We start from the raw sequence: 226,909 nt of genomic DNA, 5'->3' as shown, positions 1-226,909 counted from the left end.
GAGTCTACCCGCCCCGCCCGGACATGGTCGAGAAGGCGATCGCACCGGATTACGCGCTTTCCAGCCACGTCGCCGCGCTGGGCCTGACCTTCTCATATGATTCAGCCATGCCCAATGAGTTCGCCAATGGCGCCTTCATCGGCGAACACGGAAGCTGGAACCGCAACTTCTTCAACGGCTACAAGGTCATCTATGTGCCGTTCGAGAATGGCGAACCGGCCGGCAAGCCGACCGACGTCGTAACCGGCTTCATTAATGGCGATCAGGCGTATGGCCGTCCGGTGGGCGTCGGAATCGACGGTACAGGCGCGCTGCTGGTTGCCGACGATGCCGGCAACACGGTCTGGCGCGTCGCGCCTTCTGACGGTTCGACGACCGACGAGCCCATCGGCACGGACCGCGTCGCCGCCTCATCGAGCACCAGAGAGACGAATGCCAGCGGAGGTGCAGAACGGTCGAGCTTGAACGAATCGATTGGTGAAGAGTCGCAAAGCGCCACCGCGCCGGGTGTGGTCACGCCAGACGCCTCAAATGGTGACAGCGCGGCGGCGGGTGAATCGTCGTCGGGCGACGACGCCGATCAGAGCGCCTCGACCGATGAGGCTTCAACCGGCGGGCAGTCGCAGGCCGCTGGTAGGGAAACCTCATCGCCCGAACCGTCACAGACGACGATCGCGCCCGGCGTTCTGCCGGAAGGAACGGTCGATCCGGGTTCGTCGGAGTCACAGCAGCAATAGGTAACTGTCGAACGAGCTTGCCGGGCGGGGAAGCCAGACAAGCGCTCTCGCACTCGGCAGTAGATCTGATGCATACGCTTGAGTATGATTGCTCGCTGGCGGCCGCCATGCCTGCAAAGTCTGAAGTCGGGCTGACGTCTACCGCCCCTTCAGCCTCAGCGCATGAAGCGCCTCGTAGTCTTCCCGGCAGGCATCGGCGACAGCCTGATGTTCAGGCGAGAGCTCCGGAACCCGCCCCGGCGGGTCGGCGAAAGTCGTCGAATCGTTGACGCGGGCGTACCAGTGCGCGCCCCAGACCCCGTCCTCCGGATGCGGCCCCTTCTTCCAAGTCAGCATCGCTTCGGTCCAGGGAATGTCGAGTGCGCCGCAGAGCGCCGACAGAATGCCGGCCGGGTCGGCCAAGACGTCGTCCGCGTCGATGACCGGCGGTGTCCGACCCGTGCGCTTGGCCTCCGCCTCGAAATAACGGCGCATCCGGGCATAGCCCAGAAGCTCCGGCCGCCGCAGTTCGTTCTTCGCCGCATAGCTTGCCACCACCCGCTCCGGCCGGCGGATCAGGAAGGCATGGCGATGCTCCGGCATGTCCTCGATCGAGACCGGGCCGATCATGTGGTGCGGCATGTGCTTCTGGTACCAGATCGGCTTGTCGCCCGGCACCGGGCCGCGCATCGTCTCCAAGACGGAGTGCCAATCGCAATCGGCTGCCGCAATCGTCTCGTCGGCCATGGGCTGACGCTCGCCGCTCTCTTTCAGAAACGCACCGAAGAACGGCTCGTCCGAGACCGCCGTATCCGGGCGGGCGCCAAAGGAGCGCATCATCGCCGTCGAGATGTTGCGCGGACCCGACCACATGGCGATCCGGATGGTCATCGGAATTCCTCCAAAGGCGCTGAGACGGGCCTCAATCCATGCGCCGGGTGTTCAGCCCGAAGCTCTGATAGCCCTTGCCGAGCTTCGGCTTCTTCGACGAGAGCACCCGCGAATTCACGCCGTTCCAGCCGATCTCGCCGGAGAGCCGGCCATATTCGATTTTCGGGCAGCGATCCATGATCACGGTCATGCCGGCCGCCTCGGCCTTCGCCGCCGCCTCGTCATGGCGCACGGTGAGTTGCATCCAGATCACCCGGGGCAGCGGATCGAGGGACAAGGCCTCCTCGACGATGCCCGGCACCGCGTCGGAGCCACGGAACACGTCGACCATGTCGATCGGCTCCGGCACGCTCTTCAGATCGGCATAGACGGTCTGGCCGAGGATTTCCTTTCCCGCCAGACCTGGATTGATCGGGATGACCCGAAACCCCTTCGCCAGCATGTATTTCAGAACGAAATAGGACGGCCGGATCTCCTTGGCGCTGGCGCCCACCATGGCGACGGTCTTCACCTCGGACAGGATCTTGCGAATCGACGCGTCGGAATAGACGAGCGGCGCCGGGCTAGCGCTCGCTTCGGTCGAAGTCTGAACACTCATTCGTGGGTCCATTCGGGCTTGCGCTTGCCGAGAAAGGCGCCGATGCCTTCTTCTGCGTCCTTGGCCAGCATGTTGTCGACCATCACCCGCGCGGCATAGTCGTAGGCATCCGAGAGCCCCATCTCCGCCTGGGCGTAGAAGGCCTCCTTGCCGGTCTTGACGGTCATCGCCGATTTCGAAGCGATGGTGGTCGCGTATTTGCCGACGACCGTGCCGAGATATTCCGGCGGCACGACGCGGTTGACGAGGCCGAATTCGCGGGCCGAACGCGCGTCGATCGTCTCGCCGGTGAGCAGCATCTCCATCGCGTGCTTGCGCGAGAGATTGCGCGACAGCGCGACCATCGGCGTCGAGCAGAACAGGCCGATATTGACGCCCGGCGTACAGAACTGCGCCTCCTCCGAGGCGATGGCAAGATCGCATGAGGCGACAAGCTGGCAGCCGGCCGCCGTCGCCAGCCCGTTCACCTCGGCGATCACCGGGCAGCGATGGCGCACGATCGCCTGCATCACAGCCGCGCATCTGGTCATCGTCGTCTCGAAGAAGGCCCTCCCCCGATCGTCGTCGCTGCGGTGCGCCGTCAGTTCCTTCAGATCATGACCCGCGGAGAACAGCTTGCCGTTCGCGGCAAGCACGATGACCCGGCAATCCTTGTCTTCCGCAGCATCGGACAGCGCCGCCATCAGCGCATCCATCATCGCCAGCGAGAGCGCATTGGCCGGGGGACTGGACAGGGCGATCCGCGTGATGCCGGGCGCCTTCTGCACTTCAATGGGGTGGGTTTCCGACTGGGTACTCAGTTCAACGATTTCGGCCATGGGTTCTCCCAGCCCTCTGAAAATTCTTGCGGAGGACCGCCCGGAGCTGAGCCGATGCCGTCCGTGTCCCCGACGTTTCAACTTTTCCAAAACATAAGGCAGGATAGAACGATCCGCTATGCCCGACACGCCGGAAGGACGAATGCGAACCCTATGCAGCCCGTGATGTCGCTTGAGGACCTGCGCTCATTTCTCACTGAGGAATTTCCCCAAGTGATGGGACCGGAAGGTGGGTTCGTCGTTTCGTCGCTGGACCCCGGCGGCGCAACGATGCAGCTCGAGGCCACCGAACGACACCTGAGACCCGGAGGCACGGTCTCCGGTCCCAGCCTCTTCGCCTTGGCGGACGTCTCCGCCTATGTAGCGATCCTCGCCCATATCGGCCCCGTGGCACTCGCCGTCACCACGAACATGTCGATCAACTTCCTGCTCAAGCCGCCGCCCGGCCCCCTCCTCGCCAGAGCGTCGATCCTCAAGCTCGGTAAGCGGCTGGCCGTGGTCGAGGTCTCGGTCGCAGGCGAGAGCGATGGCGTCACCGTCTGTCACGCGGTGGCGACCTACTCAATTCCACCACGCTGACATCACCCGGAACCGCGAGGAGAGCGAAGAACCGAGCCCGGCAGCGAGGCGCTGGTCAAGGCAGGCTGTTCGCCCATCCCTCCTCAACGGTCCCGTGCCATAGACGTTGGCGCAACCGCTGCGGCCCTCCAGCGGCCAGACCGTCGGCTGACAGCCTGGCACGCTTAGGCGGCTCGGCTTTTTGCATGAAACGCGCCCGCCCTTCCCGTCTTTGACCCTCTATCAATGACAGGAGGATTTCATGAGCATCCACGAGATGATTTCAACGCACCCGCACGTTGCCGGGCACACCAACGATCCGCTGACCAAGGCCATCGCGGCCTGCTACGAATGTGCTGAGACCTGCACCAGTTGCGCCGACGCCTGCCTCGGCGAAAAGCCCGACATGCTGCCGAACCTGACCCAGTGCATTCGTCTCAACAGCGACTGCGCCGACATCTGCAACGCCGCCGGCCGGATCGCCACGCGTCGGACCGGATCCAACGAAGCGCTGATCAAATCCGTCCTGGCAGCCTGCGCCGAGGCCGCCCAGCGCTGCGGCGACGAATGCGGCAAGCATGCCGAAATGCATGAGCACTGCCGCATCTGCGCCGAAGCCTGCCGTCGCTGCGTCGCTGCCTGCAACGAAGCGGTCGGGACAATCTCGGCGTAAACGACTGCCGCCGAAGGCGACGGATACCCGGCCCTGCCGTGCTCAGTCGCCTTCGCCCCGAACCCGAAAAACACACGGTATTATGGTACCTCTATGCCGCAATCCCCTGTGTTGCAGGGGATGAAGACGAGACGAGCGCGACGCTTTTGCGTTGACAGCCCAACCGGTTCGCCTTAAGGAACCGCCCAGAAGAGCGGCCACCCGTTTTCGTGATGGCTGCCCTTTTTGTATGGCGGCCGCGCTTGGCTTGCCTCAAGAACGAAATCAACATCCAGGGGCAACCCATGAAGACCTTCTCGCAAAAGACCGAGACGGTGGAGAAGAAGTGGATTCTGATCGACGCCGAAGGGCTCGTCGTCGGCCGCCTCGCCTCGATCGTCGCGCTGCGCCTTCGCGGCAAGCACAAGGCCACCTTCACCCCGCATGTCGATGATGGCGACAACATCATCATCATCAATGCCGACAAGGTGGCGCTGACCGGCAAGAAATACTGGAACAAGACCTATTACTGGCACACCGGCTATGCCGGCGGCATCAAGGAGCGCAAGGCGCGCGACATTCTCGAAGGCCGATTCCCGGAGCGTGTCGTTGAGAAGGCCGTCGAGCGCATGCTGCCGCGTGGTCCGCTCGGCCGTCGCCAGTTGAAGAACCTGCGCGTCTATGCCGGTTCTGAGCATCCGCACCAGGCGCAGAACCCCGAAACGCTCGATGTCCGGGCGCTGAACTCCAAGAATGCGAGGGCCGCATAATGTCCCAGCTCTCTTCCCTCGAAGAACTCGGCTCCGCGAACGTCACGCCGGCGCCGCAGCAGCCGGACGCTCCGGTCCACGTCCAGAAGCTCGACCAGTACGGCCGCGCCTATGCCACCGGCAAGCGCAAGGACGCCGTCGCCCGCGTCTGGGTGAAGCCCGGCTCCGGCAAGATCACCGTCAACGACAAGGACTTCACCGCCTATTTCGCGCGGCCGGTCCTGCAGATGGTGCTGCGTCAGCCGATCGTCGCGACCAATCGCGACGGCCAGTTCGACATCGTCGCCACCGTTGTCGGCGGGGGCCTGTCCGGCCAGGCGGGCGCGGTGCGCCACGGCATCTCCAAGGCGCTGACCTATTACGAGCCGGGCCTGCGCTCGGTCCTCAAGAAGGGCGGCTTCCTGACCCGCGACTCGCGTACCGTCGAGCGTAAGAAGTACGGCAAGGCCAAGGCCCGCCGCTCCTTCCAGTTCTCCAAGCGCTAAGCGCTCCGGCGAACTCATCCGATACGAAACGATCCGAACCGCCGGGCGCCACGCTCGGCGGTTTTTCTTTGCGCATTTGCCCGCCTCCACATCCCGAGCAACGGAACGAAGCCCCGCGATCGCGGTTTTCCTCCTGACGACATCGAAGCCGTTTCCACCCAGAACGGGTGACGAAACGCGATGATTTCAAAGGGAATCCCGTGATGAGCAACGCTCCGGACAAATTCGACAATCAGCAGAACCGCGCCGACGAGCAGGACCGTGATCAGGACATGTCCTATCGCCAGAATGCGCCGAAGGCCCGCCCGAGCAACGACAACCCCTTCGACCGCCCCGGCAGCGTCGACCCCCAGGGCGGCGAGATCGAGCGCCGGCCCGCAGAGGCGATCGAAGAGGGCGAAGAGGCTGACGATCGGTAAGGGTCCGGGGGCATCGTATGGGTCGTCAGTTTACGGCACCATCGCTTCCGCAACGCCGCTTGATGGAAGTCCTGCATGAGCCGAAGCCTGCCGCTTCCTCGGACCTTTGGGCCTAGGATGACCAGAAGTGCAGGCGATCGATGGAAGCCGCAGAGTGGGAATGCTCTGCGGCTTCACGCATTTGTGGTGTCGGCCGACGCCGGGACCATGCGTGTCGGTTTTATCAATCTCGCATGTTGGTGAATTGGCGCCTTCGCTTTCCGGCTGTACCTTGACGTATCAGAAACTATCGATGGGCGGCCCGGGCGATGGTATCGAGATTGTCTCATGCGCTTTCGCTGGCATTGTCGATGGTGCTCATCCTCCCCGTCCTTGCGGTCGCGGACCCCGTGCAAGATGCACAGGACTACGTTGTCCAGCAGACGAAGGCCAAGAACAACGTTCTGGGCAAAGGCTGCAGCAGCCTCAGCACGAAGAACGGCAAGAATGTCTGTTTCCTGACGGATTTCCCGACCGTCGCGCTCGTCGGCAATTCCAATCTGCGCAAGGCGAACGACGTGTGGGAGGAATACGATACGCTGGTTCAGCTCGCGCAGTGGAATGTTGGGGTGGCCGCCGTCGGCTCGAAATTCATCAAGCCCTTGCCGTGCAGCGCCAGGGATTCAAAGTTCTCCTGCGGGGGTTCACGGAGCAGAAGCTCACGGGTCAGGAGATCTACTGGGCAGCCTATCAGCCGGATCTCATCGACGGCAAGACGGTCCGGCAATGTAATGACGTCACCTATCGCGCCAAGGTTGAGACCGCCTATTCTCACGTGACTGTGGCGGGCCGATCCACCCTGCACAGCTTCGTCCACGGCCATGATGAAAACTGGCGCGAGGAGATGTCCGGGGATGTGACCTCGATGGGGCAAGTCTTTGCAAAGTATCAGGCTGCCGTCATCGACCTTCAGGCCTTTGTCGCCGACGATGGAAACATGAGCGTGTTCGATGCCCAGGGTCTGAGCAAGGCCCTGGACTTCTATGTCTGCTGGGCCAACGTTCTGGTCATCTTCGGCGATCTGATCGCCGATGACGAGTAGCAGCCGCCGTGGTTTGTTCTATCCGCGGCTTTGCTTGGGCGCATAAGAAAGCCCCCTCGATTGAGCGCTCTCGCGATTTCAGAGCAGTCCCCGGGGCTGCATCACCAAACAAAGTGGACCGGGATCGACGATAATACATTGCCCCGTTGACGTTCATCGCTTTTCATCTCGCGCCGACCGATACTCTGAATTGCGACGGTGTACGTCGCTTCAGTCGCATGCCTTCGCATCGATGAGTGCATTCGCTCTGGATGGGAGCTGGACAATCTTCCGGTCTTATGGATGGCTCGCGGTTCCCTGCGACCAGAACGGAAGATGCCTCCATGCCCGTCGATCCCTCCGTTTTCGCCGGCTTCGTTCTGGCCTCCCTGATCCTCGTTGCCATTCCAGGGCCGACGGTCGCCATGGTCGTCGGCCAGGCGCTATCTCATGGGAGGACCGTGGCGATGGCGAGCGTGCTGGGGGTCGGCCTCGGCGATCTGATTGCGGCATCCCTGTCGCTTGCGGGGGTTGGCGCATTGCTCGCGGCTTCCGCGACCGCCTTCGCCGTCCTCAAATGGCTCGGCGCGGCCTATCTCGTGTATCTCGGCATCAAGCTCTGGCGTTCGCCGCCCAGCCCGACGAAGGTCTCCGCGGCCAAGGCAGGTGACAGGCGCCCGGCCCACATCTTTCGGGACGCCTTCCTGGTCACCCTGTTCAACCCGAAGGGCCTGGTCTTCTTTGCAGCCTTCGTTCCGCAGTTCGTCGTCGCCGACCTGCCCTATCTGCCTCAGGCGATCGTCTACGTCCTGACTTTCGTCTTGATCGGTATCGTCAATGCCGCCTTCTACGCCCGCCTTGCCACGAGTGCGCGCGCGCTCCTGACGAGGCCGCAGGCGCTGCGGATGGTTGGGCGTGCGGGTGGCGTCTTCCTGATCGGGGCTGGAATGGCGTCAGCCCTGGCACGTCGACCCGGCTGACGCCTCAAATGCGGCCTGTATGCATAAAAATCGCGCATACTGCACTTTTCATGTGCGAAAGCTGAGCCATTCTTTTCCTCACTTCACTTGAGAAACCCCCAGATCGCCGCACCAAGGCGGTTGGCATGGTCATTGCATTTGACGCGGCAGACAGTGTCGACAGTTGAAGAGCATCCCTTGCCGAACAAAGCAGCCGATCTGGAACTCGCCGCAGTCACCAAGGCCTATGGGGAAACCGTCGCGGTCGATCGCGTGTCCCTGAAGATCCCGGCCGGCACCTATTGCTGCCTGCTCGGCCCGTCGGGCTGCGGAAAATCCTCGACGCTCAGGATGATCGCCGGCCACGAATTCATCTCGGATGGCGACGTGGTGATCGGCGAATCCGTCGTCAACGATCTGCCGCCGGCCAAGCGTGGCACGGCGATGATGTTCCAGAACTATGCGCTGTTTCCCCATCTCAGCGTCCGCGAGAACGTCGCCTTTTCCCTGAAGATGGCCGGCGTCGACAAGGCAGAACGGCTGTCGCGCGCCGACGAGATGCTCGACCTCGTCGACATGGCGAAATATGGCGACCGGCTCCCGGCCCAGCTTTCCGGCGGCCAGCAGCAGCGTGTGGCGCTCGCCCGGGCGCTTGTCACTAACCCCACCGTGCTTCTTCTCGACGAGCCGCTTTCCGCACTCGATCCTTTCCTGCGCGTGCGCATGCGCGCCGAACTGAAGCGCTATCAGCGCGAGTTCGGCATCTCCTTCATCCACGTCACCCACAGCCAGGAAGAGGCGATGGCCCTCGCCGACATGGTGGTGGTGATGAATGACGGCCGCATCGAACAGGTCGGCAGTCCGCGTGAAGTCTTCAACGAACCGCGCACCGTCTTCGTCGCCAAGTTCATGGGCGGCCACAACGTCGTGCCGGACGGCGGCAAGAGCTATGCCGTCAGGGCCGACCGAATTCGCCTCGCCCGCGAAGCCAACGAGAACGTCAAGGGCGAAACGGCAGAAGTCACCGACGTCGAGTATCAGGGCATGACGGTACATGTCGCGCTCAAGCGCGGCGACGGCACCGAGCTCCTCGCTACCCTGTCCGAAAGCGATTTCGACCGCGCACCCGTCGCGGTCGGCGACCGGGTCGTCGTCCATTGGCAGCCCACCGACCGGCACGAACTCGCCGCCTGAGACATCACGGAGCGTCCGGCCGGGCGCAGGACTGCGCCGCAGCCCCCGGCAACGCTCCCTTCAAGTTCAACCCCAGCCGAAGAAACCACGGAGGACCAACATGACAGATTCCCGCATCAAGCCGGCCGGCGTGTCGCGCCGGACGATCCTGAAGGGATCGGCAGCCCTTGCGGGCGTGGCGGCGGCCGGGAAGCTCTCGGCCTTTCCGACGCCCGCGATCGCCCAGGAGCCGGTGACGCTGCGCTACCTCTCCACCGCCGTGAACCAGTCCCCGGCCATCGCCGAAAAGGCAGGCGAGGAACTCGGCATCAACATCGAATACATCGCGGTCACGACCGACGACGTCGCCAAGCGCGTGATCACCCAGCCGAACTCCTTCGATCTGGTGGACACGGAATACTTCGCCCTGCCGAAGCTCCTGCCGTCCGGCAACATCATGGGTCTCGACGCCTCGAAGATCAAACTCTCCGACAAGATCGCGTCCGTCATCCGCAACGGCACGGTCGACGGCAAGAAGGTCGGCCTCGACGGCACCGCGCCCTCCGAGGTGCTCTATCTGCCGGCCGAGCAGGCGACGGAGTTCGCCGGCGAGGAGACCGGCTTCCTCACCCTGATCCCGACCACCTACAACGCCGACACTCTGGGCATCCGCCCGGACCTGATCGACGGCGAGGTGTCGAGCTGGGCCTCCCTCCTCGACCCGAAATTCGCCGGCAAGGCCGCGATCCTCAACATCCCGTCGATCGGCATCATGGACGCCGCCATGGCGATCGAGGCGCGCGGCGACATGACATATGGCGACAAGGGCAACATGACCCGCGAGGAGATCGACGCCACGATCGCCGCGCTGATTGAAGCCAAGAACAACGGCCAGTTCCGTGCCTTCTGGACCGACTTCAACGAGAGCGTCAATCTGATGGCCTCCGGCGAGGTCGTGATCCAGTCCATGTGGTCGCCGGCCGTCACCGCCGTGCGCACGCAGGGCATTCCCTGCAAGTACCAACCGCTGAAGGAAGGCTATCGCGCCTGGGCTTCCGGCTTCGGCCTGCCGGTGACCATCGCCGACCGAGAAAAGGACGCGGCCTACGAGTTCATCAACTGGTTCCTCTCCGGCTGGGCCGGCGCGCATCTGGCCAAGCAGGGCTACTACCCGGCCGTGCTCGAGACCACCAAGGAAGCCATGGAACCCTATGAATGGGCCTACTGGTTCGAGGGCCAGCCGGCGGAACAGGACATCCACGCGCCCGACGGCAAGCTCCTAGAAGAGGCCGGCGCCGTTCGCGATGGCGGCTCCTACGACGAGCGCATGGGCGCCGTCGCCTGCTGGAACGCCGTCATGGACGAGAACATCTACATGATCCGCAAGTGGAACGAGTTCATTGCCGCCTGAGGTCATGACCGACACGATGGACGCTCCCGCACGAACGGGGGCGTCCAACGCCGAAAAGGGTGCGTCGCGCGCGACGGACAAGCAGCGCACGAGTTGGACCGCCTGGTGGGTCGCCTATGCCCAGGCGGCGCCGATGGCGCTCGTCTTCCTCCTGTTCTTCATCCTGCCGCTGCTCGCGACCTTCGTCGTCTCGTTCTGGAACTACACCGAATATTCGATCGAGCCGGCCTTCGTCACGACGAACTACCAGGACGTCTTCTATGGCTGCGTCGCCAGGCTGCCCGGCCTCTGCACGACCTTCGCGACCTATCTCTCGACCCTGAAATTCGTGGCCATCGTCTGGGCGGCGACGCTCGCGATCGGCTTCACCATCGCCTATTTCCTGGCCTTCCATGTGCGCACCTTGCCCATGCAGATCGCGCTGTTCATGGTCTGCACGATCCCGTTCTGGACCTCGAACGTGATCCGCATGATCTCGTGGATCCCGCTTCTCGGCCGCAACGGCCTCGTCAACGAGATCCTGCTCTCCGTCGGCCTGATCTCTTCGCCCCTCGAATGGCTGCTCTATTCGGACTTCGCCGTCGCGCTCGCGCTCGTCCATCTCTACACGCTCTTCATGGTGGTCCCGATCTTCAACTCGATGATGCGCATCGACCGCTCGCTCATCGAAGCCGCCTATGATGGCGGCGCCTCGGGCTGGCAGACGCTGACCAACGTCATCATTCCGCTGGTGAAGCCCGGCATTCTCATCGGCTCGATCTTTGTCGTCACCATCGTCACCGGCGACTATCTGACCATCGGCATCATGGGCGGCCAGCAGATCGCCTCGGTCGGCAAGGTCATCCAGACCCAGATCAACTTCCTGCAGTTCCCGATCGCGGCCGCCAACGCGATCGTGCTTCTCGCCGTGGTGCTCCTCACCATCTGGGGCATGCTGCGGCTGGTCGACATCCGCAAGGAGCTTTGAGGATGGCCGCCAAGACCGTCGCCCGCGAGGAGAAACGCCCGCGCTCCTTCTATGCGCTGGCCCTCTTCTTCGCGCTCTTCGTCGTCTTTCTCTACGGACCGGTCGTCACGATCCTGACCCTGTCGTTCCAGGGCCCGTCGGGCGGGCTGACCTTCCCGATGAACGGCTTCTCCTTCTACTGGTTCGAGCGTCTCTGGGGCGGCGGCGGCACCGTCGATATCGGCACCGCCTTCCGCCGCTCCTTCGCGCTCGGACTGACGGTGATGGTGCTGACGGTCGTCATCTCGGTGTCGGCCGGGCTCGCCTTCCGCAAGAAGTTCTTCGGCTCGACTGCACTCTTCTACGTCGCCATCGCCAGCCTCATCGTGCCGTCGATCGTCGTTTCGCTCGGCATCGCCCTGGAGTTCCGCATCGTCGACGACGTCTTGCGGCCGGCGCTGGCCTCGATCGGCCTCGTCTCGCCGCGCGGCAACTCGCTCGGCCTGTTTACTTCCGGCCTCGGCGCCCATCTCTCCTGGACGCTGCCCTTCGGCCTGTTGATCATGTTCGCGGTCTTCAACCGGCTCGACAAGAGCTATGAGGAGGCCGCGCGCGACCTCGGCGCCTCCAACTGGCAGAGCTTTCGGTATGTGATCCTGCCGATGATCGCGCCGTTCCTGATCGGCATCGCGCTTTTCGGCTTCACCCTCTCCTGGGACGAGATCGCACGCTCCAGCCAGACCATGGGCTCGACCAACACCCTGCCCCTCGAACTCGCCGCGCTGACGACGACGGTGACGACCCCGGAGATCTACGCGCTCGGAACCTCCGTGACCGCGGTTTCGTTCACGGTGATCTTCGGGACGCTCGCCGCGTTTTTCCTTTTGCAGCGCCGGCGGCGCCGCCGCGCCATGACGGAGGACTGAGATCCGCTGATGCGGCTATCGATCGTCAACCCGAACTCGACCCGTTCCATGACGGACGCGATCGCGCTCGCCGCCCGTCAGGCCGCCGCGCGCGGGACGGAAATCCTCGCCTATCAGAACGATGCCGGTCCGGTCTCCATCGAAGGCCATGTGGACGGAGTGCTTGCCGTGCCGGGCCTCCTCCACGCGCTTTCGATCGCCGAGCGCGACGGCGCGGATGCACACATCATCGCCTGTTTCGACGACACGGGCCTCGAAGCCGCCCGATCGGTACTCACCGGGCCGGTCATCGGCATCGGCGAGGCCGCCGCCCGGATGGCGAGCCTCGTCGCACGGCGCTTCGGCGTGATCACGACGCTCGCTGTCTCGGTGCCGATCCTCGAAGACAATCTCGTGCGCGCCGGGCTCGCCTCCCTGTGCACCGGCGTGCGCGCCTCGGAACTTCCCGTGCTCGCGCTCGAAGACGACCCCAAGGCGGCGGACGCCAGGATTTCAGACGAGATCGCAAAGGCCATTTCCGAAGACGGAGCCGAGGCGATCGTTCTCGGCTGCGCCGGCATGGCCGCCTTCGCGGAACGCCTCTCGGAGCGGCACGGCGTCCCCGTCGTCGAGGGCGTCTCGGCCGCGGTGAAGCTCATGGAAGGCGCGGTCTCTCTGGGCCTGAAGACATCGAAGCGCGGGGGCTACGCCCGACCCCGCCCGAAGGAACGCGGCTTCGCCGAGCCCGAAAGCGCGCCGATCGCGGAAGCGGGCTCGTGACCATGGCGCCGGCTCCCGAAGGCAAGTTGGCCATCCGGCCGATGTCGCCTGAAGAGATGGAGATTGCCGTCGAATGGGCGGCGGAGGAAGGCTGGAATCCCGGGCTGGAGGACGCAAAGGCATTTCGCGCCGCCGACCCGGACGGTTTTCTGATGGCGCTTCTGGACGGTGAGCCTGCGGCCTCGATCTCGGTGGTCGCCTATGGCGAGCACCAGGGCTTTCTCGGCTTTTACATCGTGAGGCCCGGGCTGCGCGGTCGGGGGATCGGCTGGGCGCTCTGGCAGGCCGGCATCGCCCGGCTTGGCGACCGCTCCATTGGGCTCGATGGCGTCGTCGACCAGCAGGCGAACTACGCCAAATCCGGCTTCGTATTCCAGCATCGAAACATCCGCTATCAGGGCGCGCTGACGACAAAAGCCGAGCTTTCAGGGCCCGGCCGCCCGATCACGGACGACGACTTCGATGCGCTGGCACGATTCGATGCCGCGCATTTCGGGGTGGACCGCACGACCTTCCTTCGCACCTGGCTGTCCGCCGAAGGTCATGTCGCGAAGATCGTCGACGGGCCTGACGGCGCCCCGAAGGGTTACGGGGTCATCCGCCCCTGTCGCGTGGGCTTCAAGATCGGACCGCTCTTTGCCGACACCCCGGAATCGGCCGCAGACCTTTTCGCCGCGTTGATCCGCGCAGTCCCGCCGGGCGAGTCCGTCACCCTCGACGTGCCGGAGCCGAACGCTGCCGCGATCGATCTCGCCACGCGAAACGGCCTGTCGCCGGTTTTCGAAACCGCCCGCATGGTTCGCGGCACACCTCCCCATTTGCCGCTCGATCGGATATTCGGCGTGACGAGCTTCGAACTCGGCTGAACGGGCGGCTTGCGCGATGTTCGACTTCATCCTTCGCAACGCCCGGATCGACGGGCGCGACCGCCCCGTCGACATCGGCGTCAGGGAGGGATCAGTCGCCGCCATCGAAGGGGCGCTTCCCGAAGGACCCCCAGATCGTTCGGCCGAAGGCCGCTTCGTCTGCACCGGCCTTGTCGAAACTCATATCCATCTCGACAAGGCCGGCATCCTCGACCGCTGCCCGATTTGCGAAGGCACGCTGAAGGAAGCGGTGACGCTGACCGCCGCCGCCAAGGCGGATTTCGGCGAGGAGGACGTATATCGCCGCGCCGAATCCGTTCTTCGCCAGGCGATCGTCAACGGCACGATGGTCATGCGCAGCTTTGTCGAGACCGATCCCCGCGTGGACCTGCGGTCCTTCGACGCCCTCCTCCAGTTGAAGCGCGACTATGCCGCGTCGATGGACCTCGATCTCTGCGCCTTCGCCCAGGAAGGTCTGACGCAGGAGATGGCGACTTGCGATCTGCTGGTGTCGGCCCTCGAAAAGGGCGCCACCAGTGTCGGCGGCTGCCCCTACACCGATCCCGATCCGGTTCGCCACATCGCTCTCATCCTCGATCTTGCCGAACGCTTCGGCGTGCCGGCTGACTTCCATATCGACTTCGACCTCGATCCCGAAAACTCCGACCTGCCAGCCCTGATCAAGGCAGTCGAAGCGCGCGGACTGCAAGGCCGCGTCAGCGTCGGCCACGCCACCAAGCTCTCCGCCATGAGGCCGGATCGGTTCGGCGAACTCGCCGATCGCCTGGCTGCGGCCGGCATCGGCGTCGTCGTCCTGCCAGCGACCGACCTCTATCTGAACGGCCGCGACGCAGATCATCTCGTGCCGCGCGGCGTGACGCGGGCCCACTTCCTCGCGAAGAAGGGCGTACGCACGGCGCTCGCCACGAACAATGTCCTCAACCCTTTCACGCCCTATGGCGACGCTTCGCTGATCCGGATGGCCAATCTCTACGCCAATGTCGCGCAACTAGGATCGGACGCAGATCTGGAACTTGCCTTCGCAATGATCTCAGACGGCGCAGCAGCGGTTTTGGGACGAGAACGGCTGTCGGCGCCCGAGGTCGGACAGCCAGCCGATCTGCTGATCCTCGATGCCGAAAACGCAATCGACGCCGTTCGCCGCATTGCCACGCCGATCGCGGGCTACAAACGCAGCGTGCAGACCTTCGAAAGACCGCTGCCGTCCATCCTGGGCAACGTCCAGACACGTTCAGAGTAACGCCAGTCCCACCTTGCGGCGCGTTCCCTCGTGGCACATGTCATGCGACGGGCCGCGCACGCGAGAATGCCGTGCTCAGTGGGCGAACATGCTCCCCGCCAGCCGCACCAGCGAAACATCGCTGCCGCGCGGGCCAATCAGCGACACGCCATATGGCGCCCCGCCCACCTTTCCGGCCGGCATGACCAACTGCGGCAGGCCGGCAAGACCTGCGACGGAAAGCAGCTTCATCGCATCGTGCCGGAACGCCTCGAGCACGGCCGGTGGCGCATCGCGATGGAACGGCGCGTCATGGACCGGCGGCACCAGCAGCACGCCATCGGTGCCAAGGAGTGCGTTCATCGCCGCGCGAAACGGTCCGCGCACCGCGTTGCCGGCCGCCTCGTCTGCCTCTGTGAGTCTCGCGGCAAAGGCCGCCCGATCCGCGATCCCGCCGAGCAGCGGCATGCCGGAGGCCTGAATGAAGGGCACGACCGTCCGCTTCGCCTCATGGGACTGGAGGATCCGGAAGGTCTCATAGAGCCGGTCTGAACCGCCGACCGGATAGACGGTCACATCCTGCGTCTCGATCCCCTCGCAAGCCGCCTCGTAGACCGCCCGCTGCTCCGCGCCCAGCCGCGCAATCATGTCGACCGGCCGAAGGAATCGAACGGATGTCGGCAAAGGCGTCCGATCCTCCCCGACCAGCACGGAAGCGCTCTTCAGCAGCGTCTCGGGGTCGCGGGTGAGGATCCCGCAGGTGTCGAGACTCGGCGCCAGCGGCATGCAGCGTTCGAGCGACACGCGGCCATGGGTCGGCCGGATTCCCCACAGGCCGCAGAAGCTCGCCGGCGCGCGGATCGAGCCGCCGGTATCGCTGCCGATGCCGATATCGATCAGACCCGCCGCGACTGCGGCCGCCGAACCGGAGGACGAACCACCGGGAATGCGGTCCGGCGCGGCACTATTGATCGGCGTGCCGAAATGCGCGTTCAACCCATAGAGCGACCAGGCTAGCTCGTCCGTATGGGTCTTGCCGACGAAGCGGGCGCCGGCGTCGAGGAGCAGCTGAACCGCCGGTGCGGTCTCGTACGCGACCTCGCTCTGTGCCAACCAGAGCGGACAGCCGCAGCCGGTGCGGTATCCCTTGACGTCGAAGAGGTCCTTGATGCCGAGGGTCAGGCCGGCGAGCGGGCCGTCGGCCGCACTCTCCACCTCGACCGGCGGATAGGGCAGGAAGGCATTCACCGGGTCCTTCGGAAGAAGCATGGATCGGACCCTTTCAGATCACTCGGCCATCGCCGCGCCGCCGCAGCCAAACGTTTCTGCCCACCGAGCGGCGGCGAACTCAGTGGGCCGGCAGAGCGCGCTCCACCAGCCGCACCCAGTAACTCGCCCCATAAACCAGCGCTTCGTCGGAGAAGTCGTAGGTGGCAGTGTGCAGGCCGGAACTGTCACCATTGCCGACAAACACGTAGGCGCCCGGCTTCTCTTCCAGCATATAGGAGAAATCCTCGCCCGCCATCAGCGGGGGCGCGTTCGGATCGACCTTCGCAGCGCCGACGATCTCTGCCGCAACTTCGGCGCAGAAATCGCTTTCGGCCGGATCGTTGACGGTAATCGGATAGTTGCGGTCGTATTCGACCACAGCGTCGAGATCATGGACGGCGGCGATGCCGGCCGAGATCTCGCGAATGCGGCGCTCGGCGAGATCCCGCATCTCGCGATCGAGCGCCCGCACCGTGCCGGAGACTTCCGCCGTCTCCGGAATGACGTTGTGGGCATATCCGGCGTGGAACTGCGTGACGGAGACGACCAGCGACTTGAGCGGGTCGGTGTTGCGCGAAACGATCGGCTGCAGCGCCTGAACGAGGGCCGCGCCGGCAACGATGGGATCGGCCGAACGGTGCGGCAGGGCGGCATGACTGCCCCGCCCCTTGAGCTTGATGACGAACTCGTCGGTCGAGGCCATGATCGATCCGTGGCGCATCCCGAAGCAGCCGACGGGAAGTCCAGGCAGATTGTGCATGCCGTAGACCTTTGCGATCGGCAGGCGCTCGAAGAGACCGTCGTCGATCATCGCCTTGCCGCCGCCGCCGCCCTCTTCCGCCGGCTGGAAGATCAGCGCGACGGTGCCGGAAAATCCCCGGGTCTCGGCCAGGCTCCTCGCCGCGCCCAGCAGCATCGTCGTGTGCCCGTCATGGCCGCAGGCATGCATCATCCCCGAGCGCTTCGAGGCATAGGGCAGACCGGTCTCCTCCAGGATCGGCAGGGCGTCCATGTCAGCCCGGAGCCCGATCATCCGTCCGCCCGCGCCATCGCGGCCGTGGATCAGACCGACCACCCCCGTCCGTCCGAGCCCGGTGATCACCTCGTCGCAACCAAAGCTTTCGAGCCTTTCGGTAACGAAGGCCGCCGTATCCTCGCAGTCGTAGAGAAGCTCGGGTTCGGCGTGCAGCGCGTGCCGCCACGCCTCGAGTTCGGGCCGCAGTGCAGCGATCCGGTTACTGACAGGCATCCTCGTCCCCGTATAATTCTTGCCAAAACTGTTGCGCGACTTCGCAGAGATATGTTGTCCCGTCACCTTGCCCGCGCCAGGAGGAAACTGCGATCGATGCTTTCGCCCCGCTGGTCCCGCGAAGTCCGCTCGCCGAGGGGAACGTCACGATCCGTCCCGGCGTTGGCGTTGACCGCCTCGAACCTATCGCGCAAAACCGAGGCGGCATCATATGCATTTCTTCTGGCTGACAAGATGCTGCAATGCGACATGACGGCGAGTGATATGTCAACAAGCAACGCCGGAGCCATTCTGCTGCGAATTGCCATGACAGCAAATAGGAGCGAGCATAGCGTGACGAAGCCCCGATCGCGGTTCAAGACCGCCCTTGCGGCCATGCTCTTCGCCCTGGCGGCGATGTCCGGCCTTGTCGCCACACCGGCACTGGCTCAGGAGGCAGCCCAGACGGAGGAGGCGGCTCCGGCCGAGCAGGCGGACCAGATCGCAGAGCCATCCGGCACCGACGCGGAGGCTCCGGCGGAGCCAGAAACGCCGGTCGACCATCCCCTCGCGACCATCGTCGTCGACGTCGAGACCGGGAAGGTCCTTTCCCGGCAGAATGCCACCGAGCGCCGCTATCCGGCCTCCACGACCAAGCTGATGACCGCCTATCTCGCGCTGAAGGCGCTACGGGCAGAAACGGTTGCGCTCGATTCGCCGGTGATCGTGACCCGGCAGGCCGCCGACGAACCGCCGAGCAAGATGGATTACAAGCCCGGCTCCGTCATCCGCCTCGACAATGCGCTGAGGATGATGCTGGTGAAGTCCGCCAACGACGTTGCGGTTGCCATCGGGCAATCGCTCGCTGGCGGCTCGCTCGGCGATTTCGTGGACATGATGAATGCCGAGGCGAAGCGGCTCGGCATGGAAGACACGCGTTTCATCAATCCGAACGGGCTTCCCGGAGAAGGCCAGTACTCCACGGCCAAGGATCTGGCGATCCTCGGCATGACGATCCGGCGGGAATTCCCCGCCTTCAGCGAGTTCTTCGGCACGGAAGCGATTTCCAACGGCAAATCGCTCATGAAGAACGGCAACAAGCTGCTCGGCCGGTTTGACGGCGCCGATGGCATGAAGACCGGCTATATCTGCGCATCCGGCTTCAACCTCGTCTCCTCCGCCACCCGCGACGGACGAACGCTCATCGCCGTCGTTCTCGGCGCCAACGGAACGATCGAACGCGAGCGCAATTCGGCCGAAATCCTTCAGGCTGGCTTCCAGGCCGATCTCGACGAAGTTACCGAAACGGTCACCGATCTTCCCACCTCCTCCGGCGCACCGCTCGACACCTCCGACTACATCTGTTCGCAGGAGGGGCGAACCGAGCGGGCCAACGACCGGGTCGCGGAAAAGGAGCGGGAGGAGGTCTTCGGCTCCCCCTATCTCACCGAATTGAACCGGGCGCCGGTGACCGTGAATGTCGGCCTTGGTGGTGCGGCGGGCAATGACGAGGTCGCGCCGGGCGTCTCGATCATCGCCAATTACGGCATTCCGATCCCGACCCCGCGTCCGACGCCCCCGCCTGCGAACGACAATCTCGCCGCAGGTGAAGACGCAACGGACCCCGCTGCAGAGGACACGGCCGAACCGGCTGCAACTGACACCGCCCCGGCCGAACCCGCGGCTGACGGCTCGCAGCCAGCCGAGCCGGCAAACGAAGAAAGCCGTCTCGGTCCGTCAACAACCGGTCGCGGAGACGTGGCCGCAGCGGCGAACGCCTATTCCGGCGGGGATCGAGACACCGCGTTTCCGCGCGGGATCGAAAGCCCCCTTGCCCGCAAGGGGCCGCGTCTCGATATCGACTTCAAGCTGAGGACGAGCCATGCCGCGGGCGACGCGCGGCAAGGCGCAGCGAACTGAACAAGCACCCGCAAACGGGGAACCCGATGCAACGACCGCCCATCCGCCTGACCCTCCTCACGGGCTTTCTCGGCGCGGGAAAGACGACGTTGCTCAATCGTTTCCTCAAGGATCCCGCACTCAGCAACACCGCCGTCGTCGTCAATGAGTTCGGCGAGGCGGCGATCGATCCGCTGCTGATCGAGGCGGTCTCCAGCGATGGCGTCATCTCGCTGTCGGACGGGTGTCTGTGCTGCACGGTGCGCGGCGAGCTGGTGCAGACGCTCGTCGATCTCGCGGTTGCGCCACGCCCGGAGGGCGCCGGAGCGCTCGAACGCGTCGTGGTCGAGACGACGGGGCTGGCCGACCCTGGCCCGATCCTCGCCGCGATGATGTCGCACCCGGCGCTTCTCGAAGCCTATGCGCTCGACGGCGTCGTGACGGTCGTCGACGCGATGAACGGTGCTGCGACCCTGGATGCCCAGAGCGACAGCCGGCGCCAGGTGGCCGTCGCCGATCGTCTCATCGTGACGAAGAGCGACCTCGCCGACCGCGAGGCCGTCGCCACCACTCGGGCGGCGATCCGCGCGGTCAATCCGCGAGCGCCCATTCTCGACGCGATCGAGATCACCTCCGCCAAGGACGCGCTCATCGGCTGCGGCGTGTCGGACGCACTGTCCCGCACTGATGACATTGCTGCATGGCTGGGAACAGAGACAAGGCCCACAATCGAGCCGGACTCAGCCCCGGAGTCGGGCGGCGATCATGCCCACGGCCACGACCATCGCCACCATGAGCACGCCCATTCCGCGCATGGCCACCATCGGCATGACGGCATCCGGTCCTTTTCGCTGGAGACCGCGACACCAATCGCCTTCGACGCGGTCTCAGGCTTTCTCGACCTTCTCACCCAGACGGCAGGTCCCCGCATCCTGCGCATGAAAGGCGTTGTTCTGCTGCGCGAGGACCCGGCGCGGCCCCTCGTCCTGCACGGCGTCCAGGGATATCTGCATCCGCCGGCACAGCTGCCCGCCTGGCCGGGACGTTCAGAGCCCGGAACCCGCATCGTCCTCATCGGCCAGGGCCTGGACGAACGCTATGTTCGCGATCTCTTTGCGGCCTTCACGGGCGGGGCGAGGCCCGATGCGCCCGACCGCAGCGCTCTCGAAGACAATCCGCTCGCCGTTCCCGGGATGCGCTTTGGCTGACCGCGGGCGGCTTGAGCCCGTCGCGCTCCCTACAGACCATCGGCCGTTTTGACCATCACGACGAAACGTTTCGCGGTTCCCTGGGTCTCCTCGGCCTCCAGAGCATGCCCCTCTTCCCGGCAGAGATGGGGGATGTCGATCGCCGCGAGCGGATCATCGCAGAGAACCGCGACCCGCTCGCCGGCCGCAAGATCGGCGAGGCAGCGGCGGGTGCGCAGCGCCGGCAGCGGGCAGCGCAGCCCTCGAAGATCCAGTTCACGCATCAGACGTCCCATGCATTGTTCGGCGCCGTGTCATTCCTATTTCCAGTCCGCCCTCTGATCACACGTCCTGCCGGTTCGGCGCCATGGGCCGAACGGATTTCAAACGACTTTCGAAAGGCCGCGTCATGTCGTCTTACGCTCCTGATCCCCAGACGATCGTCGAATTCTGGCGCGAGGCCGGGCCGAAGCGCTGGTTCGAGAAGGACGAGGCCTTTGACGCGACGATCCGGCGGCGTTTCGGCGACATCTATGAAATGGCGGCACGCGGCGACCTGGAAGGCTGGGCGCGGGAGGCGAATGGCGCACTGGCCCTTGTCATCGTTCTGGATCAGTTTCCCCGCAACATGTTCCGCGACTCGCCTCTCGCCTTTGCGACCGACGACAAGGCGCTGGAGATAGGCAAAATGGCGCTCGCTCGCGGTGATCACGAGACCGTGGCCGAAGACGTCAACCAGTTCCTCGCCATGCCGCTCATGCATTCCGAAACGCTTGCCGACCAGGATGAGTGCGTGGAATGGATGAAGCAGATCGGCGACGCAGAAAACGTCAAATTCGCCGAGGATCATCGCGACATCATTGCCCGCTTCGGGCGGTTTCCCCACCGCAATGCCGTTCTGGGCCGCGACACCACCGCCGAGGAGCAGGCCTTTCTCGACGAAGGCGGGTTCTCGGGCTGAGCGGGTGGATCAGCCGATCCCGAGGGCCTCGACCAATTGGGCCGGTGCGATCGGCTTGATCAAGATCGTGTGAGGGTGATCGGCGTTGATCCGCCGGATCGTCTGGGGCTCGCTCGATCCGGTCACATAGACGATCTTGATGTCAGGCGTGTGCCGGTAAACGTCGGTGGCGATGTCGACCCCGTCCCGCGGGCCGCCCAGCCGAACGTCCATCAACACGAATTCCGGTCTTGTCTCCAGGATGAGATCGAGCGCGTCTTCCGCGCGATGCGCCATGCCGACGACAGTTCCATTGTGGTCTTCGCACACGTCGCAGAGATACGAGGCGATCAGGACATCGTCGTCGACGATCACGATACGTTTTCCTGCAGACATCTAGCGGGCTTCCTGCAGAAGAGATCGTGGAAAGCGAATCATGATTTTCGTCCCCCCTTTCTCCTGAATTTGTACGCTCCCTCGCAACTGCTTGACAAGGCTACTGATCAGGCGGCTACCCGTGCCACCTTGCCGCGGATCCGGTGGCCACGCCGTCCCCATGCCGATTCCGTCGTCCTCGACCACAAGATGCCGGAATTCCGGATCTTCGGCATCCTCGGTGAGTGACACCCGAATCTGTCCGGTCTCCCGCCCCTGAAAAGCATGCTTCGCCGCATTGGAGACGATCTCGTTGACGAGCAGTCCGATTGTCGTCGCCGTCGAAAGAGAGGCCTCGTCAGCGCTCGCCTCGACGGTGATCGTGACCTTTCGGCCGTCCAGGTCGCCGGCCTTCGCAATCGTCTCGACCAGGGTTTCGAGAAAGGCGGCGAGCTGGACGGTCGAGAGGTTTTCGCGCTTGAGCAGCAATTGATGCACGAGACCGATGGCGCGGACCCGGCTGCTCATGGCGTCGAAGGAATCGCGCACACTCACGTCCTTGTGTTTGCGAGCCTCGGTCCACAACAGCGCATCCATCTGCTGCAGATTGTTCTTCACGCGGTGGTAGACCTCGCGGATGAGGACGTTCTTGTCGGAATTGGCCGCCTCGAGTTCCGCGATGAACTGCTTCAGGCGAAGCTCGTTGCGGTTCTGGACCCTGGCCGTCGCCAGCAATGCCGCGAGGCCGCCAGCCATCATCATCACCGCCAGAAAGGCGACGCGAAAATCCTCGTCGAACCAGCCGGCACGCGATCCTGCCAACGCCAGAACGGCGACGCAGAGCGGCCCGAAGATCAGAATGGGAAATAGACGCCGCGCGCCCTTGCTGCCGGCCCCACTGCCGAAGAAAAGCCAGATCCATCCGCGATCCTCGGCGAGGAGCATGAGGCCGATGAAAAGCAGAACGGCGAGAACCGCCGTCTGCAGCGACATCGCGGCAAAGAAGTCAACGTCGCGGAGGGCGGTCGGCTGGACCAGATAGCTTGCCAGCGCGACGGACCCGATGGCGAGCCCTGACGTAACCAAGGGGGTAAATGCCTTTTGAAGCCGATCCGAGGATGAGCTTCGCACCCCGAGTGCTGCGATCGCGCAGAAGAAACAGGCTGCCGTCGCGGGCGAGAGATAGCCTGACGGACGCTCTCCCGTGCTGAAGGAGAGGCTCAGGAGGAGGCCATCCAACGGACTGCCGGCGCTGCCGCCGGCGAACGAAGCCAGAACCACCAGGACGACCACGCCAGAAACGATCCCGATCGCAATCGCACCCCGGCCCCTCCTCATGTCCATGCACAGCAGGTCCAGGATCGCGATGGCGGCAGAGAGGAGGAAAAACCCGATCGCCGTCGAGGGAGTCATGCGCGCGCCACCGATCGAGGCACCGGTGAGCGCATAAAAACCACCAACCCAGCCAAAGAGCAGGATCGCCAGGGCGGACGTCGCGATCGCGGTGAAAAGTGCGATGCGAACATACCGGATGTGCCGTCGAAGTCGCATCGCGCGGTAAGAATCATCCAATGAATGTGCCGACCGTGTCGAATTTGTCCGGGCGAGGCAATATCGAGCGGGAGGTTTTGAACCGGCCGTTTGCGGACATCGGATTCCCTATAGGCATCTGCGACCAAATCTTAAGACCTCGACCCCATCATGGGCGAACGGCGGGCCTCATTCGCGACTGCGCGGTCGCCATGGGCTCGGTCTCGGGCGCCGACAAGAAGACGGATTCGAGCCTCCGCTGGCCATTCGGCGGGCGCTTTCAGATTCTCGCATGATGCGTGGTAGAAATGTCGAACGCGGTCGCAGAAAAGAACGACAATCCGAGGAAGCCCCTGGTCGTCCGTGCGCCGCAGGCCGAACGACCCTACGCGGTCCAGTCTGCTCCGATGGCCGACGAGGCTTCCCGCAGCGCGACGGACGACGTTCCGGCGGAGATGGACATTGCCGTCCCGCGGAGCGGGGCGACGCGGCGTTTTTCGGTCTACCGGCCGGAAGCCGCTTTCGCCCTGATCGACGAACTCAAGCATTTGTCGCGCCGGGCCATCGAACCGAACGTGTTCTTCGATCCCCGGTTTCTGGTACCCGCCATGCCCCGCCTCGACGAACGAAGCGTGCGGCTCATGGTCGTGCGCGACGAGGGACCGTCACGCAGCCGTCTGCGCCTGTTGATGCCTTACACCACCGAGCGGACGTTTCCGTTGCGCGGCATTCCGATCATCCGTGCCTGGGCGCACCCGTTCGGACGGCTCGGCACCCTGCCGCTCGACAGCGACGATCCTCACGACACGCTCGCGAGCTTCTTCCAGATGCTGACGGCCGCCGACGTTTCGATGCCTGAAGTCCTGGTCTTGCCCGAGACGCGGACCGACGGGTCCTTCGCCGAGGTCTTGAGAAGCGTGACCGACGCCGCGAGACTACCGGTCCGGACGGTGAACGAGTTCACCCGCGCCGGGCTTTTGAAGTCCGATGACGCTGCGTCTTTCGAGCAGCCCGTGTCAGCGCGGCGGCTGCGCGAACTGCGCCGGCAGCGACGGCTTCTGAAAGCCCTCGGCCCGGTCTCCTTCCACGTCGCGCGCGAACCGGAAGAGGTGCGTCTCGCTCTGGAAGAGTTTCTCAATCTCGAAGCACGTGGATGGAAAGGCAAGGCCCGCAGCGCCATGGTGCTCGACCGCTATCGCGCCGCCTTCGCCCGCGAGGCGGTCAATGCGCTGGGGGCAGAGGGCCGCGCACGGATCTTTTCCCTTAGTGTTGGCGAGAGAACGGTGGCGAGCCTTGTCACCCTCATCGACGGCAATGAGGCTTTCGCCTGGAAAATGGCCTATGACGAGACGCTCGCAAAGGCTTCGCCGGGTCAGCAGGTGGTATGCGAGGCGACCCGCGCGATCCTGACAGATCCCGCGCTGAGCCAGGCGGATTCCTGCGCCATGCCGGATCACTTCGTAATGAACCGGTTCTGGTCCTCGCGCATTCCTGTCGCGACTTATGTCATCGGCCTCAAGCCCGGCAGCGACAGAACCGTCGAACTCGCGGCACGCGGCATCCTGCGCACCCAGCGCGCCCGCAATACCCTGCGGCTGGCCCGCCGTCGCCTGCAAAAAGCTCTCTCGCTCGACTGATTGCCCCGACATTCCCGCAAGGAGCCGACGCTTGCCTTTGCGGGTCCGGCGAGCCTAAACACGCATCATGGCGACGATCTTCTGCATCAACGGTCCGAATCTGAACCTTCTCGGCAAGCGACAGCCCGAGGTCTATGGCCACGAGACGCTGGCGGACGTCGAGGCAGCGGTGGCGGCGCTCGCCGCCGATTTCGGCCACACGGTGCGCTTCCTGCAGTCGAACCGCGAATACGAGATCATCGAGTGGATCCACGAAGCCCGCGAGGCGGCTAGGGCGATCATCATCAATCCGGGTGCCTACAGCCATACCTCGGTCGCGATCCTCGACGCGCTCAACGCCTATGACGGTCTGGTGTTCGAGGTCCATATCTCGAACATCCACAAGCGCGAGAGCTTCCGACATCATTCCTACGTCTCGCAGCGTGCGGACGGCGTTCTCGCCGGCTTCGGCACGGAGGGCTACGAACTCGCCCTGCGACGCGCCGCCACGCTGCTGAAAGGTCGATAGCCGCAGCGAACCGTCTGCCAGCGCCGGCCCGAACCCGCAGATCTCGGCGAGGCCTGACGCCCTCGCCTCAGGCTCACTCGTCGAGGCGATGCCCGAAGGTTCGGGCGAGGAAGGCTTCCAGCCAGCGCAGCACGGGCGGATCGTAGATCGCCCGACCGTGAAAGTGCTGCCGCCGCGCCTGCGCGCCGGGAAGCGTCATGCGCTCATGGCCCTTCGTCGTCCAGCGATGCATCATCGCCAGGGTCAGTTCCGCATGAAACTGGACGGCATAGGCCGCCGGTCCATACCGGAACGCTTGGTTCGGGTACCATTCGCCTTCCGCCAGCAGCTTCGCGCCATGCGGCAGGTCGAAGCCCTCGCGGTGCCACTGGTAGATCATCTCCGGCCAGTGGCGCACCACCTGACGGCCCTCGGGGGTCGAGCGCAGCGGATAGTAGCCGATTTCGGCCAGCCCCTCGTGATGGGAGGAAACGTCCGCCCCCAGATGCTTCGCCAGCATTTGCGCACCGAGGCAGATGCCGAGGAACGGCCTCTCCTCGCGAAGCGGGACGGCCATCCAGTCGAGCTCCCGGCGGATGTAGTCGTCGGTGTCGTTCGCGCTCGGCGGACCGCCGAAGACGATGGCGCCCCGATGGTCGTCCAGCGTTTCGGGCAAGCTCTCGCCCATGACCGGGCGCCGGATGTCGAGGGCAACGCCGTGACGCTCCAGGACCTGGCCGACACGCCCGGGCGTCGAGGTCTCCTGATGAAGAACGATGAGGACCGGGCGCGTGTCCCTGCCGTCCAGCACATAGCGGTGGGACAAGGCGGTTTCTGCCGCACTCCGGTCGGCGGTCTTTGCGTGGTCCTGATACGCCATTGGCCTCGGGGAATGGTGGTTTGTCGTTCACGCCAAGAAAGCGTGGCCGCCTTCGGTTCTCACATGGGGAGGCGACCAGTGTCCAGAGACGATCGCTGCGGAGACGGGCGCCAGCTGCCTCTCAATCGGCAAAGCCGCCCCGGCTCGCCGCTTCGCGCTTCATCAGCATGCGATCGCGTGTCGAGACGCCGAGTAGCTCCGAGATGCGCCAGACGAGATTGTCTTCCAGTTCGTGAACCTCGCCGTCGGCATAGGTGACTTCCCAGAGCAGTTCGACGAACCGAACCCGCTGTTCCTCGCTCAACCGGTTTTTGAGGACCGAGGTGAACTGATAGAGATCGACCGAAAGCTGATCGGCGCGCTGCCCGTCATGGGCGAGTTTCGACGCCTCCTCGGTCGACAGACCGAATTCCTCGCCCAGCACCTCGTCGAGGCGCTGACGCTCCTCTTCCGTGACCGTTCCGTCGGCGTCGATGATATGAAAGAGAAGCGCGGCGCAGGCGACCCGCAGATCGTCCGCCGGGTCCGCGGCTGGACGTTCGTCTTCGACCGCCGCGATCGACCGCATGAAATTCTTGATCGATTCGAACATGCCGCTCCATCGATGATTGGTTGCGGGTTGCGTCAAAGCCCGAGGCCGCTTCAGGTGGATGGCTCTCGCTCAGTTCGCCCACGACTGCTCTGTCTGATGCAAGGCCGCGGGACCGAAGTTCACACCCGCAAATCACGATCGGCGGTGGTGGGAGACAGAAACGAACTGTCAACTCAACCTTCCGGTCCGACCCAAAGACATGCGTCGCGGCTTGCACATTGGATGGGAACAACCGCCGGCATAGGGAAAAAGTTTCCGGCTGCGACGAAGCCTCGCGCCGACGGACCCTCGCGCCGCCGGCCCCCGGCATATCCAAGCGCCAATCCCTGCGAGCTTCCCGAAGATGCTCCAGCCGGCGGTCAGCCGAACCGGGCTTCCTTGCGTTCCTCATGGGTCGGGCCGGCGGCCGGCTTCGGTTCATGGGCGCTCGATCCCGTGGTCGCCTGCGAAGGCGTCCCACCATTGCGGGCCGGCTCCTCGCCTGCAGGCCTCGATGTGCGCTCCGGCTTGGGGTCGAACTTGCCGATGACCTTCGCTTCGCCATTGGACGAGGCGGGAGTAGCCGCAGCCGGCACGGCCGCTGTCGACGAGTTGGGCGACTCGTTGGCCGGGGTCGAGGCAGCACTGGCAGACGCCGTCTTGTCGTCCGCGGGCGTCGTGTCCGAAACCGTCTCGATCGTCTTCAATTCCTCTTCGCGGGAATTCTCCAGCACCGGAACGTCGCCTCGCGCCCGCGACATCGGTGCTTTCCACTCGAAGGCGTCGAGCCGACCGGTGACCGGAGAGACCGGCGCCCATTCGTCGGAGACGACGCCGTCCGCCACCCAGGCGGGGTCCCGCGGCGCGCGGATCGCCTTCGCCAGCCATTCGCGGACACGGCCGACTTCGCCGGTATCGGCTTCCTCGATATCGGCGAGCAGCAGATAGACGCTTTCGCGTGGTTCGATCTCGGCCGCTTCGAGAGCCGACTTTCTCGCCAGAGCGAGATCATTGGCGTCGAGCGCGGCTCGTGCCAAGCACATAGATGATTCCACGTGACCGGGCCGCAGATCGTGTAGATGGCGTGCCCGCTTCAGCCGATCATCGACCGAATCGCCGGCCCTCGCCGACACATAGGCATCGGCGATCTGGGGATGCGGACCGTAGGTCCAGCTCTTTTCGAGCACCTTCGTTGCCTTGCGCAGATCGCCAAGCCGCAGGAGCGCCTGGGACGCCACGAGCGCGGCGGGCACGAGTTCCGGCGCCAGCTGATGCGCCTCGAGTGCCGCCGAGCGAGCTGTCTTTGGATCGGCCTCGGCGGTTTCCATGGCCTTGGCCGCCAGCAGGACGGCGCGCGTGCGGCGCGATTCGTCGCGATCGATCAGACGAGTGTTCTTCTGGGCCTCCAGGATCTGCATGGCGCCATCCCAGTCGTGCGCCAGCGATTTGCTCTCCAGAACCGCACCGCCTGCCCAGGGCACATGCGGGGCGATGCGCACTGCGCGCTCGGCATAGTACCGGGCAGCCGTTTCATCGCCGACGCGCTCGGCTTCGAGATACAGGCCGCGCATGGCCAGAAGCCGCGTCTCGGGATCACGCTCCATCTCCTCGAACACCGACCGGGCCCGCGCATGATCGCCTTCGATCATTGCGGTCTGCGCATCGAGGAAGCGGATCAGCGGCTCGCGCCGGGAATCAAGAAGCTTGTCGGAGCGCTTGGTCATACGCCGCGCCAGAATGGCGTCGCCGGCCCCGGCCGCGATGATGCCGCTCGACAGCGCGTTGTAGCCCTTGTCCCGTCGGCGCCCCTCCCACCAGTTGCCGACCGAGTGCGGCGCCCGGAAGAAGGCGGCGATCAGCCAGACGACGACCAGGACACAGAATATCAGGGCGGCCAGGACGATCAGAAAGATCATCATCGTGGTCTCGACCGTCTGCCCCTGCCAGGTGAAGGAGACGGAGCCGGGATTGTCGGCCAGCCAGCCGAATCCGAGCGATGCGGCCAGGACGACGAGAAAGAAGGCGAGGATGCGAAGCATGTATCTACAATCTTCCTAAGATTAGCCCTGGTTTTCCGGCTCGGCGCTCGCCGGCGCGGCCTCCCCGGATTCTGTCGTGAGCGCACCGCTCAGCGTCTGGGAAACGATGTCCTGCGCCGTCAGACGCGCATCCACCTTGTCGGCGAACTCCTGGCTCGCCTCCTTGGCCGGCTCGGGAAGCGTTTGCCACTCGGACTGGAACGCCTCAAGGTCGCCAGAGGTGATCGCCGCGTTCAGACGAGACAGGATCGCGTCGCCGCCCTGTTCAGACTGCGGGGCCGGTCCGGCCGGCCGCACCTGCACCAGCGATCGCAGGCCTGCGAGCATCTGATCGCTCACCGGCGCCTCCGGGTCGGGCGGCGACAGCGCGGCGTTGATCCTGTCCTCGACGCTCGGCCATTCGTTGGCGAGTTGCTGCTCGGAGGGGACGCCTTCCGCCGCGAAGGTCCGCAGACTCTCGGTCGTCTCGCCCGCACCGGCCACCGTCGCATAGGTTTCGAGCTGCTGGGCGAACGGACCGCCGGAGTCGATCGCGGATTTCAGATTCGCCGCAGCCAATGCGATCTCGGCTTTCTGATTGGCCGCTTCCATCGCGGCAAGACGCTGTTCGAGATCGCTGACGGCGGAATCGATCTTGTCGCTTGCCGCAGCCGCCGCCTCGTTGGCGGCGTTGGCGGCTTCGGTCGCACCATCGGCGGTGGACTGCGCAGCCGCCGCGGCTTCCGCCGCGTTAGCGGCCGATTCCGTCGCCGCCTGAGCGGTCGACTGCGCGCTGTTTGCCGTTTCCTGGGCGTTGCCCGCGGCCTGCTGGGCATTGGTGGCGGCCTGTTGCGCGCTGCGCGCGGTCTCGACCGCCTCGCTCGCCCGCTCGACAGCATCCGCCGCCTGGGTCGAAGCCTGTTCGCTGGCCGACTGGGCGGATTCGCTCGCCGTTCGGGCGGCATCGGCAGATTGCTGTGCCGCCGAAGCGGTCTCACTTGCGGTCGTCGCCGCACTTGTCGCGCTCTCGGCAGACTCCTGAGCAGCCTGCGAGGTGCGGGCGGCATTGTCGGCGGTTTCGAGGACACCGGGGATTCCGGCCGTCGATTCTTCGAGACCAGCCAGCCGGCCTTCGATACCCGACAGGTCGACAGCGGGCGCGGCTCCGTCGCCGGAAGCGGAAGTGGCAGGAAGCGCGGCCAGCTGTTCGCGCAAGGTCGCGATCTCGCCGTTCAGTTCGTCCACCGTCTCGGCGGTGACGTAGCGCTCGGCCGTCTCGTCGGTTCCCGTGCCAAAGCCGGGAAGCCATCCATTGGCCGCCAACAGCGACGCTCCGGCAAGTGCGAGCACCGCCCCCAGCACCGCGGCGCCGATCAGCCCGCCCATGCCGACGCCGCCCCCCTTGCCCGAAGACGAGGTCGAGGTCGCTGCCGGGGACGGCGTTCCCGATGGCGTTCCTGTCGGCCTTGAAGGGGAAGAGGTTGAAGACGCGGACGGTCTTGCCGCACCGCTGGAGGAAGGTGTCGTCGAACCGGTTCCGGTGCTGCCGCTCGCGGCCGGCTTCGAACTGGCGCTCGTCGGGGCCGAACTGCTGGCCGCCGCGGCTGCCGTTGCGGATGTCGCGGCGGTCTTCTTCGCCGTATCGTCCTCCTTCTTGGCGTCCTTGGACACGTCGCCGCTCTTCCCGGCGTCACCCGCCTTCTTGGTTTCGTCGGCTTTCGTGGTGTCTTCGGCCTTCCCGGTCCCGCCCTCCGTCTTGGCGTCCTCGGCCTGCTTGCTCGCCGAAGCCGCCTCGGGAGAAGCCGCCGTCGGGACGGATGCCTTGGTGTCGCTCTTGCCGCTGGAGCTGGTGGCTTCCTTCATCGCAGCGGCCGTCTTTGCCGCCTCGCTGGAAGCGCTCTCCGAGGAGGCGGTTCCGGTGGCGCCGGACTTCGCGGGCTCGGCCGGATGGGCAGTCTTCGGCGTCTCGTCCTTCGGCGCGCCGGCATCCGTATCGGGCTTTGCGTCCGCAGCCGTGGTCTTCTTCTCGCCCTCGCTCACCGTCGTCTTCTTTTCCGCTTTGAGATCAATCGTCTGGCCGCGCGTCTTGTTCGGTCTCGACCGCCTTGGACGGTTGGTCATCGCGTCAGCTCCATGCTCACCATCAAGCCTGCGCATCGGATTTCGCCGGCTGCGCAGCTCTCCTCGTCGAACCTATTGGTCCTCCATTCGCGCCCGTGGTGCAAGCGCCGTCTTCACATTGCGCTGTTGATCTAGGCTAGGAAAGCCATTCGAAAAGCGAGGAAAGACTTGGCTTTGCAGAAATCCGTGCCGAGCGGGCGAGATCGGCCGGCAGCGCGGCGGCGATCCGCGGCGAAAGCGCGAGGATGGCAGCCTTGCATTCGCCAAGCTCGGGAAACGCCGCCAGCATCCGCTGATAACCCTCCGCCTGGCCGACCGAGAGCAGCAGGACGTGGTCGATTGGTCCGGCTTCTAGCGCCGCGCTGACAAGGGATCGCTTCGGCAGTCGTGGCCGCACCTCGTAGACCTCCCAGGTCGACCAGGAAATGCCGGCCGCATCCAGCGCCGACTCCAGCGTGCCGGTGCGCCGCCTGCCAACGGCGCAGAGCAGCCGGTCCCCGGGCCTCAGGCCCGCCGTCAGGGCGAGATGCCCCATCTCCGCGGCGTTCCCGCACGCGGTCCAGACATGAGGGAACCCGGCCTCCCGCGCCGCCGCCGCCGTGGCCTCGCCGACGGCGAGAAGCGGCCGGGCGTCGCCAAAAAGGGCGGCCGCCAGCGAGGGGATGGCCCGCGCACTGGTCGCCGCGAAACCGGCCCAGGCTTCGCCCTCGGCGATCTCTGGCGGCAACCCGTCAAGCACGACAGTCTCTTCCACAGGAAGGATGAGCGGCTCGTGCCCTCGGTCGGCCACACGCTGCGCCGTCTTGGCCGCCGCCTCGGCGTCGCGAAGAATCAGGACCCGGGCCATTGCCCAAACTGCATCGTCAAAGCGCCCGAAAACCCGCTCAAGCCGCCCAGCCTTCGAAGAAATCCGGACCTGCCGCGGCGAGGACGTCCCGGCCTGCCAGCCGGCCGATCATCTCGGCATCTTCGACGACGCCGGTGCGGTGGGTTTCGTGCATCTCGCTGCCGTCCGGCTTGAGGATGAGGCCGTGGAGCGAGACGGTCCCGTCGTCCCCCACCGTGGCGTGGGCCGCGATCGGCGTGCGGCAGGACCCATCGAGTTCGGCCAGAAAGGCCCGCTCGGCGGTCAGCGCGACCATGGTGGGTTGGTCCGAAATTGCGGCGACGAGGCCGTCGGCCCGCTCGTCGCCCAGCCGGCTTTCGATGCAGATCGCCCCCTGCCCCGGCGCTGGCGGAAACCGCTCCGGCGAAAGCACCTCCGTCGCCACATGGGCCATGTCCATGCGGTTGAGACCCGCAAGCGCGAGCAGCGTGCCGTCCGCCTGGCCCTCCTCCAGCTTGCGCAGCCGGGTCTGCACATTGCCGCGAAAGATGATGACGTTGAGGTCCGGCCGCATCCGCTTGATCATCGCCTGGCGGCGCAGCGACGCGGAGCCGACGGTCGCCCCCTCAGGCAGTGTCTCGATGGTCGGCGCCGCCTTGCCGATGAAGACGTCGCGCACATCCTCGCGCGGCAGAAAGGCCGAGATGCTGAGGCCATCGGGAAGCGCTGTTGCCATGTCCTTCGAGGAGTGCACAGCGATGTCGATCCGCTCCTCCAGAAGCGCGACTTCGATTTCCTTGGTGAACAGCCCCTTGCCGCCCACTTCCGACAGCGGCCGGTCGAGAATGCGATCGCCCGAGGTGGAAATCACCTCGATTGCGAACGCCTCCTCCGGCAAACCGTGGGCCGCCATTAGCCGTGCCCGCACTTCGCTCGCCTGCGCCAGCGCGAGCTGACTGCCGCGCGTGCCGATCCGAATCAGCTTGTCAGCCAAAATTGAACCTCTTCATTCGTGAACCGCGCTCACTCGGCGAAGCGGAATCGCGTCCACCGCCCTTCAAAACACCGCGACGCGGCCGCTTTTCCCCCTGACCGCCCGAAACAACCCTAAAAATCGAGTGCGGGGCGACCGATCTTGTGGAACATCGCGCCTCGCCGGCCAAATAGCAATTCGGACCCTGTGATGAACCATCCCTTGATCCTCGGCATCGAGACGAGCTGCGACGAAACCGCCGCGGCGGTCGTGACACGCACGGAAAATGCCGAGCCGGCCATCCTTTCCAATGTCGTCCTGTCACAGATCGAAGAACATGCGGCCTTCGGCGGGGTCGTACCGGAGATCGCCGCGCGCGCCCATGTCGAGGCGCTGGACGGCGTCGTGCGGGCGGCGCTGATTGAGGCGACGGTCACGGTCGATGCGCTCGACGCCGTGGCGGCGACGGTCGGGCCGGGCCTCGTCGGCGGTCTGATGGTCGGCGCCATGACCGGCAAGGCGATCGCTGCCGCGCGCGATCTTCCGTTCATCGGCGTGAACCACCTCGAGGGCCACGCCCTGACCCCCCGCCTCTCGCATGGCCTCGCCTATCCCTATCTCCTCCTTCTCGTCTCGGGCGGTCACAGCCAGATCCTGCTGGTGAAGGGTCTGGGCACCTATGAGCGCTGGGGCACGACCATCGACGATGCGCTGGGCGAAGCCTTCGACAAGACCGCCAAGCTCCTCGAACTGCCCCATCCCGGCGGGCCGAATGTCGAGCGCATGGCCGCCGCCGGCGATCCGAAACGCTTCTCCCTACCGCGTCCGATGAAGGGCGAAGCCCGGCTCGACTTCTCCTTCTCCGGCCTGAAAACCGCGCTGCGGCTGGCCGCCGAAGATGCGGCGCCCCTGTCCGAGCAGGACGTTTCGGATCTTTGCGCGAGTTTTCAGGCCGCGGCCGCCGAAACCGTCGCCGACCGGATCGGCCGCGCGCTCGTCCGCTTCCGCGCACTCTATCCGGATCAGGCCGAGCCGGTCCTTGGCGTCGCCGGCGGCGTCGGCGCCAACAGCCGGATCCGCGCCGCGCTCTCGGCCGAATGCGCAAAGGCCGGCGCGCGTCTCGTCGCGCCGCCGCTCGCCCTTTGCTCCGACAATGCCGCGATGATCGCCTATGCCGGGCTCGAACGCTTCGAAGCCGGCCTGACCGATCCGCTCGACACGCCGATCCGCTCGCGCTGGCCGCTCGACCGCGACGCCGCGCCGCTGGTCGGCCATGGCCGCAGAGGAGCCAAGGCATGAGCCGCTTTGCGATCGTCGGCGCCGGCGCCTGGGGCACGGCGCTCGGCGCGCTTTACGCCAGAGCCGGCCACGAGACGACGCTCCTTGCCCGCGATCCGGCGACGGCCAGGGCGATCGCTGAGGATCATCGAAACAAGCGCTATCTCCCGGAGATCGCCCTTCCCGACGGTTTGAATGCCACCACGGACCCCGCCGAGGCACTCGAAAGCGCGCAAACGGTCTTGATGGTCGTGCCGGCTCAAGGCCTCGGCGATTCCGTCGCCGCGCTTGGCGAGCATCTCGACGAAACGGTTCCGCTGGTTCTCTGCGCCAAGGGCATCGAGCGGAAGACCGGTCGCTTCATGTCGGAGTGCGTGCAGGACCTCCGCCCCCGGCAGGCGATCGGTATCCTCTCGGGTCCGAGTTTCGCCACCGACGTTGCGAGCGGCCTGCCGACAGCCGTGACGGTCGCCATGTCCGAGGAAGGCGCCGCGGACGACCTCGCCCGCCATCTCTCTACCGAAACCCTGCGCTGCTACGCGACCAGCGACATGCGCGGCGTCGAGGCCGGCGGTGCCCTGAAGAACGTGCTTGCGCTCGCCGCGGGCATCGTGGCGGGTCGCGCGCTCGGTGCGTCCGCCAAGGCGGCCATCGTGACCCGCGGCTTCGTCGAGCTGCGGCGGCTCGGCGAAGCGCTGGGCGGTCGCGGGGAGACGCTGATGGGGCTCTCCGGTCTCGGCGATCTGGTGCTCACCTGTTCGAGCCCGCAATCGCGAAACTTCGCCTATGGCATGGCGCTCGGACGCGGCGACGATCTCACCGGGCTCAAACTCGCCGAAGGCGTCTTCACCGCCGCGATCGCCGCGCGCCTCGCCCAGGACAAGGGTATCGAGGCGCCGATCGTGGATACGGTCGCGGCGGTCTTGTCCCATGAACTTTCGGTGGACGGGGCGATCCAGCGCCTTCTGGCGCGCCCCCTGAAACGCGAGGTCGGTTGAAAGCCACGCCGCCGCGCGATAGCAAGTCGCCCGACCGCTCGCGCGTCTGCCAGGACGGATCCGCCGAGCCCCAACAGAAACGGAACAGGCAACCGATGCTCTTTGCTCTTCTGTGCACCGACAAGCCCGATCACCTCTCGGTTCGCATGGAGACGCGGCCGCAGCACATCGCCTTCCTGAACGGTCTCGGCGACACGCTGAAATTCGCCGGTCCTTTTCTCGGCGACGACGAGAAGCCCTGCGGCAGTCTGGTGGTGATCGAGGCGGAGAACAAAGAGGCCGCCGAGACCATCGCCGCCGAAGATCCCTACGCCAAGGCCGGCCTCTTCGCCGATGTGACGGTCAAGCCGTGGGTCTGGTCGGTCAAGAACCCCGACGCGGCCTGAAGGAGCTGATCGCCCCCAATGCGCTACTGGCTGTTCAAGTCCGAACCGTTCAAATGGTCCTTCGACATGCAGGTCGCCGCCGGCGAAAAGGGTCAGGAATGGGACGGCGTACGCAATTATCAGGCGCGCAACTTCATGCGCGAGATGAAGATCGGCGACCGGGGCTTCTTCTATCATTCGAACGAAGGCAAGGCGGTCGTCGGCATCGTCGAGGTCATCGCCGAAGCGCATCGCGACTCCACGGCCGATAGCGACAAGTGGGAATGCGTCGACCTGAAGGCGGTGGCTCCGATGCCGGAGCCTGTGACACTCGATCAGGTAAAGGGCGAGCCACGTCTCGGCGAGATGGTGCTCGTCAACAATTCCCGACTCTCGGTGCAGCCGGTCAAGGACGACGAGTTCCGCCTGATCTGCGAAATGGGCGGCCTCGACCCGGCGAAGGTCATGGCAGACTAACAGTCTGACGCCATCGCCGGAAGGCGATGGAGCCCAGGGTCGATCGCCAGCGTTTCGACGAGCGGCGCCTCACATGCGGCACCGGCACAACTTTGACGGACACAATTGGGCGGGAAACGTTTTTCCGGTTGCAATCCGTCGGCCAAAGCTCCATTGGCGACCGAAGATCCCCTCGCCGCGACAGAGAGACGCCGCAACGGTCTCGATAACGTCGGGCCCCGAAAACATGGATCTCTCGCGACCATCGTGGGCTCGTCCAGAACAAGACCAAGAATTCCATGCGCTACCGCCCCGAGATCGACGGACTGCGTGCCATTGCCGTCCTGCCCGTGATCTTTTTCCACGCCGGGTTCAGCACGTTCGGTGGCGGCTACGTCGGCGTCGACGTGTTCTTCGTCATCAGCGGATTCCTGATCACCACGATCCTGCTGAATGACCTTGCGGCTGACCGCTTCAGCCTCGCGAGGTTCTACGAGCGCCGGGCGCGCCGCATCCTCCCTGCGCTTTTCCTGGTCACCGCCTTGAGCGCCGTGGCGGCCGCAGTCTGGATGATGCCAAGCCAGTTGGAGAGCTTCTCCAAGAGTCTCGTCGCCGTGGCCACGTTCTGGTCGAACGTCCATTTCTGGAAAGAAAGCGGTTATTTCGCCACCGCGGCGGAGTTGAAACCGCTTCTCCACACATGGAGCCTCGCGGTCGAGGAGCAGTATTACATCCTCTTCCCGGTGTTTCTCTGGATGATGTGGCGCTTTGCTCGGCGCTGGCTCTTGTCCGCCCTTGTCCTGTTGTTCGTCGCCAGCCTCGCCACCTCCGTCTGGACGACCTACGCCTACCCGTCATTCGCGTTTTTCTGGCTTCCAGCACGGTCATGGGAGCTTGGGATCGGCGTCTTTGCGGCGCTCTATCTGCAGAACCGCCCCGCGCCGGGATCCTTACCCCTCCGGCAGCTTTTAAGCCTTGCCGGACTGGGGCTCATCGCGTTTTCGATCTTCTGGTTCGATCGGGAGACGCCGTTTCCCGGCCTCAACGCGCTCGTTCCGACGGTCGGCGCGGCGCTGATCATTCTTTGCGCGACGACGGGCACCATCTGCCATCGGATTCTGGCCGCCTCGCCGCTGGTCGGAGTCGGACTCATCTCCTACAGCGCCTATCTCTGGCATCAGCCGCTGTTTGCCTTCGCGCGCCTGCGCGCTGAAACGCATCTTTCTGCCGGGATCATGGCAGGCCTCTGTGTCGCCACCATCACGCTGGCGTGGCTCAGCTGGCGCTTTGTCGAAAGGCCGTTCCGGCAAAGTGACACCATCGGACGCCGGACGATCGCGGGTCTTGCCAGCGCGGGCGCTCTGCTTCTGATCGTCGGCGGGGTGAGCGGTGACGAAACCGGCGGCTTTCGCCACGCCATCATCAACTATCGTCTCTCCGACGAGGAGCAGGAGCGCTACCGGCTGATTTCGCAAAGCACGGATGTGACGCTGGACAACCTCATGGTCGATGATGGCGCATGCCGCATATGGGTGCCATCCACGGCAGAACTCGACATGGGGCGGTTCGACCGTTGCCATGAGCGGTTTGGTCCCCCGATCGTCGTTCTGGGCGACAGCCACGCCATGAACCTCTACAACATCGTGTCGAAGACCGAAGAAGCTCCCTTCGTTCTCGGCGTGGCCCAGGGCGGGTGCCGCCCCCATACACCTCGACCGCAATGCCACTACGACGCGTTCGACGATTTCCTCCAACGACGAGCCCCGCAGCTTGGGCCGATCATCTTCCATCAATCCGGTTCTTATTTCGTCGCAGACGAAAACGGCGACGTGGACTCTCAACAGAGCTTCGACACTGGCCGATACGAGTTTCGCCCAGGCCATATCACCAGTGTGGCAGACTACCTGGCGGACATAGGCGGGGCCCATGGGATTGAGATCGTCTGGCTCGGCCCGTTCGTGGAGTACCGGCATGTCCCGTTCCAGGCCGTGTTCGACGCGCGATATCTCACGGTCAATTCGACGTCCTTCCGGATTTTCTCGAAACTCGAGCCGCTCATTCAGTCGGTCGTCGGGTCATATCGAGACGTCGAATATGTTCCGTTCAGCGAAGTGTTCGTGCTTCCCCGGGATGCGATCCGGCAGGACTGCTTTCTGTTTCACGACAAGGACCATTTCAGTGATTGCGGCGAGAGCTATCTCGCTCGTTCGCCCGGCATTCGGGGCTTCGTCGCTGATCTGGTTCACCGGGAGGTTCCAGCGAAGAATCCCGAAGCTCCGTTGTAAGCCAATGACCAGGAGCAATCGCCAACGCGCTTGTGACTGGATGCGATCGGCACGGCTCGCATGCAGGTGCGCAGCGCCGATCCTTCAATTCCGGATCGGCGAATGCTATCTAGCGGGCTGACTTGGAAACTGGGTTTGCGTCTGCCGTACCCGCGGACCGGTTTGAGAATCGCATCGCGGGGGCAGACCGAACGCTTACACAGGACGATGCAGCGGGACGCTGGGTGACTTTTCGACCAGCCCGATCGCTCGAACAATGAGGAACAGGACATCATGACCGGTATCAACGACTGGATCGACAACGAGGTGAAGACCAACGACGTGATCCTCTTCATGAAGGGCACGCCGTCCTTCCCGCAGTGCGGGTTTTCCGGCCAGGTCGTTCAGATCCTCGACTATCTCGGCGTCGACTACAAAGGCGTGAATGTCCTGACCTCGGACGAATTGCGTCAGGGCATCAAGGAATATTCCCAGTGGCCGACCATTCCCCAGCTCTACGTGAAGGGTGAGTTCGTCGGCGGCTGTGACATCATCCGCGAGATGTTCCAGGCGAGCGAGCTCAAGGGCTTCTTCGAGGAGAACGGCGTTTCCACCAATCAGGCGGCGGCCGCCAACGGCTGATCTGCCAGCCGATCACGAACCGGCAAAACGATTTCAGGGGGCGGTCTTGAACGTAGGCCGCCCCCCATTGCTCTTCTCTCAACCTTCGCCTCACCAATGTCTGGTGGGGCATTCACGGCTTCTTGAAACGCTCAGAGGCCCCGAATTCCCGCCTTCCGGATGCGGCGGGACACAGACATGCAAATCTGCGACTGGAAGAATTCAGTTCCCAGGTTAAATGGTCTGTCTGACGGACGATCTTGTCCGGTTTCGTTTTTCAATCACGAGGAACCAGCACCTCCCGGCATCGCTGCCGATGGGGGCTCTTTGGCTTTCGCCAACCAACTTGCTGGGCGCTCATCTCGAGGAAATTCATGGCACAAGCGGCACCCAAAGCCGACACGCACGGTCTTCCCTATTGGGAACTCGTGCTCATGGTGGCCTGCCTGATGGCATTGAACGCGGCGGCGATCGACATCTTCATCCCCGCCCTGCAGGACATCGGCGCCGCACTGCAGGTCGACGACGCCAATACGCGGCAATTCGTCATTTCCGCCTATCTTCTCGGCTTTGGCGGCGGACAGATCTTCTACGGCCCTCTCAGCGACCGGTTCGGCCGGCGGCCGATCCTCCTGTTCGGACTTGCCGTCTATGTTCTCGCCGCGGGAGTCGCTGCGTTCTCCGGCAGTTTCGCCATGCTCCTGACCCTGCGTGCCATCCAGGGAATAGGCGCCGCCGCGACGCGGGTCGTGGCCATCTCGGTGGTTCGCGACTGTTTCGGCGGCCGCCGCATGGCGAGCGTGATGTCGCTGGTCATGATGGTCTTCATGGCCATTCCCGTCATCGCGCCCAATATCGGCCAGGGCATCATGATGTTCGGCACCTGGCAGGAGATCTTCATCGTCGTGACCCTCTTCGGGGCGGGCGTGGCGATCTGGGCGATGCTGCGACTGCCGGAAACGCTCGCACCCGAAAACCGCCGCGAACTGACCGGAAAGCGGATCGTCGAGGCGTTCCGCATCGTCCTCACCAATCGCGTTGCCTTCGGCTACACGATCTCGACGGCCCTGATCTTCGGCGTGCTGTTCGGTTTCATCAACCAGGCCGAACAGATCTACACCGAGACCTACGGGATCGGCGCGCTGTTCACGGTGGCCTTCTCGGCGACCGCCATCTTCATGGCCGCGGCCTCGTTCCTGAATTCCCGGCTTGTCGAGACGCTCGGCATGCGCCGCCTCTCCCATGGCGCGCTACTCGGCTTCATGGGGCTGGCGGTCCTGCATCTCATCGTCGCCTATCTCTGCGGCGGTGCGGCGCCCTTCTGGTTCTTCGTGCCGGTGATGACTCTCAATTTCTGCCTGTTCGGCTTCATCGGCACCAATTTCAACGCGCTGGCCATGGACCCGCTCGGCCATGTGGCAGGAACGGCATCCTCCGTCCTCGGCTTCATGCAGACCTTCGGTGGCGGGCTCTTCGGTGCCTTCATCGGCTACACCTATGACGGCACCCTGATCCCGCTGCTCCTCGGCTTCATCGGCCTCGCCGCAGGAGCGACCTTGTGCGTCTTTCTCGCCGAAGGCCGGCTGTTCGACGCGAAATACGACGATGACGCCGCCTTTGCGGAAGCCGATGCGCCGGCCAGGCAGGGCGCGGCGGAGTAGCCGCCGGCAATCTCCGCACGTTCTCGCGTACCGTAGCCGCGACTACGCAGCGTCCGGGAACAGACCGTCCCGGCAGGCACGCCAGGCCGCTTCGTCGCAGGCCGCGATGAGCGTGCCCTTTCGGTCGCGAGACGTGTAAGGCGATCCATCGGCCTTCATGATGTGGCCGCCCGCTTCCGACACGATCAGCGTGCCCGGCAGGTGATCCCAGGGCATGAGCTTCGAATAGACCGCGAAATGCGCCCCGCCCGAGGCGACGAGCCGATATTCATGTCCGGCGCAACGGTAGTTCGCGGCAATGTTGAGCTTGTCGAGCCGCGAAAGCAGCGCCGTCTTCTCGGAGGCGGGAAAGTTGGAGTAGCTGACGCAACCCACGGCCTCCTTCAACGGCGCGGCGGAGGCGGTGCGCAGCACAGCCGCCTCGCCGTCTCCCGACCGGCGGAGCGCACCCGCCCCCTTCTCCGCCAGCATGCAGTCGTCTCCGAGCGGGTCGTAGATCAGGCCCGCAACCGTCTCGCCGCGGCTGACCACCGCCATCATCACGGCAAAGAGTGGCACACCGGCCGCGAAATTGGCCGTCCCGTCCACCGGATCGACGACCACGGCGAGATCGGCCTCGTCGAACCGGTCGAGCAGCGCCGGCTCGGCTGCGACCGATTCTTCGCCGACGAAGAGCGCATCCGGCAGGATCGACCGGCACTCGCGGGCGATGAACCGCTCGGCCGCCTCGTCGGCTTCGGTGACGAGATCGGTGGCGGACGTCTTCTCGCGGATGTCCGCATCCGACAAATTGCGGAAACGCGGCATGATCTCCGCGCGAGCCGCCTCGCGCAGGAGATCGGCAAGACGGGCGACATCGATATTGGCGGTCAAACGTCGGTTCCTTGATCGTTGAGGGAGAGGCCCGCGAAATCGAAGATCTGCGGGTCGACCAGATGGCCGGGCCGGACATTGGATAGCGCACGCATCATGACAGCCTTGCGTCCGGGATAGCGGCGCTCGATATCGTCGAGCATCTGCTTGGTGAGATTGCGCTGCAACCCGTCCTGGCTGCCGCAGAGATCGCAGGGGATGATCGGGAACCGCATGGCCTCCGAAAACCGGGCGATGTCGGTCTCCGCCGACTGAATCAGCGGACGCAGCAAGAACAGGTCGCCCTCGTCATTGACGAGCTTCGCCGGCATCGCCGAGAGCCGCCCGCCATGCAGAAGGTTCATGAAGAAGGTCTCGAGGCAATCGTCGCGGTGGTGGCCGAGGACGAGCGCCTCGCAGCCCTCCTCCCGGGCGATGCGATAGAGATGGCCGCGCCGCAATCGAGAGCACAGCGAGCAATAGGTCGCGCCTTCCGGTACCTTGTCGGTCACCACCGAATAGGTGTCGCGATATTCGATCCGATGGGCAATGCCGTGGGCGGACAGCCAGTCGGGCAGCACGTGCTGGGGAAAGTTCGGCTGGCCCTGGTCGAGATTGCAGGCGAGGAGATCGACCGGCAGAAGCCCGCGCCATTTCAGATCGTGCAGGAGAGCGAGCAGCGCATAGGAATCCTTGCCGCCCGAGATCGCGACCAGCCAGCGCGCGCCCGGTCGCACCATGGCGAAGCGCTCCATGGTCTCGCGCATCTCGCGCAACAGCCGCTTGCGCAGCTTCTTGAAACCCACCGAGGACGGCACGTCGCGAAACAGCGGATGGGCGCCCTCTCGCGCCTCGTCAACGTCCGAGACGTTATCCGCTTCCTGGCTCGGCGCATTTCCGTCGTGCACCGCGGTCAGCTCTTGTGTTTCGAGCATTCTCACCTCGCGAGATTGGCGAGGCCCGGTCTAGAGGTTTGGCGGATAAAACGGAAGCCTGCGCAGTCAGAGGCAGGTCCTCCCCCGCGGCCATTGTCCCGGTTAGCGAGGAGAACCGCTACGTGGTGCGGGCTGACGACGCGCCGGCGGATGGCGCTTGTCATCCCAATAGGCAAAAGCCAGCATTGCGAGCGCGCCTAGCGGCAGAACCGACAGAAGTATGATCTGTGCGAGATTCATCGATCCAACTCCCTCAGATTGCGCTTTGCAACGGAATGTAAGACGCCAGAGATCACAAGACAAATCACGGCGAGCGCCAGCGAAGCGAATGTCTGCTTCCAGGAAAGAACATCGTCGAAAAATGCCCGCGTCATCGGTGCCAGCGTGCCGACGGCAAAAGTCGCGATCGAGATACCGTTCAGCCAGTTGGAACGCAGCTTGATCTGTTCGCGCCCCGCTTCGCTCAAATCCGCCACAGGTGCCGACTCAGACGGCGAGGTTTCCAAAAGCCACCCCTTGTTCTCATCCGAACTCATCGAGAGATGACATTAGTTCTCGTTGCCAGCCGCTTCCAGCCTGGAGAGGCGACAAAAAAGGCCGCCCGGAGGCGGCCTTTCGTAGGTTCGATCTGATGTCCGTCGCTTAGCGCGAGTAGAACTCGACCACGAGGTTCGGTTCCATCTGCACCGGATAGGGCACATCGTGGAGGCCCGGAACCCTGTTGTAGGTCGCGACCATCTTGTGGTGATCGACGTCGATGTAGTCCGGCACGTCGCGCTCGGCGAGCTGGGTCGCCTCGATGACCGCAACGTTCTGCTTGGACTTCTCGCGCACTTCGATCACGTCGCCCGGCTTGCAGACATAGGACTGGACGTTCGTGCGGCGGCCATTGACGTTGACATGGCCGTGATTGACGAACTGACGGGCGGCAAAGATCGTCGAGACGAACTTCGCGCGATACACCACAGCGTCGAGCCGGCTTTCCAGGAGGCCGATCAGGTTCTCCGAGGTGTCACCCTTGCGACGGGCGGCCTCCTCATAGATCTTGCGGAACTGCTTCTCGCGGACTTCGCCGTAATAGCCCTTCAGCTTCTGCTTGGCGCGAAGCTGCAGGCCGAAATCGCTCATCTTGCCCTTGCGGCGCTGGCCGTGCTGGCCCGGGCCGTACTGGCGGCGATTCACCGGGGACTTCGGACGTCCCCAGATGTTTTCGCCCATACGGCGATCGATCTTGTATTTCGCTGATGCGCGCTTTGTCATCGCATTTCCCTTAAAGTCAGGAAAGCCTCACGGACCGGAGCCGCAAGGCTGTTCGAAGGAAACGCGCCCTCCTCTGCCAATTCTTCAGGCTGACAGAGCGGCGTGGGCACGAACCGACGACCGCTCACGGGACACGTTAAAAACCGGCCGGGGACGGGCCCTGGCCGGTTGAGGCGGGTGTTAGCGGCTGGCCGCTTCCATGTCAACTCGCTGACGATCGCACACGGCGCCCGCCGCGAAGATCTGACGGGAAACCTCTCCAGAGGCGCCCTCGGGGCCGCACGACCCCCGCGGCGGTCAGTACTTCGCGATCACCCAGACCGCATGGATGATGCCCGGGATGTATCCCAGAAGCGTCAGCAGGATGTTGATCCAGAAGTGCTTGCCAAGGCCAACCTGCAGGAAGACGCCGAGCGGCGGCAGCAGAATGGCGACGATGATGCGGACGATGTCCATATGCGCAATCTCCGTTGAACTGGTTTTGAGCTTAACGTGAGCCCGCATTCCCCGTTCCGGATTTGCGACATGCGAAGATGCGCGTCCGCTGCCGGTGGATCCGCAATGACGCAGGAACAATCCCCGCAGCCAACGAAAAAGGCCCGCCGGAACCTCCGGCGAGCCTCGAAGCCTTACGACGATCGGCAGGCCGCGCTTAGAGCGTGCCGTTGCGCTGCTGGATCATCATGAAGGTGTCGAAGGTGTATTCGGAAAGCTGCGCCCAGAGATAGGCATCGCGCTTGAAGGCGAGCTGGTTCTCGTAGATCTCCTTGAACTTCTCGTTCTCCGAGGAGAGCTCGGCATAGGTCTCCTTCGCCGCGTCGTAGGACGCCTGGAGGATTTCCTGGCTGAAGGAGCGCAGCTGAGCGCCGCCGTCGACGAGCCGGCGGATCGCCGCCGGGTTCTTGTGGTCGTAGGAGGCGAGCATGTCGACATTGGCTGCCTGGCAGGCCGTCTTGACCAGCGACTGGTACTTGGCCGGCAGTTCATTGAACTGATCCAGATTGATGAAGGTCGAGACCGTCGGGCCGCCTTCCCACCAGCCGGGATAGTAGTAGTAGGGTGCGACCTTCACGAAGCCGAGCTTCTCGTCGTCATACGGACCGACCCACTCCGCGCCGTCGATGACGCCCTTTTCCAGCGACGGATAGATGTCACCGCCGGCGATCTGCTGCGGCACGACGCCGAGCTTCTCGATGATCTTGCCAGCCATGCCGCCGATGCGGAACTTGAGGCCCTGAAGATCCTGGACCGTATTGATCTCCTTGCTAAACCAGCCGCCCATCTGGACGCCGGTATTGCCGCACGGAAAACCGATCAGCCCCTGCGTGGCGTAGAACTCGTTCATCATGTCGATGCCGCCGCCATAATACTGCCAGGCATTGGTCTGGCGGGCATTGAGGCCGAAGGGAATCGCGGCGCCGAGAGCGTAGGTCGGGTCCTTGCCCCAGTAGTAGTAGGGAACGGTGTGAGCCATCTCGACGGTGCCGCCGGAGACCGCGTCCGCGGCCTGAAGGCCCGGCACGATCTCGCCGGCTGCGAACACCTGAACGTTGAAATTGCCGTCGCTCGCCTCGGAGATGTATTTCGCCATCGTCTCCGCGCCGCCGTAGATCGTGTCCAGCGATTTCGGGAACGACGAGGTGCAGCGCCAATTGATCTTCGGGTTTTCCTGCGCAATCGCAGGAGCCGCAAGTGCGGTTGCGGCGGCTGCGCCCGCTCCGACGCCACCGGCCTTCTTGATGAATGAACGACGATCCAAGACTGATCCTCCCAGGTAACTCAGTTCAACCGCACCGGACGCGCATCGCTCTTTAGAGCTTCACGTCATCCGCGCGGTCACGGAATCCGTCTTAAAGGTCCGCGCCCACGAAGGAAAGGCTTCCCGAAGCCAGTCGTGGCGGGTCGAAACGGACCCGGGATACGAAGCCGAAGCCCTCCTCTCCCGTGACATTCCTTCTCCCGGTTGATGCCCGTGAGAGGGGTGATCGCCGCACCGGCCACGGGACCCGACCGATGACTGGTTTTTCCAGTTCCGTTGGGTAATCTATGGCCTGTCCATCGACCCGACGAAATCGGACAGGAGAAGACTCCCATGAGCCGGGCGCACCGTATCTCCCGTATCTTCGTAACGCTGGCTTTCTGCCTGGCCATCGCACCCGCGAGCGCGGCACCGCGCCAGTTCGGGTCCTTCGTCGTCGACAGCGATCAGCCGGATGTCATTCGCCTGCAAGGCGAGATCGGTGCGCTGGAGCGGTTCAACTTCGTCGATGCGACCGAAGCCGCGCCCGACGCGCGGACGATCCTGCTCGACAGTCCGGGCGGCAGCCTGATCATCGCCCTCGGCATCGCAGAGGATATGCGCCGGGCGGGCTTTTCGACCGTCGTTCCGGAGGATGCGCGCTGCTATTCGGCCTGCTCCTTCCTGTTCTTTGCTGGCAAGGACCGGGAGGCGCGCGGCAAGCTTGGCGTCCATCAGGTCGCCTCGACGGAATCGCGCGACTTCGGCTTCGCCCAGGCCGTCCTTTCCCGTGCGGTGCGGTTTCTGCAGAAGACGGACACCGCACCGGACGTCCTGGCCATCATGCTGGCGACGCCCAGCAACGCCATGCATGTCTTCAGCGAAGAGGAACTGGAGAGACTGGCCATCAACCGGCTCGGTCCTGGCACGGAGATCGTCCCGCCCGGGACCGTGCCACGCGTGGCGCTGGCCCGCCCGACGAATCCGGTCGTCTCTCCACCCCCGGCCCTTGCCCCCGCCTCGACCCTTGACGGGGCGAGCCTTTTGGCCGTTCGCTCCTGCGACGAACTCGCGGCCTACCCGCAGGATCCCGCCAAACCTGCCGGTATTGTCGGCGTCGCCTGGAACGATCTCGACCCCGCCCAGGCCGTCGAGGAGTGCGAGAAGGCGCTGGCCGCGAAGCCCGAGGATGCGAGGGTGCAGTTTCAGTTCGCCCGCGCGCTCGACAAGGCGAAACGCTGGGACGAAGCCTTCCAATGGTACAACAAGGCCGCCGAGCAGGATCATGCGGCCGCCTTCAACAATCTCGGCACCCTCTACCGGGACGGGGACGGCGTCGCCCAGGATTATACGAAAGCGCTGGAGGCGTTCGAGAAGGCAGCCGCCCTCGGCGACGTCAACGCCCAGAACCAGATGGGCCGGTTCTATCAGTTCGGCTGGGGCGTGGACACGAACGACAGGGAAGCCGCGAAATGGTATCTGTTTGCGGCGAAGAACGGCAATGCGACCGCGCAGTACAACGTCGCCTGGATGTATGCCAACGGCCGGGGTGTGGAACAGGACTACGAGACCGCCCTCACCTGGTATCGCAAGGCCGCCGAGCAAAACGATTCGGACGCATTGAACGAGATCGGCCGGTTCTTCGCCAATGGCTGGGGCGTGAAGAAGGATCAGAGCGAAGCGGTCCGGTGGTACCGCCTCGCCGCCGACAACGGCAGTGTCCACGCGCAGAACAATCTCGGCTGGGCCTATGCCAATGGTGAGGGCGTCAGAAAGGACCAGCGAGCCGCCTTGGACTGGTATCGCAAGGCCGCGGATCAGGGTCACGCGAACGCCCAGAACGAACTTGGCCGGCATTACCGCAATGGCTGGGGCGTGAAGGCGGACGATCGGACGGCCGCGGAATGGTATCGCAAGGCCGCGGAGAACGGTAATGTTCACGGGCAATACAATCTCGGCTGGCTGTATGCCTGCGGTTGCGGCGTGACGAAGAACATCGACGAGGCCGCGCGCTGGTACAGAAAAGCCGCCGAACAGGGCCACGAAGACGCTCGAAAGGAGCTGCGGCGGCTGGGGCGGAGCTGATCGCGTTCGCCGTTCCCGCCGGAGACGGCCGGTTGCCGGTTGTTCCAAACGTCCAACACCCTTTGACCCGATCCACAATGACGAGGAGGCCCGGCATGACCGGAGGGAGTCCCTTTTCGATGCGTGCGTCCGTCTTCTTCGCAATGCTGAGTGTCTGGCTGTGTCTCGCTACGAAGACGCAGGCCGCGCCGATGACCTTCGAATTCGTCGGCAATGGCGGCAATTGCGACCAGTGCGAATGGATCGCGGCCACGGGCGTGATCGAGCCTGATACGGCCGAAAAGTTCGCCGCGCAGTTCGGCGGCACGACGTTCGGCACGGTCGTGCTCGATTCGCCCGGCGGCAATCTCAAGGCGGCGGTCGAACTCGGGCGTCTGATCCGCAAGAGCAATCTGAAGACGGTCGTGGCGGCAAGCGAAGTACGGCCCGGCACGACGTTCTACGAGCAGAAGCCGGGCCACTGCCTGTCGGCCTGCGCCTTCACCGTTCTCGGCGGTGTCGAGCGCGATGTCTCCCCAGGCTCGAAGGTCGGCGTCCACCAGTTCTTCAATTCGGAGGGCCTCTTCGATCCGACCGAGAAGGCCTATACCCCGCTCGATTTCTCCGAGCTCCAGCGCATCAGCGCCGACATTCTGCAATATGTCGTCGACATGGGTGCGGAAGCCGGCTTCATGACGCTGGTCGGCCGCAACGCACCGAGGACCATGCATATCCTGTCGGAAGACGAACTGGTCGACCTGCGGGTGTCCTGGGACCCGAACGCCTTCACGCCCTGGACGATCGAAATGGACGGCGAGGGGCTGATCGCCGTCAGCCGCTCGCGCGACGAGACCCGGAGAGAGGTCGTCTTCTGCCTGAGGGGCAGAGGCCAGTTCATGATGACGCAATGGCCGGCCGACGAGTGGGGCTATCTCGCGACGGTCATCGAAGACCAGTCGCATCTGAAGCTTCTCGGCATGACCATCGACAGGGAGCGGGTCGTCGTGCGCACCGACGAGGACAAGCTGTCCTTCATCGCGCCCTTCGAGGGCACACCCCGGCCGGAAGAAGCGGCCTTCGGCGGGCTCTACTTCATGGAGAGCAGCCTGGAACTTGGCCGCCGCAGCTATTGGGTCGCGCCATTCAATGCCGATAATTTCGATCAGGCCTACCGTCTGGCGGTGAACGAAGCGAACTGCATCGGCTGAGCGGAAAATTTCTTCGTTCCGGCAGGCCGCGCCTTTGGCGATGACGCGGAAAGCGCCTAGATCGCGGGAAACATCATCGAAGGCCTGCCATGTCCCCTGCCCCCATCCTCGTCGCCGTGCCGGCCGACGTTCGCGACTACGAGAAATATCGCTGGCACGCCACGCCCGACACCTATCTGAAAGCGCTGGTGAGAGTGGCCGGGGCGACGCCGGTGATCGTGCCGTCCATGGCGGACGAACTCGATCTCGACGCCGTACTCGATCGCGTCGATGGAGTGCTCACCACGGGCTCGGCCTCCAACGTCCATCCCGATCGCTACGGCGTTTCCCCGAGCCCGGCCCACGAGCCCTATGACCCGGCCCGCGACAGCGCGAGCGAACAGCTGATCCGCAAGGCGATCGATCGCGGGCTGCCGCTGCTTTGTGTCTGCCGGGGCCATCAGGAACTGAACGTCGCCTTCGGCGGCACGCTTGCCACCGAGGTTCAGGACTTGCCCGGCCGCATGGATCACCGGGCGATCACTCACGAGGATCAGCGAGAGCGCTACGCCACACGCCACGACGTCGCGATCACGCCCGGCGGCCTGCTCGAAACGATCGTCGGGCCGGGGCCGATCCGGGTCAATTCGCTTCATCGGCAAGCGATCGACCGGTTGGGCGATGGGCTGCGCGTCGAGGCGATGGCGCCGGACGGGATCGTCGAGGCGGTTTCCGTCGAAGGGGCACCGGCTTTCGCGCTCGGCGTTCAGTGGCACCCGGAATATTGGGCCGAGACCGACGCTCCGTCGGCCGCGATCTTCAAGGCCTTCGGCGCAGCCTGCCGAGGCGAGGCATCAACCGAAGGCGCAAGTCGGCTCCGCGCGGGCGAAGAACTCGCCCGCGCGGAGCCCCTGCATCAGAACTCGTAGGTCAGCGCGGCTTTGAAGGTGCGCCCGGCCTCGCTGTAGAATTCCCGCTGCTGGGTGGCACTGTCGGGAATGTCGAGTGCGTCGTAATAGGTCTCGTCGAAGACATTGTAGACGCCGCCGCTCAGCTTCAGCCCTTCGATCTGGGTGGGCTTGTACCAGGCCGTCAGGTCGAGAAGCGCGTAGCTCGGCGTGCGGTTGATGTCGCTTTCGACATCGTCGCGCGCCGCCGCAAGCGTGAGATAGGCGTCCGCACCCAGCATGCCGTTATCATAGCCGAGATTGAGGATGCCCTTCATCGCCGGGATCGAGTTGAGATGCTCGTCCGTTTCGCGATCCCGGCCGACATAGGCGGCAAAGCTCGCCCCGGTATGCCATTCCGGCGTGATCTGCCAATGGGCGGATGCTTCCACGCCGTAGATCTCGACGCTGGCGCGATTGATGTACTGGGTGATACCAAAGGGATAGGCTCCGGCCGGAATGCCGACCGAGGCAGGGTCCACGGACACCTGGTCGATGAAGTTCTTGTAGCGATTGTAGAACCCGGCGACCTTTCCGCCCAGAACCGCGTCGCCCAGTTCGATGCCGGCCTCGAAGCCATTGCTGGTCTCGGGCTCCAGATCCGGATTGCCGAGGGCGAGATAGGTGCCCGGCCCGCCATAGCTGAGATAAAGCTCGGCCGCGGTCGGCGCGCGAAAACTCTGCGCCCATTGCCCATAGATCGAAACGCCGTCGAAGACGTCGTACTCGCCGCGCAGCTTCGGCGAGATCGCGCTGTCGCTCGACGCGGCGGGAAGCCCGGTCACGGTCGGATTGGCGAGATAGGCCGCCGTTTCCTGCGGGTTCTCCTCGTAATAGTCGAAGCGCACGCCGGGCGTCAGGCGGAACCGCTCGGTCAGAGCGATCTCGTCCTGGATGAACAGGCCGAGCGTCGTGCCCTCGACCTCGGGCATGTCGGCCTGATTGGTGTGCAGGAAGTTGCAGGTGTAGAAGGCGAAGGAATAGGGCGGAGGCGGACAACTGTCCTCGCCGGCCGCATATTGCTCGGTGTGGCTCTCGAAGAGTTCGCCGCCGACGCTGACACCGTGCGTCACGCCGCCGAAGTCGAAGCGCTTCAGAACGCTGCCGGCGATGCCGACATTGGTCTCCTGAATGTCGCTGAGACGGGCATAGTCGCCGGCCGGGGTCGTCAGCCGGGTGCCGTAGAAGTCGTCCGCCAGATCCTGACGCTGCCAGTAGATCACGACGTCGGCTGCGTCGAGCCAGAGGCCGGCATCGGGACCGAGTTCGTAGTTCGCCGACACCCGCTTGCGCTTTTCGACCTGGACGTTGCGGGCCGACCCCGGAGCGTAGGTCGTCGCCGAACTGGTGCGCGAGTCGATGTCGTCCTCGCGGTCGTAGATATCGACCGTGAAGCCCAGGACCTGATCGACGCCCATGTGCTGGCGCAGCTTCACGAGCAGGTTCTTCTGGTCGTAGTCCAGCGGCTCGGCGGCCGTCCGATCGGCGCCGTAGACGTCGACCGTCCCCTGGTTCTCGATCTCGTGGCCGTCCCGGTAGCCGCCCTGGATCATCATATAGGTTTCGCCGAAGCGGGCCGCGAGGGCCTGATCGACGCCCCAGCTGTCGTCCTTGCTGTCATAGCTGAGCCGCGAGAGCCCGCCGAAATTCTTGCCGTCCTTCAGAAGGTCTTCGGGATTGAGCGTGCGCAATGCGACGACACCGCCGAGTGCGCCGGCGCCGAACACGCTCGAATCCGCCCCCTTGACGATGTCGAGTCCGGACAGAGTGTCGAAGTCGAAGGAGGACGGGCCGCCCGTGACGCCCCGCGCACCATCTTCCAGCCAGGGCACGCGAATGCCGTCGATGGTCGTGAGAACGCGGCTGGAGTCGAGGCCCCGCACATTGAAGCTTCGGGTCGCCTCATTGTACGAAACGCCGGGATCGAGCCGGCTGATGTCGTCCGGATCGTCGATCTGGGCGGCGTCGAGTTCGGCGCGTGTGACGCGGGTCGTCAGGACGGTCTCGGCGCTGGTCGCCGGCGCGACCTGATCGCCTTCGCCAGCCCCGCCCTCGTCGGCCGAGCCCTCGATGACGACCGGCATGAGCTGGACGCTGCCGTCCTCGTCGATCACCTGGGCCGATCCACTCGACATCGTCATCAACATGATTGCCATGCCGGACGCAGTGCCGGCAAGGCGACGCTTGTAGCGAGCCATTTTGGGTCCCCTCGAATGTTCGTGGAATGGGACCTGGCTGGGACTGCCCGCGGCAGCCGGTCTCGCTAACGCCCCCAATCGCTGCCTAAAGCCCCCCGGCTGCAGCAGCATCGTTGACGGGTTTAGATATTCTGATAATCAGAGTCAACAATAAATGGGAGGTTTAACAGCCTGTTTTCAATGGCGTTTTTGGAAGGTCTCTAAATTGGAAGACGAGGACTTTGACCCGGCTGCAGATTTGCCCCTTGGCGAAAAAGGAAAACGCAGTCAGCCGCCATGCATCATCCCGGCTTCGGAGCTCTTCAGGAACGGCGAGGCGAAGGAAGTCGGCATCTCTCACGGCGGCAAGATCTACCGCCTGAGGATCACGAAGGCCGGAAAGCTCATTCTCACCAAGTGAGGCAGCCCCCGTCGGACCGTATCAGACGCCGTCGCCTCTTGCGATCAGAGGGCGACCAGTGCTCCACCCAGCAGACCGACACCAACGAGCGTCAGCAGCCCCGCGCCGACGAGTTCCAGCGCAATCGTCACGGCCGCAAGCTGCTTTGTCCGGCGACCCGCCGCCTCCAGCGCCCCACGGCCGAGCACCGTCAGCGAAGCGAGCGCGGACACGGTGATGGCCGTACCGAGGGCCATGGCGAACACCGACAGCACGCCACCGGCATAAAGCCCGTTCAACAGGGCAAAGGTCAGGACGACGATTGCGCCGGCGCAGGGCCGCAATCCGACCGCGAAGATCGCCGCCAGCGCGGTGCGCAGGTTCATCGGCCCGCGAAGCTGCTCGGGGCTGGCGATGTGCGTCCGCCCGCAGCGGCAGTCTTCAGCCGTCGACGCACAGACCGCTCCGGCGGGAAGCGCCTCTGCCGCGGCCATGGTCGGCCGGCCCGCCTCTCCCGGCGCGGCGAAGGCCAGTGCCCCCATGGCCCCGCCCCCGCCCTGGGAACCGTTCGAACCACGCGCTGCCAGGCTCCGCAGCCTCTCCAGCGGTCGCACCATCCGCATCAGGCGCGTCAGCGCCTTGGCCAGGAGATAGAGCCCGAAGAGGATGACGAGCGCATAGGACGCGATCTCCAGCCAGTCGGTGGCCTCGGTCATCGACACGCTCGTACCGCGCAGCACGAACCATCCCACGCCGACTGCCACAATCGCCGTCATGGCCTGAACGAGCGACGAGGCGAAGGCCAGCAATACGCCCCGCTTCAGCTCGGCGCGGCTCGCCAGCACGTAAGAGGAGATCACCGCCTTGCCGTGACCGGGCCCGGCAGCATGGAAAATCCCGTAGGCAAAGGACAGACCGACCAGGAAGACGAGCGAACCGGACCCGTCTCGTTTCAGCGCCACCAGCGCTTCACGCAGGGCGGAAAAGAACTCCCGCTGCCAGACCGCGATCTGAAGAAAGACATCGCCGAACATCCCGCCGGACGGCGCCGTCATCGTGTCGGCGCTGCCGATGCCGATCGAGGATTTCGCCAGGGCCGGCCCGGCAACCATCATCGCGATTGCGAGGAGCCCGCACGCCAACAGCGGTCGGCCACGCTCGGTCAGCTGGAGGGCGCGCATGTCACCTCCAAGCGCGTGGCGAGCACGTCGGCGAAGGCGTCGGCCTGACCTTCCGGCACGGCCTCGTCCGGGCCCAGAGCCGCGATCGAGCTCATCCATGCCTTGGCCGCCTCGTCCTCGTCGGGGGCGTTCAGCGCCTTGCGGCAACCGGCCGGCAGGTCGACGAGCTGGAAATTGTCGGCGCTCTGGAAATCGAAGGCGACGAAGAAGCTCTCGTCGAAATTCGAGACCTTCACCGGCTGATCGGTGAGGTCGATTTCCTCGGCGACGGGCATCTCGAAGAAGAAGATGAGCTGTCCGTCCTCGAACAGCGTGTGCATCTTTTCCGGCGGCGAAAGCGCGACGTCGCGGCTACCCACCTCGGCAAAGGTGTAGAAACCCCATTCGGCGATCGAGGTGCGCACCGTCTCGCCCACCGCGTCGAGTTCGTCCTCGTCCAGCACGCCATTGGCGTTCTTGTCGAAATCCACGACCACGGAAGACGAGAACAGCTCGTCCATGCGCCACACATTGCGGATCGCCGTGAAGCGTCCCTCGGACGACCCAACGATCTCGACATGCGGTTCGACGAAGACATGCGGATGCGCCAACGCTTCGGACGACACCAGCACCATGCCGGCCATCGCCAGCGATCCAGCAACGAGACGATCGATCACGGCAGTTCCCCTCTCAAGCCGATTCCTCAAACCTGAGAAGAATGGCCGAAGTTTGAAAGGAACGACGGTGGTCGTCGGTCAGCCTCGATCCTTCGCGCCGACTGCCGGGCGCCTCAGCGCTCGACGATCACCTGCGCACCGACATTCACCCGGTCGTAAAGGTCGGAGACGTCGGCGTTGCGCATCCGGAAACAGCCGGAAGACGCGGCCCGGCCGATCGAGTTCGGCGAATTGGTGCCGTGGATGCGATAGGCCGTCCAGCCGAGATTGATCGCGCGCACGCCGAGCGGATTGCGCGGTCCCGGCCCGACGGAGCGCGGAAGGCTCGGATTCTTCGCCCGCATGCTCGGCGTCGGGGTCCAGGTCGGCTTCGGCCGCTTCTTCGAAACCCAGCTTCGGCCGAACCACTGCTCGCTCGGCCGTCCGACCGCGATGTCGTAGGCAAGCGCTCTGCCTTTGCCGGTCAAGAGGTAGAGCCGGCGTTCGGACGTGCGGATGATGATCGTGCCGGGATCCGCCTCGGCGTGGAAAGACACTTCCTGCGGGCCGGAGGTTCGCGCCCCGGCGGGCGCCCCGGCGAACAGAGCGAAACACAGGGCAATAACGGCCACGGCGACGGAGGAGACGGAATGACGCATGACAACACCGATACTCGTCGGCACTGAATCTTCCCTTAAAGGGCGACCCGAGCCGGCCTGCGAACTGCCATGATTGGGCCACGATTCCCGGCGGACTTCAATCTCGCGGCCCAGCCTTCGCGCAGGTTTGACAGGGGCGTGATGCGGCTGCGCCACGCCGCCCGCGCGAAGCTCGTGATGGCGTCCCGCCTATTCGATCGACGCCATGCCGAGGGGCACGGCAAATTCCTCGCACCAGATCCAGACCTCGTTGTAGGCCGATACGTCGAGCCCGGCCGGCACGGCGTATTGCTGTGCTCCGCTGTCGCTCTTCAGCGGTCCGAGCAACGTCTCCGCGTCGTAGCCATCCTTGCCGAAGGCGATCTTCGGATCGGGCGCGCCGTCGAAGCTGAAATCCTCCGAAAACCGCAGGATCGTTTCACCGCCGTCGGTCTCGACGGTGACGAGGCCGCTGACCGAATGGCCGCTGGCGCCGGAGAAACGTCCCTCTTTCAGCGTCTCGGCCATGGCGCCCGGCGCCAGAGCGAACAGGGCTGCAGTGAGGGTGGCGGCATGAAGTCGAAGTCGCGATCCGGTCATCATCGGTCTCCTTGCGATGTCTGCCCCGAAAAGCATCTTCGCATGCCGGTCGCGTTTTGAAACACTCCAGGGCTCGCAACGCCGAAAATTCTGCCTTCCTGACCCACGCAGGGCTACGAGGTCATCCCCTCTCGGCGCGCTCCAGATCCTTCACCTGATGATCGCCGTTCTTGCGTTTACACTGTTTGAACCATTCGGCCAGGAAATCCACGAACACCCGCACCCGCGTCGGCAGATGCCGGCGATGGGGAAACACCGCGTAGATGCCGGCCTCGCTCGACATGTACTCGTCGAGCACGGTGACGAGTTGCCCACTCTTCAACTCGTCGCGCACGACGAAGGCAGGGCTGAGCGCGAATCCGAGACCGGCAAGTGCCGCTGCGCGAACGGTCACCGGACTGTTGGCACTGAACTGCCCGGAAACGGGTACCGTGATCTGCTCCTGGGTCTGCGGGTCCCTGAACACCCAGTTTGAAAACAGCCGCGAATTCGAATCGATCACGGCCGGAAAATTCCCGATCTCGCTTGGATGTTCCGGCCTGCCGACCCGGCGGATGAGATCGGGGCTGGCGGTGATGACGAAGTCGAGCGAGGCGAGACGCCGCGCGATCATCGCCGAATCGTCGAGCCGCGTCATGCGGATCGCCACGTCGAAGCCCTCCTCGACGAGATTGACGAAATTGTCGTCGAGATGGATGTCGAGGGCGATGTCGGGATAGGCCTTGGCGAAGTCGATCAGGCTGAGACCGAGTTCGGCGTCGCCGAAGGTGCGCGCGGCCGACACGCGAATGCGGCCCTTGGCCTCTCCCGTCGCTTCCCGCGCTTCCTCGTTGAGGCTCTCCAGATCGGCGAGCAGCGTCGCCGCCCGCGCGACATAGACCTCGCCGGCCGCCGTCAGCGCGATCTGGCGCGTCGTGCGATTGATGAGCAGGACGCCCAGCTCGTCCTCGAGCTCGCGCACATATTTCGACAGGAGCGCCTTGGACCGGCCGGTCTTGCGCGCGGCTGCCGAGAAGCCTTCGTTCTCCACCACGGAGAGGAAGGCCCGCATTCTGGTGAGCGTGTCCATCGGTTCCGAGCTTGCTCCAACCCTGTGATTGTTGCCGGCAATCCACGGCCGACGCCTTTCCTTCATGCGTAGGCGCCAAAAAATCAACCGCGTGCGAATTTGCCCTTGCACATGACAAAGGTTGGAATTATCTCCCGCCTCGCCCCATGTCGCACGTGCCTGTGGGCGTCCACCGGTCCTCAGATGCGAGGGTAGCCGGGCAGGTACCTGGACGTAACACACCCAGTCGGTTTCGCGAGCCGCGCGATATCCGAGGACGCCTTGAAGCAACGACGGTCCGGGCCTTTCACGGTCTCTCCCGGTCTCCAAAGCCGGGAATATCGAAGAGGCACACCTTCCTTGCCTGAAGTGCGGCGGGTTCAAGCCCTCCAATCCATGGCAGACGAACATCGGCACACTCGCGTCCATCGCGGGAGTCCGGCCACGTCGCGTCGCGTTTGACGCCTGTCCTGAACGGCTTTGCGCTTCTCGGGCTGGCTTCGCGCACGTTCCTTGTCGACCCCGATTTGGTCCCTCGGAGGCTTCCATGGTCACGCAGCGCATCATCGACTTCCTCGCTACCCGCCGTCCGGACGGCCCCTGCCTCGTCGTCGATCTCGACGTGGTGGAAGAGAACTTCCGCGCCTTCCGCCGCGCGCTCCCCGATTCCTCGATCTTCTACGCCGTGAAGGCCAATCCGGCCCCGGAGATCCTGAAGCTTCTGGCTTCGCTCGGCTCGAACTTCGACTGCGCCTCGGTCGCCGAGATCGAGATGGCGCTCGACGCCGGTGCCGATCCGTCGCGCATCTCCTACGGCAACACCATCAAGAAGGAGCGCGACGTCGCTCGCGCCCACGAGTATGGCGTGTCACTGTTCGCCGTCGATTGCATCGAAGAGGTCGAGAAGATCGCCCGCGCCGCACCCGGTGCCCGGGTGTTCTGCCGCGTCCTGACCACCGGCGAAGGCGCCGAATGGCCGCTGTCGCGCAAGTTCGGCTGCGTGCCGGCGATGGCGATCGACGTTCTGACCGAGGCCCAGAGCCTCGGCCTCAAGGCGACGGGAGTCTCCTTCCATGTCGGCTCGCAGCAGACCAACACCGAAGCCTGGGATTCGGCGATCGCCGACGCCAAGATGGTGTTCGATGCGCTGGCCGAGCGCGGCATCGTGCTGACCCTCGTCAACATGGGCGGCGGCTTCCCGACGCGCTACCTCAAGGACGTTCCGGCCGCCGCCGCCTACGGCCAGGCGATCTTCCAGAGCCTGACCCGCCACTTCGGCAACCGCCTGCCCGAGACGATCATCGAGCCCGGCCGCGGCATGGTCGGCGATGCCGGCGTCATCAAGACTGAGGTGGTCCTCGTCTCGAAGAAGTCCGCCGCCGACGAGAACCGCTGGGTCTATCTCGACATCGGCAAGTTCGGCGGTCTCGCCGAGACGATGGACGAGGCGATCCGCTACCCGATCGTCAGCCATCGCGACGGCGAGAAGACCGAGCCCTGCGTGCTCGCCGGCCCGACCTGCGATTCGGCGGACGTGCTTTACGAGAAGGCGCCCTATCCGCTGCCGATCTCGCTGACCGTGGGTGACGAGCTCCTGATCGACGGTACCGGCGCCTATACGACCACCTACGCCTCGGTGGCCTTCAACGGCTTCGAGCCGCTGAAGTCCTACGTGATCTGAAGACGCGGACCCGAGCATGATGATGAGACACGCGTTCATCCGACGACGAGAAGGGCGAAGGCCCTTCTGATCCGGCGCTCCCGCAACGCATGACGCGTTGCGGTGCGGCGCCGGGCCACCGCCCGCGCGCCGCTTCCGGCACGTGTCCTCTCAACCTCCTGCCAGCGTTTCAGGGAGGTTTTCATGACCGCTTTCGTCTCCGCCACCGCCTTCACCGAGGCCCTGCCTTTCGCCGCCATCGTCGCCGAGAGCGACGACCATGTGCCGGCGCGCGAGGCGCTGCTCGACGCCGCCATGAGCCCGGGCCGCACCCGCAAATCCTCCGAGACGATCCGGCGCGGCCGCCTGCCGGCCGAAGGTCTCGCCTTCTCCGCCACGCGGCCGGACGGCACGTTGGTCGGAACCGTCCGGCTGTGGAACGTCTCTGCGGGCACGAAAAACGGCGCCGATGTTCCGGCCCTCCTGCTCGGCCCGCTCGCCGTCGCGCCCGAGGCGCAGGGCACGGGCCTCGGCGGTCTTCTCATGCGCCACGCGATCGCCGAAGCCGCGCGTCTCGGCCACGGCGCCATCCTGCTCGTTGGCGACCCGGAATATTACGTCCGCTTCGGCTTTTCGGCGCAAAAGACCGGCTGGCTCGCCATGCCCGGCCCCTTCGAGCCGCTCCGGCTGCTCGCTCTGGAGCTTCAGGGCAGCGCACTCGACGGCGCCGAGGGGCTGATCACGCCGACGGGTCGGGTCGAGCGCGCGGCGGTCACTCTCGTCGAACTGGCGGCGTGACGGGCGCAGCAGGCCCGGCGGGCTTCGGTGATGACGAAGCCCGCCGGGCCTGACCCGAAAATGCGGGTGGCCGATTGCCGGACACAAGAATTATCCGGCGAGCCCGAAAACTCTTGCGCAAGACGCCTTGTGTTTTCCGAAGCATTCCATATATGTAAGTCATCGATGAACGGCCGGGTATTGGGCCTTGCGCTGAAGATCAGCGCCCAGTTCAAATCTCTCTTCTCAATAGTCGATCTAGAAGGGTCTGCAGCGTTTGCAGGCCAAGTGAACTTTGACTTGGAAAGGGTTTCCCATGACGACGGGAACCGTAAAGTGGTTTAATTCTCAAAAGGGCTACGGCTTCATCGCGCCCGATGATGGCGGCGCGGATGCCTTCGTCCATATCAGCGCCGTTGAGCGCGCTGGTCTGAGCGAACTCGCCGACGGACAGAAAGTGTCCTACGAGCTCGTCTCCGATCGCCGCACCGGCAAGAAGTCCGCCGACAATCTGTCGCTGGCTTCCTAAGACATTCCCTGCGACCCGCGCGGTCGCAGGTGGTGCGCATCAGGGGCGGGTCGACCACGGATGTACTGGCGGCCCCGCCCTCGATGCCGACACCGACCGTCCCGCCTTCCGACGAAGGCGGGTCGTTTTTTATGGCAGGCATAGGTGTACCGCGGCTGGCCGCGGAGCCCCGCTTTCAGCCAACATGGCCCGCGCGGAAAGCGCCAAGCGCACTCCGCCACATGGCCTCCCCTTCTGCAAGAGCCCGACCGTTTCCTATTCGCCCAGGCCACCGCGCTTTCTTTGCGCCGACCGGCCCCTATATCTGATTGGGACGGAGCGCTCCGCCGCCGAGTTTTCCACGCCTCTGCGTGATGCGATCACACCCTCGGCCGACCGAAAGTCCTCTCCATGACCGATTCCGAACGCGCCCAGAAGCGCGCCAATGCCGTGTTCGGGCAGCAGCCCGACCGCCACGAAAAAGGCTCCGCCATGGGCCTCATCCGCGCCGACGCGGCTGCTGTCCAGGAAAAGACCGCCCGCCTTCGCGCCGCGCGTCTTGCCCGCGAGGAAGCCGCCGTGGCTGAAGAGCCCGCCCCGAAGAAGACGCGGGCGCGTCGCACCAAGGTCAAGGCCACCGCGTAATTCTCATCTCCGCCAGCGATAGCACCATGCTTTGTGCGTCCTGTCGCGCGTGCGCCCGCTGACCGGCGGTCCCTGCATCTCTCGCAGCGGCAGTCGTTAGCCGGGCAGGCTCTCTCTCCCGCCCATAGTACCGTGGCGCCGAACCAAAACCGGCAGCTTGCGTTCGCCTCAGGCGTTTTCCGCCCGAAAGGAGTGGCAGGAGCCTGAGGAGTCTGAAATGAAAACCGCCGGTCTTGCGTCTCTCGTTCTGTCGGCGGTTTTTCTTGCGGCCATCAGCCTTCTGCCGCTGATCGAGACCAATATCTGGTGGATCCGATATCTGGATTTCGTCCGCCTGCAGGCTGCGATCGCACTCCTGATCATCCTGGCCGCCGCCGGCCTTCTTCAAGCCTGGCACAGCCGATGGGGCGCGTTGGCCATGGCCCTCTGTGCCATCGCACTGGGCTTTCAGCTCTACAAGCTCTACCCCTACGCGCCTGTCGTGACACCGATGGCCGTCAAGGCCGAGACATGCCCCGAAGGCCGTTCGTTCTCCGTGATGGTGTCGAATGTCCAGAAGGGCAATCGCAACTTCGAGGCTTTTGCGGATGTTGTCCGCAATGCGGACCCCGACATTCTCCTCGCTCTCGAAACCGACGAATGGTGGGACGACAAGCTCAAGGTCTTCGCCGACCGGTTTCCCGAGACGATCCAGAGCATTCCGCAGGAGGCGGAGTATTTCGGCCTGCATCTGATGTCGAAATATCCCCTTTCAGATCCGGAAATAGAATTCTTCTTTGCCGAGCGGACGCCCTCGGTCCGCGCCGAGGTTCAGCTGCCAGACGGCACCTTCACCCTGTTCGGGATTCATCCCCGTCCGCCCCTCTATTTCGACCAGCCGTCGGCCCTGCGCGACGGGACGATGGCCAAGATGGCCCTCGCCGCGGCCGAGGCGGACCGGCCGATGGTGGTCGCGGGCGACTTCAACGCCGTGTCCTGGGAACGCATCTTCCGCCGCGCCATGCGTGTCGGCGGCCTGCTCGATCCAAGGGTCGGGCGCGGCCTGTTCCCGACCTACGACGCCACCAATCCGGCCATGGCCTGGCCCCTGGATCACATCCTGTTTCAGGACGCGATCGGCCTTCAGACCTTTCGAAAACTCCCCGCCGTCGGCTCCGACCATTATCCCGTCATGGCCGAACTCTGTCTTTCGTCCGGCTTGGCAGACCGGCAACACGCCCCCTCGCCGACCCGGCACGACATCGAAGAGTTGCGACACGCGGTCGAGACGGCCGATGCGTTGACCGGCGGCGAGTTCAAGACTGAGTAAAGCGCCGCGCCCTCTAATTCACCAACCGCTGGCGGGCCTTGTTGTCGAGATAGTCGGCATAGGCCTTCTTCAGCTTGTCGGTGGCGCCGACTTCCGGGACCGCGACGTCCCACCAGTGGCCGCCACCCGCTTCGCCGGGGCCCTCTGTCGGATCGGTCTCGACCACGATCACGGACGGCATGTCGCGCTTGCGCGCCGCGACGATCTGGGCCTCCAGATCGGCGATGCTGCGCGCCTTGACCGCATGGGCCCCCATCGCGGCAGCATGGGCGACGAAGTCGATCTCCGGCTGCACCTCGACATTGCTCGATGCATAGAGATTGTTGAACTCTTCGCCCCCACAGGCCTGCTGCAGCCGGTTGATGCAGCCATAGCCACGATTGTCGGTCAGGACCACGGTAAAGGGGATGCGCCGCATCACCGCCGTCGCGAGTTCGGAGTTCGCCATCATGTAGCTGCCGTCACCGACGAAGCAGATCACCTCCTTGTCGGGGGTGGCGAGCTTGATGCCCATTGCCCCGGCGATCTCGTAGCCCATGCAGGAATAGCCATATTCCATGTGATAGCCGCCCTGTGCCGGCTGCCACAGGAGCTTCAGCGCGCCGGGCATGGTGCCGGCGGCGCACATGGCGACCGTGTTTTCGGTCGAAGCGCGCTGGACCGCGCCGATCACCTGCGCGTCGGTCGGGCGATAGTCTTCCGGCTTGTTGCCCGGATCGGCGCAATGGGCGTCGACGGCGGCGAGCCAGTCGAGCCGCGACTGCGGATCGGGTTCAGGCGCGCGATGATCGCCCAGACGGGCCGAGAGCTTTTCGAGCGCCGCCTTCGCGTCGCCGACGACCCCGAAGGCGCCATGCTTGTCGGCGTCATAGGCCTGGACGTTGATTGCGGCGAGGCGAAGCGACGGGTTCTTGAACAGCGCCCAGGAGCCGGTGGTGAAATCCTGAAACCGCGTGCCGACGCCGATCACCAGATCGGCCTTTTCCGACAGGAGATTGGCGGCCGCCGAACCGTCGACGCCCGCAGCGCCGAAATTCATCGGATGGCTCTGGGCGAGCGCCGCCTTGCCGGCCTGGGTCTCGATGACCGGGATCGAATGGCGGCTGGCGAAATCGGCCAGCGCCTCCTCGGCCTGCGAATAGATGACGCCGCCGCCACAGACGAGCACCGGATTTTTCGCCTCGCGGACCATCCCGGCGAGATCGGCGACGTCGCGCGGATCGGGCTCGGGCCGGCGGATGCGCCAGACGCGCCGCTCGAAGAACGCCGCCGGATAGTCGTAGGCTTCTGTCTGGACGTCCTGGCAGAAGGCGAGGGTCACCGGGCCGCAATTGGCCGGATCGGTCATCACGCGCAGCGCCCGCGGCAGAGCGGTGAGCAGATGTTCGGGGCGGGCGATGCGGTCGAAATAGCGGGACACCGGCCGGAAGCAGTCATTGGCCGAAACCGTGCCGTCGTCGAAATCCTCGACCTGCTGGAGCACCGGGTCGGGCTGGCGATTGGCGAAGACGTCGCCGGGAATGAGGAGCACCGGCAGGCGATTGACATGGGCGAGGCCCGCCGCCGTCACCATGTTGGTGGCGCCCGGGCCGATGGACGAGGTCACCGCCATGGCGCGGCGGCGGCGGCTCGCCTTGGCATAGGCGATCGCTGCATGGGCCATGGTCTGCTCGTTCTGGCCGCGCCAGGTCGGCAGCGCGTCGCCGGCTTCCTGCAGCGCCTGGCCGAGGCCGGCGACATTGCCGTGGCCGAAGATCGCCCAGACGCCTTCGATGAAGCGTTCGCCGTCCTCGGTCATCTGCACCGAGAGCCATTTCGCCATGGCCTGTGCGGCGGTCAGCCGGATCGTCTCGCTCATGCCGCATTCTCCTCTGCCTTGCCGCGGGCCGCATCCCAGATGGCGCAAAGCCGCGCGAAATTCGCTGCCATCGTCTCGACCGCCTCGGTATCGGAAACCTTGCCGGCCAGCCAGTCGCGCGCGGTCTGCGCGAAGATCGTGCGTCCCACGGCAAACCCCTTGACCAGGGGAAACTTCGCCGCGAGTTCGAAGGAGGCGGCCAGTTCCGCCTCCGGCGCGTCGAGGCCGAGAACGACGATGCCGCGCGTATGGGGATCGTTCCGCTCGATCGTGTCGACCGCGTTCTTCCAGGCCGCTTGCGTCGTGAAGGGTTCGAGCTTCCACCAGTCGGGATAGACATCAAGATCGTAGAAGCGCTGGATGATCCGGGCGTTGGTCATGTCATCGACCGGCCCGACCTTGGAGGGGATGATCTCCAGCAGCATTTCCAGCCCGTTGCGCCGGGCGGCAGAAAAGAGCCGCATGACCGTGGTTTCCTGATCCACCCACATCGCCGGATCGTCATCGGGGTGGCAGAAGCACAACACCTTGACCACGTGGCTTTTCGGCCATTCGGCAAGGCCGCCGAAATCGAGGCCGAGTTCCGGCTCCAATGTCAGCGGCCGCGATGTCGGCCATTCGGCCGGATGCCCGATCCATAGCCCCGTACCGGCCGCCTGCCACAGCGCCTTGCGGCCGAGGCGCGAGTCGCACAACAGGCCGTAGCCGGACCGCCCGTCCTGGACCCTCAGCGTCGCCTGGAGGCAAAGCTCCTTGAAGGCGCCGATCTTTTCGGGGCTCGCCCCTTCCATTTCCTCCAACTGGATGCGGTGGTCGAAGGCGAAGACCCGCATGGTCGAAAAATCGCCCTTGCGGTTGGTCGCCCAGTGCACCTGTTCGAGCTCACGGTCATTCCTAAGATCCTTGCGCACGATGCCGCGCTTGAAGAAGAACTGCAGTTCCTCCCAGCTCGGATAGGCCGGCGTGCAGCCATGGCGCGAGACGGCGAAGGCGCCGCAGGCATTGGCGTATTTCAGCGCCGTCGGCCAGTCCTCATCCGTGAGCCAACCCTTCAGGAGACCTGAGAAGAACCCGTCGCCGGCGCCCAGCACGTTGAAGACCTCGATCGGAAAGCCGGGTCCGGCCTCGCCGTCATCGAGGCTGTCGGGGATCGCGCCGGTGAAGGCGACCGCGCCGGCCGCGCCGCGCTTGCAGACCAGCGTCGCCTCCGAGACCTTCCGGACCGCTCTCAGCGCTTCGAGCGTGTCGGTCGAGCCGCCGGCGATGTGGAATTCCTCTTCCGTGCCGACGATCAGGTCGAAGAGGTGCAGTGTCGACTGGAGCTTTTCCGTCACCGCCCGGCTCTCGACGAAGCGGCTCTCGCCTTCGCCATGACCCGCCACGCCCCAGAGATTGGGGCGATAGTCGATGTCGAGCGCCGTCCGCGCGCCATGCTGTCGGCCGAGCGTCAGCGCCTTCTTGACGGCAGCCTCCGTGCGTTCATGGCTGAGATGCGTGCCCGTGGCGACCACGGCGCGGGCCTCGGAGATGAAGCTCTCATCGATATCGTCCTCGCACAGGCCCATATCGGCGCAGTTCTCGCGATAGAAGATCAGCGGAAACTGTTCGTCGTCGCGGATGCCGAGCAGCACCAGCGCGGTCAGGCGCTCGGGATCGGTCTTGACGCCGCGCGTATCGACCCCTTCGGCCTCGAGCTGTTCGCGAATGAAGCGGCCCATATGCTCGTCGCCGACACCGGTGATGACCGCCGACTTCATGCCGAGCCGTGCCGTGCCGCAGGCGATATTGGTCGGCGAGCCGCCGATATATTTGTTGAAGGAGCCCATCTCCTCCAGCCGGCCGCCGATCTGCGCGCCGTAGAGGTCGACCGACGAGCGGCCGATGGTGATCACGTCGAGTGTCTTTGGCATCAGACTATTCCCTCCAACGGCCGTTTGAACCGGGGCATCTTCACGACGCCACCCATTGTGTCCCACCATTCGCGCCCGTCGATATTTTGCCGGGCGTCTTTGCGCCCAGTCCGCCCCTCTGCGGCAATCCTCCGCTCTTCCGATCGCGGCCCAGGCATGCCACCCGATATGGAAGATTTATTCCATTTGGACCTTGCGACGCCGGCTTGTCAATCGCGACTCTCGCGCCTCTGCGCGACGGCGACTGCCAGCGAGGTGGCAAGCGTCAAGGCCGCCGTCGGCACCCGGAACGCGCCGACTTCCATCTCGCGCGCCACGAGCAGCGCCTCCGCGACATCTCGCAAGGGACACTCTGCCGTATCGCTGAGGGCAATCACGGGTATGCCGCGCTCGGCCGCCCGGATTGCGAGCTCCAGCGTCTCCGGGGAATAGGGAGCGAAGGTGACCGCCAAGAGGGCGTCGCCGGAGCGGATGGCGTGATCGCTTTCGATCTGGCCGAAGGTGCGATGAACCACCGCAGGGACCGTCATCTTGTCCAGGAGGTATCCCATGGAACTGACGATCGCGAAGGCGCGCCGAAGCCCGACCAGATGGATCGTTCCGGCGTCAGCAAGAATCTCCGCGGCACGGGCGAGAGCCCGATGATCCAGCGTATTCACCAAATTCACCAGCGATTTGTGCCCCGCCTCGGCAAAGCTCGCCGCCAGCGATGCCGGACTGTCATCGCCGCCCCGCCGCAACTGCGACAGCCGCTCGGAATAGTCGGGACGGAACTCGCGATACTCCGCGCGAAACAACGCCTGCATCTCGGAGAATCCCGAGAAACCGAGAGCCTGGCAAAAGCGCATGAAGGCCGATGGCTGGACGCCCGCACCCGCGGAAAGATCGGCCACCGTCGACACGGCGACGAGATGGATGTTGTGACGCAGAAAATCCGCGCACTGGCCGAGCCGCTTCGGCAGCGTGCCGGCAATCCGGTCGAGCCTTTCGAGAAGCTCCGATACGCTTTCCGGTGCCTGGATCGCCGGATCCAACGATCGCGTCATGGCCGTCTCCACCTGCCTCGCCAGACGCCGTTATAACGGGATGCGAGGTAAATGGAACGAATATTCCATATCTGGCGTGGATCGACACGCCCGTGTGGTCGGCGGGATAGCCCGCCTTGAGGGATTGACCGGCAACCGCAGCCAACTCGCAAGCAGTTACGCAACGGGCGACTTCGCCACCGCCCTATCCCGCGATGTCGATGACGCCGGCCTCACCCGTCTCAGCCCCGAAGGCCAGAAGCCGGCCGCCCTCGTCCCAGGCCATCGTCTGGACCGGGCCACCTCCACCACGGCGCAGCAGAGCTTCCTTGGAATCGAGAAATCGCACGGCGAGGATCATGCCGTCCTGATAGCCGATGGCGAGCATGTCCTCGGCCGGATGACAGGCAACGGCCGTGACCATCGTGTCGCCGCGCGTGCCAAGCTCCAGCGGCGCCTTGCCCATCGGCCCGTCCTTGCCGGAGAACGGCCAGAGGATCGCCGCGGGGGCGCCGGAAGTCGCCAGATACTTGCCCTTGGCCGACCAGGACCAGTCCTTCACCTTGGACGGATAGCCGGTCATCTTCATGTGCCGGCCATCGTCGATCCGCCAGCCATGCAGGGCGTTTTCCTGCATCGTGGTCACCAGGAAACGCCCGTCCGGCGAAAAGGCGACATCGAGATGCGCGCCCTTCCATTCGAGCGAAACGGGCTCCGCGTCCGTCGCCGGGAAATAGAGCGACGCCCCGTCATAGCGCGCGATCGCGAGACGCAGCCCCTTGGGCGCGAAGGCGAGGCCCTCGACGGTGCGCTCGTGCCTGATTTCCTTGAGCTCGCTCTTCGGCCGATGGACATAGGCGCTGCGCCCGGAGGCGAGGCCCACCGCGCCCTGCGGCCCGCCGGCAACGGCACTGACCCATTTGCGCCCGATCGACGCAACCTCCTCGAAACTCGCGTCAGCCGCGACCGAGACAACGCGCCCGTCTTCTCCTCCCGTGAGAAGGCGTTTGCCGAACGGGTCGGGTGTCGCGCAGAGAAGCCCGCCCTCGTGAAGCGCCAGGACCGTCTCGCCGCCGGCGGGCAGCCGCAGCGTCCCGTCGGCCAGCGCAAACGCCGGCTGATCCTTCAGGAAGCAGGCGGTTTCGACGAACTCGCCGAAATCATAGGCCGCAATCGACGGCATCAGGCAGGCGCCTTCGCGCGCGCCGCGCAGGCTGCAAAGCCGGCCTCCAGCGTCTCCGCGTCGAGGTCGCGGCCGATGAAGACCAGCCGGCTCACACGCGGCTCGTCCGGCTTCCAGGCCCGCTGGTGGTCGCCCTCGATGATCATGTGCACGCCCTGAACCACATAGCGGTCGGGATCGTCGGCGATCGCGATGATGCCCTTGAGCCGCAAGATGTTCGGCCCCTGCTCCTGAGTCAGCGCCTGGATCCAGGGGAAGAACTTCTTCGGATCGATCTCGCCGCCCCTCAGCGAGATGGACTTCACCGTCACGTCGTGGATCTCGGCCGGCCCATGGTCGTGGTGATGATGCTCGTGACCGTGATGGTGGTGGTGATGATCATGGTCGCAGTCCGGCCCGCAGACATGATCCTCATGGCTGTGATGCACGTCCTCCAGGAAGGCCGGATCATTGTCGAGCACACGGGTGAGGTCGAAGGCGCGCTGGCCGAGGATCTTGCCCAGATCGACGCCGGCGCGCTCGGTGCGGTGGATGACGGCGTGCGGATTGATCGTGCGCACCGTCGCTTCGACGATGGCAAGCTCCTCCGGCGTCACGAGGTCGGTCTTGTTCAGAAGCACGACGTCGGCAAAGGCGATCTGGTCCTCCGCCTCCCGGGAATCCTTCAGGCGCTGCGGCAGATGCTTGGCGTCGACCAGGGCAACCACCGCGTCGAGCGCGGTCTTGGCCCGCACATCCTCGTCCATGAAGAAGGTCTGCGCGACGGGAACCGGATCGGCGAGGCCGGTCGTCTCGACGACGATCGCGTCGAAGCGGCCGCGGCGGCGTGTCAGCCCCTGCACCACGCGAACGAGATCGCCGCGGACAGTGCAGCACACGCAGCCATTGTTCATCTCGTAGATTTCTTCGTCGGATTCGACGATCAGATCGTTGTCGATGCCGATCTCGCCGAATTCATTGACGATGACCGCATATTTGCGGCCGTGATCCTCGGAAAGGATGCGGTTCAGCAGCGTCGTCTTGCCGGAGCCGAGATAGCCGGTGAGAACGGTTACGGGGATCTGCTCGGCGGTGTTGGCGGTCTCGGACATGGCGTGCCTCTTTCTGGCTAGCGGTATCGTCTGATCGACGCCGCATATAATCCGGCCTCCGCCAGATTGCACGGGGGAGAGAATCAAGAAGAGCGGTCGTGACAATCTCTGCGCGGTCGTGCCGGCAAATGATCCAGGGGCATCGAACAGCCCTTGCAGCCGCGACCTTCGGGGCTTCCTATAGCCGCGCGGTCGCAAGGCCGAATCGTGGGATGACCGAGGAAACCAGCGATGGACGAAAGCGACGCCTTGCCGAAGGGCGAACTGACCGTGCGGATCCCGGCCATGCCGGCGGACGCCAACGCCAATGGCGACATCTTCGGCGGCTGGGTGGTCTCGCAGATGGATCTCGCCGCCGGCGTTCGCGCCGCGGAGCGGGCCCGCGGACGCGTCGCAACGGTCGCGATCAACGCGCTCGTCTTCAAGAAGCCGGTGAAGATCGGCGACACGCTCTGCGTCTACACGACGATCGAGAAGGTCGGCCGGACGTCGATCACCCTTGCGATCGAGGCGTGGGCGCGCCAGCGCACCTCGAAGGAGCGCACCAAGGTCACCGAAGGGACCTTCGTCATGGTGGCGATCGACGATGAAGGCCGCCCGGCGCCGATCCCGGCCGAGACCCTGGAATGATCCGCAGAAACAAGCCGTTTGCGCCGTGCTCGGCCTGACCGTCGCGGCTCTCGCCTTCGGCGAGACCATCGTCTGGGCAGCGTTCTACTATTCATTCCCTGCCCTGCTCCTGCGCTGGGGCGAGGTGGAGGGTTGGGGCAAGCCGTTTCTGACGGCGAGCTTTGCCGGCGCGATCATCCTCTCGGCCCTCACCGCCCCCCTGGCCGGGCGGCTCATCGACCGTGGGCGCGGGCCGCTGCTGATGACGCTCGGCGCCGCGACCGGCGCGATCCTGCTGCTCCTCCTGGCCGAGGTGGAGAGTCCATTCCACTTCGCCCTGGTCTGGCTCGGCCTCGGCGTCGTCATGGCGGGCACCCTCTATGAGCCCTGCTTCGCGCTGATGACCCGTGCGCTCGGCAAGGATGCGCGCCGCGCGATCACCCATGTCACCCTCGTTGCCGGTCTGGCGGGCACCCTCGCCTTTCCGCTGATCCATGTGGTGGCCGAGGCCGGAGACTGGCGTCTTGCCTGCCGGACCACGGCCCTCCTCGTGTTCTTCGGCGGCCTGCCGCTGCTCTGGTTCGGCAGCGTGCGGCTGGAGCGACAGGCGCGCCAGGACGCCCGGCACACGGCCGCGCCCCGACCGTCACGGGGCGCCTCGCCGCCTTCCCTGCAGGGCGTGTGGAAGCGCGAAACCTTTTGGCGCCTGACCATGGGCTTCGCGCTTCTCGGCAGCGTGCATTCGCTGATGATGAACCATCTCCTCCCGATCCTCGATGCCGCCCGGCTCAGCGAGGCGATGGCGGTGTTCGCGGCCGCCGCCGTCGGCCCGATGCAGGTGGTCGGCCGGCTCGGCATTCTCGGTGTGGAACGCCATGTGACGAGCCGCTGGATCGCCTTTTCCGCCTGTATCGCCGTCGGCCTGGCCGCGCTGTGCCTCCTCGGCACGCATTTCTGGCCGGTCCTCGTCATCCTCTTCGTCCTTCTCGAAGGCAGCGGCTACGGCACGATCAGCATCATGCGTCCGGTCATGCTCCGGGAATCGCTCGGCGATGCCAATTTCGGCGCGATCAGCGGCCGCATGGCCCGTGTCTACACGCTGGGCGTCGCGCTCGCGCCCTTCCTGGGATCGCTGATCTGGACGGTCGGCGGCTACGACCTCGTGCTGATCTTGATGACGGCGCTCGCGGGCCTCGCCCTGACGAGTTTCGCTGGGATCAGCGAGCGACCGTGGGGCCCCTCGAATGAGCCTCGCTCGCCGGGCCAGGAAGAGCACTCCAATTCGTCATGATCGAACGGTCGGGGCTCGCGACATCACCTGGCCAGAGCGAGTTCGCGCTGCCGGACCATGCGATAGATCTCCCGCGCCTCTTCCAGCATGTCCCCGTGCGCCTCCAACGCCTCGTCGACCTCTTCCTGAGGCACGAGCGCATCGCGGTTTGCGGTGACATTCTTTCGAGGGACATCTCCGGGCCCGATCCTGAGGTGGTGCCCGTGCCGCGCGAGGAATCCGTCGAGATCCTCGACCGTCCCCGCCGCGATTTGATCCAGCTTTTCTCGCATGTGCGCCTCTGGCAGAGGCCCTGCGTTGCCTCCGATGATCCAGTTCTGCATGAACACCTCCAAACGGCCGCCCCGCGTATCCAGGAACGCCTTCAGGCGTGTTTCACGCATGGCCCGCATGCCAGGGCCGAGACTCTGTTCGTCTTCGGAGGGCCGCCGTGCATGACCCGCCGCCGAGATCAGGCGATCGAGCGGATCCCGCAAGAGCGTGACATATTGTGCGTCGGGCAGAACGGCTTTCGCCGCCTCGAACGTGACGTGCCCGGAAATGAAGTCATATGCCGAAAGATGGGGAACGGCCCGGCGAAGTTCGTCGACCGATCGCAACTGCAGGCTTCGGTGAAATCGGCGCCAGGCAGCATGGGAAATCGAGGTCCCGGCCGTCTTGGGGATGTGCAGGAAAACTGTCTGCTGGCCCGAATATCGTCCATTCGAAATGTCATCCAGGTAGGCCCGCAACCGTCTGACAAACCTTCGATCAAGCAATTCCCGCGATGGGATGAGGCGACGCAGGGATGGCGGGACAAAGCCGGGATCGCGGACGAAAAGAACGAAACGCGGATTGCGGAAGACGAGGGTCCAGGAAGCGATTTCCTGCAGAACCTCGACAGGGACAATATTCAGCATGGCCCGATCGAACAGAAGAGCATCGGCCGAAGGCGAATAGTCCACCGTACCGGGGAAATCGTCTCGCAACGCCTCTGGGACGGCGATCGTCATTTCGCCGAAGCGACGATGCAACCTGTCGACCCAGGCGCGGGCGTCCATCCGAAGGGGATCAAGCATTGTTACGACAAATCCGAATGCGATTTCTTCACAGCCTGCGGGCCGCTCCGGGGTCGTCGTCATCGCGGAGCAAAGCGCTGGGCACGGACGCCTAACTTTCCGGACAGGCAAAATCAAATGTTTGGAGGAATGCGCGCGCCGACGCCGGACACCGCCGATCGGACCCGTTGACCGCGCTTTCCCCAAACCCCGACGGCAGAGTGACGAGTGGGCTCTCGCTGGACAGGAGAATGCGGGGATGGCTAGAAGCGGTTCGTGCGTCCCACCGCGCTTGAGGTGACATGATTTCGATTTCTCGCGGCCCGCTGTCCTCCCGCTTTCAGAAAGCAGTTCACGTTGCAAGGTCCAGAGCAAAAGACGAGATAAGCCTGACCTGGGCGAGCATGCCGCAAGAAGATCCCTATGTGAATTTCGGAGACGCGCTCAGCCCGATCGTCGTCAGCGCGATTTCCGGTCACCGGATTCGAAAGGTGCCTTTCGTTTCGGATGAGATCCGCCTCTCCGGAATCGGAACGATTGCCCAGAACTTCGCGGGGGGCACGGTGTATTTCTGGGGCACGGGAATCGACACCGTTCGCCACGGGCCGAATGTCGGGGAAGACGGATACCGGGTTCCGCCCGATACCCGGTTTCATCTCGCCGCCTGCCGGGGCCGCATGACACAGGCAACCCTCGCCGATCATGCCATGACCACTCAGGATGCCTTCGGTGATCCCGGTTGGTTTGCAAACCGCATCTGGCCCGAGCACGCGAACCAGGAGAAGAGTTACGACATCGGCGTCGTCCTTCATTTTACCGAGTGGACGGCAAAGCGGCCCGACGCACAGGTCAAGCCGGAACTGAAACGCTACCATCTCCCGCAATCCCTGAAGCAGCGAGTCTGCTTCATCAATCCGATTGCCCACCGCTCGGTGGAAGGCGTCGGCGAGGTGGTCCGTCAGATCGGCCGGTGTCGCACGATCCTCTCGACCTCGCTGCATGGTCTCGTCATTGCCGAAAGCCTGGGCATCCCTTCTTTCTTCTTCGGTCCCGGCTTCACGCGAGGCCCTTGCGAAATCACCATGACGGAGCCGCGCGTTCTGGACCACCGCATGCGCGATCTCTACTCGATCCTCGGTCGCGAAACCGTCCCGGCCGTCATCTGGCCGCGTCAACGCCTCATGGACTGGCAGGTGGTGTTGGACTGGTGTGAAAAGCAGCGATCCTTCTACGATTTCGACGAAAAGCCGCTTTTCGAAGCCTTCCCCTTTCACAAGGCAGTCTCGCTCTCGGATCAACGCTGGCCGCTTCGAGACGATTTTCTCGCTGACGGCAATTTTCTCTGAAGGGAATCGGGTTGTCGGGCGCGAGGCTTGGCCCGACGGGAATCTGGACCTTTGCGACAACATTTTTTATATGACGGCAACTCCTCATCGCCGTCGACGATCCAGAAGCAGGTGCCCGCATGGCCGGCCATTCACAGTTCAAGAACATCATGCATCGCAAGGGCCGGCAGGATGCCGCCCGCTCCAAGCTGTTTTCCAAGCTCGCCCGCGAGATTACCGTCGCGGCCAAGCAGGGCATGCCAGACCCGGACATGAACCCGCGCCTGCGCCTGGCGATCAACAACGCCAAGGCCCAGTCGATGCCGAAGGACAATATCGACCGTGCCATCAAGAAGGCGGCCGGCGGCGACAGCGAAAACTACGAGGAAGTCCGTTACGAGGGCTACGGCCCGGGCGGCGTCGCCGTCATCGTCGAGGCTCTCACCGACAACCGGAATCGCACGGCCTCGAACGTCCGCTCCTATTTCACCAAGTCCGGCGGGTCGCTGGGTGAGACGGGCTCGGTCTCCTTCATGTTCGACAAGGTCGGCGAGATCGTCTACCCGGCCTCGGTGGGCGATGCCGAAGCAGTCTTGGAAGCCGCAATCGAGGCCGGCGCCGAGGACGTCGTCTCCGACGAGAACGGCCACACGATTGTCACGGCGTTCGAGGACCTCAATGACGTCTCCACCGCCCTGGAATCCTCGCTCGGCGAGGCCGAGAGCGTGCGCGCCATCTGGAAGCCGCAGACCGGCACCCCGGTCGACGAGGACAAGGCCCAGAGCGTCCTCAAGCTGATCGGCAATCTCGACGACGACGACGACGTCCAGAACGTCTATGCCAATTTCGAGGTCGACGAAGAGGTGATGGCGAAGCTTTCGGCTGCCTGACAGCGGATCACCAGCGCAGACCGGCCTGATCCCCATCGGGCGGACGCATGCGAGCCCGTGGCGGTCAAATCCGAACCGCTCGAGCGACACTCCCAAGAGACCGCCTTGGGGCGAGAAAGGTTCAGCGCCACCTGCAGCGGGGCCGAAGCGCCGCAATGCTTTGGTTGCCAGTCAACAGCCGATGCGCGCGCTCAGTTCGAACGCAGGGCACCGCCGTCAGCACGCGCTCCCGACATAAAGTCAGGAAGCGGTCGCCGCTACGCCGAGGTTCGCGTCAAGCTCCGGGCGCGATCCGCAACGATGCGAGCTCGACCGACAAGTCGCGGACAGCCTTTTCGGCCTCACCCGCCAAGTCGCCCAACTCGCATCCGAAACGCACGGGCAGTGAGAGCCGCTTCTCGGGATCGTCTTCCCAGACGAGCACGACGAAGGACCGCTGCCGGTCGAGATCGTGATTCAGACCGACAATCCTGACCGCTGGGTTCTCCGAACTCATCGCACTGGACCTCGGCCTGATCGAAATCTCTTCTGATACCGTCATGCCCTGCTTGCGAGGGCCCGCGCAAGACGTATCGATCCTCGTACCTCTGCAACCCCTGCCCGCGCGGCGATACCGGCAGCTCCCCGCCTCGAGGTACAAATCAGCTTTCGAAGTCCTCTTTCGTCGCGTTGTTCAAATTTAAGATAATTTCGACAAGACTCAACTTGGAATAGCTCAATCTAGACTGCACCGATATTTTAGCCAGCTAACGGTAACGATATAAGTTCGGCATAATTTAACGTTTGAGAACAAGACTTAAGTGCATGAAAAACCATGCAGAGTGCCCCATCCGATGGAAGACGAGATCATCCCAGATCCGAGTAATCGGCGCCGCTGGCAACGACGACGCACGCGCCTGCGGCCTGTGAAACTCCTGACCATTCACGGTCAATTCATCGAAGACTGCCTGTGCGTCGACGTCTCGAGTGGCGGCATGCGGCTTAGCCGGCATTCAGACCGGCCCCTGCCCAAGAAGATCATCGTTTTCGAAGTCTCGGACAAGACGTTCCAGGTCGGGTCGCTGGCGTGGTTGTCGGGCAACCTGGCCGGTCTGCAGTTTGCCAGCCAGGCGATGAAGGCGACCCCCGCCCAATTGCAGGCCCTGGGCCAGACCCGCGGAAACGACGCCGTCTATTACCGCAAATGAGCGACGACGCGCATTCGATGCCGATCGCCAAAGACGCGACCTCACGACCTCGAGGCCGGCGGCCCCGCCATCCCTGGAATCGCATTCATCTGACCGCTTGAGGAGCGCCGGGGTAGGGGAGAACGCCCTTCGACGACGAAGTTTCCCGTTTGTTCACGTTTCGTCTATCCAATGACCGCCGATTCGGGTAGAGGAAGGATTGAATAAAATGTTAACGGAGGCTCCCATCCGCATTATCGGCATCGACCCGGGCCTTCGCCGGACCGGCTGGGGCATCGTCGAGACCCTCGGCAACTCGCTGCGCTTTGTCGCCAGCGGCACGGTCACCTCCGATGCCAAATGCGATCTGCCCTCCCGCCTCCGCCAGCTCTATGACGGCCTCTCCGAAATCATCCACCATCACCGCCCGGACGAAGCCGCCGTGGAGCAGACCTTCGTCAACAAGGACGCGGTGGCGACCTTGAAGCTCGGCCAGGCCCGCGGCATCGCCCTTCTCGTGCCGTCTCTCGCTGGCCTGCCGGTGGCGGAATATGCGCCGAATGCGGTCAAGAAGGCGGTGATCGGCGTCGGCCATGGCGACAAGAAGCAGATCCACATGATGGTGAAGGTGCTGATGCCGAAGGCGAGCTTCGACACGGACGATGCGGCGGACGCGCTGGCCATCGCCATCTGCCACAGCCATCACCGCCAGTCGGCAACCGCGCGGGCCGCCTTCGCCGGGCGATAGGCCCCCCGCCCTCCACCATGCGGCAAAATCTATCCCCCCGCGGGCTCTCTGACGCTTCCAAGACGCGTTAACTGTCTTTATATCGCGGCGCATGAGCACCATGCCCGCCGACACGCCGCTTTCGCGCATCCGCAACTTCTCGATCGTCGCCCATATCGACCACGGGAAGTCGACCCTTGCCGACCGTCTGATCCAGAACACCGGCGGGCTCGATACCCGCGAGATGAAGGATCAGGTGCTCGATTCGATGGATATCGAGCGCGAGCGCGGCATCACCATCAAGGCCCAGACCGTCCGCCTGCACTATACGGCGAAGGACGGCGAGACCTATGTCCTCAACCTCATCGACACGCCCGGCCATGTCGACTTCGCCTATGAGGTCTCGCGCTCGCTCTCGGCCTGCGAGGGCGCACTGCTCGTCGTCGACGCGGCGCAGGGCGTCGAGGCTCAGACGCTCGCCAACGTCTATCTCGCCCTCGACAACGATCTCGAGATCGTGCCGGTCCTCAACAAGATCGACCTGCCGGCGGCCGAGCCCGACCGGATCAAGGAGCAGATCGAGGAGGTCATCGGCCTCGACGCCTCCGACGCGGTGATGATCTCGGCCAAGAACAATCTTGGCATCGAGGACGTGCTCGAAGCCATCGTCCATCGCCTCCCCGCCCCCAAGGAAGGCGACCGCAAGGCGCCGCTCAAGGCGATGCTGGTCGATAGCTGGTACGACGCCTATCTCGGCGTCATCGTGCTGGTGCGCATCATCGACGGCGAATTGAAGAAGGGCCAGACCATCCGCATGATGGGCACGGACGCCCGCTATCCGGTCGACCGGGTCGGCGTCTTCACCCCGAAGATGGTGTTGGTGGATGCGCTCGGCCCCGGCGAGCTCGGCTTCATCACCGCCTCGATCAAGGAAGTCGCCGACACCCGCGTCGGCGACACGATCACCGAGGACAAGCGCCAGACCGAGACGATGCTGCCCGGCTTCAAGCCGGCCCAGCCCGTGGTCTTCTGCGGCCTCTTCCCGGTCGACGCCGCCGATTTCGACGATCTCAGAGCTGCCATGGGCAAGCTTCGCCTCAACGATGCGAGCTTTTCCTTCGAGATGGAATCCTCGGCAGCGCTCGGCTTCGGCTTCCGCTGCGGCTTCCTCGGCCTTCTGCATCTCGAAATCGTCCAGGAGCGCCTCTCCCGCGAGTTCGATCTCGACCTCATCGCGACGGCGCCGTCCGTCGTCTACGACGTCCACATGAACGACGGCTCGATGCTCCAGCTCCACAACCCGGCCGACCTGCCGGACGTGGTCCGGATCGATCATATCGAAGAGCCCTGGATCCGGGCGACGATCCTCACCCCGGACGATTATCTCGGCAATATCCTGCAGCTTTGCCAGGAGCGGCGCGGCATCCAGTCCGACCTCACCTATGTCGGCAAGCGCGCCATGCTGACCTATGAGCTCCCCCTCAACGAAGTCGTCTTCGACTTCTACGACCGGCTGAAATCGATCTCCAAGGGCTACGCCTCCTTCGACTACCAGATGATCGAATATCGCGAGGGCGACCTTGTGAAGATGTCGATCCTCGTCAATGGCGAACCGGTCGACGCCCTGTCGATGCTCGTCCACCGCACCCAGGCCGAGCGCCGCGGCCGGGCCATGTGCGAGAAGCTGAAGGAGCTGATCCCCCAGCACCTCTTCAAGATCCCGATCCAGGCGGCGATCGGCGCCAAGGTCATCGCCCGCGAGACCATCTCAGCGCTCCGCAAGGACGTCACCGCCAAATGCTACGGCGGCGACGCCACCCGCAAGCGCAAGCTCCTCGAAAAGCAGAAAGAGGGCAAGAAGCGCATGCGCCAGTTCGGCAAGGTCGAGATCCCCCAGGAGGCGTTCATTGCGGCGCTGAAGATGGATAGTTGAGGGGCCAGGCCAGGCGCCCCTCCCCCTTCGACAGGCTCAGGATAAGGGGCTACTGGGACGCAGCCGGCTGCGGCAACACCTCCTCTCACCCCTCACCACCATCCAATCCCAGATACCAAACCACCACGCCCGCGACTTGCCGCACCCCCTTTTCCCTCATCCTGAGCCTGTCGAAGGAGGAGGGAAAAGGCAACACGGCGCCAAGCGTCCCTCCCCCTTCGACAAGCTCAGGATGAGGGACTACTGCAACGCCGCTGCATGAAAGCCCTGCATCGAAAGCCACCATTCGCAAGGGGCCAGCGCCGACCCACGCACCAGAGCAGCGATCGCGACTTGCCGCATCCCGTCTCTTCCCTCATCCTGAGGCCCTGAGCTTGTCGAAGGGCGAACCACGAGGGCAATGCTTCAGTCTGCGCCAAGCGCCCCTCGTCCTTCGACAGGCTCAGGATGAGGGTCTACTGAGACGTTGTGCGAAAGCCCCAGCAGCGACAGCGCCTGTTCCCCTCCACCGCGCCCCCAAGCGCCAAACCAAAGCCCGCGACTTGCCGCAACCCCTCTTCCCTCATCCTGAGCCTGTCGAAGGACGAGGGAAGAGGCGATGCTGGAAGCTGCCGTCTAGATGCCGTGCTACGCAGACGGCTACTATACAGGACCGACGAAACAGCCGATCGAATACCGTCTATGCTAATGCAATAAGGGAATCTTCCAAGGCTACACGAAGCCTCACCGCGCTGTGGAGCCCGGGAATTTTAAGCCACCGAATGCATGACTGAGTCGAGAGGAATGCGAGTGATTTTCAGCGGAGAAGGAACTGTCATGCCGGTTTGGCAGATCCAGCGCCTTGATCCAGGCTATCTTTACCTCATTGAGGACAACGGCCGGTACAAGCTTGGCAAAACGAAAACGGAAAAGGACAGGCTGAAGGCTGCCAAGACTTGGCTCCCAGACATGAAGCTTATTGCACGCAAGCCGTTGTGGGGAATCAGTCATCATGAACGTTGCTTGCACACTGCTCTCGTCCGCCACTGGTACTCTGGCGAATGGTTCAAATTCGACGACGACAACGAAATGGAGCAGTACTTTTTAGACGGGTTTGGCGCCTTCGCCGACGATAATCCCGACCGCAATTCAGTAGATTTTATCTATTGGTATAACGAGGGCATGGTCGAATTTGTGACTGAAATGGATCGCCAGAACCTAACCCTCTCAAAGTTTAAGATGCAGGAATCGAGCGTGCAGAAGACGACTTAGCTTGGCATGGTTTCTAAACACATCGAGCCTTGCCGCCTCCGGACAAAGTATCCAGGAGGCGTGTTGGCCGATGTGCCGCTCTCCACCAAGACACACCTAAGAAACCGAAATTCCCCTTTTGACCCAATGCCGCCGCCTCACTTCCGAAAAACTTATCCCCACCCCGTCCCCCTCGCCTATCATCCCGCCACCGCCGGCCCACGGAACGGGCGCGAATGATCACCGGGATCGTTCGGGGGCCGGCGGGCGGTGTCCGGGACGCCCTGCTCTTCCGGAGGGCGGGACGGAGCGGACGGTTTCGAGGCGCCGCTGGACCCAGCTCCCTACCGGGAGATGCGCGGGAATGGGCCGCTTAACCGGGGGCACCCGGGATGCGCCAGCCGCCGTCGCGACAGCCCGCCCGGAACGTGGCAGCGTTCCGGAAGTCGCAAGACAGCGGGAAAGAGCGATCCATTCGAGACCGTAAGACGCCGCGCGGGATGCCGGAGGCGGACCGTACAAACACAAGTTCGGAGGGTCTGCCTCCGGCATCCCGCCGTCCCGCCGGACGGCGACCCCTGCTGCCTTCGGGCGGTCCCTCAAAGCCCGGCCGGGCGATCCGGCGCGGAAACGATGCGGCGCGTCCGCCGATCGGAAGGGCCTCAGCCCGTCACGAAATAATAGCCCGCCAGAAACAGCCCCACCGCGATGACGAAGATGCGCACCGCGATCTGCGCCACGCGTTTGGCGATCCACACGCCGCAATAGCCGCCGAGCGCGACGCCTGGGATCATCGCGAGCGCCCCCGCCCAGTTCACCACCCCGCCCGAGACGAAGACCACGATCGCGACGAGGGCGATGACGTTGGCCAGCACGTTCTTGATGGCGTTGAGGCGGTGATAGTCGCCGCTTTCGGTGAGGCCCAGCGTCGCCAGCATCATGATCCCCATGCCGGCGCCGAAGAAGCCGCCGTAGATCGACGTCACGAACTGGATCAGCGGTGCGGCGAGACCGCGGCGCTCGGTCCGCTCGGCCGCCTCGCGCGGCTTCGGCTTCAGCCACGGCCCGGCTGCAAAGAGACCCGTCGCGCCGAGAAGCAGCCAGGGGACGGCCGCCGAGAACTGCGCATCGTTCAGCCACAGGAGGATCAGCGCACCGAGCAGCGAGCCGAGGATCGACACCACCGCCAAGACGAGAATGCCGCGCCAGATCGTGCGGATGTCCTTTAGATAGGGCAGCGTCGAGGTGAAATAGCCGGGAAGCCCGGCGATCGACGAGGTCGCGTTGGCGGAGATCGGCGGCACCCCGATCAATGACAGGGCGCCGAAGGAGATGAAGGTGCCGCCGCCGGCCACCGCGTTGATCGCGCCCGTGGCGAAGCCGGCGAGGAAGAGGAGGAGAATGACGAGAAGGGACATGGCGGGAATCAGCGCAGAGACATTTGGCGTCTCATACGCGATCGCGGCGGCGGTTTCGCCTGCGGCGCGCGAAAATTCGTGCCCGCCCGCAGGTCATCGCGCCGGCCCCCGTGCCAATCGACACAAGAGGCCGGCGCGTCGTCTCAATACTCGACCACGCCGTCGAGAGCGTAGTGCTTAACGGTCTTGCGGTTTTCGATCAGCGTGTCGATCGTCGGCTCGCCCGTCATGGCGCGGGCGATGGCGAGCTTCGTCGCCTCGTAGTTCGTGCGGTAGAGATCGGCCCTGTCGAGATTCTCGTCCTCGGCGCAGCGCGGATCGAGCCAGATGGTGACGATCATGCAGATGTCGTCGATGAGCCCCTTCGGAATGACGCCGTCGATCACGCAATCGACGATCGCGTCGCCCGTCGCCGCCTGCACCACGCCGCCGAGCAGTTCGACATAGGCTTCCGAATGGATCGTCGCCTTGGTGGTCATCATGGTGGCCGGGCGGACCATCTGGTTGCAGTCGCGCACGACGAACATGCGGGTGTGACCGACGGTCTGGCCGAGCATGCCGGCGAAGGCATGGCCCACCGGACCGGATACGGAGCCGATGACGACTTCCGGCATGGCGTCGGTCGCCTGGCCCTCGGCCGCAAAGACCGTCGCCTCGCCGGCGCGCATGATGATTTCGGTCATGAAATGTCCTCTTCGAAGAGATCGGGGCCCGCGGCGATACGGTTCAAGGGCCCGCAAATGGGGTGCCATGCCGTCTGTAGATCAACAGCGAAGAAAACGAAGATCGATTTGCGTCATGGATTGCCGCCAATTGCGGCGCCGGCCCTAGTGGCCCCGACGCCAGAAGCAGCGGACAAACGGAGAGAGAGCGCCCTACCCGCCACTCGCGACCTGTGGCGGGCCTTTCAGCGCGTGCTCGTCGCGATAGGGGTCGGGCGTGTTCACGTCCGTTTCCTTTTCCGTCCGATACCATTGCTCGTATCGATAGAGCACCAGCTTGTCGCGCCCGAGCCCGCGCAACAGGCTGTACATCATGATGAGAAGCACGAAGGCGAAGGGGAAACCGGCGACGACGGCCGCCGCCTGCAGTGCTTGCAGACCGCCGGCGACGAGCAGCATCGCGGCGATGCAGCCTTCGGCGATCGCCCAGAACAGGCGCTGGATGCGCGGCGGGTCCGCGTGACCGCCGGCGGTGAGCATGTCGATCACGAAGCTCGCGCTGTCCGAAGAGGTCACGAACCACACGACGATCATCACGATGATGATGAGACCGATCAGCGGCGTGCCGGGGAAGAACTCGATCAGCTTGAAGATCGCGCTGCCATAGCTTTCCTTGGTGGCCTCGATCAGGCCGGGATTGCCGTCGAGTTCCATCTTCACGGCGGTCCCGCCAAAGGCGGTGAACCAGAAGAACAGGATCGTCGTGGGAATGAGGAGCACGCCCAGGAGGAACTCGCGAACCGTGCGCCCGCGCGAAATGCGCGCGATGAAGATGCCGACGAAAGGCGACCAGGAAATCCACCAAGCCCAGTAGAACAGCGTCCAGTCCACCTGCCAGTCGGTATCGGAATAGGCCTCGACCCAGAACGAGAACTGCACGAAGCCGGTGATGTAATTGCCGACATTCTCGACGAAGCTGTCGAGAATGTAGAGCGTCGGCCCGACGATCACCACGAAGGCGAGAAGCAGGAAGCTCAGATAGATGTTGAGGGTGGAGATGCGCTTGATCCCGCCGTCGAGCCCGAGCATCACCGAAATCGTCGCAAAGCCCGTGATGATGGCGATCAGGATCAACTGGACGATGACATTGTCGGGAGTGCTGAGAAAGGTCTCGAGCCCGGAACTGATCTGCATCACGCCAAGGCCGAGCGAGGTGACCACGCCGAACATCGTCCCGAAGACGGCGAGGATATCGACCGCATGCCCCCACGGGCCGTAGATGCGCTCGCCGATCAGCGGATAGAGCACCGAGCGGATCGAGAGCGGGAGGCCCTGACGATAGTGGAAATAGGCGAGCGACAGGGCGACAATGCAGTAGATGCCCCAGCCATGCAGGCCCCAGTCGAAGAAGGACAGCACCATGGCCTGCTTCGCTGCTTCGACGGATTCCGGTTCGCCGAGCGGCGGGGCGAAGAAGTGATAAAGCGGTTCGGCCACCGCCCAGTAGAGTAGCCCGATGCCGATTCCGGCGGAAAACAGCATCGCCATCCAGGACAGAAGCCCGTATTGCGGCGTCTCGGTCTGGGCGCCGAGCCGGATGTCGCCATAGCGGCTGAATGCCAGATAGACCGTCAACACGAAGGCGAGGTTCGTCACGCAGATCAGGAACCAGCCGAAATAATCAGCGATCGCCGTCTTGGCGCCCTGAAAGACCGTGTTGGCGAACTCCGGCCAAATCACGCCGAACAAGAGGAAACCGAGGATCAAACCCGCGGATGTCAGGAAAACCGGAGGACTGACACTGGGAAACGGACCCAGTCGGCCGGTTTCCACTCCGCGCGTGTAATCGTTCTCGGTTGTAGCCAAAGGAACCTCGCGAGCAGGGATGTTGCGATGATTTCCAAGCTAACTGATCCATGCGCAAATTCCGTCAAGTGACCGAACTATTCTCATTCTCGGGCCGAAACGGTCCCGCCGCCGCAACCAATCCTCTGATTCATGCATTGTCTTTTCCAAGATAGAATTGGAGGCAAACATGATCAGAAGCATTCTGAAGTCACTTTTTGTCGGTTGGGTCGCCAAGAAATTCTTGCACCGCGGACCGTCGCGGCGTCGCCGCGCGCCGTCGCACGCGCCCCGGCGCGTCTGACCTTCGACATATCAAGACAAGAGAAGGGCCGGCTCCGGAAGGTGAGCCGGCCCTTTCTCTAGAGCAATCGGGTGCGTTTTGTGGTGAGAGGACGTTGAGAGTCTGAATCAGTCGGCAGGACGCGTACCCTTCTTCGCCGTCTCTTCGACCTCGACGAGAATTTCGGCGCCGCTATTGGTGGGGTAGCTATTTGGTCCCGGTGTTTGGCCCGGTCCGCACGGCCCCGCTGGGACACTTCGTTCCAGGTCGGTCCTCGCCCGGTTACCGATTTTCCGCGTTCTCCGAGGCGGGCATGGGGCAATCATACGACACTTTCTGGGTCGTATAGGTGATCAGACCTGCTGCGCACAGCGTCCCGAGCTCGGGAAAATACATACCGTCCGGCGGAGTGCTACGCATCGCTTTGAGGACGAACCCATCATCCACCCCCATCCTCTTCACATAGGCCCCGATGATCCTGTAGGCTGGACTGTCGAGCGGGATCGCGACGCCGTTAGCCGAGATTTGGTGAAAACCGATCCGGTAGACTTGTTTCGGACTAACAAGGATGCGCGGTGGGACGCCGGCCATGAAAATCAGCGGGCAGGCGGATTCGCAATCGGCGTAGAGAGCAGTGATTAACCCTCGCTCCCGGATTAGCTCGCCCGCCTGCATCGCGTCCTTGACGCTTCCGCCGCGGCTGCCGAGGTTGATGACACGGATCTCGTGTTTCGACAGAACCGCCTCAAACTCTTTGAAGAACCCAGGCACGATATCGCCCAGCACGTATAGAATTCCGTCATCAACGCGAAAGCTCGCCGACGTATTCCAATCGGGCCCAAGCAGTCCTTCTGGAATACCGTGCTGTCCGTGGCAGGACAATTCCCAGACCTCGGCGCGCTGATCGCCGTTCATGGACCGAAACTCTTCAACCGCGATCACCCAGGTGTTGAGATTCCACGAATATCCCAGGATCTGGTTGAAGTCATAGGCGTCCGGATCGATCGAACCCGCCGGCGGACTGTGAATTTCGTCCGGCCGCGGACTGACATATCTCATATACTCTGAAATATCGCCGATCCCCATCATCTCGGCAAGGACCTGGCATCGGATGGCCGACACGTCGACGGAGCGTATCATCCGTCCAACGCTGTTGTAGTCCCACCCGTACCCTTCTGCCCACGTCTCAATCGCGCGAGCTCGTGACCGCGCGTCGGCGATCCGGTCCTCCCAGCCCTCCGCGAAGACGGTCTGGACGAGGCTGAGAAAGGCGAGCGTGTGAACGAGCAATCGAAACATGCGAGACCTCGCAGTGTTGAGACAATATCTCGTATCACCATGTGCACCGTGAATTTTCGGGTGCAGTCAGACGAATTCAAACTTGCCACTGCTGGGATAGTGACATCGTTCCTTATGCAACTCCGAGACCGCGCGGTTCGTCAAGAGGGGTGGCACGGTCGGCCAGTCGCCGCAGACTTTCTGCGTCTGGCGCCCGGCAAGGATTCGAACAATCTCAAGCGAATAACCGCCAGCTGGGACGAAACATTCCTCAAAACCGTCATATCAGCCGCGTGAACTCACCCGATTACCCTGGCCCTTTATCGTTGCTCTGGGCCGAATTCAGCGGTGTGTGAAGGATACCCCCGTCACGACAATTGTCCACTCGGTGCGGAACGCCAGATCCAGAGTATCGTCCGGACAGGTCTGCTCGCCGTCGACGGTCCACCCGCGCGCTGTCCAGTTCCGCCCGCGGCGTATGTCTTCGCCGCTTGCCATCGGCTCATGGGCAAGGCTCGCCGCATAAAAGTCGAAGCAGTTCTTGCCACGCCGGGCGACGAGAAAGCAGCCGCCGACCAGTTCGTCCGAGCGGTAGAAGGTGCACAACCGTGCGTTCCTGACGCTCCAGTCGCCCGCCCATTGCCCAGCCGCGTCGCGGTAGGTCAGGGCACCACCCGTGTCGTAGCTCTCGTGCCAGAAGCTGCCGTCACTGTAGACCCCTTGAAACCGTCGGCCGGAAAATGTCTCGACCAGCGCAGCGTCCCCCAAGACGCCGGTGATCAGTTCATTCAGACCCGGGATCTCGGCGCGGGCCGTGGAAACAACGAGAATGAGCGCCAGAATCGCGAACGTACCGCGCATGAGCCCCACCAGTTGACGCATCGTCCGCATCCTTCCCACCCGAAACATCGGTCAGGATGGGCCGATCCCGGCGTGATGCCAAGCGGGAAGTCGATCGTTCCCGCCTGCAAACGCGCATCGAGGCCGTCGCATGGTTCGGGGCCTCATCATTCCACGAAGGCGATGAACCGGCCGGCCAGGATCGCCGACACCCAGATGACGATCGAGATTGCGCCGGAGACCGCCAGTCCGGCGCTGATGCTTCCCTCGGCGCGAAGCCGTCGCCAGTCCGAACTCCGGTGGACGAAAATGGCATGCGCCGTGCCCAAACCGACGAGCAGGAGCTTGATCTGGAAAGGGCGGTTCACGGCGTAGTCCTGCGGGGAGACCGCGAACAAGAGCGCCCCGGTCACGAGAGCGAGCATCAGCCCCGTTGCCGCGATCCTCGGCACATATCGCGCCAGCGCTTCGACCGGGATGCTCCGCAACGCGCCGACCAATCGCAGATCAAGAACGAGGATCGATCCGAAGAGCGTCGCGAAGGCCAGGATATGCACCGCATTGAGGACTGGATAGGCGACGAGCGATGTCCTCAACGCCAGAGCCGGCGTGGAGCCGGCAATGGCGGCGAGGACGTCCTCCAACAACGCTCGAACACTCAGGCCTGCGGCTTCAGGCTCTTCTCCCGCCGGGGATAGACGTCATAGGTCTTGCCGTTGACGGTGATGGTCTCCGCCTTGAAACGCAATTCGCCGGGATCGCTGGAACGATGGCCGGTGAAGGACGCCGTATCGCCGACTTGAGCCACGCCTTCGACGAAGCCGGCGCGCGACGTGGCATAGGGCGGAGCCAGGTCGACTTCCCATCTCCCCTCGTCATTGACGATCTGAAGATGTGCATGGGGATTGCCGAGAGAAAGTTCCGTGATCTCGCCGGAGAGCCGGCTCTCCTCGCTTTCGGTCCAGGACCAGCCATGATGGGCGTAGGCCGTCAGCGGCACAGCCGCTGCCCCGACCAGGCTGGCAGCGATCATGGCGGCTCGAATCTCGTTGCGGCGTGTCATCATTTCTATCCTTCGCTTGGTCCGGCCCGTGGCCCAGCCGATCTCTCGCGCATCTGATTTCAGGTTTGCGAGAGAGGCTCAGCCAGTGTTCCAACTGCCCGCCCACGTAGGGTCGGCTGCCGCTCGAGGCACCAGACGCTCCGCACAACTGACCGTGAGGTATGCTTCAAGGTGGCGACGATCAGAACGCGGAACGAACGTCAGTCCTCGTCATCCTCGGCGTGCCGGGGATGTTCGGCGGAAAGGAAGTCGCCAAAGGCCGAAAGCGGCTCGACATAGCTCGCGAACACCTTGATGCAGACCATCAGCGGCACGGCGAGAAACATGCCGACGCCACCCCATATCCAGCCCCAGAAGGCCACCGACAGGAAAACCGCCGCGGCGTTCATCTCCAGGCGGCGCCCGACGATCATCGGCGTCAGGAACTGGCCCTCGATGGTCGTGCAGGCGAGATAGAGAAGCACCGGCACGGCCGCATTGCCGAGATTTCCGAACTCGGCGAGCGCGATCACCCCCACCAAGGCCATGCCTGCCAGCGAACCGAGATAGGGAATGAAATTCAGCAGCGTCGCCAGAGCCCCGAATACCGCCGGTGTCGGCATGTTGACCCACCAAAGGCAGGTGCCGACGGCGATCCCGAGGCCGATATTGATAACGGTGATCGTGAACAAATATCGCGAGAGTTCGCGTTCGATGTCGTGGGCGATGTGGAGGGCCCGCTTCTTGTCGGCGAGCGTCGGCATGGCCCGCACGAGCTTCTGATAGAAGAGGTCTCCCGAGGCGAGAAGAAAGAACAGGAAGATCAAGGCAAAGGCGATCGACGCCAGCACCTGCGGGACCACGACCGTGGCGTTGTCCAGCAGTCCGGGATTGCGCACCACGACTTCCTGCGGTTCGTCCGAGGATGGCGGTCCCGCATTGTCCTGTTCGGCCACTTGCTCGACCTGCCGCTGCGCGCTTTCCAGGCGATCGAAGCGATCGCGGATCGACCGAAGCTCGGAATCGACGGCAGCGATATAACGCGGTGAGTCATTGACGAGATTGGTGATGGGATCGCTCAGCATGTAGAAGCCGAAGACGAGGGTAGTCAGCGCTCCAAGGACCAGCCCCAGCGCGGAGATCGGCTCCCAGATCCTCAGGCGGCGTCGCAGGAAGCGGACGATCGGGCTCATGACGAGGGCAAACAGCAGGGCGAGGATCACCGGCAGGAGAAAGCTCGACGTGAGGTAAAGAGCCCCGAAGAAGAGGATGAAGAAAATGCCGATCACCGCCCAACGCGGGCCGGTGTGGAAGCTCTGGCTGTTGATCAGGCCGATCGTGGGCGAAATCGACGAGCGCTCCTGGCGTCGATGCGGGTCTTTCTCGGACGACACTCTCACCCCTTCTCAGTGTCGCCCTGTAACGAACGATTTGCCGACCAAGTTCCCGCGAGAGAAGCACACTCCCCCGGCAACGCCATTTCGTCCGCGTTAATCGCAACCGCAAGCTTGGTAACGCGGAGTCTCGGATTCGCTCCTGGCGGTGTCGCTCAGTGCAGGATCTGCGACAGGAACAGCTTGGTGCGCTCATGCTGCGGATCGGTGAAGAAGGCGTGTGGTTCGTTCTGTTCGACGATCTGACCCTGATCCATGAAGATCACGCGATTGGCGACCTGACGCGCAAAGCCCATCTCGTGGGTCACGCACAGCATGGTCATGCCCTCTTCGGCGAGCCCGACCATCACGTCGAGCACTTCCTTGATCATCTCGGGATCGAGCGCCGACGTCGGCTCGTCGAAGAGCATCACCTTGGGGTTCATGCAGAGCGAGCGGGCGATCGCCACGCGCTGCTGCTGACCGCCGGAAAGCTGGCCCGGATACTTGTGCGCCTGCTCGGGGATCTTGACCCGCGAGAGGTAGTGCATGGCAATTTCCTCGGCCTTCTTCTTCGGCATCTTGCGCACCCAGATCGGCGCGAGGGTGCAGTTTTCGAGGATCGACAGGTGCGGGAAGAGATTGAAGTGCTGGAACACCATCCCGACTTCGCGCCGCACCTCGTCGATCTTCTTCAGATCGTCGGTGAGCTCGATCCCGTCGACGATGATCTTGCCCTTCTGATGAGTCTCGAGGCGATTGATGCAGCGGATCGTGGTCGACTTGCCGGAGCCGGACGGACCGCAGATGACGATCCGCTCGCCGCGCCGGACGGTCAGATTGATGTCGCGCAGGACGTGGAATTCGCCGAACCACTTGTTCACGCCGATCATCTCGACGGCGACCTCATCGGAGATCTGCAGCTTCTTCTTCGGCGCTTCGGAAACGGCGGCTTCGGCTTGAACGCTCATGGTCGGTTCCTTTGAAATCTAGCTCTTGTGGCCGGTGTCGAGCCGTCGCTCGGTGTAGATCGAGTAGCGCGACATGCCGAAGCAGAAGACCCAATAGATGAAGGCGGCGAAGATCAGGCCCGTGGCCGGGGTCGACGGCGTGATCCAGTTGGGATCGTTGAAGCCCCGGCGCACCGTGCCCAGGAGATCGGCGAGGCCGATGATGTAGACAAGGCTCGTGTCCTTGAAGAGGCCGATGAAGGTGTTGACGATGCCCGGGATCACCAGCTTCAGCGCCTGCGGCAGGATGATCATCCGCATCTTCTGCCAATAGGTGAGCGCCATCGCGTCAGCGCCCTCGTACTGGCCCTTGGGGATCGCCTGCAGACCACCGCGGATCACTTCCGCCATGTAGGCGGCCGAGAAGAGCGCCACGCCGACAAGGGCGCGGAGAAGCTGGTTGAAGCTCACCCCTTCCGGCATGAACAGCGGCAGCATGAAGTTCGCCATGAACAGGACGGTGATCAGCGGCACGCCGCGCCAGAACTCGATGAAGATGACGCAGAGAAGCTTGACCGCCGGCATGTCGGAGCGCCGGCCGAGCGCAAGGATCACCCCCAATGGCAGCGAGGCGGCAATACCCGTCAGCGCGACCACGAGGGTCAGCATCAGGCCGCCCCAGAGATTGGTCGGCACCGGCGGCAGACCGAAATTCGTCGACATGACGAAGACGAAGAGGATCACCGCTCCGGCCGGAATGAACAGCCGCGCGAGATTGCCACCGTCCCGCCGCGCCATGAAGCCGGCATAGACGACCGCGCCGAGCGAGACCACGGCAGCCAGGAAGGAGATCAAGGACAGCGGCGAGAAGCGGAAGTCGAGGAAGACGATTGTTCCCGCCGACACGAAGTTCGAAATGAGAATCGCCACCAGTGAGAGGAGCGCCGCCCCGATCCCGATCTTCACCGCCATCGAATGGAAACCGACCTCGGGTTCGGCCGAGACGTCGCTGATCGTCACCGCAGCGGCGATCAAGAACAGAAGCGCGAGTTCACCGCCGGAGAAGGCGAAACGCCCGCCGGTGAGAAGCACCAGCGTGACGACCGGAAAGACGGCGAAGAGGAGAACCGCGTTCAAACGTTTGTAGGGCAAGGATGGGATCGCGATCCCGGCCACAAGGATGACCAGCATGATCAGGGAGAGATCGATCCGCCACCGCTCGTCCAGCGGATAGACGCCATAGACGAACTGGCCGAACTTGGCGCCGATGAAGGCCCAGCAGGCGCCGCCGTGGCCGCCGCCTTCCACGAGGCAGGCTTCACGGTCCGAGCCGGAGAAGACGGCATCGACGACGGCCCAGTTGAAGATGTTCCACACCGCCCAGACGATGAATATGCCGGCAAGGATCGACAGGACGGAATCGACCGGCGTCGAAAACAGATTGCGCTTCACCGTGCCGAAGGCGCCGGTCTCGCTGGGCGGCGGCGGCAATGCCGATTTGTGGTCTTTCGAGACGTATTGGAAAACCTGTTCTTCCATCTGTCAGGCTCTCCTCAACGCTCGACCAACGCCATCTTGGCGTTGAACCAGTTCATGAATATCGACACGGAAATGCTGATCGTCAGGTAGACCGTCATCCAGATCACCACGATCTCGATCGACTGGCCCGACTGGTTGAGGACCGTCGAACCGACCGCCACCAGTTCGGGATAGCCGATGGCCAGACCCAGAGACGAGTTCTTGGTGAGGTTCAGATACTGGCTGGTGAGCGGCGGGATGATGACGCGGAACGCCTGGGGCACGACGACGAGGCGAAGAGCGTGGCCCCGCTTCAGCCCGAGTGCCGACGCCGCCTCGTTCTGCCCCTTGGAAACCGACAGGATGCCGGCGCGCACGATCTCGGCGATGAAGGCGCCGGTGTAGATCGACAGCGCCAGCCACAGGGCGATGTATTCCGGCCGAACCTGGAAACCACCGGCGAGGTTGAAGCGGTTCGCCGTCGGATATTCCAGCGTCGCCGGAAGACCGGTGAGCAGGAAGGCGAGGATCGGGAGGCCGACGACGAGGCCGACGGTGGGCCAGAGTGTGGGCTTGCGCTCGCCCGTGGCAAGCTGGATCTTCTTGTTTCGCCGGGCGAGATAGATCGCGCCGGCGACACCGATCACGAAGGCGAAGACGGAGGCGTAGGCGAGCGCCTCGAAGATCAGGCTCGGAATCTGCAGGCCGCGATTGGTGAGGTAGACGCCGAAGACGTTTTCCTCGACCCCGCGGGGCCCGCTCAAGACCGACAACACGCCGAAATACCAGAACAGGATGACCAAGAGCGGCGGAATGTTGCGGAAGGTCTCGACATAGACGGTCGAGAGCATGCGGATCAGGAAGTTACGCGAAAGCCGGCCGATGCCGACGATGAAGCCGAGAATCGTCGCCAGAGCGATGCCGGTGCTCGCCACGATCAGCGTGTTGATGATGGCGACGATGATCGCGTGGCCGTATGTGTCGTTCGACGTGTACGGGATGGGGGTGATGGCGATGTCGAAGCCGGCGCGCGACCACAGGAAGCCGAAACCCGACGCGATATTGGCCGCGGCCAGATTGCGGGCCGTGTTGTCGATGATCCACCAGGTGAACGCCACCAGGGCGACGATGAGGGAAACCTGGATGACGATGCTGCGGACGGTGGGGTTCGTCAGCCAGGACGACCCGCTTTCGCGCGGCATCGGTTGCGTCTCGACGCTCATGACGACGGACTCCTCCGACAAACGGCTTTCATGCGGAATGGAAGTTCAGGCCGGCCCTGCCGCGCGCGACAGACAGCGCGTCCTGACAGATTGCCGAAGTCGGCGTGATCCGCGGGCGCCGGGAGGACGCCCGCGGAAAGCCTCAACCGATCTTAGCGGATCGGCATGCCGTACTGCAGGCCGCCGTCGGTCCACAGGGCGTTCTGGCCACGCTGGATCTTCAGCGGCGTGTTGACGCCGATATTGCGCTCGAAGATCTCGCCGTAATTGCCCACGGCCTTGATGACGTTCGCAGCCCAGTCCGCCGAAAGGCCGACCGCCTCACCGAAGTTCTTGTCCTGACCGAGCAGGCGACGGATTTCCGGATTCTCGGATTCCATCATCTCGTCGACATTGTCCATCGTGACACCGAGTTCCTCGGCGTCGAGCAGCGCGAAATGGGTCCACTGGACGATGTTCAGCCACTGGTCGTCGCCCTGGCGCACGGCCGGTCCGAGCGGCTCCTTGGAGATGATCTCCGGCAGGATCGTGTGGTTGTCCGGGTTGGCCATTTCGAGACGGGAAGCGGCGAGGCCCGAAGCGTCGGTCGTCAGCACGTCGCAGCGACCGGAATCATAGGCCGAGTTCACGTCGGACTGGGATTCGATGACGACCGGATTGTATTCCATGTTGTTGACGCGGAAATAGTCCGCGAGGTTCAGCTCCGTCGTGGTGCCGGACTGAACGCAGACCGTCGCGCCGGACAGTTCGAGCGCGGAGTTCACGCCGAGATCGTTCTTCACCATGAAGCCCTGGCCGTCATAGTAGTTGACGCCGGCGAAGGCGAGGCCGAGCGTCGTGTCGCGGTCCATCGTCCAGGTCGTGTTGCGGGCGAGCAGGTCGATCTCGTTGTTCTGCAGCGCCGGGAAGCGCTGGACCGCCGAGAGCGGCGAATACTGCACCTTCGAGGCATCGCCGAAGACAGCTGCCGCGACCGCCTTGCAGTAGTCGACATCGAGGCCCTGCCATTCGCCCTGATCGTTCTGAGAAGCGAAGCCCGGCAGACCGGTGTTCACGCCGCAGCGAAGCATCCCGCGGTCCTTGACGGTCTCAAGCGTCTGCGCCGATGCCGTTCCGGCGGCGAGGCCCGCAATCGATAGACCAAGTACGGCGGTCAGGAGCTTTGATTTCATCAGGAAGCCTTCCCCATCTGGGTTTTGATTGTTAGTGCGGTGGCGCGTACCCCAAGGCACGCACCGAAACGGCCCTTCGTTGCGAGTGCCGTCTTCAACCAATTCAATTCCATGACAAAATTTTATGCAGGTCAAGCAGCCACCGCGTTTTCCCGACCATTTTCGCCGCAAGAGACCGTGACTGCAGACAAAATGAGCAGAAGGCCCTTCCCTTGAACAAAGATCGCCCAAACGCGCCGCGAAACGGCGTGAACACGCGCCTTTCACACCCGCCTTACGATCCCCATTCCACCCATGGCTTCGTCAATCCGCCGGTGGTGCGCGGCTCGACGGTGCTGTTCGAGTCAACCGAGAAAATGCGTCGCCGGTCGGAGCTCCCCTTTACCTACGGATTGCGCGGAACGCCTACGACAAAGGCGCTTGAGGACGCGCTGAGCGAGTTGGAAGGCGCCGCCGATACCATTCTGGTTCCCTCGGGCCTTGCCGCGATCTCGATCCCGCTGCTCGCTTTTCTGGGCGCTGGCGACCACTGCCTCGTGGTCGATTCCGTCTATTCGCCGACGCGCACCTTCTGCAACGGCACGCTCACGCGCATGGGCGTCGAGGTCGAGTATTTCGACCCGCATATCGGCGCCGGCATCGCCGAACTGATGCGCCCTCATACCAAAGTCGTATTCCTCGAAGCGCCGGGCTCCAACACGTTCGAGATGATGGATGTGGCAGCCGTCGCCGCAGCCGCGCGCAAGGGCGGAGCAGTGACCATGCTGGACAACACCTGGGCCACCCCCCTCTTCTTCCGACCGCTCGAACATGGGGTGGATCTTTCGATCCACGCGCTGACTAAATATCCGGGCGGGCACTCGGACCTGATGATGGGCAGCGTCTCGGCCCACGAAGCCACCGCACGCGAGCTTCGCAAGACGCAGATGCAGATCGGCGTCAACGCGGCGCCGGACGACTGCTCTCTCGTCCTGCGCGGACTCAAGACCATGGGTGTCCGGCTGGAGCGTCACATGGCGTCGGCCATGGCGATCGCCGAATGGCTAGAAGGCCGCGACGACGTCTCCGCCGTGATGCACCCCGCCCTCCCTTCCTTCGCTGAGCACGAGTTGTGGAAGAAGCAGTTCTCGGGCGCCAGCGGCCTCTTCTCCTTCGTGCTGCCGGTCGGCTTCCGAGAGGCCAGTGCGTTTCTCGATGCGCTGACCCTGATCGGTCTCGGCTATTCCTGGGGCGGCCACGAGAGTCTTGCCGTCATCGTCGACCTGTCCGATCGAACGATCGCGACGGGTCCGGAAACCGGCACGCTGATCCGGCTGCAGGTAGGATTGGAGGACGTGGAAGACTTGAAGGCCGATCTGGAGCTGGGCTTTGCCGCCATGGCAGAGGCTGGCCTACCGTCGTAGATGACGCCGCTGCAGAAGAGAGAGCGGCGCTGCGGGGTCGCTTCTCTGACGAGGTAGAAATCCATCGCGGACGAGAGATCATGCAGCTTGGCGCCGCCCGGAGGACCGGCCAGCGCCAGGCGCACTTGCACTTATTTGAACAGCGGATGTCCTGCCGGCAGGAAGAGCACGTCGTAGAACAACGGCCGCCTCTGCAGGTAGTTCATGATGTTGTAGAACCAGAAGCCCTTTTCCTGCATCCGCGTAATCATCTGGGAAAAGGTATAACCACCCTCGAAACGCTCTCGGACCGAGACCTCCGCGATGATGAAGGCAACGTCCGGGAGGTGCTTGTCCAGCCCCTCGATTGCATCCATCTCGAAGCCTTCGATATCGAGTTTGATGCCGATCTTCGGCTTCGGCTTGTACTCGTCGATGACGGCATCAAGGGTCGTCACATCAACCGTATAGGTCTTAGCGTCCGCTCCACCTGTCAGGCTGGTACGCTTGAGAAGCGTCGACTTGGCGTCATCATCGCTGATTTCCATACGTCCCGGCGCGCGACCGATCGCCTTGTTGATGAACTTGTATTTTTCAGGCTTGAGACGCAGAACGTCTTCGCCACCCGCTTGCGGGTCGATCAGCAGGAAGTCGAGTTCCGGGTAAGCATGGTACAACGGCTTCGTACCCTGACGAACCCCAACATCGATGATCGAATTCGGTCCGAGTTGGAGCCCCTGAAGGTAAAAGGGGTTAAACAACTCTGCCTGTCTGGTGTAGCCGAAACGGGCGGCAAACTTGTGAAACTCGGTTTCGAATACGGACATTGATGCTTCCTGTGGGTTGCTGGGAGGAATGGGTTGCGGTGACACGGGAGCACTGAGTTGGCCTCTCCGAAGACGCCTGAAGCCGTACCGACCGACCCGTTTCAGCCCCCCTACGATGCTCTTTAAGTCGTTTCTCGACACGATTGTGTGTTCCTCGATAGGCGTCGATTGTCCCTGAACGCACCAGCCTTCTAGAGGATAAGTTGACCGACGGGAATGGGGAGCGAGCATCAATCCTCAGCCGAATGGTGCGCCGCAAAATTTCTCTTGAGGCGGGCGGGTTTTCCACGCCCGCAATGTGACCACCCCTCTCCTGCAGATTGAGGCGCCCGGCGGGCTCTGTTAGAGCGGACGACAATCGCTTCGGCTTCAATTTCCCGGAAATTCTCGATGATCCCACGCTACGCCCGCCCCGAAATGGTCTCTGTCTGGTCGCCGGAGACGAAGTTCCGTATCTGGTTCGAGATCGAGGCCCATGCCTGCGACGCGCTGGCCGAGCTTGGGGTGATCCCGAAAGAGGCCGCGAAGACGATCTGGGAAAAGGGTGGAGCGGCGACCTTCGACATCGATCGGATCGACGAGATCGAGCGCGAGACCAAGCACGACGTCATCGCCTTCCTCACCCATCTGTCGGAAATCGTCGGACCGGATGCCCGCTTCGTCCATCAGGGCATGACGTCGTCCGACGTGCTCGACACGTGTTTCAATGTCCAGCTCACCAAGGCTTCCGACATTCTGCTCGCCGATCTCGACGCTCTGCTTGCGGCGCTCGAACGGCGCGCCTTCGAGCACCGCGACACGGTCACGATCGGCCGCTCGCACGGCATCCATGCCGAGCCGACCACGTTCGGCGTGAAGCTCGCCCAAGCCTATGTCGAGTTCCAGCGTTGCCGCGAGCGCCTCGTTGCGGCCCGTGCGGAGGTGGCTACCTGCGCGATCTCCGGTGCTGTCGGATCCTTCGCCAACATTGATCCTTACGTGGAAGAGCACGTGGCAGAAGCCATGGGGCTGAAGCCCGAACCGGTCTCGGCCCAGGTCATTCCGCGCGACCGGCACGCCATGTACTTTGCGACGCTGGGCGTCATCGCCTCGTCGATCGAGCGCCTTGCGACCGAGATCCGCCATCTGCAGCGCACCGAGGTTCTGGAAGCCGAAGAGTATTTCTCGCCGGGTCAGAAGGGCTCCTCGGCGATGCCCCACAAACGCAATCCCGTGCTGACGGAAAACCTCACCGGCCTTGCGCGGATGGTTCGCTCCTACGCCCTGCCGGCGATGGAGAACGTTGCGCTCTGGCACGAGCGGGACATCTCGCACTCCTCGGTCGAGCGTTATATCGGGCCGGACGCGACGATCACGCTCGACTTCGCCCTCGCGCGCCTCACCGGCGTCGTCGACAAGTTGCTCGTCTATCCGGAGCGCATGGTCAACAACATGGACAGGCTCGGCGGCCTCGTGCACTCGCAGCGCATCCTGCTGGCGCTGACCCAGGCCGGTGTCAGCCGCGAGGACGCCTATCGCCTCGTGCAGCGCAACGCGATGAAGGTCTGGGAGAGCTATCACGTCGCCGGTTCGGCGACGGTCGATTTCCTCGAAGAGCTTCTGAAGGACGAAGAGGTCCGCAAGGCCTTGTCCGAGGAGGAAATCCGCAAGCGCTTCGATCTCGGCTATCACACGAAACAGGTCGGCACGATCTTCAAGCGGGTTTTCGGCCGCGAGAGCTGAGTCGGAACTCTCGGGCTTCCTGCTCGGTTCGTCTGACAGAGGCGGCGGCTTGGACCCCGTCCTTGTCGAACCGAACCATGGGAGGAAGAATTGGCCCCCAATCCCGGTCCCCCGTCGCGCGGACCCGAGGCGCGCAGCCGCGGACGCCACGCACTCTGGGTGACGGTCGCCGTCGTCGTTCTCGCTGCGATCGCCTATTTCATTTTCTTCACCGGAACACCGGACGAGGGCACCCGCCCCGATCCGCCTGAGCCCGCGCCTGCAGCCGAGAGCGGATAGCGCCGCCGCGTATCACCCCCGGCGCTTTGCCAGAGGAACGGTTTCGATCATCCAGACGGTCGACATGAAAAACCCCGGTGCCATTCCGCACCGGGGTTTCTTGTTGCGTGGACTTCAGGTCCGAAGGATCAGGCAGACTTCTTCTTCTGCTCGTCGTCGACTTCCTCGTAATCGGCGTCGACCACATCGTCCTTCGCCTCGCTCGAGGCCTCCTCGGACCCATCGCCCTCGGCGCCCTGCTCTGCCTGGGCCGCCTCGTACATGGCCTGACCGAGCTTCATCGAAGCCTGGGCGAGGGTCTCGCTCTTGGCCTTGATGGCATCGGCATCGGCGTCGCTCTTCTCGAGTTCAGCCTTCAGATCGTCGATCGCCGCGCGGATGGCAGTGCGGTCTTCCTCGGAGACCTTCTCGCCATAGTCGGCCAGCGACTTCTCGGCCGAGTGAACGAGGCTTTCGGCCTGGTTCTTGGCCTCGACGCCCTCGCGCCGCTTCTTGTCGGCCTCGGCGTTGGCCTCGGCGTCCTTGACCATCTGCTCGATGTCGTCGTCGGACAGACCACCGGAAGCCTGGATCGTGATCCGCTGCTCCTTGTTGGTGCCCTTGTCCTTCGCCGAGACGTTGACGATGCCGTTAGCGTCGATGTCGAAGGTAACCTCGATCTGCGGCACGCCGCGCGGTGCTGGCGGAATCCCCTCGAGGTTGAACCGGCCGAGCAGCTTGTTGTCGGCCGCCATCTCGCGCTCACCCTGGAAGACCTGGATGGTCACGGCGTTCTGGTTGTCTTCGGCCGTGGAGAAGGTCTGAGACTTCTTGGTCGGGATCGTCGTGTTGCGGTCGATCAGACGGGTGAACACGCCACCGAGCGTCTCGATGCCGAGCGACAGCGGGGTCACGTCGAGAAGCAGAACGTCCTTGACGTCGCCCTGGAGCACACCGGCCTGGATCGCAGCGCCCATGGCGACGACCTCGTCCGGATTAACGCCCTTGTGCGGCTCCTTGCCGAAGAACTTCTTCACCGTCTCCTGCACCTTCGGCATGCGCGTCATGCCGCCGACGAGCACCACTTCGTCGATCTCGTTGGCCGACATGCCGGCGTCCTTGAGGGCAGCCTGCATCGGGCCGACCGTACGCTGCACCAACTCATCGACCAGCGACTCGAACTTGGAACGCGTCAGCTTGATGTTCAGGTGCTTCGGGCCGGTCTGATCGGCGGTGATGAAGGGCAGGTTCACCTCGGTCTGCGAGGCGGAGGAAAGCTCGATCTTGGCCTTCTCGGCCGCTTCCTTGAGCCGCTGAAGGGCGAGCTTGTCGTTCTTCAGATCGATGCCCTGGTCCTTCTTGAACTCCGAGGCGAGGTAGTCGACCAGACGCATGTCGAAGTCTTCGCCGCCCAGGAAGGTGTCGCCATTCGTCGACTTCACCTCGAAGACGCCGTCGCCAATCTCGAGCACCGAGACGTCGAACGTGCCGCCGCCAAGGTCGTAGACGGCGATGGTCTTGCCGTCGGACTTGTCGAGACCGTAGGCGAGTGCCGCCGCGGTCGGCTCGTTGATGATGCGCAGAACCTCGAGGCCCGCGATCTTGCCGGCGTCCTTGGTGGCCTGACGCTGGGCGTCGTTGAAGTAGGCGGGAACGGTAATGACCGCCTTCTCGACCTTCTCGCCAAGATAGGATTCAGCGGTTTCCTTCATCTTCTGAAGGATCATCGCGGAAATCTGCGACGGAGAATACTTCTCGCCGGACGCTTCGACCCAAGCGTCGCCGTTGCCGCCTTCGACGATCTTGTAGGGAACGAGGCCCTTGTCCTTCTCCACCGTCGGATCGGAGTAGCGGCGGCCGATCAGGCGCTTCACGGCAAACAATGTGTCTTCCGGATTGGTCACGGCCTGGCGCTTGGCCGGCTGGCCGACGAGCCGCTCGTCATCATCCGTGAACGCCACCATCGAGGGCGTCGTACGCGCGCCTTCGGCGTTTTCGATGACCTTTGCGTTCTTGCCGTCCATGACGGCGACGCAGGAATTGGTCGTGCCAAGGTCGATACCGATAACCTTCGCCATATTCATACTCTCCTTTTCAAGCGAGCCGCCCGGGACCCTCGTCGAGGCGTTCCCGCTGGGCGACCCCCGCGCAGCGTCTCAAAATCTCAAAAGGCCGGTCGCGTTCAGAAAGTCGTCCGGCCGAGCGGTGATGGCGGCTATATATGAATGGCCCAGTTACGGCGCAAGGCGCCTTCTGACGCTTTCGTGAGGCGAGGTTTTCGGTTGGGCAAGGGAGCCTGCGACCGGCCGCGTCAACAGAAATTCCCTGCCCGATGGGAACCGCAAGGCCGCTCGCGCGCTAATGCTTCAAAGCAAAGGCCCGAGCAACTCACGCAGCGGGTCGAAGCATCGGGAAAGGAAAAGACGTGGCAAGAAACATCATCTATCTGATCGGACTCATCGTGGTCATCGTCATCGTGCTGTCGCTGCTCGGCGTCGTCTGATCCGACAACCCGATCGCTGAAACTCAAGGGCGCCCCGCGATTGTCGCGGAGCGCCCTTTTTGTGTGTCGATCGATCAGCGAGGCCCGGCCTATCCACCGAAGATACGCTCGAACAGGCTGCGGTCGGTTTCGCGCGGCGGCGGTACCCGGCCTTCAAGCACCGCCCCCGGTGGCGGGCGGCGGTAGATGACCCGGCCCTGCGGATTTTCCTCCCGCGCCGGGCTGTAATACTGACCGTCCTCGGTCGGCAGTTCGCTGTCGTAGTAGTACTCGCCATCGGCACCCTCGGCGACGAGCGGCGCCTCCGGATCACCGACGCGGTAATTGCCCGGCAGCGGGATGACCGGCGTGTCCTCATGCGCGGCGGCCATGAAGTCGTGCCAGGCCTCGGCGGGGAGCGAACCGCCGGTCACGCGGCGCATCTTGGCGCCATTGTCGTTGCCGAGCCAGACGCCGGCCACGAGATCGGCCGTGTAACCGACGAACCAGGCGTCCTTGAAATCCTGGGTCGTGCCGGTCTTGCCTGCGGCCTCCCAGCCATCGATCGCGGCCCGTCGCCCGGTGCCGGCGCTGACCACGCGCTTCAGCATCGCGTTCATCATGCCAACCACGTCTTCCGAGACGATCTTCGGCGGCACTTCGGCCCCGCGCTCCCAGAGCACCCGGCCGTCTTCGGTGGTGATACGGTTCACCAGATGCGGCGTCGCCCGATAGCCGCCATTGGCAAAGGGGGCGAAGGCACCGGTCAGTTCCAGAAGCGAGACCTCCGACGTGCCGAGCGCGATCGACGGGTTGTTCACGAGCTCCGATTCGATACCCATGCGATGGGCGGTCTCGATCACGGCGTCGGTGCCGACATCGTCGATCAGCCGTGCCGCCACCGTATTCAGAGACTGGCGCAGCGCATCGGCGATCATCACCGGCCCGCGATACTTGTTGTCGTAGTTCTGGGGCGTCCATTTGCCGATCCGCACCGGACCGTCTTCGATCACGCTTTCCGGCCGCCAGCCATGCTCGATGGCGGTCGCATAGACGAAGGGCTTGAAGGTCGAGCCCGGCTGCCGCTTGGCATCGACCGCGCGGTTGAACTGGCTCTGGGCGTAGTCTCGTCCACCGACGAGCGCGCGGATCGCACCGGTCCCGTCCAGCGCCACCAGAGCCCCCTGGCTGACATTCTGCTTCGCGCCGTCGACGGTCTGGCGGACCACCTTCTCTCCGAGCTTTTCCAGCGACAGGTCGATCGTGGTCTCGACGACCACGTCTTCCTTCACCTCGCCCACGAGAGACTTGATGTCGCGCATGACGAGATCGGCCGCATAGTGCTCGGCGCCGGTCCAGTAGCTCTTGGCCTTGGTCGCCTTCTGCGCAGCCGCGTCGGCATATTCCTGCGCGTCGATGAGGTTCTGGTCGTGCATGGCGGCCAGGACCACCTCGGCACGCTCCTTTGCAGCCTCCGGGTCGCGCGCCGGCGACAGGCGCGAGGGCGCCTTGAGGAGACCGGCCAGCAACGCCGCCTCGGCCAGACTCACCTCGCTCGCCGACTTGTTGAAATAGCGCCGCGCCGCTGCCTCCACGCCCGTCGCGCCGGAGCCGAAATAGACGCGGTTCAGATACATTTCGAGGATCTGGTTCTTGGTGAACTTCTGCTCGAGCCAGAGCGAAAGGATTGCTTCCTGGATCTTGCGCTGGATCGTCTGATCCGGATTGAGGAAGACGTTCTTGGCGAGCTGCTGGGTCAGGGTCGAACCACCCTGAACCGTCGCGCCCGCCTGCCAGTTCTCGATGAAGGCACGCGTGATGCCGATCGGGTCGACGCCCCAATGGTCAAAGAAGCGCCGGTCCTCGATGGCGATGACGGCCTGGGGAATATAGGGGCTCATCTCGTCGAGCGAGACTTCCTTGCCACCCGTGAGGCCGCGATTGGCCATGAGCTCGCCGCTGACCGAAACGATCTTGACGTTGGGCGGACGATCCGGGATCGCCCAGGCCTCCTGCGGCAGCTTGATCGCGAAATAGCCGATGACGGCCGCGACCGCGAGGCCGCCCCAGAGAGCACCGGCAAATCCCAGCCGGAAGATATGACCAAGGAAGCTGCGGCGCCGCCGACGGCGCCCGGAACCTCCGCCATTGCCGCCTCCCGAGGCCCCTGAGCCTCGACCGGAGCGACGGCTGGCCGAGGACTTCGACGAGGCACGGGAAGGCTTTGCGGCGGGCTTCGACTTCTTCGACTTGCGACGCGCATCGTTCGCAGCGGACGGCACCGCCCGATCATCCGGGCTGATCGAGAACTCGTCCGCCCTCACCTCTTCGGGGCGCTCGAAGCTCGGTTCGATCCGCTCTTGCCGCCGTGCCGCCATGCCAGACTTCCATCATCGCATCGGGGCGACGGGCCACAAGGCTAGCGAAGCCGCGGCCGGGTCCCCCTCGATTTTCCCCACAATGCCGGAGCCGTGACCGCAAGGCCGATCGACTCCTCCAAGCGCCTGTCCCCACAAAGACGCCGCCGGGCCGGCTCGGATCATGCCAAGCCGGCTTCGGCAGGCTGGAATGTCGAACTTAAATGCGGCGATTTAACGGGGCGTTAAGGAATGTCGGCGGGGTCGACGCCCTCGTGAACGCGCCGTTGCAAGCCTCGCCCCTGTCTCGGCGCCGATCGGTCCTTACGTCTCGTGCTCAACATCGAAACAACGAACGAGACAGGACATGCAGATCGATCTTTCCGGCAAGACCGCCATCGTCACCGGTTCGACCGCCGGCATCGGCCTTGCGGCCGCCATCGGCCTCGCACGAGCCGGCGCCCGCGTCGTCGTCAACGGCCGCGATTCCGACCGCGTGGAGACCGCCATCCGCGCCGTTCTCGACGCCGTGCCGCGCTCCGACGTTTCCGGTGTGGCGAGCGACCTCGCCACGGCCGAAGGCTGCGACAAGCTGCTCCAGGCGGTTCCCGAACCGGACATTCTCGTCAACAATGTCGGGATCTTCGGGCCAAAGCCCTTTTTCGAGGTGGACGACGAAACCTGGGAAAAGTTCTTCCAGCTCAATGTGATGTCAGGCGTGCGGCTGGCCCGCGCGACGATGAAGGGAATGATGGAGCGCGGTTTCGGACGCGTCGTGTTCCTGTCGTCGGAATCGGCGCTCAACATTCCGGCCGACATGATCCATTACGGCTTCACCAAGACCGCCGTCCTGTCGCTCTCCCGCGGCCTCGCCAAGCTGGCGGCGGGAACCGGCGTGACGGTGAATTCCGTGCTGCCCGGACCGACAATGTCGGAAGGCGTCAAGGGGATGCTGAAGGAGATGGCGGAGGAACAGGGCGTCTCGATCGAGGAGGCCGGCAAGGCCTTCGTGCAGTCCGAGCGCCCGAGCTCGATCCTGCAGCGCCCCGCGACCGTCGAGGAGGTCGCGAACATGATCGTTTATGCCTGTTCGAAGGAGGCATCCGCCACCACCGGCGGCGCGCTGCGCGTCGATGGCGGGGTGGTCGATTCGATCGTGCCGTGAGCAGAACGTCAGGGGCGGCGAAGTGGTCGCCGCCCGCGCCGACGCTGATCAGAAGAGGTCGAGCGAGAAGCGCTTCGAGATGCCGAGGCTGAAAGTGTACTGGTCGTCGTCGCCAGCCTCGACGATCGGCGAGTCGGCCGCGTCGCCCACCAGCTTGTCCCAGGATGCGTCGGCGTTGAGGAACCAGTCGGTGTAGAATTCGTAACGGGCGGATGCCGCCACGCCGACCGACTTGAAGCCGCCGCCGGCATCATAGGTGCCGAAGCGTCCGCCGCTGGCGATCGATTCCGCCGGGCTGACGGAGAAATAATCGTCCATGTAGCTTTCGGAGGCGAAGCTGACCGTCGGTCCGAGCTTGAAGGTCAGATAGTCGGTCGGCCGCGCGATCAGGTTCGCACCGGCATCGCCGACGACGCCTTCCGCACCGCCGAACGCATAACGCACGGCGCCATAGACTTCGGCATATTCCCACTCGTAGCTGACCTTGATGCCCGCCTCGTAGGTGGCATCGACGTCGTCGAGGCCGTTGAGCACCGGATAGTCGTTCGAAGTGCGCTCGCCGATATAATTGAAGGACGGGCCGATGGAGAAGCCGAGGCCGTCCGGTCCGCCGAAGGAGCCGATGCCGGGCAGGTTCAGATATTCGACGCTGAAGATCGCCGCCGGCACGATTCGGTAGTCGTCGGAACCGAGGAAGTCCGGCTCGACGAGACCCTTGATGCCGAGTTCGAAGACGAAATCATCGCCGCCATAGTCGACGGTCGCCGGCATCGGCGCCTGCGGCGCCGGGTCGTAGGGGCCGGTGACATCGGCCGCGCTCGCCAGGACGGTCGAGCCCAGGAATGCGGCGAAAACCGTCGAGGCAAAGCGCAAAGCCATGGTCTGATACTCCAGCCGTTTGCACGCCTCGTTCTGACTGTCCCGGTGCGAGACCACCTCTCGGCGCCCCGCCCCGTCGGGCATGCTAGGCCCATGTTTTGGCGCGCAAGACCTTCGAACGCAATTCACACACCCCGCGAAATCGACCGCCGGGAGCCCATTCGGATCAAAGCGTTGCAGGATGGGCACAGACGGTTGCGGGTGGAATGGGAATGGCGTTGGGGTCAACGCCCAAAACGCAGGAAGGGCGCGGCGATCCCCCGATGCCGCGCCCTTCCGCATGTCCCCCGCTCCTCTTTCGAGGTTCGGTCATCCCCTTAACCGGTATCGGCCTATCGCATGATCGTGACCAAAAATCGATCATTGGTCGCGAAAATGTTGCGGTACCGGTCCCCTATGACGTCCAAATTGAAGGCATTTTGTTAAGAAGGCGTTAACCCGCGGGATCTTTCGGCCGCCAGCCAGTCTCGAAGCGGCGCTCTGACGCGAATCGGCGTGCGTCCCACAAGCAGTTGATGCGGGTTTTCGACACGGCTTCATGCCGCTTTTCTTTCGCGCCCGCCCGTCGCGTTTTACGTCTCGCGCCGCCCTTTCCCGCTTCGTTTCCCGGCTTTGAGCCGGTGTCCATGGCTCTGCCTGCTTCTTGGTCGGCCGGGTGCCAGAGACACCACCCCGCAAACTTCCTTCGTCCCAATGGTTTGGCATGAATCCCCGCGCAAGGCCGGGATGGCGTTGGAGGTGCCGTATGCGTGTTGAAACAGCGAGTGGCACCCCGCTCATTCCGTCGGATGGACCTCGAATTCTCCGTCATAGGATTCCACCTCGCCGATCACCTCGACCTTCTGCACCAGGCCGCAGGGCGGGCCCTCGCCGGCGAGCTTCAGCATTTCGTCGACTGCGTCCTCTTCCCCGCTGAACACGGCCTCGACGGCGCCGGAGCGGCGATTACGCACCCAGCCGGACAGGTTGAGACGTTTCGCCTCACCCTCGCACCAGGCGCGGTAGCCGACGCCCTGCACCCGCCCGGAAATTTCGACATGGACGCTCTTGGTCATCTGACACTCCGTCTTCGAGAGAAAAACGCCTCCCAGCCATCAGAGTAGTGTGGCCGGCTGACGATTCGAATCCGATCCCGCGTTCTTTCGGAAAAATCGTGCGGGCAATGGGGTTTGGCCTTCCGCGCTGGCGCGGTATCGAGCGTGAAGTCGAACACGGATCGCCGCCGCGGCTTGAGGTTCCGGGCTTTGACGCGACATTGCCGAGGCCGGCCCTTGCGGGATTTCCCGCGACGGGCCTGCCGAAGGCCGCCTCCGGGCGCAACGAGAAGAGACGGGAGGAGAGGAATCATCCATGGGCATGATGCCAGGTCCGCAGGACACCGACACGCTGGGCGGGCGAATCCAGAAGACCCGGGACGCGCTCGGCCTGTCCACCGGAGCGCTGGCCCGCCGCATCGGCGTGCGGCCGGAAACCATGCGGGGCTGGGAGCGTGACCGGGCCGAGCCGAAAAGCGCGAAACTGGTCGAACTCGCGGGCGTTCTCGGCGTCAGCCCGGCCTGGCTGATGGGTGGTGTCGGCGAGACGCGGGACGCCGAACTGGTCGAACCGGCCGCCATCGAAGCGAAGATCGCCCTCCTGCGCGAACGCCGGGCGGCCATCGACGACGAGATCCAGAAACTGGAGGTGCTCAAGGCATCGAGCAGCGAATGACACGCCTCAGTTCGGCGGTGCGACGGTCGCGCGGTCCAAGCTCAGCCGGGCGCGGCGCTCGCGCAGATAGACGAATAGGCCGGAGCCGACGATGATCGCGATGCCGACGAATTTCAGCATGTCCGGCAGGTCGCCGAAGAACAGATAACCGAAACCGATCGCCGAGACGATTTCCAGATAGCCGAAGGGCGCAAGCACCGAAGCGGGCGCCAGCCGGTAGGCCATCACGAAGAACAGATGACCAAGGGTGCCGATACCGCCCGCGAGAAGGATCAGCACCCAGGTGGCGCCGCTGTCCGGCCAGGTGAAGCGCAGTTCCTCCATGCCGAGCGGATGGCCGATCGCCATCGCGATGACCAGCGCCACGGTTCCCGCCGCTCCCGCATGCACCATCATCGCCGAGGGACTCGTGCCTCGCGAGACCTTGCGGCTGAGGATGAAATAGGCCGCCACGAGGAGAGCGGTGAACAGGGGGAGCAAGGACGCCGCACCGAAAACCGCATAGCTCGGCCGGATGATGATGATGGCCCCGACAAATCCGACGCAGACCGCCGCGATCCGGCGAAAGCCGATCGTCTCCTTGAGAAACACGGCCGAAAGCACGGTGACGATCAGCGGCTCGACCATGAACACGGCGACCGCATCCGCAAGCGGCATGAACCGCAGGGCGCCGAAGAAGGCCACCGCCGCGACCGAAAGCAGGAGGCCGCGAAGCATGTTGAGACCCGGCCGGGTCGTGCGCAGCCCGACAACGCCCTCCGTCGCCAGGATGACCGGCAGGATCATCACTGTCTGGAGGAATTGCCGCGACAAGGCGACTTCACCCGGGGATATGTCGTGGTCCGTCACCAGCATCTTGCCGCAGACGTCGAGAAGCGGGATGACACCGGCCGCCAGGACCATGATCGCAATGCCACGCAGCATCTCGCTGGGGGTGTTCTCGAAACTCTCGACGATCCTGGCCATGGCGCTTCATGGCACGGATGGTGACGCTGCGCCATAAGGCAGACGAAGCAAACGATAGGCGATGCCGGAGATGTCCATGGAACGAACCGTCTATGTCGACGCCGACGCCTGCCCGGTGAAGGACGAGGCGATCGACGTCGCGACCCGGAAGGGGGCGGCCGTCGTGCTCGTCTCGAATGGCGGCATGCGCCCCTCGCGCTTTCCGGAGGCGCGGATCGTCGTCGTGCCGGATGGCCCGGACGTCGCCGACGACTGGATCGCCGATCAATGCCGCGTGGGCGATGTCGTAGTGACAGCGGACATTCCGCTTGCATCGCGGGCTTTGGAAAAGGGCGCGGCGGCGCTGGGACCGACGGGCCGGGAGTTCACCGCGGAAACCATCGGTGCGGCTCTCTCCATGCGCGCCTTCAATCAGCATCTGCGGGAGACCGGGGAATCGAAGGGCTACAATGCCGCCTTTTCCGCTGCGGACCGCTCGCGCTTTCTGCAGGCGCTCGACCGCATTCTTGCGCGCTCCGCGTGACGGGCCTCGCGGCCGTTCACGATCGGGAGAGGTGGGCGAAACTCTCCCCTGCCCTTCTACGAATGAAGTAGGAGGCGACCGAGCGCCGTGATCCGCGTCCAAGCGGGCTACAGGGACGTCATCAAGCCATCAGCGAAACGGAGAGGCCATGACGACCGAGACCGAGCACGTCGAAGCAGAGGCAGGGAGAAAGGCCGGGTCCCTGATCTACCGGCAGAAGCTCACGACCCGCCTCACCCACTGGCTCTGGGTGATCAGCCTGTTCTTCATGCTCCTGTCGGGTCTGCAGATCTTCATGGCGCGGCCGGATCTCTACATCGGCCAGCAGTCGGGTTTCGGCTTCGACAACACGGTGCTGTCCATCGGTTCGGTGCGTATCGAGGGGGAATGGCAAGGTCGCACCACGCTGTTCGGCGAGAGCTTCGACACCACCGGCTGGCTCGGACTGGTCCCGCAGGGCGACCAGATGGCGCGCAAGGCCTTTCCTGGCTGGATGACGGTTCCGGGAAACCGCGACCTCGCAACGGGTCGGGTGGTGCATTTCTTCTTCGCCTGGGTTCTCGTCGCGACGCTTCTGGTCTGGCTGGTCGCCAGTCTCGCCAACCGGCATTTGCGGGACCTGATTCCAACCTTGAGCGATCTGAAGCGGCTTCCGGGCGATGTCGCCGACCATCTGCGACTGCGCTTTCCCCATCACGGGCGATATAACGTTCTGCAGAAGCTCTCCTATGCGGGCGTTCTGTTCGTGGCCCTACCTGTCATGATCCTCACCGGCCTCACCATGTCGCCCGGTGTCGTGGCCGAGGCGCCCTTCCTTCTGGACCTGTTCGGCGGTCGCCAGACGGCGCGCACGATCCACTTCGTCGTGATGCTCGCGCTCGTTCTGTTCTTCATCGTCCATCTCGCCATGGTTCTCCTGGCCGGACCGCTGAACGAACTGCGTTCGATCATCACCGGCTGGTACCGCACCGACACGGAGTCTCGGACATGAGCCCGATCTTCCTCTCCCGCCGCCGCTTTCTCACCGGCGCGACCATCGCCTCGACGGCCCCTCTCGCAGGCTGTTTCGACTTTCTCGGCGACCGCTCTGGCGAGGTGCGCGGCGCGCTCGAAACGGCGAACTCGCTGACCTACCACGCCCAACGCCTGCTGCTCGGCAGCGACGATCTCGCACGCGAGTATTCGGAAAGCGAAATCCGCCAGCCACAACGCCCGAACGGCTCCACCAATCCTTCCGATCGCGCTTATGTGGCGCTCGCTCGCGGTGGTTTTTCGGACTACCGGTTGAAAGTGGGCGGGCTCGTGGACAAGCCCACCGAACTCTCCCTCGGCGAATTGCAGGCCATGCCGTCCCGCACGCAGATCACCCGCCACGACTGTGTGGAGGGCTGGAGCTGTATCGCCAAATGGACGGGCGTGCCGCTCTCCACCGTGCTCGATCACGTGTCGCCCAAACCGGCGGCGCGCTTCGTGGTGTTCGACTGCTTCGACACCATGCAGAGGAACGCGCTCGGCGCGATCAAATACTACGAATCGATCGACATGGCGGACGCTCGCCATCCCCAGACGATCCTGGCCTACGGCCTGAACGACCAGTCGCTTCCCATCTCGAACGGCGCGCCGTTGCGGGTGCGTGTCGAGCGTCAACTCGGCTACAAGATGGCGAAATACATCCGGGCGATCACCGTCACCGAGACTCTCGAGGGCTTCGGTCAGGGCGGTGGCGGATATTGGGAAGACCGGGGCTATGAGTGGTTTGCGGGAATCTGAGCCTCTCGCCGCAGCAATCAAACGTGCCAAGGCTATCGACAGCGCCGCCAAGAATCGGCGAATACTTAAATTTCTACTTTATTCGTGACCCAGATGAATTGCCGGCAATGCATGAGACTCCCCCATCTGAAAGCGAGAAAATCCCCACCTGAAGACGAATCAGCCAATATGCCGCCCAGTATTAATTGAATCTTATAGTCTCTCCGCTTTGCTATCGGCATGATAGGGGCCGTAGCGGACCGTGAGATGAAACTCAAAGGGCAAAATCGAGGATTTGCGGTGAGGTTGATGGAGCACCTCGTCGTTCCGACTTTCGTTCTCGACCACACCGGCAAAGTGATCATCTGGAACAAGGCCTGCGAGCGGCTGACGGGTGTGCCGGCCGATACGGTCATCGGCACAAGCCTCCACTGGATGGGGTTCTACAAGGAAGAACGCGTGTGTCTTGCGGACCTCGTATTGCACAGCGACCTCTCCAGCATCGACGAATTCTACGCCGTCAATCTCAGCACCGCTGCCAATAATGGAATCGTTTCCGCGGAGAACTGGTGCCGCTTTCCGAAGACGGACGCCGAGCGTTATCTCGCGATCGATGCCGGTCCCATATTCGACGACAACGGACAGCTCATCGCCGTGGTCGAAACCCTGCGTGATATCACCGAGCAGAAGGAAGCTCAGGAGAAGCTCGAGATCCTCGCGCGCCAGGACAGTTTGACAGGTCTGGCGAACCGCCGGCTCTTCGACGAGCATCTGGTCGCAGAATGGCAACTCGCAGCCGGCACAGAGCAAGCCCTGTCGCTACTGATGATCGATATCGACCACTTCAAGCCGTACAATGACACTCTCGGCCATCTGGCCGGCGACGTCTGCCTGAAACGGATCGCCGGCATCATTTCTGCCGAGATCCGACGCGAGGGCGACCTGTGTGCCCGCTATGGCGGCGAGGAGTTCGCCGTGATCCTGCCTCGCACCAACAGGGAAGGCGCAGTGAAGGTCTCGGAACGGATCATCGCAGCCATCCGCGCGGCCCGTATCCCCAACCCCGGCATCGGGAAAGCAGGTCGCATCACATTGAGCGTCGGCGTTGCGTCCTGGCAAGAGGATCAGGAGTCCTGCGCCGACCTTCTCGCCGATGCCGACACGGCCCTCTATGCGGCCAAACAGGCCGGCCGCTCATGCGTGCGCGCCGCGGCACCTCAGATCGCCGCCTGACGGCAGGTGATGCCGGCAGCGCGAAGGGCGCAGCGCGGCGTTCCCGCGCTTGACGGAATACTCTTCGTATTCCCCGAGAACTACGCGATCATTTGAGACGCCACCACGTGCAGGCACAGGGCAGTCCGCGCCCCGATATTGGTGGTCTTCGAGAAATTCCCCCGAACAGGTCGGATCAGGATACGGGTACGGCCCCTGTGCTCGAACCGCCGTCTGTCGTATCTCCCTGCGATCCGCGAACAAGCGTCTCCGAGGGCCGTTTCTGCTTGGCCGGCCTGGTCTTGACGGCAGGAACATGTCCCTCCGGACCGTAAATCTGCTTGCGCAATTCCTTCGCATAGGCGTCAACGAGTTGCTGGTCGACCAGTTCGCGATCCTGAAGGAGAGCGACCGCTGCCCCCAAAACACCGTTGATCGCGGCATCGCGATGGACCACGACTACCGGACGCGATTCCAAGACCTGCCCCGAGGCATCGGCAACCGTGACCTGACTCTCAATGGCGCTCCCGCTTCCGACCAAGGCTGACAACACAGCATTCTTGTAGAGTACCGCTTCAACGTCGATATGGACCGTCGACGGCGTGCCCCTCGGATCGACACCGACGACGGCGCCGGATGCGGCAGCCTGCATGGCCGGGCCGATATCTGTCACCGATCCAATATCCGGCGCGGTCGTGACCGTTACACTCGTGACATTCAACGGCCCTGTTTCGTCGACGACGGCGGGCAGGCACCCCGTCAGCCCAACAAGCCCTAGCAGAAAACAACATTGCAGGAGGAGGCGCATCTCTTTCTTTCCTTCGGTGCGACGCAGATCATCTGAGCCGGCTGGATAGACCGAGAACATTCGCAGTTGCAATTTGCCAGAATTCGAACCTCCATCAAATCAAAGACTTAATTCATCCATGTCGCACTCGGAAGATCCACTGTGGCGACCAGGCCACAACTTCTGCATACGGAACTCAGGGTCGTCGACCGAGGAGGATCGCGGCGGCGCGCATCTCCTGCCAGCGCTTTTCGCGCAACGCCATCGCCTCTTCGTCGGCGCCCCACTGTTCGATGTTCCAGTCCTCGTCGAGATGAGCCAGCGACCAGGCCTTTTCGGCCGACAGGCGTCCATCGGCGAGCGCAAGCGCAATCAACGCCGATCCGGTCAGCGTCGTCGCCTGATGCAGTGCGGCCACCTCGAATCCCGAGGAAAAACCGGCAAGATGCTGCCGCACGGCCGCGAGCGAAGCTTCCGGCTGGGCGACGTGCATCACCCCTTCAACCAGCACGAAACGGGCGGCGAGCCGGTCATGCGCCCAGTCGAGAATCGGGTCCCAGCGCTCGCGCTGGCGCGCGACGAGGCGCTCCGGGTCGCCGGCGCGATAAAACAGCATGTCGGTCTCGGCGAACCGCGCGATCTCCGCGCGCACCGGCTCCGGATCGTCGAGGACGCCGTCGATGATCGTGTTGATCAGACGGGTCATCGGCATGGTGCCCGGATCGATTCGCTCGCCCTGAGCCTCCCATTCGGCGGCGATCGCCTCGGCGACGGCACGCGAGGGGGCCCGCACGGGCTTGCGGGCGGGCGTCTTGATCGGACGGCCGTCGAGTTCGACCGTCGATCCGCCCGCGATCTCGACGATGGCCACGCTCTTGTAGAAGCGCTTCGGCAGTTCGGGCCGGGCGAAAGCCGGGTTCTGGGACATGGATCGAATCCTCTTGGCGGAACGCGGGTGAAACAGCGATTGACTCTGCTGGATCAGGCGGCGGCGAAGCGCTGCAGATGGCGGGCCAGTTCCTCGACGCTCCCGGACACGACCGCGGCGCCGGCATTGAAGAGATGCGCGCGGGAATGACTGCCCCACGCGACACCGACAGCGCCGGCCCCTGCCGAACGCGCCATTTCCATGTCGAACGTCGTGTCGCCGACGACAAGAGCCGCAGACGGTTCGAGGCCCAATTCGTCGCAGCATTCGAGCACCATGGCCGGATGTGGCTTGGAGGGACAATCGTCGGCCGTGCGCACGACATGAAAGGCCTCGGTCAGGCCGTGATGCGCCGTGAGCGCGGCGACGCCGCGACGGGACTTGCCGGTGACCATGCCGACGAAGATGTCGGGCTGCGCCGCCAGATTGCGGACCAGCTCGCCCATGCCGGCGAACAGATGCTCGGCGAAGTCCGGCCGGGCGCGCTCGGCGCGGTATTCGATCCGGTAGCCTTCCACCAGATGGGCGACCATCGCGGCGTCGAGCGACGGCCGGAGCGCGGAGATCGCCTTGTCGAGCGATAATCCGATAATGGCGCGCGTGGCTTCGGGCGGCGGCGGCTCCAGATCATGGCAGCGAAAGGTCCGCTCCATGATGGCCGAGATCAGCCCGGCGGAATCGGCGATGGTGCCGTCGCAATCGAAAAGGATTGCTTTCATGACCTGACCTCAGTCATCGAGCTCGGCCTCGTCGAAGCCGAAGAGATTGAAGGTCTGGACCATGTGTTCGGACAGCGGCGCGACCTGGTCGATGACGCCACCAGCAGGATGGGGAATGACGATCCGCCGGGCATGAAGATGCAGCCGCTTCTGGACGCCGCCGGGAAATTCCCAGTTGGTGTCGTGCTCGAAGTATTTCGGATCGCCCAGGATCGGATGGCCCAGATGGGCGGCATGGACGCGAAGCTGGTGGGTGCGCCCGGTATGGGGCTGCATCTCCAACCAGGCGAAGTTCTGGGCCACCTGATCGATGATCCGGTAGTGCGAAACCGCGTGGTCGGCACCCTCCTCGCCGTGCTTCGCGACCCGCATGCGGTCGCCGTCCGGCGTCTGCTCTTTCTTCAGATAGGTGGAGATTCGCCCTTCCCGCTTCCCCGGCACGCCCTTCACGATCGCCCAATAGTGCTTCTGGGTGTCGCGCTCGCGAAACGCCCTGGTCAGATGGGTCGCTGCGCCCCGCGTGCGGGCGACGACGAGGATGCCCGACGTGTCGCGGTCCAGCCGATGCACCAAGCGGGGTTTCTCGCCCTTCCGGTTGCGCCAGGCTTCGAGCATCTTGTCCATGTGCCGCGAGACGCCCGAGCCGCCCTGGACGGCGAGCCCGGCCGGCTTGTTGAACACGAAGACCTTGTCGTCCTCGTAGATCAGCATTTTCGCCAGAACGTCACCATCATGGCGATCGCGCATGGTGTTGGCGGTGAGAGGCCGCGCGTCACCCTTGGCGTCGGTCGCCAGCGGCGGCACGCGCACCATCTGGCCCGGCTGGATTCGGGTGTCCGACTTCGCCCGCCCGCCGTCCACGCGGATCTGGCCGGAGCGCAGAAGCTTCTGCAGCTGACCGAAGCCGAGCCCGGGATAGTGGAGCTTGAACCAGCGGTCGAGCCGCAGCCCCGCCTCGTCGTCCTCGACCCGCCTTTGTTCGACGCTCGCCATCGGCTTCGCGCTGCTCCTCGATCTCGCACCCTGTGAATTCCGGCTTTCCTACAGAAAGGAGGGCCGAGCGGCAACGAAGGAAGCAGCCCGCCTCTACCGCGCTCGCGCCAGTTCCTGCGGCGAGACATAGGCCGGGTCATGGGCGAAGGGCAGCGGATCGTCGCAACGGAGCGCATCGAGGATGCTTGCGAAATCGGTGCGGCACCGAAAGTCGAGGACGCGCCTCATGCGGGAGGCGTCATAGACCCGCCCGATCGAGCGCGGCAGCGTCCAGCCGCGCTTGGCGTAGAGTTCCGGCGCCTCGGGAAAATGCCGAGCGATGACGGATGGCGCATCCCGCTTCAGTTCCGCCACGTCCCCGCGGTCGAAAGGCGTCGGGGCCGAGACGACGAAGACGTCGAAGCCCACTTCAGGTGCCTTTTCCAGCGCCGCCACATGCGCTTCGGCCGCATCCTCGACCGTCAGACGCCGGTTCAGGAATTCGTTGGCCTTGAGATTCGGCCCGGGAAGACCGCGCAACGTGTCGTCATCCTCAGGGAAGAAGCGCGCCGTGCGCAGGACGATCGCGTTGAGGCCGTGGTCCAGGTGAAACAGCCGGCAGAGCCCTTCCGCCGCCAGCTTGGTGACGCCGTAGATGTTGCGCGGCGCCAGCGGAGCGGCGTCCTCGTCGAGCCAAATGGCCGCCTCCCCGGCCTCCACTCGAATCGCCTGGGAGATCATCAGCGAGGTGGTGGAAGTGAAGATGAAGCGGTCATGGCCGGCGGCGACGGCCGCCTCCAGGAGGTTCAGCGTGCCGGTGACGTTGACGTCGACGAAGGTCTGACGCGGATAGCGCGCGATGTCCGGCTTGTGCAGAGCGCCGGCGTGGATGACGGCCTCGATGCCGTATTCGGCGAAGACACGGTCGATCAGTTCCCGGTCGGCAACAGTGCCGAGGACCTGGGTGGCGGCACCGGGGGCGACGTCGAGGCCGACGACCTGGTGGCCAAGCCCGGAAAGCCGCGGTGCGAGAAACCGGCCGAGCCAGCCCGAGGAACCCGTCAGAAGAATACGCATGGCGAGGCGTCCGACGATCAGGAAGGGATTTGACCCTTCGGTTAGCCGATCGCCCGCACCAGGGAAAGACCGGCAAACAGGGCTGCGATCCCCAGCGCGACCGAACCGAAGACGTAGATCGCCGCCAGGGCCAGGTCGCCGCGCTCGTAGAGAACGGCAGCGTCGAGGGAAAAGGACGAGAAGGTCGTGAAGCCGCCGAGCACGCCGGTGGCAAAGAACAGCCGCAGTTCCGGCGAGGCGCCAAGGCGACGGGCGAGAAGTTCGACGAAGACCCCCATGACGAAGGAACCGACGACGTTCACGAAGGCGGTCCCGAAGGGAAACCCCGGCCCCAGCAATCGCAGCGCAAGGAGACCCGACAGGTGTCTCAACCCGGCTCCGATGCCGCCCCCCAGGGCGACCAGCAAGACTTGGTACATGGGCGCCCCAATGCCGATGCGGTGCATGTCTCAACGGAGAACCGGCCGGCACCTGGGCGCCGGCCGGTTCGAAGGTTCGTCCGATATGGCAGTTCGCGAGAGCGAAGGCGTCAGATCTTTCCCTTCGCCTTCATCTTCTGCAGGAACGGCTCCTTCCTTTCCTCGGCGAGCCCACGATAGGTCGACCAGCAGAGGAAGAGCAGCAGGATCGCGAAGGGGAAACCCGTCGTGATCGCGGCACCCTGGAGTGCGGCCAGTCCGCCGCCGAGCAGCAGGGTCAGGGCCACGAGACCCTCGAAGGTCGCCCAGAACACGCGCTGCGGAACCGGGGCGTCGATCTTCCCGCCGGCGGTGATCGTATCGATGACCAGCGAACCGGAGTCCGACGAGGTCACAAAGAACACGATCACGAGCACGATGCCGATGAAGGAGGTGATCTGCGCCAGCGGAAGCTGACCGAGCATCTCGAAGAGCTTCACCTCCAGCGCGGCGTTCACGATACCCTCGAAGCCGCCGATCGTCTCGGTCAGGGCCGTCCCACCAAAGATCGTCATCCAGATGATCGAAACGATCGTCGGAATGATCAGGACGCAGGTGATGAACTCGCGCACCGTGCGGCCACGCGAGACGCGGGCGATGAACATGCCGACGAAGGGCGACCAGCTCATCCACCAGGCCCAGTAGAAGCTGGTCCATCCCTGGCGATAGCCGTCATCCTCGCGACCAAACGGATTGGACAGCGGGATCAGTTCACGGAAATAGGCCACGGTGTTGCCGACGAAGCCCTGGATCAGATCCATCGTCGGACCGACGGCGAAGATGAACACCATGAGCAGGAACGCCAGCACCATGTTGATTTCCGACAGGCGCCGCACGCCGGCATCGAGGCCAGCCACGACGGAGACGAGCGCCGCACCGGTGATCAGGGCGATCAGCACGATGTTCGAGAACATCGTGTCGGGAACGCCGAAGAGATAGTTCAACCCACCGACGGCCTGCTCCGCGCCGTAGCCGAGCGAGGTCGCCAGACCGAAGAGCGTCGCGAAGACCGCGAGAATGTCGATGAAATGGCCGGGCCAACCCCAGGCCTTGTCGCCCAGCATCGGGTAGAACACCGAACGCATGGTGAGCGGCAGGCCCCAATTGTAGCTGAAGAAGGCCAGAGCCAGCGCCACGACGGCGTATATCGCCCAGGGATGCAGCGCCCAGTGATAGATCGTCGCGGCCATGCCCAGTCGCCGTGCTGCGTCCTCGTCGCCGGCAACGCCCATCAGCGGCGCGGAGGCGCCCCCTTCCATCGAGGTGGAGAAGTGCGTGATCGGCTCCGACACGCCGTAGAACATCAGGCCGATGCCCATGCCGGCGGCGAACAGCATGGCGAACCAGCCGAAATAACCGAATTCCGGCTTGGCATCCTGGCCACCCAGCCGGATCTTGCCGAGCGGCGAGACGACAAGGAACAGGCAGAACAGGACGAAAATGTTGCCGGCCATCAGAAACAGCCAGTCGAAGGTCGAGGTGATCGCGGGGCGCAGCCAGCCGAAGAAGCTGTCAGCGAGGCCAGGGAACAGCAGCGCGAACCCGACGAACACGATGATGATGCTTGCCGAGATCGGGAAGACCGGATTGTGGATATCGAGCCCGAACCGCTGAATGTTGTCCTGACCGACCTCGTAATTGGTCACGGAGACGTCAGGAATTTCGGTCGTCTCTGTCGCCATGGGGGCCTCGTTATTTTACAATTGTCGTTATTGGACAGTGGCTTGCACTGGAGGAATCGGGTCTCGACCAAACTGGAAGACCCCTAAACAAATCCAGATTCCCTATCAGACACCGCATTTGGAGCGCCGTATCAACCCCCGTGACCGCGCTCACGCCGCAATCTTGCCAGAAATCGCAATCGATCCCCGAGCTGTTGCTCCGCACCACGATCCGTCGGTTCATAGAATCGGGGGCGGTCCATGCCATCGGGAAAATAGTTCTGGCCCGAAAAAGCGTCCGGCATGTCGTGGTCGTATTGATAGCCCGCGCCATAGCCTTCCTCGCGCATCAGCCCGGTCGGGGCGTTGAGGATGTGCTTGGGCGGCAGCAGCGAGCCGTGCTCCCTGGCCGCGCGCATGGCGGCCTTGTAGGCGGTGTAGACAGCGTTGGATTTCGGGGCTGCGGCAAGATAAGCGGTCGCTTCGGCGAGGGCGAGTTCCCCCTCGGGCGAGCCGAGATAGTCGTAGGCATCCTTTGCCGCGAGTGCGACGGTCAGCGCATGGGGATCGGCAAGGCCGATATCCTCGCTCGCCATGCGCACGAGACGGCGTCCGAGATAGAGCGGGTTCTCCCCGGCATCGAGCATCCGGCAGAGCCAGTAGAGGGCTGCATCGACATCGGACCCGCGCACCGATTTGTGGAGCGCCGAGATCAGATTGTAGTGGCCGTCCTGCCCCTTGTCGTAGATCGCGGCGCGCCGCTGCACGACGGATAGAAGCGTCTCGGCATCAAAGACCTCTCCCTCCCCGGCTGCCCGCCAGACTTCCTCGGCGAGCGTCAGAATGGCTCGGCCGTCGCCGTCGGCCAGTTGCAGCAGAAGATCGCGCGCCGCCGCATCGACCGGCAGGTCTCGCCCCGTCTCGGCCTCCGCTCGCACCAGAAGCTTTTCCAGGCTCTCGGCACCGAGCGAGCGGAAGCTGAGGACCCGAGCCCGCGACAGGAGCGCCGCATTCAGTTCGAAGGAGGGGTTCTCCGTCGTCGCCCCCACCAGCACCACGGTGCCGTCTTCCATGACGGGCAGGAAGGAATCCTGCTGGGCGCGGTTGAAGCGATGAATCTCGTCGACAAAGAGCAGGGTGACGCCGCCATTGGTTCGTCTGAGCCGGGCCGACTCGAAGACCTTTTTCAGGTCGGCAACGCCCGAAAAGATCGCCGAAATCTGCTCGAAGGCATAGTCGACCTCGTTGGCCAACAGTCGCGCCACTGTCGTCTTGCCGGTGCCCGGCGGTCCCCAGAAGATCAGCGAGCCGAGGCTCTTTGTGGCCAGCATGCGGTGGAGTGCCCCGCCGGGCTCGGTCAGATGCTCCTGACCGACGACGTCGGCGATCCGCGTCGGACGCAACCGGTCGGCCAGCGGGCGCGGGGCCTCGGCCCGTTTCGGCTCGCCCTCTTTCCGAGCGGGCGGATCGTTGCGCGAGGAGCGGCCACGGGGCGGCTCCGGTGGCGGCTGATCGCCGAAAAGATCGGCCATGTCAGCGCACGACCTGCGTCAGGCGGCGACCATCCCGTTCGATGTCGAACTGCCAGGCGCGGAAGCGCGACTGCGCCAGCGTTTCCAGCGTCTCGGTTGAGTCAACCGCCTCGCCATTGACGTCGAGCAGGATGTCCCCGGGCCGCAAACCGAAGCGCTGGGCGATCGAGCGCGGAGCGATGGCCGCGACGACTACGCCGGTGCGATCCGCGGGCAGATCGAACTCACCGGCGATACGCGGCGAGAGATTGTAGACGGTGGCCCCGGCGAAGGGATTGCGGCCGGCGATCGTGCGCTCGTCCCGGGGCGGGACCTCTGGGGCCCTTTCGAGCGCGAGCGTCAGCTCTTCGGTGCTTTCCCCGGACAGGACGTCGAGCTTCACGCTTTCACCAATGCCGAGCGTGGCCAGGCGATAGGTCAGTGCCTCCGGATTGTCGATGCGGCGGCCATTCGCCTTCAGGATCACGTCGCCAATCTGCAAACCCGCACTGTCCGCCGGGCCTTCGTCAAAAATCGACCGCACAAGGGCGCCCGTCGGCCGCTCGAGGCCGAGCGCTTCGGCGATGTCGGGCGTGACCGTGGCAAAGTCCGCGCCGACGAAGGGACGCTCGAAGCGACCACCCTCTTTGGCCGAGCGCACAAAGGCCGCAACCATGTTGCCGGGTATCGCGAAGCCGATGCCGTTCGAGCCGCCCGATCGCGAGAAAATGGCCGTGTTGACGCCGACGAGCCGGCCCTTCATGTCGATCAGCGCGCCGCCGGAATTGCCTGGATTGATCGCCGCGTCGGTCTGGATGAAGAAGCCGAAATCATTGACGCCGATATGGTTGCGGGCGAGCGCCGAGACGATGCCGTTGGTGACCGTCTGGCCGATGCCGAACGGGTTGCCGATCGCCAGGACGAGATCGCCGATTTCGAGATCGTCGGAATTGCCGATGGCGATGGCCGGAAACGGCCCCTCCCCCTCGATCTTGAGAACCGCCAGGTCGACGGTCGCGTCCTTCGACAACACCTCGGTGGCGAATTCGCGCCCGTCCGCGAAGGCGATCTTCACCTCGTCCGCATCCTGGACGACATGATTGTTGGTGACGACGAGACCGGAGGAGTCGACGATCACGCCCGAACCGAGCGAGGATTCCATGCGCGGCGGATTGTCGAACTGCCGACCGAAGAACTGGCCGAAGAAGGGATCGTCGGCAAATGGCGAACGGCGCGCCGTGACCTGCCGGGCCGCATAGACATTGACGACCGCCGGTGCCGTCTGGCGCACCAGCGGAGCGAAGCTCAGGGAGATTTCAGCTCGGGTCGAGGGAACAGTCTTGGCATCGGATTGCCCGCTTTGCGCAAAACGCAGCGGCTCGATGCGTGCCTCCGCATCGTCCGGGGCATCCGGCTGCGGAACAGCGATACCGGGGCCGGTTTTCCCGCCCGTATCGCCTGGCGGATGATCAGTATCGAGGAACACCGTGATCAGGCGATCGAAGGCCGCGTTTCCCGACAGTGCCGCCGGAATCGCGACGACGGTGCCGAGAAGCAAGGTTGTCGCGAGAACCAGAAGTTTGAGCTTCATGTCACCCCCGCTCGAAAAACGATCGTGACGGGATAGACCAGACGATTGGCACGAAAAAGGGGCCCTTGGGCCCCTCGACAGCTTTTCCTCGTCTGCGAGCGTGTCAGTTCATCACGGCCGATGTTGCTGCAGGTGTGGTCGGAGCCGCGCCCGGCAGTTCCGCCGTCGCATAGCTTGCCGTCAACACGCCGAAAGCGGCGATGGCGCCCAAAAGGGTGAGGATGGTTCGACGCATGAGACTCCGGCCCGTGACTTCCATGGTGCTCGCATCATTCATGAGATTTGTTTCTTCCACGTAAACTCTGCCACAATCATGTGGCGTGTGCCTTAATTGCCTAGTCAAAGGCTTAACGCGGCGATTGGTTGCGTCGAATCGACCAAAAAACTCCAGCCGCCCGGCCTATGCCATGCGGTCTCTGCTCGAGCGATATCATTTTGGCCACACAGGTGAATTTCGCGACCGTATGGAATCTGCATCACACTTTACGCATGGTCATATACTGCTTCGGTGTGAAGCCGTCCATCACGTCGCGAAACCGTGATCCTTCAGGCTCACGGCCATCGCGCCAACCGCCTTTCGCGGATCGGATAGTGAAAATCCCAGAGTGTTTTGCGCGGGCGTGGTTACCAGATTCTTGCGACGACCGAGTTCCGGGACGGCCGCCCGCGCCTCTGAGGCGAAGAGCGCGGCGAAGCGCACGACGAAATCCGGCAGCGTGCGGCGGGGGACTTTCCCGCGGCATTCGGGCACGGCGGCGGCGATTGCTTCGCCCATCTCCATCATCGTCAGGGACCCGGAGGACAGGATGAAGCGATGCCCCACCGCCTCAGGTGCGCCGAGCGCGGCGACATGGGCTTTCGCCACGTCCCGCACGTCGACGATCCCGAAGGCGACGTTGGGGACAGCCGGCAGCTTGCCCCGCATCATCATGGAAACGAGCCGCGCCGACGTGCCGATATCGTCGTCGAGAATCGGCCCAACCACGAAAGCCGGATTGATGGCGACCATGTCGAGCCCCGCAGCCCTCGCCGCATCCCAGGCGGCGCGCTCGGCCTCGGTCTTCGAGACGGCGTAATCGGAAATATTCTTCGCCTCGACATTCGACCAGTCGTTCTCGTCGAAGCTGGCGCCATGCGATTTGTCGTGACCGTAATAGATCGCGACGACGGAGGACGTCATCACGAAGCGCTCGGCGCCAGCCTTCACAGCCGCATCGAGGACCCGGAGCGTCCCGCCCTTTGCGATCGGCACAAGAGCCCATTTGTCCCTGGACTGGCGGGCGGGAAAGGGCGAGGCCGTGTGCATGACGAACCGGCAGCCGGACGCAGCCTCACGCCAACCCTCGTCCTTCAGGAGATCGAGTTCGGCGAGTTCAAGCCGGTCGACATCGGCTCCAGCCTCGGAGAGCGTGCCGCGGAGCTTCTCGCCCTTGGCCGCGGAGCGAACCGTTCCGCGCACCCGATAGCCGGCGTTGAGGAGATCAAGGGCAATGCGCTTGGCGATGAAGCCGGAAGCTCCGGTCAACAGCACTCGGTCTTCGCTCATTTAAATCTCCCATTTCAGTTCTGTGGGTCAGCCCGGCTCCGAGCGACCTGGCGGCACATGCGTGCATGCGCGCAATAAAAAAGGGAGCCGAAGCTCCCTTTTCAAATCCGATGCCGTGAAAGCCTCACGCGGCTTCTTCGGTCTCTTCCGCTTCGAGACGGGCCCGATCGGCAGCGCCGCGGGCATCCGGGTCACGATCGACGAATTCGATGACCGCGAGGGGCGCATTGTCGCCGCGGCGGAAGCCGGCCTTGAGAACGCGGCAATAGCCGCCATTGCGCTCGGCATAGCGCGAAGCGAGCGTGTCGAAGAGCTTGGCGACGGCCGCATCGTCCTGCAGGCGCGAAGCGGCCAGACGGCGGGCGTGCAGATCGCCGCGCTTGCCCAGCGTGATCAGCTTTTCGACGATCGGCCGAAGATCCTTGGCCTTGGGAAGCGTGGTGACGATCTGCTCATGTTCGATCAGCGAAGCCGCCATGTTGGCGAACATCGCCTTGCGGTGGCTGGCGGTGCGGTTGAGCTTCCGTCCGCGACTGGCGTGGCGCATGGGGTGTTCCTTTGTGAAGAAGCCGGCTTTTCGCCGGGAGTCGGTATCTTTGCGTCCCTGCCGGACCAGTCGACAGGTCGCCGTGCCTTTGAATGATTTTTTGGACGTTCGATCGAACGTCAGGACCCCGGCCGCCGAGAGGAGGCCGGGGCTGATCGCTTAGTACTGGTCTTCGTAGCGCTTGGCGAGATCGTCGATGTTCTCCGGCGGCCAGGAGGGCACTTCCATACCGAGATGGAGACCCATGGAGGCCAGAACTTCCTTGATCTCGTTCAAGGACTTGCGACCGAAGTTCGGAGTGCGCAGCATCTCCGCCTCGGTCTTCTGGATGAGATCGCCGATATAGACGATGTTGTCGTTCTTCAGGCAGTTCGCCGAGCGGACCGAAAGCTCCAGCTCGTCGACCTTCTTGAGAAGCGCCGGGTTGAAGGCGAGTTCGGCGATCTGCTCGTCCGCCTGGCCCGGAGCGCCGCCAGTGCGCTGGTCGCGCTGCGGCTCCTCGAAATTGACGAAGACCGAAAGCTGGTCCTGCAGGATGCGCGCCGCATAGGCGACCGCGTCCTCGCCGGAGATCGAGCCGTCGGTCTCGATCGTCATGGTCAGCTTGTCCTTGTTCAGGTCCTGACCCTCACGGGTGTTCTCAACCTTGTAGGACACCTTCTTCACCGGCGAGAACAGCGAGTCGACCGGGATCAGCCCGATCGGCGCGTCCTCGGCGCGGTTCTGATCGGCCGGGACGTAGCCCTTGCCGGTGTTGACCGTGAACTCCATGCGGATCTCCGCGCCCTCGTCGAGGGTGCAGATCTCGTGCTCGGGGTTCAGAACCTCGATGTCGCCGACGGTCTGAATGTCGCCGGCGCGCACGACGCCCGGGCCCTGCTTGCGCACGACCATGCGCTTCGGCCCCTCGCCCTGCATCGAGATGCAGATTTCCTTCACGTTGAGGACGATGTCGGTAACATCTTCCCGAACGCCCGGAATCGAGGAGAACTCGTGCAGAACGCCGTCGATCTGAACGGCGGTGACGGACGCGCCGCGCAGCGACGACAGGAGAACCCGGCGAAGCGCGTTGCCGAGCGTCAGGCCGAAACCGCGCTCGAGCGGCTCGGCGACGAGCGTCGCGCGGTGCCGGGCACCGTCGTTCTTGAAGACAATCTGGTTCGGCTTGGTCAGCTCTTGCCAGTTGCTGGAAATCATGGGTGGATGCCTCTCAGTTTCCTCGCCACCATCCAATCGTGGCGAAAGGTCTGATGCCGACCCGGCGGTGGGTAACACCCTGTGTGCCGGCCCGGAAACTCGGACGGCGGGGCGCATCGCACCCCGCCAGATGGCGGCCTGAAAACCAGCCCGTCAGAAAGCCGTTCGGCGCGCCTTGAAAGAGGCACACCGTCGGCATCAAATCAAACGCGGCGCTTCTTGCGCGGCCGCACGCCATTGTGCGGGATCGGCGTCACGTCACGAATGGAAGTGATGGTGAAGCCCGCCGACTGCAAGGCCCTGAGCGCCGACTCACGACCGGACCCAGGCCCGCACACCTCGACCTCGAGGGTGCGCATGCCGTGTTCCTGCGCCTTCTTGGCGGCGTCTTCGGCGGCGATCTGCGCGGCGAAAGGTGTCGACTTGCGCGAGCCCTTGAAACCCTGCGCGCCGGCCGAAGACCAGGCGATCGCATTGCCCTGCGCGTCGGTGATGGTGATCAGCGTGTTGTTGAACGTCGAGTTCACATGGGCGACGCCCGACGAAATGTTCTTACGCTCGCGACGGCGAACGCGCTGTGCTTCCTTGGCCATTCACTTGTTCCTGTTCGATCTCGACACCGCCGTAATTCCGGCGGCTCCACCCGCAAGGCGATCATGCCGCCCCGCATCTCTCGACACCTGACCGTACGCAAAAGACGCAAGACGCCCGCCGATTCGCATCGGCGAGCAGGTCAACGTGCAGGCGAACGAGCGTTCTTACTTCTTCTTGCCGGCAATCGCCTTCGCCGGACCCTTGCGGGTGCGGGCGTTGGTGTGCGTGCGCTGACCGCGCACCGGCAGCGAGCGGCGATGACGCAGGCCGCGATAGCAGCCGAGGTCCATCAGACGCTTGATGTTCATCGCGGTCTCGCGGCGCAGATCGCCCTCGACCTGATAGTCGCGGTCGATGATCTCGCGGATCTGCAGGACTTCGGCGTCCGACAGATCGTTGACCCGGCGCTCTTGCGAAAGATTCGCCTTCTGCATGATCTGGCTGGCGAAGGCCGGCCCGATGCCATGAATGTACTGGAGCGCGACGACGACGCGCTTGCCGGTGGGGATGTTGACGCCAGCGATACGTGCCACGTCGCTTCTCCTACAAATTCGGTATGGACCAGCGGCCCGATGATTCCTTGCGAGGCCTTACGGCCAAAAACGGCCGACCGGTCCTCGCCCATGGAAGCCCGTCAGCCGCAACAAATCGCGAATGGTGGTGCCTATAGGCAGATCGCTGCGGCAAGTCAACCGGAGCGAAACCTTGGCGACCATCGAACTGGTGCCCCCTGCCCCTTAACGCAGAAGACCCTTCACGACGGTGGAGGCCTTGCCGAAATCCATCTGGCCCTGATAGCGCTCCTTGAGCTTGTTCATGCACCGGCCGACGTCACGCAGGCTCTTCGATTCGGTGTCTTCCACCGCCTGCCGACAGGCGCGCTCGATTTCCCCGGTGTCCAGCTGGGCCGGGAGAAACTCGCGAATGACGGCAATTTCCTCACGCTCCTGCTCGGCAAGTTCCAGCCGCCCGTTCTCCTCATAGACCCGCGCCGATTCTTCCCGCTGCTTGATCATCTTGGAGAGGATCTGTCGCACGTCCTCCTCGCACACGGGATCGCGCCCGGCGGTGCGGTTCGAGATGTCCCGATCCTTGATCGCGGCGTTGATCAGCCTGAGAGTGCTGATCCGGCTCTTGTCCTGATTCTTGACTGCAGCGTTCAGAGCGTCGGAGAGATGCTCGCGCATGATGCCTGACTTCCGGTTTCGATCGGTGGCGCATCTGTCGGGACGCGCCTGATCTCGTAATGCATACTTGTTGAGAGCCGACGTAAAGCCAAATTGCGCTGCAGGCGGCTAAATATCATGCAAAACGGGGTGCGTTGTCGCCCGTTTGCATCGGCCTCCAGCGACATGCGCCGTGGAACAAGCTCTTGCTCGTCGGTATGCCGGGGATGTAGAGACACGCTTTGAAATCCGCAAGATGTCTTGCCTGCACCTGCCACGACGCTGATATGTGGTGGGATCACAACATCGCGCGCGGCAACACGACGCCGGACATATCCACAGCCGATCGACCAGCGAAAGGAGCCACCATGGCGGGCGAAGCCTGGAGTGAACGCAAGACGACGGCGGTCCTCGTTCTGGCCGACGGCACGGTGATCGAAGGCTTCGGCCTCGGCGCCGAGGGCGCGGTCGAGGGCGAGGTCTGCTTCAACACGGCCCTGACGGGATATCAGGAGATCCTGACCGATCCGTCCTATGCCAAGCAGATCGTCACCTTCACCTTTCCCCATATCGGCAATGTCGGCGCCAATGCCGACGACCACGAAGACCTGACGCCGGCCAATTCATGCGGCGCCGTCGGCGCGATCTTTCGGGCCGACGTCACGGCGCCTTCGAATTATCGCTCGGCCGGTCATCTCGACGAATGGCTGAAAGCGCGCGGCGTCATCGCGCTGTCGGGCATCGACACGCGCGCGCTCACCGCGCTCATCCGCGAGAAGGGCATGCCGAATGCGGTGATCGCCCATGATCCGAGCGGCCAGTTCGATCTCGACGCCCTGAAAGAGCGCGCCAAGGCCTGGCCGGGCCTCATCGGGCTCGATCTCGCCAAGGATGTCGCCGTTGGCCAGACGGCCGTCTGGAAGGAAACGCCCTGGCTCTGGGACAAGGGCTATGCCGATCTCGACAAGCCGCATTACAAGATCGTCGCCGTCGACTACGGCACCAAGCGCAACATCCTGCGCCTGATGGCCGGCCTCGGCGCCGAGGTGATCGTCATGCCGCCGACGGCGAGCGCCGAGGAGATCCTCGCCCATGAGCCGGACGGCGTGTTCCTGTCGAACGGCCCGGGCGATCCCGCGGCGACGGGGGAATATGCCGTGCCGATGATCCGCAAGCTGATCGAGAAGGGCGTGCCACTCTTCGGCATCTGCCTCGGTCATCAGATGCTCGCCCTGGCGCTGGGTGGCCAGACGGCGAAGATGCATCAGGGCCATCACGGCGCAAACCACCCCGTGAAGGACTTCACCACCGGCAAGGTCGAGATCGTGTCGATGAACCACGGCTTCGCGGTCGCCGCCGACAGCCTGCCCGAGGGTGTCGAGGAGACGCACCGCTCGCTGTTCGACGGGACGAATTGCGGTCTTCGGCTCTCGGACAAGCCGGTCTTTTCGGTCCAGCACCATCCGGAGGCCTCGCCGGGCCCGCAGGACTCGCACTATCTCTTCAAGCGGTTCTTCGATCTGATTGCGGAGACGAAGGGGAACAAGGCCGCTGCCTAAGGGCGGCCACCCACATGCCGAAACAAGCATCCTGAAAAACATGACGGCGCCGCCGAAGTTGCCCTTCGGCGGCGCCGTCATGTCTTCACAACGGTTCAGGCAAGCCTGAACATTTTCAGCCACTTCTTGATCGACGCCCGAATACCGCAACTGAACGTCGCGTGACGGTGCAGATCGTCGCGGTCTTTGTCACCGCCGTAAGAAGAGCGGCCGACCAGAATATCAGCCAACATGGCAGCACACCCTTTCCGCTACAGTTTCAACAAGAATTCATCTTAAGCGGCAAAACCTGCCCGGAGATGAATTCGCGATTGCTCTACGCGAACCAAGATGTGCACATTGTGCGCTTCGGTCAACAGAAAACATGCACGATGTGCGCACGTTTTCGTGCACTCAGTGCGCTTTTCCGTTTTGCCAGCTATCTTTCTGGCCGAAAAATACTCGTTTACCGGTGGAACGCGTAGGTGGCGCGCGCCTTGATTCGATTGGCGATTTGAAGCTTGAGTCCGTGTGACTTGCGCTTGCGCATGGGAAAAGATTGGATATGAGCGTTGCGACGACCCGTCGCTCGCACGCGCATTGCTCTTCTGACAGGCGAAGATCGCCATGATGACGCTGGAAGGCCGGTGAATAGATGGATCCGCAAACCTTCAAGGATTGGCGAAAAGGCCTGGGCCTCAAACAGAAAGAGGCCGCCGAGAAGCTCGGCTTGAAGAAACGCGTGATCCAATACTACGAAAAGGGCGCGCGCGACGGGAAGAAGGTCGAGATCCCGAAGAGCATCGAACTCGCCTGTCTCGCCCTGGCGCTGGGCTATGAAAGCTATGATGGTCGAGCGATCAACGGCGCCAGTACCAAGCATGATCAGGCGGCAGATGACGAGGAAGCGCCCGCCGAGAGTGTGATTCCGTTGCAAGCCGGCAGGGCAGGCGAAAACGCCGAGGGGTGATCCGCAGTCCTGCTCGCGACCCTGTGGACCCGTACGATCGAGATGGGGAGCCAAGACCTCTCGAAAGTGGCACTGACAGCAAGTTCATCGGAGGGTCCGCAAACCTTTTCCGCGCCCCCTTTCGCCGCGCCCTCGCCTTCCCTATAAGCCGGCCTCAGCCTCATGCATGTCCGCCGATCCGGCCGCCTTCCCGCGGCGCGGTTCGTCACGCTTGGAAACTGGAAAGAGCCGACAATGCCGAAACGCGCCGATCTCAAGTCGATCCTCATCATCGGTGCGGGGCCGATCATCATCGGCCAGGCCTGCGAGTTCGACTATTCCGGCACCCAGGCCTGCAAGGCTTTGAAGGCCGAAGGCTTCCGCATCATCCTGGTCAATTCCAACCCGGCGACGATCATGACCGATCCCGATCTCGCCGACGCCACCTATATCGAGCCGATCACCCCGGAGGTGGTCGCCAAGATCATCGCCAAGGAGCGGCCGGACGCGATTCTGCCGACCATGGGCGGACAGACTGCGCTGAACACGGCGCTGTCGCTGCGCCGCATGGGGGTTCTGGAGCGCTACGGCGTCGAGATGATCGGCGCCAATGCCGACGCGATCGACAAGGCCGAGGATCGCTCGCTCTTCCGCGAGGCAATGGCGAAGATCGGGCTGGAGACCCCGCGTTCGATGCTCGCCAATGCGAGCGAGGCGAAATCCGCAGACCGCGCGGCGCACGAGGAAAAGCGCGCCAGGATCTTCCGCGACATCACCGAGGAAGATGCGCGGGACGCGGCCCTTGCGGCGCTGGAGCACGAATGGATGCTCGGCGAGCCGGAGCGCAAGCAGCGCTATATGGGCCGGGCGCTGGCAGCGGCCGCCGAAGCGCTCGAATTCATCGGCCTGCCGGCGATCATCCGCCCCTCCTTCACCCTCGGCGGCACCGGCGGCGGCATCGCCTACAACCGTTCGGAATATTTCGAGATCGTCGAGGGCGGCCTCGACGCCTCGCCGACGACCGAGGTGCTGATCGAGGAGTCGGTCCTCGGCTGGAAGGAGTACGAGATGGAGGTCGTCCGCGACAAGGCGGACAACTGCATCATCGTCTGCTCGATCGAGAACGTCGATCCGATGGGCGTCCACACCGGCGATTCGATCACTGTCGCCCCGGCGCTGACGCTGACGGACAAGGAATACCAGCTGATGCGCAACGCCTCGATCGCGGTCTTGCGCGAGATCGGGGTCGAGACCGGCGGCTCGAACGTGCAGTTCGCGGTGAACCCGGACAATGGCCGGCTGGTGGTCATCGAGATGAATCCACGCGTGTCGCGCTCCTCGGCGCTGGCCTCGAAAGCGACGGGCTTTCCGATCGCCAAGGTCGCGGCGAAGCTTGCCGTCGGCTATACGCTGGACGAACTCGAAAACGACATCACCGGCGGCGCGACGCCGGCCTCCTTCGAGCCGTCGATCGACTATGTCGTCACCAAGATCCCGCGCTTTGCCTTCGAGAAATTCCCCGGCGCCGAGCCAATCCTGACGACGGCGATGAAGTCCGTCGGCGAGGTCATGGCGATCGGCCGCACCTTCGCGGAGTCGCTTCAGAAGGCCCTGCGCGGCCTGGAGACGGGTCTCACCGGTCTCGACGAGATCGAGATCCCCGGCCTCGGCCAGGACGACGACAAGAACGCCATCCGCGCCGCGATCGGCACGCCGACGCCGGACCGGCTGCGTATGGTCGCCCAGGCACTGCGTCTCGGCATGAGTGAGCAGGACGTCCATGCCGGCTGCAAGATCGATCCGTGGTTCCTCGCGCAGATCAAGGCGATCGTCGACACGGAGAAGCGCATCCAGACCCATGGATTGCCGCAGGACGCTGACAATCTGCGTCTCCTGAAATCCATGGGCTTTTCCGACGCGCGGCTCGCCGGCCTGTCCGGCAAGCGACCGAAGGAAGTGGCGGAGCTACGTAACCGGCTCGGCGTCAAGCCGGTGTTCAAGCGCATCGACACCTGTGCCGCCGAGTTCGCCTCCCCCACCCCTTACATGTACTCGACCTATGAGCGCCCCTTCGCCGGCGCCCTGCGCTCGGAAGCGGAGGTCTCCAGCGCCAAGAAAGTCGTCATCCTCGGCGGCGGGCCGAACCGGATCGGCCAGGGCATCGAGTTCGACTATTGCTGCTGCCATGCCGCCTTCGCGCTGAAGGATGCGGGCTTCGAGGCGATCATGGTCAACTGCAATCCGGAGACCGTGTCGACCGATTACGACACCTCCGACCGGCTCTATTTCGAGCCGCTGACGGCCGAGGACGTGATCGAGATCATGAAGGCCGAGCAGGAGAGCGGAGAACTCGTCGGCGTCATCGTTCAGTATGGCGGCCAGACGCCGCTGAAGCTCGCCGAGGCGCTGGAAAAGAACGGCATCCCGATCCTCGGAACGGCGCCGGACATGATCGACCTTGCCGAGGACCGCGACCGCTTCCAGCGACTTCTGACGAAGCTCGACCTCAAGCAGCCGAACAACGGCATCGCCTTCTCGGTGGAACAGGCGCGGCTCGTCGCCGGCGAGATCGGCTTTCCGCTGGTGGTGCGTCCGTCCTATGTCCTGGGCGGCCGGGCGATGCAGATCATCCACACCGAACAGGCACTGCAATCCTATCTTCTCGACACGGTTCCCGGCCTCGTGCCGGAGGACATCAAGCAGCGCTATCCGAACGACAAGACCGGGCAGATCAACACGCTGCTCGGCAAGAACCCCCTCCTCTTCGACAGCTATCTGACCGATGCGATCGAGGTCGACGTCGATTGCCTGTCCGACGGCAAGGAAAGCTTCGTTGCGGGCATCATGGAGCATATCGAGGAAGCCGGCATCCACTCCGGCGATTCGGCCTGCTCGCTGCCGGTCCATACGCTCTCCAAGGAGATGACGGACGAACTTGCCCGGCAGGCGGAGGCTCTGGCCCGCTCGCTCAATGTCGGCGGGTTGATGAACGTCCAGTTCGCGATCAAGGACGGCGAGATCTACGTGCTGGAGGTCAATCCGCGCGCTTCGCGCACCGTGCCCTTCGTCGCCAAGACCATCGGCCGCCCGATCGCCAAGGTCGCGGCGCGGATCATGGCGGGTGAAAAGCTGGAAGACGCGTTCAACGCCTATGGCGGCAAGCCCGACACCCATAACGTCAAGCATATCGCGGTGAAGGAAGCGGTGTTTCCCTTCGCCCGCTTCCCGGGCGTCGACACGCTGCTTGGACCGGAGATGCGCTCGACCGGCGAGGTCATGGGTCTCGACACCGACTATACGGTCGCCTTCGCCAAGGCGCAGCTCGGCGCCGGCGTCGACCTGCCCCGGGAAGGTACGGTGTTCGTGTCGGTCAAGGATTCCGACAAGGAGCGCATGCTGGCTCCGGCGCGTCGCCTGTCCGAACTTGGCTTCGGCATCATGGCCACCGGCGGCACCCAGCGCTTCCTCGCCGAAAACGGCATCCCCGCCACCAAGATCAACAAGGTGCTGGAAGGCCGGCCGCATATCGAGGACGCCATCCGCAACCGCCAGGTCCAGCTCGTGCTGAACACGACGGAAGGTGCGAAGGCGCTGTCGGATTCGCGCTCGCTGCGCCGCGCCGCGCTGATCCACAAGGTGCCGTATTACACCACGCTCGCCGGCATGGTGGCGGCAGCCGACGCGATTGCCGCCCTCAAGACAGGCAATCTTGAAGTTCGACCGCTGCAGTCGTATTTTAACGCGGCCTGATTTGAAAAAGTGCCTGACGGACGGGCACGTCGGGTGATTTCTTCAAGTCCGCAAGTCGTGCTGGCTCGGAGCGGCGCCACCGCTCGGGGCCGGTTTTTGTTTATCGTTCGGCGGCTCTGACGGTCGCTGTCGCACAGAAGTTTTGACTCTCGCCATTGGCGAGGTCTGGAAAGGTGGAGGCCATGGAAAAGGTCCCGATGACGAGTCGCGGTTTCGAGGCGCTGCGCGAGGAATTGCGCCGCCGGCAGCAGGAAGAGCGCCCCCGGATCATCCAGGCGATCTCCGAGGCGCGCGCTCACGGTGACCTGTCCGAAAACGCCGAGTACCACGCCGCCAAGGAGGCCCAGAGCCTCAATGAGGGTCGCATCTCGGAACTCGAGGACCTGACGGCCCGCGCCGAGGTGATCGACGTGGCGAAGATGTCCGGCGACAAGGTCAAGTTCGGGGCGACGGTCAAGCTCGTCGACGAGGACACCGAGGAGGAACGCCGCTTCCAGATCGTCGGCGACCAGGAAGCCGACGTGAAGGAGGGCAAGATCTCGATCTCCTCCCCAATCGCCCGCGCCCTGATCGGAAAGACCGAAGGCGACACGGTCGAGGTCTCCGCGCCCGGCGGCGCCCGCTCCTATGAGATTCTCGAGGTTCTCTGGCAGTAGGGGCGGAATGCGCATGGCTCTGGCCGGGACCATGCTAGAGACCTGGCCAGGCCGATACGAAATCCGAGAAATTGCTCGTTCTTGGGCACCAAGGCGCCGGACCATCCCGCGACGATCGATGGCCGTTGATAGGGACACCGCTTGACCGATCCTCGGCAAATCCAGGTCGTCGCGCCGAACTTCAAGCGGCGTCTGTCCGGCGTCACTTCGACCATCGTGCAGCTTGTGCCGCTTCAGGCCCGGCACATTCCGATCGCGACGCTGGGGCCGGGACTGCCGGAGAGCCTGCCGCACCTGCGGTTGCGCGACCTTCCCCGGCTCTGGAAAGCCCCCGAGGGCCGTCCCTTCCGCATCTGGCACGCCCGCCGCAATGTCGAAATGCTGGCAGGCGTGATCATGCGGGAGGTGCTGCGCATGCCGCTTCGCCTCGTCTTCACGTCCGCCTCCCAGCGCAAGCATACACGCTGGACCCGCTTCCTGATCTCGCGAATGGACGCCGTCATCGCCACGAGCCGGCGCACGGCGAGATATCTCCGGGTGCCCAATCGCGTCGTCATGCACGGGATCGATCTGGAGCGGTTTCACCTGCCGGCGGACAAGGCCGAAGCGAAGCGGTCGCTCGGCCTCGACCCTGCCATGCGCACGATCGGCTGTTTCGGCCGCATCCGTCGACAGAAGGGGACGGATCTCTTCGTCGAGGCGATGATCGCCCTCCTCCCCGACCGCCCGGGCTGGAATGCCGTGATCGCCGGCAGAACCACGGCCGAACACCGGGAATTCCTGGTCGAACTCGAAGAACGGGTCGACCGCGCCGGTCTCTCCGAGCGCATCCTCTTCGTCGGCGAGCACGCTCCGATTGCGCCCTGGTATCGGGCGCTCGACCTGTTCATCGCGCCCCAGCGCTGGGAGGGCTTCGGCCTGACGCCGCTGGAAGCGATGGCGAGCGGCGTGCCGGTGGTCGCCGCCGATGTCGGCGCCTTTTCCGAACTGATTCGCGATGGCGAGACGGGGCGCGTGGTCGCGGACGGCGAAGCCTCCGCACTTGCAGCCGCCGCGTCCCCGTATCTCGACGATCCCGACCTGCTTCGGCAGAGCGGCGAAAGGGCGCTTGCCCATGTCCGGGAGCATTTCGCCCTCGAACGCGAGGCTGCGGCCCTGATCGCCGTCTATGAGGATGTCTGGGCCGGCCGGCCCGTGGCCTGAGCACGCTTCTGCGGATCTTCCCGGAACGAACTGCTCCGTCCAAACGCCCCGAGGTCAACCCGGGGTCTTCGAAACTCGACCAGGCCAAGGCCGCGAAGAATCTGGAAGCGCAACAGGTCGAGTTGCGTCGCCAACCGGCGCACCAGGAAACCCATGTTCTTGCGCGTCCAGGGCAATTTCTTTCGCGGGACATGGATTTGCGTCATCGTCGCGATGCCGGGTTCGACGCCGCATCCCGCGAGGATATGCGCCTGCATGGCCAGCGCCGGCTCGGCCTGCGCGACCGACAGCCGGCCGCTGCGATAAAGAAAGGCGTCGGCCGGTGCGGCTGCCGTCTCGGCTGCGGCAAGGAGCTTCCGAGCACCACCCGGAGAAAGATAATAGGCTGCGGCGCCGGCCTTGTCCCGGGCGATCGGCGTCACTTCGACCCCGCGATGCTGGTAGCCGCCCCGGCGCCGAAAGAATTTCCGGCGATCGAAATTCTCCAGATTGACGAGATCGAAACCCGTTGGCGCTTCGGCCAGGAAATCCGTGATTGCCGAGGAGAGCACCACGTCGTCTTCGAGGATGACGAGACCCGCCCGCGAGCGTGCCGCGCGCGCCCAAAGCGCCTTGTGCGAAAGGAACACAGCGAGTTCGACCCGCGTCAGAGGACGTTCCCACTGCCGCGACAAGAGTTCGAACGTCGAGTCGTCGACGTCTTCGGACCGCAGGGCCGCAAAGCGTTCGACCGCGAGCCCAAGCCTCTCGGCCTGCCCTTCGACGAAACGGCGGCGCTCCACGGCACGATCAAGATTGATGAACACGCAGGGGACCCGGCCACCGCCTTTGCTCGCTGCGCCCCTACCCTCGTCCAAGGCTCAGTCCACCCAGACCGAGGGGAAGAGCAGGATCAGCACGGTGACCAGTTCCAGCCGGCCGAGCAGCATCGCGCCGGACAGGAGCCAGAGCGCGGAATCCGGCAGGGTCGCGAAATTGCCCGCCGGGCCGATCACCTGACCGAAGCCGGGGCCGACATTGGCAAGCGCCGTCAGGGTTCCTGAAAACGCCGTGATCAGGTCGAGTCCGAAGATCGTCAGGAACACGGTCCCCATCAGCAGGCTGCCGAAAAAGAGAAAGAAGAAGATCGTCACCGTCTGGATGGTCTGGGCGCTGATTTCGTCATTGCCGTATTTCAGGCGGACGATCGCATGCGGCCGGATCAGGCGCCGGAAGCTCGCGCGCACGACCAGGAAGAGGATCACGAGGCGGTTGGCCTTGATGCCGCCTGCCGTCGAACCGGCGCAGCCGCCGAGGAAGGACGCCAGGAAGAAGATGCCGATCGCGGCGTTCGACCACAGCGTATAGTCCTCCGACGCATAGCCCGTCGTCGTAATGATCGAGACGAGATTGAAGGTCGAGGAGATCAGCGCCTCACCGAAGGGGGTATCGTTGATGATGCGTCGGGTCACGGCGATCGAAAAGCTCAAGACCAGACAGATCACCAGGAACACGATGATCTGCGGATCACGCCAGAGCTGGAAGCGCCGGGGAAGGAAGGCGCGAACATAGACGACGAAGGGCAAGGCGGCGAGGATCATGAACACCGTCGCCGCGAGCAGGATGCGGTTGTCGTCGAAATAGCCCATGGACGCGTCATGGGTGGAATAGCCGGCGGTCGAAAGCGTCGTCATCGCATGGTTCATCGCATCGAAGAAGGACATGCCCAGCGAGGTGTAGACGATGAAGCAGAGTAGCGTCAGCGTGACATAGGCGGCGATCAGGCCACCGGTGAGCTGGTTCACCCGCGGCAGCACCTTGTCCGACTTGTCGGAGCTTTCCATGTGGAACAGCGCCAGGCCGCCCGCGCTGAGCGAGGGCAGGATCAGGAGCACCATGCCGATGATACCGATGCCGCCGAGCCACTGCAGCAGCGAACGCCACATCAGAATGCCTCGGGGCAGCGCGTCGAGACCGGAGATAACCGTCGATCCGGTGGTCGTCAGCCCGGACATCGATTCGAAGAAGGCGCCGGCGTAGGTGACGTTCACGGACGAGAAATAGAGCGGCAGCGAGCCGATCACCGTCGCGACGATCCACACCGTCGTCACCAGGAGGAATCCAAGCTTCTGGGTAAATACCGGGCGCTCTCCGCGGGTGGCGACCGCAACCAGGGCTGCGACCATCCCGACGAGGAAACTCGAGCCGACGAAGATCCGCCAATCCTCGTTCTGGTCGGCGATATCGACGACGGCCGGTATCAGCATGGCGAACGCCAGGGCCAGCCCGAAGATCGACGTGACGTGGGCGATCGTCCTGAAAATGGCCGGCTCCGTTCCGATTCCGCGGGCTTGCCAGTGGTGCCACGCAATCTCGGCTTCTAGCCCGTTGCACGGGCAACAGCAATTCGTCCAAGCCGTCCGCCGGTCCACGGCGATTGCTTCCTTGCGCGATGTTGCAGCCCGGCACCCCCTCGTCTATTGAACGGGGCCGCTCCTGTCGCCATCTGCCATACGCCAATCGCGCGAGGCCGCCATGTCCGAACGTCACGTGAATATTCTGATCCTCGGCTCCGGCCCTGCCGGCTATACCGCTGCAATCTATGCCGCGCGCGCCATGATGAAGCCGCTGATCGTGGCCGGCCTGCAGGAAGGCGGCCAGCTGACCATCACCACCGATGTCGAGAACTATCCCGGCTATGCTGAGCCCGTTCAGGGGCCGTGGATGATGGAGCAGATGAAGGCCCAGGCCCTCAATGTCGGCGCGGAGATCGCAAACGACATCATCGTCGAGGCCGACCTGGGCCAGCGACCCTTCCGCCTGACCGGCGACTCAGGGACCGTCTATACCTGCGACGCGCTGGTCATCGCGACGGGCGCGCAGGCAAAATGGCTCGGACTGCCGAGCGAGGACAAGTTCCAGGGCTTCGGCGTCTCGGCCTGTGCCACCTGCGACGGCTTCTTCTACCGCGGCAAGGACGTGGTGGTGGTGGGCGGCGGCAACACTGCCGTCGAGGAAGCGCTCTATCTCTCGCATATCGCCAAATCCGTGACGCTGGTTCATCGGCGCGACGAATTGCGGGCCGAACGGATCCTGCAGGAGCGGCTGTTTGCCGCGGGGAATGTCGAATTTCTCTGGGACACGGCGGTCGAGGAGATCGTCGGGATCGAGAAGCCGCTGAAATCGGTCAATGGCATCCGCCTGAAGAACACCAAGACCGGAGAGATCACCGAAAAACCCGTCGATGGCGTCTTCGTCGCGATCGGTCACGCGCCGGCGGTGGAGCTCTTCGTCGGCCAGCTGAAGCAGAAGCCTTCCGGCTATCTCTGGATCGAGCCGGGCACGACACGCACCTCCGTGGACGGCGTGTTTGCGGCCGGCGACGTGGCGGATGACGTCTATCGCCAGGCGGTGACCGCTGCAGGAATGGGCTGCATGGCCGCGCTCGAAGCCGAGAAATGGCTGGCGGCCGAGGCCTTGTCCGAGACGCGCGAAGCTGCGGAATAATCCGTCCTACAGCGCGGTACTGGAACCGCGCCTCCTCGTTGGAAGGACCATAGGAAATGGCCCTTGACTGGGACAAGCTACGGATTTTTCACGCGGCGGCCGAAGCCGGGTCGTTCACCCATGCCGCCGACGCCTTGAATCTCAGCCAGTCGGCGATCAGCCGGCAGGTCGCGGCGCTCGAGAACGAGATCGGCGTCCCCCTCTTTCACCGGCACGCCCGCGGCCTCGTTCTCTCGGAACAGGGCGAGCTGTTGTTCCAGACGGCGAACGACGTTCTCAAACGTCTCGAAACGGTGCGCATGCAGCTCACCGAGACGAAGGAGAAGCCGACCGGCAAATTGCGCGTGACGACGACGGTGGGCCTCGGCTCCGGCTGGCTGACGGAGCGTGCGCGCGAGTTCCTGGAACTCTATCCCGACCTCGAACTGCAGCTGATGTTCGACAATGAGGAGATCGACCTCACCATGCGCAAGGCGGACGCCGCGATCCGTCTGCGCCAGCCGCAGCAGCCGGACCTGATCCAGCGCCGGCTGTTCACGGTGCATCTCCATGTCTACGCCTCGCCAACCTATCTTGCTCGCTTCGGCACGCCGGAGACGGTCGAGGACCTCGACCATCACCGCATCATCACCTTCGGCGAGCCGGCGCCGAACTATCTGCGCAATCTGAACACGCTGGAGACCGTCGGCCTGCCGGAGGGCAAATCCCGCAGCCCGATCCTCCAGATCAACAATCTGATGGCAATCCGCTCGGCCATCGAGAGCGGCATCGGGCTGGCCCTTCTGCCCGACTACATGGTCGACAAGCGGGCCAAGCTCGTTCAGGTGCTGCCTGAGATGGAGCTGCCCACCTTCGACACCTATCTGTGCTACACCGAACAGATGCGCAGCGCCGCCAAGCTCAAGGTCTTCCGCGACTTCCTCATTTCCAAGGCACGCACCTGGGCCTACTAAGCCGAAAGGTTCGGCCGGTGCGCCTCGTTCGGCGCCCCTGGGGAACGTCTTCCCTCGGCCCATCATTGACCATTTCCTTGAGCCAACCAGAAAAGCGGACGGGAATGGAAGCCAAGCCGAATCAGATCGTCGCCATCGGCGACGTCCATGGCGAAAGCGGGTTGCTGCAACGCTTTCTCGACGGTCTCGACCGTCTCACCGCAAGCCAGGACGAAAAGCCGGCGATCTTCCTTCTGGGTGATCTCGTCGATCGCGGCGACGACAGTTGCGGTGCGATGGAGATCGCGGCATCCATCCTCGCAGAGCGGCCCGGATCGAAACTCCTCCTCGGCAATCACGACGAATGGTTCCTGGCGTTTCTGGACGACGAGATGAGCCTGGAGGAAACCTTCAACTGGCTCGATCAGGGTGGCGCCGAGACCCTCGTCTCCTATGGGCACTCACTGGGCGACGATCTTGATGACATCCGCCAATCGATCCGGCGGCAATGGCCCCACCATCTTCGCATGCTGAAGGAGGCGTCCGCCATCGAACTTCATGGCAACTATGCCTTCGTCCATGCCGGCGTCGATCCCGCCCGGCCTCTTACCGACCAGCGGCCGCATGATTGCGTCTGGATCCGCGGGCCCTTCATGAACCATGTCGGGCACCTCAGCCACGTGGTCCTCCACGGTCATACGCCGCAGAAAGGCGGTCTGCCCGCGGTGACGGAAAACCGCATTTCACTCGATACCGGCGCAGTCTTCACGGGGTGTCTGAGCGCGGCCTGGATCGACCGCGCGAAGGGAACGATCCGCTATCTCCAAGTCAGCCACGATCAGGCTATCCACATGGTGAAACCGGTGCGCGTGGATCGAGGCCTGGGAACTGTCGCGGAAGGCTCGGACGGCTGAGTCTCTTGCGAAAACCCGCGGATCCGCCGGGGCCCTTTGACTGTCCAAAAGATACAAATCCGGAAGAGCCCTTGCCCTTCCGGATTTCTCTTCCCGATAGATAAGGCGGCAGAACTGCCTACCGCCTCTCGCGACCGTCACATGCCGCCGGTCTTGTCCTTCAGCGAAGCGAGGCCTGCATCGTAGATTCCGCCGATGACGTCCGTCGCTTCCGCGTCGCTGGCGCCTTCGGCGTCGAAGGTGCCGCTCCAGCCGATCGTCGACCCGTCTCCCGAAGCCGAGACACTGATCGTCGATTCATAGTTCGCCACCGGCAAGGGACCTTCGAGGATCCTGTAGGTGTAGGCCATGGCGTCGTCGTCGCGTGAAACGAGTTCCTCGACGAGTTCGGCTCCGTCCGGCAGCGTGAGCGTGCGTACGCTGGCGCCGTCCCTCTCCTCCAGTTCGCACTCCTGCACGGCCGGGTGCCACTCCTTGATCCCGCAGAAATCACCAATCGTGGACCACACATCGGCGGGTGCGGCGGACGTCTCGACGCTCTTGGAGACATCAATGGCAAAGGCCGGCGAGGCAACGAGTGCCGCCGCGACGGCGATCCCGGCGCTCATGCAAAATCGTTTCATGGATTTCCCTCCCTTGGCAGCCGACCCCATGATCGGCATTCGTTCTTTTGACGTGCCCGGCGGAGGAAGCTAGCGAATTTTGCCGGTCCCGCAATCCACGAGCAGAGAAAACCTTCCGCAACGGTCTTTTCCGCCATTTCGGGAAGCGCCATGGCTCGAACGGCTCAAACAACTTTCGAAATGCGGATTCTTCGAAGCTGCTATAGCTCGGGACAAAAAAATGGCGGCCTGAGGCCGCCTGAAGTTTGGCTGGAGTATCAGGTCATGGAAAACCCGATATGCCCACAACGCTGCGACTGAAACATGGTTGCAGTTGGGCGACAGTCTTTTTTTCCTGCGCTGCCGACCCAGTTTTCCACCCACAAGCCGGGCTTTCCCGGGTCTGCCGGCGGAAGCGATGCAAGGCCGGTGGAAGCAGGCAAAACGCCGCAACTAATGCGCCGAGCAGGCGTTATTGCAACAACGTTATCAGTGCTGGAGATGACGGCTCTTCCCCCTCCGGCAGCGGCAAATGCGAAAGGCAGGAGTTCACGCATGTTTCGCGACAAACCGACGACCTATGACCGCATCTCGGACGCGCTCGGCGCGCTGAACGAGCGGATCGGCGATCTGGAGCACCAGATCGTCGAGCGGTTTGACCCCACACCGTCGCGAACCGAACGCGCGCGGCGGGCGCTGGGCCGTTATATCCCGGGGGTCGCCCCCGAAGAGACCGGACTGTCGCGCTATCTGCCTGATTTCTCGCACTACTGGCCAAGTTCAGCCTCGCGGGAGGCCCGCCATCAACTGCGAGCCCTGCAGCATTCGGCCGGCGAGTTGTCGGATGAGGCCCATGGTTACGCGGACCGCGCCCGCCACCGTGTTTCCGCCTTTGCAGCGCCGGCGCTGGCCTCCTTGCGGGGGCGCCGCGTATCCCGAAGCCGCGGCCTGCGCGACAATCCGGAACTGACGGCCCTGCTGGTCGCCGGCGGAGCGATCGCCGCTCTGGGGACCGCCTATTACGTCACGAAGAAGGTGCAGGAGAGCACGGAGGAGCCGGACTACGAGACCGTCCGGCATGACGGCTCGGTGGAGATCCGCGACTACGAGGCGATGATCGTCGCCGAGACCGTCAAGAGCGGCTACCACGAAAAGGCGCGGCGCGTCGGTTTCCAGACCCTCGCAGACTACATCTTCGCCAAGAGCCGCTCGGGCAAGAAGATCAAGATGACGACGCCCGTCCTCCAGCAACTGGCGGAAGGCGACGGCCGGACCAAGGGATGGGCCGTGCGATTCGTGATGCCGAAGAAGTTCACGCTCGCCAGCCTGCCCGAGCCCGGCAGCAGCGAGGTAAAGCTGAAGGAAGTGCCGGCCCGTCGCGTTGCGGCGATCCGCTTCTCCGGCAACTTCAATGCGACGCTCGCCAGCAAGCACCTCATGACGCTGTACAACTATCTGGCGGACAACAATCTGAAGCAGAAGGGCGATCCGGAATATGCCTTCTACAATCCGCCCTGGACCCCGGGCATGATGAAGCGCAACGAGATCCTGATCGAGATCGAACGGTAAGGGGCGCAAAGCCTTCACCACACAGACCGAAACGGAAAACCGGCGAGCGCCAGCCCGCCGGTTTTTTCATGTGTAACTGCCCTGCCGGCAGATCAGGCGGTCTGCGGCCGATAGGGCATGAAGTGCTGCATGATAACCCGGTAGGGAATCAGCGCCACGGCGGCGATCGTCAGCTTCACCAGAAGGTCGCCCATGGCCCAGGAGACCCAGCGCGGCGCTTCCCACGCGAATAGACCGAAGAACTTGGCGCCTTCGAGAGCGAAAGCATCGTTCGCGCCCAAGAAGACGAAGAACGGCGCGAAGGCGACCGTAAAGAAGATGGCGGTGTCCAATACGGAGCCGCAGATCGAGGACGCCGCCGGCGCGCGCCACCAGCTTCCCTGCCGCAGACGGTTGAATACTGCGATGTCGAGGAGCTGCGCGGCCAGGAATGCCGAGCCCGAACCGATCGCGATGCGGAAGAGCCGATCGGCGGTCGTGGAATACTCCAGAAGGCCGAGATCGAAGAGAACCGGCGGCACGACCATCGAGCAGACGATGGCGGTGGCAAAACCCGCATAGACCACCCGCCGCGCAATCGCCGGCCCGAAGCGGCGATTGGTGAGATCGGTGACCAGAAAGGCGAAAGGATAGGTGAAGGCGCCCCAGGTCAGGATATCGGCCAGTTGCAGCCCGCCGATCTCGGCGAAAACCGGAAACTGGACGGCGATATTCGAAGCGAGCACAATGAGCGCCATCGCCGCGACGGGGAGCATATAAGTCTTGAACGAAGACATTTTTTTATCCTGGGTGATGGAACCAGTGGTGGCAGGTTATTCGGAGTCGCCGCGGGCGTAGAGTTCCGCGACCAGAGCCTCTCGTTCCGGGGTATCCGGGCCTTCGAGGATTTCTTCTTCTTCAGGCGACACGTCGGCGAGCACAAAGCCTCTTTCGCTCATGCATTCGCCCGTCATGCGATACTTGGCGATGACCTCGGACGCGCCCTTCATCATGCCCGTTCCGACACCCGTAGCAATATTGCCTGGCGCGCCGGCGTAGACGGGGTTGCTATATCGCTCCTCGGCCACGTCGCGACACTGCGCGTATTGAGCATCCGCTTCCGCTGCGGACGTGCCAGGTCGAAGGAACTCTCTCGGACCAGCGCAGCCGGTAACCGAAATACAAACGATCCCGATCACCACGCATCGCAATCGGGAGGTTTTCAACGAGTTCATGGTCTCGGCTGACGCGAGCCTGAGAAAACGCGACATTCCATGCCCCCAAGACATGCGAGTGAAGGATGGAAATCGCGGCAGTTCAGGCCGCGGTCGTCTCGGCCTCGGCGAGCTTCTTGGCGACCTGGCGCTTCAGAAGCCGAGCGCGCTGCGACAATTCGGTCTCGCGGGCTCTCATCAGGAACGCGTCGAGCCCGCCGCGATGCTCCACCGAACGCAGGGCGTGGGCGGAGACCCGCAGCCGGAAGCGCTGACCGAGCGCGTCGGAGATCAGCGTGACGTTGCACAGATTCGGCAGAAAACGCCGGCGCGTCTTGTTGTTGGCGTGGGACACGTTGTTCCCGGTCTGGACGGCCTTGCCGGTCAGTTCGCAAGCGCGTGACATCGGTTCACCTTTCGAAAATGCGTCAAACCCTCGGGCCCGCGCCGCCGAAGCAACGACGCGATCATCGCGACAGGGCATGATCGGAAATCGCGTGCTCTATATGCGCGATCGGCCCAAGCGTCAAGGCGAAGCGTCGTGCCGAAATCATCGGTTCACGCGAGCGTCAGTGGATGCCCGCATTGCAACGCACCGATCACTGTTATTTTCCAATACGCGTGCGTCCGCAATGCTATAGGACGCGCGAGAGTGGACAAATCCAGCCAGCAGGATTTTGAGACATGATGCGGTTGAAGAAGATCGCGCTCGTTTCGGCGTCTGTCGCCGCCGTTTTGCTCACCAGCCTGTCCGGCGCCCTCGCCGAGCGCAGAACCGTGACGACAGAATACGGGATGGCGCTCCTGGGGCTGATCGTCGGAAAGGCCACATTCGACACGGTGATCGACGATTCGCAGTTCAGCGTGAACGGCAAGCTCTCCTCGGCGGGTCTGGGCAGCCTGGTCTCCGACACAAGGGGCACCAGCCGGGTTTCCGGACAGGTGACGCGGAACGGCTTCACCGCCGATCGCTACGGTCTCGACTACACCTCCGACGGAAAGCGCTGGGCCAGCGACGTGAGGTTCCGGCGCGGCCGTGTCGCCTCCTCCGATGTCAGTCCGAAGCGCACGAACCGCGACAAGCCGAGCTATGTGCCGGTTCAAAAGTCGCAACTGGCGTCCGTTGTCGATCCGCTGAGCGGCCTGATGATCCGCACCCGGGATGCCGGTAGCGTCTGCCGCCGGACCCTGCCGGTCTATGACGGCTGGTCGCGGCTCGATCTCCTGCTGGCGCCGGCTGGCTCGCGTGAGATTTCGCTTCGAGGCTTCGAAGGCACGGCGGTGAACTGCAATGTCCGGATACGCCCCGTCAGCGGCTACGACAAGAAGTCGAAAGGGCTGAAGTTCCTGCAGAATCAGACGATCTCGCTCTGGTTCGCGCCCATCGCCCAGCCGGACGTCTTCGTGCCGGTCTATGCGCAGATCCCGACCACGATCGGCCCGCTGATTCTCAAGGCAACCTCTGTTTCGGCGGAGTAGTCGGGCGGAGGCGGGCATTACCGGCACCCGAGGGACGTCGCCGGCGCCCGAGCAACGTGTGAACCGAACGTCACCGGAGTTTCGCAAGCTCGCCTGCAAGGCCAGGCGGATAGAGCGGAAGCCCGGCCGGGCAGGCAAAGGGATCGACCCAGCGGGCCCGCAAGGGTGGGCCATCTTCCTCGCTGAAGTCGATCTCCTCGCGTTCGTAGAGGGTGGGATCGTCGATCCGCGTGTCGGCCGCGAAAACCATTTCATGGCCCACATGGCCTTCATGCCGGAAGATGTTCTCGAACATCATCCATGGACCGGCGATATGGATGGCGCAGCCGAGTTCTTCCCGGAATTCGCGGATGAGGGCTTCCTCCCGCCGCTCGCCGAACTCCACGCCGCCTCCGAGTGGCCGAAAGCCTTTCAGTTCCCCGGAATCGGCCAGGACCTCGGCGGCGAGAAGGTGACCGCCTCGCCAGACAAGACCGATGACCAGAACCCGGATTCGCTGTGGCGGCCGCCAGATGGTCATCGCCCTCTCCCTGATCTCTTTCGGCTCGACCCTCCGCCTGTGGTGCGCAAGGCCGTATCGCGAGCCGACCCAAGCATAGGGCCGAGAGGTCGGACATCTCGCATCACACATCGTCCCGCTGCTCCACGACGGAGGATGAAGGGGAAGATCGCGTTCCCCTAATATGCGAACGCGAAAACCCCCGGTCGGGGCGAGCCGGGGGTTTTCGTCCTCTGCCGCTGGAGGAAGCGGTCAGCGGCAGATGGTCTTGTAGCCGACGATGATGCGGTGGCCGTGGCGGCGGCTGTAGCGCTTGATCGGGCTTTCGAAGCATTCGGCATCGTCGTGGCGGTCGATGTGGTGGCCGCCGCGGGGATAGCCGTGGCCGCGGGGGCGTTCGGTCTTGACCCCGGCAATGGCGCCGACGAGGCCGATCACGGCACCGATGACAGCGCGGTCGCGATCCCGGTCGCGGGCAGACGCGGTGGTGGTGGAGACGGAGACCGCCGAGGTGGCGAGGATGGCGGCGGCGACGGTGGAGAGGATGGTCTTCTTGAACATGGGGTGCTTCCTTCTGATCGGTTGAGTTGCTGCGGGGGTCAGTCTCTTTCTGCTTTCTGGCGGCTCGTTCCGTCCGCCGATGAGAAGACCCTACCGATCCGCTCCGCCGATCGCTGTGACGCCCGTCACAAAGCGAACAGGCGTCATTGCCCCCCGCAGACTTTCCCGACTTCCGGCTCTGGAAGCGGGAATGCCGAATTGATAAGCTTGCCTAATCATCCACTGGAGGGAGTTCAGGATCATGCATATCAGCCTGAGACATCGCCTGGCCGGAGGCGTCATAGCCGCGATAGCCTGTCTCGCGTCGGCGCCCGCGATGGCCCAGTCGAGCGACGAGACAGGACTCTGGTCGGTCTATAACGAGGCGCTGACGGGCGCGAAATATGTCGATCTGACCCATACGATCACGCCGGACATCCCTGTCTGGGCGGGCTTCGCCTCTCCCCGTTTCGCGCCCGCCAAGGCCGGGAAGGACCTCGAAGGCTACGCCGCCAAGGGCGACACGTTCGAGTTCGACAAGCACGGCTTCGGTGCCACCGACTATCATCTGCCGACGGACCAACTCGGCACGCAGCTCGATCCGCCGGCCCATTGGGCGCCCGAATACCCGGCCATCGACGAACTGCCGGCGACCTACGCGGTGCGGCCACTGGTGGTGATCTCCATCGTCGACCAGGTGGAGGAAAATCCGAACTATGCGCTCCAGGTCTCCGATATCGAGGCCTGGGAGAACGAGAACGGCCGGATCCCCGAGGGGTCCGTCGTCTTCGTTCGCTCCGACTGGTCGAAACGCTGGCCCGATCCCGAACTCGCGAGCCTGAAGGAGTTTCCGCAGGTCGGTCTCGACGCGCTCAAGTTCCTGCATGAAGAGCGGAACATCCTCTTCCACGGCCATGAGCCGCTGGACACGGATTCCACCCCAACGCTCGAAGGCGAATACTGGCTGATGCACAATGGCTACGCCCAGGCCGAAGGCGTCGCCAATCTCGACAAGGTGCCGGCGACGGGCTGCCTCGTGTCGATCGGCTACCCGAAATTCGGCGGCGGTCTCGGCGGCTATGCCCGCTACGTCGGCATCTGCCCGCCGGACTGGCAGTACGGCGTCACCATCGGCCCCGACGACGCGCCGCTGCCGAAATCCGACAAGCCCCTGCATTTCGACGAAGCGGCCGGAATGCGGGTGCGATAGCACCTTCGCCACGAGGACAGGCGGCCGGCTGTCCTGCTTCGCTCAGGCAAGCCGGCCGCTTTTCCGATTGACCCCTCTCCCCCGCGGCGATACCGCCCAAGGCCGAACGCAACGAGGGGCAGGATCGTGGGCACGCTCTCCGGGTTTTCTGCGGTCCTGATGTGGGCGCTGCTGGCGCTTCTGACGGCCTGGAGCGGCGACGTCCCGCCGTTCCAGCTCGCGGCCATGAGCTTTGCCATCGCAAGCGTCATCGGCCTGGTCATGCTGAAGGTCCGCGGCGTCGGCTTCAGCGTCCTGCGGCAGCCGCTTCCGGTCTGGCTCCTCGGCATAGTCGGGCTCTTTGGCTACCACGCGCTCTATTTCGCCGCCTTGCGCAATGCGCCTGCCGCCGAGGCAAGCCTGATCGCCTATCTCTGGCCGCTGCTGATCGTCCTCGGCTCGGCCCTGCTGCCGGGCGAGAGGCTGCGCTGGTTCCATGTGCTGGGCGCGCTGCTCGGCCTTACGGGTGCTGCGCTCATCGTCACCGATGGCGGCTCCTTCTCGCTCGATCCACGTTTTGCGCTCGGATACGCTCTCGCCGGGCTCTGCGCACTGACCTGGTCGAGCTATTCACTGCTCTCGCGCCGCTTCGGCAAGGTGCCGACCGACGTCGTCACCGGCTTCTGCCTGGCGACGGCCTGTCTGGCGCTTCTGGCCCATCTCGCCTTCGAGACGACCATCTGGCCGCAGGGCGCTGGCGAATGGCTGGCCGTGTTCCTGCTCGGCCTCCTGCCGGTGGGCGGCGCCTTCTATGTCTGGGACCATGGGGTCAAGCATGGAGACATTCAGGTGATCGGCGCGGCGAGCTATGCGGCACCACTCCTCTCGACCCTGATCCTGATCGCGGTGGGCGAAACGTCCATGCGCTTCGAAATTGCGGGGGCGGCCATCCTGATCACCATCGGCGCCTGTCTGGCCGCGCTGCCGCTGTTTAGCCGGCTATCGCGGCGCGCCGCCTGAGTCTTAAGAAACAGAAAACGCCCGCCACTTAGGCGGGCGCGCGAAGCGTCATGCCGGAGTTAATTCAGCTCTTGCGCGGCGTCGGGCGCCAGTCCTTCTGCGCCATCTCGAAGCTCTGAAAATCGAAGGCCGGCGAAACGGTGCAGCCGACCAGCGTGTATTCCCCGAGCGAGGTCGCCGTCTGCCACCAGCCGGCCGGGACGACGAATTGCGGCTTCTCGCCCGCCTCGATGTTCGGTCCCAGACGATGGGCCGAGGCATCGTGGCCGTTTTCGGAGACGGTGATCACCAGCGGCGCGCCGGCATACCAGTGCCAGACTTCGGTAGCGTCCGTGACGCGATGCCATTCGGACGTCTCGCCCGCCTCGAGCATGTAGTAGATCGCCGTCGATCGGGATCGCCCATCCTTGTCCACGCGCTCGTCGCGGAATGTCTCACGATACCAACCGCCTTCCGGATGGGGCTTCAGCTCCAAACTCTTGACGATCTTGAGCGCGGCAGAACTCATCAGTATTGATCCCTTTTCTTTCTTATCGCAGCAAACACGTCGGCCGGATCGGCATCCGGCATGCCCATCGCGTCCATCAGATCCGGATCGTCGGCCCTGAGGAACGGGTTGGTCTTCTTCTCCCGCTCAAGAAGAACTGGCAAGGTCGGCTTGCCGTTCAGGCGCAATTCATCCACTTCCCGCGCACGTTCCTGAAGGGCAATGTTGTCGGGATCGACAGACAGCGCGCATTTCGCGTTGGTGGCGGTGTATTCGTGGCCGCAATAGAGCATCGTGGCGTCCGGGAGGGCGCGCAGCCGCTTGAGCGACTCCCACATCATCGCGGCGTCCCCCTCGAAAAGCCGGCCGCAGCCGAGCGAGAACAGCGCATCGCCGGCAAACAGCGCCTTGGCTTCCGGGAGATGATAGGAGACCTCGCCGAGCGTGTGTCCCGGCGTATCGATGACCTCCACCGCGACACCGCCCACATCGATCGTGTCGCCGCCGGAAACGGTCCGGTCGAGGCCGGGGATCTTCATCCGCTCCTTCTCGGGGCCGATGATTTCGGCGCGAAAACGCGCCTTCAACGCCTCGTTTGCGGTCACGTGATCGCCATGGTGATGCGTCGTCAGAATATGCGTCAGAGTCCAACCCTCGGCCTCGAGGGTGGCAAGGATCGGCTCCTCCATGGGAGCGTCGATCGAAATCGTCGTTCCCGATTCGCACTCATGAACGAGAACGCCGAAATTGTCGCTGCGGCAGCCGAACTGCCTGATCTCGAAGGATGGCATGCTTGCGACCCTCTGCCGGAACTGATGGCGATGCTCCCAGGCGACCGCCACACTGAAAACGAACGGACGGGAATCCCCCGTCGCGGCTTGCGGACGTCCGCTTCTTCGGCGGCTGAACCGTCGATTTGGACCCTGAAGGTTTCGAGCCGGCCCGCGCTCGTCTTATATGGGAAGAAAGACGCCGTCAGAAACCCGGGAGATCGCGCCCTGTCGACCAATGCCGACATCATCGATCTGTGCAATTTCTACGCCTCGCCCCTGGGTATGGCTGCAGCGCGGTCCATCGGCCTCGCCCTCACGCCCCTGTGGCGGCCGATCTCGGACGAGCGTCTTGTCGGGCTCGGCTATGCGACGCCCTATCTTTCGCGTTTCGAGGGCGACTGCGAACGTTCGCTGGCCTTCATGCCCGCCGGCCAGGGCGCCGAACGCTGGCCCCAGGGCGCCCGGCTGAAGACCGCGCTGGTGGGGATCGAGGATCTGCCGCTCGGCGACGCCACGATCGACCGTATCCTGATGGTGCATGCGCTCGAATTCGCCGAGAGCCCGGAGGCGCTCATCGCCGAAGCCTGGCGGGTGCTCGCCCCTGGGGGCAGCCTCGTCATCGTGGTGCCGCATCGTCGGGGGGTGTGGGCGCGCTTCGAGCACACGCCCTTCGGTTCGGGCCGGCCGTGGTCGCGAGGCCAACTGACCCGGCTTTTGAGGTCCGCGACCTTCACGCCGTCCGCCTGGGGCGAGGCCCTGTTGTTTCCGCCCTTCCGCCGGCGCTCGCTCGTCAGCATCGCCCCGGCGCTGGAGCGCATCGGACGCACTTCCTGGCCGATCTTCGCCGGCGTCGTCATCATCGAGGCGATCAAGCAGCTGCACCGCGGCATCCCGGTCGCCACCGCCGCCCGCGAGCGCCGTGTGTCGAAGCCGGTGCTCGTTCCGGCGGGCGCCGGGGCCGGCGCCCGCGCCTGCGTCGCTGCGCCGGAAGATTGCCGCCACCCGAGAAGTGGCTCGGGCGATCCGACAAACCTCTGAGCCTCCTTCTCATTCGGCGCGGCCTGCGCTACAGCCACCCGCGATCGGGATGAGCGAGGAAAGCGAGGAGCGATGATCAACCGGCGGCTCGTCTGCCTGTTTCCCGGCTTCGAGCCGATGCGTGGTGACGCGCATCTGCGCCGCTTTCGGCGCGGGGCGGAGAGTGCCGCCGCGCTCTGGGGGCTGACCATCGGCATCGAGGAGCCGCCCGTCGCGCCGGGCGAAGCCGAGCTCTTTCGCGAGATGAAGATCCGGCTCGGTGGCGAGGCTGGTGACGGTGATCACTGGAAGACCGATACCGAGATCGTGCTGTTCGACTGGGGGGACCTGATTCTCGCCTATGCGGCTCGGCCCGCCTGGCGCCGCTTCGTCGACGGGTATCATGGCCTGGCCGATTTCCTGTTCACCGGAACGGTCTTTCGCTATTTCAAGGTGAGCTGGCGTTACGGGTTGTTCTACCTGTTCCCCGTCGTCCTCCTCCTGGGCGCGATCGCGCTTGCTGCGCTCGCCGGCGCGCTTGTGGGGCAGATCGGTGGGCTCCTCGGCGCTCTTCTCGGCCTCGTCCTTGGCATCGCGATCTTTGCCGGACTCATGTTTCTGGCGACGAAACGCGTGCACCTGCTGACGGCGCTCGACGACTGGGCGATGGCGCGCGACATCTGTCATGGCAGCAATCCGGTCATCCGAACCCGCATCGCGCTCCAGGCGCAGGAACTCGCGCGCCGTTTCTCAGCCGTCGGGACCAAGCCGAAGACGGAGGTCGTCGTTGCGGCCCACAGTCTCGGCGCGGTCATGGCCGTCATGGCCCTGGCCGAGACGTTTGCTCGTCCCCAGGACATCGGAATCAACGCCAAACCGCCCCGGCTGCACATCCTGACCGTCGGCTCCAGCCTGTTGAAGACGGCGCTGCACCCGGCAGCGCGGGACGAACGCGCCGCGGTCCGCACGCTGGTCGTGGAACAGGCCCTGCCCTGGACCGACTGTCAGGGCCTTTCGGACCCGATCAATTTCTACAAGTCCAACCCCGCCACCTCGCTCGGGATCGACAATGGCCGCACGCCCCGCGTTCTGAAGCTCTCCTTTAAGCGGATGGTGAAGCCGGAGACCTACAAGCGCATCAAGCGGGACTTCTTCCGCCTGCATCGGCAGTTCGTCCTGCCGGTCGAGCGGCGCGGGGTCTACTCGTTTCATATGCTCCTTCTCGGCCCGAACCGCGTGGCCGATTTCGCCTATGAGAAGAGCGTCGACCAGCCGCCGCTGAAGCCCTTGCCCGACGCGCCGAAGGAAGTCTCCGACGTGAAACAGGTTTCGGAGGCCGGACGATGACGGCTGCGCTAATCGGTCAGATTGCCTGGGTCGCGATGGTCGTCGGCTGGTACGTGATCCGCTATCCGTTCGAGCGGCGGGCGAAACGCCGACGGGTGGAACGCTCGCGACGCGGCCACGCCGAGACGATCCGGATGCTGATCTCCTTTTCCGGTCTCGGCATCATTCCCGGTCTCTTCGTCGCCACGGGCTTTCCGAAATTCGCGACCTACGGCCCCTCGCCCCTGCAGACGGGCCTCGGACTGGCCTTGATGGTCCTCGCCCTCGTCCTCTTCCGGCTGACCCACAAGGCGCTGGGCAAGATGTGGTCGGTCTCGCTCGACATTCGCGAGAAGCACGAGCTGGTGACCAGGGGCATCTACGGCAAGATCCGCCATCCCATGTACACCGCCTTCTGGACGATGGCGCTCGCCCAGGCGCTGCTCCTGCCGAACGTGGTGGCAGGCCTGGCCGGCCTCGTCGGCTTCGGAACGCTCTATTTCTCACGAATTGGCCCGGAAGAGGCGATGATGGAGGAGACGTTCGGTGAAGCCTATCGAGACTATCGCCGCCGGTCCGCGCGGCTCATCCCCGGCATCTACTGAGAAGCGACGCGGCTATTATCCCAGTCCCTTGCGTGGCATGGGCGGTGCCGGCACTTCGGGCAGCGGCTCGGGCTCCGCGAGATGGGGGTGGGCGCGATAGACGAGATAGGCCGAAATCGCCATCACGCCGAGGCCGGGAATGACGATCTGGGTGGCGAGCACCGGCTCGCCGATCGCAGCGCACAGCGCCCCGCCGAGGAGCCCCGATCCCATCTGGATGAAACCGGTCATTGCCGAGGCCGCGCCCGCCATGTGCGGAAAAGGGGCGAGTGAGGCGGTGGTCATGGCCGGCATCACGAAGGCGATGCCGAAGGCGTAGAAGCCGACCGGCACCATGATCGAGATGTAGGAGATCGGCAGAACGGCGATGGATAGCGCCACCGCCGCGCCGCCGATCCCGATCAGCCCGAGGCCGATCGGAACCAGCCGATAGGCGCCGATCCGCGCCATCAGGAAGCGGGCCGCCAGCGAACCGGTGAAGAAGCTGCCGGATTGGGCAAGCATGCCGATGCCGTATTCGGTCGGCGTCAGGCCGGCGACTTCGATCAGGACGAAGGGCAGCACCGTCGCCAGCGTGTAGAGCGCTCCGACCGAGCCGCCGACCGTCAGGCTGGTGGCGAGGAAGTGGCGATTGGTGATCAGCCGGCCGTAGCTGCGCATGATCGCGCGCGGGCGGATGCGCGACGGATCGGGCGTCACGGTCTCGCGCATGAAGCCGAGCGTCACGCCGATGACGATGAGCCCGAAGAACGCCATGACGACGAAGATCGCGTTCCAGCCGGCCAGTTCGAGGGTGAACCCCCCGATGGTGGGCGAGACCGCCGGGCCGATCGCGAGGATCAGCCCGATCGTGTTCATGATCCGCGACGAAACCTCACCGGTGAACTGGTCGCGCACGATCGCCCGCGCGGTGGCGATCCCGACCGAGGCCCCGACGCCCTGCAGGATACGCGCCGCGATCAGGAATTCGACTGTCGGTGCAAAAACCGCGAGGAATGCGCCGAGGAGATAGAGCCCCATGAAGCCGATCGTCGTGATACGGCGCCCGAATGCGTCGGAAAGGGGACCACATACGAGCTGGGCGAATGCGAACCCGGCGAAATAGACCGCGAGCGACAGCTTGATCATCGCCTCGGTGGTCGCGAATTCGGCCACGAGCGTAGGCATTGCGGGGGTATAGAGGGCCATCGAGACCGGTCCGATCGCCACCAGGCAACCGCCGATGAGACTGGTCCGCCGCTCGGACATGGGGCGGCCAGGAGTAGACAATGCGGGCAAGGAGGGATCCGTCAGACAGCGATGAGAATCGTCAACGACACTTATGACCTCTCAACCATGTCGAAAGGGCGACGCCAAGACGCAGCTGCCTGAAAGTGTCAGATCGTCCGACGACTGAACGCCTTCAAGCCGCGCCGCGGGCCCTCACGCGCTCTTCTTCGGCTCCCTCAGTCTGTCCGAGGAGCTGCGGATCGTTCGTCAGATTGGCCCGTATCCGAGCCAGAAGGTCGTCGACCATCTCGCGCTCGTTCTCGTCGAAGCCCGAAAGCATCCTCTCATAGACGGCGAGCGCCACGGGTCGCGTCTCGTCGAAGATTGCGACCGCTGCCTCTGTCGTCTTCACGACCTTGGCCCGGCGATCGTTCGCATCGACGGTCCTGACGATCAGCCCCCTGCCCTCCAGCCGGTCGAGATAGGCTGACATGGTCATGGGTTCGACGCCCATACGCTCGGCAAGGACAGCCTGACGCGACCCTTCGAAACGAGAGACATACGCAAGAGCGCGCAGTTCTCCGGGCGTCAGCGAGAGTCCCGCCTCGACGACCGATCGTTCAAACTCCTGCCGAAACAGGCGAGCCACGTCTACCAGGAGAAAGCCGAGAGTATTGCTGGGCATGAATTGGGGCATGTCCTAACCTTGGAAATGTCGCAGGACTTCAAACGACACCAAATGAAACGGGCGAAACTCCTGTGCAGGAGCGAAACCTCATACGCGAACTATCATGTCAGCGCATAGCGACACACATCAACGGATGGGAATATAGTTTAATATGCGTCACTTTGACACATAGAATAACCTCAAATAAACTTGATGCAGAAAGGTATATTTTGAACCGGGAGGCCCAATGGGCTTTTTGCAGCGCAGCAGAGGAGCCGTAGCTGTTAAGTAGACAACAAGCAAACACCCCGGGCGGAGGAGCCCGAGGTGGTTTCATTTTGCAACCTTTTACTGGCGTCAGTTCGTGCCGGTCGCCTGCGCCTTCTTCTCAAGGCGGCGCCGGTGCAGAATCGGTTCGGTGTAACCGGACGGCTGGACGCGGCCCTCGAAGACGAGGTCGCACGCCGCCTTGAAGGCGATGGATTCGTCGAACCGGCCGGCCATCTTCTCGTATTTCGGATCGCCTGCGTTCTGGGCGTCGACCTTCGCGGCCATTTCCTTCATCGCCTCCATCACCTCGTCCTCGGAGACAACGCCGTGATGAAGCCAGTTGGCGATGTGCTGGGAGGAAATGCGGCAGGTGGCGCGATCCTCCATCAGGCCGACATCGTTGATGTCGGGCACGGTGGAGCAGCCGATGCCCTGGTCGACCCAACGCACGACATAGCCGAGGATGCCCTGCGCATTGTTGCGCAGTTCCGCCTTGATCTGTTCCTCCGGCCAGTTGGCGCGGTTGGCGAGCGGAATGGTCAGGATGTCGGTCAGGAGCGCGCGGCGCCCCTTGGCAGCAATCGATTCCTGCCAGGCCAGGACATCGACGCGGTGATAGTGCGTCGCATGCAGCGTCGCGGCCGTCGGGCTGGGCACCCAGGCGCAGTTGGCGCCGGCCTGCGGGTGGCCGACCTTCTGGGTCAGCATGTCGTTCATCTTGGCGGGCGCCGCCCACATGCCCTTGCCGATCTGCGCCTTGCCGCGCAGACCGCAGGCGAGCCCCACATCGACGTTCCAGTCCTCATAGGCGTTGATCCAGGTCCGCTCCTTCATGACCGTCTTGCGGACCATGGGTCCAGCTTCCATCGAGGTGTGAATCTCGTCGCCGGTGCGGTCAAGGAAGCCGGTATTGATGAAGAACACCCGGTGCTTGGCGGCCCGGATGCACTCCTTGAGGTTCACCGTCGTGCGGCGCTCCTCGTCCATGATGCCCATCTTCAGGGTGTAACGGTCCAAGCCGAGCGCATCCTCGACCATGCCGAAGATCTGATCGGAGAACGCCACCTCGTCGGGGCCGTGCATCTTTGGCTTGACGATGTAGATCGAACGGGAGCGGGAATTGCGCATGCCGCCGGTCTTCTTGAGATCGTGGATCGCGATCATCGAGGTGATCATCGCGTCCATGATCCCTTCCGGGGCTTCCGAACCGTCTTTCAGACGGATCGCCGGATTGGTCATCAGGTGACCGACATTGCGGATGAGAAGCAGCGAACGCCCCGGCAGCGTGAAACCTGCCCCGGCAGGCGAAACGTATTCGCGATCGGGGTTCAGGCGGCGGGTGACGGTCTCGCCGCCCTTTTCGAAGGAGTCCGACAGGTCGCCCTTCATCAGGCCAAGCCAGTTGCGATAGACCGCGGTCTTGTCGTCGGCATCCACGGCCGCGATCGAATCCTCGCAGTCGCAGATGGTCGAGACCGCCGATTCCATCAGCACGTCCGCGACCTTGGCGCGGTCGTTCTTGCCGATGCGGTGGGTCGGGTCGATGACGACTTCCACATGCAGGCCATTGTGCTTGAACAGGATGGCGGAGGGGGAATCCGGATCGCCGCGATAGCCAGCGAAGGCCAGCGGATTCTTCAGCCGCGCCTTCTTGCCGTCGCCATATTGGGCGACCACGGTGCCGCCGCCGACCGAATAGGCCTCGACGTCGATATGCGAAATGCGGTCGAGGGGCGCGACGCCGTCGAGGAAGCTCTTCGCCCAGGACACGACGCGGGCGCCTCGGGCGCGATCGTAGCCGCCGCCTTCCGGGGCGTCGCCCATGGCGTCCGTGCCATAGAGCGCGTCATAGAGCGAGCCCCAGCGCGCGTTGGCCGCGTTCAGCGTGTAACGCGCATTCATCAGCGGGACGACGAGCTGCGGCCCCGGCACCAGCGCGATCTCCGGGTCGACATTCTCCGTCTCGATCCTGAAGTCGCCGCCCTCGGGCACGAGATAGCCGATCTCCTTCAGGAAAGCCTGATATTCGGCCATGTCGATCGTCTTGCCGCGCCGGGCGCGATGCCAGTCGTCGATCTCACCCTGGAGCTTTTCACGGATTTCCAGGAATTCGCGGTTCTTCGGGGCCAGTTCGTTCAAGATCGTCGAAAAGGAAGACCAGAAGGCCGCCGGTTCGACGCCAGTCCCGGGCAACGCCTCTTCGTCGATGAAACGCTTGAGGTTATCGGCGACCTTGAGGTCGTCCACGGCGATCATTTCCGGCATTCATTTCCTCCAACGGTGCAACAGTCGGGACATTGGCCATCGGCCGGCCGATGTCAATTCGGCTTAGGTCGTGGACGGGGGTGCATATCCCGATCTTGCGCGAGACGGTCGGCTATGGCGAACTCGGTCGCGGTTCAGGGAGGAACGACGCTTGCACAGCGGTCTTATCGCCATCGTGGCGATCGCCTATCTTCTGCTCTTGTTCGCCGTCGCCTATTGGGGCGACAAGGGCAGTGCGACCCGCTCGGCCAGCGCGAGCCGGCCGGTCGTCTATTCGCTCAGCCTCGCGGTCTACTGCACCTCCTGGACCTTTCTCGGCTCGGTGGGAGTCGCGGCGCGGGACGGATTCTCGTTCCTGGCGATCTATCTCGGACCGATCCTCGTCTTCCTTCTGGCACCGAGTTTCATCGAGCGGATCGTCCGCCACGCCAAGGCCGAGCGCATCACCACGGTCGCCGACTTCATCGGGTCGCGCTACGGGAAGAGTTCGGCCGTCGCGGCGCTTGCGACGGTGATCGCGCTGGTCGGCACGGTCCCCTACATCTCGCTGCAGCTGAAGGCGATTTCGACGAGCGTGGCGACGCTGGTCTTTCACTACCGACCCAATCTCGACGTGCCACCGCTGTTCGGCGATCTGGCGCTGCCGATCGCGATCGGGCTCGGCGTCTTCGCCATCCTGTTCGGCACGCGCCATGCCGACGCGACCGAGCATCAGGACGGGCTTGTCCTTGCGGTCGCGATGGAATCGATCATCAAGCTCGCCGCCTTTCTGGCGGTCGGGCTGTGGACCACCTTCGTCCTGTTCACGCCGGGCGAGCTGTGGCAGGCGGCGCGCGAGAGCGCGATGGTGAGCCAGGCCTTCGAGACGCCGCTGGGCGGATCCTTCCTCGCCGGCCTCGGCCTCAGTGCGGTGGCGATCCTGCTCCTGCCCCGCCAGTTCCACATGACGGTGGTGGAAAACCGCACCCAGGCCGAGATCCGCCGGGCACGCTGGCTGTTTCCGCTCTATCTCGTGACGATCAATCTCTTCGTCGCGCCGATCGCCGCGGCGGGTCTGTTGCGCCTCGGCCCGCAATTCGACGCCGATCTTTACGTTCTCGCCCTGCCGCTTTCGGCGAGCGCCGATCTTCTGGCCGTGGTCGCCTTCATCGGCGGGCTTTCGGCGGCGACCGCCATGGTCATCGTGGCGAGCGTGGCGCTGGCGATCATGATCTCCAACGACCTCGTCCTGCCGTTTCTCCTGAAGCGAAGGGGCCGGGTGGCGGAGCCCCGCGAGGATGCCACGCGGCTGATCCTCAACATCCGCCGCTCGGCGATTCTGCTCATCGTCTTCTTCGGCTATGTCTACTACCGCTTCGCCGGCAATGGCAGCGGGCTTGCCTCGATCGGGCTTCTGTCCTTCGCCGCGATCGCGCAGCTGGCCCCTCCGCTCCTGGCCGGGCTCTACTGGAAGCGGGCCAACGCGCGCGGTGCCATGACCGGCCTTTCGGCCGGCATCCTGGCCTGGGCGGTCACCCTTTTGGCGCCGACATTCGGCATCGAGCCTTCCGTTGCGAGTGCCATCGCCCCGGCCATGGACCCGCTGCTGTTCGGCTGCGTGGTAAGCCTGACCGTCAATATCGCCGGTCTCGTCCTTGGTTCGCTGAGCCGTCCGTCGAAGCCCCTGGAGCGCATCCAGGCCGCGGTCTTCTCCAATCGCGACAACCAACCTGTGACGACCGGAAGCCGCGCCCGTGTGAATGTCCGCGTCGCCGACCTCAAGGAGACGATCGGTCGTTATCTCGGGCCGGAACGAACCGACCGTGCCTTCGGGGCCTTCGCGGAGACCCATGACGGGTCGCTCGACGACGACGGGCCGGCCGACGGCGCCACCATTACCTTTTCCGAACAGCTACTCGCCTCGGCCATCGGCTCGGCGTCCTCGCGCCTCGTCCTGTCGCTCCTGTTCCAGCGCCACGCCGATTCGAGCCGCATGGCGCTGCAGCTCCTCGACGACGCGTCCGAAGCGCTCCAGTACAACCGGGATCTCCTGCGCATCGCGCTCGACCAGGTCGATCAGGGCCTGGCGATTTTCGACGGCGACTACTGCCTCACCTTCTGGAACCGTCAGTTCCGGGACCTGATCGGCCTGACATCCGAATTCGGACAGGTTGGCACGCCTCTCACGACCGTCTTCGACCAACTCCTGAGCGCCGGAGAGATCGACAGCAACGAATACGGCCAGAGCTTCGAAGCGCTGACCCAGCCGCCGGCGCAGCGCCAGATCGCGCTCGCCCGGTCGGGCCGGACGCTGGAAATGCGGGTCAACCGGATGCCGGATGGCGGTCTCGTGGCGACCGTCTCCGACATGACCGAGCGCGTGCGCCGGGCCGCGGCTCTTCGCGAAATGAACGAAAGCCTGGAAGAGCGGGTGCGTCAGCGCACCTCCGAACTGACCGCCGCCAACGAAAAGCTCGCCGAAGCCCGCCGCGCCGCCGAAGCCGCGAATATCGGCAAGACGCGGTTTCTCGCGGCCGCCGGCCACGACATTCTGCAACCGCTCAACGCCGCACGGCTCTATGTCTCCGCGCTGGAGGAGCGGCAGGGCAGCGCGCCGGGGGCCGAGCTTGCGGGCAATATTGGCTCGTCGCTCGAAGCGGTGGAAGCGATCATCGGTGCCGTGCTCGACATCTCCCGCCTCGATGCCGGCGCCATGCAGGCGAAATTCTCCGAGTTTCCTCTCGACCCACTCTTGCGGCAGATCGAGACCGATCTTCAGCCTCTCGCCCAGGAGAAGGGATTGTCGCTGCGTTTCGTCAAGACGAGCGTGCATGTGCGCTCCGACCGCAATCTGCTGCGGCGGCTGATCCAGAATCTCGTCTCCAATGCGGTGAAATACACCCGGCAGGGCAAGATCGTCGTGGGCGTCCGCCACCGCAAGGGCGGGCTGATCGACCTCGAAGTGGCGGATTCCGGCATCGGCATTCCGGCCGACCAGCTCCAGATGATCTATCAGGAATTCGTCCGTCTCGATGAAGGCAGCCGTGCCGCCAGCGGTCTCGGCCTCGGTCTTTCCATCGTCGACCGCATCGCGCGCGTGCTCGACCACCCGATCACCGCCAGTTCGCGCCATGGGCGCGGCACCTCGTTCCGGGTCGGCCTGTCGCCCGCGAGCGGGGCGGTGGCGGAGTTTTCGGCGAAGTCGGCGAGGCCCGGCCAGATCGGGCTCGCGATGGCGGGCACCCGGGTCCTTTGCATCGACAACGAGGCCGCGATCCGCGACGGCATGCAGGTCCTTCTGTCCGGCTGGGGCTGCGCGGTGGAGACCCATGCCTCCGCCGAAGAGGCGATCGCCTCGGTCGAGCGCGCCGGACAGCGCCCCGACATCGCTCTGGTGGACTATCACCTCGATCGGGGCACCAACGGGCTCGACGCGATCCGGGCGCTGCGGGCGCGTGTCGACCCGGGTCTTGCCGCCATTCTCGTCACGGCCGACCGTTCGCTCAGCGTGCGCGACGAGGCGGTGGCGATGGGCGTGCAGATGCTCACGAAACCGCTGAAGCCGGCTTCACTCAGGGCAGCAATGGCCAGCGCCCTGCAGCGGCGGGAAGCGGCGGAGTGATGCCATCACTTCAGGAAGAGGCGAGGCCCCGCTCGGGATCGATGCCGAGCTTGGCCAGGCGGATGACCGCCTGGGTCCGGCTGTCGACACCAAGCTTCAGAAGGACGGCGGAGACATGCGCCTTGATCGTCGGTTCCGAGACGCCGAGCTCATAGGCGATCTGCTTGTTGAGAAGTCCGCGACCCAGCATCGAAAGCACCCGCGTCTGCTGCGGTGTCAGCGTCTTCATGCGGGCGATCAGATCGGTCACCTCCGGATCACCCGTCGCCTCGATGGAGAAATCGGGCGGAAGCCAGACGTCGCCCTCAAGGAGTGTCCTGATCGCCGCCTTGATCTCTTCGAAGCCGGCGGATTTCGGGATGAAGCCCGAGGCTCCGAGATCGAGAGCCCGCGCGATGATCTGCGCGTCCTCGCTGGCCGAGACGATCGCGATCGGGATCGAGGGATGCTCGGCGCGCAGGAGCGCAAGCCCCGACAGGCCGCTGGTCCCGGGCATCGACAGGTCGAGGAGCAGGAGGTCGGCATCCGGCGTTCGCGCCAGAGCGTCCGCGGCCTCGTCGAAATCGGCAGCCTCGACAATGTCCGCTCCCTCGGGAAGCGACGTCAGAATCTCCTTCAGCGCGCCGCGAAACAAGGGATGATCGTCGGCTACGATGAACACGGGTTGCATTGGCTCCTCCCCTCGCCGCTGCGGTCACGCCTGTCCTGTCACGACGTCGCCCTGCGCCCGCCTCCCCGCGATAGCGCATTCATCGAGCGTCCGTTCTGTGGACGAATTGTCACCTTATGGGTTGTTCCTCCCATTTGCCGGCAGAAGCAAGAGCCTACTCGCTTCTCCCACCGGAAACCACGGGCCTCGATGCTGGCGGGAGGACAAAGCGAACGTCGCGCCACAACGGGAAAGGTCAGGACGAAATCGACTGCCCCGTCAGGCGGGGTCGTCGCCATTCTGCTCGTCCGTCATGGAGATCCGTGCGCGGAAATAGAGGTAGCGCGGATCGAACTCGCCGAGCCGGGCCAGCCCGCGCCAATCCCTGATCTCCATGCGCGAGCGCTCGCGGACCAGAAGCCCGTCCTCGCGCAACTGTTTCAGGACCCGGTTGACCGTCACCACGGTCAGGCCCAGCGCGTCGGCCAGTTCGTGCTGGGTCAGGGGCAGTCGGTAGACGTGGTGTGGGCCGAGATCGACGGCGCGCATGCGCATCGCCAGTTCGCACAACAGATGGGCGGTGCGGCTGGCACCCGAAAGGCGCCCGAGGCCCACGATCCATTCACGGAAGATCGCCCCGTCGATCAGGGTTTCCCGCCACAGTGCGGCGGCGATCTTCGGCCGCCGCACACACAGATCCCAGATCGCCTCGTGCGAGATGAAACCGATGCGGCACTGGGAGGTCGCGGCGAAGCTGTGGTCCATGTAAGGCACATGAAGGCTGTGAAGGTCGGGAATGTCGCCTGGAACATGAAAGGCGATGATCTGTCGCTTGCCGTCGATCGTGTGGCGGTAGCGATAGGTGAACCCGTCCACCAGAACGCAACAATGCTGGACGGTCTGACCTTCCGAGACGATGTCCACGCCGGAATCGACGTCCCGCAGGGTGACAGGCAGCTTGAGGAGTTCTTCCTCGTCTTCCGGATCGATCTCCGCGATCAGCCTCAACCGCTTGAGAAGCCGCTCATGCGCGATTGTGTCCACTCGCCCCTCCGCACCATGCCGTACACGCCCTTCTGCCGCTTCTTCATGAGGACGTTCCTCTGTGCAGTCGGCCTGCGCACTGGCAGCATACCGACATCACCCCTTCCATACCCGCAGGAAAAGGCTTGGAAAAGGCCATTCGAAGGTCGCAGATGACGCCTTCACGACCCTGCCGGGTCGGGCGAATGACGGTCTGGACTCCAGAATGGCGAGGGGGCCATCCCGGCCGTTGCGTGGAAACAAAGCGAGGCCGCCGCCCCATGAGACAAGAGGCGGCGGCACCGATGCGGGGGCACGACGGACAGAAGCCGGTCACTTTTCTCCGCCGGTACCGTCCAGTTCGATCACCACATGGGCAACGTCGGAGAACTCCGCCGAGGACTCGGGGTGGAAGCCGAGGTCCCGGGCCAGTTTGAGCATCCCCACATTCTCGCGAAGGATCTCGCCGAAGACGCGAGAAAGCCCGCGCCGGCGCGCGTGGTCGAGAATCGCCGACATCAGTTGGAAACCAAGGCCGCGCCCCTTCATGTCGGAGCGCACGAGGACGGCGAACTCGGCCTCCTCGTTTTCCGGATCGGCGACGATGCGGACCACCCCGGAGATCGGCCCTTCGCCGAAGCCGCTCGTCGGCGGGACGGCGATGAAGGCCATCTCGCGATCATAGTCGATCTGGGTGTAGCGGGCGGCCGTCTGGTGTGGGAAGGCCTTCATTGGCGCCATGAAGCGCAGCCGCAAATCCTCCGGATCGCAGGCGAGGACCATCGCCGCCAGCGCATCTTCGTCCTCCGGCCGGATTGGCCGCAGCAGCCAGCGCTCGCCGTCGCGGAGGCTGATTTCGTGCTCCAGGCCACGGGGATAGGGCTGGATCGCCGGCCCCTGGACCTCCAGTGTCGCCTGCTCGGAATGGGCCGCCAGCGCAATTCGGGCATCGAGGGCCACCACCCCGCTCGCATCGGCCATCAGGGGGTTGATGTCCAGTTCGCGGACCTCGGGCAGGAGCACGGCGAGTTCCGAAAGCCGCACGAGAATGTCCGAAAGCCGATCAAAATCCACCGGCGGCACGTCGCGGAAGCCGCGCAGGAGCTTTGCGATCGCCGTGTTGTCGATCATCCGCCTGGCGAGCGCCGAATTCAGCGGCGGGAGGCCCACCGTCCGGTCGCCGACGATTTCCGCCTCCTTGCCACCGCGGCCGAAGAGGACGATCGGACCGAAGGTGACGTCATGCGCGATGCCCACGATCAGTTCGTGGCCCTCGCCGCGCTCGATCATCGGCTGGACCGTGAAGCCGGTGATATGGGCACCGGGTCGCGCGGCGGTGACGGCCTCGGTCATTTCCGTCACCGCATCGAGCATCTGGCCGCGCGTCTCGATGTTCAGGCGGACGCCACCGACATCGGACTTGTGGGTGATTTCCGGCGAAACGATCTTGAGCACCGCCGGCGATCCGATTTCAGCAAAGCGGGCGGCGGCCTCTTCGGCCGTTTCGACGAAGGCCGTCGGCACCGCGGGAATCCCGAAGAGATGCAGGACGTCCTTGGCTTCCCACTCGCTGAGGATCTGGCGCCCCTCGGAAGCGGCCTTCTTGATGATCGCCCGCGCCTTGTCGACGTTTTCCGGCGGGATCATCACGCCGGCCGACGGCGTCTCCATCAACTGGGCCTGGTTGCGCCGGTATTCGACCAGATGGGTGAAGGCCCGCACTGCGTCGTCGGGGCTTTCAAAGGTTGGGAGCCGCTGTTCGGAGAAATAGGAACGCACCGGCCCAGCCGTGCTTCCCCCCAGCCAGTTGGTCAGAACCGGAAAGCGCGGCCGCGCTCTGGCAGATCCAACCACCGCCTTGCCCGCCTCCATGTTGTCGGCGACGGCGGTCGGGCAGTTGATGACGAGGATGGCGTCGCTCTCGCGGCTCTTGAGAAGAATGTCCAGCGCCGCGCTGTAGCGATCGCCGGTCGCATCGCCGATGATGTCGACGGGATTGCCATGCGACCAGGTGGACGGCAGCACGGCGTCGAGCGCCTGGCGCGTGTCGTCGCCGAGTTCGGCAAGATGGCCGCCGTGCGCATCGAGCGCGTCGACGGCGAGAACCCCGGCGCCGCCGCCATTGGTGAGGATCGCGAGCCGATCACCGCCGATCCGGATGCCGGTCGCCAGCATCGCGGCGGCCTCGAACAGTTCCTCCAGCGTCGAGACCCGCAGGACACCGGCGCGGCGGAAGGCGGCGTCATAGACGATGTCCGAGCCCGCCAGGGCGCCGGTATGCGAGTGAGCAGCTTTGGCTCCCTCGGCGCTGCGACCGGACTTGATCACCAGCACCGGCTTGGCACGGGCCGCGACCCGGGCGGCCGACATGAACTTTTTGGCGAAGGTGATGTTCTCCACATAGAGCAGGATCGAACGCGTATCCCGGTCTGTGGAGAGGAAGTCGAGCAGATCGCCGAAATCCACATCGCCCATGTCGCCGAGCGAAACAATGTGGGAAAAGCCGATGCCTCGCGCCTCCGCCCAGTCGAGGACGGCCGTGACGATCGCCCCGGATTGGCTGACGAGCGCGATGTCACCCTTCTTGGGCATCAGATGCGCGAAGCTCGCATTGATCCCGAGCGGGGTCGAGATCAGGCCCAGACAATTCGGCCCGACGATCCGCACGAGGTGCGGACGGGCGAGATCGAGCATTTCCTGCTTCAGCGTGGTCTCGCCGGACGCGGCATTGAGGCCGGCGGTGATGACGACCGCGCTCGGGCAGCCGTGCTCGGCGAGTTCGCCGACGATGGCGGGCACGCTCGGCGCCGGGGTCGCGATCACGGCGAGGTCGGGACATTGCGGCAGATCGCGCACCGAATGGAAGCAGGGCAGGCCTTCCACCTCCCGCTCATGCGGGTTGACCGCCATGATCGGCCCCGAAAAGCCGCCGGCCTTGAGATTGCGGGCAACCACGTTGCCCACGGAATGGGGCGTGTTGCTGGCGCCGACCAGCGCGATGGATCGGGGCCGAAACAGGGAGCCGAAATTGCGAATGCTCATGGAGATGCTTTTCTCGCTGCTGGGAACGATGCCCGGCACCGCCACCGCTCGCCTCCTCGAGCGTCGACGGCGTCAGGAATGGATCAACCGCGAGCGTTTGCCAGACGCCCGCCCTCCCGTTCGTGCCGGCGAATATCTCCCTTTCGCCATGCGGTCTCGCGGCAGGCTCGAGGCTGCCGGAGAATAGTGCGCGAGCCATGTCGAGACCATGACCGCCGGCCCAAAGAGGGCCGGCGCGCCGTCTCAATGGGCCATGAGCAGCGGAACCTCGCAATGGCGCACGAGTCCACGCGTCACCCCGCCCAGAAGATATTCCCGCAGTCGGGAATGGCCGTAGGCGCCGGCGACGACGAGATCGGCGCCAATCTGCCTGGCCTCGTTCAGAAGACCTTCGGCCGGATCCTTCCAGTTCGGCAGTTCGCGGGCCTCCACCGAGACGCCGTGACGGGCGAGATGCCGTGCCATGTCCGCCATCGGGTCGATGTGCCGCTGCTCGCTCGACCCCGACTCGGCGACGCTGACGAGATAGACGGTGTCCGCCCGCCGCAGAAGCGGCAGGGCTGCCGCGATGGCATGGGCGCATTCCGGGGTTTCCCGATAGGCGACGAGGACATTCGAGGGCAACTGAGACTTGGCGCTCTGACTGTCGGGCACCAGCACGATCGCCGCCCCCGCCTCGAAGATCACCGCCTCGAACAGTTCCATGTCGCCCGCCTCGACCACGGCGGCCTTGCTCTCGATGACGAGGTCGGAAATCGCGGCCTGCCGGACGATCGCCTGGCGCAGGGCAGCCACGGCCCCGTCGACGCGCCGCAACTCCCAGGAAGCGCTCAGCGCGCCGAAGGCATCACGCAGGGCCGCCTCGGTCTTGTCGCCGGTCTCGTGGCTGTTCCTGGCGAGTTCGGCGGCCAAGACCTCTGCGCCCGGAGCCGACGGCAGGATCGGGGTCGGAACATGGTTGGTGTAGAGGACGTCGAGATGAGCGTCGAAAGCGGTGGCGATCGCCTCCGCATAGGCCACGGCGCCCCGATCCTTTTTCGCGCCGGACACGATGACGGTCAGATCGGCCAGGCCGCCATGGCGCGTCGCCGTGACGGGATCGACGGCATTGCCCGTTGATGAAGGAGACTCGGAATTCATCGTGCTGACCTTTCCCGGTTCGAAGACGATCATGTGATAGGACGGTTCGAGCAGGTCTGGCGTTGATCGACATCAACGACCGCCCGCCGGACGCCCGACGATGGCGGACGCTCCGACCAGGAGCGGCTTCGTCGTCGAACATGCCCCCAGTTCCATCGAAAACACCACTACAGTCTAGCAGGTCGCGGCCGCGATCGCAGCCCGCCCGGTCGCGCCGCACGCCCCCGCCCGTTCAATGGCCCGCGTCACGCCCTCGAGATCGATGCTCCGGCCGCTCAATCGATGAAGATTCTGCGACATCGCAATTCGGATCCCTATTTTTGATCCAGCGCAATGCTGCGGTGCGTCACGGTGCTAGTCGGAGCCTTGAGAACGAGATCAGGAGTTCCCCCATGAACCAGCCCGTGACCGCCAAGGACCTCCGCGTCAGCGAAAACGCCGAAACATCCGGAAGGCCCGTCGACTACGACAGCCTGCTTCACGCTTTCGAAGGCCGCTTCACCGGTGGGCTCTCGCCCTCGGGGCTGAGCATGGCGCTGTCCGACTGGGCGCTTCACCTCGCCAACTCCCCATGGCGTCGTGCCGCGCTCATCGAGCGCGGGGCGCTCAACTGGCAGAAATTCTTCATGGCCTGCCTTGGCGAAGAGGTGGTGGAACCGGCAAAGGGGGATCGGCGCTTCGCCAATCCCGCGTGGAACAGCTTTCCCTTCTCTTTGTACCGCCAGGCATTTCTCCTCGGAGAGAACTGGTGGGCCGAGGCGACGGCCGAACTGCCCGGTCTCGCCAAGCGCAACCAGCGGATCGTCGCCTTCACGGCACGCCAGCTGGCGGACACGGCCTCACCGACGAATTATCCCTGGCTCAACCCGGAGGTAATCGACGCGACCGTCGCGACGATGGGCGCCAACTTCATCGACGGCGCCACCAATTTCGCCACCGACTTCTCCGAGGCGCTCAGCGGCAAGCCGGCCGAGCCGGACATTTACACCGTGGGCGAGGATCTTGCGGCGACGCCGGGCAAGGTGGTGTTTCGCAACCGACTGATCGAACTCATCCAGTATCAGCCGACCACGGAGACGGTCGCGCGCGAACCGGTGCTGATCGTGCCGGCCTGGATCATGAAATACTACATTCTCGATCTTTCGCCGCACAACTCGCTGATCCGGCACCTGGTCGCCGCGGGCCACACGGTCTTTGCGATCTCGTGGCGCAATCCCGGGCCGGAATTCCGCGACACCTCCTTCGATGACTATCGCCGCGAAGGCGTGATGGCGGCGCTCGATGCGATCGACGACATCTGCGGAGGGGCGAAGGTCGATGCATGCGGCTATTGCCTGGGGGGAACGCTTCTGACCGTCGCGGCTGCGGCAATGGCGCGCGACGGCGACAAGCGCCTGAACAGCGTGACGCTGCTTTGCGCCCAGACGGACTTCACCGAGGCCGGAGAACTGCAGCTTTTCATCACCGAGGATCAGGTGGCGTTCCTCGCCGATCTGATGCGTGATCAGGGCACGCTCGACAGCCGCCAGATGAGCGGCGCGTTCCAGCTCCTGCGCTCGAACGATCTCATCTGGTCGCGGCTGATTCGCAGCTATCTTCTCGGCGAGCGCGAACACGCCAACGACCTGATGGCGTGGAATGCCGACGGCACGCGGATGCCGGCCCGGATGCACGAGGAGTATCTGCGTCGGTTCTTCCTGGAAGACGCCCTCGCCGAAGGCCGCTTCGAGGTGGAGGGGCGCCCTGTTGCGGTCAGCAACATCGACGTTCCTTTCTTTGTCGTCGGCACCGAGACCGATCACGTCGCGCCCTGGCGCTCGGTGCACAAGATCCATCTCTTGAGCGATTCCGAGATCACCTTCGTGCTGACTTCGGGCGGCCACAATGCCGGCATCGTCTCCGAGCCGGGCCATCCGCACCGGCATTTCAGGATCAAGACCCGCGCGGCGGGCGGGCTCTATGTCGGGCCGGACGAATGGGAGGCTGAGGCCGAGAGACGGGAGGGTTCGTGGTGGCAGGCCTGGTTCGAATGGCTCGCCGCCCGGTCGAGCGAGAAGACTGCGCCGCCGCCGATGGGCTCGAAACGCCATCCGGCGCTGGCCGACGCGCCCGGCCAGTATGTTCACGAGCACTGAGAGTTTCCGTTCATGAGTGACACGCCCATCCCCGGCTCCACGATCGAGAATCGCACCTTCGACGAGATCTCGGTCGGCGATTCCGCCAGCCTCTCGCGCAAGATCACCCAGCAGGATATCGAGCTCTTCGCCTTCGTCTCGGGCGACGTCAATCCGGCGCATCTCGACCCCGCCTATGCGGCGACGGACATGTTCCATCAAGTCATCGCCCATGGCATGCTCGGCGCCGGCGTCATCTCCAGCGTGCTCGGCACGAAACTGCCGGGCCCGGGCACGATCTACCTCTCCCAGGATCTCAAATTCCTGAGGCCGGTCTCGATCGGCGACACGGTGACGGCGACGATCACGGTTCGGGAAAAGGCCGAGAACGGCAAGCCCGATCTCACCCTGGACTGCGTCTGCACCAACCAGGACGGTTCGGCCGTGATCTCGGGCAGTGCCCATGTGCGCGCGCCGACGAAAAAGGTGCGCCGGCCGCGGGTCGTCCTGCCGGAAATCCATATGGGGCCGCAAGCGCTGAAGGAGCCGCCGATCGTCGATCTGCGCGGCAAGCGCGGCCTCGTCATCGGCATCGCCAACGAGCATTCGATCGCGTCGGGCTGCGCGGCCGCCTTTGCCAAGGCCGGTGCGAAGCTGGCCGCGACCTATGTCAACGAGAAGGCCAGGCCGTACGTCACGACGGTGACGGAGGCGCTCGATTGCGACTTCGTGATGCCCTGCGACGTGCGCAAGCCGGGCGAACTCGAAGCGGTGTTCGAGCGCGTGAAAGCGGAATGGGGCGGGCTCGACTTCCTGCTCCACTCGATCGCCTATGCCCCCCGGGAGGATCTGCACGGCCGGGTGACCGATTCCTCCAGCGAGGGCTTCGCGCTCGCCATGGACGTCTCCTGCCACTCCTTCCTGCGCATGGCCCATCTCGCCGAACCGCTGATGAGCGAAGGCGGCTGCCTTCTCGCCGTCAGCTTCTACGGTTCGGAGCGGGTGGTGGAGAACTACAATCTCATGGGCCCGGTGAAGGCCGCGCTCGAAAGTGCGATGCGTTACGTCGCGGCCGAACTCGGCCCGAAAGGTATCCGCGCCCATGCCATCTCGCCGGGACCGATCCGCACCCGGGCAGCCAGCGGTCTCGACCGCTTTGACGAACTCATCGAAAAGGCCGCGGCGCGGGCGCCAGAAGGTCATCTTGTCGAGATCGGCGACGTCGGCAATCTCGCCGCCTTCCTCGCGAGCGACGCGGCCCGGCGCATTACAGGGACAGTGATCCCGATCGACGGTGGCGAACACATTCTGGCGTGAGAGAGGCTCGTCGAGGTGCGGGTGCTCGCGGATGTCTGGCTCGCCATCGCAAGCTGTTCGGACACTTGTAGCCGATCCGTCGGTTTATAGACCGTCATCCCACGGAACGAAATGTCATGGATTTCGCAAATTAATCATTCATCTGTTCTCCGACTTCCAAGCGCACGCCCTGTAGCCTAGAAACGCCAAGTTGATTTTGCATCGCACTATGCTTGGCAGCGAAGGGAACGTCTCATGCGTCTCGTGATGATCGGTTCGGGCTATGTCGGCCTGGTGTCGGGAGCATGTTTCGCAGACTTCGGCCATGAGGTCGTCTGCATCGACGTGGACGAGAAGAAGGTCGCGGCGCTGAAGGAGGGCAAGATCCCGATCTTCGAGCCGGGCCTCGATCAGATCGTTCAGTCGAACGCGGCCGCCGGGCGGCTGAAATTCACGACCGATCTGGCATCCAGCGTTCGCGCGGCCGATGTCGTTTTCATCGCCGTCGGCACGCCCTCTCGGCGCGGCGACGGCCATGCCGATCTGTCCTATGTCTACGGCGCAGCGCGCGAGATCGCCCGGGCGGTCGAGGGATTTACCGTGGTCGTGACCAAGTCGACGGTTCCGGTCGGTACCGGCGACGAGGTGGAGCGGATCATTCGAGACGAGAACCCGAACGCCGATGTTGCCGTCGTCTCCAATCCGGAGTTCCTGCGCGAAGGTGCGGCGATCACCGATTTCAAGCGGCCCGACCGCATCGTCATCGGCACCGAGGAGCCGCGGGCGATCGAGGTGATGCGGCAGGTCTATCGCCCGCTCTACATCAACGAGTCCCCTCTCCTCTTCTGCGAGCGGCGCACCTCGGAACTGACGAAATACGCCGCCAATGCCTTCCTTGCGATGAAGATCACCTTCATCAACGAGATCGCCGATCTTTGCGAGAAGCTCGGCGGCGACGTTCAGAAGGTCGCCAAGGGGATCGGGCTCGACAAGCGGATCGGCGACAAGTTCCTGCATGCCGGCCCCGGCTATGGCGGCTCGTGCTTTCCCAAGGACACGCTGGCGCTGGTCAAGACCGCCCAGGACGCCGACAGCCCGATGCGGCTGATCGAGACCACCGTCGCCGTCAACGACAACCGCAAACGGGCGATGGCACGCAAGGTGATCGCCGCCTGCGGCGGCGAGGTGCGCGGCAAGACGATCGCAATCCTGGGGCTGACCTTCAAGCCGAATACCGACGACATGCGCGAGGCCCCGTCGATCTCGATCATCCAGGCGCTCATCGACAAGGGCGCGATCGTGCGCGCCTATGACCCGGAGGGCATGGAAGCGGCAGAGACGATGATGCCGGAGATCGAGTACGGCCAGAACCCGTATGACATCGCCCGGGACGCGGATGCGATCGTGCTGGTGACGGAGTGGGACGAGTTCCGGGCTCTCGACATCGGCCGGATCAAGTCATTGATGAAGGAGCCGGTGCTGGTCGATCTTCGCAATGTCTATCCGCCGCAAGAGATCATCGCTCAGGGCTTCCGACATGTCGGAATCGGGCGTCAACCGAAATCGGACGCCTGAGCCATGCGCTTCTTCATCACCGGAACGGCCGGCTTCATCGGCTTTCATCTGGCCCGGCGGCTGCTGGAAGAAGGCCATGAGGTCGCCGGCTTCGACGGCATGACGCCTTACTACGACGTGCGTCTCAAGGAAGCTCGGCATGCCGCGCTGGCGCAGTTTCCGCGCTTTCGGCCAACACTCGCCATGCTGGAAGATACGGAAGCGCTCGATGCTGCCATCGACGCCGCCCGGCCGGACGTCATCATCCATCTCGCGGCACAGGCCGGCGTTCGCTACAGCCTGGAAAACCCACGCTCCTATGTGGATTCCAACGTCGTCGGCTCCTTCAATATCCTGGAGGCGGCCCGACGGATCGGCGTGAAGCACCTGCTTCTTGCCTCGACCTCCTCGGTCTACGGTGCCGCGCCTTCCGTCCCTTTCCGCGAGACGGACAAGGCCGACGAACCGCTGACGATCTATGCCGCGACCAAACGTGCCGTGGAGCTGATGGCCCATTCGACGGCGCATCTCTATCAGGTGCCCACCACCTGCTTCCGCTTCTTCACGGTCTACGGGCCCTGGGGCCGGCCAGACATGGCGCTGTTCAAGTTCGTGCGGGCGATCCTGGCGGGCGAAGAGATCGAGATCTACGGCGAAGGCAAGATGAGCCGGGACTTCACCTATGTGGAGGATCTGGTCGAAGCGATCCTGCGGCTCGTGCCGATCGTGCCGAGCGAAGAAAACCGCGTCGCGGAGATCGACACGCTGTCGGCGTCCGCCCCCTTTCGCGTCGTCAATATCGGCGGCGGCCAGCCGGTCGGCCTTCTCGACTTCGTCGACACCGTGGAACGTCTTGTGGGTGTTCCCGTCAAGCGCAAGCTCCTGCCCATGCAGGACGGCGACGTACCGCGCACCTTCGCCAGTCCCGATCTTCTCGAAGCGCTGACCGGTTACAGGCCTGAGACCGATCTCGAGACGGGCGTGAAGGCCTTCGTCGAGTGGTATCGCAATTCGGAGATAGTGGTTTCGTAGAAGAAGTGCGCCTCGCTCCACGGTGAGCCCGCGAGACTACAGAGGGTCGTAGGGCGTCACGATGCTGATGCGTGAGGGTGCGATGGTGAAGTCTTCCGGCAGCATGCGGTGATGATGCAGGAAGATCTGACAGGCATTGCGCGCGTCCTGGCGGAAATCGTGATGGATGACGAAGCTGAGCTTTCCGGCAGCGAGAAGACGGCTGTTCGCCTCGTCGAGATCATGGGCGACGAAGACCGAGATCGGCCGCTTTTCCTCGACGAAGGCGGCCAGGATCGCCTGGTTGGCGCCGCCGATCGAGTAGACCGCCGACAGATCGGGTTCGGCTGCCAGGGCCTGCAGGACACGTTCGCGCGTACTCCGGTCGATTCCGTGGCCCTCCGACACGGTGACGACCTTCAGATGCGGGAATCGCTCACGAAGCACTCCCCGGAAGCCGGCCTCACGCTCCTCTTCCCCGGCAAATGATGCGCTGGACAGGGTGACGAGAACGCCCGTCGGCCCGGGGGGCAGCATCTGCCCGAGAAAATAGGCGGCCGTCGCGCCTGCAACCCAATTGTCCATGCCGATATAGGCGAGCCGGCAATCGGCCGCGATGTCGGTCACATAGGTCGCGACCGGCACGCCTTTTTCGGTCAGCCCACGAGCCAGATCGGCCGTCGCCCTTGTCGAGGGTGCCTTCAAAAGAAGGCCATGGCTGCCGCGCTTTCCGATGGCGGACAGGATCGCGGCGAGTTCGCCCTCTCGCATGGTCTCGGCGAGATGAAACCGGGCCGAGAACGAGGCCGGACGCATGCCCGGCAGTTCCGCCTCGAAGGCCGCGCGCACGGCATCCGTGAAGCGCCGCGGCGCTTCCATCACCACGTCGATCGATAGCCGCCGGCCGGCAAGGCCTGCCTCACCGTATTGGCGCGTCAGTTCGGCAATCGCCGCCTCGACACGGGCGCGTGTCGTACGCCGGACGCCGGGCCGGCCATGAACGACGCGGTCGACCGTCGCGAGGCTGAGGCCCGCCTGGAACGCGATATCCTTCAGAGGAAATGGAACCGGCATCGGCAGGCCTCGCAGCGATCTTTGAGGTGTTTTTGAGGTCTTTGCCTGATTTCGCCGCGGGCGTGAACTGATAAAATACGTCCCTGTTCGGCATCGAACACGGGAGGAACCATCATGGACGCAATGACATTGCCGGCCGAGCGCCGGAACAGGGTCTGGCTCGACAAGGACAGCGGCAGTTTCGACGCCTTCAGGGCGGAGGTCTCGCGCACGACCCGGCCGGAGGACTGGCCTCTGGCCGCGGAAATCGTCAGAAACGTTCCGATCTATGATGGCGACGCCGTCCGCAAGGCCGCCGCCAAGGCAGACGATCGGCGCATCCTGATGGCCGAATGGGCGGAAGTCTTCGCCTCCGGCCCCGGCGTGATCGCCATTCGCCGGGCCATGTCCGATGCCGCCGCGCTCGACCGGGCGACGGCAATCTTCGAGGAAATCATCGAAGCCGAGAAATCGGGCACCGGCGGCGGGGGCGATCATTTCGCCAAGCCCGGTGCCAACGACCGCATCTGGAATGCGCTGGAAAAACATTGCCTCGCGGACCCGGAGAACTTCGCGCACTACTACGCCTCCGACGCGATCGCCCTTGCGAGCGAAGCCTGGCTCGGCCTCGGCTACCAGATGACGGCGCAGGTCAACCGGGTGAATCCGGGCGGCGCCGCGCAGACGCCGCATCGCGACTATCATCTGGGCTTCATGTCGCCGGATCAGATGGCCGTGTTTCCCGCCCATATCCACCGCATCTCGCCGGTGCTGACGCTGCAGGGCGCGGTTGCCCATTGCGACATGCCGGTCGAGACGGGGCCGACGCTGTTCCTTCCCTATTCGCAAACCTTCTTCGAAGGCTATCTCGCCTTCGGCCGCCAGGAATTTCAGGACTATTTCGCCGAGCACCATGTGCAACTGCCGCTCGAAAAGGGCGATGCCGTGTTCTTTAACCCGGCGCTGATGCACGGAGCCGGCGCGAACCGCTCCAGCGACATCAGGCGCATGGCGAACCTGCTTCAGGTGTCCTCGGCCTTCGGCCGCGCCATGGAGACGGTGGACCGCTCGCGCATGGTGAAGGCGCTTTATCCTGCGCTGAAGACGGCACGGGAAACCGACGCCCTGCAAGAGGGTGGGATCCGCAATGCGGTGGCGGCCTCGGCAGAGGGCTACGCCTTCCCGACCAATCTCGATCGCGACCCGCCGGTAGGCGGGCTCGCGCCCAAGACACAGGCCGCGCGAATGCTGGAAGCGCTGGCCGAAGGCATGGACCCGCAAGCCTTCACGGCCGAGATCGCGGCCTATGACGAACGGCGGCACAGCTGAGCTTCGAATAGGCGTTATCGGGCGGGGTGGCCTTCGGGCCGCCCCGCCTTTTCGCCATGCAGCGCCAGTGGTAATCGGCTGAGCAATCGACAATGATCGCGATCGGGCGGAGAACCGACGCGCAGGGAGGACATGCCATGGGCAGGCTGGACGGCAAGTTTGCGGTCGTCACCGGGGGAACGCAGGGTCTTGGTGCTGAGGTCGCGCGACTCTTTGCCGAGCGCGGCGCCGCCGGCCTGACGATCTGCGGGCGGAACGAAGCGAAGGGCAGAGCGAAGGCCGAGGAGATCGCCGAGGCCTATGGCACGCCGGTCGAGTTCGTTCCCGCGGATCTCGCCGAGGTCGAAGCCTGCCGACAGGTCATCGCCCGCGCGAAGGCGCGCTTCGGCCGCATCGACAGCCTCGTCAATGTGGCGGCGATCACCGATCGCGGCACGATTCTCGACACCGATCCCGAACTCTTCGACCGGATGATGGCGATCAATCTGCGCGCGCCCTTCTTCCTGATGCAGGAGGCAATCAAGGTGATGCGCGAGACGAAGACCGAAGGCGCGATCGTCAACATTTCGTCCATGTCGTCCTATGCGGGGCAGCCCTTCATCGCGGCCTATTGCGCGTCCAAGGGCGGGCTCGACACGCTGACCCGAAACACGGCCTATGCGCTTCTGCGCAATCGTATCCGGGTGAACGCGCTGAATATCGGCTGGATGGCGAGCGAGGGCGAAGCGTCGATCCAGCAGCGCTATCACGGCGCCGGGGAGAATTGGCTGGAGACCGCCGGTTCGCACCTGCCCTTCGGCCGGCTGGTGGATCCGGCGGAAGTGGCCCGCGCCTGCGCCTATCTCGCCTCCGAGGAATCGGGCCTGATGACCGGCGCGACGATCAATTTCGATCAATCGGTTTGGGGCGGCTACGAAAGCTCGCCGAACCCGGAAGCGCCGCTCTGATCCCGGGACCGGGTGACCGTGGAAACGTCAGAACGAGCCCGCGTGAGCCTTCGAGCGAAGCGGGATGGACAAACTCACCCGATCGCCGGCAAGCGAGCGAAAGAGACAGTTGGAAAACTCCCCCCGCAGCGCTCTCTCGATTGACGCGGAACGCGCCGGACGCCAATTGAGCGGGCGAAGCAAGATGCCTGACCCCGCTCCCGATCTCCGCCTTGCGCCCTCATGCGTTGCCTCGCCTGAAAGCACCCCATTCTCCAGGAACCCCCGATGATCCTGTTTGGAACCAACCCCATTGCCTGGGCCAATGACGACGACCAGACGCTCGGCGCCGACATCCCGACCGAACGCATTTTGAGCGAAGCCGCCGAGATCGGTTTTGACGGCATCGAGAACGGCCATCGCTGGCCTGCGGATGCCGAGGAACTCAAGCAGCTTTTCGCCACCCACGGCCTGAAATTCATCTCCGCCTGGTACTCGCTCAACCTTCTGGCGCAATCGGTCGAGGAGGAGAAGCGGGCGATCCAGCCGCATCTGGATCGGCTGAAGCACAATGGCTGCAAGGTCTGCATCGTCTGCGAGACCTCCAATTCGGTGCAGGGCCTCGCTGTCCCGGTGTCGGAGAGCCCCGTGCTGTCCGCCGAGGCGATGGCCGAATTCGGCGCCAAGGTCGAGGCGATCGCCGCCTATTGCGCCGAACAGGGTATTGCGCTGGTCTACCACCATCACATGGGAACGGTGGTCGAGACGCCGGCGGAACTCGACGCCTTCATGGCCGCGACGGGGCCGGCGACGCGGCTCCTCTTCGATGCCGGCCACTGCTTTTTCGGTGGCGACGGTGTCGATCCCGCGCCGATCCTGCAAAGATACGGCGACCGTGTCAGCCATTTTCACGCCAAGAATGTCCGGCCGGAGGTCATGCGCCAAGTCCGCGAGACGGGCATGTCCTTCATGGACGGCGTGCGGGCCGGCGTCTTCACCGTGCCGGGCGACGCCGAAGGGGGCATCGCCTTTTCCCCGCTCCTTCAGATTCTGGCCCGGAAGGGCTATGAGGGCTGGATCGTGATCGAGGCCGAGCAGGATCCGGCCGTGCGCAATCCGTTCGAATACCAATCGCTCGGCCTCAAGACCCTGCGCGAAGAGGCCAAGGCCGCGGGGCTCGTCTGATGTTCGACACGTCGCATTCGATGTTCCGTCCGCTCTGGGTGCGGATCCTGCTGACGGTCGTCGTCTGCGGCTGGGGGCTGTTCGAGCTCTCCATGAACAATACCGTCTGGGCGATCCTGTTTCTTGCATTGGGAGCATGGTGTGTCTGGGAACTGCTGATCACCTACAAGCCCGGCGACGATGGAAAGGAAAACCGATGAGCGATCTTCTCCACAAACCGTTCGGCAGGCACGGCAAGGTCCACGACATCACCCCGGCCAGCGCCGGCTGGCGCTACGTCGGCTTCTCGCTCTACCGTCTGCGCGCCGGCGAGACGGCTGCCGAGGCGACGGGAGATCGCGAGGTCATTCTGGTGATGGTCGAGGGCAAAGCGAAGATCTCCGGCGCCGGCCAGGACTGGGGCGTTCTCGGCGATCGCATGGACGTCTTCGAGAAGTCCCCGCCCCACTGCCTCTATCTGCCGAATGGCAGCGCGTGGGAGGCGGTCGCCGAAACCGACTGTGTCATCGCGGTCTGCTCGGCCCCCGGCAAGGGCGGCCATCAGGCCCGACGGATCGGTCCCGACGGCATCTCGCTCACTGAACGCGGCAAGGGCAACAACACCCGCTACATCAACAATATCGCCATGGAGAACGAGGACTATTGCGACTCGCTCCTCGTCACCGAGGTGTTCACCCCGGCGGGCAACTGGTCGTCCTATCCCTCGCACCGCCATGACGAGGACGACTTCCCGCGCATCACCTATCTCGAAGAGACCTATTATCACCGGCTGAACCCGGCCTCGGGCTTCGGCATCCAGCGCGTCTATACCGACGACCGCCAGCTCGACGAGACCATGGCGATCTCCGACGGCGAGGTGGTCTGCGTGCCGCGCGGCCATCACCCTTGCGGGGCGCCCTACGGCTTCGAAATGTATTATCTCAACGTCATGGCCGGCCCGCTGCGCAAATGGCGTTTCGTGGCCGCCCCCGAGGTCGAATGGATCATGAAGCGCGACGCGTGAGCGTTCCCGGGCGCGACGGGGCTGGTGCGAAGCACGCAGCCTGAGGGCACCGGCATTCGACGTCGGTGCCGCCGCCTTGAGAGAGGGGCCCAATGTTGAAACTGCATCGTCTTGCCGCAGCGACAGCCGCATCGGCCGTCTTTTTCGCGGTGACCGTCGCAGAGGGTGCAGAGACCCATGTGGCCGTGGCGGCGAACTTTACCGAAGCCGCCAAGGAGATCGCGGAAGCCTTTTCGGCAAAGACCGGGGACACCGCGCTTCTCAGCTTCGGCTCCACCGGGCAGCTCTACACCCAGATAAGCCAGGGCGCGCCCTTCGACGTGTTTCTCGCCGCCGATACGGAGCGTCCGGAGCGCGCGGTTGCCGAGGGCCATGCCGTGGAGGACACGCGCTTCACCTATGCGATCGGCCGGATCGTGTTGTGGAGCCGCGAGCCCTCCCTGATCCAGGGCGAGATGACGTTGGAGGCCGAAGAGTTCGACAGGCTCGCCATCGCCAATCCGGCGACGGCCCCCTACGGTGCCGCGGCGGTCGAGACCATGACGGCGCTCGGCGTCCACGACGATCTCACCCCGAAGACCGTTCAGGGCAACAACATCGCCCAGACCTTCCAGTTCGTCGAGACCGGCAATGCCGAACTCGGCTTCGTGGCTCTGTCGCAATTGACCGGCCGCGGGGATGGTTCGCGCTGGGTGGTGCCGGCCGATCTCTACACGCCGATCCGGCAGGACGCCGTGCTGCTGAAACAGGGCGAAGATGATCCCGCCGCTTCGGCCTTTCTGGACTTCCTGAAGGGCCCGGAGGCGCGCAGCATCATCGCGCGCTATGGATATGACACCGAAGGGGCCGAATAGCGGACGTGGCGGCGCTGTCTCCCGAGATCTGGACATCGGTCCGCCTGACCATCGAACTCGCCGCGGTGACGACGGCGATCCTGCTCGTCATCGGCACGCCAATCGCCTGGTGGCTCGCCCGTTCGAAGGCCTGGTGGAGGGAGGCGGTCGCCGCCATCGTGGCGCTGCCGCTCGTACTGCCGCCGACGGTCCTGGGCTTCTATCTGCTCGTCGCGCTCGGGCCCAACGGTCTCGGGGGCGTCCTGTCGAGTTTCGGCGGCCTCCGCACCCTCGCCTTCACCTTCGAAGGTCTCGTCATCGGTTCGGTCGTCTATTCCCTGCCCTTCGTCGTCCAGCCGATCCGCAATGCCTTCGAGGCAATGGGCGAGCGCCCGATGGAGGTGGCCGCCACCCTGCGCGCCTCGCCGCTTCGCAGCTTCTGGACCGTGGCCTTGCCGATGGCGCGACCGGGGTTTCTCACCGGCGCGGTCCTGGGCTTTGCGCACACGGTGGGAGAGTTCGGCGTCGTTCTGATGATCGGCGGCAACATACCTGGCGAGACGAAGGTGCTGTCGGTCGCGATCTACGACTTCGTCGAGACTCTGCGCTGGCGCGAGGCCAACATTCTCGCGGGCGGCATGGTGGTCTTCGCCTTCGTGGTGATCCTGTCGATGATCGCGCTCGAAAAGCGCATGCGGCGCCTCGGACCATGACTGCAGCAGACACCATCGACGTGCGCTTCGAAGGTCGGCTCGGCGCGTTTCGCCTCGCCGTCGGCTTCCAGGCACCCGGCCGCGGTGTCACGGCCCTTTTCGGCCCTTCCGGCTGCGGCAAGACGAGCGTCCTGCGGGCCATCGCCGGGCTCGATCATCTGACCGGCCTTTGCCGGATCGGCGACGAGGTCTGGCAGGACGGCCAGCGCTTCCTGCCGACCCATCGCCGGCCTGTCGGCTACGTGTTTCAGGAGGCGAACCTCTTTCCGCATCTCTCTGTGAAACGAAATCTGCTCTATTCCAGCCGCGGCAAGGTGCTGCCAGCTGCCGAAGGCCGGATCGGGTTCAAGGAAGTCGTCGAACTCCTGAAGGTCGAGCCGCTGCTCGAGCGCGCGCCGGCGCGTCTTTCCGGTGGCGAGCGCCAGCGGGTCGCAATCGGCCGGGCGCTTCTCTCACAACCGCGCCTGTTGTTGATGGACGAGCCGCTCTCCGCCCTCGACCAGGCGACCCGCCAGGAGATCCTGCCCTTTCTGGAACGGCTTCACGACACCCTGGCGCTTCCCATCCTCTATGTCAGCCACGACATGCGCGAGGTGGAGCGGCTGGCCGATCATGTGGTCCTCATGCGCGAGGGTCGCGTCCTGGCGTCGGGCCCGCTCACCGAGATCCAGAGTGATCCGGACCTGCCGCTGGCGCGCGAACGCGACGCGCGGGTGAGCCTGGAGGGCGTGGTCGCCACGATCGACGCCGAATACGGTATCGTCGGCATCACCGTCGAGGGCGGGCAATTTCTGGTGCCCGGCGAGGACAGCTTCAAGATCGGGGATCATCTGCGTCTCGCGATTGGCGCGGACGATGTCAGCCTGTCACGCGTGCCGCCCGCCGCAACCTCGATCCTGAACGTGCTTCCCGCCGTCATCGTCTCGGCGCGCGCCCTTGGCCGCCATCAGATGCTCGTCGCTCTCGGCCTCGGCGACAACGGCAAGGGCGATCGGCTTCTTGCCCGAGTGACCCGCAAGAGCTGGGAACAGTTGGACCTGGCCGAAGGGGTTCAGGTGCATGCGCAGATCAAGGGGGTCGCCCTGGCGCCGCGATAGGTCCGTTTTCTGAAGTGAAACGCGGAACGCCTGCTTGGCCAGCGGCGCAGGCCGGCGGCCGCGCTACTGGACGTCGTCCCGCCAGCGATTCTGCCGCTCGAGCCACATCCGCTCGCCGACGGCGCAATCGATTCCGGGACTGTTCTGCGCCTTCATGACGACCGCCGTCTCGGGCTCGCCGGCCGGCCACTCTTCGGCGAGTTCGAGGATCAGCTTGCGCCGTACGGCCTCGGGAAACTGCGTCCAGTCATTGACCGGAATGACGAAGGAGCCCGGCCCTCCGATCACGCACTCGGAGTAGTAGCGATCGAGATCCGGGATCGATCCCCAGGAATAATAACCGCCCGAGGTCATCAAAGGCAGGCCGTTGATGACGATTCCCGCGGCGACTGCCTCGTCGCGGGCCATGGTGACCAGACGGCCCTGATTGTTCGGGCCGTCGCCCGACACGTCGATCACCTTGCGCAGACCGTCGTAGGCGTTGTCGGCGAACATCGGCACGATGCGGTCGATCGCGGACGAGATCGAGGTGCGGCGTTCGCGGTCGGGGAGTTCCGTGGTCAGCTGGTAGGCGAAAGCGTCGGCCGCTTCGCGGGAATCGATCAGGGTCCAGGGCACGACCACGCTCTGGGAGATTGTCCCGGCCCATTCGACATAGGTGACCGCCACCCGGCCATAGACGCCGTCGAGGATCGCCTGCTGGACCTCCGGGTTGCGGAATGCCGCGGCGTAGCCGTCCCGCTGAATCTCCTGCTCGCTGCGGTCCATCGACCAGGAGACGTCGACGGCAAGCACCAGTTCGACGTCCACCCGTTCGCCGGAAGGTGACTTTCCGCCTGTCCCGAAATCGGCCAGGCCGCGCTCGACAGCCGGGGCCGGCGAGGCAGACATCCCCAGCGAAACAAGACAGGTGCCCACGAAGGCCGACGCCTTTTTTCGCCAGCCGTCCGAGCGAAGGGTTCCCCTGGCCTGCGTCTCGTTGGAGACCGACCTTTCAGTCGCTTGCCGGGCGATCATGCCAGCCGTAAGGCCGGCAGGAGTCCGACGCATGGGATCGCATGGCAGCCTCTTGTGCATCGCAACATGCTACGCCCATTCCTTTGCGGCGCAACTCACAAAACCGTCACGAAATGACACAAGCCGTCATGCCGCCGGAGCCTGACGGCACTGAGGCGTCGCAGGAACAGGGGATCAGTGATGGACAAGCTTCTGCCTTTGACGCTTCGTCATCAGCCTTTCTTAAGGTCACTGCGAGATGTTCGGCCAAGAAATCCAGACTGGCGGAGCACGCGCAACGATGACGCTGACCTCAACCGCTGACCGGCCTCAATGGCGCGGCATTTCTTCTCTCGCGACTTCGCCGCTCACGGTCCTGGGGCTGGTCTGCGTCTGTCTCGCCGGTCTTCTGCTCCTTCCCTTGACGCTGCCGATCGGATCCTTCTACTGGGATCTCTTCATCTATTTCGACGCGGCCAATCGCATCTTTTCCGGTCAGGTGCCGGGCGTCGATTTCTTCACACCGGTTGGCCCGCTAGGCTACTGGCTCTTCGCCCTTGTCATTGATCTCTTTTCGCAGGGCCAGCCGCTGTTGATCGCGCAGTGGTCTCTGCTCATCGTCACCGCGCCGCTCATGGCGCTGGTCGTCCTCGATGTCGACAGGCGATCGAAGGGTGTGGCCTTCGCCATCCTGCTGCCCTTCCTGTTCTTCCAGATCCTGCCGTTCAACGTGACGGCCTATTATTCCTATCCAAGCATCGACGGTTTCGGCATCTACAACCGGCAGATGACGGAGATCCTCTACGTTCTCGCGGCGGGTCTCCTTTTCATGACGTCGCGACCCATGCTGGCTGCGGTGGTCATCGGCACGATGCTGGCACTGTTCTTCACCAAGGTGACGGGCTTTTTCGCCGGCGGCCTGCTCTGCGCTCTTGCCCTGGCAACACGGCGCATCGAGTGGCGGGTCACCGGAGTCGCCGTCGCAGGCTTTCTCATCATCCTCGCCGGTCTGGAATTGTCCTTCGGTCTCGTCTCCGCCTATCTCGGCGACATTCTGGCGCTCGTTCTCCTGAACGAAGGCAGCCTGCTGCCGCGCTTCCTGCAGGCGGCCTCGATCCATTTCGCGGTCTTCGGACCGCTCGCTGCCCTGATCGTCACGCTGTTCCTTCTGGATGTGCGGCGGATCATCGAGGCTGCTCGTGCAGTTCTGAAGGCACCGGGCCATGGGTCGCTGGCCGCTCTCCTCGACAGGCCGGTAGTCTGGCTGGCCGCCGCCGTATTCGCCGCGCTGTTCGTTGAAACCCAGAACACGGGCGGCCAGGGCTTCATCTTCGTCTGGCCGGTGCTGCTGATGACGGCTCTGACGGTGAAGCGCTTCACGGGCTGGCGCAACGCGCTGGTCCTGATCCTCATCTGTGCGAGCTCGCTGCCCTATCTCATGGAGGTCACGAAACGCTCGGCGCGGGCCTTCGTCGGCCAGATAAAATATGTGGAACTGGAAAGCCGGAACCTGAAGACGCTCGGCCGGGTCAACCAACGCCCTGAGATCATGCACCATGCGGCCGTGATGAAGACGGTCTATGCCGAGCACCCCGAGACCTTCCAAACCCTTGCGGACGCCGGCGAATTGCCGAACTTCACGCTCTACACCGAACCCGATTTCCAGCTCACCTGGCTGATGAGCGTCGACGAGGCAGTGGACGCGATCCGAGCCTATGAGGCCGAACACGGCATCCGCTTCGAAAGCCTGATGAACCTCAATTTCGTCAATCCATTTCCCTGGCTGCTCGACCGGCAGGCACCCCGCGCCGTCGCGATCGGCGCTGATCCGTACCGCGCCGTGCCCGACCCCGACGCGGCAGTGTTGGGCGAGATCCGCAACACCGATCTCGTGCTTTACCCGCGCTGTCCGATCACGAATGCGAACGAGACCCTGCGCGAGCTCTACGCGCCGGCTCTGGCGGGCTTCGAAAAGATCACGCTGTCTCCCTGCTGGGACGGGTATGTGCGACCGGAAATCGCGATAGAGCTCGCAGCGACCGACCCTTTGTCCTCGGCGGTCATCCGGCGCTAGAGTAGTTCGGCAGGCCGGAGAGCAGCGGCTGGCGCCGAAAGCGAATCTTTCTGCGCTTTCCACTATGCGCCGCCTGACTGATCCTTGTCCGGGAGACCACCATGCGTGCCCGTTTGCTCTTTGCCCTCCCCTGCCTGTGGGCCTCCACCGCCCTCGCCCAGACGAACGCGCCCGACACGGCGGCGACCGCCGCACGGCCAGTCGGAACGCCGGACCTGGAACGGCAATTGCAGGATTATCTTGGGCCATTGCCTTTCGACAGCGGCTTTCTGACGATCCGGCCAGAGGGTCAGACCTATCGGCTGACATTCGGCGGCGGCGGCAACTTCGGCTCTGAAGTCGCGGAGGGCGTATCGGTCAGGGCGAGCGTCAGCCCCTATTCGCTTCTCGTCTCGGAGCGGCCGGACGGCGACTGGGACGTTTCGGGCGATGGCTCGATCGCCGCGTCTTACGCCGTCGAGGCCGGACCGCAGTCGAGCCGCATGACCTATGCGATCAACGGCCTCAACTTTTCCGGCGTCTTTTCGCCCGCGATCCGGACATTCCTGACGTCCAGCGGCAGCATTGCCGAAACGCAGGTCGTCCAGACCGATGCCAATGGCGCCGAGGCCGATGTCAGCCTCGGTATGCAAAGCTTTTCGACGACCGCGACCCCGCGTGAGGGCGACACGGTCGACTATGCCATGACCCAGACGGGCCGCGATTTCGACGAGACGATCAGCGTTCCGATGGACCCGACGCAGCCCGGCGCCCTGACCGACATTACCATCCGCGCCAAAGCCCTCAACGCTTCGATGAAGGCCGAAGCGATGCAGGCCGTGCCGATCACCGACCTGATGGCCTTCCTCCTGCGCAACGCGAGCAAGGAGGACATTACCGCTCGACAGGACGAACTGAAGCAGAGGCTGGAAGCGGCGCTTCCGCTCTGGGCGGAGATCGACGGAGACTATGCCCTGGAGGACATGTCGCTGCTGACACCATTCGGTCAGGCGACGATCGGACGGACCTTCCTCGCCTTCACCGGCAACGGCGTCGAGACAAGCGGCAGCTATCGCTATCGGGTCGGCTTCGAGGACATGATTCTCGTCTTCCGCGCAATTCCGGCCTGGACGGCGCCGCTGCTTCCTCGCGACGTGGCCATGGACGTGGTGGTGCGGAACGTCGATCTGCAGACACCGACAGAGATCCTGCTGGCCAATCTCGACCTTGCCAGCACGCCTCCGCTCCCGGAGGCCGCCGGCGAGGAGATCATCGCGACCTTCCATAAGCAGAGGCCCGAGATCGCCTTCGAGAACGTGCGGATCGTGGCGCGGGACTATGAGGTGACCATCGACGGCAGCGTGCGCTTCGAAGGCGAGGTGCCCGCGACCCGGTTCGACATCGTCGCCACCGGTCTCGACACGGCCCTCAAGACCCTGCAGGAGGCCGGCCCCCGACACCCCGAAGCCATGCAGGCCTTCGGCTTTGCATCCATGGCCAAGGGCTTCGGCAAGCCGCTCGGCGACGGCCGCACTCAATGGCTGATCGAGACGGCGGCCGACGGATCGGTGAAGATCAACGGCGTCCAGATCAAGGGACCCGACGCCCCGCAGGTGCCGCTTCCGAAAGTCGATCCGCAGACCGGGATGCCGCTCTGACACCGAGCACTGATCCTATCCCGTCACCATCCGGTAAAGGATGCTGGCGCCGGCCGCCATCAGGAGCGTCGGCAATATCCCGAGCCGAAGCGCGAAGATCGCCAGGCAGGCCAGCACGAAGAGCGCAATCGCGGCAGGGTCGAGGCTGCCGGGTTGCGGCACATCCAGGGAAAGCCCCGCAATCTCGACCGTCTGCACGTCGCGAAACAGCACGTGGAGCGCGAACCAGACGGCCAGGTTGAGAATGACACCGACGACGGCGGCGGTGATCGCCGAAAGCGCCGCCGAGAGATCGCGGTTCTTCCGCAGCCCCTCGATGAAGGGCGCGCCGACGAATATCCACAGAAAGCACGGCGCGAAGGTCACCCAGGTGGTCAGGATCGCGCCGAGGATCCCCGCCAGATGCGCATCGAATGGCCCCGGCTCGCGGAACGCCGCCAGATAGCCGACGAATTGCGTGACCATGATCAGCGGGCCGGGCGTCGTTTCGGCCAGACCCAGGCCGTCCAGCATCTCGCCCGGCTGCAGCCAGCCGTAATTGCCGACGGCCTCCTGGGCGACATAGGCGAGAACCGCATAGGCGCCGCCGAAGGTCACCACGGCCATCTTGGAGAAGAACACGGCGATTTCGGAAAAGACGTTGTCGGGGCCGAAGAGGACCAGCAGGGCGCCGACGGGAAGCAGCCAGAGGGCAAGAAAGACGAGCGCGATGCGCAGCGTCGTCGCGCGCGAAGGCTGGGCATGGGCGGGCACCGTTTCGCCAAGCGCCGAATCGCGATCCGACAGCGCATTGCCGAAGCTCTTGTCCGACTTGTTCTCACCGCGTTGAAAGGCCGGATGCCCCATCCGGGCCCCGGCGAAGCCGATGAGCGCGGCCGCGAGGATGATCAGCGGAAAGGGAACGCCCAGCGCGAAGATCGCCACGAAAGCCCCGGCCGCGATCGCCAGCATGAAGCGGCTGGTCAGGGCGCGCCGGCCGATCCGTGCCACGGCCTGAAGCACGATCGCCAGAACCGCGGCCTTCAGGCCGAAGAACAGCGACTCGACGAGGCCGACATTGCCATAGGCGGCGTAGAGTACGCTGAGAGCCATGATGGCGAGGAAGCCCGGCAGCACGAACAACAGGCCGGCCATCAACCCGCCGGCGGTTCGATGCAGGAGCCAGCCGAAATAGGTGGCAAGCTGCTGGGCTTCGGGACCCGGCAGAAGCATGCAGTAGTTCAGGGCATGGAGAAATCGCGTCTCGCCGATCCAGCGCTTTTCCTCGACCAGGATGCGATGCATGACGGCGATCTGCCCGGCTGGCCCGCCGAAGGACAGGCAGGCAATCCGCGCGAAGGCCTTCGTCGCCTCCCCGAAGCTGATGCCGTGATCAGGCGTGGCGTTCACGGGCGGACCGGCGGCCTCCACCTTGGTCATGCCGCCCCCAGAGCGCCCGGCGCGGACGCGAACGGATGGTCCCCCATGGCAGATGCGTGCAGTGTTCGCGTCGTCACGCGGCCTCCTCGGCAGGGTTCGGAACGGAGATCCGAAACCAAGAAGGCAGCGGCCCGTGTCATCCGTGTGACACGCCCTGCCCCGCCGCCTTCACCCGCATGTCAGCGGCAGAGCCTCTTGATCTTTCGCATGCCGCAGCCAAGACCGCGTTGATGACGAGCGAACTCCTCACCCTTGTCGCCACCTTCTGGTCGGCACTGCTGGCAGCGACGCTATTGCCCGGCGCGTCCGAGATCGTTCTCGTCACCGCTCTTGCCGCCGGCGAAGCCGGGCCGTTCTGGCTGGTCGCGGTGGCGACCGTCGGAAACACGCTCGGCTCGCTGATCAACTGGGCCTGCGGGCGGTTCCTGATGCATTTCCAGGACCGCCGCTGGTTTCCGGTCGCGCCACATCATATCGAGCGCTTCTCGGCCCTGTTTCATCGCTATGGAGTCTGGTCGCTCCTCTTTTCCTGGGCACCGATAGGCGGCGACGCGCTGACCGTGATCGCCGGGATCGTCAGGGTGAATGTGTGGACCTTCATCGTGCTGGTCGGCATCGGCAAGCTTGCCCGCTATGTCGTCCTAGCGGCCGGCACGCTCTATTGGCCCTCGCTCTGACCGCCCGGGTGAGGCGTTTCAGTCGGTCTTCTTCAATTCCGATTCCGATTTCAGGACGCGGCTGCCGTCATCCTGCTCGATCAGATAGGCGGGGTTGTCCTTGCTGGCATTGCGCGTGATCTCGCTGCCGTCGATCTCCCTGGTGACCTTTTCCTTGAAATGATCCTTGACCTGGCCCTTGCCTTCGCCGTTTCCCCAGGACCAGGCGACATGCTCGCCCTTCTGAAATTTCGTCATCGCGTTTTTTCCTGCCATTGATCGATGTCGCTCCAAGGCCGATCGGGGCCAGAGGGTTCCGGCTGAAGGTCCAAACCATCGCAGCAAAATGGTCGCACCCAACGAACCGGAACGGCGCGTGCCGAGCCGGCGTTTGTGGGTCCATGACATCGAATCCAGCCGCCAATTCCGATCCCCGATGAACCACCAGCTTGCCATCCACGCCGAACGTTTCGGACTCGCCATGGTCGATCCGGAGGAGTTTCCGATCGAGCGGCACAAATGCGGCCGGGGCTTCAGGATCTGCTTTCGTGACGGCGAGACGATCACCGACCGGCAGCTGAAGGCGCGGGTGAAGGCCCTGGTCATCCCGCCCGCCTGGTCGGACGTGAAGATCTGCGTCCAGGAGAACGGCCATATCCAGGCGGTCGGCCGCGACGACAAGGGCCGGCTGCAATATCGCTATCACGACGAATGGGTCGGCGTGCGCAACGCCATCAAGACCGAGCGTCTTCTGCGCTTCGGCCGCGCCCTGCCAAAACTGCGGGGCACGGTCACGCACGATTTGCGGCGCCGCAAGGCTGACCGTCGGATGACGGCCGCCGTGGCGACGCGGCTGATCGACGTGGCGGCCATGCGCCCCGGACATGAGAAATATGCTGCCGATGGCGGGCGCGGCGTCGCCTCGCTGCGCCGGCAGAACCTGCGCATCAGCGGCAATGTCGCTATCCTGAAATTCGTCGGCAAATCCGCCAAGGAGCATCGCATCGAGGTCGCCGAAAAACCGCTCGTGGCTTCGCTGAAGAAGATGCGACAGGGACGCGGCCAGAGGCTGTTCCGCTTCCCGGGCAAGACCAAGAAGCAACGCGAGCTGACCGCGAACCTCCTCAACGACTATTTGGGCGAAGCCTCGGGGGCGCATGTCTCGGCGAAAGACTTCCGCACGTTCCACGGCTCGGCCGAGGCGCTCCGCTACCTCATCGAGGAAACCGGCGAGGCCGACACGCCCACGAAGCGCAAGCGCGCCGTGGCAGCCGCCATGCGCGCGGTCGCCGGCCTGTTGCGCAACACGCCGACGGTTGCCCGGTCCTCCTATGTCCACCCGGCTATCATCGCGGCGTATGAGGCCGGCGAACTGTCGGAAAACCTCCTGAGGGGCCGCCGGCGCGAACGCCTGACGGCGCCCGAAACCGGGCTGATGCGGTTTCTGGAGCAGACGGCGCGGTAGAATCTTGCGCGGCGACGCGGCTTCAGGTCAGCGCCGCCGGCTTCTCGCCGCCAAAGGCCCAGTCCAGGAGTTCCACCGTGTGGACGACCGGCGTCTTGGTGCCGCTTCCGATCTGCGTCATGCAGCCGATATTGCCCGTCGCGATCACCTGCGGGGAAACACTCTCGATATTCTTCACCTTGCGCTTCTTCAGCCGATCGGCGATCTCGGGCTGGAGAATGTTGTAGGTGCCAGCCGAGCCACAGCACAGATGCCCCTCGGGCACGTCGCGCACCTGGAAGCCGGCCTTGGTGAGAAGAGCCTTCGGCTGGCGGATGACCCGCTGGCCATGCTGCATCGAGCAGGCCGAATGATAGGCGACGACGAGATCGTTGGACTGTTCGGGCTCGGGGAGGTCGAACTCGCTCAGGAATTCGGTCACGTCCTTGGCGAGTGACGAAACGCGCTTCGCCTTTTCGGCATAGGCCGGATCGAGGCGCAGCATGTGGTGATAATCCTTGATCGTCGTGCCACAGCCGGACGCCGTGATCACGATCGCGTCGAGCCCCTCGCCTTCGATTTCACGCATCCAGGCATCGATATTGGCCCGCGCGAAATCGAGCGCCGGCTCCTCCTGGCCCATGTGATGGGTGAGCGCGCCGCAGCAACCCTCGCCCTTCGGCACGACCACCTCGACGCCGAGGCGGTTCAACAGCCGCACCGTCGCCTCGTTGATCTTCGGATCGAGCACCGATTGCGCGCAGCCGCGCAGCAGAGCGACGCGTTTGACCCGCTCGCCGGCTGCCGCGTGGGTGCCAGGCCGATTCACGGGGGCGTCCGCCGGAACCGATCCGGGCGCGAGTTTCAGCATGGCCGAGAGAGGCTTCAGCGGCTTGATGCCGTCGAGCAGACCGGCAAAAGGACGTCCGATCCGGGCCGCAACGAGGCTCGCCCGGAACCGCGCCGGATAGGGCAGCGTCATCGCCAGAATCCGGCGAATCATCCGGTCGGTGAGCGGGCGCTTGTAGGTCCGCTCGATATGCGCCCGGGCATGGTCGACGAGATGCATGTAGTTGACGTCGGCGGGGCAGGTGGTGATGCAGGCGAGGCAGGACAGGCAGCGGTCGATATGGGTGACCACCTTGTCATCCGCCGGCCGGTCGTTCTCCAGCATTTCCTTGATGAGATAGATCCGCCCGCGAGGGGAATCGAGCTCGTTGCCCAGCGTCACATAAGTCGGACAGGTCGCCGTGCAGAAGCCGCAATGGACGCATTTGCGGATGATCTTTTCCGAATGCGCGACATCGGGGTTGTCGAGTTGGGCGGGGGCGAAGGTGGTTTGCATGGAGGCTCTAATCAAACCCACGGAGTGTACGGATGCGCCGATCGCGATCGACGGCGATTTTCGAGCCCTCTGAAAGGCAAGCGAATGCGTGCGTCCGACAAGACGTCGATCATCGCTTCGAGGACGGTGACGTCCTGGTCGGGAAGCACCAGGACAGCGAGGGACAACGAGCGATCGCCTTGTTGATACAGAAGATTCTTGTCGCAGGTTATCAGAGCCTCGAAGCCCTCGTCTTTCGCAACCGACAAGAGTTTTCCGTTTTTCAAGCCCTTCCATCGATTGGGAAAGGGCTTCACGTCGTGGCCGCGTTCCGCCAAGAGACGTGCGAGCCTCTTCGGGACACCCTCATCAAGCAGCGCTTTCAAAGTTCTGCCATCTGTAAAAGCTCTTGATATGCTCGGATGCGAGGTGCAGCGCGGCTATGGCCTGTTCGCGCTCGACAGTTGGAAACTCTTCGAGAAACTCATCAAGCGAGAGACCGGAGGCCAGATTTCCAAACAGGGCATCGACCGGAACCCGCGTCCCTGCGAATACCACGGCCCCCGACACGATTTCGGGATCTGAATTGAGAACCTGATCGATCTTCATTGGTGTTCTCCACAGTGCGCGCCGAGTGGTGTCGAAACTCCGTCCATAGATTATTACCCCATCCGCCCCGGATTGAGCACGCCCTTCGGGTCGAACTGCTCCTTCAGCCGACGGGAGATCGCCGCGAGGCCTGGTTCCTGGGGCTGGAAGACCGGCGTCGCGGTTCGCACGGTGTCTGCCGCGCGCACCAGCGTCGCGTGGCCGCCGCCGAAGCGGCGCAGCGTCTCGCGGACGAGGTCTGCTTCCGGTTCGCCCGCCTCCATGCGCAGCCAGACGAGGCCACCCTGCCAGTCATAGAAGGCATCGATTGCCGCCTGCATGCGCAGGCTCATGACGATCTCGTGGGCGCGGGTCGGCGTCACCGAGAGGCGCCAGACCGGCTTCTCGGTGCTGTCGGCAAAGGGCTTCACATCGCGGATATCCCGCCAGAGCGCGCGTGAGGCTTCAGGCTCGAGGCGTTCGAGTTCGCCGACACGGGCAAGCGCGTTGCCGAGATGGGTGGCACGTGCTTCGACCGAGGGGCCGAAGCCCTCGATCCGGATCAGCGTGGCGGCCGCCTCGCCGAGTTCGCCGCCCATGACGCGCTTCGCCACATACATCGGCAGATGTGCCGCGCCAGAGACCTCGGCCGAGGAGCCCATGGACGCGGCCATGGCGCCGGCCGCCTCGTCGTCGTTCAGGCCGCGCAGAACCAGCGTGGTTTCGGTCTCGGATTTCGGCAGGACCTTGACCGTGATCTCGGTCATCACCGCCAGCGTGCCGTAGGAGCCGGTCAGTCCCTTGGAGAGATCGTAGCCAGTGACGTTCTTCACGACGCGGCCGCCTGACTTGAAGATCTCGGCCCGGCCAGAGACCGCGCGCACGCCGAGAACGTGATCGCGTGCCGCCCCCTGCTTCAGGCGCCGCGGGCCGGCGAGATTGCAGGCGATGACGCCGCCGAGCGTGCCTTGGCCGGCTGTCCGGCCATGGAGCAGGCCGTAATCCATCGGCTCGAATTCAAGCCGCTGGCGGTTTTCGTCGAGCAGTGCCTCGATCTCCGCGATCGGCGTGCCGGCCCTGGCGGAAAGCACCAGCTCCTCCGGCTCATAGAGCGTGACGCCGCGCATGGCCGAAAGCGAAAGCGTTCGCGCGGCCTGCACCGGTCTCCCGAGCCCGCGCTTCGAGCCGGTGCCTTCGACGACCAGCGGTTCTTCAGTGGAAACCGCGGCCGCGACGATGTCGCGAACGTCTTCTTCCGTTTCCGGCTGCATGATCGAAACCTCGCCGGGATCAGAATTCGTTTGCAAAGCGCTGCTCATACCAGATCCGTGCGTGCATAAAGGTCGCGAAGCGCGCAGGAAAACCCGAACTGGGGTAGATCAATGACGCCTTCGGGGTCTTCGTAGACGGTCTCCGCCCAGTCTTTCTGTCGCGCCCAGTGGCGAACTCTCATCCGATCCTGTTCGATGATCATGACAAGCAAACAGTTCGGCAACTCGGTGTAGCGGCGACGCTTGAAGAGTAAATCAATGTGTTCTGTCGAGGGAGAAAGAACCTCGGCTACGAGCTGACAGCTCTTGAGGAATCGGTCTCCTCCTGCGGATATTTCTTCCTGCGGGTCGAAGACCACCACATCGGCGACAGGCCGAAACATCGGATCGTTGGGATGGCTTAGGCCGACCTCACGCGTTGCGTCCAGCGGAAGCCCATTCTGACTCAAAGCCGACGCGAGAAGGCGCTCGAAGACGCGAGCAATCGCACCATGGCGCAAGGTCGTTGGAGGCATGTCAATCGGGATCCCGTCAATCAATTCCCACCGGCCACCCTCGTCCCAACCCGATCGCCCGCCGATGCTTTCAAGAAAGTCGACAAAAGCCTTCTCATCGAATTTCGTGTTGTCGACGCGTTCCAATTCTTCGATCGCGCTCATGGTGCAAACCCTCGGCGTCGGCGCTTTGGATGGATGATCGACAGGGTCATCTCGGTCGACGCCGCATGAGATCGGTTCGGCTGTAGAGATCGCCCACTGCGCAGGAGAAGCCGAATTCCGGAAGGTCGATCCGATCCTCGGGAGACCGCAGAACCCGTCCCTGCCAGCCATTGGAGCGCGACCAGATCTCGACGGCGAAATCGTTCTGCGAAATGATCAGGACGTGAAGGCAGTCGGGATGATCGGCATAGCGCAAACGCTTGGTGCTGATGAATTCGGGCGTGTTCGAGTCCGAGAGCACTTCGGCGACAAGATAGAATCGCTCGGCGAAGTAGACTCCATTCGGTTCGCGATCGACGACCGCGACGTCCGCCTGCGGTCGAAAATCCGAATGCGCCTCCACGGCCAGACCGATTTCCCGCATGGCGTCGAGTTCTGGTCTTGTCTTGTCGAAGACGTCGTTCAGCAGGCGCTCCAGATTGGATGCAATTCGCTGATGCTTCAAGCTCGGCGGATGCATCATCATGACGGGTTCACCATCGATCAGCTCCCACCGTTCGTCCTCCGATCGCGCCTCCAGGAATTTCAGAAAGCGCGCCTCGTCCATCGGACGGGCATCTTGCATCGAGGGCAATGTTTCGATCGCGCTCATGGCCTGGTCCCCTGAGCTAGAACCGTGGCAGGTCCGGGAACGCCACCTGCCCCTTGTGGACATGCATGCGGCCCAGCTCGGCGCAGCGGTGGAGTTGCGGGAAGACCTTCCCGGGATTGAGCAGATGCTTGTCGTCGAAGGCGCACTTCACCCGCTGTTGATGGTTCATGTCGTCCTCGCCGAACATTTCCGGCATGAGGTCGCGCTTTTCGACGCCGACGCCGTGCTCGCCAGTCAGAACACCGCCGACCTCGACGCAGAGGCGCAGGATATCGTTGCCGAACTCCTCGGCACGGTGAAGCTCGCCCTCATTGTTGGCATCGTAGAGGATCAGCGGGTGAAGATTGCCGTCGCCGGCATGGAAGACGTTGGCGACCCTCAGACCGTATTTGTCGGACAGCGCCTTCATGCCTGCCAGCACCTTGGGCAATTCCTTTCGCGGGATCGTGCCGTCCATGCAGTAATAGTCCGGCGAGATGCGGCCGACGGCCGGGAAGGCAGCCTTGCGCCCGGCCCAGAAGGCCGCGCGCTCCTCTTCGGACTGGGAGACCTTCGCCGTCATCGCATTGTTCTTGGCGGCGATCCGCTCCACAGCCGCGAGCAGATGGTCCACTTCCGCTGCGGGTCCATCGAGTTCGACGATCAGAAGGGCCTCGACATCCCGCGGGTAACCGGCGTGGACGAAGTCTTCGGCCGCCAGGATGGCAGGCTTGTCCATCATCTCCATACCGCCCGGTATGATGCCTTCGGCAATGATGTCGGCCACGCAGGCGCCGGCCTCTTCCGACGTGGGAAAGCCGATCAGGACCGCACGGGCGGTTTCCGGCTTCTGCAGGATGCGCACGGTGACTTCGGTGACGACGCCGAGAAGTCCCTCGGAGCCCGTCATCAAGCCGAGAATGTCGTAGCCTTCCGCGTCGAGATGCTTGCCGCCGAGGCGGACGATCTCTCCGTCGATGGTGACGAACTCGACGCCGAGGACGTTGTTCGCCGTCAGCCCGTATTTCAGACAGTGAACGCCGCCGGAATTCTCCGCGACATTGCCGCCGATCGAACAGGCGATCTGCGAGGAGGGATCGGGCGCGTAGTAGAAGCCGCGATGCTCGACCGCCTTGGTGATGCCGAGATTGGTGACGCCCGGTTGCACGACGGCGCAGCGATTGTCGAAATCGATCTCGAGGACCCGATTGAATTTCGACAGGACGAGGAGCACGCCATCCTGAAGCGGCAGCGCACCGCCCGAAAGCGAAGTGCCCGACCCGCGTGGCACGACCGGGATGTCGTTCGCGTGGCAGTATTTCAGAACCGCAGCAACCTGTTTCACCGTTTCCGGCAGGACCACCACCAGAGGCAACTGCCGATAAGCCGTGAGGCCGTCGGATTCGAACACGGCCATCTCATTGGCGGCATCCACCACGCCTTCGCCGGGCACGATCGCCCGCAACGCGTCGACAATCGCCTGCCGGCGCGACAGGATCGCCTTGGAAGGCTTCGGCATCAGAACGGACATCGGCGATCTCCCAATCTTCGCCTCAACTTAAGCAGGGACGCCGGCCACGTCCACTTCACCACTGCAACCGTGCCGTCTCTGCCCTCAGTGCTCGCCCTCTTCATGGCGGGGCCTGACATGGTGCCGGCGAATGCGCTGAACGATCGTCCAGACGATGACCAGCGCGATCGGCACGAAGGCGGCGGTCATCAATGTCGCGGAGACCGGAAAACCCTCATGTTCGAATCCCTTGGCCACATAGCCGAAGAGGCCGACGACGTAATAGCCGATCGCCGCGACGGACAGGCCTTCGACGGTCTGCTGCAGGCGGAGCTGCAACTGCGCCCGGCGGTTCATCGACGACAAGAGGTCGCGGTTCTGGTGTTCGAGCTCGACATCGATCCGGGTTCTCAGAAGATTGGCAGCGCGGCTGAGCTTTTCCGACAGGTTGGACTGGCGTTCCTCGATCGCCCGACAGGTGCGCATGGCTGGCGCCATCCGCCGCTGCAGAAAGGCGCTCCAGCTTTCCTGGCCGGCGATGGGCTGTTCGCCGACGCCCGCCAGACGCTCGCGCACGATCTCGTCATAGGCGCGGCTCGCTCCGAAACGATAGAGCACCGAAGCGGCGGAAGCTTCCACCTCGGCGGCGGCCAGCGTGATCTCCTGCAGGAGTTCGCGTGAATGGCCCGGTCCGCCCTTCATCTCCTCGGTGATGCGCATCAGGCGGCCTTCCAGGGCCTGGACCTGCGGACCGACGGAGTGCGCAAGCGGAAGGCCGAGAAGCGCAAGCGTCCGATAGACCTCGATCTCCACGAGCCGCATGGCGAGCGCGCCGGCGCGGGCCGGCGGGAGTCCCTCGTCGAGAACCAGGATGCGCGTCAGCCCATCGCCATCCTGGCGGAAATCGGTCGCCGCGTGGGCGAGCCCGCTTTCCATCACGGAATAACAAAAGCTTGTCTTGTCGAAGATCTCGAGAGCCGCCTGGCCCGTCTCGTCATTCGGCCGGATTTCCAGATGGACGCCGGCAATCAGGGGCCCTGACGCCTGGAAATCGGCGCCGAAGGGATGACCGGCCACCGGATCGCCGAAGCGCTCTGGAACCGGCCCCTCCCAGGAATAGGTGCAGAACTCGGTATGCCGTTCCCAGCGCAGGCGCCCCTTGCCGAAGGCGAACGCGTGGGTGCGGGCGTCCTTGGCCGGCGGCGGCACACCGCGACGCACCGACATTTCGGACAGAAGCGCAAGATCACGCTCGCCATGATCCTCGTTCATGAAGGCGAGAACGACGAGCGCCCGCGGCAGCCGCATCAAAGGGAACGGGCGCGCGTGAAGCTCCCCCAGAACCAGCGCGCGGCGCGGGTCCTGCTCGAAGCGCTCCAGCGCTTGCTGGCCGAATGTGATCGCCCTCATGCCCTATCCCCCGAACGGACGATCCTAGCTACAGGATGGCAGCGACGGAGGAAACGCCCATTTGCGAACATTTCAAAACAGGCGAAAGATCGCTACATCAGACAATGCATAGCGGCACGGACAGGCCTCGCCGTACCGTTTCAAATTCGTGTGGAGTGTGAATGCTTTGACCGCAAACGGCCAAGAAAGCGGCGTGTCCGCCCGCTTGAAAGAGACCTCGGGGCATCGTCCGACCGTCGCCCTTTTCGTCACCTGCCTGGTCGATCTTTTCCGCCCGAGCGTGGGTTTTGCATCGATCAAGCTGCTCGAGGACGCCGGCTGCCGCGTCGTGGTGCCCTCGAACCAGACCTGCTGCGGCCAGCCCGCCTATAATTCCGGCGATCGGCAGGACACGAGGGCGATTGCGCGTCAGGTGATCGAGACCTTCGAGGGCTACGACTACGTGGTCGCCCCTTCCGGCTCCTGCGGCTCGACCTTGAAGAAGCACTACCCGGAACTCTTCGCCGACGACCCCGTCTGGGCGGATCGCGCGACGCAGTTCTCAGCCAAAGTCCACGAACTCGTCAGCTTCCTGACGGACGTGATGGGCGTCACGGCGGTCGACGCCAAGCTCGCAACGACGGTCACCTATCACGATTCCTGCTCCGGCCTGCGCGAACTCGGCGTTCGCGAACAGCCACGCAAGCTCTTGCGGAGCGTTGAAGGCCTCACGATCAAGGAGCTGCCGGAAGCAGACGTATGCTGCGGCTTCGGCGGCACCTTCTGCGTCAAATATCCCGACGTGTCGAACGCGATCGTCGGCAAGAAGGCCAAACACGTCGAATCGACCGGAGCCGAGATCCTGCTTGCCGGCGATCTCGGCTGTCTGATGAACATGGATGGCAAGCTGAAACGCGAGAAGATCGGCGTGGAAGTGCGGCATGTGGCGGAAGTGCTCGCGGGAATGACCGACAAGCCGCCGATCGGAGGCAAGCTTTGACCAGGATCGAACGCGGCAGCACCGTTGTCGAAGTTGTGACGGGAGACATCACGGCGCTTGAAGTCGACGCGATGGTGAATGCCGCCAACCAATCCCTCTCCGGCGGCGGCGGTGTCGATGGCGCAATCCATCGGGCAGCGGGCAAGGCGAAGCTTCAGGATGCCTGTCGGGCTATCGGCGGCTGTCCGACCTGCGAAGCGCGGATCACGGAAGGGTTTGATCTCCCGGCACGGTTCGTCATTCACGCGGTCGGTCCACGTTGGAAGGACGGCAACAAGGGCGAGGAAGAGCTTCTGGCGGGCGCCTATCGCTCTTCATTCATGCTGGCTGAAGAACACAACGCCGGATCGATCGCCTTTCCGGCGATCTCGACAGGTGTTTACGGGTTTCCCAAGGAGCGGGCCGCGAGGATTGCCGCCAGACATTGTCTGACCGCTGCAGAAACTGGCAAATTCGAGACGATCGTGCTGTGCTGTTTCTCGGACGGTGACGCTGCGATCTATGCCAGCGCACTCACAACGGAGGCGCAGTCATGAGCCTTGCCAAGGACCGCTCGCCCGGCGCAGCGCTGGTTTCCTACGACGACGATGTGTTCGCATGGGCTCTTGAACAGGCGCAACTGCTTCGGCATCGGCGGTTTTCGGAGATCGATCTGGCCAATGTCATCGAGGAAATCGAAAGCGTGGGAAAATCCGAGCAGAGAGCGATCGTCTCAAGCTATCGGTTGATCCAGATGCATCTTTTGAAATGGCGGTATCAACCCGAAAAGCGATCGCGATCCTGGTACAATACGATCCAACGGGAACGTCGGACATTGAGCGCAGATGAGAGCGACAACCCCTCTCTCGCAGCGAACCCGAACCCGCTGATCGCCAAAGCTTACCGTTTGGCACGCGGCGACGCAGCCGACGAAACGGGCCTGCCCCTGCAAACCTTCCCTGATAACTGCCCTTATACTGCTGAGCAGTTGCGCAATTTCGACTTTTTGCCGGAATAGGCCGCACTCAAAAAGGAGGCGCAGTCGTGAGCCACGCGCCAAGAATTGACGGTTCGGACGATCTCTACCGCCAAGACAGTTTCGCCTGGTCGAAGCGCGAGGTTGAACTCCTGCGTCAACGCCGTTTTCCCGAGATCGACCTCGAGAACATCATCGAGGAAATCGAGACTGTGGGACGCTCTGAGTGGAGAAGCTTGAAATCCAGCTATCGAGTGCTGGCGCAGCATCTTCTCAAATGGCAGTTCCAGTCGGAGCGGCGCTCGCGTTCCTGGGCGGATACGATCCGCAACCAGCGGACAAACATTGCGTCGGATGAAGAGGACAGCCATGCGCTTGCCGCGGAGGCAGGCGAAATCGTTGCGAAAGCCTACAGGCTTGCCCGCCGACATGCAGCCAGCGAAACCGGACTGCCACTGACGACCTTTCCCCCAGAGTGCCCCTATACCCTCGAGCAGCTTCGCGATCTCGACTATCTTCCCGAGTAAAGTGCTTCCATGCAAATCACGTCCCAGACCTTCAAGGCCAATACCGTCAAGGCGCTCGCCGATGTCGATCTGCAGCGGGCACTTCGCCATGTCGAAAAGGGCTTCATCGGCAAGCGCCAGAAGGCGGCCGATGCCCTGCCCGAGTTCGAAGCGCTACGCGACAGCGCCATGGCGATCAAGCAGCACACGCTGAAGCATCTCGATCTCTACATCGACGCTTACGTCGAAAAGGTCGAAGCATCGGGCGGCAAGGTGCATTTCGCCGAGGATGCCGATCATGCAAGGCGCATCTTCCTCGACATCGCCAGACGGCGAAAGGCGAAGACCGTCACCAAGGGCAAGACCATGATCTCCGAGGAGATCGGGCTCAACAAGTTCCTCGAACAGAACGGCATCACGCCGGTCGAGACCGATCTCGGCGAATACATCATCCAGCTCCGCGACGAGCATCCGAGCCACATCATCGCGCCGGCCGTCCACATCAACCGCGATCAGGTAGAAGCGGATTTCCGCAAGTTCCACGTCGATCTCGATCCCGAGCGCGATCTGACCAAGCCCGAGACGCTGCTTTCCGAAGCAAGGCAGATCCTGCGCCAGAAGTATGGCGAGGCCGATATCGGCGTCACCGGCGCAAATTTCCTGATCGCCGAAACAGGCACGTCGGTCATCGTCACCAACGAGGGCAATGGCGATCTGACGCAGCTTCTCGGCAAGTGCCATGTGGTCCTGGCGTCGCTCGAAAAGATCGTGCCGACCCTGGAAGACACCGCCCAGATCCTGCGCGTCCTCGCCCGCTCGGCGACCGGTCAGGAAATGAGCGTCTACACGACCCTGTCGACCGGCCCCAAGCGCGCCGAGGACCGGGACGGGCCGGAAGAATACCACGTCATCCTGCTCGACAATGGTCGCTCGAACATGCTCGGCACCGAGTTCGAGGACATGCTGCGCTGCATCCGCTGCGGCGCCTGCATGAACCACTGTCCGGTCTATCATGCCGTCGGCGGCCACTCCTATGGCTGGGTCTATCCAGGCCCGATGGGGGCGGTGCTGACGCCTTCCCTGATCGGCGTCGACAAGGCCGGCCATCTGCCGAACGCCTCCACCTTCTGCGGCCGCTGCGAAGCGGTCTGCCCGATGCGCATTCCCCTGCCGAAAATGATGCGGCACTGGCGGGAGAAGGAATTCGAGAGCCATCTGCAGCCGACCGCCGCCCGCTTCGGGCTCGGCGTGTGGGCCTTCTTCGCGCGGCGGCCAAAGCTTTACCGATCGGCCGTGTCCTTCGCCATGCCGGCGCTGAAGCTTCTCGGCGGCCGCAAGCGCCGGCTTCGCTCGCTGCCGCTCGCCGGCGGCTGGACCAAATGGCGCGATCTGCCGGCGCCGGAGGGGCGCACCTTCATGCAGGCCTATGCCCAGAGCGGCCACGCGGATGGAGGCCGGTCATGAGCGGTTCGACACGCGATGCGGTGATGGGCCGAATCCGCCGCGCCGTCGGCGCAACGCCGGACGACAGCGAACGGCGGGAGGCCGTTGCCGCCCGCCTTGCCGGCTCGCCGAAGGGTGTGATTCCGAAGCGCGGGCAGTTGGCGCCGGCGGAGCGGCTCGCCCTCTTCGTCGACATGGCGCGCAAGGCCGATGCGACGGTGGTCGAAATCCCCGACTACGCCGCGATTCCGGACGAAATCGCCACCTATCTGCGCGAGCGCAACCTGCCGGCCGAAATCAAGATGGGGGACGATCCGCGGCTTGCGGGCATCGACTTTTCCGAGACGGCCCTGTCCGTCGCCAAGGGCCCGAGCGACGGCGACGACCTGTCGAGCCTGTCCCACGCCGAAGGCGCGATCGCCGAAAGCGGCACGCTGATGCTCACGTCCGGACCGGACAACCCGACAAGCCTCAACTTCCTGCCCGAATACCATTTCGTCGTGTTGAAGGCGGAAGATGTCGCCGGCGATATGGAATCGCTCTTTGCCGGGCTGCGCGAGCGCTTCGGGAAGGGCGTGATGCCGCGGTCGGTGAACTTCGTCACCGGCCCGTCGCGCTCGGCCGATATCGAGCAGACCCTGCTCCTCGGCGCCCACGGCCCCCGCCGCCTGCACATCCTCGTCGTTGGCTGATGCGGGCATTGAGCGGCGGAAAAGATCTCCCCGTTCGCGTTCAGGCTATGGCGGACCCGCCATGACGACGGTCTGAGAAAGGCTGCGTATCGGTTCGGGCAATCCCCGCCCGAACCTGCCAAAGGCATCCGCCTATGCCCGGCCTCTTCGTCGGGTGAGGTACGCCCAACTGCGCAGGTCCACCAGGGCTTTGGTGGTCGCAGCCCCGGCGAGGGCGCAGAGGGTGGCCTTGGAGATCGTGCCCATCGTGCCCTCGATCAGCATGGCGTGGACGGAGCCGGCCAGGACCACCAAGGCGGCAAGCGCTGTGTGGGCGAAGCGAAAGATCGCGGGGCGAATCCGCAGCCTCTTTCGCAGTATCGCGAGCGCGGCTGCCGCGAAGAGCGCCCACATGGAGACGACGCCCCAGTCGGAAAACGGGGTCGGCGATGCAAAGAGCAGCGCGTCGATCACATCGGGCGGGCTCGTGAGCCACAGCCCGCCGACATGGACCAGAATTGCAGCGATCAGGCCGAGGCCGACCCAACGATGCACTTGCCGCCCGCTGCGAACATCGAGCCCCGGCAGATAGCCAGCGGCCAACAGGGGCTGGACGAGGATCAGCGCCATCGCCACGATCCCGGCAAAGCCCGCCGCGATGTAGATCCAGCTCCGGTAGGCGAGATAATCGCTGGTCGCGGCGACGGCGATGGGAATGAGGACGGCCGCTGCGAGCGCCGCCCAGACGAGAATTGCGCGAAAGCGGGGCGGCATCTCAGGCCGGTTGGAGGACGAAGTCCGCGCTCAGGCTGGTATCGCTCGCGCTTCCCATGACGGGCCGCAGGAACACGGTTTCAAACGCCTCGTCGTCATAGGCGAGATGGCCGTGCGGCTGGCCGAAGGCCGGGACGATCTGCGGCATTTCCAGGCGGAACGTGCCGTCGGCACGGGTCAGAGTCGCGCCGTGGCTCTCCGGATCGCGCTCGTAGCCTTCCGTCGTGTGGGCCCAGATCTGGATGCGGATGCCTTCGAGCGGCGCCCCATCGCCGGCCCGGCGAACGCTGCCCGTCATCCAGAAGCCGCCATTTCCGATCCGCTCGACGATCGGCGCGCCGGGGATATAGTTGTTCGACCCGCCGCGCATCGAGGGCGTCGGCGGAAGTCCCTGCGCGCGAGCCGGGACAAGCAGGCCGGCGGCTCCCGTCGCCAGAACGGCACCGGAGCAGGCGGCTCCCGCGGCGAGGACGGTTCGACGGCTTATCGGGGTTCGAAACATGTGAATTCTCCTGCGTCTCTGGACACGGGCAGCGGCTACACCGCCCGGAATTTGACCCCTCATGCGACAGGAGTGTGGTGGAAATGACAAGCCTCGAGGATCTAACGCATTCTTGAGGAGACGGTCGATTTGCGGGCGAAGGTCAAACGGGGCACGGCGATTGGGATGATTGCGCCCTTGCCCTACGTGGCTGCATCTCGCCAGGGACACGATGAGCGATTTCGGAGGATATCCTCACACCCGTTCACGCCGCTCCAGAACCTCAAAATCACCTTACCATTCAAGATGTTAGAGGAGTTTTGCACTCCGCGCTCGGGAAATGGTGCACGCAGAAAGAGTGCCATAGAACCTGAATCTCTGTCCAGAGTTTTCGATGAACTCAAGGATTGGGAGGTTTGCCTTCGCGCTGAACCGGCTCTGGTGCAAAAGCTTCTGGCAATTGATGAAGAGCGGCGCACCTCCGCGAATACGAAAAAAGCCAAGAAGCGCCCCACGCTGACAAGGGGGCCTTCGTTATGAGTACGGTGCGTCAGGAATTCACCAAAGCCAGTTTCATCGGCCTGACTGAGAGCGTTCTCAGCCCCTGCAGCCGACCACGTCACAAGACCACACGCGACTGTCCGCGTGTAACAGTGCGGTTTTCTCCGGAAGACTATGAGCGTCTCCAAACCCTCGCAGATGGCATGACGCTCAGCGTCTACGTCCGTGCGATGGCACTCGGCGAAGAGTTAAACCGCCGCAAAGCACGTTCGCCCGCTTCGATAGCCGACAGGGCCGCCGTCGCTGAAATCCTCGGTCTTCTCGGCGAGTCCCGGATCGCAAACAATTTGAACCAGCTCGCTTACCAAGCGAATGTCGGGACGCTGGCGATCGATGACGAGAGCCGGTCGAAGATCGATGAGGCCTATCAGATGATCTTCGGCATGCGAGCCCTGCTTCTGAAGGCGCTCGGGCGGCGGGGATGATCCTCAAGGGCAACCAGCGCGCCAACGGGCGGGACTTGGCGCTGCATTTGCTCAATGTCGAAGATAACGAGCATGCGGTGATCCATGAGCTGCGCGGGTTTCTCGCCGACGATCTGATCGGCGCCTTCAAGGAGGCCGAGGCGATCTCACTCGGCACGAAATGCCAACAATATCTCTTTTCGCTGAGCCTCAGCCCGCCGAAATCGGCGAACGTCTCCGTCGCCGATTTCGAGAAGGCGATCGCTGACATCGAGCGCCGTCTCGGCCTGAGCGGCCAGCCGCGTGCGATCGTCTTCCATGAGAAGAAGGGCCGCCGTCACGCGCATTGTGTGTGGTCGCGGATTGATGTCGGCAAGATGCGGGCGATCAACCTGCCGCACTACAAGCTTCGGCTGATGGATATCGCCCGTTCTCTCTATCAGGAGCATGGCTGGGAGATGCCGTCGGGTTTTCAAAACACCGACGACCGCGATGCATCATCCTACACCCATGCTGAAGCCGGCCAGGCAAGTCGGGTTAAGCGCGATCCTGCCGCGCTTAAGACGTTCTTCAAGAAGTGCTGGGAGGCATCCGACTGCTGTGCAGCCTTCGCGGCGGCATTGCGGGAACAGGGCTTTTGCCTCGCGCGCGGCGACCGGCGCGGCTTTGTCGCCGTCGATGCCGATGGCGAGGTCTATTCCCTCTCGCGCTGGTGCGGCGTAAAGCCGAAAGAGTTGCGTGCCCGCTTTGGTGAGCCCAGCGACCTCCCATCTGTCGAGGAAGCGCAGCGTTTGCTTGCTGGGGGTGGGCGAGATTTCGAGCCGGAGAAAGCGAAGCACGAGGCTGGAACCCAAACGTTCGGCCATCGTCTGATCGATCTCGTGCGCCGCCAGCGGGAAGAACGGCAAGCGCTGGCCGCGAAGCACGAGCGGCGATGCATCACCGAGATTAAGGCGCGACAAGCGGCGCTGCCAAATGGCATGCGGGCGGTCTGGGCGCGGCTGACAGGACAAGACAAGCGGATTCAGGAGAAACTGGAGCGCGATGCAGCTGTATGCGCCGAACGCGACCGCCGCGAGACTCAGGCACTGATTGACCGGCATCTTGCCGAACGGCGCGCGCTGGAGCGCGAATCGAATACGCCGAGCCTACAGCAGGAGCTCGAACGCGCCTTTCGCGACCGGGAGCCGAAGAGTGGCCGACGGGTCTATCATCCCGATCCGGCGCAGCCGCTCTATCTGCCGCCGGATGACGCGCCTCTCACGAAGGCGCAGATTAATGCAAAGCCCGAGCGCATTCTCGATGTGCTGTCGGATAAGAAGGCCCACTTCACCCGTGCCGAGATCATCACGCGGCTGTCCGACTTTCTCGATGATCCGCTCACGCTCCAGACCGCAACCGAGACGGTGTTTCGCTCGGACAAGCTGGTCTGGCTGCCAGCTACCGACCCGCAAGCCTTCACGACAAAAGAGTTCGCGGACGCAGAGGCAAAGCTGGCGGCAACCGCCAACGAAATGGCTCATGCTGGTGGGTTTGGCGTCGGGGCACACCATGTCGAGAACGCAATCGCGAAGGAAAGCGCTCGGCTGGGACGGCGGTTCGGCGCCCAGCTCAGCGATGAACAGATTGCAGCGATCAAGCACGTCCTGAAGCCCAACCAGCTCTCCGCCGTCGTTGGCCTCGCCGGTGCTGGCAAGAGCACGCTTCTGGCCGTGGCACGTCAGGCTTGGGAAGCGCAGGGCTACCGCGTCCACGGTGCTGCCCTGGCCGGCAAGGCGGCGGATAGCCTTCAAAGCGCTTCGGGTATTTCCGCCCGTACGCTGGCTTCCCTCGAAGCGGGTTGGAAGGCCGGATATGAGCCGGTCGGCCACCGCGATATCGTCGTCATCGACGAAGCTGGGATGGTCGGGACGCGACAGTTGCAGCGAGTCGCCAAGGCGCTGCATGAGCGCGGCTGCAAGCTCGTGCTCGTCGGCGATCCTGACCAGCTTCAGCCGATCGAGGCCGGAACGCCGTTCAAGGAGATCGTCCAAACCTATGGCGCAGCGCGGCTCACCGAAATCCGCCGTCAGGATGTCGACTGGCAGCGCGAAGCGTCACGTGCTCTCGCTGCCGGAGACACCGACGCCGCCATTCAGGCCTATTCCGATCACGGTGCCGTCCGCCGTGAAGGCGATCGCGATGAAGCCATCGCCGCGCTGGTCGAGGACTATTTGGCAGACCGAAAGGCCAATGGCGGGGCCGTCTCACTCCTTGCCCTCGCGCATCGGCGCAAAGACGTTCACGCCATCAATCAGGCGATCAAGATGGGGCTCCGAGAGCGCGAAGGCGTCAAGATGGAAACCCTGTTCGACACGATCCACGGTCCGCGAGCCTTTGCCGAAGGCGACCGTCTCCTCTTCACCCGCAACGATGGTACGCTGGACGTGCGGAACGGCATGCTGGGAACGGTCAAAAAGCTCGACGATGACAAACTCACCGTCTGTCTCGATCCGAACGAAAAGGGCGAAGCCCGCAAGGTCAGCTTCTCGCCGAGTCAGTTCCCTTTCTTCGACCACGGGTTTGCCGTCAGCATCCACCGCTCCCAGGGCTGCACGGTCGATCGTAGCTTCGTCCTGTCCAGCCGGACGCTAGACACAAACCTCGCCTATGTTGCGATGACGCGGCACAGAAAGGCCGCTACGTTCTACACGGCACCCGAGATCGAGCCCAGTTCGATGATGTTGATGCTGGATCGGAAGAGGCCGGGCACTTCGAAGACCTACGCCGCGCCAAGACTCAAGATGTCATGAAGAGGCTGAGGGGAGTGCTGACTACGATGGTTGCTGCCGCCGTACTCGACGCGACCGATTACAATCAGAGATTCAGCGTCTCGAAGCGGTTTGCCGGAATAGGCGTTTCCGCTGCCGGAGCGACGGACTTGGTGAAGCTTCCCGACAGGTTCGGAGTCTGCGGCTCCTCATAACCGGGCATGTGGCGTTTCACCGCGTCCGGCATCTCGAAATCCAGATCGTCTTTCATCTGATCGAGGTCGGCCTTGCTGATTCCGTCCTCACCGAGTCTCTCACGCGCGACGTCGAGCTTCTCTTGATATTCGAGCAGCTCGCTGCGCTCGGCTTCGAGGCTCTCCCAATTATCGAGCTGGGCTTTGTAAGGCTCCCATTTCGTGTGGAAGTCGGCGATCTCGTCGGGGCTGAGGACGCTGGGATCAAGCTCGGCACCGAACTCATCGAAAACCCGCGTGCCGTCTTCGGTCTTGAAGACCCGGCGTCCGTCTTCGATAACGTAGGCCTTCGCCAGCATGTCGTCGAGCCGCTCCTTGGCCGCGTCGAGTTCGACGCGATTTTCTTCGATCGCTTCGACGACAGCCGTGTCATAGGTATCGAGTTGAACTTCGAACTCGGCGATCTCCACGTCCGTTGCCAGCACGACCGCGCTGATGGCATCCAGCGTATCGTCCAGCCGGTCGGACGCTTCCTCCTTCCGGCGTTGTTTCTCCTGCTGCTGGCGAAACTGCACCTGCCGGCGGTGCCACTCGGCGCTCTCCGACAGAGCCTTGTTCCAACTTGTCGCAACGTTCAGGTTCATTCCGCCCCGCATTCCCGCTTGATCAGGGCGTAGATGATGGCAGCCGGGTATTTGTCGCGGTAATTCGAGTAGGCCGACATCACCTGACGAACGGCCCTCTCATTGTCCGCATAGTACCAGTCGTACATGCATTGGACGCGCGGGCTTTCGCCGCCCGCCTGCAAGGCGGTGTGGTACATCAAGCCTTCAAGGATTCCGGAGGTATAGGCGCCCAATTCACGGGATTGCATGTTGTCGAGAACGACGCCCGCAGTCATCGCGGTGTCGGCCTGTGCCGCGCCGCTCATGAAAAGCATAGCGCCAGCAACGGCGCTGATATTCTGTTTGGCTGATGCGGTATTACAACCCCACATAAAGGACCGTTTTTGTTTATTATTTGCAAGCAGCCCCTGACTTTATGTATAATCTTGATAGTAATAGGATTTCCGCGAATTTCGCGGGTTTGCCCGGTGTGACGGGCGAGGAACACGGAAAGGGTCGATTATGTGGCGCGATCAGCGTCATCCAGCATATTCAAATCACTGATTTAGATGAAAAAGATTGCATACATTCGTGTGTCGACGAACGAACAGCGCCCGGATCGTCAGATTGATGGGCTGCGGGATATCTGCGACGAACTTCACATCGAAACTTTGTCGGCTGTCAGCAAGCAGCGGCCCGTTTTCGATGCGGCACTCCGGCGCCTCCAACCGGGCGACCTGTTCGTCGTCTGGGACCTCGACCGCGCGTTTCGATCGGTGGTCGATGCTCTGACGGAAGCCGAAAAACTGCGCCAACGCGGCATCGGGTTTCAGATCGCCAATCTCAATATCGACACGACCACACCGGCCGGGATGTTCGTCTATACCATTGTCTCGGCATTGGCGGAATTCGAAAGGCGGACGCTTTCGCAGCGAACCAAAGAAGGCTTGGAGGCAGCGCGCCGACGCGGCAAGCGACTCGGCAGACCGCCAAAGATTAAGCCCGAGCAGCTTGCGAGGGCTAGACGAAAACTGAAGAAGGGAGCCACGACCGCGAGTCTTGCAGCCGAACTTGGGGTCGCGCCGTGGTCTCTCAAACGTGCGCTATACCGACCAGACATAGCAGATACGATAAATACTGAATGACAGCAAAGCGCCCATGACGGTCGTTCCGTTGGACCCTTCTCGCGCTTGAAAGCCGACTTTCCGATATGAGAAGTGCGTAAGGCCCATTATGGAATGGTGATGAGCCGCAACCCAATACAATGATTCTGTTTCAAAATATCTGAAAAATTAGCTCTCCTAGACCGAACCAGAACAGAGATAGGAGTGCAGCAATTCCAATCCAAATGAGCCCGATGAAAGACCGGCTCTGAGCTTCGATGGGGTTGTTGTCATTCATTGGAGAGCGCATGCTCTTGGTGCCGGAAACGAGGTAGCTGCCTTCAGCGCGAATACGAAATTATGGCAGCGCTATAAAAGCTGTAACTGGTGTTATGCTTAATCTAGGTTGCAAAATTTTCTAGCTGCGTGGCAGTCCGGTCTGGCCACGATCTGAGACATAATTAGCAAATTGTTCAGAGCCAAGCGTTGGAAAAACCAACAAAGACGATCACGTCGTAAGACGTGAGGCCGTGATTTAAATTGTCTGCACAGCCCTAGGAGAGACGACGCGACGTGGGAAAACTGAAGCGACGCAGTTGCACGGTGGTCGGTGTGATCATCTCATTTGCCTTTCTGCTCCTGCTGCTTGCTCTCCTGCCGCCACTTCTTTGGTTCACTTGGATTGCGCTCTCAGGCTATTTATCGCCGCGAACCGGCGAAACGGATTCCGTTACCTTGCTCTTAGTCGGTGTCATTCTCGCTTATGACATCGCGTGGCTTCTGCTCGCCTGGATTGCCATGCGCGCCTTCGGATACGTTGTGTCCCTGGCGCGCGCCAAAAACCCTGACCCGGTCTTGCGGCACCAACCGGACGTGGTCTCCCGAGGACTCTGGATCGTCATTCTATTGTCGATCTTTCTCAGCCTCGTGGCGATCTTCGTCGGTCGCACAGATGACGGCTCGATAGCGGTCCTGATGGTTCTTGCGGTTCCGGCAATTCTTGCCGGAGCGATAAAGATTTCCATCCACTGTGCCACGAGCCCGATAAACGGTCATCCTGTATGAGCTTGGATTCGCCTCGATGTACATGAACAGAATTGATAAAAGTGTTTCAAAAACTAGCGTTCGCCTTGAAGCGAAACTGCCAATTATTACCTAGATCCGATTCCAATCCTGCGACGTGAACTTTATGTCATTTGGACGATTCCCGTACTAATACCCTGCGCTACCCCAGCTAAAGATTTTCCTTTTCCTGTTCATTTCCCGTTCACATAGCGCTGTGTTATCAATGAATTGGCAATAAAGCCATAAATGAACCCTAGGGAAGTGAACATGAAAATTGTAAGATTCAAAATCGTAATTTTGGCTATTGCCGCTCTCTTTGGCACGGCTGGCATTGCTCAAGCTGGCTGCGACTTCTTCGAGCACAACGATCTGGGAGGCGCTGCCCTTGCCTTACAGGATGGCGAATGCGCCGTTCTTTCCGGTGATAGCTCAGCGGGCTGCGAGGGTTTGAATGTTCGGGTTGTTGACGGATGGAACGACAAGATTTCTTCGGTCCGCCTCAATCACAACTCGACTGCTATTCTCAAACAGCATGACAACGGCAGCGGCGCTGCGAAGACGGTTCAAGGTAATCGCGGTGTTGCGTCGTTGCCCGATTTTAATGATGAAGCCTCTGTAGTGCTTTGTCGCCAGTAAACGCCTAAATTATACGAGCCATGGTCGCCTCAAGTCATTTTTGAGGCGACTTCTCATTCTAGCGCTTAACATGGGCGGCTTGAAGCAGAAAGAATGTTATGTTCTACCGTATTATTGGTCTTCTCATTTCGGGACTTTTTGCCTCTGGACAGGCAGTTGCTGAAACGGCCGACTACGGGCAAATCGAGTTGACCGGATTGTCGCGGGACGTTTCCTGGCCGCTTAATCCAGCAGGCCCGGCCTATGCCATGATCTGCAATGTCAACGGACCCGATGGTTATCTGTCCATTCGCACGGCACCTGGTTCACAGCATGGCGAGGCACGGCGGCTGAAACGCTTGGCCATCGTTGAGATTGATACGCGCGAGCGACGTGGGCATTGGGTGCGGGTTTTGGATGCGCATCGCAGTTTCACGTCGGAAGGCCGAAAGCAGGACTTCAAGCATCTTCCTGTCACCGGCTGGGCTCATGACGGCTATCTCTGCTCATATGTCGACTATCCGCAGCCAGGGGCCTTCGACCACCCCGCCGAGCCTGACATGAATAGCTCTGCCGCGACTACGCCTGAAGAATATGCAATTGCGCAGGCCGCCACCCACAGCAGGCGTGCCCGATGCGAATGGGATAACGGTCTGGTCGATTTGCCAGAAACCTACCCTTGCACGTTCGTGCCGTTCGCCGGGAACGGCAGTTTCTCGGTCATTCGGGATGATACCTACGAACTCATGCTCACGATCGAGCAGCCAGGCATCGCCAATATCCAAGAATATGGTGATGGCCGTGCACTCGCAAATTACGGGCGTTTTTATCGGAGCGAGAGTGACCGCGCCTGCTGGATCAGCGAAACGAAAGAGGAAAAGCTCTGCGTGCGGTAAGGGAAGCCAAAGCTCTTTCGCGAGAAGCAGGACATCCATCTGAAACAGAATTGTCAATTCTGTTTCAGATGCCAGCCTGCTCAGGCTAGTTCATAGAATTCTGCGATGTCGGCCAAAGGCCCGAGTTCCACAAAAAACGTGGGAAGGTCTGTCGTTTCAGGCGGAGCCGTCCAGGTAAAGCGGTACTCGTTCTGATACAGATATCGCAGGTTCTTACTGTACATCGGCGTTAGCTGCTCGCGCGTGACTGTGTACGGATCGTAATAGGCGCATGGCCCGTGCCGTGACGCGAGGTCGGGTTTGGTCGCCTTGACCGCCGCGATGAATCGGGCGGTGAACGCCTCCATGTCCCGGATCATCAAGAGTGCCTCAGCCTCGAAATCGTAAAACATGCGGGCGTCGTACGAGAGGCCGCAGCACCAGACGTAAAAATTGGGGACCTGCATGTATCGAAAGAGCTGAAGCGGCGTGTGGGGGATCTCAACTTCGTTTCCAGCCGCGTCTTTTCCGTAGAGCCTCATCAGCAAATGCTCGTTCGGCGTAACGACCGTGTGTTCGAGCTCGTGATCGGCCTGCGCAGGGTTCAAGGACGGATCAAGGTAGCTGCTGGCTGCGGCGATCCGGAACGTGCCGCGCTCGAATGACGCCTTTATGTGGTCGCGCTTTCCGTACTTCGCGAACCCAGACGGCCCGCCCATGAAGGGTGAGGCCAACTTCGGCGGGACGTAGGAGCCTACGCCCGCATCCCGCAGGGCCTTCTCCTCAAATGTCGATGGTGTCGGCAGACCGCGTGATAGCTTCTCCAAGATAACGTGGTGCGCCAGCTTGAGAAGTTCGTGCCGGACATCTGACCGCCGCGGTTGCGTGACATTTCCATCTTTATCAGTAGACCAGAGGTTCGCCGAGATACCCTTAAGGCGCTGATCCAAAAACTCATCGGGCGCGTTTCGCAGATAGCGGTTCCGCTCGTATTCGCTGCGCCAAATGCTTTCAAAATCAGGCATAATGTTTCCTCGCGTCAGGCAGCGATCATAGCGCGTTTTCGCGTTATCAAATGAGTTTGGATCTGGTCGCTGGCTTTCCAACGACCTCAGATTTTCGAATGCTCGTTTTTGAAACACTTTCACTGTATTCTGTTTCAAAATCGAGCGACCGCTTTGCGGCGCTGACAACGACCTACGAGGGCCGCGATCGGCACGGCAGGTTTTCTGCTCGACCGCCCCAAAGCCGCCAGTCCGGTATCGGCCCATTATTTCCTATTTTATCTCTTGCAGGGATGCTTTTCTTAATGATTGCAGGTAGGTGAGCCGCTCTCTTCCAGATACTGAATTGCCATGCCCAGCAAATAGCAGAGAAATTCATCATCCTCGCCGATGTCCAGGGCAATGAGTTTTAAGGCATTGATATAGGGCCTACTGTCATTTTTTGGGAATATTTGCGGCTCATCTATTTCAATGATGGGGTTTTCCACGATTGCCTCCCGCATTTTCTGCTTTCTTTGGAACTCCCAGCGTGAGCGCGTAAATCGGCGACTGGGTCAGGGAATCCTCCAGACCGAGGCACTCTGCGACGAGGGAATGGTTGATGGCGGCGGTCGGGCAAGCTGAGAGACCGTGTTCGGTCGCGGCGAGCATGATGTTCTGGCCGATATGCCCTGCTTCGATCAGCACGACCCGGTAGGCATTCGCATCGTTGTATTTCCACATCGTGCGCTGCATGAAAGCGCAAAGCATGACCACGCAGGGCTTGTCGTCGGCCCACTCCTGCCCGCCAAGCAGGTCCGCAAATCCCGGCATGGCGTGACCGCCCATGGGCTTGAGCGAATGATCGAACGCCGAATAGTGGTAGATTCCTTCGGCCAGTCCCGTGACCGCCCGCGCATAGACGAAAGCTTCATAGGGGTTTCTGGCGCCGCCGGAGGGCGTCATTTTCAAAGGCAATTCGACGCCGACATTATTGGTCGTCGTGCCGACAATCCCAAGCCCGGCGTAAAGGCAGCGCGACAGGCTCTCGAGCGCGATCGGCACCGGCTCGCATTCGCGCACCGTGCGGCGCCGCGCCATCAGTGAGACCACGCTGTTTTCGTCGGTATGGCACGCCAGCCGGATCGTATCGTTAGCCATCGCATGGTGACGTCGATAGAGCTCGGGCAGCGGGGCGCTTGCTATTTGCTCGCGTTGGCGGGCCTCCCCTTCCGCAAGTGTCGTAGAGGGGCGGTTCTGAACGGTCCGATGGAAAACTGCCGCCGGAATGCCCCAGTGCCATTTGCTTAGGAAGTTTTCTTCGCGTTCCGCCAGGTCGCCGCCGCTTGAAAGAAGGGCCCCGACGGCAATCAAATCCTCGATTTGGGAGCGGAGATCGGCGGATGCTGGCGAACCAAGCATTTTTTGCACTGCCGCAAAACTCGTCCATTGATGAACCATAGATAAAAACGTCATCAGGTCGTGCGAGCATACAAAGGAGCAATCGATCAGATAGTTATATCCGATAAAATTCTCATCTTCCTGGTAGAAAATGACTGCCTTCGAGGCACGAATATACAGAGCTTGCTGGAGCATTTCTTGACAACCGAGAAGATGCTTTGCCGCCGGCTGGCGGCAAAGCAGGCAACGTCAGACCTTGTTGAAGTTCATTGCCGGTGTCGCAATCTTCGGGTTGTTGCTGATGCGCTTGACGCTGATGTTGAGAGCGGGCGCATTTTGATCGTTTTTCATCTACCTCTCCTTGCGATTTGATGTTGCTGACATCACGGCCGTGAGAGGAAAATAAACGCGATCGGCGGCGAGGTGACGAGACTCGGCTTCCGTCACGGCGCATCAAGATGATGCGGTTTGTGCGCCAGTGACGCGCCGATCGCGTCACTGCTGAGTCAGGCGAGAAGGTCTGTTCCAGCGTTCCGTTCGCCAGCAGGACGTGATTCAGCTCGAAGGCCGGATTTTGATAGAGATATCGAGGGGCTTCAGCATATGCGCCAGTTCATTGCCCTTCTCTGTCAACGTGTCGACGACAAACGACTCGATATCAGCGTCATCGATGTTGTAGGCGCGGCACTGCCGAAGCGCGGTGCGGAGCTTCATGCGTGGGCGGCAACGCGTGATGACAGCGGGGACCAGCAGCGAATCGCTTGTACCGAGGACCGTTCCGTGCCCGACCAGAACCGGAACCTGAGTGCTCGTCCATTCCATCGCCAACAAGGACGGCTCGCGATTGCCGAACGTGCTCATTGACATGAAATAGAGATAGCGTCGTCGGTCCAAGACGATGCCGATGTGATTCCCGCCATAGAGCGACCACCAGGTCCGCTCGCGCTCACCGAAACCCGTCAGCCGCCGAAAGACGGTCAAATTGCCTTTGATCTCGACGATCATAACGGAGCGGACAACGGTCTTGGGGTCCGGCGGATAGCCGAACGTCACGAAGTACAGCCCAGGCTCCAGAGAAGACGGGCGCTCATCTCCAATCAGCGACATAGCTTCATGCAGAATGCCCAGACGCTGGCGATCGGGTTGGTAGGACGATCCGATCGCATCATCCTGGAACAGCGCGGTGGGTTGGACGCCAAAATAGGCGGCGATCTTCGTGACGTTTCGCTCGCTAGGCAGCGCTTGGCCGGAAAGGTAGCGATTGAATTGCGCCCGATTGATGCCGATGGAACGACAGATGGCTGCGACGTTCTTCCCCCGGCATAGCAGGGACAGGTTTTCTGCAAGCAACTCACGCTGCGCCATCGGGCTCGCTCACATTCTCAGGCGAATAGTCAGGAACCGCTATCAGTATCGCGCTCAACGAGAATTTTCTCGCGTTCTGCGCGTTAATCCCCAGGCTTCCGGCGAAATATTGCTGCCTGCGCATGCATCGCGATCTCTCGCATTCCCGCCTCGTGCCGAACCTTTGCTTGGAGTGAAGCGCAATGGATCGGTTCTCCACCATACTCATTCGTCTTGATCTGGAGAAAGCCTTGTGCCCTGAAGTTGCCGAAGGCATACCAAACGTTGTCCTATTGACGGCGCTTCGTAGCGGCGAGGGTCGCGTGAGGGGGACGACTGTGTGGAGGGTTTCGTGTCCAAGTCCGCCAAGTCTCGCAATATCGTTGACGCCCGGGTGGGGCTGCGAGTGCGTTCGCGCCGGCAAATGCTGGGCATGAGCCAGACAGCCTTGGCCGAGCAATTGGGCGTCACCTTTCAGCAGGTGCAAAAATACGAGAAGGGGTCCAACCGGATCAGCTCCAGCCGACTGCAGCAAATAGCCGATGCCCTCGGCAAGCCGGTTTCGTTCTTCTTTGACCACCAACCGACCAGTGCCGAACAGGCTCTGCACGGAGATATCGCTGATCTAATGGCCTTCATGGGCTCTCGGGATGGTCTGCAATTGAATCGTGCCTTCGCCGCAATTACCGATCCTGCCGTTCGTCGAGCGGTGCGAGACCTGGTGGAGGCGCTTGCGAGGGATTCCGAGAGAGACCAAGGCAAGACCTGAAGCGAAGCCCATCGCTGAAGTCCGCACGAAAAAGATGAGGCTCCCCTCACGCAATCGCTTCGAAGATCAGCGCGGTTGCGGATTGGTACGCCTTCGCATGCCGAATCTAATCACTCGCCACAGAGTGAAGCGCGGCGGCGAAGCCGCCGCGCCGATTTTTCTGCCTACGGCGCTTTGCGGTATTCCGGCAGGATCGCCACCGGCTTGCCCTTCAATCCCTTTTCAACATGCGCGGCGATGATTTTCGCCGCAAACGTTTCTGGCGTCAGGCCGGGCACGGGCTCGGTATGGACGCCCATAAAGCTGCGATAGCCGGTCTGCGAGAGAAAGGGCTTGTCCCAATCGACGGCATGCGCCGCGAAATTCAGCCATGTGCAGAAGGACGCGCCGATCCCGAACAGCCCGCTCATTTCGATGCGAACGCGGATGCCGTGCGTCTCGATTATAAAGCTGCCCGTCTGACCCCAGAGCGGCACGGTGCCGTCCGCCGCCGCCGTCAGCCGTTCAAGAACGCAGCCGGGCGCGTCCGGCCCGGCGAGAATGCCGGGCTCGCCATTATTGAGCTTCTCTGCGAGACGGTGCGCCTCGCCGCGCAAGCGCAAGGCTTCCTCGATATCGGCGGCCAGCATCGCCGCATGGTGCGCGGTGAAGAGGTCGAGAAGATAGGGAACCGCTGCCTCCATGGAGCCGGGCAAATGCCCGGTCTCCTTTTCGAAAACGGCCTTGCGGTTTGTCTCGGCAGCTTCGGCGAGAAGATCGTCGAAGCCGAGTTGCGGGGCGGTGTGGATCGTCATGGCCACCCCCTTACGCCGCTGCCTGCTGCGGCACGGTATGGGCCTCGATGCCTTCGCCCGCCGCGCTGAACGCGTTGAGGTAATCAGCGGCTTTTTGCGCATGGGCGGCAGCGGTGAAGATCGCGCGGGGATCCTGCTTCAGCACGGTGAGCCAGTGGCCGATATAGGCGGCGTGATCCTCGCGCACTTCCGGGGTCAGTTTGAGATCGGCGCAGAGAAACGCCGCGCCAAGCTCGGCGACCAGCTCCTCGGCGGCATAGCCCGCATCGCCCCAGCGCTTCCGGCCCAGATCGCGGTCCAGCCGGTCCTTGTGCTTGGTCCAGTGTGTCGCTTCATGCGCGAGCGTGGCGTAGTAGCTTTCCGCATCCCGGAACGCCTCGAAAGGCGGCATCTGGATGTGATCAGTGCCGCCGCAATAGTGCGCGGAACTCCCGCCATGCCGGATATCGGCGCAGGTTGCGGCGAAGAACGCGTCCGCTTCGGCGTTCCGCTCGACCGGATCAAGCTGCGGCGGCGCCAGTTGATAGAAGCGCTCCGGCAGCCCCTCGACCTGCTCGGCATTGAAGACGGTGTAGCCCTTCATGAAAGGGATATCCCGCTCGGTCTCCTCGCCGCTTTTCTCGTCGGTTTCGGTCTTGGAAAAGGTGCTGGCATAGACCACCGGGCTGCCGCGCTCCCCTTTCCGGACATGCCCGCCAAGCTCCTGCGCCTGCTTGAAGGTCATCCAGATCGGCGCGGCAAAGCCCTTGGTGACGGCCTCCGACCACAGCATGATGACGTTGATGCCGCGATAGGCCTCCCCGTTCGCGCGCAAGGGACGGGTGATCCGCCTGGCGGCATGCTCGCCGCTCCACGGCTTCATCCACGGCCTGACGCCCTGTTCCAGCTCGGCAATGATGTGAGTGGTGATCTTCGAATAGATATCCTGTTTCATGGGTGATGCCTTTCGCCGTAAGGGGTTGATGTCCCGGCGCTAAGGCTTCTTCCCCCTCCGGGAGGGATCTTCCTTTCGCGCCTGAACCCCTGCCCAGCGGCGAGCGACCCGAAAAACCAAAAGCAAAGAGGCGCGCGTCAGCGCGGCCACATTCGGGGCGTTCGATGAAATTCCGGGGATGGGTCAACGGTCTTCTCGGGAGACCGTTAGGCGGGCTTGGCGAGGTAGGAGCCCTAGCCCCGCCTTACGGCGGAAGGCCGTTGACCCACAGCGAAGCGTCCCCGGATTTCATGTAAGCTGGAATGAGGGGTTCCCGGCGTGTGTAAACGCGCCCAAGACAGAAGCCGGGCTCCGTTCGGGCGGAGTCCGTCCATCTTCTCTTCCTGCCAGCGATCGTCACCCGGATGGGACGAAACCGCGTGCGCGGGTTCGGTGGAGACGGCCTGCCGCCGGAATAGAGCGCGGTGCCCCTATAGGGCAGGCAGCCAAATCACAATGGCATAGCCAGACCGTCACATTGCCATCGCGAGAAAACACTCTCCGCGATCATCGCATAAGGATTTTGCAGAACGAGTGGTTGACGCTTGGGCAACAAGTCGTTGAACTGGAAATCCGATCCTCAGGCTGCGGATGGTGACGGATGAAGCCGACGGCGAAACTGGATTACGCTTTCTTTCGTCTCTCGTTGATCTTGGCAGCATTGTTGTTGATCGCATCTTGGTATGCCCCGCGGCCTGCAGCATCTGCCGAGTTCGTGGTTCGACCCGACCTCGTCCCGCACGTCCTGTCCCTCAAACGGGTTTTCCCCGACCGTTTCCGCACCGGTCCTGGCGCTTTGGCCCGCGAAGAGGGCGGCGGGTTCGATAAACTCGATCTCTGGCCGCTTTCGAAGGGCCTCGGCGTCATCCGCCTGGAAGGTGAGATCACGGAAGGGGATGCCGAACGGCTCAAGGCGCTGATCGATTGGAATTCGCCGACCAAAGCGGACATTCAAGGCGAAGTCGTCATCTCTCTCAACAGCCCCGGCGGAAATTTTGCCGAAGCCTTTCGCCTGTCCGGGGTGCTCCACGAAATACTTGACGGAAATGCGGGCGGCATAGCCGGCATTGTGGTGCTGGCAGGAGACCGGTGCCTGTCGGCCTGTGCGATCCTGTTCACGGATGCCGCAGACACGGCGCATCGCGGAAACGAGATTCGCTATGTCGAAATGGGAGCGGAAGTCGGGTTTCACATGCCCTTCTTTGCCCCCGGCACGGCGTCGTCCGATATCGATAGGGAGGCCGTCCTAGAGCTTGGATATGATGTCGCGGCCGCGATGGTTTCCCTTTTGTCCGAGCAGGCAAACCCCTCGGAGCTGCTAGAGCGCGTTCTGCTTTATCGCGGGCCGGAATCTCTCTTCCGCCTGACAGGTCATCTTGAGACCTGGCGCATGGGCTTTGCGCCGGTCGCGCCGGCGGACAGGGTACGCCATATTGGTGCCGCCGGTCTCGACACGATTGCGATCGGGCGGCTGTGCAATCTTTCGCTGACGGCTGGTCCGGCCGAACTCGGAAGCTGGGAGGACGACTTTTGCGATTTTCAGCTTGGCGCAAATCCGTATGACCCGAAGGCGGCCCCGGGAGGCGTGCTTCTGAGTGAGCTGATGCAAAGCGGGGCCAAAGCCTTCAGCGCATCGTGCGAGGGTTTCACGTGCCAAGCCCAAGTCGGGGAGAATGACCGCATCGGTATCGCGGTCTGGCGCGGCGACGGCGCTTGCGGAACGACGAACGATCCTCGCCCGGCCTCCATGTGTCCGGCTTCCCCCGTCGCGGTCGATACGGTCAGCAATGGCCTTTTTGGCGAAGCGTATCTCTGCCGAGACGACAAGCTGCTGCCGGGCGCCTTCTCCGAAAAGCACCGCCCCGTGATCAAGCGCGACGTCAATATGCGTGACGCGCCCGGGCGCGACGGCCGCGTTCTCACCACGCTCCGTGCCCGAACCGGCGTGGAGGTTACCGGATGCCGTCTAACCCCGGACGATCAAGGGGTGTGGTATCAGGTACAAACAGCGCGTAATTCCGGCTGGGTCTCGGCCCGTTTCGTCGGGGGGCATGCCGAGCGTTTCCGCCATCGCGGCGAGACCTTCACGAATGATCTCTATCAGATGCGCCGCAAACGCTACGAGCCACGCTAAGGAAGCGACACTCGAGCGGCCCGCTTTTCCCTTGTTCATACCCACATTTGTGGGTATAATTATCCAAGAAGGGGCAGGTGCGACGATGGACCGGACGATGAAGAACACAAGCGATAAGGGCGACATGCTCAAAGTGCGCATGGACGCGGTGACGCTGTCCATGATGGACACCGCACGCGCCTATCTCAAGCTCGACAAGAGCAAGTTCATCCGGGAAAGCGTCCGTGAGAAGGCGGAATCAGTGATCGCCGAACACCAGAAGACGCGGTTTTCCGCCGAGGACTGGACGGCGTTCTTCGGCGCGCTCGACGCGCCCGAAGCGCCGACGCCGCGCATGACGAAGGCGGCTGCGAAATTCCGCGACATTCAAGGCTGATCCGGCAGGGGTAAGGTGGAGTTCGCCGCGCTCGATCCGAAGGGCCACGACCGCAAATCTTTCGATTGCGGCGTTCCGGCCCTGAATCAGTATCTCCAGCGCTACGCGAACCAGGACCTCAAACGCAGCCTGACGCGCATCTACGTCCTCGCCGACGGTCCCGCCATCATCGGCTATTACTCGATCAGTGCGCATTCCGTTCGCCGCGACAACCTGCCCGCCGATATCCAGGCCGGGCCGTACGAAGACATTCCGTTTCTTCTCCTCGGGCGTCTCGCCGTCGACCGGCGCTTTCAGGGTCAAAGCTACGGTGACGCGCTGATCGTCCATGCCTTCTACGCGACTCGTCAGGCGGCGACGCAGATCGGCATCCTCGGCATGATCGTCGAGGCCAAGGATGAAAAGGCGGCTGCATTCTATGAGGGGTTCGGCTTCCGCCGTCTCACCGGCACACCGCGCCGGCTTGTTCTGCCTATCACTGCAATGAAATTTCTCTAGATACTTCCAGTCTAAACCATCGCAACTTCGTATCAAACCGTCGACACGGCGTGCAATTAGCATTTTCAAGTAGGATATCATTCGATAGACTTCGTTTTGGGGGAAGCGCGATGCATCTACATTCCTATCGACTGCGCAATTTCAGGCGGCTATTGGACGTGCATGTCGAGCTTGCATCCGACATTTCCATTTTTGTCGGAGCGAACAACAGCGGCAAAACGTCTGCGACGCAGGCGATTCAGATGTTTCTCACGGGGGGTAAACATGCTTTCTCGTTGTACGATTTTAGCTCGCACGCTTGGCCGCTGCTTGATGAGATCGGCGAACGAGATGCCGAGGTCGCCGAGGCCGAGTTTCCAACCATCTCGCTCGATCTTTGGTTCGAGGTGGGAGCCGAAGACCTTTACCTCGTAATCCCCATTCTGCCTTCGACCGCTTGGGCCGGGACGCTTGTGGGCATCCGCGTCGAACTTGCGCCCAAAAACATTACCGAATTGATCCAGCGTTACCGCACCGCTCGCGACGATGGTCGGGCGAAAGCGGCGGCGCTGGTCGGCGGTGCAGGCGATTATGTGCCTTGGCCAAAATCGCTATCGGCTTACCTGCTTAAAGAACTGAGGCACGAGTATGAGCTGCGATACTACGTCCTTGACCACACGCAATTTGATGCGAAATTTCGGGCGGTGGAGGGGTATCATCCGCTGCCATTGGGCAATGAACCGGGCGGCAATGCTGTACTAAAATCGCTCATCAAGGTCGATTTTCTGAATGCGCAGCGGCACCTTGCGGACCCATCAACTGCATCTGGTGGCGGTCGTTCAGAAGATTTGTCGAAGCGTCTAAGCCGCTTCTATCAGCGTAATCTCGATCAGCGTCAAGACGACCACCAAGCGCTCAAAGCACTGTTCGAATCTGAAGTCGGCCTCGACAGGCATCTTGCCGAAGTTTTCAAGGACACGTTGGAGCGATTGCAGCATTTGGGTTATCCCGGCCTCAACAACCCGAGACTCGAAATCAAGTCGGCCCTGAACCCAGCCTCCATCATGACACAGGATGCACGCGTTCACTACATCGTAGGCGAAGCCGCCCAAACAGTAATGTTGCCCGACACGTACAATGGGCTGGGCTTCAAAAACCTGATCTATATGGTCGTTGAAGTGCTCGACCTTCAAGAGCGCTGGAAAGCCGAAGAGGAGAATCGCGCGCCTCTACATCTTATTTTCATCGAAGAACCGGAAGCACACCTCCACGCGCAGCTCCAGCAGGTGTTCATTCGCAACATTCTCGACTTGTTGGTCATTCCGGGCGAGGCCGGTGGATCGTTCGCCACACAAGCAGTCATTACCACGCACTCGCCGCACATCCTGTACGAACGCGGCTTTCAGCCGATCCGCTACTTTCGGCGCGATTTGGTCGGAAACGATCAAACTACTGAAGTGCTTAATCTCTCCGCGTTCTATGCGCAGGAAACGGAACACCGCGATTTTCTGCAGCGATATTTGAAACTCACCCACTGCGATTTGTTCTTCTCTGACGCCGCTGTGCTCGTGGAGGGCAATGTCGAGCGGTTGCTGCTCCCGATCATGATATCAAAGGTGGCGACATCGTTGCGATCCTCCTGCATATGCATTCTGGAGGTCGGCGGTGCCTTCGGCCACAAATTCAAATCGCTGATTGAATTCCTCGGGATCGTCACGCTGATTATCACCGACGTGGACAGCGTAACCTTGTTGCCTCCTAATCATGACGGCGATGATGACGACGATGACGAGCTTGAAATCGAAGTCGAAGGCCTTGATATGAACGCCGCCAACCACGTCGATGGACTACTCGGTGGCGATGGTCCGGCCGCACAAGCTGGCGATGCCGCCGATCCTGCCCCCGCCCGTCGTTACGGCAAAAAATGCCTGCCCGGTGTAGCCGGGGCAGTCACCTCCAACCAGACCCTCGTAAAATGGCTTCCGGCCAAGCTATTGATCGACGAGCTTTTCGCCGCGACGGAGCAGGAGAAAGAAACTGCGGCGGATGTCACGCCCCGTGTCCGCGTGACGTATCAGACGCCCGTTCCAGTCGAATGGAATGGCCAGAACGTGGAGCTGGCTGGTCGGACTTTGGAAGAAGCCTTCGGGCTGGAAAACGCCGAATGGTGCCAAAGCGCGGAGCAGAGGAAACTGGGTCTACGCTTACGTGGTGCAGTTGCGGACCCGACGGCGTTGGCAGCGGGACTTCACAAAAGGGTCAGCGGCGACAAGTTCGATAAGACAAAGTTCGCGCTTGGAGTGCTTACGGCCCGACCGGAAGAGTGGCAAGTTCCGACCTACATCCGTGACGGTCTGGTTTGGCTTAAAGCACATGTCGATCTCGAAATTGAGGTCGAACTGGAAGGCGGTGTGGTCGGTGAATAGCCGTGCGCAACAGCCTGACACACAAGCCGATGTAGATCTTCGGCAGTGCTTGGAAGCTCAGCCGCCGACCAGTTTTAACATGGTTGCCGGGGCAGGTTCGGGCAAAACCACTTCGCTGATCAAGGGGCTCGCCTCGATCCTTGCCATCCACGGCGAGCGTTTGCGGCTACGCAGGCAACGCGTGGCCTGCATAACCTATACAGAGATCGCCGCCGGAGAGATTTGGGCGGACGTAGGACAGAATCCTCTCGTCCACGTTTCCACGATTCATAGTTTCCTTTGGTCGATTGCACGCGGCTTCCAACAAGATATTGCCAGTTGGGTTGCAAACCGGATCGACGAACGGATCGGAGAGTTGCAGCACGATGCCGCCAATTTTGGCCCACGCGTTCAGCAGAAAACGCGAGACAAGAACGCCCTTGATATCACGCGCTACGAGCAGCAGCGTGAGGCTATCAGGCAAGTTGGTAGCTTCACTTATGGAACCGGAAGCGATTACGCCAAAGGTATCCTTGGCCACGATGACATCATCAAGATGGCTTCGCAGTTGATGATTCAACGTCCGCTTTTCCGAACTCTTGTCGCACAACAATTTCCTTTCGTTTTCGTGGATGAGAGCCAAGATACCTTCCCCATCATCGTCGATGCGTTGATGGCGATCCAGCAGCAGGAGCAGGCCCGCTTCTGTCTTGGGTTCTTCGGCGACCCGATGCAGCGCATCTATCCCACCGGCATTGGCACAATTCCCAAACCCGGCGATTGGCGAGCGATCCCCAAGCCGGAAAATTTCCGTTCGCCCACCTCGGTATTGAACCTTGCAAACGCCATCCGGCGTGACGGTGACGATCTGGTTCAGATCGGTGGCCGAAGAGAAAAAAATGGTGAGCAGGAAGTGCCGGTGGTCGGAACGACGCGATTATTTGTCTTGCCGGCTGATGGTCATCGCGACGAACGCGTGGCGCAGGTTCGGGCGTGGATTGCGAACGCGAACGATGACGAGTTGTGGCTGCCCGCCGCCGAGAATGACCCGGTTAAAATGCTGGTGATCGTGCATCGCATGGCGGCGAAGCGATTGGGATTCGGCGACTTGTATGCGGCGCTCAACGATAACGCGCCTGAGGCTTTCAAGAATGGTTTTCTGGATGCGACCGCGTGGCCGCTGCGCCCGCTGGTGTTTTTTCTCCTACCGCTTGCCGAGGCCGTTCGGGACGGGCGAGATTTTGACACGATGCGGCTGCTTCGACTCCATTCACCGTTGCTAGCTAAGGCCAACCTTCATGGCGTGAACGTCGCTGAGCGGCTCAATCAACTTCATGCGGTGAGCAATCAGGTCGGTGGGCTGATGGGGCCTCAGTCGCAGGCGACCATCCGGGACGTGCTGACGCTTGCCAAGAAAAGTCGCTTGGTGGAGCTCGACCCCCGCCTGTCCGCGTACCTGGAGGATTTTGCCGTAAACGAGGCTCAGGCCGATGATGACGTAGACGAGAAAGGCCCTTCGAGCGAGATCAATTCAATGACCGCATTCCTAGCCTGTCCGGCCAATCAGCTCCGACCATATCAGGCCTACGTCAACGAGCAATCGCCTTTCTCCACCCAGCAAGGCGTTAAAGGGGCCGAATTTGATCGGGTACTTGTTGTACTCGACGACGAAGAAGCCACGCACTTTCAATTCTCCTACGAGAAATACCTCGGGCTCAAAGAGCTTTCTGCGCGGGACAAAAAGACTTTGCAGGAAGGTGGCGAAACCAGCGTGGAGCGGACGCGACGGCTCTTCTACGTTTGCTGCACGCGCGCTCGGCAGGACCTAGTGGTTGTGCTTTTTGTGGCCGATCCAGCAGCGGCGATAGTTCATATTCGCGGTCTTGGGCTCTTCCCAGAAGCAGATATCCTCTCGCAGGATATGCTCGCCTGAGCGAAACTCGTGGCATGAAGAAAACCATACCCCTAGTGGTAACCGTGCTACATACTACCGGTCCTTCATACCGTAAGGTTAGCGCGTAATCGCGGCTTGGCCGCAAGCCGCTATGAGGTCTGCGGATGTTCCGCTTCGTTGTAAAACCGATATTTGCACTGATAGCCACCGTAATGGTTTCAAGCTGCGCGATCCGACCGTTACCTGATCCGGTAACGCGCACAGACACGTACAATATATCACAACACATTCGTTGCGAGTCGTATTACGCTTTGCGGAATTTTGTGACTGAGCTCATTCGCGTGCGTCATCCAGAAATCGCGAGAATGATTGCAACGGATCAGCTAAACTTCAAAAATCTCGATTACGATAAGCTCGACAACGAAACGCGGCGCGTGATTGAACGGTACGATCAGGCGCTCATTGCCTATTCATTCCGATTCGAAATTACAGAGTTCAACAATCTCAACGGCGAATTGGATATTTTACACAACCTGACAAATGGAATTTTCGGCCTAACGGCCAGTGCGAACAGTGATCATGAGCGACAAAATACAAGAAGCTTCCGCGTTATCGACGAATGGAAATCACTTCTTACAATATTTGATCACGAAATTTGCGAGCAATTGGATCGCCCACAGACCGAGAACTTCGCTTACCCAATTGCTGGAACGATCGGAATGGCGGAGCAGATACGACTGTTTTATGATATGACGCAGTCAGGAAATCTTGTTGGGGCGGAAACGATTAATCCGAGTATATCGGATACTATTGTATTTACAACGAGACTCGGCAGCTCGCTTACACCTCGTATTGAGTTGGTACCGCTTAGTGAGCTCGCAAAGATAACGAAAGCGAGTCTCAAAGGTGAGGTAAAAAGGTGGGATATACATCAAGTTATCGTAAATATCTCTCTTCCCGATGAAGGCAACAAGCGTGAGCCGACTGTTGCCGAGCTTCGCGCAATACGGGAATTGAACCGGCAGGAAGAGCTGCAATTTGACAATGACCTTGCGCGCGAGATCGCACGCGAGCTGCGATGAATACATTTCAAAACTAGGAGGAGCGCATATGGCAATTGAAGAAAAACCGGAAGACGATCTGATCGCTTTCTCACCGGAGCTCGTGCTCGCGATCGCAAAGCACGTATTGGAAGCTGGTCGTGAAGCCGAATTTCTGTCGCAAATGCCGTCTGAGTCGTCGAGGGTTTGGATTACTCCCGAAATGGCGAAATTCACGAAGACATTCCTTCCTGGTAACGACCGGGAAAAGGTACGGAATTTCAGTCTTCGAACCGTGGACGGCAATAGGTGTCCTTGCTGATCTTCGTCCAGCTTCAAAAGCTCGGTGTCATTTGCGAAAATGGCTGGTCAGCCATTGAAGAGTTACGACTTGAACCAAACGCTAATCCTCAGGAGGGATGCAACGGGAGGCTCGGCCTCCCTTGCCAAGGTGGTGGGGGTCCGCCCCCACACATCTTGCGCGCTCGCTCGCGGCGGCATTCCCTGGCGCCTGCTCCCGAAAGACCTTCCACCCAAGAGCACTGTGTTCGATCATTTCAGCCGCTGGCGTGACGAAGGCGTATTCGCCGGCATCAATCATCACTTGGAGATGGCCGACCGCGAGCAGGTGGGCCATTACGCTTCACCACTTGCTGCGGTGATTGATAGCCCGAGCGTCAAAACCACCGAAGCGGCGGGCCGCGAGGTTATGACGCCGGCGAGAAAGTCAAAGGACGCAAACGCCAAGCGATGGTGGATACGGATGGCCGAGCCCTCGTTATTGATGCCCAGCCTGCCGTCGGTCAGGATCGCGACGGGGCCGTTCCGGTCCTCAAAGTCTCCCGGAAATCCTATCCGTTCGTGAGAAAGCCTTTGTCGACACGGCCTATTCTGGCGAGCAACCGAAAATGGGAGCTATGGTCGAATTTGGGTGACGGGGCCGTTCAGGCGGCGCGATGATTGGCATCCGGGTTGACCGCGATGCCGTCGGTGAATGTGACGCCGGCGATGACCATCGGCAAGCGGTTTTCGCCCTTCAGCCTGCGCCAGGTCGACTTTGCCGTTCATCCCCGACGCCAGGTCATGGAACGCTTTTTCGGATGGATCAGTCGGAATCGACGGCTCTGGAAAAATGCTGAGGCCACCATCGCTTCTGCGAGAGCCTTCCTCTACGCCGCCTCCGTCATGAACGTTTCCCGAAGGACTCTAAGAGGTGTCCAGCTCAGTCATATAGCGCCGGACCTATATCCTACGTCCGGCGCGAAATTCTAGGTCAAACGGATTAGTTCAGGATGTCGAAAAATCGCTCGAAACTAATTCTTACTCTCTTCTCCCGGACGAATTCTAAAATAGCCTTGATACCTGCGCGTCTCTATTAGAAGATCTGCAGCAACTTGTTCATGTCGTGGCATTGTGATCTGACCGTTGGAAAAGATTTTAAACTCAGACCTGAATAGGGCGTCGCCGTTAAGCACAAAGGCGGATACTGAGTAGAGCTCGGCCGATTGCCGATCATTAAAGTAGCGAGTCAAAGACGGCGCAGATAGAGCAATTTCGCTCTCGTGGAATTCTGCGAGCGCCGCATCGTCCACAAACGGTAGGTCATCAGTCGACGATACGATTACGAAAGGCCCATTCTCGTTGCGATTCATTTGGCAATAGAGCTTCAAATAATTAACAATTTCTTCGTGTAAATTTAGGTTCAACGCAAAAGGGTTCAGCACAAGAAGTCGCTTTGTTCCGTTGCCCAATAAAACGGCCCCGTTAACCGACACGAGCGCACTTAGGAACTTCGCCTTATCTGAGCGTACGTCAGAAAGCTGGACGTCGATCAAATCAAACGCTGGATAGAATAAAAGTTTTACTTTGCGCAATGCGGTGATGCGCATTCCATAAAACAAATAGCGGTCCCCCTCCAACGCTGCGGCGCGAGCGATTTTCCGCGCGATTTCGTTGGCCTCATCGACTGAGACGCGCAGCCATTCTTCGGAGAACGGTGGACTATCAAGCCATTTAACTTGGGAGGGAATATCTACTACAGGTATGTGTGACGGCTGAATATTCATTGCATTGATAGCGGCGTTATGCACGACAGCTGAAAGAGTGGCCAAAATCCAACGCCCTTTCGGTGGAATAAAGTTCTCCTCAAGAATGGCCCTGCGGAACCACTCTACGGCCCGCGCCGCGTCTCGCTCGACTCCTATGCCATTCAAATACAAGCCGCCCATCGCATCCATAGCTGCCGCGTATCTCTTGTCAGCCGCTCGGCCGAACCATTTCACGGCCTGCATTAGGTCTCTCTCGACGACACCTCTGCCATACATGTAATACATGCCCAGCTTCCACATAGCGTGGCCGTCGCCCTTGTACGCTGCGCTGCGGTACCATCTTAAGGCCTCAGCCGGGTCCTCCTCTACGCATATGCCAGCCTCGTAATGGGAAGCCAGTGACAGCATAGCCCGGGGGTCGGCCATTTCGGCCGCCCGTCTGTACCATTCTACGGCCTTAGCTGGGTCCTTGGTGACACCGTCGCCAAACTCATAGCAAGATCCAAGTATACGCATACATTCTGCCGAATTGAATTTTATGCCCTCGGCTAAAAATTCGATGGCACGCTCTTGATCCGGCCTAACACCAATGCCGTTTCTGTAGAAGTGATGCATCAACGGAAAGGAATCGATATGTTTAAGCTCATATGCCTTATTTGCTTGTGAAAACGCTTTATCATTGTTTTTGATTGCGCCAGTACCATTACAGTAATTTATGCTGACATTAATCATAGCATCAGTTAAACCTGCCTCTGCAGCGCGCAGAGTCCAGTCAAAGGACTGTTCGTCTGATTTTTCAACTGTATATCCTTTGTCATAAAAAATGCCCAATAGAAACATCGCCGGCGGAAAATCGGAACTTGCGGACGAAGCGAGAATGCTGAGAAGATTTTGAGGCGGGTTATCAATGTTAGACAAACAAAGAGTATGGAGAATACGAATCGCAGTGATACGATGTTCTGGACCTGCGGTCTCATGGGTTGGTACGTAGTCGAATAGAGCATGTGCCGCCTCATAACCCGGAAAGTCTTGCGCTATTCTTTGCAGGAACCCTGCCGTCGCGCTTGAATCAAGCGCCCATGCCTTCTCCATAAGTGCAGGAATTTGGTGAGCCTGTTTGTCGAGGACGGATAGTACGAACCACTCTCCTAGTAGGTCGGGAAAGAGGCCTGGAACGATTGAACCCGGCCCTTGTGCACCAGTCGCCATAGGACCGCCGACTAGTATCAGCGCCGCTTGAACATCCTCGTCAGACAGCTCTGTCCAGCCGCCGAAAGTCTGCAACTTGAACCGGCTCACCGATCTTAGGATGGTCGCTAGAGTGGCAATGTGGATTGATGGCTTGTTTTCCGAAAGGGGAGGTGCTGACTCGCCAAATTTCCGCTTCCAACGGCGCTCGCGTTCGGCCGTCAGAACATAATTCAGCAAGTCCTCGCGTTCCCATGCAGCGCTGTAGTTATCCCCAGCTAAAGCGATACCGACAAAATAAGCATAGAGCGGTCTCCCCGCACCGTCGAAACGCTTGATCGTAGATAAGATGAAGTCGCTCGAATAATATGTCTCACCGTCCCGAGATCGCCTGCGAACAACATCCTCGGCTATCGCGACTAAATCGGTGTCTTCCAGCGAGTTCAGTTCGACGATTCCGTCATCACCAAATATGATGGGCTTCTTCGTCAAGGCGACCGACTTGTCGACCGATTTCGCATCGGTGACTAGTTCATCGAACCATGCGGCGGTCTCGTGCTCGGACAACTGAAACACGGGTTCGACCGCGATGCGTTCGTCGCCTGAGATGCTGACGCTCTGTTTGGAGACTTTGCGAATTCCGCCGCGATCGCGCCGCTGGCGCTCCAGGATGATGAGGCGGACATTATGGCGGAACTTTCCCGATCGCGCGATCAGGTGGGCCATCATCTGACCGACTGGTTTGTCCCGTTCGATGACATAGTCGACGACAATCAGGATCGGTCTGACCGGAGTCCAGTCTGCCCAATGCTCCTTGAACGCCAGGAGGTCCTCGGCGTCCATGAAGCCCGCCTTATAGCCGAGTTCGTCGCGAGCCTCTAAGATGAGGTCCCAGGCCATCCGACTCTTGCCTTGCCCGGCGGCACCGGCCAGTTGTAGCCATTGAAAGCCAGCCTCGCCGCCCAGAAAGGCCCTCAACTGCGCGACTTGTTCGGAGCGTCCACGGAAGGCGATCTTATCGTCGCCGTCGTACCCGTAGTTATAGAATTCCGACCGGTATTCGGCGTCGCTCAGCGTTGGTTCAAGATCGACGCGTTCGAATATCGGTGTCTTAAATCTGTCCAGGTAGCTTTCACCGAATATGACGTCGTCAATTTTTTTGGCGTAATCAGGATGATCCAGGTCGTAGTGTAATCGGTAGTGGATACCGAGAGCGTCTTTGAAACTGGCACCCTTGGTAGCCATGCCGTTGATCTTTTCTGCGTCGTATTGTCCTAAGGAAGTAAAGTAATCACCGTATATGGACTTTGCTTTTTTGACAAAATTTTCCCATTTTTCATCTATTGTCCCAACATATTTTAGAAAATGATCATCTCTATAGGCTTTTGCCTGAACACCAACCGTTTCGACATACAATGATCTAAGCTTAGCATCTACACTTTCATCGATTATTTCGTTGATTTTGTTACGGAATTTCTCAAACGTCACAATTATTTTGACGTGGTCGGCTTCATCGGCA

Annotated in this window: 214 protein-coding genes and 3 pseudogenes (1 of these 217 cut by a window edge); 109 read left to right on the top strand and 108 right to left on the bottom strand. The window is 63.3% G+C overall.

Annotation, left to right across the window (positions count from 1 at the left end; genetic code table 11):
- Nucleotides 1-737, top strand: partial view of a PQQ-dependent sugar dehydrogenase gene (locus tag MF134_RS07175; protein ID WP_255338744.1) — the 3' portion only. Its footprint begins 970 nt before the window's first position; only the last 737 of its 1,707 coding nucleotides appear in the window; the start codon falls outside the window, past its left edge; its stop codon occupies nucleotides 735-737.
- Between the two features lie 138 nt (nucleotides 738-875).
- On the opposite strand, the gene MF134_RS07170 is transcribed toward MF134_RS07175, so the two are convergent.
- The 3 genes from MF134_RS07170 to MF134_RS07160 are packed head-to-tail and all read right to left on the bottom strand — an operon-like array spanning nucleotide 876 to nucleotide 3,023.
- Nucleotides 876-1,607: a sulfotransferase-like domain-containing protein gene (locus MF134_RS07170; protein ID WP_255338743.1), complete on the bottom strand. Its 732-nt coding sequence runs from the start codon at nucleotides 1,605-1,607 to the stop codon at nucleotides 876-878.
- Between the two features lie 31 nt (nucleotides 1,608-1,638).
- On the bottom strand, nucleotides 1,639-2,205 hold the full coding sequence (locus MF134_RS07165) for a CoA-binding protein (protein ID WP_304363655.1): 567 nt from the start codon (nucleotides 2,203-2,205) through the stop codon (nucleotides 1,639-1,641).
- Complete coding sequence (locus MF134_RS07160) at nucleotides 2,202-3,023, bottom strand: enoyl-CoA hydratase (RefSeq protein ID WP_255338742.1); 822 nt, start codon at nucleotides 3,021-3,023, stop codon at nucleotides 2,202-2,204. The genes MF134_RS07165 and MF134_RS07160 overlap by 4 nt, the downstream gene beginning before the upstream one ends.
- A gap of 153 nt (nucleotides 3,024-3,176) precedes the next feature.
- Here MF134_RS07160 and MF134_RS07155 point away from each other — a divergent pair, with 153 nt between their 5' ends.
- The 14 genes from MF134_RS07155 (at nucleotide 3,177) to MF134_RS07090 (ending at nucleotide 15,268) form a co-directional block, all read left to right on the top strand.
- On the top strand, nucleotides 3,177-3,602 hold the full coding sequence (locus tag MF134_RS07155) for a PaaI family thioesterase (protein ID WP_255338741.1): 426 nt from the start codon (nucleotides 3,177-3,179) through the stop codon (nucleotides 3,600-3,602).
- A gap of 241 nt (nucleotides 3,603-3,843) precedes the next feature.
- Nucleotides 3,844-4,254 (top strand): four-helix bundle copper-binding protein, encoded by a 411-nt coding sequence (locus tag MF134_RS07150; protein WP_255338740.1) that lies wholly within the window; start codon nucleotides 3,844-3,846, stop codon nucleotides 4,252-4,254.
- A 284-nt stretch (nucleotides 4,255-4,538) separates the two neighbouring features.
- Complete coding sequence (rplM, locus tag MF134_RS07145; RefSeq protein WP_255338739.1) at nucleotides 4,539-5,003, top strand: 50S ribosomal protein L13; 465 nt, start codon at nucleotides 4,539-4,541, stop codon at nucleotides 5,001-5,003.
- Complete coding sequence (rpsI, locus tag MF134_RS07140) at nucleotides 5,003-5,488, top strand: 30S ribosomal protein S9 (protein WP_255338738.1); 486 nt, start codon at nucleotides 5,003-5,005, stop codon at nucleotides 5,486-5,488. The genes rplM and rpsI overlap by 1 nt, the downstream gene beginning before the upstream one ends.
- A 203-nt stretch (nucleotides 5,489-5,691) precedes the next feature.
- Nucleotides 5,692-5,907: a hypothetical protein gene (locus tag MF134_RS07135; protein ID WP_255338737.1), complete on the top strand. Its 216-nt coding sequence runs from the start codon at nucleotides 5,692-5,694 to the stop codon at nucleotides 5,905-5,907.
- Between the two features lie 646 nt (nucleotides 5,908-6,553).
- Nucleotides 6,554-6,988, top strand: a complete 435-nt coding sequence (locus tag MF134_RS07130) for a hypothetical protein (RefSeq protein WP_255338736.1) — start codon at nucleotides 6,554-6,556, stop codon at nucleotides 6,986-6,988.
- 323 nt (nucleotides 6,989-7,311) lie between these two features.
- Nucleotides 7,312-7,947: a LysE family translocator gene (locus MF134_RS07125; RefSeq protein ID WP_255338735.1), complete on the top strand. Its 636-nt coding sequence runs from the start codon at nucleotides 7,312-7,314 to the stop codon at nucleotides 7,945-7,947.
- A gap of 177 nt (nucleotides 7,948-8,124) precedes the next feature.
- On the top strand, nucleotides 8,125-9,120 hold the full coding sequence (locus tag MF134_RS07120; protein ID WP_255338734.1) for an ABC transporter ATP-binding protein: 996 nt from the start codon (nucleotides 8,125-8,127) through the stop codon (nucleotides 9,118-9,120).
- A 100-nt stretch (nucleotides 9,121-9,220) separates the two neighbouring features.
- On the top strand, nucleotides 9,221-10,510 hold the full coding sequence (locus tag MF134_RS07115; protein WP_255338733.1) for an ABC transporter substrate-binding protein: 1,290 nt from the start codon (nucleotides 9,221-9,223) through the stop codon (nucleotides 10,508-10,510).
- A 4-nt stretch (nucleotides 10,511-10,514) separates the two neighbouring features.
- Nucleotides 10,515-11,477 carry an ABC transporter permease gene (locus MF134_RS07110; RefSeq protein ID WP_457589954.1) on the top strand — a complete coding sequence of 321 codons (963 nt, stop codon included), beginning with the start codon at nucleotides 10,515-10,517 and terminating at the stop codon, nucleotides 11,475-11,477.
- Nucleotides 11,478-11,479: 2 nt separating this feature from the next.
- A complete protein-coding gene (locus tag MF134_RS07105) occupies nucleotides 11,480-12,382 on the top strand; it encodes an ABC transporter permease (RefSeq protein ID WP_255338732.1) in 903 nt (300 codons plus the stop codon).
- A 9-nt stretch (nucleotides 12,383-12,391) separates the two neighbouring features.
- Nucleotides 12,392-13,141: an aspartate/glutamate racemase family protein gene (locus MF134_RS07100; protein ID WP_255338731.1), complete on the top strand. Its 750-nt coding sequence runs from the start codon at nucleotides 12,392-12,394 to the stop codon at nucleotides 13,139-13,141.
- Between the two features lie 2 nt (nucleotides 13,142-13,143).
- Nucleotides 13,144-14,007 (top strand): GNAT family N-acetyltransferase, encoded by an 864-nt coding sequence (locus tag MF134_RS07095; protein ID WP_255338976.1) that lies wholly within the window; start codon nucleotides 13,144-13,146, stop codon nucleotides 14,005-14,007.
- A gap of 16 nt (nucleotides 14,008-14,023) precedes the next feature.
- Entirely contained in the window at nucleotides 14,024-15,268 is a 1,245-nt protein-coding gene (locus tag MF134_RS07090; protein ID WP_255338730.1) for an amidohydrolase family protein, read from the top strand.
- Between the two features lie 75 nt (nucleotides 15,269-15,343).
- Here the strand turns inward: MF134_RS07090 and MF134_RS07085 are convergent, their stop codons facing one another.
- Nucleotides 15,344-16,516 carry an amidase gene (locus MF134_RS07085; protein WP_255338729.1) on the bottom strand — a complete coding sequence of 391 codons (1,173 nt, stop codon included), beginning with the start codon at nucleotides 16,514-16,516 and terminating at the stop codon, nucleotides 15,344-15,346.
- A 79-nt stretch (nucleotides 16,517-16,595) separates the two neighbouring features.
- Entirely contained in the window at nucleotides 16,596-17,765 is a 1,170-nt protein-coding gene (locus MF134_RS07080) for a M20 aminoacylase family protein (RefSeq protein ID WP_255338728.1), read from the bottom strand.
- Between the two features lie 333 nt (nucleotides 17,766-18,098).
- Here MF134_RS07080 and MF134_RS07075 point away from each other — a divergent pair, with 333 nt between their 5' ends.
- The gene (locus MF134_RS07075; RefSeq protein WP_255338727.1) at nucleotides 18,099-19,664 is read left to right on the top strand and encodes a D-alanyl-D-alanine carboxypeptidase family protein; all 1,566 of its coding nucleotides are present in this window, start codon (nucleotides 18,099-18,101) and stop codon (nucleotides 19,662-19,664) included.
- A 26-nt stretch (nucleotides 19,665-19,690) separates the two neighbouring features.
- A complete protein-coding gene (locus tag MF134_RS07070) occupies nucleotides 19,691-20,851 on the top strand; it encodes a CobW family GTP-binding protein (protein ID WP_255338726.1) in 1,161 nt (386 codons plus the stop codon).
- 29 nt (nucleotides 20,852-20,880) lie between these two features.
- Here MF134_RS07070 and MF134_RS07065 read toward each other — a convergent pair whose 3' ends face one another.
- Complete coding sequence (locus tag MF134_RS07065; RefSeq protein ID WP_255338725.1) at nucleotides 20,881-21,114, bottom strand: sulfurtransferase TusA family protein; 234 nt, start codon at nucleotides 21,112-21,114, stop codon at nucleotides 20,881-20,883.
- 125 nt (nucleotides 21,115-21,239) lie between these two features.
- On the opposite strand from MF134_RS07065, the gene MF134_RS07060 reads away from it, so the two are divergent.
- Nucleotides 21,240-21,791, top strand: a complete 552-nt coding sequence (locus MF134_RS07060) for a DUF924 family protein (RefSeq protein ID WP_255338724.1) — start codon at nucleotides 21,240-21,242, stop codon at nucleotides 21,789-21,791.
- A 9-nt stretch (nucleotides 21,792-21,800) separates the two neighbouring features.
- Here MF134_RS07060 and MF134_RS07055 read toward each other — a convergent pair whose 3' ends face one another.
- Both MF134_RS07055 and MF134_RS07050 read right to left on the bottom strand, forming a co-directional pair.
- On the bottom strand, nucleotides 21,801-22,166 hold the full coding sequence (locus MF134_RS07055) for a response regulator (RefSeq protein WP_255338723.1): 366 nt from the start codon (nucleotides 22,164-22,166) through the stop codon (nucleotides 21,801-21,803).
- Nucleotides 22,167-23,696: a sensor histidine kinase gene (locus MF134_RS07050; protein ID WP_255338722.1), complete on the bottom strand. Its 1,530-nt coding sequence runs from the start codon at nucleotides 23,694-23,696 to the stop codon at nucleotides 22,167-22,169.
- Nucleotides 23,697-23,983: 287 nt separating this feature from the next.
- Between MF134_RS07050 and MF134_RS07045 the strand changes: the two genes are divergently transcribed.
- Both MF134_RS07045 and aroQ read left to right on the top strand, forming a co-directional pair.
- Nucleotides 23,984-25,312, top strand: a complete 1,329-nt coding sequence (locus MF134_RS07045; protein ID WP_255338721.1) for a GNAT family N-acetyltransferase — start codon at nucleotides 23,984-23,986, stop codon at nucleotides 25,310-25,312.
- A gap of 67 nt (nucleotides 25,313-25,379) precedes the next feature.
- Nucleotides 25,380-25,820 (top strand): type II 3-dehydroquinate dehydratase, encoded by a 441-nt coding sequence (gene aroQ / locus MF134_RS07040; protein ID WP_255338720.1) that lies wholly within the window; start codon nucleotides 25,380-25,382, stop codon nucleotides 25,818-25,820.
- A gap of 73 nt (nucleotides 25,821-25,893) precedes the next feature.
- Here the strand turns inward: aroQ and MF134_RS07035 are convergent, their stop codons facing one another.
- The 6 genes from MF134_RS07035 to hemC form a co-directional block, all read right to left on the bottom strand.
- Nucleotides 25,894-26,679: a glutamine amidotransferase gene (locus MF134_RS07035; RefSeq protein ID WP_255338719.1), complete on the bottom strand. Its 786-nt coding sequence runs from the start codon at nucleotides 26,677-26,679 to the stop codon at nucleotides 25,894-25,896.
- A gap of 121 nt (nucleotides 26,680-26,800) precedes the next feature.
- Nucleotides 26,801-27,271, bottom strand: a complete 471-nt coding sequence (locus MF134_RS07030) for a tellurite resistance TerB family protein (RefSeq protein WP_255338718.1) — start codon at nucleotides 27,269-27,271, stop codon at nucleotides 26,801-26,803.
- Nucleotides 27,272-27,630: 359 nt separating this feature from the next.
- Nucleotides 27,631-29,289 (bottom strand): heme biosynthesis protein HemY, encoded by a 1,659-nt coding sequence (locus MF134_RS07025; protein ID WP_255338717.1) that lies wholly within the window; start codon nucleotides 29,287-29,289, stop codon nucleotides 27,631-27,633.
- A 21-nt stretch (nucleotides 29,290-29,310) separates the two neighbouring features.
- The gene (locus MF134_RS07020) at nucleotides 29,311-31,389 is read right to left on the bottom strand and encodes a COG4223 family protein (protein WP_255338716.1); all 2,079 of its coding nucleotides are present in this window, start codon (nucleotides 31,387-31,389) and stop codon (nucleotides 29,311-29,313) included.
- Nucleotides 31,390-31,525: 136 nt separating this feature from the next.
- A complete protein-coding gene (locus tag MF134_RS07015) occupies nucleotides 31,526-32,236 on the bottom strand; it encodes a uroporphyrinogen-III synthase (RefSeq protein ID WP_255338715.1) in 711 nt (236 codons plus the stop codon).
- 37 nt (nucleotides 32,237-32,273) lie between these two features.
- Nucleotides 32,274-33,209, bottom strand: a complete 936-nt coding sequence (hemC, locus tag MF134_RS07010; RefSeq protein WP_255338714.1) for a hydroxymethylbilane synthase — start codon at nucleotides 33,207-33,209, stop codon at nucleotides 32,274-32,276.
- A 189-nt stretch (nucleotides 33,210-33,398) separates the two neighbouring features.
- Here hemC and tsaD point away from each other — a divergent pair, with 189 nt between their 5' ends.
- From tsaD to MF134_RS06975, 7 genes are all read left to right on the top strand, one after another.
- The gene (gene tsaD / locus MF134_RS07005) at nucleotides 33,399-34,487 is read left to right on the top strand and encodes a tRNA (adenosine(37)-N6)-threonylcarbamoyltransferase complex transferase subunit TsaD (protein WP_255338713.1); all 1,089 of its coding nucleotides are present in this window, start codon (nucleotides 33,399-33,401) and stop codon (nucleotides 34,485-34,487) included.
- Nucleotides 34,484-35,464, top strand: a complete 981-nt coding sequence (locus MF134_RS07000) for an NAD(P)H-dependent glycerol-3-phosphate dehydrogenase (protein ID WP_255338712.1) — start codon at nucleotides 34,484-34,486, stop codon at nucleotides 35,462-35,464. The genes tsaD and MF134_RS07000 overlap by 4 nt, the downstream gene beginning before the upstream one ends.
- A 95-nt stretch (nucleotides 35,465-35,559) precedes the next feature.
- Nucleotides 35,560-35,850: a YciI-like protein gene (locus MF134_RS06995; RefSeq protein ID WP_255338711.1), complete on the top strand. Its 291-nt coding sequence runs from the start codon at nucleotides 35,560-35,562 to the stop codon at nucleotides 35,848-35,850.
- Nucleotides 35,851-35,868: 18 nt separating this feature from the next.
- Entirely contained in the window at nucleotides 35,869-36,306 is a 438-nt protein-coding gene (locus MF134_RS06990; RefSeq protein ID WP_255338710.1) for an EVE domain-containing protein, read from the top strand.
- Nucleotides 36,307-36,584: 278 nt separating this feature from the next.
- Nucleotides 36,585-38,570 (top strand): acyltransferase family protein, encoded by a 1,986-nt coding sequence (locus MF134_RS06985; protein ID WP_255338709.1) that lies wholly within the window; start codon nucleotides 36,585-36,587, stop codon nucleotides 38,568-38,570.
- A 273-nt stretch (nucleotides 38,571-38,843) separates the two neighbouring features.
- A complete protein-coding gene (gene grxD / locus MF134_RS06980) occupies nucleotides 38,844-39,191 on the top strand; it encodes a Grx4 family monothiol glutaredoxin (protein ID WP_255338708.1) in 348 nt (115 codons plus the stop codon).
- Between the two features lie 353 nt (nucleotides 39,192-39,544).
- The gene (locus MF134_RS06975; RefSeq protein ID WP_255338707.1) at nucleotides 39,545-40,831 is read left to right on the top strand and encodes a multidrug effflux MFS transporter; all 1,287 of its coding nucleotides are present in this window, start codon (nucleotides 39,545-39,547) and stop codon (nucleotides 40,829-40,831) included.
- Nucleotides 40,832-40,873: 42 nt separating this feature from the next.
- Here MF134_RS06975 and MF134_RS06970 read toward each other — a convergent pair whose 3' ends face one another.
- The 6 genes from MF134_RS06970 to MF134_RS06945 all read right to left on the bottom strand — a co-directional run bounded on the left by MF134_RS06970 (nucleotide 40,874) and on the right by MF134_RS06945 (nucleotide 45,637).
- Nucleotides 40,874-41,704, bottom strand: coding sequence for an inositol monophosphatase family protein (locus tag MF134_RS06970; protein ID WP_255338706.1), 831 nt, complete (start codon nucleotides 41,702-41,704; stop codon nucleotides 40,874-40,876).
- Nucleotides 41,701-42,618: a tRNA 2-thiocytidine(32) synthetase TtcA gene (gene ttcA / locus MF134_RS06965; RefSeq protein ID WP_255338705.1), complete on the bottom strand. Its 918-nt coding sequence runs from the start codon at nucleotides 42,616-42,618 to the stop codon at nucleotides 41,701-41,703. The genes MF134_RS06970 and ttcA overlap by 4 nt, the downstream gene beginning before the upstream one ends.
- 236 nt (nucleotides 42,619-42,854) lie before the next feature.
- The gene (locus MF134_RS06960) at nucleotides 42,855-43,154 is read right to left on the bottom strand and encodes a hypothetical protein (RefSeq protein WP_255338704.1); all 300 of its coding nucleotides are present in this window, start codon (nucleotides 43,152-43,154) and stop codon (nucleotides 42,855-42,857) included.
- 106 nt (nucleotides 43,155-43,260) lie between these two features.
- Nucleotides 43,261-43,878 carry a 30S ribosomal protein S4 gene (gene rpsD / locus MF134_RS06955; protein WP_255338703.1) on the bottom strand — a complete coding sequence of 206 codons (618 nt, stop codon included), beginning with the start codon at nucleotides 43,876-43,878 and terminating at the stop codon, nucleotides 43,261-43,263.
- Nucleotides 43,879-44,175: 297 nt separating this feature from the next.
- Nucleotides 44,176-44,334, bottom strand: coding sequence for a YqaE/Pmp3 family membrane protein (locus tag MF134_RS06950; RefSeq protein WP_255338702.1), 159 nt, complete (start codon nucleotides 44,332-44,334; stop codon nucleotides 44,176-44,178).
- A gap of 196 nt (nucleotides 44,335-44,530) precedes the next feature.
- The gene (locus tag MF134_RS06945; protein ID WP_255338701.1) at nucleotides 44,531-45,637 is read right to left on the bottom strand and encodes a TRAP transporter substrate-binding protein; all 1,107 of its coding nucleotides are present in this window, start codon (nucleotides 45,635-45,637) and stop codon (nucleotides 44,531-44,533) included.
- 333 nt (nucleotides 45,638-45,970) lie between these two features.
- Here MF134_RS06945 and MF134_RS06940 point away from each other — a divergent pair, with 333 nt between their 5' ends.
- From MF134_RS06940 to MF134_RS06930, 3 genes are all read left to right on the top strand, one after another.
- Nucleotides 45,971-47,701: a tetratricopeptide repeat protein gene (locus tag MF134_RS06940; RefSeq protein WP_255338700.1), complete on the top strand. Its 1,731-nt coding sequence runs from the start codon at nucleotides 45,971-45,973 to the stop codon at nucleotides 47,699-47,701.
- 95 nt (nucleotides 47,702-47,796) lie between these two features.
- On the top strand, nucleotides 47,797-48,888 hold the full coding sequence (locus tag MF134_RS06935) for a COG3904 family protein (protein WP_255338699.1): 1,092 nt from the start codon (nucleotides 47,797-47,799) through the stop codon (nucleotides 48,886-48,888).
- A gap of 89 nt (nucleotides 48,889-48,977) precedes the next feature.
- The gene (locus tag MF134_RS06930; protein WP_255338698.1) at nucleotides 48,978-49,796 is read left to right on the top strand and encodes a gamma-glutamyl-gamma-aminobutyrate hydrolase family protein; all 819 of its coding nucleotides are present in this window, start codon (nucleotides 48,978-48,980) and stop codon (nucleotides 49,794-49,796) included.
- Here the strand turns inward: MF134_RS06930 and MF134_RS06925 are convergent.
- Nucleotides 49,784-52,012, bottom strand: a complete 2,229-nt coding sequence (locus tag MF134_RS06925; protein WP_255338697.1) for a TonB-dependent hemoglobin/transferrin/lactoferrin family receptor — start codon at nucleotides 52,010-52,012, stop codon at nucleotides 49,784-49,786. The genes MF134_RS06930 and MF134_RS06925 overlap by 13 nt on opposite strands.
- Before the next feature lie 205 nt (nucleotides 52,013-52,217).
- On the opposite strand from MF134_RS06925, the gene hemP reads away from it, so the two are divergent.
- Nucleotides 52,218-52,412 (top strand): hemin uptake protein HemP, encoded by a 195-nt coding sequence (gene hemP / locus MF134_RS06920; protein ID WP_255338696.1) that lies wholly within the window; start codon nucleotides 52,218-52,220, stop codon nucleotides 52,410-52,412.
- A 44-nt stretch (nucleotides 52,413-52,456) separates the two neighbouring features.
- Here hemP and MF134_RS06915 read toward each other — a convergent pair whose 3' ends face one another.
- The 5 genes from MF134_RS06915 to MF134_RS06895 all read right to left on the bottom strand — a co-directional run bounded on the left by MF134_RS06915 (nucleotide 52,457) and on the right by MF134_RS06895 (nucleotide 56,514).
- Nucleotides 52,457-53,572: a nickel/cobalt transporter gene (locus MF134_RS06915; RefSeq protein WP_255338695.1), complete on the bottom strand. Its 1,116-nt coding sequence runs from the start codon at nucleotides 53,570-53,572 to the stop codon at nucleotides 52,457-52,459.
- A complete protein-coding gene (locus MF134_RS06910) occupies nucleotides 53,554-54,228 on the bottom strand; it encodes a DUF1007 family protein (protein WP_255338694.1) in 675 nt (224 codons plus the stop codon). Before MF134_RS06910 ends, MF134_RS06915 begins: the two co-directional genes overlap by 19 nt.
- Nucleotides 54,229-54,341: 113 nt before the next feature.
- Nucleotides 54,342-54,890 carry a L,D-transpeptidase gene (locus MF134_RS06905; protein ID WP_255338693.1) on the bottom strand — a complete coding sequence of 183 codons (549 nt, stop codon included), beginning with the start codon at nucleotides 54,888-54,890 and terminating at the stop codon, nucleotides 54,342-54,344.
- Nucleotides 54,891-55,055: 165 nt separating this feature from the next.
- Entirely contained in the window at nucleotides 55,056-55,445 is a 390-nt protein-coding gene (locus tag MF134_RS06900) for a DM13 domain-containing protein (RefSeq protein ID WP_255338692.1), read from the bottom strand.
- Between the two features lie 121 nt (nucleotides 55,446-55,566).
- Nucleotides 55,567-56,514, bottom strand: a complete 948-nt coding sequence (locus MF134_RS06895; protein ID WP_255338691.1) for a LysR family transcriptional regulator — start codon at nucleotides 56,512-56,514, stop codon at nucleotides 55,567-55,569.
- Between the two features lie 526 nt (nucleotides 56,515-57,040).
- On the opposite strand from MF134_RS06895, the gene odc2 reads away from it, so the two are divergent.
- The 5 genes from odc2 (at nucleotide 57,041) to MF134_RS06870 (ending at nucleotide 61,392) form a co-directional block, all read left to right on the top strand.
- Nucleotides 57,041-58,174, top strand: coding sequence for an ornithine/lysine decarboxylase (odc2, locus tag MF134_RS06890; protein ID WP_255338690.1), 1,134 nt, complete (start codon nucleotides 57,041-57,043; stop codon nucleotides 58,172-58,174).
- A gap of 183 nt (nucleotides 58,175-58,357) precedes the next feature.
- The gene (locus MF134_RS06885; protein ID WP_255338689.1) at nucleotides 58,358-58,951 is read left to right on the top strand and encodes a GNAT family N-acetyltransferase; all 594 of its coding nucleotides are present in this window, start codon (nucleotides 58,358-58,360) and stop codon (nucleotides 58,949-58,951) included.
- Between the two features lie 295 nt (nucleotides 58,952-59,246).
- Nucleotides 59,247-59,459, top strand: a complete 213-nt coding sequence (locus MF134_RS06880) for a cold-shock protein (RefSeq protein WP_255338688.1) — start codon at nucleotides 59,247-59,249, stop codon at nucleotides 59,457-59,459.
- A 390-nt stretch (nucleotides 59,460-59,849) separates the two neighbouring features.
- On the top strand, nucleotides 59,850-60,083 hold the full coding sequence (locus MF134_RS06875; protein ID WP_255338687.1) for a hypothetical protein: 234 nt from the start codon (nucleotides 59,850-59,852) through the stop codon (nucleotides 60,081-60,083).
- A 217-nt stretch (nucleotides 60,084-60,300) separates the two neighbouring features.
- Nucleotides 60,301-61,392 (top strand): endonuclease/exonuclease/phosphatase family protein, encoded by a 1,092-nt coding sequence (locus MF134_RS06870; RefSeq protein ID WP_255338686.1) that lies wholly within the window; start codon nucleotides 60,301-60,303, stop codon nucleotides 61,390-61,392.
- Between the two features lie 13 nt (nucleotides 61,393-61,405).
- On the opposite strand, the gene iolD is transcribed toward MF134_RS06870, so the two are convergent.
- The 5 genes from iolD to MF134_RS06845 form a co-directional block, all read right to left on the bottom strand.
- A complete protein-coding gene (gene iolD / locus MF134_RS06865; RefSeq protein WP_255338685.1) occupies nucleotides 61,406-63,250 on the bottom strand; it encodes a 3D-(3,5/4)-trihydroxycyclohexane-1,2-dione acylhydrolase (decyclizing) in 1,845 nt (614 codons plus the stop codon).
- Nucleotides 63,247-65,160: a bifunctional 5-dehydro-2-deoxygluconokinase/5-dehydro-2-deoxyphosphogluconate aldolase gene (locus tag MF134_RS06860; RefSeq protein WP_255338684.1), complete on the bottom strand. Its 1,914-nt coding sequence runs from the start codon at nucleotides 65,158-65,160 to the stop codon at nucleotides 63,247-63,249. The genes iolD and MF134_RS06860 overlap by 4 nt, the downstream gene beginning before the upstream one ends.
- A gap of 209 nt (nucleotides 65,161-65,369) precedes the next feature.
- Entirely contained in the window at nucleotides 65,370-66,206 is an 837-nt protein-coding gene (locus MF134_RS06855; protein WP_255338683.1) for a MurR/RpiR family transcriptional regulator, read from the bottom strand.
- A 184-nt stretch (nucleotides 66,207-66,390) separates the two neighbouring features.
- Nucleotides 66,391-67,368, bottom strand: a complete 978-nt coding sequence (locus MF134_RS06850; protein ID WP_255338682.1) for a WD40 repeat domain-containing protein — start codon at nucleotides 67,366-67,368, stop codon at nucleotides 66,391-66,393.
- Complete coding sequence (locus MF134_RS06845) at nucleotides 67,368-68,459, bottom strand: CobW family GTP-binding protein (protein WP_255338681.1); 1,092 nt, start codon at nucleotides 68,457-68,459, stop codon at nucleotides 67,368-67,370. The genes MF134_RS06850 and MF134_RS06845 overlap by 1 nt, the downstream gene beginning before the upstream one ends.
- 231 nt (nucleotides 68,460-68,690) lie before the next feature.
- Here MF134_RS06845 and MF134_RS06840 point away from each other — a divergent pair, with 231 nt between their 5' ends.
- Nucleotides 68,691-69,089, top strand: a complete 399-nt coding sequence (locus MF134_RS06840) for an acyl-CoA thioesterase (protein ID WP_255338680.1) — start codon at nucleotides 68,691-68,693, stop codon at nucleotides 69,087-69,089.
- Between the two features lie 25 nt (nucleotides 69,090-69,114).
- Entirely contained in the window at nucleotides 69,115-70,359 is a 1,245-nt protein-coding gene (locus MF134_RS06835) for an MFS transporter (RefSeq protein ID WP_255338679.1), read from the top strand.
- A gap of 23 nt (nucleotides 70,360-70,382) precedes the next feature.
- Here the strand turns inward: MF134_RS06835 and MF134_RS06830 are convergent, their stop codons facing one another.
- Entirely contained in the window at nucleotides 70,383-70,742 is a 360-nt protein-coding gene (locus MF134_RS06830) for a hypothetical protein (protein ID WP_255338678.1), read from the bottom strand.
- A 51-nt stretch (nucleotides 70,743-70,793) separates the two neighbouring features.
- Between MF134_RS06830 and MF134_RS06825 the strand changes: the two genes are divergently transcribed.
- From MF134_RS06825 to MF134_RS06815, 3 genes are all read left to right on the top strand, one after another.
- A complete protein-coding gene (locus tag MF134_RS06825) occupies nucleotides 70,794-71,588 on the top strand; it encodes a hypothetical protein (RefSeq protein WP_255338677.1) in 795 nt (264 codons plus the stop codon).
- A 233-nt stretch (nucleotides 71,589-71,821) separates the two neighbouring features.
- Entirely contained in the window at nucleotides 71,822-72,742 is a 921-nt protein-coding gene (locus MF134_RS06820; protein WP_255338676.1) for a polysaccharide pyruvyl transferase family protein, read from the top strand.
- 119 nt (nucleotides 72,743-72,861) lie between these two features.
- Nucleotides 72,862-73,611 carry a YebC/PmpR family DNA-binding transcriptional regulator gene (locus MF134_RS06815; protein ID WP_255338675.1) on the top strand — a complete coding sequence of 250 codons (750 nt, stop codon included), beginning with the start codon at nucleotides 72,862-72,864 and terminating at the stop codon, nucleotides 73,609-73,611.
- 274 nt (nucleotides 73,612-73,885) lie between these two features.
- On the opposite strand, the gene MF134_RS06810 is transcribed toward MF134_RS06815, so the two are convergent.
- Entirely contained in the window at nucleotides 73,886-74,107 is a 222-nt protein-coding gene (locus MF134_RS06810; protein ID WP_255338674.1) for a hypothetical protein, read from the bottom strand.
- A 337-nt stretch (nucleotides 74,108-74,444) separates the two neighbouring features.
- Between MF134_RS06810 and MF134_RS06805 the strand changes: the two genes are divergently transcribed.
- The 4 genes from MF134_RS06805 to MF134_RS06790 all read left to right on the top strand — a co-directional run bounded on the left by MF134_RS06805 (nucleotide 74,445) and on the right by MF134_RS06790 (nucleotide 78,688).
- Complete coding sequence (locus tag MF134_RS06805) at nucleotides 74,445-74,798, top strand: hypothetical protein (RefSeq protein WP_255338673.1); 354 nt, start codon at nucleotides 74,445-74,447, stop codon at nucleotides 74,796-74,798.
- A 208-nt stretch (nucleotides 74,799-75,006) separates the two neighbouring features.
- Nucleotides 75,007-75,525, top strand: a complete 519-nt coding sequence (ruvC, locus tag MF134_RS06800; protein ID WP_255338672.1) for a crossover junction endodeoxyribonuclease RuvC — start codon at nucleotides 75,007-75,009, stop codon at nucleotides 75,523-75,525.
- A gap of 100 nt (nucleotides 75,526-75,625) precedes the next feature.
- The gene (lepA, locus tag MF134_RS06795) at nucleotides 75,626-77,437 is read left to right on the top strand and encodes a translation elongation factor 4 (RefSeq protein ID WP_457589960.1); all 1,812 of its coding nucleotides are present in this window, start codon (nucleotides 75,626-75,628) and stop codon (nucleotides 77,435-77,437) included.
- A gap of 816 nt (nucleotides 77,438-78,253) precedes the next feature.
- On the top strand, nucleotides 78,254-78,688 hold the full coding sequence (locus MF134_RS06790) for a GIY-YIG nuclease family protein (protein ID WP_255338670.1): 435 nt from the start codon (nucleotides 78,254-78,256) through the stop codon (nucleotides 78,686-78,688).
- A 641-nt stretch (nucleotides 78,689-79,329) separates the two neighbouring features.
- Here the strand turns inward: MF134_RS06790 and MF134_RS06785 are convergent.
- From MF134_RS06785 to MF134_RS06730, 12 genes are all read right to left on the bottom strand, one after another.
- Nucleotides 79,330-80,085 (bottom strand): sulfite exporter TauE/SafE family protein, encoded by a 756-nt coding sequence (locus MF134_RS06785; RefSeq protein ID WP_255338669.1) that lies wholly within the window; start codon nucleotides 80,083-80,085, stop codon nucleotides 79,330-79,332.
- Between the two features lie 143 nt (nucleotides 80,086-80,228).
- Nucleotides 80,229-80,768 (bottom strand): formaldehyde-activating enzyme, encoded by a 540-nt coding sequence (gene fae / locus MF134_RS06780; protein ID WP_255338668.1) that lies wholly within the window; start codon nucleotides 80,766-80,768, stop codon nucleotides 80,229-80,231.
- 192 nt (nucleotides 80,769-80,960) lie between these two features.
- A complete protein-coding gene (locus tag MF134_RS06775) occupies nucleotides 80,961-82,580 on the bottom strand; it encodes a BCCT family transporter (protein ID WP_255338975.1) in 1,620 nt (539 codons plus the stop codon).
- Nucleotides 82,581-83,157: 577 nt separating this feature from the next.
- Entirely contained in the window at nucleotides 83,158-84,174 is a 1,017-nt protein-coding gene (locus MF134_RS06770) for a COG3904 family protein (protein WP_255338667.1), read from the bottom strand.
- Between the two features lie 321 nt (nucleotides 84,175-84,495).
- Entirely contained in the window at nucleotides 84,496-85,035 is a 540-nt protein-coding gene (locus MF134_RS06765; protein ID WP_255338666.1) for a hypothetical protein, read from the bottom strand.
- Between the two features lie 125 nt (nucleotides 85,036-85,160).
- Nucleotides 85,161-85,640: a DUF6644 family protein gene (locus MF134_RS06760; RefSeq protein ID WP_255338665.1), complete on the bottom strand. Its 480-nt coding sequence runs from the start codon at nucleotides 85,638-85,640 to the stop codon at nucleotides 85,161-85,163.
- Between the two features lie 11 nt (nucleotides 85,641-85,651).
- Complete coding sequence (locus tag MF134_RS06755; RefSeq protein ID WP_255338664.1) at nucleotides 85,652-86,056, bottom strand: DUF6152 family protein; 405 nt, start codon at nucleotides 86,054-86,056, stop codon at nucleotides 85,652-85,654.
- A gap of 200 nt (nucleotides 86,057-86,256) precedes the next feature.
- Nucleotides 86,257-87,429, bottom strand: a complete 1,173-nt coding sequence (locus tag MF134_RS06750; protein WP_255338663.1) for an AI-2E family transporter — start codon at nucleotides 87,427-87,429, stop codon at nucleotides 86,257-86,259.
- A gap of 155 nt (nucleotides 87,430-87,584) precedes the next feature.
- Nucleotides 87,585-88,379 carry an amino acid ABC transporter ATP-binding protein gene (locus MF134_RS06745; RefSeq protein ID WP_304363653.1) on the bottom strand — a complete coding sequence of 265 codons (795 nt, stop codon included), beginning with the start codon at nucleotides 88,377-88,379 and terminating at the stop codon, nucleotides 87,585-87,587.
- A gap of 18 nt (nucleotides 88,380-88,397) precedes the next feature.
- The gene (locus tag MF134_RS06740; protein WP_255338662.1) at nucleotides 88,398-89,897 is read right to left on the bottom strand and encodes an amino acid ABC transporter permease; all 1,500 of its coding nucleotides are present in this window, start codon (nucleotides 89,895-89,897) and stop codon (nucleotides 88,398-88,400) included.
- Nucleotides 89,898-89,911: 14 nt separating this feature from the next.
- Nucleotides 89,912-91,099, bottom strand: a complete 1,188-nt coding sequence (locus MF134_RS06735) for an amino acid ABC transporter permease (protein ID WP_255338661.1) — start codon at nucleotides 91,097-91,099, stop codon at nucleotides 89,912-89,914.
- 152 nt (nucleotides 91,100-91,251) lie between these two features.
- A complete protein-coding gene (locus MF134_RS06730; RefSeq protein ID WP_255338660.1) occupies nucleotides 91,252-92,271 on the bottom strand; it encodes a transporter substrate-binding domain-containing protein in 1,020 nt (339 codons plus the stop codon).
- 212 nt (nucleotides 92,272-92,483) lie between these two features.
- On the opposite strand from MF134_RS06730, the gene metC reads away from it, so the two are divergent.
- Nucleotides 92,484-93,674, top strand: coding sequence for a cystathionine beta-lyase (metC, locus tag MF134_RS06725; RefSeq protein ID WP_255338659.1), 1,191 nt, complete (start codon nucleotides 92,484-92,486; stop codon nucleotides 93,672-93,674).
- A gap of 131 nt (nucleotides 93,675-93,805) precedes the next feature.
- Here metC and MF134_RS06720 read toward each other — a convergent pair whose 3' ends face one another.
- Nucleotides 93,806-94,480: an FkbM family methyltransferase gene (locus MF134_RS06720; RefSeq protein WP_255338658.1), complete on the bottom strand. Its 675-nt coding sequence runs from the start codon at nucleotides 94,478-94,480 to the stop codon at nucleotides 93,806-93,808.
- Between the two features lie 390 nt (nucleotides 94,481-94,870).
- On the opposite strand from MF134_RS06720, the gene purB reads away from it, so the two are divergent.
- Together purB and MF134_RS06710 are read left to right on the top strand one after the other, a co-directional pair.
- Complete coding sequence (gene purB, locus MF134_RS06715; RefSeq protein ID WP_255338657.1) at nucleotides 94,871-96,202, top strand: adenylosuccinate lyase; 1,332 nt, start codon at nucleotides 94,871-94,873, stop codon at nucleotides 96,200-96,202.
- Nucleotides 96,203-96,292: 90 nt separating this feature from the next.
- The gene (locus tag MF134_RS06710; RefSeq protein WP_255338656.1) at nucleotides 96,293-96,481 is read left to right on the top strand and encodes a hypothetical protein; all 189 of its coding nucleotides are present in this window, start codon (nucleotides 96,293-96,295) and stop codon (nucleotides 96,479-96,481) included.
- A gap of 128 nt (nucleotides 96,482-96,609) precedes the next feature.
- Here MF134_RS06710 and dnaK read toward each other — a convergent pair whose 3' ends face one another.
- Together dnaK and MF134_RS06700 are read right to left on the bottom strand one after the other, a co-directional pair.
- Nucleotides 96,610-98,538, bottom strand: a complete 1,929-nt coding sequence (gene dnaK / locus MF134_RS06705) for a molecular chaperone DnaK (RefSeq protein ID WP_255338655.1) — start codon at nucleotides 98,536-98,538, stop codon at nucleotides 96,610-96,612.
- 514 nt (nucleotides 98,539-99,052) lie between these two features.
- Nucleotides 99,053-101,320, bottom strand: a complete 2,268-nt coding sequence (locus tag MF134_RS06700) for a transglycosylase domain-containing protein (protein WP_255338654.1) — start codon at nucleotides 101,318-101,320, stop codon at nucleotides 99,053-99,055.
- Between the two features lie 346 nt (nucleotides 101,321-101,666).
- Between MF134_RS06700 and MF134_RS06695 the strand changes: the two genes are divergently transcribed.
- The gene (locus MF134_RS06695; RefSeq protein WP_255338653.1) at nucleotides 101,667-102,464 is read left to right on the top strand and encodes an SDR family NAD(P)-dependent oxidoreductase; all 798 of its coding nucleotides are present in this window, start codon (nucleotides 101,667-101,669) and stop codon (nucleotides 102,462-102,464) included.
- A 48-nt stretch (nucleotides 102,465-102,512) separates the two neighbouring features.
- On the opposite strand, the gene MF134_RS06690 is transcribed toward MF134_RS06695, so the two are convergent.
- Together MF134_RS06690 and MF134_RS06685 are read right to left on the bottom strand one after the other, a co-directional pair.
- Nucleotides 102,513-103,343 carry a MipA/OmpV family protein gene (locus MF134_RS06690; protein WP_255338652.1) on the bottom strand — a complete coding sequence of 277 codons (831 nt, stop codon included), beginning with the start codon at nucleotides 103,341-103,343 and terminating at the stop codon, nucleotides 102,513-102,515.
- Nucleotides 103,344-104,119: 776 nt separating this feature from the next.
- On the bottom strand, nucleotides 104,120-104,398 hold the full coding sequence (locus MF134_RS06685) for an acylphosphatase (protein WP_255338651.1): 279 nt from the start codon (nucleotides 104,396-104,398) through the stop codon (nucleotides 104,120-104,122).
- Nucleotides 104,399-104,693: 295 nt separating this feature from the next.
- On the opposite strand from MF134_RS06685, the gene MF134_RS06680 reads away from it, so the two are divergent.
- Complete coding sequence (locus MF134_RS06680; RefSeq protein WP_255338650.1) at nucleotides 104,694-105,053, top strand: helix-turn-helix domain-containing protein; 360 nt, start codon at nucleotides 104,694-104,696, stop codon at nucleotides 105,051-105,053.
- Nucleotides 105,054-105,059: 6 nt separating this feature from the next.
- Here the strand turns inward: MF134_RS06680 and MF134_RS06675 are convergent, their stop codons facing one another.
- Nucleotides 105,060-106,019: a DMT family transporter gene (locus MF134_RS06675; RefSeq protein ID WP_255338649.1), complete on the bottom strand. Its 960-nt coding sequence runs from the start codon at nucleotides 106,017-106,019 to the stop codon at nucleotides 105,060-105,062.
- Nucleotides 106,020-106,095: 76 nt separating this feature from the next.
- Here MF134_RS06675 and MF134_RS06670 point away from each other — a divergent pair, with 76 nt between their 5' ends.
- The 4 genes from MF134_RS06670 to MF134_RS06655 all read left to right on the top strand — a co-directional run bounded on the left by MF134_RS06670 (nucleotide 106,096) and on the right by MF134_RS06655 (nucleotide 109,524).
- Nucleotides 106,096-106,542 carry a YaiI/YqxD family protein gene (locus tag MF134_RS06670; protein WP_255338648.1) on the top strand — a complete coding sequence of 149 codons (447 nt, stop codon included), beginning with the start codon at nucleotides 106,096-106,098 and terminating at the stop codon, nucleotides 106,540-106,542.
- A 148-nt stretch (nucleotides 106,543-106,690) separates the two neighbouring features.
- Nucleotides 106,691-107,533, top strand: coding sequence for a cytochrome b/b6 domain-containing protein (locus tag MF134_RS06665; protein ID WP_255338647.1), 843 nt, complete (start codon nucleotides 106,691-106,693; stop codon nucleotides 107,531-107,533).
- Nucleotides 107,530-108,312, top strand: coding sequence for a molybdopterin-dependent oxidoreductase (locus MF134_RS06660; RefSeq protein WP_255338646.1), 783 nt, complete (start codon nucleotides 107,530-107,532; stop codon nucleotides 108,310-108,312). Before MF134_RS06665 ends, MF134_RS06660 begins: the two co-directional genes overlap by 4 nt.
- A gap of 288 nt (nucleotides 108,313-108,600) precedes the next feature.
- Nucleotides 108,601-109,524: a sensor domain-containing diguanylate cyclase gene (locus MF134_RS06655; RefSeq protein WP_255338645.1), complete on the top strand. Its 924-nt coding sequence runs from the start codon at nucleotides 108,601-108,603 to the stop codon at nucleotides 109,522-109,524.
- Between the two features lie 175 nt (nucleotides 109,525-109,699).
- Here MF134_RS06655 and MF134_RS06650 read toward each other — a convergent pair whose 3' ends face one another.
- From MF134_RS06650 to MF134_RS06575, 16 genes are all read right to left on the bottom strand, one after another.
- Nucleotides 109,700-110,371 carry a hypothetical protein gene (locus tag MF134_RS06650; protein WP_255338644.1) on the bottom strand — a complete coding sequence of 224 codons (672 nt, stop codon included), beginning with the start codon at nucleotides 110,369-110,371 and terminating at the stop codon, nucleotides 109,700-109,702.
- A gap of 115 nt (nucleotides 110,372-110,486) precedes the next feature.
- On the bottom strand, nucleotides 110,487-111,218 hold the full coding sequence (locus MF134_RS06645) for an ATP12 family chaperone protein (RefSeq protein ID WP_255338643.1): 732 nt from the start codon (nucleotides 111,216-111,218) through the stop codon (nucleotides 110,487-110,489).
- 53 nt (nucleotides 111,219-111,271) lie between these two features.
- Nucleotides 111,272-111,937, bottom strand: a complete 666-nt coding sequence (locus tag MF134_RS06640; RefSeq protein WP_255338642.1) for an HAD-IA family hydrolase — start codon at nucleotides 111,935-111,937, stop codon at nucleotides 111,272-111,274.
- Nucleotides 111,938-111,946: 9 nt separating this feature from the next.
- Complete coding sequence (locus tag MF134_RS06635; RefSeq protein WP_255338641.1) at nucleotides 111,947-112,930, bottom strand: RluA family pseudouridine synthase; 984 nt, start codon at nucleotides 112,928-112,930, stop codon at nucleotides 111,947-111,949.
- A 93-nt stretch (nucleotides 112,931-113,023) separates the two neighbouring features.
- A complete protein-coding gene (locus MF134_RS06630) occupies nucleotides 113,024-113,986 on the bottom strand; it encodes an NAD-dependent epimerase/dehydratase family protein (protein WP_255338640.1) in 963 nt (320 codons plus the stop codon).
- A gap of 41 nt (nucleotides 113,987-114,027) precedes the next feature.
- Entirely contained in the window at nucleotides 114,028-114,405 is a 378-nt protein-coding gene (gene crcB, locus MF134_RS06625) for a fluoride efflux transporter CrcB (protein WP_255338639.1), read from the bottom strand.
- A 110-nt stretch (nucleotides 114,406-114,515) separates the two neighbouring features.
- Nucleotides 114,516-116,126 carry a BCCT family transporter gene (locus MF134_RS06620; RefSeq protein ID WP_255338638.1) on the bottom strand — a complete coding sequence of 537 codons (1,611 nt, stop codon included), beginning with the start codon at nucleotides 116,124-116,126 and terminating at the stop codon, nucleotides 114,516-114,518.
- 131 nt (nucleotides 116,127-116,257) lie between these two features.
- Nucleotides 116,258-117,637 carry a replication-associated recombination protein A gene (locus tag MF134_RS06615; RefSeq protein WP_255338637.1) on the bottom strand — a complete coding sequence of 460 codons (1,380 nt, stop codon included), beginning with the start codon at nucleotides 117,635-117,637 and terminating at the stop codon, nucleotides 116,258-116,260.
- Between the two features lies 1 nt (nucleotide 117,638).
- On the bottom strand, nucleotides 117,639-119,207 hold the full coding sequence (locus MF134_RS06610; RefSeq protein WP_255338636.1) for a Do family serine endopeptidase: 1,569 nt from the start codon (nucleotides 119,205-119,207) through the stop codon (nucleotides 117,639-117,641).
- A gap of 103 nt (nucleotides 119,208-119,310) precedes the next feature.
- Complete coding sequence (locus tag MF134_RS06605; protein WP_255338635.1) at nucleotides 119,311-119,484, bottom strand: hypothetical protein; 174 nt, start codon at nucleotides 119,482-119,484, stop codon at nucleotides 119,311-119,313.
- Nucleotides 119,485-119,730: 246 nt separating this feature from the next.
- Nucleotides 119,731-120,753, bottom strand: coding sequence for an NAD-dependent epimerase/dehydratase family protein (locus MF134_RS06600; RefSeq protein WP_255338634.1), 1,023 nt, complete (start codon nucleotides 120,751-120,753; stop codon nucleotides 119,731-119,733).
- A 124-nt stretch (nucleotides 120,754-120,877) separates the two neighbouring features.
- Complete coding sequence (rplQ, locus tag MF134_RS06595) at nucleotides 120,878-121,300, bottom strand: 50S ribosomal protein L17 (RefSeq protein ID WP_255338633.1); 423 nt, start codon at nucleotides 121,298-121,300, stop codon at nucleotides 120,878-120,880.
- A gap of 159 nt (nucleotides 121,301-121,459) precedes the next feature.
- Nucleotides 121,460-122,497: a DNA-directed RNA polymerase subunit alpha gene (locus tag MF134_RS06590; RefSeq protein ID WP_255338632.1), complete on the bottom strand. Its 1,038-nt coding sequence runs from the start codon at nucleotides 122,495-122,497 to the stop codon at nucleotides 121,460-121,462.
- A gap of 203 nt (nucleotides 122,498-122,700) precedes the next feature.
- On the bottom strand, nucleotides 122,701-123,090 hold the full coding sequence (rpsK, locus tag MF134_RS06585; protein ID WP_255338631.1) for a 30S ribosomal protein S11: 390 nt from the start codon (nucleotides 123,088-123,090) through the stop codon (nucleotides 122,701-122,703).
- A 165-nt stretch (nucleotides 123,091-123,255) separates the two neighbouring features.
- Nucleotides 123,256-123,624 (bottom strand): 30S ribosomal protein S13, encoded by a 369-nt coding sequence (gene rpsM / locus MF134_RS06580; RefSeq protein ID WP_255338630.1) that lies wholly within the window; start codon nucleotides 123,622-123,624, stop codon nucleotides 123,256-123,258.
- A gap of 204 nt (nucleotides 123,625-123,828) precedes the next feature.
- Entirely contained in the window at nucleotides 123,829-124,278 is a 450-nt protein-coding gene (locus MF134_RS06575; RefSeq protein WP_255338629.1) for a GatB/YqeY domain-containing protein, read from the bottom strand.
- A 347-nt stretch (nucleotides 124,279-124,625) separates the two neighbouring features.
- On the opposite strand from MF134_RS06575, the gene carA reads away from it, so the two are divergent.
- Nucleotides 124,626-125,816 (top strand): glutamine-hydrolyzing carbamoyl-phosphate synthase small subunit, encoded by a 1,191-nt coding sequence (carA, locus tag MF134_RS06570; protein WP_255338628.1) that lies wholly within the window; start codon nucleotides 124,626-124,628, stop codon nucleotides 125,814-125,816.
- Between the two features lie 95 nt (nucleotides 125,817-125,911).
- On the opposite strand, the gene MF134_RS06565 is transcribed toward carA, so the two are convergent.
- Entirely contained in the window at nucleotides 125,912-126,049 is a 138-nt protein-coding gene (locus MF134_RS06565) for a hypothetical protein (protein WP_255338627.1), read from the bottom strand.
- A gap of 401 nt (nucleotides 126,050-126,450) precedes the next feature.
- Between MF134_RS06565 and MF134_RS06560 the strand changes: the two genes are divergently transcribed.
- From MF134_RS06560 to MF134_RS06545, 4 genes are all read left to right on the top strand, one after another.
- A complete protein-coding gene (locus MF134_RS06560) occupies nucleotides 126,451-126,765 on the top strand; it encodes a helix-turn-helix domain-containing protein (protein ID WP_255338626.1) in 315 nt (104 codons plus the stop codon).
- Nucleotides 126,766-126,999: 234 nt separating this feature from the next.
- Complete coding sequence (gene carB, locus MF134_RS06555; protein WP_255338625.1) at nucleotides 127,000-130,494, top strand: carbamoyl-phosphate synthase large subunit; 3,495 nt, start codon at nucleotides 127,000-127,002, stop codon at nucleotides 130,492-130,494.
- 182 nt (nucleotides 130,495-130,676) lie between these two features.
- Nucleotides 130,677-131,150, top strand: a complete 474-nt coding sequence (greA, locus tag MF134_RS06550; protein ID WP_255338624.1) for a transcription elongation factor GreA — start codon at nucleotides 130,677-130,679, stop codon at nucleotides 131,148-131,150.
- A gap of 141 nt (nucleotides 131,151-131,291) precedes the next feature.
- On the top strand, nucleotides 131,292-132,353 hold the full coding sequence (locus MF134_RS06545; protein WP_255338623.1) for a glycosyltransferase family 4 protein: 1,062 nt from the start codon (nucleotides 131,292-131,294) through the stop codon (nucleotides 132,351-132,353).
- Here the strand turns inward: MF134_RS06545 and MF134_RS06540 are convergent.
- Nucleotides 132,317-133,159: a glycosyltransferase family 25 protein gene (locus MF134_RS06540; RefSeq protein ID WP_255338622.1), complete on the bottom strand. Its 843-nt coding sequence runs from the start codon at nucleotides 133,157-133,159 to the stop codon at nucleotides 132,317-132,319. The two genes, MF134_RS06545 and MF134_RS06540, sit on opposite strands and share 37 nt — an antisense overlap.
- A 54-nt stretch (nucleotides 133,160-133,213) precedes the next feature.
- Nucleotides 133,214-134,611 carry a TrkH family potassium uptake protein gene (locus tag MF134_RS06535; protein ID WP_255338973.1) on the bottom strand — a complete coding sequence of 466 codons (1,398 nt, stop codon included), beginning with the start codon at nucleotides 134,609-134,611 and terminating at the stop codon, nucleotides 133,214-133,216.
- 256 nt (nucleotides 134,612-134,867) lie between these two features.
- Here MF134_RS06535 and trxB point away from each other — a divergent pair, with 256 nt between their 5' ends.
- From trxB to MF134_RS06520, 3 genes are all read left to right on the top strand, one after another.
- Nucleotides 134,868-135,839 carry a thioredoxin-disulfide reductase gene (trxB, locus tag MF134_RS06530; RefSeq protein ID WP_255338621.1) on the top strand — a complete coding sequence of 324 codons (972 nt, stop codon included), beginning with the start codon at nucleotides 134,868-134,870 and terminating at the stop codon, nucleotides 135,837-135,839.
- 56 nt (nucleotides 135,840-135,895) lie between these two features.
- Nucleotides 135,896-136,792, top strand: a complete 897-nt coding sequence (locus tag MF134_RS06525; protein ID WP_255338620.1) for a LysR family transcriptional regulator — start codon at nucleotides 135,896-135,898, stop codon at nucleotides 136,790-136,792.
- A gap of 104 nt (nucleotides 136,793-136,896) precedes the next feature.
- Nucleotides 136,897-137,685, top strand: coding sequence for a metallophosphoesterase (locus tag MF134_RS06520; RefSeq protein WP_255338619.1), 789 nt, complete (start codon nucleotides 136,897-136,899; stop codon nucleotides 137,683-137,685).
- A gap of 137 nt (nucleotides 137,686-137,822) precedes the next feature.
- On the opposite strand, the gene MF134_RS06515 is transcribed toward MF134_RS06520, so the two are convergent.
- Nucleotides 137,823-138,308: an SRPBCC family protein gene (locus MF134_RS06515; protein WP_255338618.1), complete on the bottom strand. Its 486-nt coding sequence runs from the start codon at nucleotides 138,306-138,308 to the stop codon at nucleotides 137,823-137,825.
- A 534-nt stretch (nucleotides 138,309-138,842) separates the two neighbouring features.
- Here MF134_RS06515 and MF134_RS06510 point away from each other — a divergent pair.
- Complete coding sequence (locus MF134_RS06510; protein ID WP_255338617.1) at nucleotides 138,843-139,856, top strand: SOUL family heme-binding protein; 1,014 nt, start codon at nucleotides 138,843-138,845, stop codon at nucleotides 139,854-139,856.
- Nucleotides 139,857-139,948: 92 nt separating this feature from the next.
- Here MF134_RS06510 and MF134_RS06505 read toward each other — a convergent pair whose 3' ends face one another.
- From MF134_RS06505 to rpmB, 3 genes are read right to left on the bottom strand one after another with little or no spacing between them, the layout of a single operon-like run.
- A complete protein-coding gene (locus tag MF134_RS06505; RefSeq protein ID WP_255338616.1) occupies nucleotides 139,949-140,632 on the bottom strand; it encodes a queuosine precursor transporter in 684 nt (227 codons plus the stop codon).
- A 36-nt stretch (nucleotides 140,633-140,668) separates the two neighbouring features.
- Complete coding sequence (locus MF134_RS06500; RefSeq protein ID WP_255338615.1) at nucleotides 140,669-141,106, bottom strand: hypothetical protein; 438 nt, start codon at nucleotides 141,104-141,106, stop codon at nucleotides 140,669-140,671.
- Nucleotides 141,107-141,152: 46 nt separating this feature from the next.
- Nucleotides 141,153-141,455: a 50S ribosomal protein L28 gene (gene rpmB / locus MF134_RS06495; protein ID WP_255338614.1), complete on the bottom strand. Its 303-nt coding sequence runs from the start codon at nucleotides 141,453-141,455 to the stop codon at nucleotides 141,153-141,155.
- Nucleotides 141,456-141,733: 278 nt separating this feature from the next.
- Between rpmB and MF134_RS06490 the strand changes: the two genes are divergently transcribed.
- Nucleotides 141,734-142,528, top strand: a complete 795-nt coding sequence (locus tag MF134_RS06490; RefSeq protein ID WP_255338613.1) for a DUF3108 domain-containing protein — start codon at nucleotides 141,734-141,736, stop codon at nucleotides 142,526-142,528.
- Nucleotides 142,529-142,598: 70 nt separating this feature from the next.
- Here the strand turns inward: MF134_RS06490 and MF134_RS06485 are convergent, their stop codons facing one another.
- Together MF134_RS06485 and MF134_RS06480 are read right to left on the bottom strand one after the other, a co-directional pair.
- Nucleotides 142,599-143,048, bottom strand: coding sequence for an NUDIX hydrolase (locus MF134_RS06485; RefSeq protein ID WP_255338612.1), 450 nt, complete (start codon nucleotides 143,046-143,048; stop codon nucleotides 142,599-142,601).
- Nucleotides 143,049-143,279: 231 nt separating this feature from the next.
- Nucleotides 143,280-143,588, bottom strand: a complete 309-nt coding sequence (locus MF134_RS06480) for a hypothetical protein (protein WP_255338611.1) — start codon at nucleotides 143,586-143,588, stop codon at nucleotides 143,280-143,282.
- A 316-nt stretch (nucleotides 143,589-143,904) separates the two neighbouring features.
- Between MF134_RS06480 and MF134_RS06475 the strand changes: the two genes are divergently transcribed.
- On the top strand, nucleotides 143,905-144,777 hold the full coding sequence (locus MF134_RS06475) for a cyclase family protein (protein WP_255338610.1): 873 nt from the start codon (nucleotides 143,905-143,907) through the stop codon (nucleotides 144,775-144,777).
- 126 nt (nucleotides 144,778-144,903) lie between these two features.
- The gene (yddG, locus tag MF134_RS06470) at nucleotides 144,904-145,776 is read left to right on the top strand and encodes an aromatic amino acid exporter YddG (protein ID WP_255338609.1); all 873 of its coding nucleotides are present in this window, start codon (nucleotides 144,904-144,906) and stop codon (nucleotides 145,774-145,776) included.
- A gap of 64 nt (nucleotides 145,777-145,840) precedes the next feature.
- Here yddG and MF134_RS06465 read toward each other — a convergent pair whose 3' ends face one another.
- Both MF134_RS06465 and gloB read right to left on the bottom strand, forming a co-directional pair.
- A complete protein-coding gene (locus tag MF134_RS06465) occupies nucleotides 145,841-146,284 on the bottom strand; it encodes a cupin domain-containing protein (protein WP_255338608.1) in 444 nt (147 codons plus the stop codon).
- Nucleotides 146,284-147,054, bottom strand: a complete 771-nt coding sequence (gloB, locus tag MF134_RS06460; protein WP_255338607.1) for a hydroxyacylglutathione hydrolase — start codon at nucleotides 147,052-147,054, stop codon at nucleotides 146,284-146,286. The genes MF134_RS06465 and gloB overlap by 1 nt, the downstream gene beginning before the upstream one ends.
- A 264-nt stretch (nucleotides 147,055-147,318) precedes the next feature.
- On the opposite strand from gloB, the gene MF134_RS06455 reads away from it, so the two are divergent.
- The 3 genes from MF134_RS06455 to MF134_RS06445 all read left to right on the top strand — a co-directional run bounded on the left by MF134_RS06455 (nucleotide 147,319) and on the right by MF134_RS06445 (nucleotide 149,984).
- Nucleotides 147,319-148,074: a class I SAM-dependent methyltransferase gene (locus MF134_RS06455; RefSeq protein ID WP_255338606.1), complete on the top strand. Its 756-nt coding sequence runs from the start codon at nucleotides 147,319-147,321 to the stop codon at nucleotides 148,072-148,074.
- A gap of 72 nt (nucleotides 148,075-148,146) precedes the next feature.
- Entirely contained in the window at nucleotides 148,147-149,400 is a 1,254-nt protein-coding gene (locus MF134_RS06450) for a hypothetical protein (protein ID WP_255338605.1), read from the top strand.
- Complete coding sequence (locus MF134_RS06445) at nucleotides 149,397-149,984, top strand: protein-S-isoprenylcysteine O-methyltransferase (RefSeq protein WP_255338604.1); 588 nt, start codon at nucleotides 149,397-149,399, stop codon at nucleotides 149,982-149,984. Before MF134_RS06450 ends, MF134_RS06445 begins: the two co-directional genes overlap by 4 nt.
- 15 nt (nucleotides 149,985-149,999) lie before the next feature.
- On the opposite strand, the gene MF134_RS06440 is transcribed toward MF134_RS06445, so the two are convergent.
- The 3 genes from MF134_RS06440 to MF134_RS06430 all read right to left on the bottom strand — a co-directional run bounded on the left by MF134_RS06440 (nucleotide 150,000) and on the right by MF134_RS06430 (nucleotide 154,395).
- Nucleotides 150,000-151,232, bottom strand: coding sequence for a multidrug effflux MFS transporter (locus MF134_RS06440; RefSeq protein ID WP_255338603.1), 1,233 nt, complete (start codon nucleotides 151,230-151,232; stop codon nucleotides 150,000-150,002).
- Between the two features lie 154 nt (nucleotides 151,233-151,386).
- Nucleotides 151,387-151,878, bottom strand: a complete 492-nt coding sequence (locus MF134_RS06435) for a MarR family winged helix-turn-helix transcriptional regulator (protein WP_255338602.1) — start codon at nucleotides 151,876-151,878, stop codon at nucleotides 151,387-151,389.
- Between the two features lie 339 nt (nucleotides 151,879-152,217).
- On the bottom strand, nucleotides 152,218-154,395 hold the full coding sequence (locus MF134_RS06430) for a malate synthase G (protein ID WP_255338601.1): 2,178 nt from the start codon (nucleotides 154,393-154,395) through the stop codon (nucleotides 152,218-152,220).
- Between the two features lie 151 nt (nucleotides 154,396-154,546).
- Here MF134_RS06430 and MF134_RS06425 point away from each other — a divergent pair, with 151 nt between their 5' ends.
- Entirely contained in the window at nucleotides 154,547-157,996 is a 3,450-nt protein-coding gene (locus tag MF134_RS06425) for a hybrid sensor histidine kinase/response regulator (protein ID WP_255338600.1), read from the top strand.
- 10 nt (nucleotides 157,997-158,006) lie between these two features.
- Here MF134_RS06425 and MF134_RS06420 read toward each other — a convergent pair whose 3' ends face one another.
- From MF134_RS06420 to MF134_RS06405, 4 genes are all read right to left on the bottom strand, one after another.
- The gene (locus tag MF134_RS06420) at nucleotides 158,007-158,666 is read right to left on the bottom strand and encodes a response regulator transcription factor (RefSeq protein WP_255338599.1); all 660 of its coding nucleotides are present in this window, start codon (nucleotides 158,664-158,666) and stop codon (nucleotides 158,007-158,009) included.
- 258 nt (nucleotides 158,667-158,924) lie between these two features.
- Complete coding sequence (locus tag MF134_RS06415; RefSeq protein WP_255338598.1) at nucleotides 158,925-159,689, bottom strand: Crp/Fnr family transcriptional regulator; 765 nt, start codon at nucleotides 159,687-159,689, stop codon at nucleotides 158,925-158,927.
- A 312-nt stretch (nucleotides 159,690-160,001) separates the two neighbouring features.
- Nucleotides 160,002-162,710, bottom strand: coding sequence for a bifunctional acetate--CoA ligase family protein/GNAT family N-acetyltransferase (locus MF134_RS06410; RefSeq protein ID WP_255338597.1), 2,709 nt, complete (start codon nucleotides 162,708-162,710; stop codon nucleotides 160,002-160,004).
- A gap of 243 nt (nucleotides 162,711-162,953) precedes the next feature.
- On the bottom strand, nucleotides 162,954-163,850 hold the full coding sequence (locus MF134_RS06405; RefSeq protein WP_255338596.1) for a universal stress protein: 897 nt from the start codon (nucleotides 163,848-163,850) through the stop codon (nucleotides 162,954-162,956).
- A gap of 392 nt (nucleotides 163,851-164,242) precedes the next feature.
- Here MF134_RS06405 and MF134_RS06400 point away from each other — a divergent pair, with 392 nt between their 5' ends.
- The 5 genes and pseudogenes from MF134_RS06400 (at nucleotide 164,243) to MF134_RS06380 (ending at nucleotide 169,846) form a co-directional block, all read left to right on the top strand.
- Entirely contained in the window at nucleotides 164,243-165,985 is a 1,743-nt protein-coding gene (locus tag MF134_RS06400; RefSeq protein WP_255338595.1) for a PHA/PHB synthase family protein, read from the top strand.
- A 12-nt stretch (nucleotides 165,986-165,997) separates the two neighbouring features.
- A pseudogene (locus MF134_RS06395) lies at nucleotides 165,998-166,354 on the top strand (MaoC/PaaZ C-terminal domain-containing protein); the annotation flags it as partial.
- A 132-nt stretch (nucleotides 166,355-166,486) separates the two neighbouring features.
- Entirely contained in the window at nucleotides 166,487-167,281 is a 795-nt protein-coding gene (fabI, locus tag MF134_RS06390) for an enoyl-ACP reductase FabI (RefSeq protein WP_255338972.1), read from the top strand.
- 234 nt (nucleotides 167,282-167,515) lie between these two features.
- Nucleotides 167,516-168,835, top strand: a complete 1,320-nt coding sequence (locus MF134_RS06385; protein ID WP_255338594.1) for a UDP-glucose dehydrogenase family protein — start codon at nucleotides 167,516-167,518, stop codon at nucleotides 168,833-168,835.
- 3 nt (nucleotides 168,836-168,838) lie between these two features.
- The gene (locus tag MF134_RS06380; protein WP_255338593.1) at nucleotides 168,839-169,846 is read left to right on the top strand and encodes an NAD-dependent epimerase/dehydratase family protein; all 1,008 of its coding nucleotides are present in this window, start codon (nucleotides 168,839-168,841) and stop codon (nucleotides 169,844-169,846) included.
- A gap of 36 nt (nucleotides 169,847-169,882) precedes the next feature.
- Here MF134_RS06380 and MF134_RS06375 read toward each other — a convergent pair whose 3' ends face one another.
- Entirely contained in the window at nucleotides 169,883-170,899 is a 1,017-nt protein-coding gene (locus MF134_RS06375; RefSeq protein ID WP_255338592.1) for a LacI family DNA-binding transcriptional regulator, read from the bottom strand.
- Between the two features lie 114 nt (nucleotides 170,900-171,013).
- Here MF134_RS06375 and MF134_RS06370 point away from each other — a divergent pair, with 114 nt between their 5' ends.
- The 8 genes from MF134_RS06370 (at nucleotide 171,014) to modC (ending at nucleotide 177,964) form a co-directional block, all read left to right on the top strand.
- Nucleotides 171,014-172,207 carry a phytanoyl-CoA dioxygenase family protein gene (locus tag MF134_RS06370; RefSeq protein WP_255338591.1) on the top strand — a complete coding sequence of 398 codons (1,194 nt, stop codon included), beginning with the start codon at nucleotides 171,014-171,016 and terminating at the stop codon, nucleotides 172,205-172,207.
- Nucleotides 172,208-172,344: 137 nt separating this feature from the next.
- The gene (locus MF134_RS06365) at nucleotides 172,345-173,154 is read left to right on the top strand and encodes an SDR family oxidoreductase (protein ID WP_255338590.1); all 810 of its coding nucleotides are present in this window, start codon (nucleotides 172,345-172,347) and stop codon (nucleotides 173,152-173,154) included.
- A 267-nt stretch (nucleotides 173,155-173,421) separates the two neighbouring features.
- Nucleotides 173,422-174,318, top strand: coding sequence for a myo-inosose-2 dehydratase (gene iolE / locus MF134_RS06360; protein WP_255338589.1), 897 nt, complete (start codon nucleotides 173,422-173,424; stop codon nucleotides 174,316-174,318).
- Entirely contained in the window at nucleotides 174,318-174,518 is a 201-nt protein-coding gene (locus tag MF134_RS06355; protein ID WP_255338588.1) for a DUF3329 domain-containing protein, read from the top strand. The genes iolE and MF134_RS06355 overlap by 1 nt, the downstream gene beginning before the upstream one ends.
- Nucleotides 174,515-175,321 carry a 5-deoxy-glucuronate isomerase gene (iolB, locus tag MF134_RS06350; protein WP_255338587.1) on the top strand — a complete coding sequence of 269 codons (807 nt, stop codon included), beginning with the start codon at nucleotides 174,515-174,517 and terminating at the stop codon, nucleotides 175,319-175,321. The genes MF134_RS06355 and iolB overlap by 4 nt, the downstream gene beginning before the upstream one ends.
- Nucleotides 175,322-175,413: 92 nt before the next feature.
- Nucleotides 175,414-176,175 carry a molybdate ABC transporter substrate-binding protein gene (gene modA, locus MF134_RS06345; protein ID WP_255338586.1) on the top strand — a complete coding sequence of 254 codons (762 nt, stop codon included), beginning with the start codon at nucleotides 175,414-175,416 and terminating at the stop codon, nucleotides 176,173-176,175.
- A complete protein-coding gene (modB, locus tag MF134_RS06340; protein ID WP_457589959.1) occupies nucleotides 176,172-176,867 on the top strand; it encodes a molybdate ABC transporter permease subunit in 696 nt (231 codons plus the stop codon). Before modA ends, modB begins: the two co-directional genes overlap by 4 nt.
- The gene (gene modC, locus MF134_RS06335; protein WP_255338584.1) at nucleotides 176,864-177,964 is read left to right on the top strand and encodes a molybdenum ABC transporter ATP-binding protein; all 1,101 of its coding nucleotides are present in this window, start codon (nucleotides 176,864-176,866) and stop codon (nucleotides 177,962-177,964) included. The genes modB and modC overlap by 4 nt, the downstream gene beginning before the upstream one ends.
- A gap of 63 nt (nucleotides 177,965-178,027) precedes the next feature.
- Here the strand turns inward: modC and MF134_RS06330 are convergent, their stop codons facing one another.
- Nucleotides 178,028-178,882 (bottom strand): DUF1194 domain-containing protein, encoded by an 855-nt coding sequence (locus MF134_RS06330; protein ID WP_255338583.1) that lies wholly within the window; start codon nucleotides 178,880-178,882, stop codon nucleotides 178,028-178,030.
- 379 nt (nucleotides 178,883-179,261) lie between these two features.
- Here MF134_RS06330 and MF134_RS06325 point away from each other — a divergent pair, with 379 nt between their 5' ends.
- Together MF134_RS06325 and MF134_RS06320 are read left to right on the top strand one after the other, a co-directional pair.
- Nucleotides 179,262-181,034 carry a hypothetical protein gene (locus MF134_RS06325; protein ID WP_255338582.1) on the top strand — a complete coding sequence of 591 codons (1,773 nt, stop codon included), beginning with the start codon at nucleotides 179,262-179,264 and terminating at the stop codon, nucleotides 181,032-181,034.
- 101 nt (nucleotides 181,035-181,135) lie between these two features.
- Nucleotides 181,136-182,671 carry a hypothetical protein gene (locus MF134_RS06320; RefSeq protein ID WP_255338581.1) on the top strand — a complete coding sequence of 512 codons (1,536 nt, stop codon included), beginning with the start codon at nucleotides 181,136-181,138 and terminating at the stop codon, nucleotides 182,669-182,671.
- Between the two features lie 15 nt (nucleotides 182,672-182,686).
- On the opposite strand, the gene chrA is transcribed toward MF134_RS06320, so the two are convergent.
- Nucleotides 182,687-184,090, bottom strand: coding sequence for a chromate efflux transporter (gene chrA, locus MF134_RS06315; RefSeq protein ID WP_255338580.1), 1,404 nt, complete (start codon nucleotides 184,088-184,090; stop codon nucleotides 182,687-182,689).
- 230 nt (nucleotides 184,091-184,320) lie between these two features.
- Between chrA and MF134_RS06310 the strand changes: the two genes are divergently transcribed.
- On the top strand, nucleotides 184,321-184,767 hold the full coding sequence (locus tag MF134_RS06310; RefSeq protein WP_255338579.1) for a YqaA family protein: 447 nt from the start codon (nucleotides 184,321-184,323) through the stop codon (nucleotides 184,765-184,767).
- 18 nt (nucleotides 184,768-184,785) lie between these two features.
- Here MF134_RS06310 and MF134_RS06305 read toward each other — a convergent pair whose 3' ends face one another.
- Nucleotides 184,786-185,004: a hypervirulence associated TUDOR domain-containing protein gene (locus MF134_RS06305; RefSeq protein WP_255338578.1), complete on the bottom strand. Its 219-nt coding sequence runs from the start codon at nucleotides 185,002-185,004 to the stop codon at nucleotides 184,786-184,788.
- Nucleotides 185,005-185,182: 178 nt separating this feature from the next.
- Here MF134_RS06305 and MF134_RS06300 point away from each other — a divergent pair, with 178 nt between their 5' ends.
- Nucleotides 185,183-186,211 (top strand): DNA topoisomerase IB, encoded by a 1,029-nt coding sequence (locus MF134_RS06300; protein WP_255338577.1) that lies wholly within the window; start codon nucleotides 185,183-185,185, stop codon nucleotides 186,209-186,211.
- 22 nt (nucleotides 186,212-186,233) lie between these two features.
- Here MF134_RS06300 and glcF read toward each other — a convergent pair whose 3' ends face one another.
- The 8 genes from glcF to MF134_RS06260 all read right to left on the bottom strand — a co-directional run bounded on the left by glcF (nucleotide 186,234) and on the right by MF134_RS06260 (nucleotide 193,583).
- Complete coding sequence (gene glcF, locus MF134_RS06295) at nucleotides 186,234-187,535, bottom strand: glycolate oxidase subunit GlcF (protein ID WP_255338576.1); 1,302 nt, start codon at nucleotides 187,533-187,535, stop codon at nucleotides 186,234-186,236.
- A gap of 11 nt (nucleotides 187,536-187,546) precedes the next feature.
- The gene (locus tag MF134_RS06290) at nucleotides 187,547-187,900 is read right to left on the bottom strand and encodes a DUF5615 family PIN-like protein (RefSeq protein ID WP_255338575.1); all 354 of its coding nucleotides are present in this window, start codon (nucleotides 187,898-187,900) and stop codon (nucleotides 187,547-187,549) included.
- On the bottom strand, nucleotides 187,884-188,123 hold the full coding sequence (locus MF134_RS06285; protein ID WP_255338574.1) for a DUF433 domain-containing protein: 240 nt from the start codon (nucleotides 188,121-188,123) through the stop codon (nucleotides 187,884-187,886). The genes MF134_RS06290 and MF134_RS06285 overlap by 17 nt, the downstream gene beginning before the upstream one ends.
- A 53-nt stretch (nucleotides 188,124-188,176) precedes the next feature.
- On the bottom strand, nucleotides 188,177-189,373 hold the full coding sequence (gene glcE / locus MF134_RS06280; RefSeq protein ID WP_255338573.1) for a glycolate oxidase subunit GlcE: 1,197 nt from the start codon (nucleotides 189,371-189,373) through the stop codon (nucleotides 188,177-188,179).
- Nucleotides 189,374-189,417: 44 nt separating this feature from the next.
- A complete protein-coding gene (locus MF134_RS06275; protein WP_255338572.1) occupies nucleotides 189,418-190,032 on the bottom strand; it encodes a Uma2 family endonuclease in 615 nt (204 codons plus the stop codon).
- A 46-nt stretch (nucleotides 190,033-190,078) separates the two neighbouring features.
- Entirely contained in the window at nucleotides 190,079-190,684 is a 606-nt protein-coding gene (locus MF134_RS06270; protein ID WP_255338571.1) for a Uma2 family endonuclease, read from the bottom strand.
- 16 nt (nucleotides 190,685-190,700) lie between these two features.
- Nucleotides 190,701-192,194, bottom strand: a complete 1,494-nt coding sequence (locus MF134_RS06265; RefSeq protein ID WP_255338570.1) for an FAD-linked oxidase C-terminal domain-containing protein — start codon at nucleotides 192,192-192,194, stop codon at nucleotides 190,701-190,703.
- An 84-nt stretch (nucleotides 192,195-192,278) separates the two neighbouring features.
- Nucleotides 192,279-193,583, bottom strand: a complete 1,305-nt coding sequence (locus MF134_RS06260) for a DUF3422 family protein (protein ID WP_255338569.1) — start codon at nucleotides 193,581-193,583, stop codon at nucleotides 192,279-192,281.
- Between the two features lie 193 nt (nucleotides 193,584-193,776).
- Here MF134_RS06260 and MF134_RS06255 point away from each other — a divergent pair, with 193 nt between their 5' ends.
- The 6 genes from MF134_RS06255 to MF134_RS06230 are packed head-to-tail and all read left to right on the top strand — an operon-like array spanning nucleotide 193,777 to nucleotide 198,158.
- Complete coding sequence (locus tag MF134_RS06255) at nucleotides 193,777-194,562, top strand: (Fe-S)-binding protein (protein ID WP_255338568.1); 786 nt, start codon at nucleotides 193,777-193,779, stop codon at nucleotides 194,560-194,562.
- Nucleotides 194,559-195,098: an O-acetyl-ADP-ribose deacetylase gene (locus tag MF134_RS06250; protein ID WP_255338567.1), complete on the top strand. Its 540-nt coding sequence runs from the start codon at nucleotides 194,559-194,561 to the stop codon at nucleotides 195,096-195,098. The genes MF134_RS06255 and MF134_RS06250 overlap by 4 nt, the downstream gene beginning before the upstream one ends.
- Nucleotides 195,095-195,559, top strand: coding sequence for a DUF29 domain-containing protein (locus MF134_RS06245; protein ID WP_255338566.1), 465 nt, complete (start codon nucleotides 195,095-195,097; stop codon nucleotides 195,557-195,559). Before MF134_RS06250 ends, MF134_RS06245 begins: the two co-directional genes overlap by 4 nt.
- Nucleotides 195,560-195,585: 26 nt before the next feature.
- Nucleotides 195,586-196,044 carry a DUF29 domain-containing protein gene (locus tag MF134_RS06240; protein ID WP_255338565.1) on the top strand — a complete coding sequence of 153 codons (459 nt, stop codon included), beginning with the start codon at nucleotides 195,586-195,588 and terminating at the stop codon, nucleotides 196,042-196,044.
- A 9-nt stretch (nucleotides 196,045-196,053) separates the two neighbouring features.
- A complete protein-coding gene (locus MF134_RS06235) occupies nucleotides 196,054-197,487 on the top strand; it encodes a LutB/LldF family L-lactate oxidation iron-sulfur protein (RefSeq protein ID WP_255338564.1) in 1,434 nt (477 codons plus the stop codon).
- Nucleotides 197,484-198,158 carry a LutC/YkgG family protein gene (locus MF134_RS06230; RefSeq protein ID WP_255338563.1) on the top strand — a complete coding sequence of 225 codons (675 nt, stop codon included), beginning with the start codon at nucleotides 197,484-197,486 and terminating at the stop codon, nucleotides 198,156-198,158. The genes MF134_RS06235 and MF134_RS06230 overlap by 4 nt, the downstream gene beginning before the upstream one ends.
- A gap of 132 nt (nucleotides 198,159-198,290) precedes the next feature.
- On the opposite strand, the gene MF134_RS06225 is transcribed toward MF134_RS06230, so the two are convergent.
- Together MF134_RS06225 and MF134_RS06220 are read right to left on the bottom strand one after the other, a co-directional pair.
- A complete protein-coding gene (locus MF134_RS06225) occupies nucleotides 198,291-198,911 on the bottom strand; it encodes a ferric reductase-like transmembrane domain-containing protein (protein ID WP_255338562.1) in 621 nt (206 codons plus the stop codon).
- Nucleotide 198,912: 1 nt separating this feature from the next.
- On the bottom strand, nucleotides 198,913-199,413 hold the full coding sequence (locus MF134_RS06220) for a twin-arginine translocation pathway signal (protein ID WP_255338561.1): 501 nt from the start codon (nucleotides 199,411-199,413) through the stop codon (nucleotides 198,913-198,915).
- A gap of 515 nt (nucleotides 199,414-199,928) precedes the next feature.
- Between MF134_RS06220 and MF134_RS06215 the strand changes: the two genes are divergently transcribed.
- Both MF134_RS06215 and MF134_RS06210 read left to right on the top strand, forming a co-directional pair.
- Nucleotides 199,929-200,378, top strand: coding sequence for a MobC family plasmid mobilization relaxosome protein (locus MF134_RS06215; protein WP_255338560.1), 450 nt, complete (start codon nucleotides 199,929-199,931; stop codon nucleotides 200,376-200,378).
- Entirely contained in the window at nucleotides 200,375-203,149 is a 2,775-nt protein-coding gene (locus MF134_RS06210; protein WP_255338559.1) for an AAA family ATPase, read from the top strand. The genes MF134_RS06215 and MF134_RS06210 overlap by 4 nt, the downstream gene beginning before the upstream one ends.
- Nucleotides 203,150-203,213: 64 nt before the next feature.
- Here the strand turns inward: MF134_RS06210 and MF134_RS06205 are convergent, their stop codons facing one another.
- The gene (locus MF134_RS06205; RefSeq protein ID WP_255338558.1) at nucleotides 203,214-203,945 is read right to left on the bottom strand and encodes a hypothetical protein; all 732 of its coding nucleotides are present in this window, start codon (nucleotides 203,943-203,945) and stop codon (nucleotides 203,214-203,216) included.
- Nucleotides 203,942-204,232, bottom strand: a complete 291-nt coding sequence (locus MF134_RS06200; protein ID WP_255338557.1) for a hypothetical protein — start codon at nucleotides 204,230-204,232, stop codon at nucleotides 203,942-203,944. Before MF134_RS06200 ends, MF134_RS06205 begins: the two co-directional genes overlap by 4 nt.
- A gap of 243 nt (nucleotides 204,233-204,475) precedes the next feature.
- Between MF134_RS06200 and MF134_RS06195 the strand changes: the two genes are divergently transcribed.
- The 4 genes from MF134_RS06195 (at nucleotide 204,476) to MF134_RS06180 (ending at nucleotide 207,585) form a co-directional block, all read left to right on the top strand.
- Nucleotides 204,476-205,051: a recombinase family protein gene (locus tag MF134_RS06195; protein WP_255338556.1), complete on the top strand. Its 576-nt coding sequence runs from the start codon at nucleotides 204,476-204,478 to the stop codon at nucleotides 205,049-205,051.
- 531 nt (nucleotides 205,052-205,582) lie between these two features.
- Nucleotides 205,583-206,074: a hypothetical protein gene (locus MF134_RS06190; protein ID WP_255338555.1), complete on the top strand. Its 492-nt coding sequence runs from the start codon at nucleotides 205,583-205,585 to the stop codon at nucleotides 206,072-206,074.
- Nucleotides 206,075-206,341: 267 nt separating this feature from the next.
- On the top strand, nucleotides 206,342-206,710 hold the full coding sequence (locus tag MF134_RS06185) for a hypothetical protein (RefSeq protein WP_255338554.1): 369 nt from the start codon (nucleotides 206,342-206,344) through the stop codon (nucleotides 206,708-206,710).
- A gap of 98 nt (nucleotides 206,711-206,808) precedes the next feature.
- A complete protein-coding gene (locus MF134_RS06180; RefSeq protein WP_255338553.1) occupies nucleotides 206,809-207,585 on the top strand; it encodes a hypothetical protein in 777 nt (258 codons plus the stop codon).
- Between the two features lie 80 nt (nucleotides 207,586-207,665).
- Here the strand turns inward: MF134_RS06180 and MF134_RS06175 are convergent, their stop codons facing one another.
- From MF134_RS06175 to MF134_RS06160, 4 genes are all read right to left on the bottom strand, one after another.
- Nucleotides 207,666-208,589: a hypothetical protein gene (locus MF134_RS06175; RefSeq protein ID WP_255338552.1), complete on the bottom strand. Its 924-nt coding sequence runs from the start codon at nucleotides 208,587-208,589 to the stop codon at nucleotides 207,666-207,668.
- 281 nt (nucleotides 208,590-208,870) lie between these two features.
- On the bottom strand, nucleotides 208,871-209,056 hold the full coding sequence (locus MF134_RS06170; RefSeq protein WP_255338551.1) for a hypothetical protein: 186 nt from the start codon (nucleotides 209,054-209,056) through the stop codon (nucleotides 208,871-208,873).
- Nucleotides 209,037-210,143, bottom strand: coding sequence for a SagB family peptide dehydrogenase (locus tag MF134_RS06165; protein WP_255338550.1), 1,107 nt, complete (start codon nucleotides 210,141-210,143; stop codon nucleotides 209,037-209,039). The genes MF134_RS06170 and MF134_RS06165 overlap by 20 nt, the downstream gene beginning before the upstream one ends.
- 360 nt (nucleotides 210,144-210,503) lie before the next feature.
- Nucleotides 210,504-211,313, bottom strand: a complete 810-nt coding sequence (locus MF134_RS06160) for a helix-turn-helix domain-containing protein (RefSeq protein WP_255338549.1) — start codon at nucleotides 211,311-211,313, stop codon at nucleotides 210,504-210,506.
- 331 nt (nucleotides 211,314-211,644) lie between these two features.
- Between MF134_RS06160 and MF134_RS06155 the strand changes: the two genes are divergently transcribed.
- Nucleotides 211,645-212,061, top strand: coding sequence for a helix-turn-helix domain-containing protein (locus MF134_RS06155; protein ID WP_255338548.1), 417 nt, complete (start codon nucleotides 211,645-211,647; stop codon nucleotides 212,059-212,061).
- A gap of 164 nt (nucleotides 212,062-212,225) precedes the next feature.
- On the opposite strand, the gene MF134_RS06150 is transcribed toward MF134_RS06155, so the two are convergent.
- Together MF134_RS06150 and MF134_RS06145 are read right to left on the bottom strand one after the other, a co-directional pair.
- The gene (locus MF134_RS06150) at nucleotides 212,226-212,855 is read right to left on the bottom strand and encodes a hypothetical protein (protein WP_255338547.1); all 630 of its coding nucleotides are present in this window, start codon (nucleotides 212,853-212,855) and stop codon (nucleotides 212,226-212,228) included.
- A gap of 10 nt (nucleotides 212,856-212,865) precedes the next feature.
- Nucleotides 212,866-213,789: an ArdC family protein gene (locus tag MF134_RS06145; protein ID WP_255338546.1), complete on the bottom strand. Its 924-nt coding sequence runs from the start codon at nucleotides 213,787-213,789 to the stop codon at nucleotides 212,866-212,868.
- A 640-nt stretch (nucleotides 213,790-214,429) separates the two neighbouring features.
- Between MF134_RS06145 and MF134_RS06140 the strand changes: the two genes are divergently transcribed.
- From MF134_RS06140 to MF134_RS06100, 9 genes and pseudogenes are all read left to right on the top strand, one after another.
- Entirely contained in the window at nucleotides 214,430-215,962 is a 1,533-nt protein-coding gene (locus MF134_RS06140) for an SH3 domain-containing protein (RefSeq protein WP_255338545.1), read from the top strand.
- 97 nt (nucleotides 215,963-216,059) lie between these two features.
- Nucleotides 216,060-216,338, top strand: coding sequence for a type II toxin-antitoxin system TacA family antitoxin (locus tag MF134_RS06135; protein WP_255338544.1), 279 nt, complete (start codon nucleotides 216,060-216,062; stop codon nucleotides 216,336-216,338).
- A 15-nt stretch (nucleotides 216,339-216,353) separates the two neighbouring features.
- On the top strand, nucleotides 216,354-216,836 hold the full coding sequence (locus MF134_RS06130) for a GNAT family N-acetyltransferase (protein WP_255338543.1): 483 nt from the start codon (nucleotides 216,354-216,356) through the stop codon (nucleotides 216,834-216,836).
- A 110-nt stretch (nucleotides 216,837-216,946) separates the two neighbouring features.
- Nucleotides 216,947-219,241 carry an ATP-dependent nuclease gene (locus MF134_RS06125; protein WP_255338542.1) on the top strand — a complete coding sequence of 765 codons (2,295 nt, stop codon included), beginning with the start codon at nucleotides 216,947-216,949 and terminating at the stop codon, nucleotides 219,239-219,241.
- A complete protein-coding gene (locus MF134_RS06120; protein ID WP_255338541.1) occupies nucleotides 219,234-221,153 on the top strand; it encodes a UvrD-helicase domain-containing protein in 1,920 nt (639 codons plus the stop codon). The genes MF134_RS06125 and MF134_RS06120 overlap by 8 nt, the downstream gene beginning before the upstream one ends.
- A gap of 125 nt (nucleotides 221,154-221,278) precedes the next feature.
- Nucleotides 221,279-222,196 carry a hypothetical protein gene (locus MF134_RS06115; RefSeq protein ID WP_255338540.1) on the top strand — a complete coding sequence of 306 codons (918 nt, stop codon included), beginning with the start codon at nucleotides 221,279-221,281 and terminating at the stop codon, nucleotides 222,194-222,196.
- Nucleotides 222,197-222,224: 28 nt separating this feature from the next.
- On the top strand, nucleotides 222,225-222,476 hold the full coding sequence (locus tag MF134_RS06110) for a hypothetical protein (protein ID WP_255338539.1): 252 nt from the start codon (nucleotides 222,225-222,227) through the stop codon (nucleotides 222,474-222,476).
- 168 nt (nucleotides 222,477-222,644) lie between these two features.
- Nucleotides 222,645-223,045, top strand: a pseudogene (locus tag MF134_RS06105) (transposase); the annotation flags it as partial.
- A 156-nt stretch (nucleotides 223,046-223,201) separates the two neighbouring features.
- A pseudogene (locus tag MF134_RS06100) lies at nucleotides 223,202-223,426 on the top strand (hypothetical protein); the annotation flags it as partial.
- Between the two features lie 41 nt (nucleotides 223,427-223,467).
- On the opposite strand, the gene MF134_RS23980 reads toward MF134_RS06100, so the two are convergent.
- Nucleotides 223,468-226,878, bottom strand: coding sequence for a tetratricopeptide repeat protein (locus MF134_RS23980; protein ID WP_255338538.1), 3,411 nt, complete (start codon nucleotides 226,876-226,878; stop codon nucleotides 223,468-223,470).
- Between the last annotated feature and the right edge of the window lie 31 nt (nucleotides 226,879-226,909).

Source organism: Jiella marina (assembly GCF_024359545.1).
In the GTDB taxonomy this organism is placed as follows: domain Bacteria; phylum Pseudomonadota; class Alphaproteobacteria; order Rhizobiales; family Rhizobiaceae; genus Jiella.
The sequence above is the reverse complement of the archived record's forward strand: the minus strand, read 5'-3'. Positions and strand labels throughout refer to the sequence as shown.

Coding starts and splice junctions, on each gene's coding strand:
- MF134_RS07170 (WP_255338743.1), bottom strand. CDS start 1,607: ATGACCATCCGGATCGCCATGTGGTCGGGTCCGCGCAACATCTCGACG.
- MF134_RS07165 (WP_304363655.1), bottom strand. CDS start 2,205: ATGAGTGTTCAGACTTCGACCGAAGCGAGCGCTAGCCCGGCGCCGCTC.
- MF134_RS07160 (WP_255338742.1), bottom strand. CDS start 3,023: ATGGCCGAAATCGTTGAACTGAGTACCCAGTCGGAAACCCACCCCATT.
- MF134_RS07155 (WP_255338741.1), top strand. CDS start 3,177: ATGCAGCCCGTGATGTCGCTTGAGGACCTGCGCTCATTTCTCACTGAG.
- MF134_RS07150 (WP_255338740.1), top strand. CDS start 3,844: ATGAGCATCCACGAGATGATTTCAACGCACCCGCACGTTGCCGGGCAC.
- rplM (WP_255338739.1), top strand. CDS start 4,539: ATGAAGACCTTCTCGCAAAAGACCGAGACGGTGGAGAAGAAGTGGATT.
- rpsI (WP_255338738.1), top strand. CDS start 5,003: ATGTCCCAGCTCTCTTCCCTCGAAGAACTCGGCTCCGCGAACGTCACG.
- MF134_RS07135 (WP_255338737.1), top strand. CDS start 5,692: ATGAGCAACGCTCCGGACAAATTCGACAATCAGCAGAACCGCGCCGAC.
- MF134_RS07125 (WP_255338735.1), top strand. CDS start 7,312: ATGCCCGTCGATCCCTCCGTTTTCGCCGGCTTCGTTCTGGCCTCCCTG.
- MF134_RS07115 (WP_255338733.1), top strand. CDS start 9,221: ATGACAGATTCCCGCATCAAGCCGGCCGGCGTGTCGCGCCGGACGATC.
- MF134_RS07110 (WP_457589954.1), top strand. CDS start 10,515: ATGACCGACACGATGGACGCTCCCGCACGAACGGGGGCGTCCAACGCC.
- MF134_RS07105 (WP_255338732.1), top strand. CDS start 11,480: ATGGCCGCCAAGACCGTCGCCCGCGAGGAGAAACGCCCGCGCTCCTTC.
- MF134_RS07100 (WP_255338731.1), top strand. CDS start 12,392: ATGCGGCTATCGATCGTCAACCCGAACTCGACCCGTTCCATGACGGAC.
- MF134_RS07095 (WP_255338976.1), top strand. CDS start 13,144: ATGGCGCCGGCTCCCGAAGGCAAGTTGGCCATCCGGCCGATGTCGCCT.
- MF134_RS07090 (WP_255338730.1), top strand. CDS start 14,024: ATGTTCGACTTCATCCTTCGCAACGCCCGGATCGACGGGCGCGACCGC.
- MF134_RS07085 (WP_255338729.1), bottom strand. CDS start 16,516: ATGCTTCTTCCGAAGGACCCGGTGAATGCCTTCCTGCCCTATCCGCCG.
- MF134_RS07080 (WP_255338728.1), bottom strand. CDS start 17,765: ATGCCTGTCAGTAACCGGATCGCTGCACTGCGGCCCGAACTCGAGGCG.
- MF134_RS07070 (WP_255338726.1), top strand. CDS start 19,691: ATGCAACGACCGCCCATCCGCCTGACCCTCCTCACGGGCTTTCTCGGC.
- MF134_RS07065 (WP_255338725.1), bottom strand. CDS start 21,114: ATGCGTGAACTGGATCTTCGAGGGCTGCGCTGCCCGCTGCCGGCGCTG.
- MF134_RS07060 (WP_255338724.1), top strand. CDS start 21,240: ATGTCGTCTTACGCTCCTGATCCCCAGACGATCGTCGAATTCTGGCGC.
- MF134_RS07055 (WP_255338723.1), bottom strand. CDS start 22,166: ATGTCTGCAGGAAAACGTATCGTGATCGTCGACGACGATGTCCTGATC.
- MF134_RS07050 (WP_255338722.1), bottom strand. CDS start 23,696: ATGCGACTTCGACGGCACATCCGGTATGTTCGCATCGCACTTTTCACC.
- MF134_RS07045 (WP_255338721.1), top strand. CDS start 23,984: ATGTCGAACGCGGTCGCAGAAAAGAACGACAATCCGAGGAAGCCCCTG.
- aroQ (WP_255338720.1), top strand. CDS start 25,380: ATGGCGACGATCTTCTGCATCAACGGTCCGAATCTGAACCTTCTCGGC.
- MF134_RS07035 (WP_255338719.1), bottom strand. CDS start 26,679: ATGGCGTATCAGGACCACGCAAAGACCGCCGACCGGAGTGCGGCAGAA.
- MF134_RS07030 (WP_255338718.1), bottom strand. CDS start 27,271: ATGTTCGAATCGATCAAGAATTTCATGCGGTCGATCGCGGCGGTCGAA.
- MF134_RS07025 (WP_255338717.1), bottom strand. CDS start 29,289: ATGCTTCGCATCCTCGCCTTCTTTCTCGTCGTCCTGGCCGCATCGCTC.
- MF134_RS07020 (WP_255338716.1), bottom strand. CDS start 31,389: ATGACCAACCGTCCAAGGCGGTCGAGACCGAACAAGACGCGCGGCCAG.
- MF134_RS07015 (WP_255338715.1), bottom strand. CDS start 32,236: ATGGCCCGGGTCCTGATTCTTCGCGACGCCGAGGCGGCGGCCAAGACG.
- tsaD (WP_255338713.1), top strand. CDS start 33,399: ATGAACCATCCCTTGATCCTCGGCATCGAGACGAGCTGCGACGAAACC.
- MF134_RS07000 (WP_255338712.1), top strand. CDS start 34,484: ATGAGCCGCTTTGCGATCGTCGGCGCCGGCGCCTGGGGCACGGCGCTC.
- MF134_RS06995 (WP_255338711.1), top strand. CDS start 35,560: ATGCTCTTTGCTCTTCTGTGCACCGACAAGCCCGATCACCTCTCGGTT.
- MF134_RS06990 (WP_255338710.1), top strand. CDS start 35,869: ATGCGCTACTGGCTGTTCAAGTCCGAACCGTTCAAATGGTCCTTCGAC.
- MF134_RS06985 (WP_255338709.1), top strand. CDS start 36,585: ATGCGCTACCGCCCCGAGATCGACGGACTGCGTGCCATTGCCGTCCTG.
- grxD (WP_255338708.1), top strand. CDS start 38,844: ATGACCGGTATCAACGACTGGATCGACAACGAGGTGAAGACCAACGAC.
- MF134_RS06975 (WP_255338707.1), top strand. CDS start 39,545: ATGGCACAAGCGGCACCCAAAGCCGACACGCACGGTCTTCCCTATTGG.
- ttcA (WP_255338705.1), bottom strand. CDS start 42,618: ATGCTCGAAACACAAGAGCTGACCGCGGTGCACGACGGAAATGCGCCG.
- MF134_RS06960 (WP_255338704.1), bottom strand. CDS start 43,154: ATGAGTTCGGATGAGAACAAGGGGTGGCTTTTGGAAACCTCGCCGTCT.
- rpsD (WP_255338703.1), bottom strand. CDS start 43,878: ATGACAAAGCGCGCATCAGCGAAATACAAGATCGATCGCCGTATGGGC.
- MF134_RS06950 (WP_255338702.1), bottom strand. CDS start 44,334: ATGGACATCGTCCGCATCATCGTCGCCATTCTGCTGCCGCCGCTCGGC.
- MF134_RS06940 (WP_255338700.1), top strand. CDS start 45,971: ATGAGCCGGGCGCACCGTATCTCCCGTATCTTCGTAACGCTGGCTTTC.
- MF134_RS06935 (WP_255338699.1), top strand. CDS start 47,797: ATGACCGGAGGGAGTCCCTTTTCGATGCGTGCGTCCGTCTTCTTCGCA.
- MF134_RS06930 (WP_255338698.1), top strand. CDS start 48,978: ATGTCCCCTGCCCCCATCCTCGTCGCCGTGCCGGCCGACGTTCGCGAC.
- MF134_RS06925 (WP_255338697.1), bottom strand. CDS start 52,012: ATGGCTCGCTACAAGCGTCGCCTTGCCGGCACTGCGTCCGGCATGGCA.
- MF134_RS06915 (WP_255338695.1), bottom strand. CDS start 53,572: ATGCGCGCCCTCCAGCTGACCGAGCGTGGCCGACCGCTGTTGGCGTGC.
- MF134_RS06900 (WP_255338692.1), bottom strand. CDS start 55,445: ATGACCGGATCGCGACTTCGACTTCATGCCGCCACCCTCACTGCAGCC.
- MF134_RS06895 (WP_255338691.1), bottom strand. CDS start 56,514: ATGGACACGCTCACCAGAATGCGGGCCTTCCTCTCCGTGGTGGAGAAC.
- odc2 (WP_255338690.1), top strand. CDS start 57,041: ATGGTCACGCAGCGCATCATCGACTTCCTCGCTACCCGCCGTCCGGAC.
- MF134_RS06885 (WP_255338689.1), top strand. CDS start 58,358: ATGACCGCTTTCGTCTCCGCCACCGCCTTCACCGAGGCCCTGCCTTTC.
- MF134_RS06880 (WP_255338688.1), top strand. CDS start 59,247: ATGACGACGGGAACCGTAAAGTGGTTTAATTCTCAAAAGGGCTACGGC.
- MF134_RS06875 (WP_255338687.1), top strand. CDS start 59,850: ATGACCGATTCCGAACGCGCCCAGAAGCGCGCCAATGCCGTGTTCGGG.
- MF134_RS06870 (WP_255338686.1), top strand. CDS start 60,301: ATGAAAACCGCCGGTCTTGCGTCTCTCGTTCTGTCGGCGGTTTTTCTT.
- iolD (WP_255338685.1), bottom strand. CDS start 63,250: ATGAGCGAGACGATCCGGCTGACCGCCGCACAGGCCATGGCGAAATGG.
- MF134_RS06860 (WP_255338684.1), bottom strand. CDS start 65,160: ATGCCAAAGACACTCGACGTGATCACCATCGGCCGCTCGTCGGTCGAC.
- MF134_RS06855 (WP_255338683.1), bottom strand. CDS start 66,206: ATGACGCGATCGTTGGATCCGGCGATCCAGGCACCGGAAAGCGTATCG.
- MF134_RS06850 (WP_255338682.1), bottom strand. CDS start 67,368: ATGCCGTCGATTGCGGCCTATGATTTCGGCGAGTTCGTCGAAACCGCC.
- MF134_RS06845 (WP_255338681.1), bottom strand. CDS start 68,459: ATGTCCGAGACCGCCAACACCGCCGAGCAGATCCCCGTAACCGTTCTC.
- MF134_RS06840 (WP_255338680.1), top strand. CDS start 68,691: ATGGACGAAAGCGACGCCTTGCCGAAGGGCGAACTGACCGTGCGGATC.
- MF134_RS06830 (WP_255338678.1), bottom strand. CDS start 70,742: ATGCGTGAAACACGCCTGAAGGCGTTCCTGGATACGCGGGGCGGCCGT.
- MF134_RS06825 (WP_255338677.1), top strand. CDS start 70,794: ATGACCCGCCGCCGAGATCAGGCGATCGAGCGGATCCCGCAAGAGCGT.
- MF134_RS06815 (WP_255338675.1), top strand. CDS start 72,862: ATGGCCGGCCATTCACAGTTCAAGAACATCATGCATCGCAAGGGCCGG.
- MF134_RS06810 (WP_255338674.1), bottom strand. CDS start 74,107: ATGAGTTCGGAGAACCCAGCGGTCAGGATTGTCGGTCTGAATCACGAT.
- MF134_RS06805 (WP_255338673.1), top strand. CDS start 74,445: ATGGAAGACGAGATCATCCCAGATCCGAGTAATCGGCGCCGCTGGCAA.
- ruvC (WP_255338672.1), top strand. CDS start 75,007: ATGTTAACGGAGGCTCCCATCCGCATTATCGGCATCGACCCGGGCCTT.
- lepA (WP_457589960.1), top strand. CDS start 75,626: ATGCCCGCCGACACGCCGCTTTCGCGCATCCGCAACTTCTCGATCGTC.
- MF134_RS06790 (WP_255338670.1), top strand. CDS start 78,254: ATGCCGGTTTGGCAGATCCAGCGCCTTGATCCAGGCTATCTTTACCTC.
- MF134_RS06785 (WP_255338669.1), bottom strand. CDS start 80,085: ATGTCCCTTCTCGTCATTCTCCTCCTCTTCCTCGCCGGCTTCGCCACG.
- fae (WP_255338668.1), bottom strand. CDS start 80,768: ATGACCGAAATCATCATGCGCGCCGGCGAGGCGACGGTCTTTGCGGCC.
- MF134_RS06770 (WP_255338667.1), bottom strand. CDS start 84,174: ATGTTTCGATTGCTCGTTCACACGCTCGCCTTTCTCAGCCTCGTCCAG.
- MF134_RS06765 (WP_255338666.1), bottom strand. CDS start 85,035: ATGCGTCAACTGGTGGGGCTCATGCGCGGTACGTTCGCGATTCTGGCG.
- MF134_RS06755 (WP_255338664.1), bottom strand. CDS start 86,056: ATGACACGCCGCAACGAGATTCGAGCCGCCATGATCGCTGCCAGCCTG.
- MF134_RS06745 (WP_304363653.1), bottom strand. CDS start 88,379: ATGAGCGTTCAAGCCGAAGCCGCCGTTTCCGAAGCGCCGAAGAAGAAG.
- MF134_RS06740 (WP_255338662.1), bottom strand. CDS start 89,897: ATGGAAGAACAGGTTTTCCAATACGTCTCGAAAGACCACAAATCGGCA.
- MF134_RS06735 (WP_255338661.1), bottom strand. CDS start 91,099: ATGAGCGTCGAGACGCAACCGATGCCGCGCGAAAGCGGGTCGTCCTGG.
- MF134_RS06730 (WP_255338660.1), bottom strand. CDS start 92,271: ATGAAATCAAAGCTCCTGACCGCCGTACTTGGTCTATCGATTGCGGGC.
- MF134_RS06720 (WP_255338658.1), bottom strand. CDS start 94,480: ATGTCCGTATTCGAAACCGAGTTTCACAAGTTTGCCGCCCGTTTCGGC.
- purB (WP_255338657.1), top strand. CDS start 94,871: ATGATCCCACGCTACGCCCGCCCCGAAATGGTCTCTGTCTGGTCGCCG.
- dnaK (WP_255338655.1), bottom strand. CDS start 98,538: ATGGCGAAGGTTATCGGTATCGACCTTGGCACGACCAATTCCTGCGTC.
- MF134_RS06700 (WP_255338654.1), bottom strand. CDS start 101,320: ATGGCGGCACGGCGGCAAGAGCGGATCGAACCGAGCTTCGAGCGCCCC.
- MF134_RS06695 (WP_255338653.1), top strand. CDS start 101,667: ATGCAGATCGATCTTTCCGGCAAGACCGCCATCGTCACCGGTTCGACC.
- MF134_RS06690 (WP_255338652.1), bottom strand. CDS start 103,343: ATGGCTTTGCGCTTTGCCTCGACGGTTTTCGCCGCATTCCTGGGCTCG.
- MF134_RS06685 (WP_255338651.1), bottom strand. CDS start 104,398: ATGACCAAGAGCGTCCATGTCGAAATTTCCGGGCGGGTGCAGGGCGTC.
- MF134_RS06680 (WP_255338650.1), top strand. CDS start 104,694: ATGGGCATGATGCCAGGTCCGCAGGACACCGACACGCTGGGCGGGCGA.
- MF134_RS06675 (WP_255338649.1), bottom strand. CDS start 106,019: ATGGCCAGGATCGTCGAGAGTTTCGAGAACACCCCCAGCGAGATGCTG.
- MF134_RS06670 (WP_255338648.1), top strand. CDS start 106,096: ATGGAACGAACCGTCTATGTCGACGCCGACGCCTGCCCGGTGAAGGAC.
- MF134_RS06665 (WP_255338647.1), top strand. CDS start 106,691: ATGACGACCGAGACCGAGCACGTCGAAGCAGAGGCAGGGAGAAAGGCC.
- MF134_RS06660 (WP_255338646.1), top strand. CDS start 107,530: ATGAGCCCGATCTTCCTCTCCCGCCGCCGCTTTCTCACCGGCGCGACC.
- MF134_RS06655 (WP_255338645.1), top strand. CDS start 108,601: ATGGAGCACCTCGTCGTTCCGACTTTCGTTCTCGACCACACCGGCAAA.
- MF134_RS06650 (WP_255338644.1), bottom strand. CDS start 110,371: ATGTTCTCGGTCTATCCAGCCGGCTCAGATGATCTGCGTCGCACCGAA.
- MF134_RS06645 (WP_255338643.1), bottom strand. CDS start 111,218: ATGTCCCAGAACCCGGCTTTCGCCCGGCCCGAACTGCCGAAGCGCTTC.
- MF134_RS06640 (WP_255338642.1), bottom strand. CDS start 111,937: ATGAAAGCAATCCTTTTCGATTGCGACGGCACCATCGCCGATTCCGCC.
- MF134_RS06635 (WP_255338641.1), bottom strand. CDS start 112,930: ATGGCGAGCGTCGAACAAAGGCGGGTCGAGGACGACGAGGCGGGGCTG.
- MF134_RS06630 (WP_255338640.1), bottom strand. CDS start 113,986: ATGCGTATTCTTCTGACGGGTTCCTCGGGCTGGCTCGGCCGGTTTCTC.
- crcB (WP_255338639.1), bottom strand. CDS start 114,405: ATGTACCAAGTCTTGCTGGTCGCCCTGGGGGGCGGCATCGGAGCCGGG.
- MF134_RS06620 (WP_255338638.1), bottom strand. CDS start 116,126: ATGGCGACAGAGACGACCGAAATTCCTGACGTCTCCGTGACCAATTAC.
- MF134_RS06615 (WP_255338637.1), bottom strand. CDS start 117,637: ATGGCCGATCTTTTCGGCGATCAGCCGCCACCGGAGCCGCCCCGTGGC.
- MF134_RS06610 (WP_255338636.1), bottom strand. CDS start 119,207: ATGAAGCTCAAACTTCTGGTTCTCGCGACAACCTTGCTTCTCGGCACC.
- MF134_RS06605 (WP_255338635.1), bottom strand. CDS start 119,484: ATGAATGATGCGAGCACCATGGAAGTCACGGGCCGGAGTCTCATGCGT.
- MF134_RS06600 (WP_255338634.1), bottom strand. CDS start 120,753: ATGAGCGAAGACCGAGTGCTGTTGACCGGAGCTTCCGGCTTCATCGCC.
- rplQ (WP_255338633.1), bottom strand. CDS start 121,300: ATGCGCCACGCCAGTCGCGGACGGAAGCTCAACCGCACCGCCAGCCAC.
- MF134_RS06590 (WP_255338632.1), bottom strand. CDS start 122,497: ATGATTTCCAGCAACTGGCAAGAGCTGACCAAGCCGAACCAGATTGTC.
- rpsK (WP_255338631.1), bottom strand. CDS start 123,090: ATGGCCAAGGAAGCACAGCGCGTTCGCCGTCGCGAGCGTAAGAACATT.
- MF134_RS06575 (WP_255338629.1), bottom strand. CDS start 124,278: ATGCGCGAGCATCTCTCCGACGCTCTGAACGCTGCAGTCAAGAATCAG.
- carA (WP_255338628.1), top strand. CDS start 124,626: ATGGCGGGCGAAGCCTGGAGTGAACGCAAGACGACGGCGGTCCTCGTT.
- MF134_RS06565 (WP_255338627.1), bottom strand. CDS start 126,049: ATGTTGGCTGATATTCTGGTCGGCCGCTCTTCTTACGGCGGTGACAAA.
- MF134_RS06560 (WP_255338626.1), top strand. CDS start 126,451: ATGGATCCGCAAACCTTCAAGGATTGGCGAAAAGGCCTGGGCCTCAAA.
- carB (WP_255338625.1), top strand. CDS start 127,000: ATGCCGAAACGCGCCGATCTCAAGTCGATCCTCATCATCGGTGCGGGG.
- greA (WP_255338624.1), top strand. CDS start 130,677: ATGGAAAAGGTCCCGATGACGAGTCGCGGTTTCGAGGCGCTGCGCGAG.
- trxB (WP_255338621.1), top strand. CDS start 134,868: ATGTCCGAACGTCACGTGAATATTCTGATCCTCGGCTCCGGCCCTGCC.
- MF134_RS06525 (WP_255338620.1), top strand. CDS start 135,896: ATGGCCCTTGACTGGGACAAGCTACGGATTTTTCACGCGGCGGCCGAA.
- MF134_RS06520 (WP_255338619.1), top strand. CDS start 136,897: ATGGAAGCCAAGCCGAATCAGATCGTCGCCATCGGCGACGTCCATGGC.
- MF134_RS06515 (WP_255338618.1), bottom strand. CDS start 138,308: ATGAAACGATTTTGCATGAGCGCCGGGATCGCCGTCGCGGCGGCACTC.
- MF134_RS06510 (WP_255338617.1), top strand. CDS start 138,843: ATGTTTCGCGACAAACCGACGACCTATGACCGCATCTCGGACGCGCTC.
- MF134_RS06505 (WP_255338616.1), bottom strand. CDS start 140,632: ATGTCTTCGTTCAAGACTTATATGCTCCCCGTCGCGGCGATGGCGCTC.
- MF134_RS06500 (WP_255338615.1), bottom strand. CDS start 141,106: ATGTCGCGTTTTCTCAGGCTCGCGTCAGCCGAGACCATGAACTCGTTG.
- rpmB (WP_255338614.1), bottom strand. CDS start 141,455: ATGTCACGCGCTTGCGAACTGACCGGCAAGGCCGTCCAGACCGGGAAC.
- MF134_RS06490 (WP_255338613.1), top strand. CDS start 141,734: ATGATGCGGTTGAAGAAGATCGCGCTCGTTTCGGCGTCTGTCGCCGCC.
- MF134_RS06485 (WP_255338612.1), bottom strand. CDS start 143,048: ATGACCATCTGGCGGCCGCCACAGCGAATCCGGGTTCTGGTCATCGGT.
- MF134_RS06480 (WP_255338611.1), bottom strand. CDS start 143,588: ATGTTCAAGAAGACCATCCTCTCCACCGTCGCCGCCGCCATCCTCGCC.
- MF134_RS06475 (WP_255338610.1), top strand. CDS start 143,905: ATGGCCCAGTCGAGCGACGAGACAGGACTCTGGTCGGTCTATAACGAG.
- MF134_RS06465 (WP_255338608.1), bottom strand. CDS start 146,284: ATGAGTTCTGCCGCGCTCAAGATCGTCAAGAGTTTGGAGCTGAAGCCC.
- gloB (WP_255338607.1), bottom strand. CDS start 147,054: ATGCCATCCTTCGAGATCAGGCAGTTCGGCTGCCGCAGCGACAATTTC.
- MF134_RS06455 (WP_255338606.1), top strand. CDS start 147,319: ATGGCTGCAGCGCGGTCCATCGGCCTCGCCCTCACGCCCCTGTGGCGG.
- MF134_RS06450 (WP_255338605.1), top strand. CDS start 148,147: ATGATCAACCGGCGGCTCGTCTGCCTGTTTCCCGGCTTCGAGCCGATG.
- MF134_RS06445 (WP_255338604.1), top strand. CDS start 149,397: ATGACGGCTGCGCTAATCGGTCAGATTGCCTGGGTCGCGATGGTCGTC.
- MF134_RS06440 (WP_255338603.1), bottom strand. CDS start 151,232: ATGTCCGAGCGGCGGACCAGTCTCATCGGCGGTTGCCTGGTGGCGATC.
- MF134_RS06435 (WP_255338602.1), bottom strand. CDS start 151,878: ATGCCCAGCAATACTCTCGGCTTTCTCCTGGTAGACGTGGCTCGCCTG.
- MF134_RS06430 (WP_255338601.1), bottom strand. CDS start 154,395: ATGCCGGAAATGATCGCCGTGGACGACCTCAAGGTCGCCGATAACCTC.
- MF134_RS06420 (WP_255338599.1), bottom strand. CDS start 158,666: ATGCAACCCGTGTTCATCGTAGCCGACGATCATCCCTTGTTTCGCGGC.
- MF134_RS06410 (WP_255338597.1), bottom strand. CDS start 162,710: ATGAGCATTCGCAATTTCGGCTCCCTGTTTCGGCCCCGATCCATCGCG.
- MF134_RS06405 (WP_255338596.1), bottom strand. CDS start 163,850: ATGAATTCCGAGTCTCCTTCATCAACGGGCAATGCCGTCGATCCCGTC.
- MF134_RS06400 (WP_255338595.1), top strand. CDS start 164,243: ATGAACCAGCCCGTGACCGCCAAGGACCTCCGCGTCAGCGAAAACGCC.
- fabI (WP_255338972.1), top strand. CDS start 166,487: ATGGGGCCGCAAGCGCTGAAGGAGCCGCCGATCGTCGATCTGCGCGGC.
- MF134_RS06385 (WP_255338594.1), top strand. CDS start 167,516: ATGCGTCTCGTGATGATCGGTTCGGGCTATGTCGGCCTGGTGTCGGGA.
- MF134_RS06380 (WP_255338593.1), top strand. CDS start 168,839: ATGCGCTTCTTCATCACCGGAACGGCCGGCTTCATCGGCTTTCATCTG.
- MF134_RS06375 (WP_255338592.1), bottom strand. CDS start 170,899: ATGCCGGTTCCATTTCCTCTGAAGGATATCGCGTTCCAGGCGGGCCTC.
- MF134_RS06370 (WP_255338591.1), top strand. CDS start 171,014: ATGGACGCAATGACATTGCCGGCCGAGCGCCGGAACAGGGTCTGGCTC.
- MF134_RS06365 (WP_255338590.1), top strand. CDS start 172,345: ATGGGCAGGCTGGACGGCAAGTTTGCGGTCGTCACCGGGGGAACGCAG.
- iolE (WP_255338589.1), top strand. CDS start 173,422: ATGATCCTGTTTGGAACCAACCCCATTGCCTGGGCCAATGACGACGAC.
- MF134_RS06355 (WP_255338588.1), top strand. CDS start 174,318: ATGTTCGACACGTCGCATTCGATGTTCCGTCCGCTCTGGGTGCGGATC.
- iolB (WP_255338587.1), top strand. CDS start 174,515: ATGAGCGATCTTCTCCACAAACCGTTCGGCAGGCACGGCAAGGTCCAC.
- modA (WP_255338586.1), top strand. CDS start 175,414: ATGTTGAAACTGCATCGTCTTGCCGCAGCGACAGCCGCATCGGCCGTC.
- modC (WP_255338584.1), top strand. CDS start 176,864: ATGACTGCAGCAGACACCATCGACGTGCGCTTCGAAGGTCGGCTCGGC.
- MF134_RS06325 (WP_255338582.1), top strand. CDS start 179,262: ATGACGCTGACCTCAACCGCTGACCGGCCTCAATGGCGCGGCATTTCT.
- MF134_RS06320 (WP_255338581.1), top strand. CDS start 181,136: ATGCGTGCCCGTTTGCTCTTTGCCCTCCCCTGCCTGTGGGCCTCCACC.
- chrA (WP_255338580.1), bottom strand. CDS start 184,090: ATGACCAAGGTGGAGGCCGCCGGTCCGCCCGTGAACGCCACGCCTGAT.
- MF134_RS06310 (WP_255338579.1), top strand. CDS start 184,321: ATGACGAGCGAACTCCTCACCCTTGTCGCCACCTTCTGGTCGGCACTG.
- MF134_RS06305 (WP_255338578.1), bottom strand. CDS start 185,004: ATGACGAAATTTCAGAAGGGCGAGCATGTCGCCTGGTCCTGGGGAAAC.
- MF134_RS06300 (WP_255338577.1), top strand. CDS start 185,183: ATGAACCACCAGCTTGCCATCCACGCCGAACGTTTCGGACTCGCCATG.
- glcF (WP_255338576.1), bottom strand. CDS start 187,535: ATGCAAACCACCTTCGCCCCCGCCCAACTCGACAACCCCGATGTCGCG.
- MF134_RS06285 (WP_255338574.1), bottom strand. CDS start 188,123: ATGAAGATCGATCAGGTTCTCAATTCAGATCCCGAAATCGTGTCGGGG.
- glcE (WP_255338573.1), bottom strand. CDS start 189,373: ATGCAGCCGGAAACGGAAGAAGACGTTCGCGACATCGTCGCGGCCGCG.
- MF134_RS06275 (WP_255338572.1), bottom strand. CDS start 190,032: ATGAGCGCGATCGAAGAATTGGAACGCGTCGACAACACGAAATTCGAT.
- MF134_RS06270 (WP_255338571.1), bottom strand. CDS start 190,684: ATGAGCGCGATCGAAACATTGCCCTCGATGCAAGATGCCCGTCCGATG.
- MF134_RS06265 (WP_255338570.1), bottom strand. CDS start 192,194: ATGTCCGTTCTGATGCCGAAGCCTTCCAAGGCGATCCTGTCGCGCCGG.
- MF134_RS06260 (WP_255338569.1), bottom strand. CDS start 193,583: ATGAGGGCGATCACATTCGGCCAGCAAGCGCTGGAGCGCTTCGAGCAG.
- MF134_RS06245 (WP_255338566.1), top strand. CDS start 195,095: ATGAGCCTTGCCAAGGACCGCTCGCCCGGCGCAGCGCTGGTTTCCTAC.
- MF134_RS06235 (WP_255338564.1), top strand. CDS start 196,054: ATGCAAATCACGTCCCAGACCTTCAAGGCCAATACCGTCAAGGCGCTC.
- MF134_RS06230 (WP_255338563.1), top strand. CDS start 197,484: ATGAGCGGTTCGACACGCGATGCGGTGATGGGCCGAATCCGCCGCGCC.
- MF134_RS06225 (WP_255338562.1), bottom strand. CDS start 198,911: ATGCCGCCCCGCTTTCGCGCAATTCTCGTCTGGGCGGCGCTCGCAGCG.
- MF134_RS06220 (WP_255338561.1), bottom strand. CDS start 199,413: ATGTTTCGAACCCCGATAAGCCGTCGAACCGTCCTCGCCGCGGGAGCC.
- MF134_RS06215 (WP_255338560.1), top strand. CDS start 199,929: ATGAGTACGGTGCGTCAGGAATTCACCAAAGCCAGTTTCATCGGCCTG.
- MF134_RS06210 (WP_255338559.1), top strand. CDS start 200,375: ATGATCCTCAAGGGCAACCAGCGCGCCAACGGGCGGGACTTGGCGCTG.
- MF134_RS06205 (WP_255338558.1), bottom strand. CDS start 203,945: ATGAACCTGAACGTTGCGACAAGTTGGAACAAGGCTCTGTCGGAGAGC.
- MF134_RS06200 (WP_255338557.1), bottom strand. CDS start 204,232: ATGAGCGGCGCGGCACAGGCCGACACCGCGATGACTGCGGGCGTCGTT.
- MF134_RS06195 (WP_255338556.1), top strand. CDS start 204,476: ATGAAAAAGATTGCATACATTCGTGTGTCGACGAACGAACAGCGCCCG.
- MF134_RS06185 (WP_255338554.1), top strand. CDS start 206,342: ATGAAAATTGTAAGATTCAAAATCGTAATTTTGGCTATTGCCGCTCTC.
- MF134_RS06180 (WP_255338553.1), top strand. CDS start 206,809: ATGTTCTACCGTATTATTGGTCTTCTCATTTCGGGACTTTTTGCCTCT.
- MF134_RS06175 (WP_255338552.1), bottom strand. CDS start 208,589: ATGCCTGATTTTGAAAGCATTTGGCGCAGCGAATACGAGCGGAACCGC.
- MF134_RS06165 (WP_255338550.1), bottom strand. CDS start 210,143: ATGCTCCAGCAAGCTCTGTATATTCGTGCCTCGAAGGCAGTCATTTTC.
- MF134_RS06160 (WP_255338549.1), bottom strand. CDS start 211,313: ATGGCGCAGCGTGAGTTGCTTGCAGAAAACCTGTCCCTGCTATGCCGG.
- MF134_RS06150 (WP_255338547.1), bottom strand. CDS start 212,855: ATGACGATCCACACCGCCCCGCAACTCGGCTTCGACGATCTTCTCGCC.
- MF134_RS06145 (WP_255338546.1), bottom strand. CDS start 213,789: ATGAAACAGGATATCTATTCGAAGATCACCACTCACATCATTGCCGAG.
- MF134_RS06140 (WP_255338545.1), top strand. CDS start 214,430: ATGAAGCCGACGGCGAAACTGGATTACGCTTTCTTTCGTCTCTCGTTG.
- MF134_RS06135 (WP_255338544.1), top strand. CDS start 216,060: ATGAAGAACACAAGCGATAAGGGCGACATGCTCAAAGTGCGCATGGAC.
- MF134_RS06125 (WP_255338542.1), top strand. CDS start 216,947: ATGCATCTACATTCCTATCGACTGCGCAATTTCAGGCGGCTATTGGAC.
- MF134_RS06115 (WP_255338540.1), top strand. CDS start 221,279: ATGTTCCGCTTCGTTGTAAAACCGATATTTGCACTGATAGCCACCGTA.
- MF134_RS06110 (WP_255338539.1), top strand. CDS start 222,225: ATGGCAATTGAAGAAAAACCGGAAGACGATCTGATCGCTTTCTCACCG.